The sequence below is a fragment of the Dyadobacter crusticola DSM 16708 genome (assembly GCF_000701505.1).
GTDB classification, from domain to species: domain Bacteria; phylum Bacteroidota; class Bacteroidia; order Cytophagales; family Spirosomataceae; genus Dyadobacter; species Dyadobacter crusticola.
In genome coordinates this window covers 115344-281310 of record NZ_JNJB01000011.1, presented here as the reverse complement: position 1 = coordinate 281310, position 165967 = coordinate 115344, and the positions used below count along the sequence as shown (strand labels likewise).

General features: G+C 45.7%; 156 protein-coding genes and 2 pseudogenes (1 of these 158 running past the window's edge). 94 read left to right on the top strand and 64 right to left on the bottom strand.

The features are described 5' to 3' along the window. On the bottom strand, positions 1-251 hold a 251-nt coding region (locus Q369_RS0115970), incomplete at its 3' end, for a transposase (RefSeq protein ID WP_031526922.1). 59 nt (positions 252-310) lie between these two features. Next, positions 311-664 (bottom strand): HEPN domain-containing protein, encoded by a 354-nt coding sequence (locus tag Q369_RS27770; protein WP_084165757.1) that lies wholly within the window; start codon positions 662-664, stop codon positions 311-313. A 62-nt stretch (positions 665-726) separates the two neighbouring features. On the opposite strand from Q369_RS27770, the gene Q369_RS0115960 reads away from it, so the two are divergent. The 6 genes from Q369_RS0115960 to Q369_RS0115930 all read left to right on the top strand — a co-directional run bounded on the left by Q369_RS0115960 (position 727) and on the right by Q369_RS0115930 (position 10022). Then, positions 727-4470: a hydantoinase B/oxoprolinase family protein gene (locus tag Q369_RS0115960; protein ID WP_229206857.1), complete on the top strand. Its 3744-nt coding sequence runs from the start codon at positions 727-729 to the stop codon at positions 4468-4470. A 79-nt stretch (positions 4471-4549) separates the two neighbouring features. Next, positions 4550-5704 (top strand): NRAMP family divalent metal transporter, encoded by a 1155-nt coding sequence (locus tag Q369_RS0115955; RefSeq protein WP_031528795.1) that lies wholly within the window; start codon positions 4550-4552, stop codon positions 5702-5704. A 1-nt stretch (position 5705) separates the two neighbouring features. After that, complete coding sequence (locus Q369_RS0115950; RefSeq protein ID WP_031528794.1) at positions 5706-7295, top strand: glycoside hydrolase; 1590 nt, start codon at positions 5706-5708, stop codon at positions 7293-7295. Positions 7296-7589: 294 nt separating this feature from the next. After that, positions 7590-7889, top strand: a complete 300-nt coding sequence (locus tag Q369_RS29880; protein WP_035333538.1) for a DUF6978 family protein — start codon at positions 7590-7592, stop codon at positions 7887-7889. Further along, entirely contained in the window at positions 7886-8668 is a 783-nt protein-coding gene (locus Q369_RS0115935) for a DUF1828 domain-containing protein (protein ID WP_031528792.1), read from the top strand. Before Q369_RS29880 ends, Q369_RS0115935 begins: the two co-directional genes overlap by 4 nt. A 193-nt stretch (positions 8669-8861) precedes the next feature. After that, positions 8862-10022 (top strand): ATP-binding protein, encoded by a 1161-nt coding sequence (locus tag Q369_RS0115930; protein WP_031528791.1) that lies wholly within the window; start codon positions 8862-8864, stop codon positions 10020-10022. 20 nt (positions 10023-10042) lie between these two features. Here the strand turns inward: Q369_RS0115930 and Q369_RS0115925 are convergent, their stop codons facing one another. The 4 genes from Q369_RS0115925 to Q369_RS0115910 all read right to left on the bottom strand — a co-directional run bounded on the left by Q369_RS0115925 (position 10043) and on the right by Q369_RS0115910 (position 15359). Continuing rightward, positions 10043-11221, bottom strand: a complete 1179-nt coding sequence (locus Q369_RS0115925; RefSeq protein WP_031528790.1) for a PepSY-associated TM helix domain-containing protein — start codon at positions 11219-11221, stop codon at positions 10043-10045. Between the two features lie 26 nt (positions 11222-11247). Next, positions 11248-13722: a TonB-dependent receptor gene (locus Q369_RS0115920; protein WP_031528789.1), complete on the bottom strand. Its 2475-nt coding sequence runs from the start codon at positions 13720-13722 to the stop codon at positions 11248-11250. 277 nt (positions 13723-13999) lie between these two features. Then, positions 14000-14824, bottom strand: coding sequence for a sugar phosphate isomerase/epimerase family protein (locus tag Q369_RS0115915; protein WP_031528788.1), 825 nt, complete (start codon positions 14822-14824; stop codon positions 14000-14002). A 193-nt stretch (positions 14825-15017) separates the two neighbouring features. Further along, on the bottom strand, positions 15018-15359 hold the full coding sequence (locus Q369_RS0115910; protein WP_229206856.1) for an META domain-containing protein: 342 nt from the start codon (positions 15357-15359) through the stop codon (positions 15018-15020). A gap of 347 nt (positions 15360-15706) precedes the next feature. On the opposite strand from Q369_RS0115910, the gene Q369_RS0115905 reads away from it, so the two are divergent. Beyond that, entirely contained in the window at positions 15707-16567 is an 861-nt protein-coding gene (locus Q369_RS0115905; RefSeq protein ID WP_031528786.1) for an AraC family transcriptional regulator, read from the top strand. 75 nt (positions 16568-16642) lie between these two features. Here the strand turns inward: Q369_RS0115905 and Q369_RS0115900 are convergent, their stop codons facing one another. From Q369_RS0115900 to Q369_RS0115855, 9 genes are all read right to left on the bottom strand, one after another. After that, positions 16643-18079 (bottom strand): Gfo/Idh/MocA family protein, encoded by a 1437-nt coding sequence (locus tag Q369_RS0115900; protein WP_031528785.1) that lies wholly within the window; start codon positions 18077-18079, stop codon positions 16643-16645. A gap of 34 nt (positions 18080-18113) precedes the next feature. Then, positions 18114-18947: a ThuA domain-containing protein gene (locus tag Q369_RS0115895; RefSeq protein WP_031528784.1), complete on the bottom strand. Its 834-nt coding sequence runs from the start codon at positions 18945-18947 to the stop codon at positions 18114-18116. A gap of 132 nt (positions 18948-19079) precedes the next feature. After that, the gene (locus Q369_RS0115890) at positions 19080-19868 is read right to left on the bottom strand and encodes an SDR family NAD(P)-dependent oxidoreductase (RefSeq protein WP_031528783.1); all 789 of its coding nucleotides are present in this window, start codon (positions 19866-19868) and stop codon (positions 19080-19082) included. Positions 19869-19897: 29 nt separating this feature from the next. Continuing rightward, a complete protein-coding gene (gene uxuA / locus Q369_RS0115885) occupies positions 19898-21103 on the bottom strand; it encodes a mannonate dehydratase (protein WP_031528782.1) in 1206 nt (401 codons plus the stop codon). 160 nt (positions 21104-21263) lie between these two features. Then, positions 21264-22583, bottom strand: a complete 1320-nt coding sequence (locus Q369_RS0115875) for a DUF3748 domain-containing protein (RefSeq protein WP_031528781.1) — start codon at positions 22581-22583, stop codon at positions 21264-21266. 9 nt (positions 22584-22592) lie between these two features. Continuing rightward, positions 22593-24812 carry a ligand-binding sensor domain-containing protein gene (locus Q369_RS0115870; protein ID WP_031528780.1) on the bottom strand — a complete coding sequence of 740 codons (2220 nt, stop codon included), beginning with the start codon at positions 24810-24812 and terminating at the stop codon, positions 22593-22595. A 13-nt stretch (positions 24813-24825) separates the two neighbouring features. Further along, positions 24826-26001, bottom strand: a complete 1176-nt coding sequence (locus Q369_RS0115865; protein ID WP_031528779.1) for a sialidase family protein — start codon at positions 25999-26001, stop codon at positions 24826-24828. A 4-nt stretch (positions 26002-26005) separates the two neighbouring features. After that, on the bottom strand, positions 26006-28264 hold the full coding sequence (locus tag Q369_RS0115860) for a ligand-binding sensor domain-containing protein (protein WP_031528778.1): 2259 nt from the start codon (positions 28262-28264) through the stop codon (positions 26006-26008). Further along, a complete protein-coding gene (locus Q369_RS0115855; protein ID WP_229206855.1) occupies positions 28261-30201 on the bottom strand; it encodes a PfkB family carbohydrate kinase in 1941 nt (646 codons plus the stop codon). The genes Q369_RS0115860 and Q369_RS0115855 overlap by 4 nt, the downstream gene beginning before the upstream one ends. Positions 30202-30731: 530 nt before the next feature. Here Q369_RS0115855 and Q369_RS0115845 point away from each other — a divergent pair. After that, on the top strand, positions 30732-31271 hold the full coding sequence (locus Q369_RS0115845) for an RNA polymerase sigma factor (RefSeq protein ID WP_031528776.1): 540 nt from the start codon (positions 30732-30734) through the stop codon (positions 31269-31271). A gap of 76 nt (positions 31272-31347) precedes the next feature. Here the strand turns inward: Q369_RS0115845 and Q369_RS0115840 are convergent, their stop codons facing one another. Then, positions 31348-31956, bottom strand: coding sequence for a hypothetical protein (locus Q369_RS0115840; RefSeq protein ID WP_031528775.1), 609 nt, complete (start codon positions 31954-31956; stop codon positions 31348-31350). Positions 31957-31962: 6 nt separating this feature from the next. Continuing rightward, a complete protein-coding gene (gene lgt / locus Q369_RS0115835) occupies positions 31963-32826 on the bottom strand; it encodes a prolipoprotein diacylglyceryl transferase (RefSeq protein ID WP_051664088.1) in 864 nt (287 codons plus the stop codon). 49 nt (positions 32827-32875) lie between these two features. Between lgt and yidD the strand changes: the two genes are divergently transcribed. Then, complete coding sequence (gene yidD, locus Q369_RS28775) at positions 32876-33085, top strand: membrane protein insertion efficiency factor YidD (protein ID WP_084165756.1); 210 nt, start codon at positions 32876-32878, stop codon at positions 33083-33085. On the opposite strand, the gene Q369_RS0115830 is transcribed toward yidD, so the two are convergent. Beyond that, the gene (locus Q369_RS0115830) at positions 33086-34039 is read right to left on the bottom strand and encodes an AAA family ATPase (protein WP_031528773.1); all 954 of its coding nucleotides are present in this window, start codon (positions 34037-34039) and stop codon (positions 33086-33088) included. It lies immediately after the preceding gene. Between the two features lie 24 nt (positions 34040-34063). Continuing rightward, complete coding sequence (gene prmC / locus Q369_RS0115825) at positions 34064-34924, bottom strand: peptide chain release factor N(5)-glutamine methyltransferase (RefSeq protein ID WP_031528772.1); 861 nt, start codon at positions 34922-34924, stop codon at positions 34064-34066. Positions 34925-35015: 91 nt separating this feature from the next. On the opposite strand from prmC, the gene ribD reads away from it, so the two are divergent. Beyond that, the gene (gene ribD / locus Q369_RS0115820; protein WP_031528771.1) at positions 35016-36083 is read left to right on the top strand and encodes a bifunctional diaminohydroxyphosphoribosylaminopyrimidine deaminase/5-amino-6-(5-phosphoribosylamino)uracil reductase RibD; all 1068 of its coding nucleotides are present in this window, start codon (positions 35016-35018) and stop codon (positions 36081-36083) included. On the opposite strand, the gene Q369_RS0115815 is transcribed toward ribD, so the two are convergent. Further along, positions 36080-36853 carry a shikimate dehydrogenase family protein gene (locus Q369_RS0115815; protein WP_031528770.1) on the bottom strand — a complete coding sequence of 258 codons (774 nt, stop codon included), beginning with the start codon at positions 36851-36853 and terminating at the stop codon, positions 36080-36082. The two genes, ribD and Q369_RS0115815, sit on opposite strands and share 4 nt — an antisense overlap. A gap of 229 nt (positions 36854-37082) precedes the next feature. Between Q369_RS0115815 and Q369_RS0115810 the strand changes: the two genes are divergently transcribed. After that, positions 37083-42470: a S8 family serine peptidase gene (locus Q369_RS0115810; RefSeq protein WP_031528769.1), complete on the top strand. Its 5388-nt coding sequence runs from the start codon at positions 37083-37085 to the stop codon at positions 42468-42470. Positions 42471-42584: 114 nt separating this feature from the next. Next, positions 42585-43568: a nucleoside hydrolase gene (locus Q369_RS0115805; protein WP_031528768.1), complete on the top strand. Its 984-nt coding sequence runs from the start codon at positions 42585-42587 to the stop codon at positions 43566-43568. A gap of 14 nt (positions 43569-43582) precedes the next feature. Here Q369_RS0115805 and Q369_RS0115800 read toward each other — a convergent pair whose 3' ends face one another. Further along, the gene (locus tag Q369_RS0115800; protein WP_031528767.1) at positions 43583-44689 is read right to left on the bottom strand and encodes an acyltransferase family protein; all 1107 of its coding nucleotides are present in this window, start codon (positions 44687-44689) and stop codon (positions 43583-43585) included. A 194-nt stretch (positions 44690-44883) separates the two neighbouring features. Here Q369_RS0115800 and Q369_RS0115795 point away from each other — a divergent pair, with 194 nt between their 5' ends. Genes Q369_RS0115795 through Q369_RS0115785 form a run of 3 tightly spaced genes read left to right on the top strand, consistent with a single transcriptional unit; the run spans position 44884 to position 49946 of the window. Beyond that, positions 44884-47490, top strand: coding sequence for a family 20 glycosylhydrolase (locus tag Q369_RS0115795; protein WP_031528766.1), 2607 nt, complete (start codon positions 44884-44886; stop codon positions 47488-47490). Positions 47491-47518: 28 nt separating this feature from the next. Then, a complete protein-coding gene (locus tag Q369_RS0115790; protein WP_031528765.1) occupies positions 47519-48781 on the top strand; it encodes a sugar MFS transporter in 1263 nt (420 codons plus the stop codon). 4 nt (positions 48782-48785) lie between these two features. Next, complete coding sequence (locus Q369_RS0115785) at positions 48786-49946, top strand: AraC family transcriptional regulator (RefSeq protein WP_031528764.1); 1161 nt, start codon at positions 48786-48788, stop codon at positions 49944-49946. Positions 49947-50088: 142 nt separating this feature from the next. Here the strand turns inward: Q369_RS0115785 and Q369_RS0115780 are convergent, their stop codons facing one another. The 8 genes from Q369_RS0115780 to Q369_RS0115745 form a co-directional block, all read right to left on the bottom strand. Further along, positions 50089-52131, bottom strand: a complete 2043-nt coding sequence (locus tag Q369_RS0115780) for a M13 family metallopeptidase (RefSeq protein WP_031528763.1) — start codon at positions 52129-52131, stop codon at positions 50089-50091. A gap of 42 nt (positions 52132-52173) precedes the next feature. Next, entirely contained in the window at positions 52174-53667 is a 1494-nt protein-coding gene (locus Q369_RS0115775; protein WP_031528762.1) for a peptide MFS transporter, read from the bottom strand. Positions 53668-53816: 149 nt separating this feature from the next. Next, positions 53817-54725, bottom strand: coding sequence for a DUF8428 domain-containing protein (locus Q369_RS0115770; RefSeq protein WP_031528761.1), 909 nt, complete (start codon positions 54723-54725; stop codon positions 53817-53819). A gap of 167 nt (positions 54726-54892) precedes the next feature. Continuing rightward, the gene (locus Q369_RS0115765; RefSeq protein WP_031528760.1) at positions 54893-55678 is read right to left on the bottom strand and encodes a TPM domain-containing protein; all 786 of its coding nucleotides are present in this window, start codon (positions 55676-55678) and stop codon (positions 54893-54895) included. 4 nt (positions 55679-55682) lie between these two features. Continuing rightward, complete coding sequence (locus Q369_RS0115760; RefSeq protein ID WP_031528759.1) at positions 55683-56126, bottom strand: TPM domain-containing protein; 444 nt, start codon at positions 56124-56126, stop codon at positions 55683-55685. A gap of 85 nt (positions 56127-56211) precedes the next feature. Further along, complete coding sequence (locus Q369_RS0115755) at positions 56212-56793, bottom strand: LemA family protein (RefSeq protein ID WP_031528758.1); 582 nt, start codon at positions 56791-56793, stop codon at positions 56212-56214. Between the two features lie 152 nt (positions 56794-56945). After that, complete coding sequence (locus Q369_RS0115750) at positions 56946-58127, bottom strand: deoxyribodipyrimidine photo-lyase (protein ID WP_031528757.1); 1182 nt, start codon at positions 58125-58127, stop codon at positions 56946-56948. A gap of 127 nt (positions 58128-58254) precedes the next feature. Further along, positions 58255-60267, bottom strand: a complete 2013-nt coding sequence (locus Q369_RS0115745) for a CHU_0125 family OmpA-like outer membrane integrity protein (RefSeq protein ID WP_031528756.1) — start codon at positions 60265-60267, stop codon at positions 58255-58257. A gap of 297 nt (positions 60268-60564) precedes the next feature. Between Q369_RS0115745 and rpsL the strand changes: the two genes are divergently transcribed. From rpsL to Q369_RS0115550, 39 genes are all read left to right on the top strand, one after another. Further along, entirely contained in the window at positions 60565-60978 is a 414-nt protein-coding gene (gene rpsL / locus Q369_RS0115735; protein WP_026631225.1) for a 30S ribosomal protein S12, read from the top strand. Between the two features lie 117 nt (positions 60979-61095). Next, positions 61096-61563, top strand: a complete 468-nt coding sequence (gene rpsG, locus Q369_RS0115730) for a 30S ribosomal protein S7 (protein ID WP_019941733.1) — start codon at positions 61096-61098, stop codon at positions 61561-61563. A gap of 221 nt (positions 61564-61784) precedes the next feature. Further along, positions 61785-63905 carry an elongation factor G gene (gene fusA, locus Q369_RS0115725; RefSeq protein WP_031528755.1) on the top strand — a complete coding sequence of 707 codons (2121 nt, stop codon included), beginning with the start codon at positions 61785-61787 and terminating at the stop codon, positions 63903-63905. Positions 63906-64045: 140 nt separating this feature from the next. After that, positions 64046-64351 carry a 30S ribosomal protein S10 gene (gene rpsJ / locus Q369_RS0115720; RefSeq protein WP_026631228.1) on the top strand — a complete coding sequence of 102 codons (306 nt, stop codon included), beginning with the start codon at positions 64046-64048 and terminating at the stop codon, positions 64349-64351. Positions 64352-64631: 280 nt separating this feature from the next. After that, complete coding sequence (gene rplC / locus Q369_RS0115710; RefSeq protein WP_031528753.1) at positions 64632-65252, top strand: 50S ribosomal protein L3; 621 nt, start codon at positions 64632-64634, stop codon at positions 65250-65252. Between the two features lie 5 nt (positions 65253-65257). After that, positions 65258-65887: a 50S ribosomal protein L4 gene (gene rplD, locus Q369_RS0115705; protein ID WP_031528752.1), complete on the top strand. Its 630-nt coding sequence runs from the start codon at positions 65258-65260 to the stop codon at positions 65885-65887. A 2-nt stretch (positions 65888-65889) separates the two neighbouring features. Beyond that, on the top strand, positions 65890-66177 hold the full coding sequence (gene rplW, locus Q369_RS0115700) for a 50S ribosomal protein L23 (protein ID WP_031528751.1): 288 nt from the start codon (positions 65890-65892) through the stop codon (positions 66175-66177). A gap of 39 nt (positions 66178-66216) precedes the next feature. Continuing rightward, the gene (gene rplB / locus Q369_RS0115695) at positions 66217-67041 is read left to right on the top strand and encodes a 50S ribosomal protein L2 (protein WP_031528750.1); all 825 of its coding nucleotides are present in this window, start codon (positions 66217-66219) and stop codon (positions 67039-67041) included. A 9-nt stretch (positions 67042-67050) separates the two neighbouring features. Next, positions 67051-67329 carry a 30S ribosomal protein S19 gene (rpsS, locus tag Q369_RS0115690; RefSeq protein ID WP_031528749.1) on the top strand — a complete coding sequence of 93 codons (279 nt, stop codon included), beginning with the start codon at positions 67051-67053 and terminating at the stop codon, positions 67327-67329. A gap of 49 nt (positions 67330-67378) precedes the next feature. Continuing rightward, positions 67379-67768, top strand: a complete 390-nt coding sequence (gene rplV, locus Q369_RS0115685; protein WP_031528748.1) for a 50S ribosomal protein L22 — start codon at positions 67379-67381, stop codon at positions 67766-67768. Positions 67769-67786: 18 nt separating this feature from the next. Next, complete coding sequence (gene rpsC, locus Q369_RS0115680; protein WP_031528747.1) at positions 67787-68629, top strand: 30S ribosomal protein S3; 843 nt, start codon at positions 67787-67789, stop codon at positions 68627-68629. A gap of 39 nt (positions 68630-68668) precedes the next feature. Next, complete coding sequence (gene rplP / locus Q369_RS0115675; RefSeq protein WP_031528746.1) at positions 68669-69094, top strand: 50S ribosomal protein L16; 426 nt, start codon at positions 68669-68671, stop codon at positions 69092-69094. A gap of 44 nt (positions 69095-69138) precedes the next feature. Continuing rightward, a complete protein-coding gene (rpmC, locus tag Q369_RS0115670; protein WP_031528745.1) occupies positions 69139-69333 on the top strand; it encodes a 50S ribosomal protein L29 in 195 nt (64 codons plus the stop codon). A 14-nt stretch (positions 69334-69347) separates the two neighbouring features. Next, complete coding sequence (gene rpsQ / locus Q369_RS0115665) at positions 69348-69611, top strand: 30S ribosomal protein S17 (RefSeq protein WP_031528744.1); 264 nt, start codon at positions 69348-69350, stop codon at positions 69609-69611. Between the two features lie 2 nt (positions 69612-69613). After that, on the top strand, positions 69614-69982 hold the full coding sequence (gene rplN / locus Q369_RS0115660; RefSeq protein WP_015813798.1) for a 50S ribosomal protein L14: 369 nt from the start codon (positions 69614-69616) through the stop codon (positions 69980-69982). Between the two features lie 40 nt (positions 69983-70022). Beyond that, positions 70023-70364 carry a 50S ribosomal protein L24 gene (gene rplX / locus Q369_RS0115655; RefSeq protein ID WP_031528743.1) on the top strand — a complete coding sequence of 114 codons (342 nt, stop codon included), beginning with the start codon at positions 70023-70025 and terminating at the stop codon, positions 70362-70364. A gap of 67 nt (positions 70365-70431) precedes the next feature. Continuing rightward, complete coding sequence (gene rplE / locus Q369_RS0115650; RefSeq protein ID WP_031528742.1) at positions 70432-70986, top strand: 50S ribosomal protein L5; 555 nt, start codon at positions 70432-70434, stop codon at positions 70984-70986. 33 nt (positions 70987-71019) lie between these two features. After that, positions 71020-71289, top strand: a complete 270-nt coding sequence (rpsN, locus tag Q369_RS0115645) for a 30S ribosomal protein S14 (protein ID WP_031528741.1) — start codon at positions 71020-71022, stop codon at positions 71287-71289. Between the two features lie 77 nt (positions 71290-71366). Further along, positions 71367-71765: a 30S ribosomal protein S8 gene (gene rpsH / locus Q369_RS0115640; protein ID WP_031528740.1), complete on the top strand. Its 399-nt coding sequence runs from the start codon at positions 71367-71369 to the stop codon at positions 71763-71765. A 21-nt stretch (positions 71766-71786) separates the two neighbouring features. Further along, entirely contained in the window at positions 71787-72344 is a 558-nt protein-coding gene (gene rplF, locus Q369_RS0115635; protein WP_031528739.1) for a 50S ribosomal protein L6, read from the top strand. Positions 72345-72391: 47 nt separating this feature from the next. Beyond that, positions 72392-72745, top strand: a complete 354-nt coding sequence (gene rplR / locus Q369_RS0115630) for a 50S ribosomal protein L18 (RefSeq protein ID WP_031528738.1) — start codon at positions 72392-72394, stop codon at positions 72743-72745. A gap of 14 nt (positions 72746-72759) precedes the next feature. After that, complete coding sequence (gene rpsE / locus Q369_RS0115625; RefSeq protein WP_031528737.1) at positions 72760-73275, top strand: 30S ribosomal protein S5; 516 nt, start codon at positions 72760-72762, stop codon at positions 73273-73275. Between the two features lie 30 nt (positions 73276-73305). Continuing rightward, entirely contained in the window at positions 73306-73485 is a 180-nt protein-coding gene (gene rpmD, locus Q369_RS0115620) for a 50S ribosomal protein L30 (protein ID WP_031528736.1), read from the top strand. Between the two features lie 14 nt (positions 73486-73499). After that, the gene (gene rplO, locus Q369_RS0115615; protein WP_031528735.1) at positions 73500-73946 is read left to right on the top strand and encodes a 50S ribosomal protein L15; all 447 of its coding nucleotides are present in this window, start codon (positions 73500-73502) and stop codon (positions 73944-73946) included. 55 nt (positions 73947-74001) lie between these two features. Next, positions 74002-75315 (top strand): preprotein translocase subunit SecY, encoded by a 1314-nt coding sequence (gene secY, locus Q369_RS0115610; RefSeq protein ID WP_031528734.1) that lies wholly within the window; start codon positions 74002-74004, stop codon positions 75313-75315. Positions 75316-75321: 6 nt separating this feature from the next. Further along, positions 75322-76119 carry a type I methionyl aminopeptidase gene (gene map, locus Q369_RS0115605; protein WP_031528733.1) on the top strand — a complete coding sequence of 266 codons (798 nt, stop codon included), beginning with the start codon at positions 75322-75324 and terminating at the stop codon, positions 76117-76119. Between the two features lie 12 nt (positions 76120-76131). After that, positions 76132-76350: a translation initiation factor IF-1 gene (infA, locus tag Q369_RS28770; protein ID WP_015813810.1), complete on the top strand. Its 219-nt coding sequence runs from the start codon at positions 76132-76134 to the stop codon at positions 76348-76350. 39 nt (positions 76351-76389) lie between these two features. After that, entirely contained in the window at positions 76390-76506 is a 117-nt protein-coding gene (ykgO, locus tag Q369_RS28765) for a type B 50S ribosomal protein L36 (RefSeq protein WP_015813811.1), read from the top strand. Between the two features lie 4 nt (positions 76507-76510). Further along, a complete protein-coding gene (gene rpsM / locus Q369_RS0115600; protein WP_031528732.1) occupies positions 76511-76888 on the top strand; it encodes a 30S ribosomal protein S13 in 378 nt (125 codons plus the stop codon). Positions 76889-76929: 41 nt separating this feature from the next. Further along, on the top strand, positions 76930-77325 hold the full coding sequence (rpsK, locus tag Q369_RS0115595) for a 30S ribosomal protein S11 (RefSeq protein WP_031528731.1): 396 nt from the start codon (positions 76930-76932) through the stop codon (positions 77323-77325). 76 nt (positions 77326-77401) lie between these two features. Next, positions 77402-78007 carry a 30S ribosomal protein S4 gene (rpsD, locus tag Q369_RS0115590; protein WP_031528730.1) on the top strand — a complete coding sequence of 202 codons (606 nt, stop codon included), beginning with the start codon at positions 77402-77404 and terminating at the stop codon, positions 78005-78007. A gap of 134 nt (positions 78008-78141) precedes the next feature. After that, positions 78142-79131 (top strand): DNA-directed RNA polymerase subunit alpha, encoded by a 990-nt coding sequence (locus Q369_RS0115585; protein ID WP_031528729.1) that lies wholly within the window; start codon positions 78142-78144, stop codon positions 79129-79131. Between the two features lie 72 nt (positions 79132-79203). Further along, a complete protein-coding gene (gene rplQ / locus Q369_RS0115580) occupies positions 79204-79761 on the top strand; it encodes a 50S ribosomal protein L17 (RefSeq protein WP_031528728.1) in 558 nt (185 codons plus the stop codon). A gap of 136 nt (positions 79762-79897) precedes the next feature. Continuing rightward, on the top strand, positions 79898-81001 hold the full coding sequence (gene carA, locus Q369_RS0115575; protein WP_031528727.1) for a glutamine-hydrolyzing carbamoyl-phosphate synthase small subunit: 1104 nt from the start codon (positions 79898-79900) through the stop codon (positions 80999-81001). 204 nt (positions 81002-81205) lie between these two features. Beyond that, the gene (eno, locus tag Q369_RS0115570) at positions 81206-82477 is read left to right on the top strand and encodes a phosphopyruvate hydratase (protein ID WP_031528726.1); all 1272 of its coding nucleotides are present in this window, start codon (positions 81206-81208) and stop codon (positions 82475-82477) included. Between the two features lie 49 nt (positions 82478-82526). Beyond that, positions 82527-82859 (top strand): FtsB family cell division protein, encoded by a 333-nt coding sequence (locus tag Q369_RS0115565; protein WP_031528725.1) that lies wholly within the window; start codon positions 82527-82529, stop codon positions 82857-82859. A 42-nt stretch (positions 82860-82901) separates the two neighbouring features. Continuing rightward, positions 82902-84434 carry a 2,3-bisphosphoglycerate-independent phosphoglycerate mutase gene (gpmI, locus tag Q369_RS0115560; RefSeq protein ID WP_031528724.1) on the top strand — a complete coding sequence of 511 codons (1533 nt, stop codon included), beginning with the start codon at positions 82902-82904 and terminating at the stop codon, positions 84432-84434. Between the two features lie 84 nt (positions 84435-84518). Further along, complete coding sequence (locus tag Q369_RS0115555) at positions 84519-85127, top strand: hypothetical protein (protein WP_229206854.1); 609 nt, start codon at positions 84519-84521, stop codon at positions 85125-85127. Between the two features lie 322 nt (positions 85128-85449). Continuing rightward, on the top strand, positions 85450-86400 hold the full coding sequence (locus tag Q369_RS0115550; protein ID WP_031528722.1) for a DUF8428 domain-containing protein: 951 nt from the start codon (positions 85450-85452) through the stop codon (positions 86398-86400). Between the two features lie 64 nt (positions 86401-86464). On the opposite strand, the gene Q369_RS0115545 is transcribed toward Q369_RS0115550, so the two are convergent. From Q369_RS0115545 to Q369_RS0115530, 4 genes are all read right to left on the bottom strand, one after another. Next, the gene (locus tag Q369_RS0115545; RefSeq protein ID WP_031528721.1) at positions 86465-87355 is read right to left on the bottom strand and encodes a polyphosphate kinase 2 family protein; all 891 of its coding nucleotides are present in this window, start codon (positions 87353-87355) and stop codon (positions 86465-86467) included. 23 nt (positions 87356-87378) lie between these two features. Then, positions 87379-87960, bottom strand: a complete 582-nt coding sequence (gene rdgB / locus Q369_RS0115540) for an RdgB/HAM1 family non-canonical purine NTP pyrophosphatase (RefSeq protein ID WP_031528720.1) — start codon at positions 87958-87960, stop codon at positions 87379-87381. A gap of 85 nt (positions 87961-88045) precedes the next feature. Further along, entirely contained in the window at positions 88046-88951 is a 906-nt protein-coding gene (locus Q369_RS0115535; protein ID WP_031528719.1) for an FKBP-type peptidyl-prolyl cis-trans isomerase, read from the bottom strand. A 54-nt stretch (positions 88952-89005) separates the two neighbouring features. Continuing rightward, entirely contained in the window at positions 89006-90040 is a 1035-nt protein-coding gene (locus Q369_RS0115530; protein WP_031528718.1) for a DHH family phosphoesterase, read from the bottom strand. Positions 90041-90239: 199 nt separating this feature from the next. Here Q369_RS0115530 and Q369_RS0115525 point away from each other — a divergent pair, with 199 nt between their 5' ends. Continuing rightward, on the top strand, positions 90240-90659 hold the full coding sequence (locus Q369_RS0115525; RefSeq protein WP_031528717.1) for a nucleoside-diphosphate kinase: 420 nt from the start codon (positions 90240-90242) through the stop codon (positions 90657-90659). A gap of 64 nt (positions 90660-90723) precedes the next feature. Here Q369_RS0115525 and Q369_RS0115520 read toward each other — a convergent pair whose 3' ends face one another. Further along, the gene (locus Q369_RS0115520; protein WP_031528716.1) at positions 90724-91236 is read right to left on the bottom strand and encodes a fasciclin domain-containing protein; all 513 of its coding nucleotides are present in this window, start codon (positions 91234-91236) and stop codon (positions 90724-90726) included. A gap of 95 nt (positions 91237-91331) precedes the next feature. On the opposite strand from Q369_RS0115520, the gene Q369_RS0115515 reads away from it, so the two are divergent. The 8 genes from Q369_RS0115515 to Q369_RS0115480 all read left to right on the top strand — a co-directional run bounded on the left by Q369_RS0115515 (position 91332) and on the right by Q369_RS0115480 (position 101255). Next, positions 91332-91967, top strand: a complete 636-nt coding sequence (locus tag Q369_RS0115515) for a 3-keto-disaccharide hydrolase (RefSeq protein ID WP_035333561.1) — start codon at positions 91332-91334, stop codon at positions 91965-91967. 260 nt (positions 91968-92227) lie between these two features. Further along, entirely contained in the window at positions 92228-93607 is a 1380-nt protein-coding gene (locus Q369_RS0115510; protein ID WP_229206853.1) for a sensor histidine kinase, read from the top strand. Beyond that, a complete protein-coding gene (locus Q369_RS0115505) occupies positions 93591-94367 on the top strand; it encodes a LytR/AlgR family response regulator transcription factor (RefSeq protein WP_031528713.1) in 777 nt (258 codons plus the stop codon). Before Q369_RS0115510 ends, Q369_RS0115505 begins: the two co-directional genes overlap by 17 nt. Before the next feature lie 321 nt (positions 94368-94688). Continuing rightward, on the top strand, positions 94689-95441 hold the full coding sequence (uppS, locus tag Q369_RS0115500; protein ID WP_031528712.1) for an undecaprenyl pyrophosphate synthase: 753 nt from the start codon (positions 94689-94691) through the stop codon (positions 95439-95441). Positions 95442-95447: 6 nt separating this feature from the next. Next, the gene (gene bamA, locus Q369_RS0115495; RefSeq protein ID WP_051664087.1) at positions 95448-98051 is read left to right on the top strand and encodes an outer membrane protein assembly factor BamA; all 2604 of its coding nucleotides are present in this window, start codon (positions 95448-95450) and stop codon (positions 98049-98051) included. 51 nt (positions 98052-98102) lie between these two features. Continuing rightward, positions 98103-98717, top strand: a complete 615-nt coding sequence (locus Q369_RS0115490) for an OmpH/Skp family outer membrane protein (RefSeq protein WP_031528710.1) — start codon at positions 98103-98105, stop codon at positions 98715-98717. A gap of 10 nt (positions 98718-98727) precedes the next feature. Continuing rightward, a complete protein-coding gene (locus tag Q369_RS0115485) occupies positions 98728-99372 on the top strand; it encodes an OmpH/Skp family outer membrane protein (protein ID WP_031528709.1) in 645 nt (214 codons plus the stop codon). A 284-nt stretch (positions 99373-99656) separates the two neighbouring features. Then, the gene (locus tag Q369_RS0115480) at positions 99657-101255 is read left to right on the top strand and encodes a hypothetical protein (protein ID WP_031528708.1); all 1599 of its coding nucleotides are present in this window, start codon (positions 99657-99659) and stop codon (positions 101253-101255) included. A gap of 18 nt (positions 101256-101273) precedes the next feature. Here Q369_RS0115480 and Q369_RS27755 read toward each other — a convergent pair whose 3' ends face one another. Both Q369_RS27755 and Q369_RS0115470 read right to left on the bottom strand, forming a co-directional pair. Beyond that, positions 101274-102029: a lipoprotein signal peptidase gene (locus Q369_RS27755; protein ID WP_035333518.1), complete on the bottom strand. Its 756-nt coding sequence runs from the start codon at positions 102027-102029 to the stop codon at positions 101274-101276. Positions 102030-102079: 50 nt separating this feature from the next. After that, positions 102080-103282, bottom strand: coding sequence for a proline dehydrogenase family protein (locus tag Q369_RS0115470; protein ID WP_031528706.1), 1203 nt, complete (start codon positions 103280-103282; stop codon positions 102080-102082). Positions 103283-103458: 176 nt separating this feature from the next. On the opposite strand from Q369_RS0115470, the gene Q369_RS0115465 reads away from it, so the two are divergent. After that, positions 103459-104553, top strand: a complete 1095-nt coding sequence (locus tag Q369_RS0115465) for a chorismate mutase (protein WP_031528705.1) — start codon at positions 103459-103461, stop codon at positions 104551-104553. A gap of 58 nt (positions 104554-104611) precedes the next feature. On the opposite strand, the gene Q369_RS0115460 is transcribed toward Q369_RS0115465, so the two are convergent. Next, positions 104612-105253 carry an SGNH/GDSL hydrolase family protein gene (locus tag Q369_RS0115460; protein WP_031528704.1) on the bottom strand — a complete coding sequence of 214 codons (642 nt, stop codon included), beginning with the start codon at positions 105251-105253 and terminating at the stop codon, positions 104612-104614. Between the two features lie 17 nt (positions 105254-105270). Continuing rightward, complete coding sequence (locus Q369_RS0115455) at positions 105271-105861, bottom strand: thymidine kinase (RefSeq protein ID WP_031528703.1); 591 nt, start codon at positions 105859-105861, stop codon at positions 105271-105273. A 102-nt stretch (positions 105862-105963) separates the two neighbouring features. Between Q369_RS0115455 and Q369_RS0115450 the strand changes: the two genes are divergently transcribed. Continuing rightward, positions 105964-107067, top strand: a complete 1104-nt coding sequence (locus Q369_RS0115450) for a DUF8457 domain-containing protein (RefSeq protein WP_031528702.1) — start codon at positions 105964-105966, stop codon at positions 107065-107067. A gap of 36 nt (positions 107068-107103) precedes the next feature. Here the strand turns inward: Q369_RS0115450 and Q369_RS0115445 are convergent, their stop codons facing one another. Continuing rightward, positions 107104-107970 carry a hydroxymethylglutaryl-CoA lyase gene (locus Q369_RS0115445; RefSeq protein ID WP_051664086.1) on the bottom strand — a complete coding sequence of 289 codons (867 nt, stop codon included), beginning with the start codon at positions 107968-107970 and terminating at the stop codon, positions 107104-107106. 113 nt (positions 107971-108083) lie between these two features. Further along, positions 108084-109145, bottom strand: a complete 1062-nt coding sequence (locus Q369_RS0115440) for an NAD-dependent epimerase/dehydratase family protein (protein ID WP_031528700.1) — start codon at positions 109143-109145, stop codon at positions 108084-108086. Positions 109146-109395: 250 nt separating this feature from the next. Here Q369_RS0115440 and Q369_RS0115435 point away from each other — a divergent pair, with 250 nt between their 5' ends. From Q369_RS0115435 to Q369_RS0115420, 4 genes are read left to right on the top strand one after another with little or no spacing between them, the layout of a single operon-like run. Beyond that, positions 109396-110121, top strand: a complete 726-nt coding sequence (locus tag Q369_RS0115435; protein ID WP_229206852.1) for a hypothetical protein — start codon at positions 109396-109398, stop codon at positions 110119-110121. Then, complete coding sequence (locus tag Q369_RS0115430; protein WP_031528698.1) at positions 110118-112889, top strand: TonB-dependent receptor; 2772 nt, start codon at positions 110118-110120, stop codon at positions 112887-112889. Before Q369_RS0115435 ends, Q369_RS0115430 begins: the two co-directional genes overlap by 4 nt. A gap of 10 nt (positions 112890-112899) precedes the next feature. Then, positions 112900-114024: a DUF4249 domain-containing protein gene (locus Q369_RS0115425; RefSeq protein WP_031528697.1), complete on the top strand. Its 1125-nt coding sequence runs from the start codon at positions 112900-112902 to the stop codon at positions 114022-114024. A gap of 20 nt (positions 114025-114044) precedes the next feature. Then, positions 114045-116453, top strand: coding sequence for a hypothetical protein (locus tag Q369_RS0115420; protein ID WP_031528696.1), 2409 nt, complete (start codon positions 114045-114047; stop codon positions 116451-116453). A 5-nt stretch (positions 116454-116458) separates the two neighbouring features. On the opposite strand, the gene Q369_RS0115415 is transcribed toward Q369_RS0115420, so the two are convergent. After that, a complete protein-coding gene (locus Q369_RS0115415; protein WP_031528695.1) occupies positions 116459-116920 on the bottom strand; it encodes an Lrp/AsnC family transcriptional regulator in 462 nt (153 codons plus the stop codon). 168 nt (positions 116921-117088) lie between these two features. Between Q369_RS0115415 and Q369_RS0115410 the strand changes: the two genes are divergently transcribed. After that, the gene (locus Q369_RS0115410) at positions 117089-118042 is read left to right on the top strand and encodes an NAD-dependent epimerase/dehydratase family protein (protein ID WP_031528694.1); all 954 of its coding nucleotides are present in this window, start codon (positions 117089-117091) and stop codon (positions 118040-118042) included. A 146-nt stretch (positions 118043-118188) separates the two neighbouring features. Further along, positions 118189-119376, top strand: a complete 1188-nt coding sequence (gene kbl / locus Q369_RS0115405; protein WP_031528693.1) for a glycine C-acetyltransferase — start codon at positions 118189-118191, stop codon at positions 119374-119376. A 109-nt stretch (positions 119377-119485) separates the two neighbouring features. Here the strand turns inward: kbl and Q369_RS0115400 are convergent, their stop codons facing one another. Continuing rightward, positions 119486-120295 carry a transglutaminase domain-containing protein gene (locus Q369_RS0115400; RefSeq protein ID WP_031528692.1) on the bottom strand — a complete coding sequence of 270 codons (810 nt, stop codon included), beginning with the start codon at positions 120293-120295 and terminating at the stop codon, positions 119486-119488. Between the two features lie 178 nt (positions 120296-120473). Here Q369_RS0115400 and Q369_RS0115395 point away from each other — a divergent pair, with 178 nt between their 5' ends. The 4 genes from Q369_RS0115395 (at position 120474) to Q369_RS0115380 (ending at position 124148) form a co-directional block, all read left to right on the top strand. After that, positions 120474-121007 carry a YceI family protein gene (locus tag Q369_RS0115395; RefSeq protein ID WP_031528691.1) on the top strand — a complete coding sequence of 178 codons (534 nt, stop codon included), beginning with the start codon at positions 120474-120476 and terminating at the stop codon, positions 121005-121007. 125 nt (positions 121008-121132) lie between these two features. Beyond that, positions 121133-122485, top strand: coding sequence for a neutral/alkaline non-lysosomal ceramidase N-terminal domain-containing protein (locus Q369_RS0115390; protein ID WP_031528690.1), 1353 nt, complete (start codon positions 121133-121135; stop codon positions 122483-122485). Positions 122486-122495: 10 nt separating this feature from the next. Next, a complete protein-coding gene (locus Q369_RS0115385; protein WP_031528689.1) occupies positions 122496-123578 on the top strand; it encodes a Gfo/Idh/MocA family protein in 1083 nt (360 codons plus the stop codon). A 12-nt stretch (positions 123579-123590) separates the two neighbouring features. Beyond that, positions 123591-124148: an acyl-CoA thioesterase gene (locus Q369_RS0115380; protein ID WP_031528688.1), complete on the top strand. Its 558-nt coding sequence runs from the start codon at positions 123591-123593 to the stop codon at positions 124146-124148. A gap of 3 nt (positions 124149-124151) precedes the next feature. Here the strand turns inward: Q369_RS0115380 and Q369_RS0115375 are convergent, their stop codons facing one another. Next, positions 124152-125711 (bottom strand): helicase HerA-like domain-containing protein, encoded by a 1560-nt coding sequence (locus Q369_RS0115375; protein ID WP_031528687.1) that lies wholly within the window; start codon positions 125709-125711, stop codon positions 124152-124154. Positions 125712-125929: 218 nt separating this feature from the next. On the opposite strand from Q369_RS0115375, the gene Q369_RS0115370 reads away from it, so the two are divergent. From Q369_RS0115370 to Q369_RS0115355, 4 genes and pseudogenes are all read left to right on the top strand, one after another. Beyond that, positions 125930-126958, top strand: a complete 1029-nt coding sequence (locus Q369_RS0115370) for an alpha-E domain-containing protein (RefSeq protein WP_031528686.1) — start codon at positions 125930-125932, stop codon at positions 126956-126958. Positions 126959-127013: 55 nt separating this feature from the next. Then, positions 127014-127753: pseudogene (locus Q369_RS27750) on the top strand (proteasome-type protease). Between the two features lie 134 nt (positions 127754-127887). Next, complete coding sequence (glmM, locus tag Q369_RS0115360) at positions 127888-129291, top strand: phosphoglucosamine mutase (protein ID WP_031528685.1); 1404 nt, start codon at positions 127888-127890, stop codon at positions 129289-129291. 24 nt (positions 129292-129315) lie between these two features. Continuing rightward, a complete protein-coding gene (locus tag Q369_RS0115355; RefSeq protein WP_031528684.1) occupies positions 129316-130464 on the top strand; it encodes a cysteine desulfurase family protein in 1149 nt (382 codons plus the stop codon). Here the strand turns inward: Q369_RS0115355 and hemH are convergent, their stop codons facing one another. From hemH to Q369_RS0115305, 10 genes and pseudogenes are all read right to left on the bottom strand, one after another. Beyond that, positions 130465-131538 (bottom strand): ferrochelatase, encoded by a 1074-nt coding sequence (gene hemH, locus Q369_RS0115350; protein ID WP_031528683.1) that lies wholly within the window; start codon positions 131536-131538, stop codon positions 130465-130467. A 77-nt stretch (positions 131539-131615) separates the two neighbouring features. Continuing rightward, a complete protein-coding gene (locus Q369_RS0115345; protein WP_031528682.1) occupies positions 131616-132566 on the bottom strand; it encodes an N-acetylornithine carbamoyltransferase in 951 nt (316 codons plus the stop codon). Between the two features lie 61 nt (positions 132567-132627). Further along, entirely contained in the window at positions 132628-133764 is a 1137-nt protein-coding gene (locus Q369_RS0115340; protein WP_031528681.1) for an aspartate aminotransferase family protein, read from the bottom strand. 34 nt (positions 133765-133798) lie between these two features. After that, complete coding sequence (argC, locus tag Q369_RS0115335; RefSeq protein WP_031528680.1) at positions 133799-134782, bottom strand: N-acetyl-gamma-glutamyl-phosphate reductase; 984 nt, start codon at positions 134780-134782, stop codon at positions 133799-133801. Then, a pseudogene (vapC, locus tag Q369_RS29495) lies at positions 134775-135181 on the bottom strand (type II toxin-antitoxin system tRNA(fMet)-specific endonuclease VapC). The gene argC and the pseudogene vapC overlap by 8 nt, the downstream one beginning before the upstream one ends. Next, positions 135178-135411, bottom strand: coding sequence for a hypothetical protein (locus Q369_RS0115325; protein ID WP_031528679.1), 234 nt, complete (start codon positions 135409-135411; stop codon positions 135178-135180). Before Q369_RS0115325 ends, vapC begins: the two are co-directional and overlap by 4 nt. A gap of 5 nt (positions 135412-135416) precedes the next feature. Continuing rightward, complete coding sequence (locus Q369_RS0115320; RefSeq protein WP_031528678.1) at positions 135417-136616, bottom strand: argininosuccinate synthase; 1200 nt, start codon at positions 136614-136616, stop codon at positions 135417-135419. Positions 136617-136651: 35 nt separating this feature from the next. Further along, on the bottom strand, positions 136652-137056 hold the full coding sequence (locus tag Q369_RS0115315; RefSeq protein ID WP_031528677.1) for a helix-turn-helix domain-containing protein: 405 nt from the start codon (positions 137054-137056) through the stop codon (positions 136652-136654). A gap of 11 nt (positions 137057-137067) precedes the next feature. After that, complete coding sequence (locus Q369_RS0115310; RefSeq protein ID WP_031528676.1) at positions 137068-137364, bottom strand: type II toxin-antitoxin system HigB family toxin; 297 nt, start codon at positions 137362-137364, stop codon at positions 137068-137070. Between the two features lie 174 nt (positions 137365-137538). Further along, positions 137539-138267 (bottom strand): GNAT family N-acetyltransferase, encoded by a 729-nt coding sequence (locus tag Q369_RS0115305; protein WP_031528675.1) that lies wholly within the window; start codon positions 138265-138267, stop codon positions 137539-137541. A 324-nt stretch (positions 138268-138591) separates the two neighbouring features. On the opposite strand from Q369_RS0115305, the gene aat reads away from it, so the two are divergent. From aat to Q369_RS0115280, 5 genes are all read left to right on the top strand, one after another. Next, positions 138592-139236 (top strand): leucyl/phenylalanyl-tRNA--protein transferase, encoded by a 645-nt coding sequence (gene aat / locus Q369_RS0115300; RefSeq protein ID WP_051664084.1) that lies wholly within the window; start codon positions 138592-138594, stop codon positions 139234-139236. 69 nt (positions 139237-139305) lie between these two features. Further along, a complete protein-coding gene (gene proB, locus Q369_RS0115295; RefSeq protein ID WP_031528673.1) occupies positions 139306-140337 on the top strand; it encodes a glutamate 5-kinase in 1032 nt (343 codons plus the stop codon). After that, entirely contained in the window at positions 140337-141587 is a 1251-nt protein-coding gene (locus Q369_RS0115290) for a glutamate-5-semialdehyde dehydrogenase (protein ID WP_031528672.1), read from the top strand. The genes proB and Q369_RS0115290 overlap by 1 nt, the downstream gene beginning before the upstream one ends. Further along, positions 141581-142663, top strand: a complete 1083-nt coding sequence (locus Q369_RS0115285) for a M20 family metallo-hydrolase (RefSeq protein WP_031528671.1) — start codon at positions 141581-141583, stop codon at positions 142661-142663. Before Q369_RS0115290 ends, Q369_RS0115285 begins: the two co-directional genes overlap by 7 nt. Positions 142664-142701: 38 nt before the next feature. Further along, entirely contained in the window at positions 142702-143529 is an 828-nt protein-coding gene (locus Q369_RS0115280; protein ID WP_031528670.1) for an enoyl-CoA hydratase/isomerase family protein, read from the top strand. Between the two features lie 29 nt (positions 143530-143558). Here Q369_RS0115280 and Q369_RS0115275 read toward each other — a convergent pair whose 3' ends face one another. The 3 genes from Q369_RS0115275 to Q369_RS0115265 all read right to left on the bottom strand — a co-directional run bounded on the left by Q369_RS0115275 (position 143559) and on the right by Q369_RS0115265 (position 146560). Continuing rightward, entirely contained in the window at positions 143559-145121 is a 1563-nt protein-coding gene (locus tag Q369_RS0115275) for an Rne/Rng family ribonuclease (protein WP_031528669.1), read from the bottom strand. Between the two features lie 266 nt (positions 145122-145387). Further along, a complete protein-coding gene (locus Q369_RS0115270; RefSeq protein WP_031528668.1) occupies positions 145388-146227 on the bottom strand; it encodes a tetratricopeptide repeat protein in 840 nt (279 codons plus the stop codon). A 27-nt stretch (positions 146228-146254) separates the two neighbouring features. Continuing rightward, the gene (locus Q369_RS0115265) at positions 146255-146560 is read right to left on the bottom strand and encodes an HU family DNA-binding protein (RefSeq protein WP_026631310.1); all 306 of its coding nucleotides are present in this window, start codon (positions 146558-146560) and stop codon (positions 146255-146257) included. Between the two features lie 132 nt (positions 146561-146692). Here Q369_RS0115265 and mutY point away from each other — a divergent pair, with 132 nt between their 5' ends. The 5 genes from mutY (at position 146693) to Q369_RS0115240 (ending at position 152043) form a co-directional block, all read left to right on the top strand. Further along, positions 146693-147799, top strand: coding sequence for an A/G-specific adenine glycosylase (gene mutY, locus Q369_RS0115260; protein WP_031528667.1), 1107 nt, complete (start codon positions 146693-146695; stop codon positions 147797-147799). Positions 147800-147818: 19 nt separating this feature from the next. Continuing rightward, complete coding sequence (locus Q369_RS0115255) at positions 147819-148679, top strand: phytanoyl-CoA dioxygenase family protein (RefSeq protein WP_031528666.1); 861 nt, start codon at positions 147819-147821, stop codon at positions 148677-148679. Between the two features lie 174 nt (positions 148680-148853). Continuing rightward, a complete protein-coding gene (locus Q369_RS0115250; protein ID WP_031528665.1) occupies positions 148854-150059 on the top strand; it encodes a Gfo/Idh/MocA family protein in 1206 nt (401 codons plus the stop codon). A 60-nt stretch (positions 150060-150119) separates the two neighbouring features. Further along, positions 150120-150599, top strand: a complete 480-nt coding sequence (locus Q369_RS0115245; RefSeq protein WP_031528664.1) for a single-stranded DNA-binding protein — start codon at positions 150120-150122, stop codon at positions 150597-150599. 127 nt (positions 150600-150726) lie between these two features. After that, a complete protein-coding gene (locus tag Q369_RS0115240) occupies positions 150727-152043 on the top strand; it encodes a transporter associated domain-containing protein (RefSeq protein WP_031528663.1) in 1317 nt (438 codons plus the stop codon). On the opposite strand, the gene Q369_RS28380 is transcribed toward Q369_RS0115240, so the two are convergent. The 5 genes from Q369_RS28380 to Q369_RS0115215 form a co-directional block, all read right to left on the bottom strand. After that, entirely contained in the window at positions 152044-152463 is a 420-nt protein-coding gene (locus tag Q369_RS28380) for a putative periplasmic lipoprotein (protein ID WP_051664083.1), read from the bottom strand. It lies immediately after the preceding gene. Between the two features lie 31 nt (positions 152464-152494). Continuing rightward, positions 152495-153934 (bottom strand): RagB/SusD family nutrient uptake outer membrane protein, encoded by a 1440-nt coding sequence (locus Q369_RS0115230; RefSeq protein WP_031528661.1) that lies wholly within the window; start codon positions 153932-153934, stop codon positions 152495-152497. 38 nt (positions 153935-153972) lie between these two features. Further along, positions 153973-157407, bottom strand: coding sequence for a SusC/RagA family TonB-linked outer membrane protein (locus Q369_RS0115225; RefSeq protein ID WP_031528660.1), 3435 nt, complete (start codon positions 157405-157407; stop codon positions 153973-153975). An 84-nt stretch (positions 157408-157491) separates the two neighbouring features. Continuing rightward, the gene (locus tag Q369_RS0115220; protein WP_051664082.1) at positions 157492-158493 is read right to left on the bottom strand and encodes a FecR family protein; all 1002 of its coding nucleotides are present in this window, start codon (positions 158491-158493) and stop codon (positions 157492-157494) included. Between the two features lie 16 nt (positions 158494-158509). Next, positions 158510-159064, bottom strand: a complete 555-nt coding sequence (locus Q369_RS0115215; protein WP_031528658.1) for an RNA polymerase sigma factor — start codon at positions 159062-159064, stop codon at positions 158510-158512. 169 nt (positions 159065-159233) lie between these two features. On the opposite strand from Q369_RS0115215, the gene guaB reads away from it, so the two are divergent. Further along, a complete protein-coding gene (gene guaB / locus Q369_RS0115210; protein ID WP_031528657.1) occupies positions 159234-160706 on the top strand; it encodes an IMP dehydrogenase in 1473 nt (490 codons plus the stop codon). Between the two features lie 261 nt (positions 160707-160967). On the opposite strand, the gene Q369_RS0115205 is transcribed toward guaB, so the two are convergent. Further along, on the bottom strand, positions 160968-161624 hold the full coding sequence (locus tag Q369_RS0115205; RefSeq protein WP_031528656.1) for a DedA family protein: 657 nt from the start codon (positions 161622-161624) through the stop codon (positions 160968-160970). Between the two features lie 34 nt (positions 161625-161658). After that, positions 161659-162453, bottom strand: a complete 795-nt coding sequence (locus Q369_RS0115200; RefSeq protein WP_031528655.1) for a phosphosulfolactate synthase — start codon at positions 162451-162453, stop codon at positions 161659-161661. 188 nt (positions 162454-162641) lie between these two features. Between Q369_RS0115200 and Q369_RS0115195 the strand changes: the two genes are divergently transcribed. The 4 genes from Q369_RS0115195 to Q369_RS0115180 all read left to right on the top strand — a co-directional run bounded on the left by Q369_RS0115195 (position 162642) and on the right by Q369_RS0115180 (position 165079). Further along, positions 162642-163097 (top strand): PaaI family thioesterase, encoded by a 456-nt coding sequence (locus Q369_RS0115195; RefSeq protein ID WP_310589005.1) that lies wholly within the window; start codon positions 162642-162644, stop codon positions 163095-163097. Positions 163098-163122: 25 nt separating this feature from the next. Beyond that, positions 163123-163956, top strand: coding sequence for a nucleoside triphosphate pyrophosphohydrolase (gene mazG, locus Q369_RS0115190; protein WP_031528653.1), 834 nt, complete (start codon positions 163123-163125; stop codon positions 163954-163956). Positions 163957-164055: 99 nt separating this feature from the next. After that, entirely contained in the window at positions 164056-164412 is a 357-nt protein-coding gene (locus Q369_RS28375) for a coiled-coil domain-containing protein (protein ID WP_051664081.1), read from the top strand. A gap of 1 nt (position 164413) precedes the next feature. Next, a complete protein-coding gene (locus tag Q369_RS0115180; protein ID WP_031528651.1) occupies positions 164414-165079 on the top strand; it encodes a thiamine diphosphokinase in 666 nt (221 codons plus the stop codon). On the opposite strand, the gene Q369_RS0115175 is transcribed toward Q369_RS0115180, so the two are convergent. Further along, positions 165074-165967: the 3' portion of a M1 family metallopeptidase gene (locus tag Q369_RS0115175; protein WP_229206851.1), read on the bottom strand. It continues 750 nt past the right edge of the window; the window shows 894 of its 1644 coding nt (coding positions 751-1644); its start codon lies off the right edge, out of view; it ends in the stop codon at positions 165074-165076. The genes Q369_RS0115180 and Q369_RS0115175 overlap by 6 nt on opposite strands.

The following is a 165967-nucleotide window of genomic DNA, read 5'->3' as shown; positions in this document are numbered from 1 at the left end:
ACCTGAAGTTCTCCGATCTTGGAATACAATTCTTTCTCCTTTGTATTTTCAGTGTCATTCCCAGCCGTCGGTACCTCTTTGCTGAACACGAGCTCCGCCTTTTCCAGAAACTCCCGCTTCCAGGCCGCTATCTGCGTTGGATGAATCTCATACTTGGAGGCTAGTTCCTGGACGGTCTGAACCTCTTTGATAGCTTCAATGGCCACTTTGGCTTTGAAGCTTGCGCTGAATTTTCTGCGTTCCTTTTTCATAGTCAACTACTAAAATAGAAATTTAAGTAGCTGTCCAGATTTTTGGGAGTATTATATGTCTACCCATTCATTAGCAAACTCGGCTGTACATTTTGATAGAACAGCAGCTTATAATCGTCGTACCGTGCATCTATATTAAATGTCGTAATTGTATCCATCCAATCCAACTGCTCCTTAGAAAATTCGATGTTGCTCAATTTGCACAATCTTGTCAGATCGTGGGTGAATGGCGCGTATTTGCCTGTCTCTCTTACTACGCACCCTTTCAACAATTTCTCAATTACAATATGACCAATAAACAACGCCCAATGATAGTCTCTTGTTTTAAACATGTTTTCCATCGTAACAAAATCGTCATCAGATGTTTGAAGCCAGTATGCCGACACTTTCTCATAATCAATATTTTCCCCCATACCTATAGTTTTTCTCCCAACTTAAATGCATCTTAAAACACCATCAACTTTGCTTTATCCACTTGAATACTTCAATTAGCTACTGGAAAATCTGGATCGATACCGGCGGGACTTTTACGGATTGTCTGGCGATTGATCCTGCGGGAAATAAAAGCCGGATCAAGGTTTTGAGTTCGAGTTGTTTGAGGGGAAAAATCACTGATAAGGCCGCGCCCTTTACTTTTTTGTTTGAAGCAAACTGGAAGTTTTCGGAAACGCTGCTGAATGGATATATCTTCCGGTTTTTGGGAAGTGAGATCAGTACGACAATCCTGGCAATTGACTATTCAAAAGGCATTTTAACACTGCAAGATGATCTGCCATTTGAACAAAACACCGACTTTGAAATTACGACCAACGAAGAAGCGCCGATCCTCGCTGCCAGGCTTCTGACACAAACCCCGATCGGAACGGAATTGCCGCCCATTGAAATGCGGCTCGGCACGACAAAAGGCACCAATGCATTGCTCGAAAGAAAAGGCGCTAAAACCCTGCTGCTCGTCACAAAAGGCTTTAAAGACCTGCTTTACATCGGAAATCAGCAGCGACCTTCGCTTTTCCAGCTCGATATACCAGAGCCGAAATTACTCTATTCGGAAGTGCTGGAAATAGATGAAAGAATGGATTCTGAAGGGAATATTTTACAGAAACTCGATTTAGTAAACCAGAGCCTACCTACTGATTACAAGTCAGTTGCTGTGTCTCTTCTACATTCTTACAAAAACAATACACACGAAATCGAAATTACAGACTCGCTCAGGAATTTGGGTATCAAGTACATTTCAGCTTCATCGGCGCTTTTCCCATTTTCACACTACCTCCGCCGGACGCAAACTGCGGTTGTGAATGCATATCTGGACCCGATCCTGGATCAGTACCTGTCCAATATCAAAGCCGCATTGCAGCAGGGAAACTTGAAAGTGATGACCAGCACGGGGAGCCTGGCCGAGGTAAGCGGTTTTAATGCAAAAGATAGTCTGCTGAGCGGGCCGGCAGGGGGAATGATCGCGGCTGCAAACCTGGCTCTGAAATTCGGCTATGTAAAAGCAATCACATTCGATATGGGCGGCACGAGCACGGATACCGCGCTGATCGACGGACAACCTGAGCTGAAATACATCACCGAAATCGACAAAATTGAATTCCATAATCCTACGCTGGCCATTGAAACCGTAGCCGCGGGCGGAGGCTCTGTTTGCTGGTTTGACGGATTTTCCTTACAAGTAGGACCCGAAAGTGCAGGCGCATCGCCGGGACCAGCTTGCTACGGAGCAGGCGGTCCGCTGACGATTACGGACGTAAATCTGCTGCTCGGCAAGCTGGATATCGCCAGATTTGGTATTCCGATCAATCCCGGGGCTGCGATTGTTGCATTGGAAAAACTGCAAAATTCCATTCATAAAAAAACAGGTAACAGCCTGCATTCACTTGAAATACTGACCGGACTGGAAAGCATTGCCAACGAGAAAATGGCAGATGCGATCCGCAAGATCTCGGTTGAAAAGGGGATTAGTCCGGCTGATTTTGCATTGATCACTTTTGGCGGCGCGGGTGGGTTACACAGCTGTCAATTAGCCGATTTACTGAACATCAACACAGTGGTTATACCCTACGACGCCGGACTTTTCAGTGCGGTGGGAATGGGCGAGGCGCTGGTGAGCACGATTGTACCGAGACAAATTCTGCAAGCATGGGATGAAGCCCGGCCGCACATCAGTCAGGTCCGGGAAGAGCTGCTGGTTATTGGTAAACAGATTTTGCAATTCCAGGGGATAAACGACGCTGAGGAGGCTTTTTTCAATTGTTATCTCCGGTTTTCTGGTCAGGAGAATGTAATCGAAATCCCTTACTCCGGCGACCAGACCATTCTCGACTTTGAAGCAGCTTACCGCGCGCAATTCGGTTATTATCCCGAAAATATGATCGTGGAGCTGGAAAGTGTCAAGCTCAAAATCCAGGAGGCTGCGCAGCATTTCGACCCAAAACCTGTTAGAAAAGAAGGCGAAAGAGCAGCTGCTACCAAAGAACTTATACCTTATTTCGACCCAAATAAAAGCGTTGAGATTTTTGAATGGGACTTGCTCAGTACCGGGGACGTAATTGAAGGTCCTGCCATTTTGCTCAACAACACTTCAACCTCCTACATTCCGGCTGGCTGGCAACTTGTAGTCCAGGAAAATAAGGATGCGATTATCTTCAAACAGGAGAGTCAAACCTTGAACAAAACGCAACATAACGAGGAAGTGGCGCTGCAACTTTTCACAAACCGCTTCAAGGCTATTGCAGAGGAAATGGGCGTTCAACTGCAACGGACTGCGTTTTCGGTGAATGTAAAAGAGCGGCTCGATTTTTCCTGCGCGCTGCTCGATGCCGAAGGTGAGTTGTTGGTAAATGCGCAGCATATTCCCGTGCATTTGGGCAGTATGGGCATTTGCGGCAGGCTGGTTTTAAATGCAATCAAGATTGGTCCTGGCGATGTGGTGATCACCAATCATCCGCGTTACGGCGGCTCGCATTTGCCTGATATTACATTGATTTCGGGGGTTTTTACAAATGACAATGAATGCATCGGCTACGTGATCAACCGGGCGCACCACGCGGAAGTAGGCGGAAAAACGCCGGGCTCCATGCCGCCGGACGCAACTTGTCTGGCCGAGGAAGGCGTCGTGATTTTACCACAGTACCTGGTTAAATCCGGTGATTATCAGTGGGCAGCGACCTGGAAATTATTCTGCGAGAGTCCCTATCCTACCCGCTCTTTTCTCTCCAATGAAGCCGATATCATCGCCGCACTTTCCGCACTCCGCAAAGGTAGCGAGCAGCTTTTGAACTTGGTCAACACCCACGGCTTGCCCGAAGTGAAAAAATATATGCGAATGCTCAAACAAACTGCGGCACTACAACTGCAAAATGCGATGGGGCCGCTGGTTGGTCGGGAGTTTGAAGCAACGGAATTCCTCGACGACGGGCATCAGATCCAGGTCCGCATTTCCATTCAGCCCGGCAAGCAGCTTTTTGATTTTACCGGCACATCTAATGTGCATCCGAATAACCTGAATGCGAACATTTCGATTTTGTATAGTGCGATTTTGTATGTTTTGAGATTACTGGTCGGAAAGGAAATTCCATTAAACGACGGTTTAATGCAGGAGGTGGAAATGAAGCTGCCGGATAATAGTTTTCTGCATCCGCAATTTTCAGATGATCCGTTTGCATGTCCGGCGGTGGTGGGCGGCAATACCGAGGTAAGTCAGCGACTGGTGGATACTTTGCTGAAAGCTTTTGGCTTAGCGGCGTGCAGCCAGGGTACGATGAACAACTTTCTATTTGGGAATGAAAAGTTTGGTTATTACGAAACGATCGGCGGCGGTACCGGCGCGGGAGATGGTTTTCAAGGTCGGTCGGCTGTGCACCAGCACATGACCAACACGCGCATTACCGACCCCGAGCAGCTCGAACGGAAGTATCCTGTGCGCCTGCTTGAATTCGGGATCCGGAAAGGTTCGGGGGGCAAAGGCCGGTTTGCCGGTGGCGATGGTATTATCCGCAAAATCCAGTTCCTGGAACCATTGCGGGTTACATTGCTTGGCCAGCATAGAAAGCAGGCACCTTATGGATTGAAAGGCGGCGCGGCTGGATTGTGCGGCAAGCATACCTTGATTTCTGAGAGTAAGATTACGGAATTGCCAGGTATATGCAGTTTGGAGGTTCAAGAAGAGGATATTTTGATTATTGAAACACCTGGCGGTGGGGCGTTTGGAATTTAATTAATGCCGCGAAGACACGAATGTTAACGAATGCTTTTAGTGTCCATTCGTGCCTTCGTGGCATGAAAAAAACCAAAACATGAAAAACAAAAACAAACTCCTGGGCGCTGCATTCTTAATGGCCACTTCCGCCGTTGGACCGGGCTTTCTGACGCAGACTACTGTTTTTACCCAGCAGCTCACCAGCAGTTTCGGCTTCGTAATCCTGCTTTCAGTCATCATAGATCTTTGTGTTCAATACAACATCTGGCAAATTGTCACCGTATCCGGTAAACGTGCACAGGATCTTGCCAATGAGCTTTTTCCTGGCCTGGGCTACCTGCTCGCGCTGCTGATCGTCGTCGGCGGACTGGCTTTTAACATCGGCAATGTAGCCGGCGCGGGACTCGGGATTGAAGCAATGACGGGCATTCCGGTTGAAGTGGGTACGACAGTCAGCGCGGCGATTGCGATCGGGATTTTTCTGTTCAAAGAAGCCGGAAAAGCAATGGATACCTTTGCCAAGATGCTCGGTTTTGTAATGATTTTGCTGATCATTTACGTGGCTTTTACCTCGAACCCGCCATTTGACGAAGCCGTTTCTCACACTTTTATCCCCACCCAATTCGACTCGATTTCCACGCTGACGCTCGTAGGCGGCACTGTTGGCGGCTACATTTCCTTCGCCGGCGCGCACCGGCTGCTCGACGCGGGCTTACGGGGCGAAAAAGATCTGCCGCTTGTGAACCGAAGCGCGTCCACGGGCATTCTGGTGACTGCGGTGATCCGGTACCTGCTGTTTTTGGCAACTTTGGGTATTGTCTTGTCGGGCGCGAGTATCAATCCTGACAACCCGACGGCCTCTGTTTTTGCAGCTGCGGCGGGCAGTTTCGGGAGACAATTGTTCGGGTTGATGATCTGGTGCGCGGCGATCACCTCGGTTGTAGGCGCGGCTTACACTTCGGTTTCCTTTGTGCGCTCGTTTCACCCGGCTTTTGAAAAGTACCACACGCGGCTGACGATCCTGTTTATTCTCATTTCGACAATCGTATTTCTCATCGTAGGCAGGCCAGTCAAAGTCCTGATTTTCGTAGGGACGCTGAATGGATTTGTGCTGCCGGTTGCATTGTCGATTTTGTTGGTAGCAAGTCGCAAAGCGCGGCTGGTAGGTACTTATAAGCATTCTCTTTTTCTTCAAATTGCCGGCTGGTTCGCTGTAATTGTGCTGTTGGCAATGGGTTTTAAACTTTTTTGAAATGTTCCGAAAACTAATTTTTGCTGTCTCGATTTCACTGCTCCATGCACCTGTTTTTTCACAAACTCCGAAACCACTTGTTATCAAAATTGATGCAAATAAGACGGCGCAGCGGATTGACAATTTTGGTGCTGCCGGAGCCTGGTTTTCAGAAGGTGTTGGTAAAAACTGGCCCGCAGAAAAGCGAGAGCAAATGGCTGAGTGGCTTTTTAGCAAAGAAATGGACAATAGCGGGAATCCGAAAGGGATAGGATTATCAGCCTGGCGCTTCAATATCGGTGGCGGTACCGCAGAGCAGGGCGACAGCAGCGGAATAAGCGATTTCCGTAAACGCGTAGAAAGTTTCCTGAATCCCGACGGTACCTACGACTGGACCAAGCAAGCCGGCTACTTATGGTTTACAAAAAAGGCGAAGGAATACGGTGTAGAAAACCTGATCGCATTCTCGAACACGCCGCCTGTACAATTTACCAAAAACGGCCGCGGCTATAAAACGGAAAAAGATTACGTCAATAATTTAAAATCCGACAAATACGAAGCTTACGCCACATTCCTGGCTACTGTTTTGAAGCATTTCGATGAGGAAGGTTTGCATTTCAATTACATCAGTCCGGTCAATGAGCCGCAATGGGACTGGTCGCACCCCGTCGGGTCACCTGCCAAGCAGGAAGGTACTCCCTGGACAAACGAGGATATAGCGAGAGTTACCAAAGAACTTGATAACGCGTTGACCAAAAATAACTTGGCCTCCAAAATTCTGATCACGGAAGCAGCGCAGCTGGATTTTCTTTATGGTAGAAAAGGTCACGCAACCAGGCAGATCCAGGCTTTTTTCAATCCGGCAGATCCAACGCAACTCACAGATTTAAGGCATTTACCCAAACTCATCGGCGGCCACAGCTACTTCACCGACAAAGGCGACAGTGCCCGGATTGCGATCCGGCAGCACGTAGCCGACACCACGCGCAAATACGATGTAACCTTCTGGCAAACTGAATATTCCATGCTGGCCGATGGTTATAAAGAAGGAAAGAAAGGCAAAATCCCGGCTATTGACTGTGCATTGTTCCTTTCCAAAGTGATCCACGACGATCTCGTTTACGGCAACGCCGCCGCCTGGCAGCTCTGGAACAGCTGGGAACCCGGCAGCGCCGATTTCGACACCCGCTACTACGTCATCGCATTAAACCCTGCCGACAAAGAATACACCAACGGAACAGTTGCCGCGACCAAGAACCTCTGGGCACTAGGCCATTATAGCCGCTTCGTCCGCCCAGGCATGCAGCGCCACGAAATAGCACGCAATGATAACCTCACCCCAGCCCAAATCGCGCAGGATGTAATGGTAACCGCTTATTCGAGTGAGAAGAAGGTTGTTCTGGTAGCGATCAACTATACTGAGAACGCGCGTGATTTGGAGTTGGATTTGAGTGGCTTTAAGTTGAAGAAGGGGTTTGAGAGTTACACTACTACTGGGGACACAGGGGTCAACATGAGGTTTGGAAACGGGAAGGATTGGAAGAATGGAGTGCAGCTGCCAGGGCGGGGGTTGGTGACGGTGGTTTTGGAGAAAAAACCGGTAATGAGATAATCTTGCTAAATTGCGGATGAGCGACTCGATATCGATATAAAACCAAAATCTCAACATCTAGAATAATGACTATCAATCTATCTATTGAGACTTATGTTTTCAAAGGAATTAGCAACTAAACTATTACGTCTACCCAAGAATTTGAAGGATGGAGCTGTCACTATAAACCTCCACGAGGAAAAAAGCCGTCTTATTTTAACAAATCAGGATGAACCGGAGTACGAATTCTTGTTTGACATTACATCTAACAAAAAAATATCCTTCAAAATATCTTTGCATCATTAGGAGAATAATTTGAGAGAAGGGTTACTCAGAGTAGATTATAAAGGCGGACATAAGAACCCTGAAACTCTCACAGACCTTGTTCCTGAGCATGTAAAACCGTACGTTGGATACTTTTTTCAAAATGAACCTCATATGCACATCTATGTGGAAGGATGTAAAGATCTGGCCTGGGCAATTCCGATAAACGCGGACAATTTTCCTGTTACTCAAGTAGAAAATAGTATTGATTTCGCCGCAGCCGTTTTTGCATTCGCCAGTAAGATCAATGTTGTAACTCCGATTACCATTCAAAATTCGCTATTACTATGACTCGGGCAAACACACTGATAAACGATTATTACGGCTGGCTAAAGAGTAAAACAGTAGTGATTCCAGATGAACGAACAGAATGGGTCGCAATACAAACTCCGTTCATTGGCCTTTTCAATGATACCATCGAAATGTACGCTCAGAAAGTAGGACAAAAAATATTGCTTTCGGACAATGGGGATACTTTTCAGAATCTTGAGTTGGTCGGAGCTGCTGTTAATAGAGTTGGTGAGAGAAGAAACCTTGCTGAAAGAATTTTACTTAACTATGGGATTCATTTACATAATGATGAACTGACTACCGAAACAACAGAACAAAACTTCGCGCAAAAGAAACACAACTTCCTGTCTGCAATAATGGAGTTGAATGATCTGTATATGCTTTCGAAACCAAACGTAACTTCAATTTTCAAGGAAGATGTACGAACTTTTTTGGATGCCCAAAATATCATTTACACTCCCGATTTTATCTCCAAAGGATCCACAGGATTAGAATTCATGTTCGACTTTCAAATTGCTGGAAGGGACAACGAGATTGTCATAAAGTCTTTTAATACAATTAATAAACAAACTTTAAGTAGCTTCCTTTTTAGTTGGGATGATATAAAGCCAATCAGAGAAAAAGTCAGCAAGAAAAATGTAACCGCAATCGCAGTAATTAACGACGAAGACAAACTTGTGAGAGGCGAATTCCTCGAAGCATTGAAGTCAAAGAACGCCGAAGTAATTGTTTGGAGTGAACGGCTTCAACGTGACAACCTTTTGAAGTTTGTAGCTTAATCTGGTAGATTTTGCTGCTATCAAGTAAAAGATTGTCGCCAGCTTATACTTAACGCCTGAGAGGTATCCCTCCAAATACAGTTACGGGCGGTTTATGCAGTTAGTGTTTGGTTTAAAGATCAATTAGTTAGGTCAAACTCGGAAAAATATGGAATCTGATTCCATATTTTTCCGAGTTTGACTATATTTGATTATGATAGACCGATTTGCAGCCTCGAAAATACTACAACTGGCCAGCTATTTTAGGTCAGTTGCTGTGACTGGACCCAGGCAGTCAGGGAAAACCACATTGGTCCGGAGCTTATTTCCAGGCAAAACTTATTTGTCACTGGAAAATCCTGATACGAGACGGTTTGCATTAGAAGATCCTCGTGGATTTTTAGCGAAATACGAGCGGGGAGCAATTTTTGATGAAGTTCAGCGGGTTCCAGAGCTGTTTTCTTTTTTGCAGGAAATGCTTGATGATTCACCTGAACCCGGCCGATTCATTCTGACCGGTTCAAATAATTTTCTGCTTCAACAAAACATTTCGCAAACACTTGCCGGGCGCGTTGCTACTTTAAATTTGCTTCCATTCAGTACGGAAGAAGTGTTTGGAGCACAGAAATTAGCCCCTGATGAAAATGAACTAATTGTAAAAGGATTATATCCGCCAATATACAATCCGGGCATCCCGCCACAGGATTGGTTTCCCAATTATCTGCGGACGTACATTGATCGTGATGTTCGCCAGATCAAAAATATAACTGATTTAATCGTATTTGAGCGGTTTATCCGGCTTCTTGCAGGGAGAACGGGGCAGGAATTGAATCTTACTTCGCTGGCGGTCGATACCGGTGTGGATACCAAAACGGTACAATCCTGGATTGGCATCTTGGAGAGTAGTTTTATCATTCACCTCCTTAGACCGCATTATAAAAACTTCAATAAAACCCTTATTAAGCGTCCTAAGATCTATTTCTATGACACGGGGCTGGTATGTTCACTGCTTGGGATAACTACTGCCGAGCAATTGAGCCTCCATCCGTTAAGAGGAAGTTTGTTTGAAAGTTTGGTGGTAACAGAGCTTTTGAAAAAGCGCACCAATGCAGGCAAACCGATAAACCTTTATTATTGGCGAGATAAGACTGGCAACGAGGTCGATATTGTAGTTGACAATGGGATTTCGCTGTTGCCTCTCGAAATAAAAGCCGGTAAAACGATCAATGGCGAGTTTTTTAAAAGCCTTATCTATTGGAATAAACTCAGCGGCGAACAAAAGGGATATATCGTTTACGCAGGCAATCAAGAAGAGAATCGGTCTAATGGGATAAGTGTAATAAATTGGTTTGAGATGGTCAAGAGGGATATTTGAAATAGTTAAACTACAACCCGCTACTCAACAGTAACTAGCTTCCGAATCGCTTCCACCCTCACATTTCCTCCCGCAACCTTCATCTTCCCCAACTTCTTCTTACTCTTTCTCTTCTTCCCCAGCCAGATTACTACCCCGGTGACCGGCAAGCTCGCTGCGATGAATGCGACTAGGAAGGCGACGATTTTACTGGGTAAGCCCCAGATGTTCCCGGTATGGATCGGGTATACCAGCCGGCGCACTTTCATGCCGCGGGTTTCGTTGTCGTAAAGTCTTTTGGAAATGAGGTTTCCGTTGTTTTTATCGAAATAAAGAAAGCTCACAATGTTACTGACAGCTGCGTAGTCGTCGGCTTTGGAAATGGAAATAGACAGGCTATCTGTTTTTGGCATTGTAAAAAGGATCCGGCCGGGATTGGGCAGGAGGGTATTGGTTTCCGCGAGTATCTTTTCCAGCACACCATTATCATGAATATCCGATACTGATCTGTTTACAGGAGCTTCGCGGATTACCGGGGGCTTGCCGTCGAATGTGAGGTAAATCAGGTTGTTCACCCATTTATAACTCCACACCAGCCCGGTTGCTGCAATCAGAAATACGAAAGGCAATACATAAAAGCCGAAAACGGCGTGCAGGTCCCAGTTGAGCCGTTTGAACTTAGCGTCCCATTTAACGCGGAAACGCTGCTTCTGGTTTTTGCGGTTTGGCCACCAGAGAACCAAGCCAGTGATCATAACTATCAGGAACATCACGCACGCGACTCCCGTAATCGCTTTGCCGGTTTCTTCCAGACAGAGGTACCTGTGCAGCCGCAAAACGACGCTGAAAAATGCCTCATGCTCGTCACGGACTGCTGTTATGCGACCGGTGTACGGGTCAATCGCTGCAGCTAATCCTTCTTTTTCTTTCGTCTTGAGATTGAAGATAATGGTCCGGTCAGCTTCGGGCTCAATGGTAATCCACTGGATTTTCTTCTCAGGGAATTTGTACTTAATAATGCTTTCTAAATGATCCAAAGGCAGCTTTCGCTCGCCTGTATTAGCTTCGACGACGTGAAAATCAGGATACAGAACCGGTTCAAGCTCGTCCTCAAAAACAAGAATGCAGCCTGTGAGGGCCACAACAAAAACCACAAGGCCGGAGATAATCCCCAGCCATAAATGCAGTTGTGAAGCAATTTTCTTGAAAGCTTTTTTCACAGTCAAATCAGATAAAATAGATCACATTAGAACGTGTAAGATATGGTAGCCAGGAAGTTACGCGGCGATCCCGGGAAGAGACGCAGGTAATCATAACCACCTACCCAGTATGTTTTGTTAGTCACATTGTTCAGGTTAACCTGGAATTGAAATCTGTCGATCTTGTAATAAATAGCTGCATTCAAAAGCGTGTAAGCAGGTACGGTTTGCTTATTGTTGATCGACAAATTCCGCTCGCCCACATAATTACTTCCCAGGCCGAGCCCAAGCCCATTTAAACCTGCATTGACAAACGTATACTTTGTCCAGATACTTCCCTGGTTTTTAGGTGCATTCGGTTTTTGCGAGTTCACCAGCGCCTGGTCAGCTGCGCGGGAACCTGCGTCGGTGATCTTCGCATCGTTGTAACTGTAAGCAACGATCAGATTCCAGTTTGGCTGGATATTTCCGGTGACATCAAATTCAAACCCTTTGGCTTTCTCTTCACCAATCTGTTTTTGCAGGTTCGGGTTTTCAGGTGCATTAGCCGAGTACAAGGTGTTGCTTTGTGTGATCTGATAGTAAGAAGCATTCGCCGTCACTCTTCCATCCAGCCACTCGGTTTTCAATCCGCCTTCAACCAGACTGCTGCGGATCGGATCAAACGGTCCGCCTGAAAGCGGATCGCTTTGCACTACCGCGTCCTGGGGATTGTATCCTTTTGTGTAAGTTCCATAAATATTGATGTTTTTGGTCAACGTATACACTGCTCCGATGCGTGGCAGCAGTGCATGCTGCGTTACATTCGTCTCGTCGTTTTTAGTATAGTTCTTTTTATCAATATATGTATCATAACGCAAGCCCAGCAGAATTTGCAGTCTGTTGATTTTCAGCTGTTCCTGTAAATACAAACCGTGTAACTGGTACATCACCGGCGTGGTGGCCGCGTTGGCAACCACATTGTAAGTGTACTTTGTCGGGTCTTCCAGATTGTTGTTTTGTAGCGTCAGATCATAATGCGAGATATTCGGTTTTGGAATACTCCGCGTAACGCCATTCTCGGTATAGTTATAGAATACAAATCTTTCCGGCTGCTTGGCATTGTACGCCGCTGCCCCGCCGGCTTTCAGCAAATAACCGTTTGCAGTTTGCTGTCCCGATCCTTTCGGCGTGGAAGACTGAATGTAATCATATCCAGCAACAAGCTTATGCTCAGCAATTCCCGTGTTGAAGTTATGGTTAAAAAACAGGGATACATTGTCCATAAACGATTTAGTCTTGCGGACAAAAACCTGTCTGGCTACCAGGTTTTCAATAGGAAGTCCCGCCGAGTCAATCGCATTCACATTGCTGCTGCGGTGTTCGAGCAGATCTTCGGAATAGCCGGTACGCAGGTAGGCGACGTTGAAGGATGTGTTTTGCGTAAATTGATGATTGAGTGAGGTAGTGATCAGGTATGTTTCTTCATTTAAATAATCATTCACTGCATTCAATGAAGTTTTGATCGAGCTCGAATACAAGTCGTTTCCTTTCACTGACTGCCCACGATCGAGGCGGCTGTTGGACCGGCTATAAACCATATCGAAGTTAATCCGGGTTTTGCTGGTGGGCAGGAAGGATACCGATGGAGCTACGATGATATTTTTGTCAAATTGCAGGTTCCGGAAGCTTTGTGCATTATTGTAACCTACATTCAGCCGGTATAGCAACGTTTTTTTCTCATTCATCGGGCCGGTAAAATCAGCCAGCATGCGTAAGGTATTGAAGCTGCCAGTTGTAAATGTAAGCGACTTTTGCGGCGTGTCAAGCGGCTTTTTGGTCACGCGGTTAATCGTACCGCCCGGCGAAGTATTTCCGTACAATGCAGAAGCCGCGCCTTTGATCACTTCCACTCTTTCAAGGTAATTGACCGGGGGCTGCTTCCAGAAACCAGAGAAGGTGCGCAAACCATTCACAAGCTGCGTTGTACTACCTCCATTCATGCGGAAACCCCGGATCGTCAAATCATCATAAAAAGTAAACTGATTGACACCGCTCATATTTTTCACTGCGTCGCCCATTAAAAAAGTACCCTGGTCGCGCATTACTTCTTTGGTAATGTAGCTGATCGCCTGCGGCACTTCCTTGATCGGAGTAGCCGTTTTGCTGGCAATAAAAGAGAGGTCGTTTTTGTAAGTAGTTTCTCGTCGGCCCAAAATTTCCAGCGTTTGCAACTCTTCCGCTGCTTCGAGCGCAACTAATTCCAGCTCGGCAGTTTCACCGTTTTTCAGGGCAATGTTTCGTTCAATTTTTTTAAATCCGATACCTGTGCCGATCAGCTGATAATTACCCGCTTCGAGACCGGTAAAGTCAAAGTCGCCCGAAGCGGAGGTGACTGTCCCTTTGCCCGTGCCTTTCAAAATGATGTTGACCGATTCGACAGGCTGGCCTGCCTCTGTATTTACTTTTCCTTTGATACTGCCGGTTTGCGCAAATGCTGAACAAGACGCAAGCAGCAATAGAATGAGTAGAGCGTTTTTCATTGATATGGAAGTAGAACAAGATGTCGTTAGTGACGTAAAATAACATGCTATTTAGACTAATGACAAATTGGTAGGTAAAAAAACGCAATTTTACCGAAATATCTACTCAGAACATTATTTTCTCTTTTAATAATCTAAGAAACAGTACATAAAACAGGAAAGCCCCGCGATTGCAGGGCCTTCAATTCCAATTCATGTAACTGTTCTTGCAGCTCGCAAACGAACAAAGCTGAGGATCGCGGCAATAAAGCTACCGTAGGCCTGTATCCGTATGCAACTATACGTTTGCCTTAATAAACGAAAGTCCGTCGCGCATGAGCTGCTCTTCCGAATCAAACATTTTCCGCCAGATATTTGCTACCGGCAGTTTTGGACTAAACGCTTCAATGCTCAGCCAGCCGTCGTAATTAATGTCCTTAATTGATTTAAAAATGCCTTCCCAGTCAACATTTCCCTTGCCGGGCGTAGAGCGGTCGTTTTCTGACAATTGGATAAATGATATTTTGTTGCTCGCTTTCCTGATCGTATCGCCGATATTTTTTTCCTCAATATTGGCGTGGAAAGTGTCGAACATGATTGTGCAGTTCGGGTGGTTTACTTCATTTACAAACCGCATCAATTCATCACCGCAGCTTGTCAGGTACATTTCAAAACGGTTTAAATACTCCAGACCAAGTGTAATATCCAGTGATTCAGCATAGTCGGCTACTTCCCGAATTCCCTCAATTCCCCATTGCCACTCGTCCTGCGTAGCGGGTTGTCCGGTGAAAACGCCTAATGCAGAATGGTAAGGTCCCATCAATTTTGTCGCGCCGAGTACCAGCGAGCAATCCAGTACACTTTTCAGGTGATCGATCGTGTGACGGCGCATTGCCGGGTCGGCGCTGATCAGGTTTTCCGATGGTCCGCAAATCGTATCCGTTTCGCATTCCAGCCCAAGTTCGTCGAGCTTCTTTCGAAAGCCAAACCAATGTTCGGGATTTGTATTGAAAATAGGTACTTCAACGCCATCGAATCCAATTTCTTTGATCAATTCCAGGGTAGGGAACAGGCTTTCGTCAATTTGATTCCCCCAAAGGAGAAGGTTCATGCTAAATTTCATCAAATTCCATTTTTGCGGTAATGTATACGACAATCTTACGACAAACCAGCCCCGAACGTATTCCGTCTTTTGACGAGTATTGGTCGGTTATTGATAAATCCGGTGGTAAAATAGGAATAAAGGTCAAATGTGCGCATAAAAAAGCAGCCTTAAATCAAGTCCAAGGCTGCTTTGCAAAATGTTAATAAGTATGCTATTGCGCTCTTGTGAAGATCAATGCATTGCTGTTGTCATAATAAAGGACCAGCTTGTTGGGTTTTAGATCGTACATATTCACACTTGGCAGCGCATTCACGAACAGGTTTCCCCAGGAAGTCTCAGCACGTTCTGTGCCTCCGCCGCCGAGCTGAATTGTATTTTGCTGTGCGGTTTCGTAGAAGCCGGTCAGGTAATTTGTAGATGAAGTACCTTCCAATTCGCCTTTTTCCTTGAAGTTAAGGCTTACTTCGAAGGCACCTTTTTGTAGTGGCGGCTTTCTGATGGTATCCTCTTCCTGCACAATGCTTTCGAGCTGCCACTTGCCGGTTAATTCCATATTGCTATTGATTGTGGTCGTTTTTCCACAACTGGTTAGTAAAGAGATTGACAGTACGAATACCATCAAGGGCAAGAAGTTCTTCATAGAGGTAACGATTCTTCAAAATTGTTATTAAGGGACATATTCACGGTGAAAAGAGTTGCAAGACTTTCGTTCAGGCAATCGTTTAATGTAAAAATTATGCCAGCTATTTAGCGTAAGCAGCCTAGTAATTAACGTAATAAGCAGCCTAATCGTTTACCAGTTAATAAAAGGAAGTGAATCAAGTAAAAAACAAGACTTACTGTATTTTGATATTAAATCCGCATTACTACTCATATTAATGTAAAAATTAAGGCAGCATTGTGAAGGCACCAATTCATAAAAACATCGAAAGTCAGGTTCATACGGTTACCGTGCAGGAGCTTAAAGCCCCGCATTTTGATCCAAACTGGCACTTTCATCCTCATTATCAGCTTTTCACTGTTTTGGAAGGAACGGGCAAGCGGCTGATCGGCGATTCCATTCAAACATTCGGGCCGGGCGACACGGTTTTCCTGGGTCCCGACGTACCGCATCTCTGGCGCAGCGACCCGGCCTACTTCGAAGCAGGCTCTGATTTGCTGACGCACGGTGTAGTACTATACTTTCAGGAAGATTTTCTGGGAAAGGACTTTTTGGAAAAGCCCGAAATGCTGGGGCTGCGCCAGTTGCTGATTGATTCAAAACGGGGCATTGAATACAAAGGCGCACTACGCGACCACATTCGGGAAGAGCTTTTAGCTCAAACCAGCACGGAAGGCTTCAAGAGCATTTTGAGATTGCTGACCCTGCTCGACAAGCTCGCGCACGAGCCCGGCGGCTCCCCGATTTCCAGTTACGGTTACGTCAATACTTACAAGGTTTCCGAAACAGAGCGCATGCAAAAAGTGCACGATTATGTATTGCAGCACTTTTTTCAGGAGATCAGATTGGGCGATGTGGCCTCGCTGGCCGGTATGACGGAAGCCGCATTTTGCAGGTATTTCAAAGCGAGAGCGAATAAAACTTTCATTGATTTTGTCAACGAAATACGCATTGGCCACGCTTGCAAGCTGCTTTTAGAAGACAAATGGACCATCGCCCAAATCGCCTACGACAGCGGCTTCGACTCCCTATCCAACTTCAACCGAAACTTCAAAAAATACATCGGCCACACTCCCAGAGAATACAAAGGAAATTACTGATCAAAAAAAACAGGCTTCCCAGAATGGCAAGCCTGTTTTAACTAATCCGTCCTCCCTTTCTTCCGTCCTCCCTTTCTAGCCCTTCACATAATTAGTCCCAAACGGCGCTCGCTGTGGTCTGGAAAGCAGTGCATTCGCTTCCTTATCTCCAATAAACTGCTCCTTTTTCGGATCCCATTTCAGCTTACGCTGCAACTTCATGGCAGTATGTGCAATGAGGCAGGCTGAGCAGGAACGATGCGCGATTTCGGCGTGACTGATCGTTTGTTTGCCGCTTTGAATGCTCTCGATCCAGTTCTGGTGCTGCTCCGGACTTTCGTATAAATGGATTTCATTCGCCTGGATGACTGAGCCTAATATCTTAGGATCGCTGGCGTAAAATGCCTTATTTTCTTTCGCAGTCGCTGCCGCACCCGGATCTGACGCAGTTACGCCTACATTCCCGCGTGAAACGAAGATCCAACCCTCAGTACCTTCAAATTTGACTCCGTTCGGATTCGTCCCGCCGATTTCCATTTCAACGCCATTTGCATATTTGGCATTTACCAGAAAATCACCGTGAACATCCCAAAGCCCCGATCCTTGTGCCGGGAAAGTCGCCTTTCCTTCTACCTCGACCGGTCCGGTCAGTTCGGTATCCATTCCCCAATGCGCAATATCAATGTGGTGAGAACCCCAGCCCGTGATCATACCGGCGCCAAACTGCTCCAAACGGAGCCAGCCCGGACGATCGTTGATATTGGTCTGCGAATGCACGCGGTCCAGCGTGTAAAATACTTCGGGCGTGGAGCCGAGCCACATATTATAGTTCAGATTTTCAGGTACCGGCATTTCGGAAGTACTTCCTCCCGCCGGATCGCCGGGCAAACCAACATATACCTTTTTCAGTTTTCCAATGCGACCATTCCGTACAAGCTCGCAAGTCCGCTTGAACTGCGGCCAGGGAGAAACTGACCGCTGCTGACTTCCCAGCTGAAATATCACGCCCTTTTTCTTAATCATATCTGCCATTTGCCGACCTTCCCTGATCGTAAGCGAAGTCGGTTTTTGCATGTAAATGTGCTTTCCGGCGACTGCCGCTTCCATGGCCGGCTGCGCGTGCCAGTGATCGGGCGTACTGATAATCACCGCGTCGATATCTTTTCTGGCGAGCAGCTCGTGGTAATCGTCATAAGTTTTTACTTCGAGGTAATTTTCCTTTCCAGTACGATCGGCATACTTTTTCTCAATCCACACTTTTCCTTTTGCCAGCCGGTTTTTATCCAGATCCGCAACCGCAATCACGTGCGCAGCTTCGTTTTTAATTACTTCCGGCAAATCGTGCGAAGATCCGATCCTGCCGAAACCGATTTGCCCGATGTTGATTTTATTGCTGGGCGCGTTTTTGCCGAACACACTCGAAGGAACAATGGTCGGGAACATGGATGCGGCGATAATGCCAGCAGTTCCCTTTGCAGTCGTTTTAAGGAAAGAACGCCTGTTCTGATCAATTTCTTTGTGATTGTCTTTCATTGCCTTTCAGGTTGGGATGGATTTTTTCGTTCGTTTACTTACTGCGCACTTCATCTTGCGGACTGGTAGCGTATGCTTTGCTGTAATTTCTTGCTTTTTGCGGACCAACAGCCCATTCGATCGCGCCTAAGATATGCTTCCTCAGATCTTCCTTTTCGTAGTCGGTTTTCTCGTGGCCCAGGGAAGTATAAACCGCCCGGCCGCCATCGTATTCATGCCACCAAACGGAAGGGAACACAGTGCCAAAGGTATCAAGCGCCTTTCCGGCTGGTTTTTGAATGGTAGTATGATCATTGACAGCCAGTACATGGAGGTTCACTGCCATTTCTTTGACGAAGTAGAATTCATCCTTTTCACGGTTCCATGTTGCTGGTAAATGCGCCAGCGCAGGATTTTTCGGATCCAGGATTTTTACTGAAAAGCTTTGTCCGGGCTCGTGCCAGAAGAACATTCCGCCGAGCATATTCTTAAACCAGCGCCATTTCCTTTCGGTACCCGAAGCAGAGTGAATTCCAAGAAAATTCCCGCCGGACTGAATGTAGCGCATCAAGGCAACGCGTTGTGCATCCGTATCAAAAACATCATTGTTTGTATTGGAGAAAATGAGCACGTCGTACTGTTTCAGATTATCATCAGTAAACCTGGAAGCGTCAGAAGTTGAATCCACAGCAAAACCGTTCTGCTTACCCAAAGACTGTATTGCGGCTACTGAAGCCGCGATGTTATCATGCACATAACCCTTCCCATTACGCGTGTAAACGAGGACTTTGACCTTATTCCATTTGATTTGCTGCGCAAAAGTCGGAGCCGCAAAGGATGCTAGCAGGAATATGAGAATTATTGAAAAGACTTTGGGGTATAGCTTCATCGTGAGTTAGTAATAGAGTGATAAGCAAGTTATTTTATGGTAGCATATCTTTCCTTTGTCACCCTGAGCGCAGCCGAAGGGAATCGTGCACTCCCTTCGACTGCGCTCAGGGTGACAAAAAGGTTAGCCCATTCAAAACCCAATCGAGTTCCCTCCATCCACCGGCAACGAAACACCCGTGATGAACTTCGCCGCTTCGGATGCGAGGAACACGGCTGCCCAGCCAATATCGTCGGGTTTGCCCCAAGTACCCATAGGTGTTCGGTCCATTGCTTTGTCCCGGCGCGAAGGGTCGCCATTCATCGCAGTGAGCATCATTGGCGTTTCGATGAAGCCGGGCGCAATTGCGTTTACGCGGACATTGTAAGGTGAAAATTCGGTTGTCAAAGCCTTCACCATTCCGCCGATCGCCGACTTGGAAGCAGTATAAGCCACTACCCGGTCGATCCCGTATAATGCAGCCATCGAAGTGATCATGATAATGGATCCCCTTTTTCGCTCGATCATTCTTTTACCGCATTCACGGGTCACCGAGAATACTGCGTGCAGGTTGGTTTGTATAATACGGTCAAAATCCTCATCGGTCACTTCAACCGCGTGCTTTTTCATATTAATGCCCGCGTTATTGATCAGGATATCGATTTCACCCACATTTGATTCTATGTTTTCAATCAGTGCAGGAATGGATTTCAGATCGGTAATGTCGTTTACGAAATAGGAGGCATGTTCCGCACCGAGCTTATCAACCGCTTCCTGTAAAACCGTCTCGCGGCGACCCGTCAAAATGACGCTGGCACCCGCAGCTACCATGCATTGAGCGATGTAAAACCCGATTCCGCTGCCTCCACCGGTTATAAGTGCGCGTTTTCCTTCCAGCGAGAATATCGCCTGGGCAGATTTTAATGCAAGTTCTTCTGGCATAGATGAGCGGATGTAAAAGTTGATTACTGTTAAAATTGCTGGAGCGACCTTAAAATACTCATTTCAAGTCCACGTAATTCTGCAAGTGCCTTCAACCTCCCGATTGCAGAATAGCCCGGGTAGGTTTTCTTATTCAGATCGTCCAGCATTTGAAATCCGTGGTCCGGGCGCATTGGCAGCTGATCGTCTGTATAACCATTATCTTTTCTGCGCTGCTCCTCTTTCACCAGCGCCTTCACCACCTCGTACATATCCACGTCGCCCTCTAAATGCGGTGCTTCGTGAAAATTCAATGGATTGTTGCTGTCGCGTTTGGTAGTTCTCAAATGCACAAAATGAATGCGATCGCCAAACTTTTCTACCATTTGTGGCAGGTTGTTATCAGCACGAACCCCCAGCGAACCGGTACAGAAAGTGATCCCATTTGACCGAATTTCGCAGGATTGCATCAGTTGCGCAAGATCTGCTTCGGTACTGACTACGCGTGGTAACCCAAGCAGGGATTTTGGCGGATCGTCGGGGTGAATGCAAAGGTTAATGCCGAATTCCTGAGCGAGCGGTGCGATTTGACCGACAAAATAATATAGGTTTTCACGCAGTTCTTTGTCACCGATATGCGCATAGGCATTGAGCAAACCTTGGAATTCAGTCAGCTCAAAAGCCTCTTCCGAGCCGGGCAAACCTAGTAGGACCGTATTAGTAAGTGTGCCGATCTCATCTTCGGACATTGCATTCAGCTTCGCCAGTGCAGATTGTTGAACCTGAGGCTCATAATCGTTTTCTGAACCAGGCCTTTGTAAAATATACAGGTCAAAAAGAGCGAAATCCTCCCAGACAAACCGCAGTGTTTTCTGACCTTCCGGAAGCGTATAATCGAGCTTAGTGCGCGACCAATCGAGAACCGGCATAAAGTTGTAGCAAACCGTTTTGATCCCGCAGGCTGCCAGATTTCGCAGCGATTCCTTGTAGTTACTGATGTATCTTTCACGGGAAGGCAATCCTTTTTTGATATCCTCATGAACCGGCAGGCTTTCCACAACCAGCCAGTGCAGCTTGGTGAATTGCGCATTCCCAGCCTCAATCAGGCTTTTACGTTCTTCAATCGCTTCTACTGACCATACCTCACCAACCGGTACCTGATGCAGCGCACTAATGATCCCGCTGCACCCTGCCTGTCGGATATCCATCAACGATACCGGATCATTCGGCCCAAACCAGCGCATTGTTTGAATCATAATTCAATCTTTGGGAAAATTGTGAGATGGATGTATCAAATCGCATTGTAATAGCCTGATGTTCTACCTGACGCAAAGAGTAGAACTATTCCCTTACAAAATTGAAAAAGCCGGTGAAATGTATTCAGCGGCTTTTTCAATCAGAGCTACAATAGGAGATCTAAATGATATTTCTTAGCAGGAAAATCTGCTGAGTCTTTTTACCGGTACTTAAATCTGCAACCAGCCTGTTGTAAGCCAGGACTTCCCCATCGTGTGACCAGACCAGATTAGCAGGCGCCTGTCCGGAGGGAGCTATTAGAGCTCTTATTCTTTGAGGAACAGCTGCATTGCCGATCTCACATAACATAATGCGTTCCTTCCAAACATAAGCGATATACCTGCCACCAGGATGCCAGCGCACATTTCCTGTCACGTCCGACTCATGATCAGTTACCTGTAAAGCTTCTCCGCCGAGAGGTGAAATCGTGAAAATCTGGGTGATGCCTTTTAGATCCTTCGCAAGAAACGCGAGTCTGGATCCGTCAGGCGATGATCTGACAATGCCACTGCATCCCGGAAACGTTGAATCGGAAGTAAAGGTAATCCGCCGCTCAACCGTACCTGCCGGGGGCATTGGAAAGTCAGTGGCAGTGCCTTCCAGCGGCCCCAGGCTTCCCGGTTTTGTAATATCGTCAGGTATGTCGACAACAAAAACTTCCGGTACCTCATTTCCTTTGCTGTCAATCACAGTCCCCAGAAAAGCCCTTGCGATTTGGAGGCTTCCATCCGGTTTGGCGTAACCGTTTTTGCCAACCCAGCTGTCGTTTGCTGCGTGGTTGATCTCGTCACTGCCAGGCCGCGGCTTCGGTACTACGCGCACCACAAGCACGCTAAACCATTCGCCCGTCACATTACCCGGACTATCCGGCACACGGACCGCCCCGATGTTCTTTGAAACACCGATAGTCCGCAAGTTGTGTTTGGTGCCCGAAGTATCTTCAAGGGCTTTCAGGATCGCATCATTGTAGGTAAACCCGATCCATTGACCGTCGCCGCTCCATTCGTGCCGGTGTGTTCCGCCGCGTAATGCACCAGGGGTAAAGGGATACATTGTATTGCGGGCATCCATAAATACCGGCTTTCCAGGATCAGAATCCCGCACGATCACGCCCGTGCGGCGCCACTGCTGATATGGATTGGCTTCGGAACAATTCGGTAATCCGTGGATAAATATTACTTCATTCGCAACGGGATTATAACTCACCGCACCAGCACCCGGCCCCCATTTCGCATTATCTGGTATTTCAAAAATCGTCCTGACTTCGCCGGTTTCAATGTTTACCTTTTCAATCCGGGCAGATTCTGGAATGCCGCCTTCGTCTGTCCGCGTGTCGTAAACCAGCCATTTTCCGTCTGATGAAAAATTGTCGTTGTTGTCCAGATCGTGGTGGTAGCTGAGATCGAACGTAAGCTGCTTTTCAGTTAAATAGTTGACCATTATTCAATATTACTTCTGTGGTGCACTGATCACGCCCAGGTATCTTCCGAGCCAGTAGGGCAACAGCCAAATATCACCTGCACTATGCTCAGACGCACCATTTCCATGATTTCTATCCAAAGTAAACATATTGGCATTGTGTCGCTGGATCGGGCGCTCGTCTGGCGGTAGTACTTCTTTGGTGGTTTGTCTGCGGAAATTAGGTTCTATCATCTCGATATCCTTTCGGTGGCTATTCTTGATCGCCCAATCGATCAGATCCAATGGATGTTCCTGCAAATACCATACTGCTTCGTTCAGGTCAAACTCTTTCGTGCCGGTCAATGCCGTGAAGATATTCCAGGCACCTTCTTTTTCGGGCCGTTCTGCTTCCCAGTGGTCAATGATAGATTCTTTGTATTTGGCTTTTAAGGTATCGTTGAATGCGTAGCGATACAATCCCCAATAGCCAATAAAGTACATTTCATCATCGGAGTGGTTCCATCCGTCCGACATATGTTTGGCGTGTTCGTCTGCGTCTGCCGGCGCTTTGCCAATCTCTTTCATCGTGCGCATCATGTTTTCGAGATAGCCGTGTTTGGTCATCAATTCGAATGCTTTTGCCTTATATTTTTCTTTTTTGGTAAAATGATAAGCGGTTTGCAGCATGGCGATAATGTTTGAAGAGTTCAGCTTCCGGTCACCCACATTTGTTGGAAAAGAGTTTACGTAAGCAGGATTCCATTTGCCCCACATGGTAGGTTTTCCGTCAAAATCGATGAGGTACATATCGTTTTTGACGATGTGTGACATCACAGTATCTATGAGCATAATCGCCTTACTTTTCAGTGCCGGATCGTCAACCAGCTCAGCCATCGCGCCAAATGCAAAAACGTGTCCGATTATCTCGTCGCTGCTTGTGGTTGATTTCCAATCCCATTCTTTCTCCGCCGAATGCTGCCATCTTTCAGGATCGTGCAGTTCTTTGATATGCCCGGAGCGCTCAAAAGACCGCGAGGGAAATCCTGGTACGGGATTTACGGTATACAACCTTTCCATTGCTTCCAGAGACTCACGGCAGTTTTGCAGCGCGTCGGGATCTTTCGTTACTGCGTACCTGAAAATTTCGCCGCCCAGATACATCGAAGTCCACAGACCGTCGTTGTCTGAATCTTCCATATTACCGGTCGCCAGATTCCCATGCTCCATTTTAACCAGCGTTGCATTGAAACCGTTACGGATGTGGCGTTTGCGAACTTGCTCTTCGAAAAACATCGCTTTTTCTTCCAGTGTCATGGACTTAAACTGAATGTGTCCGAGCCCCTTGGTGGTCAGGATCAAAACCGAATTTCCCGGGCCCGGCTCAATGTCCGTAACCATATTGCCGGGCAGCCAGCGTTCGCCGTAGTAATAATCGAACTTACCGTCTTCACGAAGTGCAAAAGCACCTTGATTCGATCCAAACCATAACTTTCCATTGATTTCCTTAACCGCAGTGATCCGCGTAGCAGGGAGTTTCTTTGCGACTGTCCCGGCCTGTTTACTAGTTTTTATGTCAAAAACTAGATATCCGTCCGAGGTGCCTACTACAATATTCGCGGCTTTATTGGCGAGTGCGAAACTGGTAAAGTTGGCACCGTCCATTAATTTGGAAAGCTTATTGTCCACTAGCGCGTACAAAGACTTTTTACCCAAAATCCAGAAAGTATTCTTGCCCGGCTGATTGATTAAATCCAATACTTCGTCGCCCGGCAAAGTACCTGTCCAGATTGCTTTGGAATCTTTGATCAGTTGCAATGCCTTGCCGTCGCTCACCAGGAATGTAAAATCGTTTCCCCCCGCTACTGTTTTTGCACTGGTTAATGTATGTTTTGAAAACAGAGTCCCGGCCCATGCATTGCTCATCACAACCGTATTGGTGAGATATACAAATTGGTTTTCATGCAGTAGCAAGTCCGTTACCTTTTTGTCCTTCATAAACCGGTAAGTATCGTCTGCTTTAACAGTTCCGGGATAGAGAAACTGGCCGCCGGATATGTGCTGCAAACCTTCTTTTGCCAGGATCTGAATATTTCCATTGCGGTCGGCGGCTACTTTCAGCAGCTTGGCTTTGGTCGTATCCGCGTAATATTTGATGCTGTAATCCTGCTGTAATGGTTTGTCTTTGTAAACTGGCTGCGCATTCAGTTTCGCTTTCGATGAACAAAGCGTGAGAGTCAGCAGCACTGAAAATAGATGGGATCGTTGCATTAAATAAGATAGGTTAAGGTAAGCGCGTCGGGTCAACGACAACATATTTGATAGACTTTTTGCCTTTTTCAGGATGGTGTGAGTAGGTCATGTGCACTAATCCATCGGGCGTCTGGATGAGCGAAGGGTAGGAGTACCCGCCTTTTTTGGATTCATCATTTTCAATGGAAAAGCTTTTCCAGCTCTTACCTTCGTCCGCGGAAGTTCTGAGCGTTAGTACATAGCGTCCGTGGTCAACATCATTTCCAAGAAAAGCCCAGCGGCCGTCTTTCAAGGCAATCAGCTCTACGCTGGCTGTGTTGGGAATGTCGGTTTTCCGGGTCGCTTGCCAGCTTTCACCCTGGTCGGTACTTTCGCTGACGTGAACGCGGGTAGGTTCATCACCGCTGTCGCGCATCATTGCAAACAGGTCGCCATTCTTTTTCCGGATAATAGCAGGCTGAATGGGGCCGCGGCCAACAATGGGCAAACCAGGCCGCCACGTTTCTCCATCATTATCTGAGATCGCCGTCATGGACATATTGAAACCGTCGGAATACAGCGGCAGAATGATTTTTCCATTATCGAGCAGCAGCGGTTTGATCCGCGTCATCCAGCCGATACTCCGTTTAGGCGCATCTTTGCTGGCTTCTATGATCATATCGTCGTATTTAGGCGCGTAGCCGGCCCAGCCAGCGGTGAGGTGAGACAGGCTTTTGAATTTTTTACCGACTTCTGCGGCAAAGCTTTCGCCTGGTTTCAGAAGGATGTTATCCTGCCATTCCCAAACCGGTGCGCCTGGTTTAAGGTAATTTTCCGAAGTTTTAAAACGTAAAATCGATTGTTCCCAAACGTTAGCTTGTACCGCAATCCACACGAGAAACAGTTTGCCTTTTGCATTCAGAAATAACACTGGGTTACAGTCCGGAATATCAGGCGTATCAGCAAGCAAAAACGGCTCACTCCATTTACTTTCGCCTTTTCTCAGCCGGGCGCCCATGATCTTGACATCGTCGGATGTGCGCTCTCCGCTTCCCTGAAACCACGTCACAAGAAAATCGCCATTGGGTAAGCTCGCAATACTGCTCGCGTGAACATGTTGCGATTGATGCGGAAAAATGAGCATTTGCTTCACGATGGCGCTTTCCTGCGCCAGAGTTGAAATGCAGAAGAAAAGGTTGAGGGTAAAAATCAGTAGTAGTTTTTTCATGATGCTATTTTGAAATCATTCCGAGGTACCTGCCCATCCAATAGGGAAGGAGCCAGAATACAGGTTCGCGCTCTACCTGCGGGTTTCCTCCTGCTGCTGTCCAGGGATTTTTGTCCCAGCGGACTGTCATTCTGATGCTGGGAGGCTGTAATGTGCTCACTTGCTCATCTTCAAGCACCGGGGTACGCACAATGCGGATATCTTCTCTCGTACGATGGTCGATCGGCCAGTCAATAAGGTCCAGCGGCGTGTCGACCAGGAAATCTACCGAGTTCTGCAGTTCGGCTTTTTGGTTAAGAGAATAGTTGTAAATGAAATTGATCAGCGGATTGTGGTCGCCTTTTCGTCTCGTAAACCATTCTTCCAAATGCGCTTTGTAGAATTTCAAACGCTCAGGATCGCTTTCACAGCGAATCAGGATCGGGTAGAGATATGCTTGCAGCACCACATCAAAATAGATAAACCAGGCCGGGTTTTGCTTGGTTACCTGCGCCACATTGTCCAGGTAATGTTCCTTTTCAATCAGCCGCAGGTATTCGCGCTGGTATTTCTCCTGCCCGGTCATGAAGTGGGCGAGCTTGATAAATGCGAGTACTTCCATGGAGTTCTGATTGCGGTCGGGTAGCCACTCCGGGTTCCGGTTCAGGTCGTCGGGCGACCATACCGACCAGCGTGTATGTGTCCCATCGACATCCATCAGATTCAGGTTGTGCGCCATCAGGTAATCCACCAGCTTGCCTACGTGCGCGGCAACGCGTTTCTTCTCTGTCTCGTTAGCCACGAGCGTATAATAAAAGTAGTAGCCAAACATGTGTCCGCACATTTCGTCGCTGCTGGTATCTCCTTTCCAAAGCCATTTTCCGTCCTTCGACAAATGCCAGCGGACTTCCACTGGTTTAAAGCGAGGCTCTTTCACGAGCTCATCTGCCTTTTCCCGCTCTGTAAATGTGCGGTTTTCGTCGTGCATGTGCTTCCAGTCAGCGGGGATTATTGTCCGGGCAAAAAAGCCGCTGGTGCCTGTAACTTCCTGCAGCAGGGTCAGAAAGCCGAATGCTTTTTTTGCATTGGTTTTGGCTTCGGGATCTTTCGTGGTGGCATATCTGAAACTTTCCATCGCCAGGTAGTTACCGGTGTATTCGCCGTCGTTATCATCATCTTCCGGCTCCCAGGAAGTTGTATCACCAGGTATTTTCAAATGCGCCTGTCCTGCGATCCACGGCGCGCGAATGTGTCTTTTCGCAAGTACGTCGCCAAAAAATGCGCTTTTTTGAGCAAGTGTCATTTTACTTAACATGATCGCACTTACTCCCTTAGGTGTGGCGATCCAGGCATTTCCGTGCTTGTCAAAAGCAATATCATTGACCTGATCGTCCAGCAGCCACCTTCTTGAAAAAAGCAACGATTTGCTTCCATCGGCACGAAAGCGGATTACTCCTTTTTGAGTACCCACCCACATCGAACTATCCGGAGCACGCCGCACAGTAGTTACATAGGTGGAGGGAATTCCATCTGTTACAGTCAGCTGCGCTTGCTTTTTACCCGCATTCCGAATGGTAACGCCGCCCAAGCCAGCAACCCACAGTTTTTGATCCGTATCAAATGCCAAACCTTTTGCATAGCCGCTGATCAGATCGTTAGTTTGGTAAAAGTGTTTAAGCTCTTTTTCATTCCAATGATATAAACCCACGTCCGTAGCAATCCAGAGCCCGTTTGCATTGTCTGGGATCACATCCCTGACAGATTTGGCCAGCTTACTTCTCTGACTTACGAAACCCGCGCCTTTATCAACCCAAAAACCATTTGGCCCGAGCACATACAGTCCACCTGCTGTTGAGCAGATCGCTGAAATGGGTCCTTGTAGTCCTGCAACTTTGGAAGCCGTTCCTTTTTCGTATTTGTAAAGTCCATTCCAGGTTCCAAGCCAGATATTCGACGCGGTATCTTCTGCAATTGCATAAGCCGGCCCGTCGTTTTCACCTGAAATTACTTTCGACCATTCGCGAGCTCCATTTGGTTTCAAGTAAACTCCGTCGCCGGTCGCAGCCCATATATTAGAATAACGATCTGTGAAAATGCGCCGAATTTGATTAGATAAAGGATTTGTGCCGATTACAAATGCGTCGTGGCGCTCCTGCCAGAAAGGCTTGTCTTCATAAAGCGCATTTGCCTGTACAGGCTCAGCCTGCTTTTTACACGAAAAAGCGCATTGCAAAACGAGCAACAGGAATGGAGCCAGGCAGACTTTAAAAGCACTCAGGTTCATGCCTCTGCGTAGTTGACACTTTCCTGGAACAGCAGCCCGATCAGTTTTTTGTATTGGGAGAAATCAGGTATGAGCAGTTGCGCACCTGCTTTGACCAATCTGGGTCGCTTGGCAGGATTGTGTCCGAAACGTTGTACTTCATTACTGGTAATACCCACCGCAATTCCGCCCGCCCGCCGGCCTTCCCGGATCTCGTCAGGTCCGTCGCCAAAAACGGCCAGCTCGTTGCCCCTTAATCCATTCTCCTGAATGATTTTCTCGATGATCATCTTTTTGGAAAACTTGGTATAATCCCGCAACGCGCCGTAAATACCGCCATCAAATAAATGCGCGTAGCCCAGCATCTCTGCTTCATGTTTTACGTCCTCGGCGTCTGTACCGCTGGCGAGGTACAGGGTCACGCCACGCGCTTTGAGCTCTTGCAGGAATGCGACTGCGCCTTTCATCGTGTAATCCTCGGTTGAGAGCTCACCTTTGGCGAGCTTGTCCATTCGCTTGCTCACCATTTCCATTAATCCGTCATTATAAAGCTCCTTGTACTGAAACTTATCAAGGATCTGGCTTTCCGGAACATAACCGAACTCGCGCACCAGCTTCACCAAACCTTCCATTTGGTAAATGGTTTGGATACCCGTGGTCTTGTGGATAAACTGCTTTACTTCGGCAGTTACTTTCTGATAAGTACCGGGGTCAATGGTGTCGTAGTGATCGCCGAGGATCGCTTTCAACATAACCGGCTCCATAATCTCTTCCCAACCCTGCCGCATGGAGCTGATTGTGCCGTCATGATCAAACACTGCATACCTTACCTGTCCCATTTGATCCAGCACGCCAGGTGCACACAGCTCGAAATCGGTTTCAGGCACATAAGTAGCACTGCGCTCGTTTTCTGCCAAGTCTGCATTATAAATGTAATCCGGCTCTTTGCTGATCAGCAGGATTTCTTCTGCGCTCGCGGTACCGGTTGTAAATAGCTTTTGCACGGTCACGGCAGCAGCGAAGTTACCGAAACGTGCGGCCTCAGCGGGAGCGATCCCGGCCGCGACACAAAGTGTAATCGCGCTGATCGCCGTGTCGCCTGCGCCAACAGTATCCAGCTTGTTCTTAAGTTGCAATCCGAGCACCTCGTGATATCCATATTGATCAAATGCGATAATCCCGCGCTCGCCACAGGTCACAAAAACTGGCTTATTGTTCCGTTTGAAAATCTGTTTTCCATATTTAATCACCTCACTTACCGGAATGCTTTCATCCGGTCCCCGCTGCAGACCTGCGAGTGAAGCGATTTCACGATCATTGGCTTTCAGGTAAGTATTTGAAAACCGGTCATTGAAATGCCGCGAATCGAGCATAACGATCTTGTCGTTGTACTTTGCAAAAAGCGCATTTGCGCCAGCTATAAAAGCTTCATTGTTGATACTGCCGGTCACCTGCTGGTTGAAGATCAATGCTTCGCATTCCTGCAATGCAGTTTCAAGCGCCGCCAGGATTTTCCGGTCAATCTCTGCATTTCTTTGATTAAAAACCCCGAAATCAATGCGCGGTTGTTCTTTGCCTTCCACAATGCGTTTGAGGTAGCAGTAAGTTGTGAATTGCTCTTCCTGGATAAACAGGGAGCTTGTATCTGCTTGAAGCTGCTGCAACTGGGCTGTCAGCTCTCTTCCCTGCATATCGTGCCCCACCACGCCGATTACCCTGATCTCAGCCGGGTTCAATGCCGAAAGATTGGCGACTACATTGCCTGCGCCGCCGGGTGTATAGTAATGCGTTGCAACGGCCTCGGTCCACAACCCGGTTTCAATGGAGATCTCCGAGCCGGATTTGTCCATCACCCAATAGGAATCCAGGCAGAAGTCGCCGTACACAGCGATTTTCACGCCTTTTATTTTTTTAAGAATGGTTGCAATGCGACCCTCGTTCATGTGATGTAAGCTCATGCGGTTTGAAATCGGTGTCATTTGTCTGCTATTATACTCTTCGAATGTGATCGCGGGCTATCTGGGTACGCCTCCAATTATCCCGACCTTTAAATAATTATTAACAAATCAATGTGACCTGCCTGGTGAATGTGCGTCTAAATAGTAGTAAGTATCAATCGAGAAATGGGATTTCGGGGAAAATGTGAAGCCAGTACTAAGCATTTATAATCAAACTGTTAAATAAAATCCCTTTGCGCAAAATGAAGATATTTTTACGCAGTTTGCGATTTGTATTTAGATGCAGTGATGTAGTTTTATCAAACATTTGCAGGACACCACTCAGAATAAAAGCTTACCGATCTTCCTGTCAGCAAAACATTTGACTGTACAGGGTGCAATTTGACCAACAAAACCTTACAGAACAGACTTAGTACAATTTAAAGAATAGTGTCAATAGGATGTTCTTATAGTGTTAATTATTTGAAATTTACCAAGATATAATATTTTTAAATACACCCTTTTTCTATATACAATAACCCTGAACTGCCGTGGCCTACCCTGACGAAAACACCCTCCGTAAAGTAACCGAAGGCGATGAAGCTGCATTTGCCGAGTTGTACAACCATTTCAAATCTCCCGCGCTGAGATTTACCGCCTCTTTGCTCAAAGATGAAGAAGAAGCTGAAAACATGGTTCAGGATGTATTTATCAAGATCTGGGTCAAGCGTGCGCACATCAAGCCCGATTATAACTTCAACTCCTATTTGTTTACCTGTCTGCGTAACATGGCTTTTGACCACTTCAAAAAAGTAGAAAAAAGCGAGCAGCTGCGCAGGAATTATATGGAGGCGATCAAAGCGGCAGGCGATGAAGAGAAAGAGGAAAATGAAAGAAGGCTGAACTTGGTACAGGCGGCCGTCGATTCACTTTCTGTTAAAAGAAAGCAGATCCTGAAACTGAATATTGAAGAAGGTAAATCCTATCAGGAGATTGCCGAGTTCCTGCGGATATCTAAAAATACTGTAAAAAACCAGCTCGTTAAGGCAAAACAGATCTTGCGCGACAAGGTTGATTTTGCTACAGTTTGAAAACACTGCATTCCTAAATCCAACAAAAAACCAGAAGCCTGCCGGTCTCTGGTTTTTTGTTTATACGTAAGGTCTGTTATTTCAAGTCGGCTAGTTTCGTGAGTCCGATCGACTTCAAAGCTTCTTTTAGATCGTCCATTGTTACATTCTCACCTTCAACGTTTACTACATAACGATCGGCAACAAGAATATTGATTTCGCCTGATTTGCTTTGCGTATTGTATCTTTCAAACGCTTTATAACCGTCCAGTGAGGTTGTTTTTTCATAACCATCGGCGGTTTCTTTGTCAATGTCCGCCATCGACCAGGTTGCAAGCGCCATTGTAGAAACGCCTGCGATGCCTCCGGTATCTACAATCTCCACTTCAAGACTTGAGTTGCCGCTTTCGTACCTGGCCTGGGCAGTAGATACGGTAAAGCCCATCGCGCCTGACTTTTCGCCACCGGATTCAATGCGTTTAAGCCCGATCAGTTTGCCGGGAAGTAAGTCTTTCAGCTTTCTGAAATCAACAGGATCTACAGTTTCGCCGTTTCCCATTGCCTTTGCCTTGTCGGTTATCGCCTGTAAAGTGCCCGACGTTGTGCTGGTACTATCGGTTTCTTCCGCATCGTTATCTTCCTTGCTGCAGCCACTGAAAGTCAGAGATGCAGAAAGCAGCAATGCGAAGATCTGTTGCGTTTTCATCGTGCATTAACGGTTTGGCCTCACAGGAATATGCTGATTGCCATCTGCTTGCTGAAGCGGATCTTTGCGGGACTGAACAATGAAGTAAATGCCCAGTAATACCGCCGGAATGCTCAAAATCTGGCCCATATTCAGGGCGTAATTGTTCTCGAATGCTTCCTGGTTTTCTTTCAGAAATTCATAAAAGAAACGCAGCGTAAATACCCACACCAGAAAAACACCCACCATTAAACCTCTTGGCGTAGCGGCCTTGTATTTGTTCCAGATCCAGAAAAGCACAAAAACGAGTATGAAGCAGGAAATGGATTCATATAGCTGTGCCGGGTGACGGGGTATCTGACGGAATTCGGTATTATTCAAGAAAACAAAGCCCCACGGAAGATCTGTCGGCTTGCCCACAATCTCGGAGTTCATCAGATTGCCAAAGCGGATGAATGCACCTCCCAGCGCAGCTGTGATAATAATGCGGTCGATTACGTAGAAGAAAGTTTGTCCGGTACCCCGGCGAGAACGCGCATATAGCCACAATCCGATGATCACACCAATAGCCGCACCGTGACTCGCAAGCCCGGAATAAGGAGGTATAATGACTTCCAGGGGATTTCTGAAAAGCGTTTCAGGCTCGTAAAATAAGAAGTGCCCGACCCTTGCGCCAATTACAATTGACAAAACCATGATCAGCGTCAACGAATCAATATCTTCCAGCGAGCGTCCTTCTTTTTTGAAAATGTAAATGACGATCTGCTGGCCAACCAAAAAGCCGAGGGCGAAAAGCAATCCGTACCAGCGAACAGGGAAGGGGCCAAGTCCAAAGACCTCGGGTATGGTAAATATTTCGGGACTTGCATCCCAAAGAATGTACGAAATCATGCTAAAGGGTGTTATTTTTCAAAGATACTATTTTGAGACAAGAAGATAAATGAAATTTTTACTCATAGGATTGGTCCGGATTTACCAGGGAGTACTCTCTCCGTACCTGCCCAATTCGTGCCGTTACACGCCGACCTGCTCGCAATATATGGTGGAAGCTGTGCAGAAACACGGCGCTATAAAAGGCGGCTGGCTCGGCTTAAAACGACTGTCCAGGTGCCACCCCTGGGGAGGCCACGGCCACGATCCCGTACCCTGATCAGCCGATTGCGACCTTCCTCAGAATGGAGTCGATGATGGTCATTGTCTTCACGCCGTCGGCTTCGGCCTCGTAGTTAAGCAATATCCGGTGGTTCATAATATCGGGGGCGAGCTCTTTGATATCTTCCGGCAAAACATAATCCCGGCCCTCCAGGTAAGCCAATGCTTTGGCGGCGCGGTTAAGGTAGATTGTCGCTCTTGGAGAAACACCAAACTGAATGTACCTGGCTTCATCACGCAGGCCGTAATCCAGCGGGCGGCGGGTTGCAAACACCAGCTCGATAATGTACCGCTCCAAAGTGTCCGAGATGTTCACCTTATTCACATTGTCGCGGATTGCGAAGATATCCTCTTTGTTCAGGATCGGCCTGATCTGGTAGTCATAATTGATATCCGACATCCGCCGCATTACTTCCAGTTCTTTGGCTTTATCCAGGTAATCGACATAGACTTTCATCATAAACCGGTCGATCTGGGCTTCGGGCAGGGGATAGGTACCTTCCTGTTCTACGGGGTTTTGGGTTGCAAGTACGACAAAAGGGCGGTCGAGCAGGTAAGTCTCATCTCCGATCGTTACCTGTTTCTCCTGCATTGCTTCCAGCAATGCAGACTGCACTTTGGCCGGAGAACGGTTTACCTCATCGGCGAGGATCAGGTTGGAGAAGATTGGTCCTTTTTTGACTTCGTAATCGCCAATTTTTGGTTTGTAAATCATCGTACCGATCAAATCGGCGGGAAGCAAATCCGGGGTGAACTGGATCCGCTTGAATTCAAGGTGAAGCACTTTCGCCATGACGTTGATCGTCAATGTTTTGGCAAGTCCGGGAACTCCTTCCAGCAAAATATGCCCTCCTGTGAAAAGCCCGATCAGCAGCCGGTTCAGCAGCTTATCCTGCCCCACCACTACCTTTCCCATCTCGTCCAGTACTTCCTTAATTTTTTCTATATACATCTATTGCAGTCATTTACGGCATGCTTAACCCCAGATCGCACGTACAAACCGGTCTTTTCCATTGATATCACGCAGGATCTCTACGTTCCGGTAATTTCTTTCTTCAAATACCTCTTTTGTTTCCGTACCGAAATGCTCATTGATTTCGACGTAGCATTTTCCGGCTGGTTTCAGGTAATGTGTTCCAAAATCAGCGATGGCCTTGTAAAAAAGCAAGGGATCGCTGTCTTCTACAAACAGTGCTTCGTGGGGTTCAAAGCGGAGTACATTGGGCCGCATATGCTCCTGCTCGGAGTAGGTCACATAGGGCGGGTTACTTACGATGCAGTCAAACTGGGGGATATCTCCTGACAATGGAAGTGTCATGTTCAGCATATCCTGCTTGGCAAACTTTACATCTGCGATCAGCTGTCGCGCGTTCTCTTTCGCTACTTCAAGCGCTTGGTCAGAAACATCCCATGCATGAACAGATACATGCGGCAGGAAGCGCGCGAGCACGATTGCAATACAGCCGCTGCCCGTTCCGATATCCAGGATCGAAATGTCTTTGTCCGGCTCCGCATAGTCACGGGTTACCATTCTGACAAGTTCCTCGGTTTCAGGTCGCGGGATCAGCACGGAAGATGAAACGCGGAATTCCAGTCCGCAGAACTCGGTGGACCCGATGATGTGCTGAACCGGTTCGTTGTTGTTCAGGCGGGTAATAATATCTTCCCAATCGGGTTGCGCGGCGTTTTGGGGGATCGGGCGATCCACCAGTACATCGATGTTACGAAGGCGCATATAATGCTCAAGGAGCATGAATGTGATTGCCTGGGCTTCTTTTTCGGGATATACTGTGATCTTTTTTACAATATATAAATATAGCTGGCGTGCCGAAGTCATTTCAAATGGTTTTTAATGCAATGTCGGAAAGTTAACAAATAATAGGAACTCGCGAAAACTGTGTTTACACTCACCTTTGTATTTTTGCCGGATGGATACGGATAGCAAATGGATGCAGCGCGCATTGCAGCTCGCAGAATACGGGCGGGGAACTGTTAGTCCCAACCCGATGGTAGGCTGTGTGATTGTACATAATAATCTGATCATCGGTGAAGGCTGGCACCGGCAATACGGCGGCCCGCACGCCGAAGTACGCGCCATTGAAGATGCAGATAGCAAGGGAAACGGGCATTTACTGCCAGAATCTACTGCTTACGTTACCCTGGAACCCTGCTCCCACGTTGGCAAGACGCCGCCCTGTGCCGATCTCCTGATCGCCAGGAAGCTCAGAAAAGTAGTGGTTTGTAACCTCGATCCTAATCCGCTGGTTTCCGGCAGGGGTATAGCGAAGCTGACTGCGGCAGGCATTGAGGTCGAAACAGGCATTCTTGAAAAAGAAGGATTACAGCTGAATGCGCGATTTTTCACTGCTATGAAGCAGCGGCGACCTTATGTGATCCTCAAATGGGCAGAGACTACTGATGGTTTTATTGGTAAAAAAGGCGGACATCCTGTTCCGATCAGCGGGGCACTCTCCAATATGCGTGTTCACAAATGGCGGGCGGAAGAAGACGCAATCCTGGTCGGTTTTAAAACAGCATTGGCGGACAATCCGAAGCTGAATGTGAGGCACTGGACGGGCAGAGATCCTGTCAGGATTGTGCTGGACCGTTATTTACAGCTGCCGGACACACTCCATTTGTTTGACAAAACTCAGTCTACCATAGTAGTCAATTATCTGGAAGAAACGGTTGTGCCCACCGATCCGGAGCGATATTCAGACATTCACCAGGTTGCTTACCTCAAAGTTGACGCCGAGCAGGAGCAAATCAGCCAGCTGCTTGAAGCGTTATTTAGAAGAAAAATCCATTCTGTATTTGTAGAAGGCGGGACGACGGTGATCAATGCATTTCTGCAATCCGGCTTGTGGGACGAAATAAGAAGATGCCAGGGCGCGATAGAAATCGGCGAGGGAGTTGCTGCTCCCGTGCCCCGGGGCATTTTAACCAAAACTGAAAGAGTGGAATCGGATCTGTGGACTTTTTACGTGAACCGCTAAACGCTCCACAGGTTTTCCTCGGTAGTCCAGATTTCCCACGATTTTTCAGCTTGCAATTGCAGCATTTTCAATCCATTCTGGGTGACGGCGCCTTTTTCCATTCCTTTTTTCAGGAACAATGTTTCGGCCGGGTTGTATACAAGGTCGTACATAAAATGCTTTTTCGTGATCCATTCGTAAGGCAAGTCAGGGCATTCTTCTGTATTTGGGAAAGTGCCCAGCGGAGTAGTATTAATGATCAGCAAATGCGTGCTCAGGATATCTTCTGTTAATTCCTGGTAAAGAATGGAATCATTGTCTTTCTGTCTCGAAACAAGCTGAAATTCCACGTGCAGATCCTGTAAAGCCACCATAACCGCCTTGGCCGCGCCGCCATTTCCCAGCACCAGCGCCTTAAAATTACTGCACGACTCCCCGCGCCGGTCAAGCCACTCTACAAGTGACTGGCGGAAGCCATAATAATCTGTGTTAAAGCCTTTTGTGCTCCCGTCAGCATAAATCTTAATTGTATTCACAGCGCCTATGCGCGCCGCCGATGTATCATCGAGATCATCGACATAAGCGATCACGTCCTTTTTGTGAGGAATGGTTACGTTAAGTCCCCGCAAGTCCGTTTTCTTCCTCAAAAGAGCAGGCAATCCTTCAAGTGACTGCATTTCAAAAAGCTCGTAACTGCTCTCCTTTATATTCTCCCTGATGAATTTGTCCGTAAAGTAACGTTTCGAGAAGGAGTGGGTAAGGGGGTAACCGATAAGTCCGTATAAATCCATAGGTACTGCCAAAGGTCAGCTGTGAAATCGCGAAGTTAAACCAGTACCCAGCTATTTGCAAAATATCTTGTTACCTCCGCGACCTTCCGACGTCTAAAGAAAAGGTTGAGACCGACGGTGTGTTACAGTCAGCAATGTTCTACTCAACTAGTGCAAATGTGCGGCAGAATTAATTTGTATAATGCTATTAAATGAGTAGAATTACCTAATCTTATTAGTATCTAAATGTATGAAATGGCGTAAGCTCTACCTCCAGATTTTTTTAATCAGTTTTATTTCAATCCCGGTTTTTTCTCAGCAAAAACGGGATTATACCATTCAGCTCAGAAGTGGCTCATTTACACCAGAAAAGAATGTAAGTGAAAGGGGAGCTGCACTTCGCTTGTCGCAGGATGGTACGCAAAAATCTTTCGTTATTATCCAGTTTGAAGATATTCCGACTGCACAGGAACGTAATCAGCTGAGGGCAGAAGGGATCGAGCTGCTGGAATACATTCCGAATTATGCGTATACGGCGACAGTAACCGGGAGCAACAGCCAGCGTGCATTGGCACGGACAAAAGGCAGGGCGGTTATCGAGCTTTTGCCCGAACAAAAAATGCAGGCTTCGCTGGCAAATGGAAGATTTCCTGCTCACGCAGTAAAAGAGCCCGGAACTGTCGATGTTTGGATCAACTATCCCCGTACCTTTTCTGCCGAGGAGGTAAAAGCAGGCCTGAAAGCGCTTGGCGCATCGGTTGTTTCGGAGCAGTTTACGTCTTATCAGGTCCTCGAACTGCGTGTGCCTGCCGGTAAGCTGAAAGAACTCGCCGCGCTTCCGTTTGTGCAGTACGTACAGGCGCTGCCGCAGCCCGACAAGTCTTTCAATGATAAATCGACTGCAAATTCCCGCGCAAATATTCTGCGATCCACGCTGCCGATCGGTCGTAATCTGAGCGGGAAAGGCGTTGTAGTGGGTGTTGGCGACGATGCAAATCCATCGCAGCACCTGGATTTCAACAGCAGGCTCATCAGTCGCAATCCAGCCGAGGCCGGGGTTCACGGTGTGCACATTATGGGTATTCTCGGCGGTGCGGGTATTGTTAATGAAAGGTATGCAGGGTACGCACCCAAGTCAACGATGGTCGTACAATATCTGTCCAACATTCTCGCCTATTCTCCCCAGTATGTAAAGGATTATGGGATGGTTGTAACGAACAACTCGTACGGCGGAGACATCAATAATTGTGAAACATTCGGGATTTACGATCTCTATTCATATATCCTCGACCGGCAGGCATTTCAAATGCCGTATCTGCAACACGTATTTGCCGCCGGGAACAGCGGTGCCAGTAATTGCAGCCCTTATCCTGCAGGTTTTGCAAACGTGTTAGGCGGCTATCAGACTGCCAAGAATGTAATCAGTGTAGGCAGTACTTCCGAAACCAGTGTTATCTCCAATGGTTCAAGCCGCGGGCCTGTGCGGGATGGCCGGATCAAACCCGAAATTATGGCGCAGGGTGTGTCAGTAATGTCCACAATCCCGGTGAACTTATACGGCAATGGAAGCGGCACCAGTATGTCGTCGCCGGCTGTTGCGGGCGGTTTAGTACTCCTGACCGAACGTTACCGCCAGCTGCACGGCGACCAGAACCCGAAGAATGCGCTTTTGAAAGCGTTGGTGTGCAATGGAGCTGTAGATAAAGGGAATGAAGGTCCGGATTACCGATATGGATTTGGCTGGCTGAACCTGTTCCGGTCATTAAAAATGCTTGAATCTGAGAGTTACCGTAACGATTCCCTGGAACACAATGCGGTAAAGGATTTCAACATAACTGTGCCGGCCAATACTGCCCAGCTGAAAGTGATGCTGTACTGGAATGATCCGGCAGCCAATATACTTTCTTCTCAAAACCTGATTAATGATCTTGATTTAAAAGTGATAAAAGAAGGTAACGTGACCTTGCCGAGGCTTCTCGATCCAACACCCGCCAAGGTGAACAGCATTGCAGTGACCGGGGCTGACCATACCAACAATATGGAGCAGGTTACCATCAACAATCCCACCGAAGGCAACTATACTATTTCCGTGAATGGAACATCCATCGCGCAAAATCCTTTGCAAGAGTATGTTGTGGTTTATGACATTATACCTAATTCGATTACGCTGACAAACCCTGTTGGGGGTGAGCGGCTGAAAGACGGGGATGCATTTTACATTCACTGGGATGCATTTGGGAACAATGCGAGCACTTTTACGGTGAGTTACAGTTTGAACGACGGATCATCCTGGACACCGATAGGCAACAACCTTGCGGCCTCCGTCAGGCAGTTTTCCTGGACTATTCCGGCAGGAGTGAAGAGCGATAAAGCCAGGATCAGGGTGGTTCAGAACAGTACAGGCGCCGAAAGTATCAGTGAACCATTTACCATTCTCGGAGTACCAACACTGACGCTGTCAAGTCTGCAATGTGAAGGATATATTTCGCTGGAATGGACGGCGATAACGGGTGCGACTGACTACGAGGTGATGATCCTGAAAGGCGCCGAAATAGTTTCAGCGGGAGTAACCAACTCAAACAAGTTTGTGCTCTCGGGACTTTCTAAGGATTCAACCCACGTACTTACTGTGCGGGCGCGGCTGAATGGTCAACCCGGACGGGCTGCGGTGGCAATCAGCCGCCGACCTGACTCTGGTACCTGTGCAGGTACTATTTCCGACAAAGACCTGAAAATTGAATCTATCCTGACGCCGGCAAGCTCAGGCAGAAAGAATACCTCTTCGGAGCTAAGCAGCTCAGTGTTTGTTAAAATAAGGATCAAAAACCTGGATGATACGGACTCGAATGTGCCTTTTGAAGTCGGCTATACGCTCAATGGCGTAGCTGTTCCCCTTGAAACGATCACGCCGTTTATCGAGAAGGGAAAAACGTATGATCACACGTTTTCAGCAGGTGCCAACCTGGCTAGCCTAGGCGACTATACACTTAAAGTTTACATTCACGCCGCTACCGATCCGGTCACCGCAAACGATACCCTGACCAAAACTTTCAGGCAGCTGCAAAACTATCCGCTTAGCCTGCCTTTTGTGGATGATATGGAAAGTCTGCCTGCTCAAACCGTTGTAGCAAATCAGATCGGCTTGAAAGGTGACGGCCGCTATGATTTCTCATATACTTCTGCGGACGCGGGCAGGGTCAGGACTTTTGTTAATTCAGGTTTTGCCAAATCGGGCCAGCGGGCTTTGACTCTGGATGCAAACCGGTATTTCTCAGGCGGGAATACCAACTATCTGGAAGGTACATTCAATTTGTCCGATTATAATGTGGAAAGTGCCGACGTGAGGCTGACTTTCAGCTACAAAAATCACGGACAAAAGACGCACGCGAATAACAAAGTCTGGATAAGAGGAAAAGATACCGATCCCTGGATTGAAGCTTACGATTTGTACGCCAATCAAAACCTGGCTCAGGACGGATACAAGACCTCCGATGGGATAGAAGTTAGTAAGTTGCTCGCTGCCAATGGAAAAAACCTTTCATCCAGCTTCCAGGTAAGATGGGGCCAGTGGGGGCGGAACATTACAGCAGACGAAGTGAGCGGCGCAGGATATTCCATTGATGATATCGAACTATATACTGTGTCGGACGATATTCAGATACTTGGCCTGGCGAGTCCTGCTGCCGAAAGCTGCGGATTAGGTGATAATGAGTCCATTACTGTCAAAATCCGGAACAGCTCAGCCCAGACGCTGACTGACATACCAGTTTCGTTTCAGCTAAGCAATGGTACCATTGTTTCAGAAACGATCCCTTCCATGGAAAAGAGAACAACCCTGGATTATACTTTTTCGGCAAAAGCCAATTTATCGGCACTGGGTGCACAAACGGTGAAAGTCTGGTCAGCGCTGGCGACAGATACTTTCAGAGATAATGACACGCTGCTTCTGTCTTTCTTCAATGCACCTGTTATCACGGCATTTCCATATCTGGAAAAGTTTGAAAACAATGATGGCTACTGGAATGCAAAGGGAATAAATAGCTCCTGGCAGCACGGGACACCCGTTTCTGCCGCAGTTAATACTGCGGCAAGCGGCACCAGAATCTGGAAAACCAACTTGTCAGGCAGTCACAATGACAAAGAAGAATCTTATCTCTATTCACCCTGCTTCAAGGTAGAGGGAATGGCGGTGCCTACACTGAGTTTCAGCGTTGCGCTGGATCTGGAATATTGTGACCCAACCCCTTGCGACATTGTTTATCTTGAATACTCAGGAAATGGTGGTGCGTGGACGAGGCTGGGAGCTTCCGGGCAGGGTACCAACTGGTATGACCGGACCTACTCAGGAAAAGGTGCGTGGAGTAAAGAAAGCGACCTGCGCTGGCGCGTCGCCAGTATTGCATTGCCCACCGGCTTCACAGACCTGAAAATCCGCTTTGTGATGATATCAGATGGATTCACAGCGCGCGAAGGGATCGCTCTGGATGACATTCACATTTACGACAAGCCAAATGGGATCTATGATGAGGGTACAATGGCTTCTGCCACAGCGCAGAATGTGGCCGGCGGCGATTCGTGGGTGCATTTTACGCAAAACGGTAAGCTGGTAGCCTCTATTTACCCCAATGGACAGAACCTGGGAGAAACGCAGGTGCAAAGCTATTTGAGCTCAGGAACCGTGCGGAATGCAAACTTACATTACTATCTCGATCGCAATTTCAGCATTAAACCAACCAATGCGACGCCGCAGGATTCAGTTGGAGTGAGGATGTATTTTCTGGATAATGAGATCAAATCCCTGATCAATGCTACCGGATGTGAGTCCTGTGACAAGCCTGAGAATGCTTACCAGCTTGCGATCTCTAAATACCGGAATGCTGACACGTCCAAAGAGGACGGTACCCTGGCCAATAATTCAGATGGCGGCTGGTCGTTTCATGACGGTACGGAAGTCAGGATTGTGCCTTTTGACAAGGGTTATTATGCAGAATTCAAGGTGAAGAACTTTTCGGAATTCTGGCTTGCAAAGGGCTTCGTTGGGAATTCGGCTTCATTGCCCGTCGATCTGATCAGTTTTAATGCGAGAAAAAAAGGCGGTATCGAGCAAAGTAAAGATGTAATTGTCGACTGGGAAACCGTGTCCGAAGTGGATTTTGACCGCTTTGAAATTGAAGTTGCATCAGGCAATGAAGCTTACAGAAAGGGACTTTTTGTTAAGATCGGCGAAATGCGCGGACGCGGCGGTGTCGCTGGCGGGAATAAGTACTCTTTTGTCGATAAGGAATATGTGAAGACTGGCGTACGATATTACCGTTTGAAAATGGTTGATACCGACAGCTCTTTTCAATACTCTCGTGTGCGGCCGGTTGTATTTGACGAAAAAATCGAATGGAGCATCTATCCTAATCCCTCGTCGGGGATATTTCAGGTAATGTACCAGGCAGATCCTGGCAAGGCAGTTACATTCAATTTGTATGATTTGTCCGGGCGGCTGTTCAGGCAGGATCATGCCGAGGCGAGCGGTTTTACTCAAAAGCAAACCATCGATTTGTCAACTACTGCATTTCCGCAGGGAATTTACCTGCTTGAAGTAGCTAGTGGAAAAGATAAGCAGGTGTTTAAGCTTTTGAAAGAGTGAATTTGGCTTATTAACATTAAGAAATAATGTAATTATCGTGTAAATGCAGCAAAGCTCCGGGATCAAACGAATGTTGATTTGGTGTTACAACTGAAAGTTATTTCCTCGAGTACTATGAACAAGTTTTTATCTATTATCCTATTTTTCCTCGCAGTGTCCAATCTTGAAGCGCAAAACAGAGGCGCATCCGGAAGGGCTGTTATTCTTGATACTGACATTGGTCCGGACTATGACGATGTGGGCGCAATGGCAGTTTTCCATGCGCTTGCAGATAAGGGGGAGATAAGGCCGCTGGCGGTGATTTCTTCTAACAAAAATGAGCTGGTAGTGCCGGTAATTGAAATTTTGAATACCTACTTCGGCCGACCGGAACTACCTGGTGGTGCACCGAAAGGTCGGGGTGTAAGTTTTGGCGCTTCGCAAAAATGGCCTGAGATGCTGGTCAGCAAATATCCACCACGAACTGCAAAAACCTCAGATGCTCCGGATGCAGTACAAACCTATCGCCAGATTCTGGCCAAAGAGCCGGATGGAAGTGTCACGATCGTTACCATTGGATTTTTAACAAACCTTGCAGACCTGTTGAAATCGCAGCCAGACAAAATCTCTCCATTGGCCGGGCCTGCATTGATCAGAAAGAAAGTGAAACAACTCGTATCAATGGCCGGCGCATTCCCGGAAGGACGCGAGTACAACGTTTATGCAGACTCGGTTGCCGCAGCAGAAGTTTTTGCCGAATGGCCTACGGAAATATTGTTCAGCGGATTTGAGATCGGTAACGAGATCAAAACTGGCTTGAAGCTGGTGACGAATGAAGGATTAAACAGTCCGGTCAAAGAAGTATTTGCGATGGCAATGCCGCAAAGTAAGGAGGATGCGGGTGGCCGGATGAGCTGGGACCAAACTGCCGTGCTCGTCGCCGCGCGGGGAGTGCAGCCATATTTTGGTTTGAAGCGTGGCAAGATCATTGTAGAAGGCGGCAACAACAAATGGAGCGATGATCCAATGGGGCCGCATGCCTATCTGACTCCCAATATGCCGGCGGAGCAGCTGGTTGCGGTAATTGAAGGATTGATGATGTGGCAAGGCAAGAAGTAGGCGCTTCGCATTTTTTAAAGCTTGATAAAAATCCTCTTTTTGTACAAAAAATATAGCGGGATAAAGTTGATACATACGAAGAGCAGCGCGTAAACCATGCTGGCAAATTCCTTGCTTACTTCCAGTGAGTTAAATGCATTGACGCCGATCTCATTCAGCGTTCTACCTGAAATGTCCCATTGATAAAAGATCAGGGACAGTATGTCAGCCAGCACATAGGCGGTAATTGCATTGGCCCCGAATATTACGCCAGGCGTAATTGCGGCTTTGTTGTTTTTGATATCAATCACAAAGTAAAGAGCACCAAGGAGCATGGAGGCAAATCCGGAGGTTACCAGTACGAAGGAGCTTGTCCACAGGTTTTCATTTACAGGAAAAACAAGTCCCCAGCAGTATCCCGCACACGCGGAGATTAAGCCGCCCAGCATGAGGTAGTTGCTCTTTTCGTTAGCTGACATTGGAAGCAGGAGTACTCTTCCTGCGAGCATTCCCGTAATCCCGGTTGCGACCGCCGGAAAGGTGCTCAGTATCCCCTCTGGATCCCAGTTACCCTGCCACATTTTACCGGGCAGATACTGTTGGTCGACCCACGCGGCGAGGTTCAGGCCGGGTTCAAGTACCACAATCCCAACTGTCGGAGTTGGGATCAATGTCATTGCCAGCCAGTAGCCTACCAGTATCAAAGCCGCAACAGCGGCTTGCTGTTTCCAGCTCGTATTCAGGAAGAGCAGCGCACATACCAGGAACACGATTGCAATACGATGCAGCGTGCCTGTGTACCTGAGATCCGAGAAGTTGAAATGAGGCAGCATATTCAGGAACATTCCGACCGCGAAGATTTTGGCGGAACGTATCAGTATCTTTTGGTAAAGCGCAGGTCTGGCGGCTTTTTCAGTTCGGCTATTTGAATAGGCGAGGGCAATGGAAACACCTACGATGAATAGGAAAACGGGTGCGATAAGATCTGTAAATGTCAAGCCGTTCCATTTCGAATGGCGGAGTGTGGGAAAAACATGGTGATCATCTCCGGGAAAGTTGACCATAATCATAGCTGCGATCGTGAACCCGCGCATTGCATCGAGCGACAAAAGCCTGGAAGTTGTACCCGTTAGTTTTTGCATTAATCCACCATTTTTAAGCTGTATTACCGGTGAATGTTTTGGAAAGACTATCAGGCAGATAATTAAATGAATATTACTGCTGGTAAATCACCTGCGCTAGTATATTTTGCCAACTTTTCAGTATTACAAACGTCAAATACTTACTCTTTCTACCCGTAAAAGTCACTGGCACCGGCAAATCCGAATATAACCTTATGAAAAAACTATTTAACTATCAGTTTCTCATTGTTGCGATCTTCTTCCTTTCAGCTTGTGGCAAATCGGGCCAGATCAGCAAGGAGCAAGCCGAGAAGATCCGTGTTTCCTGGAAGCTGGTGAACAATTTCGGCGAGCCCAATGGTAGCTTCGAAGCCAGGTTCGTAATCAAAAATGGGAGCGATATTACTTTGGATGCTACCAACTGGAAGCTGTTTTTCAACATGTCGCCCCGGCCGATCCAGACCAACAAAACGCCTCAGGCGGCTACCGTCGAGCACATCAATGGCGACTGGTACAGGATGGTGGCTGCAAAGGATTTTAAACTGGCTCCGGGGGATTCAGTGATCGTTAATTATACAGGTACTGAGGCGATTATCAAGGAAACCGATGCGCCGATGGGCTTGTATTTTGTTTTTTATGATAATGAGGGCAAAGAAAAGGAGATCGTGCAGGTGACGGAGTATACCGTCGAGCCTTTTGTTGCCAAAGAGCAAATCTTGCGTGGAAAGAGAGATCTCATGCCAATTCCTACGGCGGAAACAAGATATAATCACAATTTGCAATTCACCAAAGTTGCCGCAGACCAGCTCCTGAAGATAATCCCAAGTCCTGTAAAGCTCACTGCCGGACAGGGAACGTTTACCCTCACCAGCCAGACGCAGGTATTTTATCAAGAAGGTCTGGAAAATGAGGCTAAGTTTTTGATCCAGAAACTCCGTGAAATGATCGCCACGGATCTGCCTATACGCGCAGGCGTGCCCACAGGTGATTCCGCAGAAGCGCCGGCCATTGTTTTGAAAACGGGTGCGGTTAACGTGAATGGAATTTCAAAAGAGGCTTACAAACTCGGAATAGGAGAGACGGGGATTTCCATTACAGGGAGTGATGCAGCCGGCGTTTTTTATGCAGTGCAAAGCCTGGTGCAGCTCGCGCCTGTGGAAGTTTACCAAAAGCAGGGTACGCCGGTTGTTTTTAACTATGTGCAGGTAGAAGATGCGCCGCGTTTTCAGTTCAGGAGCATGCATTTGGATGTTGGACGTAATTTCCAAACCAAGGAATCCATCAAGCGGGTACTGGACCTGCTGGCTGCTTATAAGATCAATCATTTTTTGTTCTATATCACGGAAGACGAGGGCTGGCGGCTGGAAATAGATGGTTTACCAGAGCTGACGGAAGTTGGCGGACAGCGGCAACATACCTCGGGAATGGAGGCATCTGCATTGCATCCTTCTTACGGTTCAGGACCAAAAGCTTATGATAAGGACAAATATGGAAGCGGATACTACAAGAAAGAGGATTTCGTGGAGATACTTAAATATGCAGCCGAGCGCCACATCAAAGTTATTCCGGAAGTCAATTTTCCTGGTCACGCACTGGCTGCGATCAAATCCATGGAGGCGCGGTATGAGCGTTTGATGAAAGAGGGCAAGGAAAAGGAAGCGAATGAGTACAGGCTGATTGATCCCGCGGATAAATCGGTTTATTTGTCGGCGCAGGCTTATAAGAATAACGTGGTTGATATTTCACGCGAGTCGACCTACCATTTCTATGAGAAAGTAGTAGATGAAATTGCGAAACTGTACAAGCAGGCGGGATTGACGCTCGATACATTCCACACAGGAGGAGACGAAGTGGCAGAAGGTGTGTGGACCAAATCACCAAATATCGCCAAGCTCATGCAAGAGCATCCGGAAATCAAAGAGTACCGCAATTTGCAGACATACTTCCTGAGAAACCTGCTGCCGAGGCTCGAAAAGCGTAATCTGAAAGTACATGGTTGGGAAGAAGTTGCATTGAATAAAACTGCTACCGGCGCTTACCTGGCTAATCCGGAGTTTGTCAATCGTCCGCTGGTGCCGTATATCTGGAATAATGTGTTTGATGTTGATCTGGGTTATAGAATGGCGAATGCGGGTTATCAGGTGGTACTTTGCAATGTGACCAATTTCTATTTCGATATGTCTTACAATAACGATCCCAAAGAGCCAGGTCTCTACTGGGGTGGGTTTGTTGATACCTGGGATAACTGGGCTTTTGCGCCCTTCAATATGTTTAAAACGACAGAGGAGACGGCAATGGGCAAGCCTATGAAAGAGGAATTTGTTGGTAAAGAACAACTGAAACCTGCCGCGAGAAAGAATATCCTGGGTATAGAAGCGCAGCTTTGGTGCGAAACCATCAAAGGCCGGGATATGATGGAGTATATGATCCTTCCCAAGCTGCTGGGTTTTTCAGAAAGTGCCTGGGCTGCCGAAAGGAAGTGGGAGTTTGTGGCTGACGATGCCGCCAGAAAGAAAATGATGAAAGAAGGCTGGAATATTTTTGCCAATACCATGGCGCAGAAAGCACTTCCGAAATGGGCGTATATTAATGGAGGGTACAATTACAGAATGCCAATGCCCGGCGCTATCATTGAGAATGGAATGCTGAAAGCCAATTCAGAGCTGCCGGGATTGATGATCAGGTATACTACTGACGGTTCGGAGCCGACAGCCAAGTCTGACTTGTATGAAGCGCCAGTGAAAGTTACCGGCACTGTGAAGCTGAAATGCTTTGATATTGCAGGCAGATCCGGCTGCACGAGCGTTGTGAGCGTACCTTAATCAGGAGCTTAAATCCATATAAACCCTCATGCAAAGAAACAGCTTCATTGTCGTACTGATCCTGCTGATATTTTTCGTCATTTCCTTTCTTACGAACATCCTGGGACCGATTATCCCGGATATCGTAAGAGATTTCAGCCTGAGCCTGGGCTTGGCAGGTTTTCTGCCCTTTGCTTTTTTTGTGGCTTATGGGGTAATGTCCATTCCTGCCGGGTTAATGGTTGAAAAGTACGGTGAGAAACGCATTCTTATAGCTGCTTTTCTTCTTGCATTTGTAGGGGCATTGCTGTTCGCTATTTTGCCTGGTTTTGCGATTGCATTAACTTCATTGTTCCTGATCGGCATTGGAATGGCTATGCTGCAGGTAGTGATCAACCCGCTTTTGCGTGTGGCGGGCGGTGAAGAGCGGTTTGCATTCTTTTCTGTATTGGCGCAGCTGTTTTTCGGTGCTGCTTCTTTCCTTAGTCCGTTGTTATACACCTACCTGGTGTTCCATGTGCATTCAGGGCAATCGGGCTTCATGATCGATATTTTGAATGATCTTGTTCCTGAAAACCTGAAATGGGTTTCACTTTACTGGGTATTCTCGATGATCGCTCTGGTCATGGTTTTACTTATTGCGTTTGTTAAATTTCCCAAGGTGGAGTTACTGGAAGAGGAGCGGATTGATGTGGGAAATGCATTCAAAGAGCTTGCGGCCACGCGGAAAGTTTGGCTGTTCTTTCTGGGTATATTTGCCTATGTGGGTACGGAACAGGGGATTGCCAACTGGATTTCACAATTTCTGCAGACTTACCACGATGTTGACCCTGCTACAACCGGGGCATCTGTGATCTCATATTTCTGGGGCTTGCTCACGGTCGGTTGCTTTCTGGGCTTGATCCTGCTGAAACTGATAGACAGCAGGAAAGTGCTTGTTTTCTTTACCTCAGGTGCAGTAATCGCATTACTGGCTGCGCTGTTTGGTTCAAAGCAAATGGCATTGTACGGTTTTCCGCTTACGGGCTTTTTCGCTTCTGTGATGTATTCGGTGATCTTCTCGCTCGCATTGAATTCCGTCCCGCGGCATCACGGTACTTTCTCCGGGATATTGTGTGCCGGCATTGCAGGCGGCGCAGTTGTTCCGCTGATTGTCGGCGGCTTGGGTCAACTCTTCGGCTTGCAGTCAGCAATGCTGTTTCTCCTGATCCCGCTGGGATATATACTTAGTATCGGAATATGGGCTAAGCCTCTGGTCAATAATGCAACGGTCACCAGCGTGAAAGAGCTTTTCAAGGTTTCGGGAAACTAAGATCATGTACAAAGTTATTCTCCTTCTTGACTTCGCGGAGGAATACAGCAAGAGCCTGATGAAGGGTATCAACGCGTATTCAAAGGAGTTTGGCCCGTGGATTTTTTGCCGGATGCCGCTTTTTCATCGAGAAACGATCGGGATTGATGGTATCCTGCAATGGGCGCTCGACTGGGGTGCAGATGGAATTGTCGGTCAGCTTTATAATAAGGAGATCGACAAGATAGTCAAGGCGGGCATTCCTGTTATCGCGCAGGATTTCAAGGAACGTTTTACCGAGATACCTAACATCACCGGCGCCTACCACGAAGCAGGCCAGCTGGGTGCAGACTACTTTCTGAAAAAAGGCTTTACCAATTTCGCGTTTTACGGTTTTAATGACATCGTCTGGTCTCGGGAGCGGGCAGAAGGTTTCGAGGAAAGACTTAAATCAAAAGGACATCAGGTCCATTATTTTGAGCACAAAAAGGCCAGATCTACGGAGCTTTGGTACTACAAGCCCAGTTCGCTGAGCCGCTGGCTGAAATCGCTGCCAAAGCCGATCGGTTTGATGACCTGCGATGATAACCAGGGGCAGCACATTACCGAAGCCTGCCGGCACGTGGGTATCCGCATTCCGGAAGAGGTCGCAGTTCTTGGCGTCGATAATGATGAAATGATCTGCGATTTGTCCGATCCTCCGCTTTCAAGTATCGCATTGGACGTGGAAAAAGGCGGCTACGATGCAGCAAAGTTGCTCGACCACATGATCCAGCATGGTACCGGCGAGTATTATGATATTATTGTGAAGCCCATGCAGGTGATCACGAGGCATTCGACTGACATATACGCTACAAACGACGATCACATCGCTTCTTCATTAAAGTACATTCATCAGAATATCGAGAAAAACCTTCATGTTGATGAGGTAGTAAAGCAAGTACCATTGTCGCGTCGTGCATTGGAAAAAAGGTTTCTTGAAATCACCGGGTACCCTATTTACAAGTACATTTTCAACCTTCGGATCGAGAAGTTTACCCAGAAACTGCTGGATACAGATATGTCGGTATTTGAAATTGCACTGGATATGGGTTTGACAGATAGCAAAAATATAGCCCGCCAATTCAGGCAGGCTAAGGGATGTAGTCCAAGTGCTTATCGGAACAAGTATTTGGCTGGGAAGTAGAATTCTGAGTCTGAAGTTTATGAGTTCATGAGTTTAAAAGTTTATGAGTTTAAAGTTAATAGGTATTCGCATTGGTACTTTCAACTCCTAAACTCTGAACTCATGAACTCTAAACTCCTAAACTCTAAACTCAAAGACGCCATTACCAGATCACAATTCTCGCCGAATCCGGAAGTGTCATTTTGCTGCCTGGTGCGCAGCCGAATGCAGCCTCAAACTCTTTCAAATGTGGAAGTGGCCCATTGATTCTGTCTTTAGCAGGTGCGTGCGGGTCTGTTTGAACCTGATTTCTTAATGCTTCGTCGGTCGTGTTCATGTGCCAGACTTGCGCCCAGCCGAGGAAAAACCGCTGCTTCCAGTTGAATCCGTCGATCGGTTCTGGCTCTTTTTTGCCTTCAAATGATTTTTGCAATGCATAATAGGCGAGTGTCAGACCTCCGAGGTCAGCTACATTTTCTCCGATCGTCAATGCACCATTGATGTTAAAGCCCGGCAGAGCTTCAATGCCGCTGAAATAGTCGATGTACCTTTTGGTGAGTTTATCAAAATTGGCGCGGTCGGCAGCAGTCCACCAGTTTTTCAAGTTTCCTTCATCATCAAACTGCGAACCCTGATCGTCAAATCCGTGTGTAAATTCATGCCCGATCACAGCGATGATTCCGCCGTAATTGATAGCATCATCGGCGTCGCGGTTATAGAATGGCGGCTGCAAAATGCCGGCTGGGAATACCACTTCATTGTTCAAAGGATTGTAGTAAGCATTCACTGTCTGCGGCGTCATTCCCCATTCTTTCTTATCCACCTCTTTACCGATCTTTTCAACCGATTCCTTATGCCCGAAGAGCGCTGCGGATACTACGTTTTCGAATAATTTATCAGGTGCGATCTCAATGCTTGAGTAATCCTTCCATTTGTCCGGATACCCGATTTTATAGGTAAATGCTTTGAGCTTTTTATGCGCTTTTGCCTTTGTCGAGTCACTCATCCAGGTCAGCTTATCAATGCGCTCACCATATACAGTGCGTACATTCTCGATCATTTCAGCTACTTTCTTCTTGTCTTCTTCGGGGAAGTATTTTTTTGAGAACAGCTTACCAAGCGGCATGCCAAGCAGCCCGTCTGTGGACCTTATGGCTCTTTCCTGCCGAACCCGCTGCTGTTTTGTACCGCGCATAACCGTGCTGAAAAAGCGGAAATCTTCCTGGTCAAAGCTTTTGGGAAGGTATCCGGCGAATCGTGAAAGCAGTTGCCATTTGGTGTACATTTTCAAAGTACTTATCGGTGTTGCTTTCAGCAATGTGTTAAGGTTTTGCAGATATGCTTTGTTCTGGACAATGATGGTGTCAGTTTTGATATCCTGTTTATCCGCGAAAGTTCTCATTTCAAATGCAGGCAATAACTTTTCCAGATCGGAAAAGGCCATTTTATTGTAGGTCTTCACAGGGTCACGCAATTCTACATTACTGAGTTGCAGTTTGGCCAGCTTTGTTTCGAAGTCCAGCAAGGTTTGCCCGGGTTTCTGATCTGTAAAGCCAGCCAGCGAGAACATTTTATCCACATGCCCGACAAACTCCTTTCTTACTTTGACAGTGCTGGAATCGGTCCGTTCGTAGTAGCTTTTTTCACCTAAACTCAAACCTCCCTGGCCTTGATACAGGATATTGATTTTGCTGTTCCGTAAATCTGCATCTACCCCAAAGCCCACTACGCTGGGCACTCCTAGTTTTTGCAATTCACCTGATACCGGCACAAGATCCTTTAAGGAAGTAACTGCATTGATCTTATCCAGATACGGTTTCAATGGAGAGAGACCGCGCTTTTCAATGGTAGCTGTGTCCAAAAACGATTGATAATAGTCGGCGATTTGCTGCTCCTCACTTCCCTTTTTACGGTCTTTATTGCTCGCAATTTCATCGATAATGCTTTTCAGCCTTACTTCCTTATTTTCTTTGTCCAAAATCCCGAATGCACCCCAGCGGCTCTCCGTACCAGGGATAGGATTTTTCTTCTTCCAGCCGCCATTCGCATAGCTATCAAAATCATCACAGGCTTTGGCTGTGGAATCAAGTGAGCTGATATCGAAGCCAGGTACTTTTGCTGTATCCGACTGTTCGTTTTCCTTTTTGCAACCCGCTAGCAGCAGCGACAAAGCGAGTGCGTGATAACCGAAACTGGCTAATTTCATCTTTTGTGAAATGAATGTTGAAGTATTTGTTAAGACCTTAAATCAATGTATACCGCCCATCCAGCCTTTGATCGGCTTCCAGAAAACGAGCAGCAATAATCCGAAGATTGTTGTAATAATGGCTACCTGGTTAAACAATGCAGGCATTTGAAGGATGTTACTTTCGTCAAAACCGCCGGCAAAAATTCCTGCAATAAGGTTACCCAATGAGGCGCCGACAAACCAGATTCCCATTAACTGACTGACGTAACGTTTCGGAGCGAGTTTGGTGTAAGAGCTCAGTCCTACCGGGCTCACACAAAGTTCACCGATCGTGTGAAGAAGGTAAGTAAATGTGAGGAAAAACGGCGAGGCCAGGTCTCCTGCGACAGCGATCTTGGACGCTGCTACCATGACGAAAAAGCTAAGACCCAAGAGAATCAAACCCATTGCAAATTTGACCGGAATGGAAGGGTTACGGTTTTTCGCTGAAAGCGAGATCCACAAACTAGCCAAAATGGGGGCAAAGATCAGGACAAATGTAGGCTGGAAGTTCTGAAACCAGCTCGATGGCACTTCCCAGCTGCCGATCATGCGTTGCGTGTGGCGTTCTGCAAAGATTTGCAACGATGTACCTGCCTGCTCATAGCCGGCCCAGAACAATGCAATGGCCAGGAAAAGGATGATCAATACACCAACGCGGTATTTTTCGACGCGTGTAAGTCCGCCTGCAACCAGGATGAAAAGGAAATAGGCGGCAGAAATGGAGACGATAATAACTCCTGCTCCCTGCGCAAGTCCCTGCGCGGTGGTCATGTCAATGGTACCTGAGGATTGCAGCACGATCAGGAACACAATCAGTAATGCAATTAGCCCGTAACCTAGTAATTTGTTGTTGCCCGATTGCGACGCGGTATTTAGCTGACCCTCCTCCTTTGCAGTCGGCACGTCACCGAGTCCTTTCAGGTAAGTGGCGCTGCCGAAACGAAAGACTACCAGGCCAAGTAACATTCCGATCGCAGCTGCACCGAAACCCATGTGCCAGTTTACTTTCTCACCAAGGTAGCCTACGATAGCGATTCCGAGGAACGAACCGAGGTTGATGCCCATATAGAAGATGGAAAATGCCGCATCACGGCGGGCACCACCTTCCGGGTAAAGCTCTCCAACAATGGAGCTGATATTGGGCTTCAGAAGCCCGGTACCGATCGCAACGGTGCTCAGCCCGATAAAGAAAAGGGCCGATCCGCCGGGTACTGCCAGGATAATGTGCCCCAGCATAATCACAATCCCTCCATACCAGATCGCCTTTTTCTGACCGAGGATATTGTCTGCCAGCCAGCCGCCGGGCAATGTAAGCAGGTATACCGAAGCAGTATAAAGGCCGTAAATAGCAGTTGCTTCTGGCGCACTCATTCCCATTCCGCCCCTGACATTATCTAGCAGAAAGAGTAACAGGATAGCGCGCATGCCATAGTAACTAAAACGCTCCCACATCTCTGCAAAAAACAGAACGTACAGACCTCTTGGGTGTTTTTGGGAAATTTGTGATGACATATAACGGAGGTGATTTCTTTGGTTTTCGGGGTTATTCTCAATTGATTTTATCGTGCAAGATAGGAATTATGGGTAAATATCGAAATGCATAAAAAAGCGGCGGTGGTGCTTTACACCATCGCCGCGAACAAACACTGCGGTTTACCTGATTACTTTACTGAGAATGAACCTTCTCCGACAGAAAACCCTTCGGAATATAACTCTATGGTGTATTTACCCGAAGGGAATGCAGCGTCCCGGTCGTATAGAATGCTCACGTCCTGGTTGCTGTTGGTATAAGCGATATCCTTGCTGATGGTGAAAGCCTGCTCCTGGCCATTGTAGTCGAATACGCCGGAGCCGGTTTTTGTATCCGAGATCGTCGCGCCGCTTGGATCGATGATACGGAGATAAATGGTTTTATTATCGTTTTGGGTCAGCGGATTTTTTTCCAGCATAAAGTCGACGCGTACCTTATCGATCCTTTTAGCTTTCACATTCTCACCTTCTCTTACCTTGCCTTTTGATGAAATGGCATAAACTTTTACATTCCTGGCGCGCAATGCGGCTGCCATTGTCACCTTGGATTCCAGCTCAGAATTCTTGGCCGCGACTGTCGAAAGTGAATCTGCTACGGCTTGCTTGCTGGTTTGAAGTTCCGTTTTCTCCTGGACCAATGTTTCGTTTTGGCTGATCAGCTGCTGGTTTTCCTCGCGAAGCTGGGCGATTTCTTCATCTTTTTTGGTTAAGAAGCTTTCATAGTCTTTAATCTTCCTACTCATATTTGCATTGCCTTTCCGGAGTGCTATCCGATCATTTTCCAATGCAGCTTTTACTTTTTGAAGCTCTTCAACGTCGCCCCCGAGTCCCTGCACTTCCTGTATCCTTGCGTCAAGTTGTTTGGATATTGAATCGAGTTTGATCTCAGAAGCCGCCAGCTCGCTGACACGTGTTTCCAGATCGCCGGATTGTTTGGTTGTAAGTGTTCTTTCATTATAATAGAGGTATCCAAAAACCGCGGCTATGATCGTCATTAATATTAATCCGACCAAAAGACCGGTGTTGCTCTTCCTTTCCATAAAGTGTTGTTTAGGTTAAAAGTGATATCTTTTATGGAGTTTGTTCAAATATCATGCCATTCCTACATGCAAAGACTATGCATCCTTTTACCTCAAACTAAATGAAAAAGCCCGAAAATGTACACTTTCGAGCCTTTTAAGTATTCTTATTACGTAATAGCATTCATCTAATAGTCGCCGCCAGCGCCGCCCCCACCGAAGCTACCTCCGCCAAATCCGCCGAACCCTCCGCTTCCTCCTCCAAATCCGCCGCCGCCCCAATTGCCCGAAAAGCTGCCGCCACCCGAGTGTGTGGTATAAGGCCAGAATATCGGTCCGCCAAAGCCGCCGATTCCTCCACCTCCACGGCCGCCACGATTGTTCCGGTTCCGCATGATAATGAATGCGATAATCATAATAAAAGCAACGATAAAAAGTATCGGCGGAGAGCCGCCATTGTCACCGTTATTATCCTGCTTTTCAGCTTTGTATTCACCAGTTGCATATTTGAAGATCATGTCCACGCCTTCGTCCAAACCCTGGTAAAACTGATTTTGTTTGAAGCGCGGGGTAATCACCTGCGAAATAATCCGTTTGGCAATTGCATCCGGAATTGCGCCTTCCATTCCGTAGCCGGTGCTTATAAAAACCTTCCGGTCAGTAGGTGCCCATAGCAGCACGATTCCATTGTCTTTATCCTTTTGGCCTATACCCCATTCTCTACCAATTTTGAAAGCGTAGTCTGCGATAGGATAGTCACCTGTTGTCGGAACAATTACGACAACGATCTGCGAAGAGGTAGAATCGTTGTACGCAACAAGCTTTCGTTCAAGACTGGCTTTTTCATCAACGCTGAGCTGATTTGCAAAGTCATTTACCAGTCTTGGCGGATTTGGTTTGGCAGGGATATCCTGTGCCCAACTGCTACAAAGAGAGATGATCAGCAGAATGGGTATTAAGAGTATTTTATTCATGAGTTCAGTGTCCGAACGAAATATCGTCTGGAAGTTCGTTGATGTCGTCGGATTTGTATGGGAAATGCGATTTCAACTGAAATCCAGCCTCCGCGATACCTTTACAAAGTCCTTCCAGGAACAAGCCTTGTGCAAAATGGCTTCGCAGCAGGCTCTTCGTTGTTTCCCAAAAATCGTCAGGTACCTTTTCGTTGATACCTTTGTCGCCAAGTACCGCAAACTTCCTGTCTTCATAAGCGAGATAAAACAGAACTCCGTTTCGCTGGGCAGTCTGGTGTAGGTTCAGTGCGAAGAAAACTTCTTTCGCTCTTTCCATTACATCCGGGTTAGGGCATTTTTTCTCAATATGTACCTTCACTTCGCCCGAAGTCTGTTTTTCAGCTGCCTTTATCGCACTAATGATAAGTTGCTGCTGCTCTTCTGTAAAAAAAAGGGGTTGCGCTTCCATGGAAAATGGGTGTAGGTATCTGTGAAGTGCTGCTAAGAAAAGTAAATGGTTTCCGGTACTATTCCCGGAAACCATTCATGTCGGTCTAGAACTGTACCGAAGGTGCTTTTTCGGAGCCGGCTGTTGCTGTAAAGTAGCCTTTTTGCGAGAAGCCGAAAACGCCCGCAAACAAGTTGGTTGGGAATGTTCTTACTTCCTGATTGTAGTCTTTTACAACCGTGTTAAAGTCATTTCTTGCTACGCCAATCCGGTTCTCTGTGCCTTCAAGCTGTGCCTGTAATTCCAGAAAGTTCTGGTTTGCTTTGAGCTGCGGATATTGTTCAACCGAAACAAGTAACCTGGAAAGTGAGCCGCTTAACTGATCCTGTGCAGCCTGAAACTTGGAAATGTTCTCCGGAGTAAGCTCATCAGCCTGGATCGTTGTCTGGGTTGCTTTGCTACGTGCTTCAATGACGGCAGTTAATGTACCTTTCTCGAACTCAGCAGCTCCTTTTACGGTGCTTACCAGATTTGGTATCAAGTCGGCGCGACGTTGGTACTGGCTTTCTACCTTAGCCCAGGATTCTTTCACTACTTCATCTTTTCCAACAAGCCCGTTATATTTTCCACAGCCGACGAATCCGAGAATTAGAACCACGACTATTACTGCGATTAATCCTTTTGACATTTTAGTATTCGGTTAATAGTTAATGAATAATCAAAGTTGTTCAAAGCTAACAAAATCCGCACCAAAAACTACACAACCGGCTTTTGGGTCAATTTTGACGGATTTTGAGCTTGATAGTGGGTTTTCGTTTCATTGAAATTGTCCCTGGCTTCTCAGTCCTGACCAACTCCTGCCACTTTATTCCATTTACCCCAGGTAACAGAAGGCTCGTAGTCTTTGAGGTTGCTTTCAAAATACATTGCTCCCCAGGTCCAATTGATGTCGAGTGTATTGGCAAGGTATTCGGCACTTGCCTGACGTTCGGATGCGGGCAGGTCGCCTTCTATCTTCAACCTTTTCATAATTGCATTTACAGCGGGATCTTCTGTTTCTCCGTTAATCCATTTCTCAAACACTGTATTCTCATTTGACCAGCGCTTTGCGAACAGGTGCTTTACACCACTTGGCTTGAAAATCCGCGGCCCAAAGCGAAGTAATGTCCAATGAAAGTAGTCCCTTTCCAGCAGATCGCGAAGCAGGTTCTGCTGCTTTTCTGACTCCGGCAATAACCGGATAGTCTGATAAACGTAGCGGGGAGAAAGATTGCCCAGTGCGAGCAACTGAGAAATACCGGAGTCGATCAGGGTGTGAAAACCCGCAGGGTCGCTCAGTGTCTTGAGATATCTGGCAAGTGCTTCAACTGCATTGGCTTGGCTAACCTGCGAAGCTGATCCGGCCTCAGTTTCAAGACTTATTTCTTCGGGACCAATTTGTAAGTCGCTGAGGGCAGGTAACTGACCGGCCTCATATTGGCCAGGCAATTTGACCTTGTCCGGCTCAGGCAATGCATCTTTGACAGACAAGTTGCCTTGCATTTTCTCGGCAAATTCAGCAAAAGAGGACGGGAGCTTTGAAATTGGGAAAGGCAGCTCGGCAGCGTGCACCAAAGTATCGGTCCAGAATAGCTTGATGTCGATATTGAGCAGTTTAAGGTTTTTACTTAAAGAAGACTCAATCCGTGTTTCTTCAGGGCCAATTTCCTTTGTGGTATAAACATAATTTGCTTCAAAACTTTCGGCTATCTCTGCAATGATCTTTTCGGGCTCACCAATCCTAATTAGTAGGTCTCCGCCTTTGGCTCGGATCTTTTTTTGTAAATCAGCTACGCATTCAATCAGCTGCTGCGCTCTTAAAGCACTTGTCCGGCGAAAACCGAGCCGGGTTTTCTCATATTGTCTTGGGTCAAAAACAAAGACGGGGATTATTTCTTCTGAGGAGTTGCAGGCTGTAAATAACGCTTCATTATCCAATAATCGAAGGTCATTTCTAAACCAGTAAACAATGCGCTGCGCCATTTACCTAAACTTAATTGATATGATAAAAATGTGATTGGAAATAATCGGCAAAGATAGGGAGGGTTAAAACAAAATCCCGCTCAGGAACAAGCATGTCCGGAGCGGGATTTATATTGTTTTAATCTGGTTAGTAGCTCAGAATAGTGAATTCGGTCCGCCGGTTTCGCTGGTGTTCTTCTTCTGTTTTTGCATTTGGAACAATCAACTCGCGCTCGCCGTACCCTTTTGCTACCATTCTGTCGGCATCAATTCCCTTCGAATTCAGGTACGCCACTGCTGACTCAGCCCTGTTCTGGGATAATGTCATATTGTAGGCATCCGTAGCACGGGCGTCCGTGTGCGAGCTCAGCTCAATGTTCATACTCGGGTTATCTTTCAAAATCTGAACCAGCTTGTCGAGCTCAATCGCAGCGTCAGGGCGAATATTGTATTTGTTCAAATCGTAATAGATGTTTTCCAAAACGAATGTTTTGTTCAATTCCAGCTTGTCCAGCTTGATGGTCACATTGAAAGTGGTATCTGTCAGTTCTTTCGTCAGGAAAATCGGGGGAATGGAGCGGCCGGTCATTGAAAACGGTTCACGTCTGCTGATATAACCTTTGCGTTCGGCCAGTAATACGTAAGACCTGCCTTCTTCAACAGACTGTTTCCCGAACTTACCATCGCTGCCAGTCGGCAGCTGAGCAATTTGTACATCAGAGGTATCAGGATAAATGTGCACGATTGCAGAGTCCAGTGGGATTGATTCCTGTCCAGCAGTAACTACATTACCGCCAAGGAAATATCTGACCACTTTCGGTTTTCCATTGATATAGTTTGGATTGTTCGGATTCAGCGGATCGTTAGGATCATTGTTTCTGGCAATGGTTGTACTGTCAGGATCTTCGGGTGCAGAGAAATAGTAAATGTCGTCATCACCTTTTCCTCCGTCTCGATTTGAAGAAAAGAAACCTCTGTTCAAACCTTCATAAAACACCAATCCGAAATCGTCCTGCGGACTATTGAATGGAAGCCCCATATTCTCTATTGTTATCACCCCTTGACTACGGGTCGCAGAGAACAAGTCCAATTTACCAAGACCAGGGTGTCCGTCAGACGCAAAGTACAGCTTGCCCCCCTCTGCTACATACGGGAACATATCGTCACCGGCAGTATTAATGTCCCTGCCCATATTTACGGGCTTGCTGAACCGGCCTGATGCGTCCATATTGGTACGGTAAATATCAATGCCGCCTGCGCCGCCAGCTCTGTTCGAAGCGAAGTAAAGTGTTTTCCCGTCGCGCGAGAATGCAGGCGAACCGTCCCAGGCCAGCGAATCATTAATCGGGAGAGGAGCCGGGACAGTCCATTTTCCTTCAACATTGCGACTCATATAAAGGTCCACATCTTTGCTGCTGTTCTTTTTGCCAGTATTACCCCGGGCAAAAACCAACGTTTTTCCATCAGGCGAGAAAGCAGGGGAGGCCTCATTCGCGTCTTCAGCAAGGATTTCCGGACTTAGCAAAACAGGGTTGCCTTGAATCGCCCCGGGATCTTCGGTAATTGATACCTTATATAACCCCAGCATGGGCTGTCCGTTGTTTTTATATATTTTCTCTTTTTTAGATGAAGAAAAAACAAGCTCTCTTCCAAGAACCGTCGGTGAGAATTCAGAACCGGCTGTGTTGAGAGGTATATTCTTTACCTCTACTTCCATTTTCTCAGTTTTGAGCCTGTCGGCAATCCGCAAAATTTCGACTTCCCGCAGTGCTCTATCCTTCAACGCCTGCGAGCCAACAGTGTCTTTGGCGAACGAGGCAAACTGCGCAGACGCTTCACTATACTGACCAGCAGTTTTCAATGCGTATGCATATTGAAACCGGGCATCATTACTTGCCAGACCAGCATCCAGGGCTTGTTTATAAAAAGGGATAGCTTCTTTAAAGCGGTTTGAAAGTCGGTAGGATTCGGCGATATAGTAGCTGGTTTGAACAGGCTCATAATTTTCTTGAGCAGCTTTTTGGAAACCTTTTATCGCTAATTCATATTCTCCGTTGGCGAATTTCTTCTGACCGTCCTTGTAGGCCTGCATCGCCGAATTGCAGCCTGATAAAAGAGCACTAAGTATTACGAGGGTAAAGACACTCCGCAAAAGTTTCATAATGTAAAGTATAAAATCAAACGATTCGACGCGCACACTGGGTTTTTGAAAAACAATACTAATAAAGAACGTTTGGAAATAAAATTCTGGATACAAGTGGAAAAGATTTTTATCTGGATCATATTGAAGTGCTTTGTTGATCAGCAAATGGCTGGACTGAAACGCAATTTTCGAAAAAAGGTAAGTAACGCTTTGCTAATCAGCTATGAAATATTACTTTTGCAGTCCGATTTTTCGGGAAAACTGTTTACATAACAATAGGTCGGATTGCTAATCTGATCAAAATCAATTTGTTAAATGCCAACTATTTCACAATTAGTCCGTAAAGGTAGAGAGACCATTACATGGAAATCAAAGTCGCCGGCTTTGGATTCATGCCCTCAGCGTAGGGGTGTGTGCACCAGGGTGTACACTACAACGCCAAAGAAGCCGAACTCCGCACTTCGTAAGGTAGCTCGTGTTCGTCTTTCCAACAACAAAGAGGTGAATGCCTACATCCCGGGTGAAGGCCACAACCTGCAAGAGCACTCGATCGTATTGATCCGCGGTGGTCGTGTAAAGGACTTGCCAGGTGTTCGTTACCACATTATCCGTGGTGCGTTGGATACTGCTGGTGTAAATGGACGTAAACAACGTCGTTCTAAGTACGGTGCTAAGCGTCCGAAACCAGGACAGGTTGCAGCAGCGCCAACAAAAGGTAAGAAAAAATAAAAAGTAACTCTCTCTGCTTTTATTAAATAATTAAGTTGATAAAAGGGAAGTAATCTGCGCCTTGCGTGGGTGAATAAGTTGCAAAACGAAACCTCGTGTAAAAAACATTAAGACAAAATGAGAAAGTCGAAACCAAAGAAAAGATATATCCTTCCTGATCCTAAGTTCAGGGATGTTCAGGTAACTAAGTTTGTGAACAACCTGATGTACGAAGGAAAGAAGAGCATTGCATTTACCATTTTCTACGACGCATTGGAGTTGGTTGAGAAAAAGACCAGCGAAAATGGCCTTGAGACTTGGAAGAAGGCATTGAATAATGTTACGCCTTCAGTTGAGGTAAAAAGCCGCCGCGTTGGTGGAGCAACGTTCCAGGTTCCAACGGAAGTTCGTCCTGAGCGTAAGCAGTCTCTTGGTATGAAATGGTTGATCAACTACTCCCGCAAGCGTGGAGAAAAAACAATGGTTGACCGTTTGGCGGGAGAAATCATTGCTGCTGCAAAAGGTGAAGGTGCTGCTGTGAAGAAGAAAGACGACACGCACCGTATGGCGGATGCGAACAAGGCGTTCTCACACTTCCGTTTCTAAGGAAACAAAATATAATGCAATCGGGAGCCCGGCTAATCCAGGCTCCCGATTTTTTGTATAAATTTTTGAAAAATAACTTTCCCTCAATTGGATTTATAATCAACAATTTATACTTTTGCGCTCTGAATTTTAGGAAGCAACGAGTTTCTCTTTCTCTAAAAAGTTCAAGTTCTTCGAATTGAGTTGCACATCGAATAAAATATAACACATCACCATCTGTCATGGCACGTGATCTAAGATTAACAAGAAACATTGGTATTGCTGCGCACATTGATGCCGGTAAGACAACAACAACTGAGCGTATCCTGTACTATGCAGGGGTAAGCCACAAAATTGGAGAAGTACACGATGGTGCTGCTACAATGGACTGGATGGAGCAGGAGCAGGAGCGTGGTATCACCATTACTTCGGCCGCTACAACAGTTAACTGGAACTATCGTAATGAAAAATATCATATCAACATCATCGATACGCCGGGACACGTTGACTTTACCGTTGAGGTAAACCGTTCTTTGCGTGTATTAGATGGTTTGGTTTTCCTTTTCAGTGCAGTTGATGGTGTTGAGCCTCAATCTGAAACTAACTGGCGTCTTGCCAACAACTATAATGTAGCACGTATCGGTTTCGTAAATAAAATGGACCGTTCAGGCGCAGACTTCTTGAAGGTTTGTACGCAGGTAAAAGAAATGTTGGGCAGCTACGCTGTACCTCTTCAATTGCCGATTGGTGCAGAAGATTCATTCAAAGGTGTAGTTGACCTGGTTAACTTCCGCGGTATCGAATGGAACGAAGCTGATAAAGGAATGACCTTTACCGAGGTACCTATTCCTGACGATATGCTGGAAGAAGCGACTGAGTGGAGAGAGAAATTGCTTGAAGCAGTTGCTGAGTTCGATGAGACTTTGATGGAAAAATACTTCGAAGATCCTAACTCCATTACAGAAGACGAGATTCTTGCAGCTCTTCGCGCAGCGACGATCAGCATGAAGATTGTTCCTATGGTTTGTGGTTCTTCTTTCAAAAACAAAGGTGTTCAAACGATGCTTGATTATGTGATGGCTATTTTGCCCTCACCTCTTGATCGCGAGAGCATTGTCGGTACAGATCCGCGTACCGGAGATGAAATTAGCCGTCAGCCATCTGAAAAAGATCCTTTCTGTGCACTTGCATTTAAAATTGCTACTGACCCTTACGTAGGTCGTCTTTGCTTTATTAGATCTTACTCTGGTATCCTTGATTCAGGTTCGTATATATTGAACAACCGTTCAGGAAATAAGGAGCGTATCTCGCGTATCTTCCAAATGCACGCTAACAAGCAAAATCAGATTGATAGACTTGAAGCGGGGGATATCGGTGCTGTTGTAGGCTTTAAGGATATCAAAACGGGAGATACATTGTCTGATGAAAAGAACCCAATCGTTCTTGAATCAATGGTATTCCCTGAGCCTGTAATTGGTTATGCAATCGAGCCCAAGAAAGCTGCTGATAGTGATAACTTCTCTAAGGCTATTACTAAGTTGATCGAAGAAGATCCTACGTTGCAAGTTGAGAGTAACGAAGAGACTGGTCAGACGATCATCAAAGGAATGGGTGAGCTTCACCTTGAAATCATCATCGACCGTATGCGTCGTGAGTTCAAAGTAGAAGTAAATCAAGGTGCACCTCAGGTTGCTTACAAGGAGATTCTTACCAAGAAATTCGAGCACCGCGAAGTTTACAAGAAACAAACAGGTGGTCGTGGTAAATTTGCCGATATCGTATTTGAAATCGGACCACGTGATGATAATGAGGAAGGAAAAGAGCCGAAAGTGGGTCTTCAATTTGTAAATGAAGTTGTGGGTGGAGCTATCCCTCGTGAATTCATTGCTCCGGTTCAAAAAGGATTTGAAGCAGCAATGGTTAACGGAGCTTTGGCTGGTTACCCATTGGATTCGATGAAAGTGCGTTTGTTCCACGGATCATTCCACGATGTCGATTCAGATGCGCTGTCTTTTGAATTAGCTGCTAAGATCGGCTTCAAAGAAGCTGCGCGTCATGCAGGTTCAAAATTGATGGAGCCTATCATGCATGTGGAAGTACTTACACCTGACGAGTACACAGGACCGATCACTGGTGATCTTAACCGTCGCCGTGGTATCATGAGAGGAATGGATTCACGTAATGGAGCACAAGTTATCAAAGCTGATGTGCCTCTTTCTGAATTGTTCGGTTATGTTACTGATCTTCGTACAATGTCATCTGGCCGTGCCACTGCATCATTGACATTCGCTTACTATGAGATTGTTCCTAACAACATTGCAGAGGCTGTCATTGAAAAGGCAAAAGGTTTAGTTAAAGCATAAATAAAATGATCCGTTATCTGCTGATGTAGATAACGGATCATTTTTATATAGAAGCTTGCGAAGTAAATGGTTCTTTCGCTTGTGGATTGTCGGAACTTGTTCCGTTCAAATATTCTCAGAACCGGAAATAATAAAATACAATGAATCAAAAAATCCGTATTAAACTTCGCTCATTCGACCATAATCTGGTTGATAAGTCAGCTGAGAAAATTGTCAAAGCTGTAAAAGCAACTGGCGCTATCGTTAGCGGACCAATTCCTTTGCCAACGAAAACTGAGAAATTCACAGTTCTCCGGTCTCCACACGTTAACAAGAAGTCACGTGAACAATTCCAGCTTTGTACTTACAAGCGTTTGGTGGACATTTTCTCTACAAGTGCAAAAACAGTTGACGCGTTAATGAAGCTTGAATTGCCAAGTGGTGTTGACGTAGAGATTAAAGTATAGTAAAGGGGCTTATTTAGTTAAGCCAAGACATAAATTGGGTGAAGGTCCGTTTCCGGAAACCACATCTGAGCTCACGAAAGCAGTCGAATGCTGTTGCGGTTTTGCACAATTCGGCGGTGATCAAAATTCGAGGTCAGATGGTTCAAATCATCTGACCTTTTTTGCTGATTATCAGCGAGAAATATTTTTTAACTGCATTGGATACTACGAATTGATTTCCTACCTTTGCAGTCCGTTTTAAAGAATAAGGGGTATTACCTGCTAAATTTAAATTTCAAACATGTCTGGTTTAATTGGTAAGAAAATCGGGATGACCAGTTTGTACAATGCTGACGGGCAGGCTCTGGCATGTACTGTGATCCAAGCTGGTCCTTGTGTTGTTACACAAGTTAGGTCCGAGGAAAAGGATGGTTATAGAGCCATTCAATTAGGTTTTGGTGAGAAGAAAGAAAAGAATTCTTCCAGGCCTTTGATTGGCCATTTCAAAAAAGCCAATACAACTCCCAAGCAAAAATTGGTTGAGTTTAAGGAATTTGAAGTGGAGCATGAATTAGGAACTTCATTGTCCGTTCAGGATATTTTTGAAGAAGGTGAGTTCGTTGACGTTGTTGGCTCTGCCAAGGGACGCGGCTTTCAGGGTGTTGTAAAACGTCACGGTTTTGGTGGTGTGGGTGGTCAAACTCACGGTCAGCATAACAGAGCGCGTCACCCAGGTTCGATTGGTGCCTGTTCTTTTCCGTCGCGTGTATTTAAAGGTATTCGCATGGGTGGACGTATGGGTAACAATCGTGTAAAGATTCAGAATTTAAGAATTCTGAAAGTGATACCTGAGCAAAACATTTTAGTTGTTAGTGGCTCAGTACCGGGTTCAAAGAATTCATTTCTAATCATTGAGAAATAGTACCAATGGAACTGTCCGTATTAAATATAAAAGGAGAAGATACCGGCAAGAAGGTAAGTGTGTCAGAAGATATTTTCGGCATCGAACCTAACACGCACGCGATCTATCTCGACGTAAAGCTTTACCTGGCAAATCAGCGTCAGGGAACGCACAAATCAAAAGAACGTGCAGAAGTAAATCATTCTACACGTAAGATCAAACGTCAAAAGGGTACAGGTGGTGCACGTGCTGGTAGCATTAAGTCTCCTGTATTTGTAGGCGGTGGACGTATTTTCGGTCCTCGTCCTCGTGACTATGGTTTTAAATTGAATAAGAAAGTCAAAGTACTAGCTCGCAAGTCGGCGTTTTCTGCCAAAGCTCAGTCTGATGCGATATCTGTTCTGGAAGCATTTACATTTGATGCGCCAAAAACAAAATCTTATCTGAATGTTTTGACCTCACTTTCCTTAGTGAACACGAAAACTTTGTTGATTCTGCCATCAATTGACAGCAATGTTTATCTGTCAAGCCGTAACATTCCAAAAGCGAAAGTTACAACTGTGGACGCAGTCAATACTTATGACCTGATGTATGCAGACCGACTTTTAATAAGTGAATCTGCTTTGTCTATTTTGGAAACCCAATTGAACAAATAACAATGAGTGTACTGAAACGTCCGATTATAACCGAAAAGGTAACGGCTCAGGGTGGTCAAGGAAAATATGCTTTTGAAGTATCTCTTTCTTCTAACAAAGTTGAGATTAAGAAAGCTATTGAGAAGCTGTTCGGGGTTACCGTAGAAAGCGTTCACACCATGCGTAGCATTGGTAAAAGTAAGTCCCGCACATCGGGAGGGAAATTTGTTAGTGGAAAAACGTCGACTATCAAGAAGGCTATCATTACGGTGGCTGAAGGAGAGATCATCGATATATACGGTGAGGCATAAGCCTGGTTGAACGACTTAAATCTTGACGAGTAATAGCAAATGGCAGTTAAAAAATTAAAACCGACAAGTGCTGGTCAGCGTTTTCGCTCAGCTCCTACTTTCGAGGAGATAACAACAGCGAAACCTGAAAAGAGTCTTCTGGAAACGATCAAAAGAACAGGTGGTCGTAATAGTCAGGGACACATGACCATGCGATATATAGGTGGTGGTCACAAAAGAAAGTATCGTGTAATCGATTTCAAAAGAAATAGATTCGATGCGCCGGCTACCGTACTTACAATTGAATACGATCCAAACCGTTCGGCGCGTATTGCCTTGATCCAGTTTGAAGATCAGGAGAAAAGATACATTATCGCTCCTAATGGATTGAAAGTAGGGCAAGTTCTTGTTTCTGGTAGTTCAGTTGCTCCAGAGGTTGGAAATGCACTTCCTCTAAGTGCAATGCCGATTGGTACGATTGTTCACAATATAGAGCTTACTCCAGGTAAGGGTGGACAATTTGCAAGAAGTGCTGGTGCTTATGCACAGTTGGTTGCAAGAGAGGGCAAGTATGCCGTTCTCAAAATGCCTTCTGGTGAGATGAGAATGATCCTGTCCACTTGTATAGCTACGGTTGGAACAGTTTCTAATGCAAGTCACATGAATGTGGCACTTGGGAAAGCTGGTCGCCGCAGATGGTTAGGTCGCCGTCCACGTGTTAGAGGGGTTGCAATGAACCCAGTTGATCACCCAATGGGTGGTGGTGAAGGCCGTTCTTCTGGAGGTCAGCCTCGGTCTAGAAATGGTCAGTTTGCGAAAGGTCTTAAGACTCGTGATCGCAACAAGCACTCTGAGAAATTGATTATCAGCCGTCGTAAAAAATAATAGAATAACATGGCACGCTCATTAAAAAAAGGACCATATATCGACTTCCGTCTGGAGAATAAAGTTCAGGTTATGAACAATTCTTCGCGTAAGTCAGTAATTAAAACCTGGTCACGACGCTCAATGATATCGCCCGATTTTATCGGACATACATTTGCAGTACATAACGGAAATAAGTTTATCCCTGTTTATGTTACTGAAAACATGGTAGGTCACAAGCTGGGAGAGTTTTCTCCGACGCGTAATTTCCGTGGTCACACTGCAAAAAAAGATAAAGGAAGAAAATAAATAGTCGACGATAGCTAGTCCCAAATGGACGAGCCTATATCTAAAGAACATGGAAGCAAGAGCTATATTAAGAGACGTGCCTACTTCTCCTCGCAAGATGAGACTAGTGGCCGACATGATTCGCGGACAAAAGGTCAGCAAAGCGTTGGCGTTATTAAAGTTTCAACCGAGAGCGTCTTCTCCTGTTTTGCATAAAGTTTTGTTATCAGCTGTTGCTAACTGGCAGCAATTGAACGAAGATGCTAAACTTGAGGATTCAGATCTGATTGTTAAAACCGTATTTATCGACGGCGGACGTATGTTGAAGCGTTTACGCCCTGCTCCGCAAGGTAGAGCGCACAGAATTCGTAAGCGTTCAAACCATATTACCATCGTGATTGACGACGCTTCGGTTTCGGCATCAGGTGCAGATAAAGAAGAAGTAATCACCGAATCATAAGTAAACGATCTATATCGAATGGGACAAAAGGTTAATCCTATAGGTCTGAGACTAGGAATTGTTAGAGGATGGGAGTCAAGCTGGTATGGAGGAAAAGACTTCTCTGACAAATTAGTTGAGGATGAGAAAATCCGTAACTACATCAAGGCACGTATCCCAAAAGGGTCGATATCGAAAGTAGTTATTGAGCGTACATTGAAACGTATCACGCTTACTATTCATACTGCCCGTCCGGGTATTGTTATTGGTAAAGGTGGTAGCGAAGTTGATAAAATTAAAGAAGAGCTTAAGAAGATTACAGGGAAAGATGTCCAAATCAACATCTATGAAATCAAACGTCCTGAAATCGATGCGAAGTTGGTTGGTGAAGCCATCGCGCAACAATTGCAGGCTCGTATTTCTTACCGCCGTGCAATGAAGCAGTCAATAGCTTCGGCAATGCGGGTAGGAACACAAGGAATTAAGATTCGCCTTGCTGGTCGTCTGGGTGGTGCCGAAATGGCACGTACAGAGGAATACAAAGAGGGTAGAATTCCGCTGCATACTTTAAGAGCTGATATAGATTACGCTATTTCAGAAGCACAAACCATTTATGGAAAGATCGGAATTAAAGTCTGGATCTTTAAGGGTGAGTTATACGGGAAGCGTGACTTAACTCCAAGTGCTGCAACAGCAGCTTCTGACAGAGCTGACCGCAGTGCGTCTGGCGGCAATGATCGTGGCGGGAACGACCGTGGCGGACGTGGTGACAGAAGGGGCGGCAGAGGAAATGACGGGGCTCCTCGTGGCGAAGGTAGTGGCGGTAGTGATGCTGATCGTCGTAAGAGAAGCAATAATAACAACAAGAACAAGAAGAAGTAATCAGGCATTTCCGGTTAAGCCGGTTCAAATAGATTAATCATGTTACAGCCGAAAAGGACAAAATTTCGCAAGCAACAGAAAGGAAAGGGTTCATACAACGGTTTAGCGACACGTGGACATGAAATCGCTTTTGGTTCGTTTGCTATTAAGGCTCTTGAACCAGGTTGGTTGACTGCACGTCAGATAGAAGCTGCTCGTATCTCAGTTACACGTGCAATGAAACGTGAAGGCCAGGTTTGGATCCGTATTTTCCCTGATAAACCTATTACAAAGAAGCCTGCTGAGGTTCGTATGGGTAAGGGTAAAGGTGCTCCGGAGTATTGGGTAGCTCCTGTTAAGCCAGGAACAATCATATTCGAGGCGACTGGCGTTGCGCTGGATACTGCCAACGAAGCATTGCGTTTGGCTGCACAAAAGTTGCCAATCAAAACCAAGTTCGTGGTACGTCGGGATTACCAAGAATAGGAAAAGGGTCCCGAACGGAATCAGAACGTTAATCATTTAAAGCAATGACTAGTAAAGAAATAAAGGATCTGTCGCAAGATCAGCTTAAAGAGCAGATCGCCCAAGAGAGAGAGCGCTTACTTCGATTGAAATTTGCTCATGCAATTTCACCTATCGAAAACCCTTTGCGTATTCGCGCCTCACGTAAGGAAATTGCAAGACTCTTGACAGAGCTGTCGGCTAAATCTAACCAGCAGTAAATCAGATTGAAATTATGGAGGCAACAGAAAGAAATTTACGTAAAGAAAGAATAGGTAAAGTGGTGAGTAACAAAATGGAGAAATCCTGCGTGATCACTGTTGAACGTAAGGTTAAGCACGCCAAGTATGGTAAGTTCATGACCAAAACGACTAAGTTGATGGTTCATGATGAGACAAACGAGGTTGGAATAGGCGACACGATTCGGGTAATGGAAACTCGTCCGCTGAGCAAGAACAAGCGTTGGAGATTAGTAGAAATCCTTGAAAAAGCTAAGTAATAATGGTACAGCAAGAATCAAGACTGTCAGTAGCAGATAACAGTGGAGCTAAGGAAGTACTCGTAATTCGTGTACTTGGAGGAACTGGAAAGCGCTATGCTTCGGTAGGGGATAAGATCGTAGTTACGGTTAAGTCGGCTCTATCTTCAAGCAACATGAAAAAAGGAACGGTTTCAAAAGCCGTAGTTGTTCGTACCAAGAAGGAGGTACGTCGCAAGGATGGAACTTATATCCGCTTTGAGGATAACGCAGCAGTTTTATTGAACAACAATGACGAGCCTCGCGGTAGCCGCATATTTGGTCCAGTTGCACGTGAGTTGCGTGAGAAGCAGTTCATGAAAATTGTGTCACTTGCACCAGAAGTGCTATAAGAAATAAGGTATTTCTTTAAACTATTAAGAGAATACGTCAATGGAAATTAAAGATAAAAAGGCACCAGCAAAATTGCATATCCGTAAAGGCGATACCGTGAAAGTAATTTCAGGTAATGCTAAGGGAGAAACAGGTGTGATCAAGAAAGTACTGGTTGAAAAGCAAAGAGCTACAGTGGAGGGCGTTAACATGATTACAAAGCATGTTAAACCTAATGCTCAGAATCCACAAGGTAGTATCGAAAAGAAAGAAGGTGCTATTCACATCAGTAACCTCATGGTTGTGGATCCAAAGACAGGAGAAGCAACTAGGACAGGCCGTAAGGTTAATGAGGGAGGTAAATTACAGCGCTTTTCAAAAAAGACCGGTAATTTGTTGTAACCGGCATTAGCGTTTCTAGTTTAGTAGCAAAGCAAGTGGGTCGGTAATCCACGTAACTAATTTGAAAATGGCACAGCCAAGATTGAAAGAGAAGTACACAAGCGAAGTCGTTTCGCAGTTGAAAGAGAAGTTCCAATATAAGTCGAGTATGCAAGTACCTCGCTTGACAAAGATCGTGATCAACAAAGGTATCGGAGCTGCTGTGGCAGACAAAAAACTAGTTGATACAGGAGTTGAGGAACTAAGCCTGATAACAGGACAGAGAGCAGTAGCAACAATTTCTAAAAAGGCGGTTTCAAATTTCAAACTGAGAGAGAACATGCCAATTGGTGCAAAGGTCACTCTTCGTGGAGATCGTATGTACGAGTTTTTAGACCGGTTGACTACAATTGCAATGCCCAGGGTTCGCGATTTCAAAGGGATCAGCGATAAGGGTTTTGACGGAAGAGGAAATTACACGTTTGGTGTTAAGGAGCAGATTATCTTCCCTGAGATCAGCATCGAAAAGGTGAACAAGATCACTGGTATGGATATAACGTTTGTTACTTCCACCAACTCTGATGAAGAGAGTTATGAATTGTTGAAAGCGTTAGGAATGCCTTTTACTAACGCCAGCAAATAATATAATATTTAATACAAGATTTATTTACCGACAATGGCAAAAGAATCAGTAAAAGCGAGAGAAAGAAAAAGACAGGCGCTGGTAGAAAGATATGCTGAGAAGCGTACAAAGCTGAAGGCCGCTGGCGATTGGGTTGGTTTGGATAAGCTGCCGCGTAACTCTTCTCCGGTTCGTCTACACAACCGATGCAAAATCACAGGGAGACCGAGAGGATATATGCGTAAATTCGGGATTTCAAGAGTTCTATTCCGGGATATGGCTTCTGATGGAAAAATTCCGGGAGTTACTAAATCAAGTTGGTAAGAATACTTTCAATTCTGATTTCAATTACTTAACTTTGCACTCCCGTTTAAAAAGGGGTGTTTAAACTTGGCATAAAAATGTTAACGGATCCCATAGCAGACTATCTGACGAGACTCAGAAACGCTATCAAAGCGAAGCACCGGGTTGTTGAGATACCTGCATCCAACATAAAAAAAGAGATTACAAAAGTACTTTTTGATAAAGGGTACATCCAAAGCTATAAGTTTGACGAGGTTGGACCTCAGGGAACGATTAAAATCGCTTTGAAGTATAATCCTGTCACAAAGCAATCTGCAATTGTTAAATTGGAGAGGGTAAGTAAGCCTGGTTTGAGGAAATACTCAGGTTCATCAACATTGCCGCGCGTTTTGGGTGGATTAGGAACTGTAATAATTTCAACATCTAAGGGTGTAATGACCGATAAGGAAGCGAAGACCCTTAATGTAGGTGGCGAAGTATTGTGTTTCGTGTATTAATATTTTAAAGATATTCAGGAAATGTCACGGATAGGAAATAAAGTTATCGTTTTGCCAGCTGGAATTTCAGTTGCGGTTGGTGAGGATAATGTCGTGTCGGTTAAAGGCCCCAAAGGGACACTTTCTCAGACTGTAGATAGCGATATTACTGTTGCTGTTGAAGGTGATGAGTTAACTGTAAAGCGCCCGACTGAGCAAAAACGTCACAAAGCATTGCATGGTTTGTATCGTTCATTGATTAACAACATGGTAATCGGCGTTGGTGAGGGGTATAAAAAGGAATTGGAGATTATCGGAGTTGGTTATAAAGCTAGTTCAGCTAACAATGTTTTGGAGTTGCAGTTAGGATATTCCCACAACATTTTTATGGCTATCCCTACCGAGATTAAGCTCACTACAACGTCGGAGAAAGGACAGAATCCTAAGGTGATTTTAGAAGGTATCGATAAGGAGTTGATCGGTTCGGTAGCTGCTAAGATCAAATCGCTTAGGAAAGTTGAGCCTTACAAAGGTAAGGGTATTCGTTTTGTTGGTGAGATTGTACGTCGTAAGGCTGGTAAGTCTGCTTCTAAGAAGTAATTCGTTGCCACAGAATAATGTTATAAACAAAGTTAGATAAGATTACAATGGCTAACGCAAAAACAGATAGAAGACAACGCCTCAAGCTCCATATTCGTAAGAGAGTCAAAGGTAGTACGGAACGTCCGAGGTTGTCGGTTTTCCGTTCAAATACGAGTATTTATGCACAGATTATTGACGATATTAATGGAGTTACGTTGGCTAGCGCGTCGTCAGTAGATTTGGGTGGAAGAAAGGAGAACTCTAATGTGGAGATAGCTCTTCAAGTTGGAAAGAAGATAGCCGAGAAGGCTCAGGAAGCAGGTATTCAGGCGGTAGTTTTTGATCGTAACGGATATTTGTACCATGGAAAAGTAAAAGCATTGGCCGAAGGAGCCCGTGAGGGTGGCCTGAAATTCTAAGTATAACAAAGACTATGTCTATAAATACAAGACCTTCGAAGGTTAATGAGTCCGATTTGAAAGAGCGCGTTGTTGCCATCAATCGGGTAGCAAAAGTAGTAAAGGGCGGTCGTCGCTTCAGTTTTTCAGCCATTGTTGTAGTTGGAGATGGTAATGGTGTTGTTGGTTATGGATTAGGGAAAGCCAATGAAGTGACCGACGCAATTGCTAAGGGAATTGATGATGCAAAAAAGAACCTGATTCAAGTTCCAATGCTGAAACATACTGTACCTCACGAAATGGAGGGTAAGTTTAGTGGCGGTTTCGTTTTGATTAAGCCAGCTGCGCCAGGTACTGGTGTACTAGCAGGCGGCCCAATGAGAGCTGTTCTTGAGAGTGCAGGAATTAAAGATGTACTTGCTAAGTCCAAGGGCTCATCAAATCCTCACAATGTAATTAAGGCGACAATTGATGCTCTTTTGAAAATGAGAGCTCCTCATCAGGTTGCTTTTCAACGTAGTGTGAAGCTGGAAAAAGTATTTAACGGATAATCTTAGGATTTCCTATATCTGAGAGTAATCATGTCAAAAGTACGTATTACACAAGTAAAAAGCACAATTGATCGTCCGGAGCGTCAGAAGCTTACCATCAAGGCTCTTGGTCTAGGTAAATTGAACAGGTCGGTTGAGAAGGAGAATAGCGATGCTATTGCGGGGATGATTCGCAAAGTAAGCCATTTGGTTAAAGTTGAGGAAATTTAATATATACGAATTGTATGAATCTTAGTTCGTTAAAACCAGCTGCGGGATCTGTTAAAGTTGGAAAGCGGGTTGGGCGTGGTCAGGGATCCGGCAAAGGCGGAACCTCTGCACGTGGACATAAAGGGGCACAATCCAGATCAGGATACAGCCGTAAGTTAGGCTTTGAAGGTGGACAAATGCCGCTTCAAAGACGTTTGCCTAAATTTGGCTTTCATAATATTAATAGGACCGAATACAAAGCTCTTAATTTGGATGCGATCCAGGCATTAGCGGAGAGAATCGGTGTTAGCGTTATAACTCCCGAGGTAATTATCGAAAATGGTTTGTGTGCGAAAAAGGATCTCGTTAAGATTCTTAGTAGAGGAGAGTTGTCAGCTGCTGTTGAGATTCATGCTCATGGGTTCTCCGCGACTGCGCTTGAAGCGATTGAGAAAGCAGGCGGTAAGGCGATCAAGTTGTAATTACGCTGTTCGGTGATTTGACAGTTGCTCAGGATAGCTAATGTAGACCCACAAAATGAAACGATTTTTAGAGACTATTAAGCATATATTTGCAATTGAGGAGTTGAGAACACGTATTCTCAACACTCTTTTGTTTATAACAATTTTCCGTCTGGGGTCCTACGTCGCATTGCCAGGTGTTGAACCTGATCAGATGAATGTATCCTCGCAAGGATTGTTGGGCCTTTTAGATACTTTTTTAGGTGGGGCTTTTAGCAAGGCTTCCATTTTTGCATTAGGTATCATGCCTTACATTTCTGCTTCCATCGCCATTCAGCTTTTGACAATGGCTTTGCCTTATTTTCAGAAGATGCAGAAAGAAGGTGAGTCAGGGAGGAAGAAGCTAAACCAAATCACCCGGGTTTTAACGATCGTTGTTACCCTTGTTCAAGGAACCGCATATCTTAACACAACGGTGCCTGATGAGGCGCTGTTAGTGAGTCGCAGCTTATTTTCAATCTCTTCTGTTTTTGTACTAACTGCCGGTACCATGTTTTGTATGTGGTTGGGCGAGAGAATCACTGATAAGGGCATTGGGAATGGGATCTCGATGCTAATTATGATTGGTATTGTTTCGAGGTTCCCTGGTGCAATTTATAAAGAGTTTGTTTCTAGGGGAAGTGGCCAGATTTTGCTTTTCGTACTTGAAATAGTTGCATTGTATTTTGTGATTATGGGTGCGGTTATGTTAACACAGGCTGTTCGAAGAATACCTATTCAATATGCCAAGCAGGTTGTGGGTAATAGGGTAATGGGCGGCCAGCGTCAATATCTTCCTTTGAAACTCAACGCTGCTGGAGTTATGCCGATCATTTTTGCTCAGGCGTTGATGTTTATCCCATCTTTAGGTGCTTCCTATTTTGCTGAGAAAAGCGACTTTGCCAGTAACATCGCTACTATTTTTGCAAATTATACCACGTGGCAGTATAACTTGTTGTTCGCATTTTTGATCATAGTATTTACTTTTTTCTATACGGCCATTTCTGTCAATCCACAACAGATTGCAGACGATATGAAAAGAGGTGGCGGTTTCATTCCCGGTGTTAAGCCTGGTCAGCAAACGTCAGAATATATTAGCTCGATTTTAGATAGGATTACTTTCCCTGGTTCAATCATGTTAGCAATTGTCGCAACATTGCCGGCATTTGCGAGTTTGCTGGGTGTGTCTACGGATTTTGCGCACTTCTTTGGCGGGACCTCGCTTCTCATTATGGTTGGAGTCGTTCTCGATACACTACAGCAAGTGGAGAGTTATTTGTTGATGCGCCGTTATGAGGGTTTGATGAAGTCCGGAAGAGTAAAAGGTAGAACGGAGAGCGTTGCTATCTAGAAGAGAATGATTTATTTGAAGACAGAGGAAGAAATTGACCTTATCAAAGAGAGTGCCCAAGTTCTGGGAAAAGCTCATGCAGAAGTAGCGGCCTGGGTTAAACCGGGAGTTGCAACTAAAAAGCTTGACGCGATTGCAGAGGAGTATATTAGATCGTATGGAGGAATACCTTCTTTTAAGGGATTCAATAATTTCCCTGCCTCACTTTGTATTTCTGTGAATGAGGTTGTAGTCCACGGATTTCCTAGTGGATATGTGTTGAAGGATGGGGATATCATCTCTGTGGACTGTGGAGTTAAGTTGAGAGGATACCATAGTGATAGTGCATACACATACCCGGTTGGAGAAGTATCTAAAGAAATAATGGATCTCTTAACAGCTACAAAAAAGTCTCTTTACAGAGGGATAGAGCAGGCTGTTGATGGACTAAGAATGGGCGACATTGGTTACGCAATCCAATCTTACGTTGAAGATAGAGGGTACTCAGTGGTGCGTGAATTAGTTGGCCACGGGGTGGGTAGAGAGCTTCATGAGAGTCCGGAGGTACCAAACTACGGTAAAAGAGGCAAAGGTGTGAAATTGCGAGAGGGAATGGTGCTGGCAATTGAACCTATGATAAATCTTGGTACAAAATCAGTGTTGCAAGAACGGGATGGCTGGACTATCCGAACAACGGATCGCAAATATTCGGCGCATTTTGAACATACGGTAGTGGTAAGGAAGGGTAAAGCAGAGATTCTAACGACATTCGATTACATAGAGAAAGTGACGGCCAACACCAGCCTAATGGTAGAAGTAAAGTAATAAACGCTACGAATGGCAAAACAAGCATCAATCGAACAAGACGGAGTTATTCTCGAAGCATTGTCAAACGCAATGTTTCGTGTTGTATTAGAAAACAAGCATGAAGTGATTGCTCATATTTCAGGAAAAATGAGAATGCACTATATCAAGATATTACCGGGAGACCGTGTAAAATTAGAAATGTCTCCTTATGACCTCTCGAAGGCGAGAATCACCTATCGGTACAAGTAAGGAGTCGATCACCTCAAATTAACACTTAAGTATACTCAGATGAAAGTCAAAGCATCAGTTAAGAAGCGCAGCGAGGACTGCAAGGTTATACGCCGGAAGGGTAAGGTATATGTAATTAATAAGAAGAACCCACGGTATAAACAAAGACAAGGTTAATCATATGGCACGTATTTCAGGAGTTGATATTCCCGACCGTAAAAGAGGCGAAATCTCGTTAACGTACATTTTTGGAATTGGTCGCAGTTCTGCGAAGAAAATTCTAGATAAGGCGGGAGTGGATTTGAATAAGAAAGTTATAGACTGGACAGACGACGAGTCTGGTGCGATTCGTGCGGTTATAGCCGGAGAATATAAAGTAGAGGGTGCACTTAAGTCTGAGGTTCAACTGAGCATCAAACGCTTGATGGACATTGCTTGTTACAGAGGACTTCGTCATCGTAAGGGATTGCCACTTCGCGGACAAAGAACGAAGAACAATTCTCGTACTCGTAAGGGTAAGCGTAAGACAATCGCTAACAAGAAAAAGGCTACTAAATAAACAATGAGCGGTGGCGCAGCCACACTTATTTCCCTTGAGCAATGGCACAAAATAAAAGAAAAGATAAAGCAAAAAAGAGAGTTGTTGTTGTTGAGTCTGTTGGTCAGGTTCACATCAAAGCCTCCTTCAATAATATAATTATCTCCATTACCAATAGTAATGGTCAGGTTATATCCTGGGGTTCCGCAGGTAAAATGGGATTCCGTGGATCAAAAAAGAACACTCCTTATGCTGCACAAACAGCAGCTCAGAGCGCAGCGCAAGTTGCGTTTGATTTAGGAATGCGCAAGGCAGAGGTTTTTGTCAAAGGACCTGGATCAGGACGTGAATCAGCGATCCGTACTATCCAGAATGCCGGAATCGAGGTAACAACAATCCGCGATATCACTCCGCTGCCTCACAACGGCTGCCGCCCTCCAAAACGTCGTAGAGTCTAGTCAAATATCCATTCGTAATTTGGACACTGGGGTTACAGAATGGTTTTAATTTAATAGTTAAACAAATAAGTTTTTAATGGCACGTTATACAGGTCCCAAATCGAAGATTGCGAGACGTTACGGAGAACCAATTTTAGGTCCAAGTAAGGCACTTGCTAAGAAAAATTACCCTCCTGGAATTCATGGTAAGGGTCGCCGCTCCAAGAAGTCGGAGTATGCTTTGCAATTAATGGAAAAGCAAAAGGTAAAATTCATCTACGGTATTCTTGAAAGACAATTCCGTAATTTGTTCGAGAAGGCTTCCGTAAAAGAAGGTATTACTGGTGAAAACCTATTGAAATACTGCGAAGCACGTCTTGATAACACAGTTTACCGCCTCGGAATAGCTCCAACTAGAAGAGCTGCCAGACAATTGGTATCTCACAAACATATTCTGGTTGATGGTGAGATCGTAAATATTCCTTCATATTCTCTTCGTCCAGGACAAGTAGTTACTGTTCGTGAAAAGTCCAAATCACTTGAAGCAGTGACTGACAGCCTTGCTGGTCATAGCTCACGTGGATTCAACTGGCTTGAATGGGATGGACAACAACTTTCGGGTAAGTTTGTAACCTTCCCTGAGCGTGAACAAATTCCTGAAAACATCAATGAGCAGCTCATAGTCGAGTTGTACTCTAAGTAATAATCTTCATAAATTCAGTACTTTCTCCGTTGCGCGGGGGAAGTACTTTTTAGCCGTTAACGGCAATTTTGCGATCGCAAAGGTAACGGTAGCGTGATCAACTATCATTTACTACTATAAAAGGAGCAAAGACTATGTCAATATTAGCTTTCCAAATGCCTGATAAGGTCGTCATGGAAAAAGCAGACGACTTTCACGGGTTGTTTGAGTTTAAGCCTTTAGAGAAAGGATACGGCGTGACCATCGGTAATGCGTTGCGTAGAATACTTCTTTCATCTTTGGAAGGTTACGCCATCACGAGTGTGAAGTTCCCTGGCGTGCTTCACGAATTCTCTTCCATCGAAGGTATTGTTGAGGATGTTACAGAAATCATCCTGAACCTGAAAATGGTTCGCTTTAAAAAAGTTTCTGACTTGAATGAGAGTAGGATAGTAGTAAATCTAAAGAATGTATCTGCCATTACAGCAGGGGACATTGGCAAATTTACAAACGCATTTGAAGTTCTGAATCCAGACCAGGTGATTTGTCACATTGACGATCAGAAAGAGTTTGAGATGGAGCTTTTACTAGATAAAGGCAGAGGATATGTTCCAGCAGATGAGCCACGCGCGAATGAATTGCCATTTGGCTATATCGCTGTGGACTCTATTTACACACCGATAAAGAATGTAAAATACAGTGTTGAAAATACACGTGTTGAGCAGCGAACGGACTATGAGCGTCTTCTAATAGATATTCAAACTGATGGTTCAATTCACCCGGAGGATGCTCTGAAAGGTGCAGCGAACATTCTTATTCAGCATTTCATGCTGTTCTCAGATCAAACAATGACGTTTGAGAAGCAGAAAGCGGAAGAAGATAATCAGGTTGATGAGGAAATGTTGCGCATGAGAAAGCTTTTGAAAACTTCCCTATCCGAGCTGGATCTTTCTGTTCGTGCATATAACTGTTTGAAATCTGCCGATGTTAAATCATTGGGCGATTTAGTAAGGCTTGAAATTTCTGATATGATGAAGTTTCGTAATTTTGGAAAGAAATCCCTGACGGAGTTGGAGCAGCTTGTTGCTGACAAACAACTGACTTTCGGAATGGACGTTGCCAAATATCGCCTGGAAGAGGATTGATAATTATTCCATTCATAAGTATGTATTCTGTAGCGCGCTAGTCGCAGCTCGAAGCAACTAAACAACAAAACAATGAGACACGGTAAAAAGGACAATCACTTAGGAAGAACAGCATCTCACCGCAAGGCGATGTTGTCGAACATGGCTTCCTCTTTGATTCTCCACAAAAGAATTGAGACCACATTGGCGAAAGCGAAAGAACTGCGTAAGTATGTAGAGCCTTTGCTGACCCGTGCAAAAGAAGATTCAACTCACAACAGGAGGATTGTATTTTCTTATTTGAACGACAAAGCTTCTACAAAAGAGCTTTTCGGTGCTGTATCTGACAAGATTGCATCTCGTCCAGGTGGTTATACCCGTATTATTAAATTAGGAAACAGACTTGGTGATGCTGCCGAGACAGCTCTGATCGAGCTGGTTGATTTCAACGATGCATTGTTGCTTGCAAATGCTGATAAACCAGCTAAAACTCGTCGTAGCAGAAGAGGCGGTGGTAAGAAAGAAGTTGTTGCTGAAGCAAGTGCTGCCCCTATCAAGAAAGAGGATCATCCAGTGGTAGAAGAGTCGGCACCAGCTGCTGATGAAACTCCGAAGAATGTAGAAACATCCGAAGGTGCTGATAAAGAGTAGATTTGGAATGTAATTGAAATATTGAAAGGGTTAAACGTTTAAGTTTAACCCTTTTTTATGCACAAAAAGCTGTATTTTTGCAGCGATTTTGAGAATAAAAGTTTGGTAGTCAGAAGAAAATCGATAAAAACCATATATGAATCAAAAACAGGAAGCTCTGTTGTTGCTTGAAGACGGAACAGCATACAAAGGTCTAGCTTTGGGAATACGTGGAACTACAGGTGGAGAAATCTGCTTTAATACCGGCATGACTGGTTATCAGGAAATCTATACGGACCCCTCGTATTATGGACAGATCATCGTCAACACCAACTCGCATATAGGTAATTATGGTGTGCAGTTGAATGATGAAGAAGAATCGGGCTCAGTTAAAATCCGTGGGATGGTTTGTAATACTTTCTCCGCAATTTATTCCAGAGATACTGCCGACTTCTCGCTTCAGGAATATTTTGAGCGGTCTAAGATTGTAGGGATCAGCAATGTAGATACAAGGCACCTGGTGAGGCACGTACGTGAAAAGGGTGTAATGAATGCAATTATTTCTTCTGAAATCCTCGATGAAGCCCTGCTCATGGAGGAACTAGGGAAAATTCCTTCCATGAATGGACTAGAACTGTCGTCAGAAGTTACTACTACCCAGCCATACTTTGTTGGCGAGGAGACCGGCAGCAAGTGGCGGATAGCAGTCATTGATTACGGCATTAAGAAGAGTATTCTGTCAAATCTTACTTCAAGAGGTTGCTACTGTAAAGTATTTCCTGCAAAAACACCGTTTGAAGAGGTAATGGAGTGGAATCCAGATGGATTTTTCATCTCAAACGGACCTGGTGACCCGGCTGCAATGTTATACGCCGTAGAGAGTGTGAACCAGATGATTAAAACAGCTAAGCCACTTTTTGGTATCTGCCTGGGGCATCAATTGCTGGCGCTTTCAAGTGGAATCACCACATATAAAATGCACCACGGGCATAGGGGCTTAAATCATCCGGTGAAGAATTTGATTACCGGTCTATGCGAAATAACTTCTCAAAATCACGGATTCGCCGTGAACCCTGATGAAATCCAGAGCCACCCTGATATCGAGATCACGCACATCAACCTGAATGATAACACCATTGAAGGGATTAGAAGAAAGGACTATCCGGCGTTTTCGGTACAGTATCACCCAGAAGCTTCACCTGGTCCACACGATTCGAGATACCTGTTTGACGAGTTTGTTAAACTGTTAAGCGCAAGTTGATCAAAAAACCTCCGTAATGGAGGTTTTTTCTTTTAAGAGCAGGCGGCCGGCATAAAAACAGGTTCACAGATTCACCTGAAATCGGTGGTGTTACTGAATTGTAAATTTACCTTAAAGTGATTTCCCGTTTATGGATGACGATTTTTTTTGTGTTATTTTGTAAGCGTTAAATATTCAAATTTCTAATTAAAACATAAGCTGCAAATGAGTACGATTCAATCAGTACATGCAAGACAAATTCTGGATTCAAGAGGAAACCCGACAATTGAAGTAGATATTCGTACCGAAAATGGTTATCTGGGACGTGCTGCTGTTCCATCTGGTGCTTCTACCGGAAAGCATGAGGCCGTTGAACTTCGTGACAACGATAAGAGCGTTTATGTTGGAAAGGGTGTTTTGCAAGCAGTCGAAAATGTCAACGATATAATTTTTCCTGAGCTGATCGGATGTTCAGTATTCGAACAAAATCTGATTGATAAGATTATGCTTGAACTTGACGGAACTCCTAACAAAGGGAAGTTGGGTGCTAATGCAATCCTTGGAGTTTCACTGGCGGCGGCGAAAGCGGCAGCGCAGGAAGCAAACCTTCCATTGTATCGCTATGTAGGCGGCACAAACGCAAATACGCTACCTGTTCCAATGATGAATATCCTGAATGGAGGAAGCCATGCAGACAATTCAATTGACTTCCAGGAGTTCATGATTATGCCGGCAAAAGCAGATACATTCTCCCAGTCTCTCCGGATGGGGGTTGAAGTTTTCCATACCCTGAAAACTGTTTTGAAAAGCAAAGGATATTCCACAAACGTAGGTGACGAAGGTGGTTTTGCTCCAAATATTAAATCAAATGAGGAAGCAATTGAAATAGTGATCCAGGCTATCGAGAAAGCAGGTTATAAGCCGGGCGAAGATATCTTCATTGCAATGGACGCAGCTGTTTCTGAATTCTACGAAGATGGATTGTACCACTTTAAGAAATCAGACGGACGCAAGTTGAGCTCTGATGAAATGGCTGACTACTGGACGCAGTGGGTTGCTAAATACCCGATCATTTCAATCGAAGACGGAATGGATGAAGACGACTGGGCTGGCTGGGCAACACTTACCCAATCTGTTGGTAAGAAGATTCAGCTGGTTGGTGACGATTTGTTCGTAACGAATGTAACACGTCTGCAACAAGGAATTGAGTCGCAGATTGCGAATGCTGTACTTGTGAAAGTTAACCAGATTGGTTCATTAACTGAAACGATTGACACGGTTAACCTTGCAAAACGCAATAGCTATAAGAGCATTATGTCGCACCGTTCTGGTGAAACAGAAGACTCTACAATCGCCGATCTGGCAGTAGCATTGAATACAGGACAGATCAAAACCGGTTCTGCATCTCGTTCAGACCGTATGGCGAAATACAATCAGCTACTTCGCATTGAAGAAGAGCTGGGTGAAAGCGCATACTTCCCGGGATTGAAATTTTAATAACAAAAACCGGAGCCAAGTGCTCCGGTTTTCATTTTCGGGCGCTGCTATGAAAAGCAATTCATTCCGGTCATTTAAAACATTGAAAAACTTCTATGTCGCCACATTGGTTGCATGGTTGTTCTGGATCTTGTTTTTGGACAACAATAACATTCGGGTAGTGTTTTCACACCGGATGAAGATGAAGGAACTTGAAGTAGAAAAGTCCAAGCTACTTGAGAAAATTTCGCAGGTAAAGAAAGAGCGGAACGAGGTCTTTGGAAATCCGCAAATGGTTGAGAAATGGGCCAGGGAAAAGTTTCTAATGAGGAAACCAGGCGAAGAGGTTTACGTAATCGTCGACGAGAATAATCAACCCATTGAAAGTAAAAGCGAAGAGTAACCCGCCAGGTTCGCTGAAAAACAATTTTAACAATCCACCACATTGAGCAGAAAAGTCATTCTTATCATTATGGACGGTTGGGGAGTCGCCAAAATGGGCGAGGAAAACCGTTCAGCTGTTATAGCTGCCAACACTCCTTTTTACGACAGTATCCTGCAGAACTATCCAAATAGCAGGCTTGAAGCAAGCGGTCTGGCTGTCGGACTGCCTGATGGTCAAATGGGTAACTCTGAGGTTGGGCATACCAATTTGGGAGCCGGCCGGGTTGTTTACCAGGATTTGGTAAAGATCAATCTCGCAGTATCAGAAGGTACACTAGCTCATGAAAAAGCGCTGGTAGAGGCATTTGATTACGCAAAGTTTAACAATAAGAAAGTACACTTTATTGGTTTAGTATCAGACGGGGGCGTTCATTCGCACATTGACCATTTAAAAGGACTTTGCAAAATCGCCGCAGACAGAGAACTTCAAAACGTATTCGTTCATGCTTTTACAGACGGTCGCGACTGTGATCCTAAAAGTGGATTAGGGTTTCTGACGGAGCTTAAAGATGCTATGAACAAGACTACCGGTCGCCTTGCAAGCATTACCGGTCGCTACTATGCAATGGATCGCGACAAACGATGGGAACGCGTGAAGCTTGCCTACGACGCTATGGTCCATGGTGAAGGAAAACACGTTCCGGAAATGGAGGTTTTGCAGGCAGTCCAAGCTTCTTACGAAGAAGGTGTTACTGACGAATTTATCGCGCCTATCATCGCGACAGACGCGGCAGGTATACCGATTTCGGTAATCAGCGACGGCGATGTGGTTTTATGTTTCAACTTCCGCACAGATCGTGGACGTGAGATCACCGAGGTGCTTACGCAGCAGGACTTCCACGAGCAGAACATGCACAAGCTGAACCTGAAATATATTACAATGACGAATTATGACGATACTTACAAGGGAGTTGATGTCATTTTCGATAAAGATAATCTCAACAACACATTAGGCGAGGTTCTTGAAGCTGCGGGTAAAAAGCAGATCAGGATTGCAGAGACTGAAAAATATCCGCACGTCACATTCTTCTTTTCTGGCGGAAGAGAGAAGCCTTTCGAGGGCGAGAGCCGCTTGCTTTGTGCATCTCCGAAGGTAGCTACTTATGACTTGCAACCTGAAATGTCTGCATTCGGTATCAGAGATTCTATTGTCACGGAATTGGAAAAAGAAGAAGTGGACTTTGTTTGTCTCAATTTCGCTAACCCTGATATGGTGGGTCATACCGGCGTGTTTGAGGCAGCAGTGAAAGCTTGTGAAACGGTTGATCAATGCGTGCAGGCAGTTGTTACAACAGGTTTGCAGCACGGTTATTCTTCTATTATCATTGCCGATCACGGGAATTCTGATTATATGATGAACGACGACGGATCTCCAAACACCGCGCATTCATTGAACCTGGTACCCTGCATTCTGGTTGACAACGATTATAAGGCGCCTATCAAGAATGGAAAGTTGGCAGATATCGCCCCGACTATTCTGGATTTAATGGGACTTGCCAAGCCGGAGGAAATGACGGGAACCAGTTTGCTCTAAAACTTAACTGTTGCAAAAGATGTTGTTCGCAGAGAGCCCGAAAGGCTCTCTGTTCTTTTAAAGTTCCATTCTGATTTTTTACAAATGCCTCAGCAGATCAACCACGAGAAATCCTTTGTTCACGCCACTGCTCTATACTTTTTTATATTGCTTTTTACCACAATCATGACTTCGTGTGATCAGCAGCGTGCAGATGAAAATGCTATAAAAAGGTACTTTGATCTAAAAGGATTTGTAGAAAATCAGATCGTTTACCTAAACGAGAAAAAACCTGAGGCAATGAAGTCAGCAAAGCTTGATGGCGAGCTTCAAACTGTCAAATCAAGAGATATTGACTGGAAAAAAGAACTTGAATTGTTCATTCAGGCTGATATAAACAAGCCTTCTTACGCGCAAAGTTACAATGTGGTAAGGAAAGATTCGTCCACCTACGAGTACAGGCTTAGAGAAAACGCCGATCTGCCGGTACGGTATCTAAAAATTGTTACGGATAGTACGATCCAGTCTCCGGTCAAAGTACTGGCAGTATTACAGTCGCACAATCGGATTTACGAATCTGAGAAGCAAATAGAACTGACTTGCATTGAAAAAGACAATCTTTGGCAGGTTTCTGCATACTCCGTAAAGGGGTACCAAAAACTGATCTTTATGGAGCCAAAGCATTTTGAAATATCGTCAAGAATAGGATTATAGCGGGTTTTTTAGATTGCGTTTCCTGTACGCTTACACCATAAAATGGGTAAAGATTACCCATTTTCCTCCAAGCAAATGCGCCTGAAAGGCTATTTGCCAAATATTTCCTTCCGAAATTTTAGCTGTTGATAATAGGCCTCAGATGTGGAATTTAGGCCTTTTGACTGGTATTATTCATAGAAATTGGTTCCACTTATACATTCCGCTGAACACAGCTTACCCGAGCAGGGCACAAAATTGGTTGCTTAATAAGCGAAACCATGTAGACCCGGACTAACCTGTCAACATGTAAACTAAATCATAAAGTAAAACTTAAAACTCAATGCAACAAGAACAGAAAAATAAGCAAAGCATAGCTTGGGCAATGGTAGTTGTCCTTGGGCTAGCCACAGCCATGTTTGGCTACTTGTTCACAACTCAGAAACAAGAGTTGACTCAACAAGAATCAATGGTAGTTGAGAAAGCAAGAGAACTGGCTGTTACTAAAACTAAACTGGATTCCATTTCCACCGTTCTGGATGCGAAAATTGCTGAGATTGAAAGATTGGGTGGGGATATTACAGAACTTACCAAAATGAAGGAGAAGTTGGAAGCTGATAAACTGGCTTTCAGCAAAAGCAGAAGAGTTGAGACAAACAAGTATCTTGGAAAGATCAAGGAATATGAGAAGTTCCTGACTGAGAAAGACGAGATGATCGCGCAATTGAAAGCTGAAAACGAGCATCTGGTAGCTTCCAATGATTCTCTTAGCACTCACGTTGGTACTTTGACAAGCGAAAGAGAAAGACTGGTTCAACGCCAAACTGAGCTGACTGACTCTGTAACCACTTTCACAGCTGCTAATAAAGAGCTGAGCGAAAAAGTAAGTAAAGCAGCTGCTTTGAAAGCCCAAAATCTTAGAATCCTGACCGTTAATTCAAGAGGTAAGGTAAAAGACAAAGACGAGTACAAAGCGAAGAGAGTTGACAAACTGAAACTGGTTTTCAACCTGCCTGAAAACGAGCTTACTGCTCAGGAGCCAAAAGACATTTATGTAAGGGTTCTTGATCCAGAAGGTGCAGTGATCGCAGACGATGCTACTGGATCAGGCGAATTTGAAGTGAATGGCGCGCCATCAAAATTCACAGCACGTGAATCCGTAGCATTCCAGAACAACAACCAGAAAGTTGAACTGCTTTACGACAACACATCTCAGTTCCGTCCTGGTAAATACAATGTGGAACTGTATGCCGAAGGCTACAAAATTGGTGGCGGAGACTTCACCATCAAGTAAGACATAACTTCACACCATGCATAGCTATGAAAGGCGGCCGATTTACATCGGCTGCCTTTTTTTGTCATTCATGATTTTGGGCCTTGATCACATCGATATACTGCCTCAGTATTTCAGTTTGTGCAGGATCGGATTCGGGGTAGGACATATCCATTCTTTTTAACTCCTCTACAATGATCCGGGCTACTGCAAGGCGCATATTACGCTTGTCATCGGCGGGAATGATGTACCAGGGAGCTTTCTTTGACGCAGTTGCATTGATACATTCTTCGTAAGCCTTCATGTATTCATCCCATTGCGCCCGAACTTTAATATCCTGTTCGTCAAACTTCCAGTTCTTTGCAGGATCTTCAATGCGTTCGATCAGCCGCTCGGCCTGCTCCTCTTTAGATACATTCAGGAAAATCTTGACTACCCGGATTCCATTTCTGTATAGATACTTTTCAAGATTGGTAATATCTGAATAACGTTGTTTCCAGAGTTTGTCAAGATCTTCTGTCAGCTCTTTTGGCAGCCTTTGTGATTTGGTCAGGATTTCGGGTTCTACCTTCACAACAAGCACTTCCTCATAGTAGCTCCTGTTAAAGATCGTGATCGTGCCCCGTTGAGGCAAGACTTGGTTGGTTCGCCACAAAAAGTCGTGACTTAGCTCTGTTTCTGTCGGCCTCTTAAAAGAATGTATTTTGATGCCTACGGGGTTCACGCCTGAAATAACGTGCTTGATCGTCCCATCTTTTCCTGCCGCGTCCATAGCCTGAAAGATCACAAGCAACCCGTAGCGATTATGGGCGTACATCATGCTTTGCAGGTCATCCAGTTCTTTGGCCGCCTCAGCCTGCATGATTTCGTAATGCTCCTTATCGTCGTAGAAATCCTTAACCTTCGTTTTTGCCTTTCCAATATCAAATTTCTTGGAGCCGTCTACACGGTAGTCTGCGGGATCAAAATCTTGCATAAAACAGGTTTTTACAGTTGATACTATCTTTTATTGGATTGAAGAAAATCGACCAGCTTCTTGAATGCACGTGCACGGTGGCTCAGTTTCGACTTTTCCGACAATGTCATTTCAGCAAAAGTTTGCTGATAGCCATTTGGAACAAAGATCGGATCATACCCAAATCCATTGCTTCCTCTCTTATCCCGGATAATCGTGCCTTCCACCGTACCCTCAAACTGCTGGTAAACGCCGTCGATCACTAATGTAATGATAGTTAAAAACCGGGCCTGCTTATTTTCAAATGGGGCAAGGTTCCGAAGTAATAGCTCAATGTTATCTGCGGGCTCCCGTTGCGGTCCGGCATAACGAGCGGATCTTACCCCCGGTTCTCCATTCAACGCAGCTACTTCCAGTCCGGTATCATCAGCAAAACAGTTTACATTGAAGTTCTGATAAACATATTCAGCTTTGCCCCTGGAATTCTCGGCAATGGTTTCATAAGGCTCAGGAATATCAGTTTCACAGCCTATGTCGGCCAATGTCACCAGTTCAAACTGATCGCCCAGTAACGCCTGTACTTCGATAAGCTTATTGATGTTGTTGGTTGCAAAGCAGAGTTTCATAGCATTGATGTTTAATATGAGCTGTGTATTTTACACAAAAAAACGGCCACTCTTGTGAAGCGGCCGTTTGATTTTGATATTCTTATTAACGTGCTGGTGGCGTAACCGGCGGAGCAGCTGGTGCCCCGGTGCCTTTGGAGAAATCGATCAGTTCCATTTCAAATTGAAGAACCGAGTTGCCTGGGATCGGTCCATAAGCTTCGGGTCCGTAAGCTAAGCCTGATGGAATGATCAGCAATCCTTTTTCGCCTTTCTTCATAAGCATAATTCCTTCTTCCCAACCTGGGATCACCATTCCTTGTCCAACTTGCAGATCCAATGGTTTGCCCTGGTTTTTAGAACTGTCAAACTCCTTGCCATCGAGGAACTTGCCTGTATAATGCACTTTCACATTATCACCTGCTGCCGGACTTGCGCCTGAGCCTTCAACCTGCGGAACATACACTAGTCCAGAAGCTGTTTTGCGTGCTTTTCCCTGCAGGTTATTTTTTGCAAGGAAAGCATCGATCACTTTTGCGTCTACTGCTTTTTGTTTAACACCTGCTTCTGATTGCTGCTTCTGGAATTCTTCTGATGTTAAAACACTCAAAACTTTCACAGTAAAGCTGATCTCAGAACCTTTTTTGATCATCGGCGGCATTGGCTGCATCATCTTTGCAAACAGCGTGTCTGCATTGATCATGAATTTTGCACTGTCGCCAGTGGCAAGCATCGCAAGACCTTCTTCAAAACTTCCTTTAAAAGGAGGAGCCTGCAAAACCATCTTAACAGGGTTTCCTTCTTTGTAGGTATCGCGAAGTGTGGAATCACTACCGTTTTTTAAAACCAGATGGAAAGACATAATATCTCCAAGCTTTGCTTTTCTGGCATCATCTTCGTGCTCGAAGATCTGATATTTAAGCCCGTTCTCCGTAACCTGCGTCTTATACTGATTACAAGAGCCCGCAAGGATCGTTATGCCCATCGCATAACTGATTGTTTTAAGATTCATTTGATTGTTTTAATTTGGAATATTTGGGTGAATTTTGATAGGTCAATTTAAAGCTTAGTCAACGCTCAAAAGCGCTTGTTCGTATGTTGGAAGGATACTTAAAAAATAGTCAACGGTTTCATTCACTGATTGTTCCGACCTTCCTCCGCTCGCATTTTTGTGTCCGCCGCCATTGAAATGCGCACTCGCAAGATCTCTTACCGAAAATGTTCCGACTGATCTGAAAGAAATTTTGATCTCTCCTTTGCGCTCAATGAACATTGCCGACATCACGACATTCTCGACCTGCAAACCATAATTAACGATGCCCTCAGTCTCGCCTGTACTTGAATTAAACTTTTGAAGCTCAGCCTCGGTGAGTACCATGTAAGCAGTTCTGTATTTGGGCAGTACCACCAGCTTCTGCGAAAGCACATATCCAAGAAACTGCAGGCGGGTAAGTGGAGCATTATCATAGATAAGCCGGTGAACGCGGCTGGAATCAAATCCTGTCCGCATTAGATCGGCAACGGCAAGATGCACTTCTGCGGTTACGTTGGCGTGCCGGAAAGAGCCCGTGTCGGTCATGATACCGGCATACAGGTACTCCGCCATTGGAATGTCAAAAATCTCGGTTGCAGGAGCGTCGTGTTCGAGTTCTTTTACCAATTGATAAACAAGCTGAGCTGTCGCAGCTGCATTGGTATCCCAAATCATCCATTTCGCGAAGTATTCCGGTTCAAGATGGTGGTCTATCATCATCTTTGGAGCAGGTGCTTCCTGAACTATCTTGCCCAGGTCTTTTAAGCGGGATAATACAGAAAAATCAAGGCAGCATATCAATGTAGCTTCCTGGATTTTTTTCTTGCATTTAGCTTGCTCAGTGGCTTTTTCGTAAACGAGCACCAGATCCGGGTTAATCATCCACCGCAGATTTGCAGCGTATTCAGTAGGGCTGATAACAGTTACTTCGTGTCCTTTTTTGGATAAATAACTAGCCCACCCGAGCGAAGATCCCAGCGCGTCAGCGTCGGGGTCGCGGTGCATCGTAATGATGATTTTTTGGGGAAGGGATAAAAAAGAGCTTAACTCCTTAACGATTTGATTCACAGTTATTTATTTCAAAAAGGAAGTTTTGAGAGCGTAATAAGCCCACAAAATTAACAAAACTGTTGGGATTTGCTCAATCTTGCTCCCGAAAGGCTAAGTATCAGCACACTCTTGCGCCTTTAAATGCATACTTCCCGAACTATCAGGGATATACAATGAAAAATAGTAGTTTTGCACAAAATCAATTAAGCTTTTGAGTATGCCAACAAACAGGACTTTCACAATGATCAAGCCGGATGCCGTACAGGACGGTCACTCGGGATCAATTATCAAAATGATTGAGGAGGCGGGATTTCGTATTGTAGCCTTGAAAAAAACAAAACTTACCGCAGAGCGTGCAGGCGAGTTCTACTCTGTTCATAAGGAGCGACCGTTTTATAATGATCTTTGCAAGTACATGTCTTCTGGAGCAATCGTCCCGATGATCCTTGAAAAGGAAAATGCAGTAGCTGATTTCCGCACACTGATCGGAGCAACCAATCCGGCAAATGCAGAGGAAGGCACTATCCGGAAATTGTATGCAAAATCAATGGAAGCCAATGCGATCCACGGGTCGGATTCTGATGAAAACGCGCAGATTGAAGGCAACTTCTTTTTCGCTTATACAGAACAGTTCTGATACCCGATATCCCATAAAAAAGCCCGGCAAAAAACTAATTTGCCGGGCTTTTTTATGGGATAGTTCACAAATACCTCCTAACGAGAACGCTGTCAATCACATGGATCACACCATTATCTGCGTTTACATTCGGGATTACGATGTCCGACTTGTTGATTGAAACAATGCTATCGACTTTCGTGATATTGACCTTTACCCTGTTCAAAGTAGGCTGCTCACCCGCTTTCAGGTCGGATAAGTTAGTCTTTTTTTGAAGGATATGATTTTTAAGGAAAAGCATAGCAGAATCCTTCGGCATGTTAGTGATTGTAGTTGCACTGATATTGGCCCTGCTGAATGCATTGTTGTCAGGCGCAAAAACGGTCAGGTTTTCCGTTCTGAGCGCGTCGCTCATTTGTGCTTGGATCATAATGTCCCTCAGTAAACTGAACTGGTCGTTTTCCAGGATCACATCGGTGACGGTCTTTGGTTTTACCAGATCTTTGCTATCTTCTTTACACGAGAGAACAGTTGCTGAGATCGCTGCTGCAATCAAAAAAAATGACGCACAACGCCCTATAAAACGGTTTTTTTTCATAGCTTTCCAAAGAGTTATTTTCCGTAAAACTAATGGAAAATGTAGTTTCAGCGTATTTCACCCACAATTTTTTTAATCCTAACCCCCAAACCAATATGTTAAAAACAAGACAATTACTTCTTATTTGCTGCGCCATTTTGTTTGTTAACTCAGCTTTCCTGGTGTCTACCGATTCAACTGTGAAGCCAGCCAAAAAGCCAGTGAAGCTTTTCAATGGAAAGGATTTAAAAGGCTGGAAAATAAATGGGACCGAGAAGTGGTACGTTGAAAACGGCGAGCTTGTCTGCGAAAGCGGACCGGACAAGCAATATGGTTACCTGACTACCGACAAGTTTTACAAGAATTTCGACCTGTCGCTGCAATTCAAGCAGGAGGCTAACGGAAACAGCGGCGTGTTCTTTCGCTCAACGGTTACCGGCACGAAGGTATCGGGCTGGCAGGTAGAAGTTGCTCCACCAAATCACGATACAGGTGGTATCTACGAATCGTACGGCCGCAACTGGCTGGTAAAGATTCCAGATGAGAAAGAAGGATTTTTGAAAATGGGTGATTGGAACACATTGCGCATCCGAGCGAATGGAGATAAAGTGCAAACCTGGTTGAATGGCAACGAAATGGTGGATTTCGAGGACGCCAAAATCGGCGCAGGAAATGGATCGATTGCATTGCAGATCCACGACGGCGGCGGTATCAAGGTACGCTGGAAAAACATCATGCTGGAAGAACTATAGTTTTCATTCCTGTGACCACGGGATTCATACTGCTCAGGCGGTAGTTCGTCGGAAACATTTAGACAGGAAGCTTCATGGTAAATAGATTTGTGTCAACAAACGCAATCTGTTAGCCATGAAGCTTTTTTTATATCAATTAGCGTCCAGGAAGTTGCAAGTTTCCCTTGCCGACATTCACGTTTAGTTTTGTTATGAACGAAAAAAGAACAAAACCGCTGCGCATGACAGCCTCATCATTAGATGGGAGGGATTTTAGTAACATGGATCTCGAGAATGCTGATTTTAGCTTTTCAAGCTTAAAGGATATCAATTTTGATGGAGCTAATCTGCGTAATGCCAGGCTCCGCTTTTCAGCTCTCGACCGGACGACATTCAGGAACGCGGATTTGAGCAATGCAGATCTAAGTTTCAGCAGTCTTACCGATGTAGATTTGAGCGGAGCAAAGGTGGAGGGCGCAAATTTCAGTTTTACATCACAGGAGAAATCTTTCAATTGGCAAGATTTAAGCTTGGTGGCTGTTGTTCAAAATCAGGGCTGGGTCGGGACGCTTGTGGCCGCAGTGTTGGGGGCAGTAGTTCTCTATGGAATCAATGCAATCGCCTACTTTACGGCCGAGCTGTCCTTTACTGAGGAGCCTGTGCGGCTGGCATTTTACAAATACCTCGTGCTACTGAATATTGCCACCGGCGTATTTACAATATTGATAACACAAGCGCTCACAACTTGGCTGGATGTAATAATCAGGAGTCTTTTCACGAAGCATTTGATCCTGTCTGTCGTCGTTTTTCTTTGTGACAGTGCATTGGCATTGAGCATGCACCAGTTATTTGCAACTAATATTGTAAGTAATTACATCGCGCAATACCCGGATGAACCATCGAGGCATGTACCCTGGTACTGGTATGCATGGGTACCAGTGGCGATCGCAAATGTTTTTTACTTTTTAAGTAGAGAAGGCAGGCAGATTTCGCGTAAGATATCTGATCAGGAATACCAGCTGTTGAATCTTGAAAAACTGAAAACGCGCGCCGAGCTGGATGCATTGCAGGCGCGCATCAATCCTCACTTTCTATATAATTCATTAAACAGCATCGCCAGCCTGGTGCATGAAAATCCCGACAAAGCCGAAGAAATGACGTTGCTCCTGTCAAAGCTCTTCCGGTACACCACGGGTAGGAAGACGACTGATTACTTCGACACCATTGAAAATGAGTTGGAGATGGTGGAAACTTATCTGCAGGTAGAAAAGGTCCGGTTTGGGAGCAGGTTGCAGTTTAGTGTGGAAGTAAAGGAACCAGGATTAAGCCAGCTGCTCATTCCAAAGTTTATCTTACAGCCAATTGTCGAGAATGCGATCAAGCACGGTGTATCTAAGATGGCCGAAGCGGGGAATATCGTGGTCAGGATCTATGAAGAAGAGCAATGGCTTCACCTTTGTGTGCATGACAATGGTCCAGCATTTCCGGAGACAATGGGCGCCGGCTACGGGATTAAGAGCATTCAGGATAAATTGAAATTACTCTACGGAGAACTCGCGCGGATAGAACTTCATAATGAACCCGCAAAAACTGTGAATATCGGCATTCAAAGGTCAGCAATCGGACAACATCAAAACGAGAACCATGCATTTCCCTCTTAAAACCATTTTAATAGACGATGAACCGCTCGCCTTGGGTCGGCTGAAAAGATTGCTGGAAAAGCATCAGGACAATTTCCAGATTGTAGCAGAAGCCAAAAACGGCGCAGAAGGTTTGATCGAAATCAATAAGCACGATCCTGACGTTATCTTTCTGGATATCGAAATGCCGCTTTTGAATGGATTTGAGATGCTCGCGAAACTCTCAAAAATGCCGCTTGTGGTTTTCTCAACAGCTTACGATCAGTACGCGATCCGCGCATTTGAAGAAAACTCGGTTGATTATCTGTTGAAGCCAGTTGAAAATGACCGTTTACTTAAAACTATTGATAAGATCCGTAACATTACCAAAGCCGGCGATGCACGAGTAGCAAATCCCTATTCTGAAAACCTGCTGCGCTTACTTGAAGAAATGAAGCCCAAAAAGGAAATCTTTTCTTTGTCGGTCAAATCAGGCGACCGGATCTTGCTGGTACCGCTTACAGATATCACCCATTTTGAGGCCGAGGAGAAATATGTTTTCCTGAATACCCTCGACGGACAGAAGTACCTTCTGAATTACACGCTTACTTCACTTGAAGAAAAACTACCTAAGCATTACCTGCGCGTCAGCCGCGCCGCGATTGTTAATACCCACCACATCAAGGAAATCCAGAAGCATTTCAATGGGAAGTATATGATGAACATGCGCGATCGCAAATCCTCCCAGGTTACAAGCGGCAGTACTTACAACGACGCTATACGTCATCTCCTTGATAATTAACCAGCTCAGTTAGCTTAACTCCTTGTGAACGATTGATTTTGAAGAGGGCATACTTATTCCTAAATTGCGCCCCTGTTTACAATCCCATTAGAATTTTAGGAAGATAGTCTCCTGTTCATCAGTAGGTTTGTTGTATTTCGTGCAATTTGAAATACATATTTTTTTCTGAATTTCGGCACATAATTAACTTGCTCAGCGTACAGGTCGGTATATAAGTGATTCCCGAACAGCCGAGGAGATTAGATTTTGTCCGGAATTGATAAGATCCTTTTAGTATTGTTCAATTGTTTTGTTAAAAAAGGTTAAAGGGAGTCAGGAGTAATGAAGGAGCTCATTGATGCGGGCAATCTGCCAAAGCACATCGCCGTTATCATGGACGGTAACGGAAGGTGGGCTCAGAACCAGGGCGCAGCCCGGGTTTTTGGCCACCGCAATGCGATAAAGGCGGTAAGAGAGGTGACAGAAGGTTGTGCGGAATTGGGTGTTTCATACCTCACGCTCTATGCATTTTCTACTGAAAACTGGGCTCGTCCCGAGTTTGAGGTCAGAGCATTAATGGAGCTGCTCGTACAGTCAATCAGGAACGAGCTGCCTACGATGCTCAAAAACAATGTTCGGCTGGACACGATCGGAGATACAAAAAGTCTGCCAGGAAGCTGCCAGCGCCAGCTCACAGAGGCGATTGAAGCTACACAGGCAAATACCGGATTGAATCTCATTCTTGCATTGGGTTACAGTGGCAAATGGGACATTACCCAGGCTGCAAAGAAACTGGCCGAAGACGTTAAAAGTGGTATTCTGACACCTAGTGAGATCAATGAAGAAATGCTTTCCAGCAGGCTTGCTACAGGAGCCCGCCCGGAAGTTGACCTGATGTTGCGGACCGGCGGCGACCACCGGATCAGTAACTTCCTGCTATGGCAGCTCGCGTATTCCGAATTGTATTTTTATGAAGATCTTTTTTGGCCTGATTTCCGTCGGGAGCATTTATATGAGGCGATCCTTTCCTTTCAGAACAGGGAAAGGCGGTTCGGAAAAACAGGTGAACAAATTAAAGCGAATAGTGCTAAGTAGAACAATATGAACTTCCCTACCAATTTGAATAAATCACTAGCACATCTGAAAGGTCTTACAGCATTACTGTTGATCTGCTCCTGCGTGTCGGTAAATGCACAGCGCGTAGGCATCGGCGCAACCAACCGCCCGGCAGCGCCCGCAGCAAACAGTGTAATGGACCCGGCTAATCCCAAAGAATATACCATTGCCGAGGTGACCGTATCCGGCACCCAGTTCCTGGATCCCAATTCCATGGTATCTATTTCGGGTTTAAAGCCAGGCGACAAAATCAGGCTTCCCGGACCGGCTATCCCTTCTTCTATTAAAAAAATGATGGATTTCGGTACGCTGGACGATGTAGAAATCCTTTATACCAAAATTCAGGATGACAAGGTTTGGCTGAATATCCATATAAAAGAACGTCCAAGACTCTACAAAGTATCTTTTTCGGGTATTCGCAAGGGAGAAAAAGAGACATTGAATGACAAGGTGAAGCTGATAAAAGGTCGCGTTATTACGCCTACTGTTATCAAGAACACGCAGCTTGTTATCAAGAAATACTATATGGACAAAGGATTTTACTACACCAAAGTAAAGGTGTTGCAAATCCCCGACTCCACACGCGGCCAGGCGACACTGAATTTCACCATTACGAAGGGTAAAAAGGTGAAAATTGAGAAAATCGACATTCAGGGAAATACTGCTGTAAGTGATAAGATCCTGAAAAGGAAAATGAAAGGCACTAAGCAAAAGCGGATCGGAAGGCTTTTCAATCCATCTAAATACATTCCGAAAAAATACGAAGAAGATAAGGAAAAACTGATCGCGTACTATCGCAAGAACGGTTTCCGCGATGCTACGATTGAATTTGATACCATTAGAAACGGCGAAGAAACGATCAGTATCGACCTGAAAATCGACGAGGGGACCAAGTATTACTATCGTGATATTACCTGGTCAGGCAACTATTTATATACATCAAAATACCTGAGTGAGCGTTTAGGTGTGAAGAAAGGCGATGTCTATAATCCTGAGGAACTGGATAAAAAAATCAATGGTATTCCTGGTGGCGATGTAAGCTCCATTTACATGGATGACGGTTACCTGTACTTCCGTATTGAACCGACAGAAAAGGCAGTAGAAGGTGATTCAATCGACGTTGAATTGCGGATGTTTGAAGGTAAGCAGGCTACTATCAACAGAATCCTGCTGAATGGTAACACAAAAACAAGTGACCGCGTGGTTTTGCGTGAGCTATTTACTTTGCCAGGACAGAAATTCAGCAAAACGGAAATCATCAACACGCAGCGTCAGCTTTCGCAGATGGGATATTTCGATCCTGAAAAAATTCAGATCAATCCTATTCCGAATCAGGCAGATGGTACTGTTGATATCGAGTATACTGTTGAAGAAAAACCTTCTGACCAGATTGAGCTTTCTGGTGGTTGGGGAGGATACATTGGTTTTGTAGGTACACTTGGTTTGGTGTTCAATAACTTTTCTATCAAAAATATCCCGAACCGTGAAACCTGGCGGCCGCTTCCTTCCGGTGACGGACAGAAACTTTCACTTCGCTTTCAGGCAAACGGACGCCAGTACCAGACTTACTCGATGTCATTCAGCGAGCCTTGGCTTGGAGGTAAAAAGCCGATCAACTTCGGTGTATCGTTCCAGCGTACTGTTTATCGTTTAACAGACCTTAGTTCTATTTATGGAAACAGAGGTTTGAGTGGCGGAAACAGGACGATAGATTACCGGGGCGGGTACTTCAACAACGGTGTAACTGTATCACTGGGACGTCGCTTGAAAGAGCCGGATCGCAATCTTGTGATGACGCACTCGCTATCCTACCAGCGATACCGCCTGGATAGTCTGGATATTTTCGGGGTAGGTTATAGTACCGGTAACTCCAACAATATTTCATTTAACACTACGATTTCAAGAAATACGCTCAGCGACTTCCAATTTCCGAGAAGCGGTAGTAACATTTCTTTGAGTGGGACTTTCACACCACCTTACTCAGCTTTCCGGAAAAGAGAATTCACCGACAAGACAGATTCTTACCGCTGGGTTGAATACCACAAATGGATGTTTGATGCGAGCTATTACGCTACCATCGTAGGCAAGCTGGTATTAAGTACCCGCGCACACATGGGTTTCCTGGGTAACTACGACGGATCCAATGTGTATAGCCCGTTTGGTCGCTTTATAGTTGGTGGGTCCGGTTTAGCTGGTCAGGGTACATTCTCATTAGCGGATCAGGATATCATCGGTCTCCGGGGTTACCAGGATCAGAAAGTTGGGCCTATTTCGGAATCCGGTCGTCCGGCTTCTGGTGGCGGGGTGGTCTACAACAAATACGTAATGGAGCTTCGTTATCCGGTCTCACTTAATCCGCAGGCAACTATTTTTATCCTTGGTTTTGCGGAAGGCGGTAACAACTGGGGCACTTATAAAGAGTTTAACCCATTTGACCTGAAACGTTCGGCTGGTGTCGGTGCAAGGATCTTCATGCCGGCATTCGGATTGCTGGGTATTGACTGGGGTTACGGGTTTGACAGGATACAAGGTAGGTCAAAACCTAGCGGGGCTCAGTTCCATTTTACAATCGGGCAGCAAATCAGATAATATTCCCGCGGGAGTTTCGTTAAGAAGTTTGCAAATTATTAGCAGCTTGGCATGAAGAAGTTTTTTATTTTACTAGTTTTGTCCATTCTATACACGTCAGTGGCTAATGCTCAAAAGATTGGGTACACGGACATGGAGTTCATTACAAGTAAGATGCCCGAGTATCAGGCTGCACAAGCGGAGATGAAAAAGTTCTCCGAGAAATGGGCAAAGGAAATTCAGGACAAATTTGGCGAGATTGACCGGATGCAGCGCGCTTATATGGCCGAAGAGATTTTGTTAACCGAGGAGCTAAAAAGAAAGCGGCTAAGCGAAATCAAGGAGAAAGAATTAGAAGCGGGCGAGTACAACAGCAAGATCTTCGGAATGGACGGAATGATGTTCCAGAAGAAGAAAGAACTCATGAAGCCGGTACTTGAAAAAGTGCAGCGGGCCGTAACCAAAGTTTGCAGCCAACGCCGTCTTGACTTTATGTTTGACAAATCCAGCGACGTCGGAATGCTTTATACCAATCCTAAGCACGACTATTCCGATTACGTAATGGAAGAATTGGGAATTGATCCAAAAGCTAATAAAGCAGCAATCGCCGACAAACCCGGGCAACCAGCCAATCAGCCTACAAATAGCTCACCAAAACAAAAGAGTACAACCAGTAAACTTAAATAAGTAACAAGCAATGAAACAAAAATTGATGGCTTTTCTGGTCGTAATGACCTTAATCACCACCCCTCTGTTAGCTCAAACAACCCCTGCAAGCGGACTTTCTAAAATAGGCTATACCAATGTTGATTATATTCTTGGTAAACTGCCCGAAAGTAAGGTAATGCAAAATCAACTTGAAGTAACCAAAGCGCAACTTGACAAAGCGCTGGGAGAAACATATAAAGAGGCGCAGGACAAGTATGAGGCTTATCAGAAAAACGGGGCCAATATGACTGACGTGATTCGTGCAGATAAAGAAAAAGAATTGCAGAACCTGCAAACACGTATTCAGGAAATGCAGAACAATGCACAGACTTCGCTGCAAACAAAGCAACAACAATTGCTGGAACCAATCCTGACCAAAATCAACAATGCGATCCAGGAAGTAGGTAAGGAAAATGGGTTTCTCTACATCCTGAATATGGATGCAGGTCCAGGCTCAACTCCTATCATATTGTTCACCGCTACTGAGGAGAACAATGCGACTCCTTTGATCCTGAAAAAACTGGGTGTTGATCCTGACAAGGCCGAAGCTGCACCTGCTGCTGCTACACCGGCTGCAACTACGCCAGCGAAGCCAGCTACAACCGCACCGGCAGCGACTCCTAAGAAAAAATAAGGAAGCGTTATTGAACTTAAAAAACCGGAGAGCAGTCTTTCAGAAGATTGCTCTCCGGTTTTTTAGTGCCCTACAATCAGGAGTTTCGGGGAGTGCGCTTGCTTTTTTTATAATGCAACATTCGAGTTAATATTTAAAAAGTGCAAACTAGATTTAATTCCACGATTCTAAATCGAAGCATTTCATTTTTGTAAGCTTTCACAGGGCTTTCTATACGGGATTTGCTAGTTTTGCGTTTAGTCTCATGTTCTTCCAGGCAAAGAATAAATTATATTTTTGAAGTTATGCTCATAAAAGATATTCATAAAATACTGATACTTCTGACAGCTATTTTACTGTTTTCAAAGGTGCAGGGGCAGGATAATATGAAGAGTACTTCAGGCAGTCCGCTCCAGATTGTATTCCCTGTGGAATCGGAATGGAATGTTCTTTATGAAGGCAAAGAGATCAATTTTCATTTACAGACAAAAGGTGGCAAGAGTGACTCGGTGAGATACACGATCACCAGTGGCCTGGCAAAAGAAATGAAGTTCGACTCGCTCGGGCATTTCGTCTGGACTCCCAGCTACGATATCGCTGACCGGATCAATACCACCAAATCTTTTCCAGTAGTGTTTGAAGCGCAGAGTACAGCGGGAGAGAGCGTTTCCAGGGAAGTAGTGTTCAAAGTCAATCACGTTAACCGCCCGCCGCAGATTGATGAGCTACAACCGTTTTATGTGCAGTACAAGACGCAGAACGTTTACAAAATAGATATGGGTTCTGTGCGCGACCCCGATGGGGATCCGATTGTCTTTGTACCCGTTTTGGAACAAATGCCCGAAGGGATGAAGCTCACCGCAGCAGGTGAGATAACCTGGGAGCCTTCGACCGCACAGTTTAATATACTGAAAAAAGGACCGAGGTACATTGATTTCTATGTGGAGGATCAGCCTTCAAAAGCAAGAACGAAGGGACGCCTTAAGCTGGATGTCACCCAAATGGACCTCGCCCCCGATTTTACGATCATACCTCAGAATTCAGTAATCAGAAGTGCAGAGAATAACCGGATCAACCTTAGGTTTACATTATCTGATCCGAACGGTGAAGAAGACATTACTGCATTCAATTTTGTGTCAGAGAACAAGAAAGTACCGGCAGAAGCTCTGGTCAAAAATACTCCTACGAGCTACGAGTTTATCTGGGAGCCTGGTTATGATTTCGTGAAGGATCCACTGGATACAATCGCTTTTAATATCACATTTTACGTGCTGGATAAAGCGCAGAACAAAAAGGAAAGGAGTGTCAGATTTGTGATTAAGAATACGGTTGATGAGAGTCTTCGTGACAATTACGTATATAATCTCTACCGCGGCGCACTTGTGAATGCGTGGGGCTTGCTGGAACAAATGACGGAGAAAGAAGGAGAGCTGAAAAAAGCTTATTCGAGAGCTAAGAAAGGTAAGAGAAGTCGCTCATTACTAAATGCGTCACTGGGCGCGACGACGGGCTTGGCGCCGGTCATTGCGAAAGATAAACCCGAGACGAGGGGATATATAACAACGATAGGCGGCACCACTGTCGCCACTGTGGGTACATTGGAAGCGACAGAAGTAATTGGTAAGTCCGTAAACGGGTTACTTGATCGCTTTAACTATGTTATGCAGAAGAAGAATGAGCTCCAAAACAAGGGGGACGTTTTTGCCCGTGAGTATGGACAAAAGTCAGCCCGGCGCCATCCTGATTTTATTCGCAGGTTAGACGAATTTAAATCATTAATGAACCTAAGCGGGTTGGTAGCCTTAGAGCTTGATGCCAGATGGGAAAATAAGAAAGAGGCGACGGACAATGCTTTGAAAAAAACATTTAAAGATTTCGTGCCTTTGACTAAGGACGAAAATTAATAACAAAAAAGAGAGAATTTAGCTCTCTTTTTTGTTGTTATCGTCTTCATCCAGCCCGCGATTTTCGGTGGGAATCTCGGGAATGTATTCCTGTGCGGGTGTTGTAGTTACTGCCTGAGATAGCTCAGCGTCGTTGTTTCCGGAGATTGTATCGCTTTCGAGCTTCTCGTCCTTTTCATCTTCCGACGTTGTTGAAGCTTGAAAACTTCCCTGGAATATCAGTATGCTGCAAACGCCAATGAAAATACAGGAATCTGCAATATTGAAAATAGGAGTCGAGTAATACTGCCCGCCCCAGACCGGCACCCAGTCAGGAATAAATCCTTCCCAGAAATCGACGAAGATCATATCAATTACTTGCCCGTGGAACCAGGGAGTTGGAGATCCGTAAGGTGCATTTTCGAGAAATACGCCGTAGAAAGTACTGTCGATCACGTTGCCAACTGCACCTGCCAGGATCATAGCCAGTGCCCATAACAAACCCTTCGAAGCTCCTGCACGCGCCAGGTGTATCATATAGCCACCTATTGCAACCATCGCCACCAGACGGAAAAGTGTCAGGAACAATTTTCCGTATTCGTGTCCGAGCTGCATCCCGAATGCCATTCCGGGATTCAGTACATAATGCAATTTCAGCCAGTTTCCGACCAGTGCAATCTGACCTGAGAAGCCGGGATCCATATATTTGTGTACCAGCAGTTTGGAAGCCTGGTCAATAATGATAAGCAGCAAACTGAACAGCAAATAGGGTACCGGATTTCTAGATCGATTCATTCTTTTGGAAAACAAATGGGAATTTCAGGAATGCGAAAGTAATAAGTTACTTATAAAGAACTGATTCCTCTTCTTTTCAATTCACTTTTCACTAACAAAAACTCCCTGCTGCTCTGGCCTGCAATGGAGGTGTTTTCTTCCGCGCGTCGGATCAAATAGGGCAGAACAGCGTCGATAGGCCCGTAGGGAACATACTTCGCAACGTTATAACCAGCTTTTGCCAGATTGTACGATATATTGTCGCTCATCCCGAGCAATTGTGCAAACCAGATCCTATTATCGCTTTTCTCGATGCCAAGCTTGTTCATTTTTGCAGCGCAGTACTGAGAGCTGTATTCATTATGAGTACCCAGGCAAATGGAAATGTGCTCCACGTGTTCCAGGCAGAAGTCGATAGCCAGATTGTAATCTGTGTCTGTGGCTTGTTTGGAAACGTGGATCGGATTAAAATACTCATTTTCCCTTGCACGTAACCGCTCTTTTTCCATATATGCGCCGCGCACAAGCTTCCCGCCGAGCAGATAGCCTTTTTGCCGGGCGGTGAGGTAAGCAGTTTTAAGTTGGTCCAGCGTTTCATGACGATAGAGCTGGTAAGTATTATAAACGATCGTACGCTCGCGGTTGAACTTCTGCATCATCTGATACGTCAGGTCGTCGATCACGCCCTGGATCCAGCTTTCTTCCGCATCGACGAATATCCTTACATTCTTCTCGTGCGCACGGGCACAAAGGCTTTCTACGCGGCCGCGAACCCGCTCGTAAGCAGCTTCCTCCGCCTCGGTCAACTGATCATTCCGCTGGATCTTTTCAAGAAGCTCTGCTGAGGCAACTCCGGTGACTTTGAAAACAGAGAATGGGATAGTTTGAGAGGTTGCTGCCCTGTCAATAGTACGCAGGATTTCGGCTGCAGTTGCATCGAAGCTCGACTCCTTATCTTCGCCCTCAACCGAATAGTCGAGAATGGTACCGATCCCTGATTTTCCGAGCATTGCTATGGTGCGATCACAATCGTTAATTGTCTCGCCTCCACAGAATTGTTCAAAAATGGTAGCCCGGATGAGATTTTTTATAGGTAAGTTTAGTTTTAGTGCAAGCTTTATAAAAAAAGTGCCTAAATTTACCACTCGAGCCTGATTCATGAGGCTGAATAGCCAGTATGTTTTCCGCAGTTCAGCGTCAGATTTAGAGGCAAAAGCGACGGAAGTATCTTCAAAAAATACAGGTATTTGGTTTATCGGTGAAGAATCTGCCATTTTAAGTACACGTTTTCTCTACTGAATGCATAAGTAAAACACAGTAAGAAAGTTGTGTTCATTAAGAAGTTATTTGACTTTTATGGCATCAAATGTACGTCAATCCCGGAAATACGCATGAACTACCGGGTCAAAATATTGCAATTATCTATTTTACTAAGGACAAGTTTTTGAATATGAATGCTTCTTTAGACATCCTTCCGCTGAGCAGTTGGATCAATACCGAGGGAAAACCTTTGGTAATCGCAGGGCCTTGCAGTGCAGAAACGGAGGACCAAATGTTAGAAACCGCAAGCCAGATTAAAGAGGAAGGCTTTGCGCATGTGATCCGTGCGGGGATCTGGAAACCAAGAACCCGCCCTGGCAGCTTTGAAGGGATGGGAGAGGCAGCACTGCCCTGGTTGCAGGCGGTAAAAAAAGAAACAGGAATGCCTGTTGCAGTGGAGGTCGCTACTCCGCAGCATATCGAACTGGCATTGAAATATGGCGTTGATATTCTTTGGGTAGGCGCTCGTACTACGGTAAACCCGTTTAACGTTCAGGAACTCGCTGACGCATTGAAAGGTATCGATGTACCTGTACTCGTAAAAAACCCCGTTAACCCTGACTTACAGCTTTGGATAGGCGCTCTCGAGCGTTTGAACCAGGCAGGTGTAAAGAAATTGGGTGCGATCCACAGAGGTTTCTCGAATGCACAAGAGACTAAGTTCCGGAATTCACCAATGTGGAATATCGCGATCGAGCTGAAAACACTTTTCCCTGAGTTGCCCGTAATCGGTGACCCTAGCCACATGGCAGGTAAACGTGCTTACCTGTATGAATTGGCACAGCGCGCGCTTGACTTGCATTACGATGGTCTGATCATCGAATCACACCGTGACCCGGACAAAGCCTGGTCCGACGCTTCTCAGCAGTTAACTCCTGCAGCTTTGGGCCAGATGCTGCACGATCTGCATGTTCGTAAAGAATCTTACGGCAGCGATTATGCATCACAATTAGAAATTATCCGCGGCAAAATCGATCATTTGGATCGTGAAATGCTGGAAACTCTGGCGCAGAGAATGGCATTAGTTGAAAAGCTGGCTGAATACAAACGTGATAACAACGTAGCTGCTTACCAGGTTGACCGTTTCCGTGAAGTATTGGAAACACGTGCTGGCTGGGGCAAGAGCATGAACCTGTATCCTAATCTGGTAGACGAATTGTTTAAACTGGTACACATGGAATCTATCCGGAAGCAAACGGAAGTGATGAACCAGGTGAGCGCCTAGGCATTAATAATATTTCAAATGAAGGCTGTTCGGTAATCGGGCAGCCTTTTTTGTTGCATCAAAGCTTACTTTCCTGTAAAACCCGCTTGATTTCTGCTGCCCAAAGCCGATAAGCCTGCGCGTTTAAATGCGTTTTGTCGACAGCAAACGCTGGTTTCAACCCTGTTGTATCCGAGATTTTTGCATTAAGATCGATGTAGGTAATGCTATGTTTCTGACAGTAATCAACCAGGAACCTGTTTAATGCAATCACTTCTGCCTTACTGATCGGATCGTTCTGTTCGAAAGGCGTGAGGGTAACAACAGGTTTGATGTTGTTTTTAACCAAGATATCAAGCAGGCTTTTGAAGTTCGCCTGGATCTTTTCCTGTGAAACCCCGACCGTGATATCATTGATCCCACCTTCCAGAAAGCAGATCTCAGGCTTTAAATCTACAACGTGTGTTTGTATTAATTGAAGGAAATGGTAAGTACAAAGGCCGGGAAGTCCATTGTTCATCACGTCGGTCCGGCCGAGCAGCTCTACCCATTTTCCCTGTGCAGTAAGGGAGTTGCCATACATCACGATCGTCGGATTGCCTTTGATGCTTACAAACCTTTGAAGGATCTTATCCCTGTAAATAATCGCAAAAGCCAGTATCAATGCGATCAGGACGAAATTGAGCAGGAGCGAGGCAACAAGGAGCTTTCTAGTTTTCATACGCCAGTCCGGAAATGCTAGTAGGCGTGCTCACCGAGATTGAAACACCTTCTGCAACGTGCTTCGTAATGGTCTGTTTCACCCAGCAATACCCGTGCATCTGAGGCAGTAAGTCGGTAAGAATGCGAGGCAACTTCGCCGCAGACCATGCATATCGCGTGCACTTTGGTGACATATTCCGCAGTCGCCATCAATTGCGGCATACAACCAAATGGTTTTCCCATGTAATCCATATCGAGTCCGGCAATAATTACCCGTTTCCCGGAATCAGCCAGATCGTTGCAAACCTGCACGATTGCTTCGTCAAAAAATTGAGCCTCATCAAGGCCCACTACCTCGCAATTCTGCGCCAAACCCATTATTTCAAGTGAAGATTTGACCGGGGTAGAACGGATCGAATTATCATTATGAGAAACAATGTTCTCTTCGTGGTAGCGTTTATCCAGTGCCGGTTTGAAAATCTGTATTCTCTGGCGCGCTATTTTTGCTCTGTTCAGTCTCCGGATTAACTCTTCCGTTTTCCCGGAGAACATCGAGCCGCAGATCACCTCGATCCAACCGGTTTTTGGGTCTTGATCTTCTCTTTTATGGGATGGTTCTACAAACATCTTTGGTGTCGGATTGACCTTCTTAAGAGTCAATTTTAATTATATTTACAAAGCAAACATATTTTTGTTAAACACGACCGTTATCAAAAGCTCATATTCGTTATGCCGGATAATTTGAATTCAAACGCACTCAACCAATACGCCACCCGGTTTACTACAACTGTTCTGAATGATGTTTACAGAGCTCAGGATGTGATAAATGGCGCAGGTTTATTGAAGCTCACTCCGGTACGTCAAGTCAATCTGGGAATACTTAACCGGTTGTTCGAAGCATGGAAAAGCAATGCAGAATCATTTCGCAGTCCGTATTTCGATTTTTCCCATGAAGATGTGAAAAGGGCATTGGAAGATTTCATGAATACCGCTTCCCAGCATATTGCGGTAAAGCGTGCAAACCTTGAACCGTTGCTCTCGGAATCTGTGAAGGATTCTATCCGGCTGCTGCTTGCACCTGCTGATTATTTTGAAGGTAAGATCCGCTCAACACCCGACGCGGAATTTACACACGAAAAAGCCGAACAGCTGCTCAAATACACACACATTCACCGTGGTATTGCAGAAGCAATGCTGGACAGGCTTAAAGACAGCGGCTCCGAGTCGGTATACCAGACGCAGGCAGTAAGTTGGCTGTATGAATTAAAGGATAATGCAGATCTTCTGGACGATACGGACGAGCATTTACAGCTGTTTTCCGATGTATTTCCAGTTAACATCAATGAAATACGCATTCAGGAGGTCAGCAAACCTGTAAGTACCAAACAGGAGCCAAAATCCTTCTTTGACTCTGCATTCAGCGAGCTGGAACCAACCGGTGTAAAACCTGGCCCGGCTCGCGCTGAGCCCGTTTCCGTTGTTTTGGGAGATATTGTTGCAAAATCCCAAACTGTCGAAAAGGATTCATTAAACAACCGTTTCAAGGTGGATATTCCACAGCCGACGGAGGATAAATCCTACGGGAGCGTTCCTTTTCGTGTCGAAAGCATTGCCAGTGCGATTCCGTTAGGTCAGCGGTTCATGTTTGTAAATCAGCTTTTTAACAAAAACAGCGAGCATTTCGACAAAGCTATTTATGAGCTCGATGCAGTTAAAAGTTTTGAGGAGGCAGAGAACTTGATCTGGCACAGGTATGCTTCCAAATATGCCTGGGATGTAAATGGGGAAGCAGTAACTGCATTGCTGGCAATCGTAAAAAGAAAATTCGCCTGATAATTCAGTATTTGAAATATCGAAAGCTTCCGAAGTTCAACTTCGGGAGCTTTCCTGTTTATTTACCAATTGTAAAAACAGGCGCCTGGCCTCCTGTAGTGCAGCAAGGTCCAGGTTAATGGATTGCTGTTTTTCAATGGCGAAATCAACGAGCTTTTCTGTAGGCATATTGCCCACCAGCTCGTCCTGTGCCATCGGGCAGCCGCCATATCCTAGCAGCGCGCCGTCAAACCGGGTGCACCCGGCGGCGTAGGCAGCTTCCACTTTCTGGCGCCATTCCGCAGGTTTGGTATGAAAATGAGCGCCAAATTCCAGGGAAGGATAGCGCGGGATCAGTTCCGAGAAAAGCGAGGTAATTGCGTCTGTACCGGCAACCCCCACCGTATCGGATAATGAAAAAGTTTTCACCCCCAGCTCTGCCAATTTACTAACCCATTCGGTCACAATGCCTGGCTCCCAGGGATCTCCGTACGGATTTCCGAAGCCCATTGAAATATATATCACCACTTCCTTCTCACTTCTGAATGCAAGCTCACAGATAGTACGTACTCTTTCGAGGGAATCGGCGATTGTCGCATTGGTGTTGCGGCGCTGGAAAGTTTCAGAAATGGAGAATGGAAACCCGAGATAACTGATTTGTGTAAAACCGCAGGCTTCTTCCGCGCCTCTTTCATTCGCCACAATTGCCAGCAACTTCGATTTCGAAGAGGAGATATCAAGCTGGTCCAGCAGAAGTGCCGTATCACTTACCTGCGGCATTGCTTTCGCAGAAACAAAACTCCCAAAATCAATCGTATCAAATCCAACTTTCAACAATTGATTGAGGTACTCAACCTTTCGCTGCGTCGGAATGAATGGACGATAACCTTGCCAGGCATCGCGGGGACATTCGATTAGTTTCAATAGTTCAATGAGTGAATGATTGAATGAGTGAATGATTGAATAAGGGAAGAAGGGGAAGAAAGGGAGGAAGGGGGCTGTTCGATATTTCTCCCTTTACTCCATTCTCCCTTTCTTTACATCAAAATCGGAGCGAGATCGGCTTCGTTTTCTTTTAGCCAGGCGGCGATTTCCTCTACTATCTGGCGGATACCGATTTCGGGTTTCCAGCCGGTTAATGCGGTAACTTTGGTATTGTCGGTGACGTACAAACGAATATCAGCAGTGCGGTTTTCTGGTACTACTTTGATGGGGATCGTTTTGCCTGTGACTTCCTGACAAACTTTCGTCAGTTCCTGCAACGAGGCGCTGCTTTCCAGGCCACCGCCTGCATTCAGGATCTCTCCATTAACCTTGTCGAGATTGTGCAGTTGCCAGTCGATCAGCCTATAAAGGTCAGCCACGTGCAGCATATCGCGGATCTGCTTGCCGGTACCGCCATAACCAAAATAGCCCAGCTGCTGCTCAAAGTAGTGTTTTGCAATCCACAACACCATTACGCCCTGATCAACCTTGCCCATTTGCCACGGACCGGTGATAACCCCGCAGCGATTGATCACTGTTTTGAGGTTGTAAAATTCATTGTATTCCTGAATAATCAGCTCGGAAGCCAGCTTTGTAGTTCCATACAAAGAGCGTGCGCCATTCAATGGAAAATCCTCGGCAATACCCTTTGACGATACTCCAGGAACAGGCTGCTCATCAGACAATGCAAACCTCGTTTCTTCCTCCACAAAATTCAGCGTCTCGATGGTTTTGATCGGATATACCCGGCTGGTCGAAAGGAAAATAAAGCCCGCTTTGTGCTTCAATGCATAATTGAGGCAATTAACAGTACCAACCAGATTGGTGTTGATGAGGTAATCAGGCGTTCCGTCCAGTCCAGCGAGTACCGAAGGTTCGGCTGAGGCTTCTATCACGGTGTCCACTGCGGGAATGGTGTCGAAGTCCTCCTTGTTGCGTATATCGCCATGGACGAATTCAACTCCGTGCTTTTTCAAGCGGCTGATATTCAGTTCTGATCCCCGGCGTTTCAGGTTATCGAGCGCAAATACTTCGTAATGCGGATAATTCATTTTCAAAGAAATGGCCAGCGACGATCCGACAAAGCCTGCTCCTCCGGTAATTAAGATTTTCATAAAGTGTTTTTAAATTGGGAAGAATGTGTGGATTCAGATAAGACCAAAGTTAGGACATTCCAGAAAAACGGTCAGCAAGCTGACTTAGATTTCTATGGAAATAGGCATGCTGCGCAGCTAAATGCCGGATAATAAATAAATTCCGGTTCAATGAAGTATGTAACTTCTGACAACTTCTTTGGAGTACATACCATTCGAAGCGCAGCAATTACACAACTTTTTATAGTATTATTATAAAAAAATTTCGTGCATGTCGAACTTTTCCTCTCTCTGTTTCCTCTTTCTGTGCATTGCCGGTACTTCCTTTGGCCAGATAGCCCAGGTAAATACTACAGCAGATCCGGCTGCCTACCCGATATCAGTTTACAAAGAAGCCACTGCATTCTCTCAAAATCTCTATAACGGCCGCCTGTATTACCTCTATGATTCGAGGAATGATGAACATCAGTTTTTTGATACAAGAAAATGGATAAAAGGTGTTGTGCACTATGATAACCAGCAATTTGACAGCATTCCAATGCTGTATGATATCTTCAAAGATGAACTGGTGATCAAGCATTTTAATGGAGATCACCTGTTGCTGCAATCCGAAAAGGTCGACTTCTTTTTATTAAATCATCACAATTTCGTGCGCCTCGAAGCGGGGAAGGATATTGAACCGCAAATGCGTACCGGTTTTTACGACGTGATTTACAATGGTAAATCCCGCACGATCGCGCGAAGAGCGAAGCAGAGGCAGGAAAAAATCGTGGACAAAAAAGTAATATCCCTGTACCCGCAGAAGAATTTCTTTTATGTTCTCAAAGATGGAAAATACCATAGTGCGCAGACCAAGAAGGCGGTACTAAACCTTTTTCCTGAGCACAAGAAAGAACTGCGTAAAGTGTTGAGGGACGGACGTATCAGTTTCCGGAAGCAAAAAGATCTGGCCATTGCCAAAATGGTCGCCGTACACGATGAATTAGCCAAGCCATGAAGAGACTTTTACCACTCATTTTCCTGATCAGTTTTTCGTTCTTACCAAATATTAGCCAAGCACAAAATGTAGCCGAGAAGAAGATCACCGTCAAGCTGGATTCTGCCCGGTTTGGTGCATTTGTGCAGCTTGTGGAAGCGCAGACAGGCTACTATTTCTATTACGATGCCAGCAAGTTCGACAGTCTGACCCTCGACCTGAATGTGAATAATCTCACCATCCGCGAAGTACTTGATCAGGTTTTTCGTGGATCTGAATTTGAATATGCCATTGATGCGCAGAAGCGGATATACATCACCCAGGGACAGCGGATCATCACGCAGCTCACACCCGGACTTTTTGAGCCCGACAGAGGCAGTGATAATGACTCCATCGCGTATGCCGGTCCTGGTGATGATGCCAAGGAAAAGCTGCTTTCTACCGCAGAAAGCAAGCTACACGAAATCGGAATACGAAAGCATCGCATTACACCGGGTAATTCCACCATCACAGGATATGTAAGGAATGCATTAACCGGCGAACCTGTAATCGGAGCGGCGGTATTTATCGCTTCACCTTCCATTGGCGTCACAACCGACGCCCTCGGCTTTTATGCATTGACGATCCCGCGCGGCAGGCAGGTTGTCAGGATCAGGAGCACCGGAATGCGCGAAACGCAGCGGCAAGTCATGCTTTATTCAGACGGTAAGCTGGATGTTGAAATGCGTGAAAGTGTTGTAGCCCTGAAAGAAGTTTCGGTAAAAGCAGGAATGGACAGGAACGTGGTAGGTACGCAAATGGGAACCGTGAAGCTCACCATTAAAAACCTGAAACAGGTACCCACCGTTTTTGGGGAAACAGATTTACTCCGTACAATTCTGACATTACCCGGCATTAAATCGGTAGGGGAAAACAGTACCGGGTTGAATGTGCGCGGCGGCTCCACAGACCAGAACCTGATCCAGTATAACGATGCGGTTATCTATAATCCTTCCCACCTTTTCGGCTTTTTCTCTGCATTCAATCCTGATGTACTGAAAGATGTGGAGCTGTATAAAAGTACCATTCCGGCCAGGTTCGGGGGACGGTTGTCGTCTGTTTTGGATATCAATAGTCGCGATGGTAACAAAAAGAAGTTTGTAGCCTCGGGCGGAATTGGTCTGGTAACCGGCCGGCTTACATTGGAAGGGCCGATTGTTAAGGACAAAACATCGTTTTTGCTAGGCGGTCGCTCCACTTATTCCAATTGGGTGATCAAGGCTTTAGACAATGAAAACTATAATAAAAGCTCGGCTTCATTTTACGATATCAACCTGCACATCAGTCACGAGATCAATGAGAAAAACAGCTTGTTCCTGACCGGCTACACCAGCGACGACCGGTTCAGGTTGTTCGGGGATACCCTATATACTTACCAAAACCAGCTTGCTTCTTTGAAATGGAAGCACACATTTAATTCAAAGCTATACAGCGTATTCACAGCTTCGCACAGCAAGTACCAGTACGCAATGAATGCAAAAGGGTTGCCGCTGAATGCATTTGACCTGAAATTCGATATTAACCAATCTAATTTCAAGGCAGATTTTAGCTATAACCTCAATCCGAGGCATACCCTGGAATTCGGGCTCAGCAGCATTTACTATAAGCTGCGCCCCGGCTCCTTCAAGCCAGCTACTGCCGAGTCACTGATCGTGCCCGATGAGCTGGAACCGGAGCAGGCTGTCGAAAGTGCATTGTATATTGAAGACAAATTTGAAGTTAGTCCGCGCCTTTCCATCTCGGCAGGTATCCGGTATTCCCTTTTCAAATATCTGGGGCCAAGAAATGTGAATACCTATGTACCCGGCCTGCCTATTGAATACATTTATCAGAATGGTGTAAGACAGTATAAGTCGGGAGAAAACATCGAAACTTATGGCGGACCTGAATACCGTGCTTCCGTGCGGTACAGCGTCTTTGATAACCTGTCTCTAAAAGTAAGCTACAACACGCTGCGGCAGTACATTCACCTGCTTACCAACACCATGACTGTTTCGCCGACGGACATCTGGAAATTGAGCGATCCATACATCAAACCGCAGATCGGCGACCAGATCTCAGTCGGACTTTACCGCAATTTCCGGGGGAACAAAATAGAGGTATCTCTCGAAGGTTATTACAAAAACATCCAGAATTTCCTGGATTACAAAGGCGGCGATTCGCTGATTATGAACCACAATATCGAAGCCGCCGTGCTTAATACGAAAGCAAAAGCTTACGGAGTTGAGTTTATGATCAAAAAAATGACAGGTAAGCTGAATGGCTGGCTGGGCTATACTTATGCAAGAACATTGTTGCGTGCCATTGACCGCGAGTCGCCGGATGCGCCGAATGACGGTAACTTCTATCCGAGCAATTACGACAAGCCGCACGATTTTACGCTGATCTCCAACTACCGTTTCTCTCACCGGTTCAGTCTTTCATTCAATTTCACTTACAGCACCGGCCGGCCTTATACCCCGCCAATCGGCAAGTACCTGATCGATGGTGCACAGCGGGTTTACTATGCTGATCGTAACCAGTTCCGCATTCCGGATTACTACCGGACTGATCTGGCGATGAATATCGAAGGAAATCACAGGATTAAAAAGCTCGCACACAGTTCCTGGACATTCGCTGTTTACAACGTCCTCGGGAGGAAAAACCCGACTTCCGTGTACTTCCAGACCGTCGGCGGCAGGGTAAATGGTTACCAGCTTTCCATTTTCGGCCAGCCAATTCCTACCATTACTTACAATTTCAGATTTTAAGAAAAAGAATATGAGATACTGGTTATTCAAACTTGGCTTCTTTGCATTACTGCTTATTCTGGACAGTTGCGTCGAGCCTTTTTCCCCGCCCGAAGTAAACTCTGTTGAAAATTACCTGGTGGTAGACGGTTTTTTGAATGTAGGGCAGGACACAAGCAGGATCGAGCTGCGCCAGACCCAGAATGTAAATGAACCGACAATGAATCTCAATGTCGAAGGCGCCGTTCTCAAAGCGGAGTCTGAAACCGGCGAGAGCTTCACATTTACAGAAGCAGGCAGGGGATTGTACCTCCTTCCGCCTCAGCAATACAATGAAAATGCGAAATACCGGCTGAGGATCAACTTATTTGGGAAAGAATACTTATCGGATTACGTGGAAGTTACCAAAACCCCGCCGATTGATAGCGTGACGAGTCGGTATGATGCGGGGCAGGATGCCATGATTTTTTACGTAAATACCCACGATCCCAAGAACAACACGCATTTCTACAGATGGAAATTTGAAGAAACCTGGGAGTATCGGGCTGCTTACTACTCTTATATCGAGGTTGTTGACAAAAAGATCGTGACCCGCAGTAAGGATATTAATCAATGCTGGGGCACTATGCGCTCGGGAAGTATCCTGCTAGGCTCAACGATCAAGCTGAGCAGTGATGTGATTAAAGATCTGCCGTTGTTTAAAGTGCCTGTTTCGACCAATAAGCTTTATCTCAAATACAGTGTGCTTGTGCGGCAATATGGCCTTTCCCGCGAAGCTTTTGAATACTGGACAAGTCTCTCAAAAACGACCCAGGGAACAGGAAGTTTATTTGATCCCCAACCATCTCAGGTTACCGGGAATATCCATAATGTAAATGATTCCAAAGACCTAGTATTCGGCTATTTCAGCGCGGCTACGGAACAAACGAAGCGGCTGACCATAGCGCCGCGTTTGGGGAATTTCCCGCGCTGTATGCCGCCCGATACGTTTGATATTGTCTGCAGGCCGATGAGCGATAGGCAATGTGCACTGGAAACAGCCGCATTGTTAATGTCTTTCGGAGGAGAACGGGCAGAGTACATTCTGGGTGCGCCGGCCAGTTGCATTGATTGCAGGACACAAGGCGGAACAACTGAAAAACCAACCTTTTGGTAGCTAACAATACTGCGAAACTCATGTGTAAACTCGCGAAGTTCTTTATTCACATTCTTTTGCTGATCGCATTCCCGCTCGCTGCTAGTGCGCAGGAAGATCCGATGGTCACTTCCATGAAGCAGCGTTTCGACCTATATACCGGGCGCGCAGTGCAGGAGAAGCTTTACGTGCATTTGGACAGGCCGTTTTATCTTGTCGGCGAGACTGTTTGGTTCAAAGCGTACCTGCTCAATGCCGCTACGCACCGGTTCCTTGATCTGAGTAAAGTAGGTTATTTGGAAATACTGGATCTGGAAAATAACCCGGTCGTGCAAACCAAGTTTTCAATGCGCGAAGGAAAGGGTAATGGATCTGTGATAATACCTGCCACGATCATAAGCGGGAATTACAAAGTGCGCTGCTATACCAACTGGATGAAGAATTTTGGTGTGGAACAGTTTTTCGAGAGTGTGGTTTCCATTGTCAATCCATTCATCAGGTTCGAGCCGGACCGTACTGTAAAAGATCAAGGCACGTACGACGTACAATTTTTCCCGGAAGGCGGGCGCCTGGTGCAAGGTTTGGAAAGTAAAATCGCATTTCGCGGAATTGCCGCCGACGGGAAAGGAATCCGGTTCAATGGAGCTGTTGTAAATGCACAAAATGATACCATTCAAAAGTTTGCTCCGACCGTCAATGGAATAGGCAGCTTTACATTCATACCCCAGGAAGGCGAAACTTACAAAGCGTACATCACCGATTCGAAAGGTACCCGCACGGAATACGAACTTCCCGCCGTTGAGAAACAAGGCTTTGTAATGCAGGTCAAGGATTCTACGGATCAATGGGTTAAAGTATCGGTAACCGGGAAGCTAAACACCGATGAACCTGTGTACGTTTATATGCTCGCCCACACGCGCCAGTTGAATCCAACGATCGAGAAAAAGCCGCTGATAAGAAACAAAACTTATTTCCTGATCGATAAAAGCAAGCTGGGAGATGGAATTTCGCACATTACGATCTTCAATGAAAAGGTAAAGCCGGTTTGTGAAAGGCTGTATTTCAAGCGGCCTCAAAGTAAGCTCGACCTGGAAGCAAATCTGGCCAAAACATTCATTACCCGTGAGAAAGTCTTGCTGAACCTCACTGCCAATGTAGCTGCCGCAGCTGATCAGATGACGAACTTGTCTGTCGCCATTTACCTCGAAGATTCCATTCAGGCCGATCCGCAGCAGGATATCGCTAGCTACCTCTGGCTCACTTCCGATTTGAAAGGAACTATCGAATCGCCTGCTTCTTATTTCAGCAATGTGAACAAAGAAACCGATCAGCAGCTTGATAATCTAATGCTCACGCACGGCTGGCGGAGGTTAACGTGGGAGAATGTATTCGGTAGTCAGCCGCCGAAATATGAGAATTTGCCTGAGTACGACGGTCACTTCATTACGGGCAAAGTCGTGAGCAGGGAAGACGGAAGTCCAGGCAAAGGGAAAGATGTATTTCTGGCAGCTCTTGATGTTCCGGCGAGGTTGTACGTGGCGCAAAGTGACCAGAATGGAAAGGTAACATTTGAGGTTCGCCGCTTTGAAGGTCCGAAAGAGATTACCGTACAAACCAACCTGGCGACTGACTCGACGTACAAATTTGAGATAGCCAATCCGTTTTCAAAGCAATTTTCCGAAAAGGCGCTACCCGCATTCTTTTTTGATAAAACCCTGGAAAACCAGCTGCTTACGCGCACGATTAATATGCAAACCGGCAACGCTTACCTGCCGAGGGTTTACACGCAAAAGAAGGTTACATTAACCGACTCCGTCGCATTTTTCGGAGTACCAGATGAGAAGTACTTTCTCGATGATTATACCCGTTTTCCAACAATGGAAGAGGTTTTGCGGGAATATGTAAAAGGAGTTTTGGTAAGAAGAAGGCAGAAAGAATATCATTTCAGGATGATAGACAAGCTGTTGCCAAACACTTACTATAACAGCGATCCGCTGATCCTGGTCGACGGAATACCCGTTTTTAGTGCGGATAAGATCATTGAATTTGACCCATTGAAAGTCAAAAAGATAGAAGTACTTAATTCACGGTACTTCCTGGGGCCGGTGACATTTACCGGAATTGTAACCTTTACAACTTACGGAAATGACCTGGGCGGCTTCGAGCTGGATCCGAAGGTGCTCGTTTTGCCTTACGAAGGCGTACAGGCACAGCGCGAATTTTACGCGCCGAAATACGACGCAGCCAATGCGAACAGCCGCATACCTGATTTTCGCAACCTGCTGCACTGGGCGCCTAATGTAGTTACCGACAAAACCGGCAAAGCTGCACTTGAATTCTACACCTCAGACCAAACAGGTAAGTACCAGGTGGTTATCCAGGGAATTACTCCCAATGGTGTGGCCGGCAGCAAGCGGTTCTCTTTTGAGGTTAACCGGAGAAACTTCTGATCAGATCAGATATAGAATTCCGAAGTATGCTTGATTTCTTTCAGCACGAAAGTGCTGTTTAGCACCCCGATGTTATCGATTTTGGATAGTTTGTATTTGACGAAATCGTGGTATTCATCGAGACTGGATACATTGATCTTAAGCAAAAAATCCACTTGCCCCGCCATGTGGTAACATTCCTGAACTTCATCCAGGTTCTGGATTTCCTGTTCAAACTTCTCGATAAAAGCTTCATTGTGGTACCGCATTGACACCTGACAAATGGTGGTAACCTGCCGGTTGATTAGCTTTTTGTCAAGAATGGCGACATAGTGTTTGATGTATCCTAAACTTTCCAGCCGCCTGATCCGCTCGTAAACCGGCGAGATCGTCAGGTTGAGCATTGTAGCGATTTCCTTCGTGGTCTTTTTTGCATCTTTTTGAAGAATGCGGAGGATTTTGGTATCAATTTTGTCCAACTGTTCCATGGTGCAATAATATTTGCTGCGGCGAAGTAAAGTTTGATTGTCAAGAAGTGATTTTTAGCAAAAAATAGCCATTGTGTAGCAAAGTTTCCTGCATAACGGCGCTAATGTTGAAAATAAATTTCTTAAACGGGAAATTGCAAGTGATTTATGCTTTAAACAAAAATCCCTATGAAGTCAGAAAATGTTTTGGTAATCGGGGCAAATGGCCAGATCGGTTCTGTTTTGGTGGAGTACCTGTGTGAGATTTACGGGATTGATCACGTAGTTGCTTCCGACCTTCGGAAACCGGAATTGGAAAAAGGCATTTTTGAACTGCTCGACGCGACTGACGCCAATGCGCTCGTGGCGATTGTGAAAAAACATAAGGTTACCCAGATTTATCATTTGGCCGCAATCCTGTCTGCAAGAGGCGAGCAGGAACCTTTGAAAACCTGGCACATCAATATGCAGACTTACTTCAATGTGCTGGAAGTAGCGAGAGAAAATAATATTGAAAAAATATTTTATCCCAGCTCGATTGCAGTTTTCGGCGAGCAGGTAGATGTGCGCGCGAAACAATGGTCTTACCTGGATCCCGGAACGGTTTACGGGATCAGCAAGGCTGCCGGCGAGAACTGGTCGAATTACTATTTCCGGAGATACGGGCTGGATATCCGCTCACTTCGCTACCCGGGCATTATCGGTTATCAATCCATGCCTGGCGGAGGTACTACCGACTATGCGGTTGATATTTACCACAAAGCGGTGCAAGGAGAATTGTTTGAATGCTTTTTGGAGGAAGATACGACGCTCCCGATGATCTATATCACTGACGCAATGGACGCAACGGTTCGTTTAATGGAAGCGCCGGCTGAGAAAATCACGGTCAGAACAGGATATAACCTGGCAGGAACCAGCTTTTCTCCAAAAGAAATCGCAGCCAGTATCAGCAAATATATTCCCGAATTCAGGATTACATACAAGCCCGACTTCCGCCAGCAAATTGCAGAATCGTGGCCACAGGAAATCGACGATACCCAAGCCAGAAAAGACTGGGGCTGGCGCCCATCATACAATCTCGACAAAATGACAGAGGAAATGATCCGGGAGCTTACAAGGAAATACAAGCCAGTGAAGCAATAGTTGGCAGAAGTAAGTTGGTCATTGGGTCAATAGAACATCGAGTCATTAGGGCATTCACTAATTCACTCATTCACTAATTCAGTCATTCACCGTTCCACAGCGGCCCATTCAATCATTCAGTCATTCACTCATTCAAAACTTGAACCATGTACGGAACAATTCAGGCAGAACTCGAAAAGGAACTGGACGCGATTAAGGCGGCGGGTTTATATAAAAAGGAAAGGATTATTACTACGCCACAGGCAGCGAGCATTGCGACTACCGACGGGAAAGATGTGCTCAATTTTTGTGCAAACAATTACCTGGGCTTATCATCGCATCCCGAGGTAATCCAGGCAGGTATTGAGGCGATTAATACGCACGGATTTGGAATGTCGTCGGTACGCTTTATCTGCGGGACCCAGGACATCCACAAAGAACTCGAAAGGAAAACGGCTGAATTCCTGGGAATGGAAGATTGTATCCTGTACGCCGCTGCATTTGATGCAAATGGCGGCTTGTTCGAGCCTTTGTTAAATGAGCAGGATGCCATTATTTCTGACGAACTAAATCACGCTTCACTAATCGACGGAATCCGCTTGTGCAAAGCGAAACGTTTCCGCTACAAGCACAACGATATAGCTGATCTTGAAACGCAGTTAAAGGATGCGGCAGGAAGCAGAAGGATACTGATTGTGACTGACGGAGTCTTCTCAATGGACGGTACCATCGCGCAGCTTGACAAGATCTGTGATCTCGCAGAACAATACGGCGCAATGGTGATGATAGATGAATGTCACGCAACGGGCTTCATGGGAAAAACCGGCCGCGGCTCGCACGAATTCAGAAATGTAATGGGGCGCATTGACATTATTACCGGCACTTACGGAAAAGCGCTGGGCGGCGCCTCCGGTGGGTTTACAGCTGCGAAAAAGGAAATCGTTGAGATCCTGCGCCAGCGTTCAAGACCGTATCTATTTTCAAATACACTGGCACCTTCCATTGTAGGCGCATCCATTAAGGTACTTGACTTGCTCTCGTCTTCCACTGCGCTTCGGGATAAGCTGGAAAAAAACACCGCGTACTTTCGCAAGGCAATGACCGAGGCAGGTTTTGATATTCTCCCTGGCGAGCACCCGATCGTCCCTATCATGCTTTACGACGCCAAACTTGCACAGGAATTCGCTGCCAGGTTACTGGAAGAAGGCATTTACGTAATCGGGTTTTTCTACCCGGTTGTTCCGCAAGGCAAAGCCAGAATTCGCGTACAAATCTCCGCTGGCCACGAGCAGGAGCACCTGGAAAAAGCAGTAACAGCTTTCACGAAGGTAGGGGTCGACTTGGGAGTGATATAAAGAGGAGGAAAGGGAGGATGGAGGAAGGGGACGAAAGGGATTAAAAGCTTTTTCCTTCCTCCCTTTATTCCCCTTCCTCCCTTTATTTCCTCTATTCCCCTTCCTCCCTTTATTCCTTTTCCTCCCTTTCCTCCACCAAATTCGCTTCTACATGCAGTGATTGCAATGTGGCGTTTCCGTATTGAGTTACCATCGCTACATCGGCGGCGTCGCGGCCGTGGGCGATTTCAATGCGATAGCCTTCGGTTTTCTCCTGGACTGCGTCGAAAGTATACCAGTCTCCACCGATAAATACCTCAAACCAAGCATGCAGGTCCATTACTTTGAGCTTGTCGAGGTAACCCACCGTCATGCGCGCGGGAATGCACAGGTTTCTGCAAAGTGCGATAGCCAGGTGTGTAAAGTCACGGCATACCCCTATACGATTGCGGGCCAGGTCCAGCGCTGTTGTGCTGGCATCTGTTACACCGTACTGGTAAGTAATATTGTTATGAATCCACGTCCGGATCGCCTCTACCTGTTCATAACCCGGCGCCCGGCTGCCGGTGATTTCCATAGCCAGCATATTGATTTCATATAAGTCCGACTGGCAGTACCGGCTTGGCAGGATGTAATGCATTACCTCGTCCGGCAAGTCGCCTACAAGCACGTAGCCGGGAGGCGGACTGGGGATCGGCTTGGTGGCATTTACCTGCGCCTGTACTTCCGTAGTGATCACCACGCGGCCTACTGGCAGAATAGTCCTTTGACAAGGATTTCCGTAAATATCAATGTATTCTGAAAAAGGTACCGCTGGTTCGATTTTGAAGCCTTCCTGGATAATAGATTGACCTTCCTGACGACGAGGACGCAGCATCGTGGTCACGGTAGTGGGAGCGTATACATCGTACGTGAATACGCTTCTTCCCTGCATTTTCATGTGGAGCCGATTTATGTTTAGTAAATATAACGAAAGGTGTGAGGTATAAATCGCGTGCCGTTTATCTTCTTGTAAACTCTATACGCGTTCTGAATTAAAACATGTTAATACACGTTTCTAAGCTGGAATGCTAGTTTTGGCGTTCGTCGAAGTATGTAGTATTTAAATTTCATTACCCATGGCAGTTACAAAATGGATCGTAGACCCCGCACATTCAGAGGTACAGTTTAAAATCAAACACCTCGTTATCTCAACAATTACAGGCTCATTCAATAATTTTGAAGGTGGAGCCACTTCTGACCTCAGTAATTTTGAAGACGCGGAAATTCACTTCTCTCTCGATGTGAACAGTATTGATACCAATATTGAAGCCCGTGACAAGCATTTGAGGTCAGCAGACTTCTTTGACGCAGAGCAATACCCGCACATTACTTTTCAATCCAACTATTTTCATAAGGTCAAAGGCGATAATTACAAGCTGTCCGGTTTGCTTACCTTGAAGGGTATCACCAAACCCATTGAGCTTGATGCAGAATACGGCGGTTCAGAAAGAGACGCAGAAGGAAACATCAGAGTAGGGTTTGAAGTGGAAGGCAGGTTGAGCAGACAGGAATTTGGCTTGAACTACATGCAACTGACCGATTCCGGCGGGCTTGTGATTGGTGAAGACGTAAAACTCATCGCGAACATTCAGCTGGTCAAGCAAGCCTGATTGGTTTTTGTAATTGATAGCATATATCCCGCCGGCTCTGCTGACGGGTTTTTTGTTGTATGAGGATATTAAGGGGGCGTTTTCCTTTTATATTTGGTCGGTTTAAATCTTCAAAATGCCCTTCCATGAGATTTCTTAGGATTTTGCTGCGGATCATCGGTTCAATCGTTTTGATATTAGTGTTGATCCTGGCGGTGCTTGTCACGACGATGGATAAGACACCCTACAAGGAAATGCCTTATTACAATCAATGGAAGCAGATTATAGCGAAAGTCGAACCGATTAAACCAGATTCTTCGGGCCAGCTGAAAGCAGGTTGGGCGAAGGTCAACATTACGCCCGATTCACCTACACCAACGGCAGGTTACGGCAACAGAAAAGGGCGCCCGTACACGGCGGTACACGATTCAGTTTATGTACGCGCCATTGTGATAGATAATGGAAAGAGCAAAGCAGCGATCGTTTCCGCCGATCTGCTTATTATCCCGCCTACTGTCATCAAGATCCTGCAAACAAGGCTGACAGACAAAGAGATTCCATTCGATCAGGTGTATTTCGGAGCTACGCATACACATAACAGTGTAGGTGGCTGGGGTACTGGTGTTTCTTCGCTGTTTTTCTCCGGAAAATACGATCCTGCTATTGTCGACCGGCTTGCAGATGCATTCTATACAGCTATTACAAATGCAAAAGCCAATATTGAACCAGTTGAGCTGACGTATCTCGAATCCGTAGACACACTGGATATCAGAAACCGGCTGGTAGGGGACGAAGGAGGGGTCGACCCTGAAATACGCTCTGTAGCGTTTGTGACCAAAACAGGTAAAAAAGCTATACTGAGCTCATTTGGCGCACATTCCACGGTTTTGGGCTCACGTAACATCGTGCTCTCGCGTGATTATCCCGGTGCATTGGTTGATTCACTTGAAAACGGAAGATACAATTTTGCAATGTACATGGCGGGCGCGGTAGGGAGTATGGGCCCGATCGAAAAAGGCAGCGACGATTTTGATGAAATAAAAAACCAGGCATTTGGCGTACAGAATGCATTATTGTCACCTGCAACTGTAAAGGAGCCCAACAAAGACAATGTGATTCGTTCTTTAACCCTCCCTTTGCCCCTCCGCGACCCTAGTCCGCGGCTAACAATGGGACTGGTTTTAAGATCCTGGGCTTTCAAAAAAGCATTCGGAGACTATCCGGTTTATGTAAAAGCATTGCGCGTTGGTAATATGCTGATGGTAGGAATGCCCTGCGATTTCTCTGGCGAGCTCGTTGCAGAACTGGATGCTTATGCAAAATCAAAGAGGCTGAATTTGCTCGTTACCAGCTTTAATGGCGGCTATATTGGTTACATTACCCACGATAAGTACTTCGACAGGGATTTGTATGAAACCAAAACAATGAACTGGTACGGTCCGTACAATGGAGCCTATTTGCAGGAAGTGATTAAAGATATCATTGATAAAATGTCCTAAAACCTGAACTATGAAAGCAATTCTCTTACTCATTTTTGGTATGATAAGTATTGGCAGCATTGCGCAGGCGCCTGTAAAAGTTGCAGTGGCAGGCTTGACGCACGGACATGTGGGCTGGATTTTCAACAGACCCGATAAACACGATATTGAGTTGGTCGGGATTTATGAACCAAATCCAGAGCTGGTGAAGGAGTTTTCTGAGCGATATAAACTCGATAAGAAGCTCTTCTACTCCAACCTCAACAAAATGCTGGATGAAACAAAGCCGCAGGCAGTATCTGCATTTGGTGCGATAAGTGAACACATTATGGTTGTAAAAGCCTGTGCGCCGAGGAAAATTCATGTAATGGTTGAAAAACCACTGGCAACAACCTTCGCGGACGCAAAAGAGATTCAGCAGCTGGCTAAAAAGAACAACATACAGGTGCTTACAAATTTTGAAACTTCCTGGTATGCGAGCAATCAGTACGTGAAAGACCTTGTCGAGCAAGGAAAGCTTGGCGAGATCCGGAAAGTAATGGTTAATGACGGTCACCAGGGGCCGAAGGAGATCGGGGTTAGTAAAGAATTTTTGGAGATACTTACTGATCCCGCCAAAAATGGCGCAGGCGCATTGGTGGACTTCGGCTGCTACGGCGCCAACCTGATGACGTGGCTGCTCAAAGGGCAGCGCCCGCTTTCGGTAACAGCCGTAACGCACCAGAACAAGCCGGAGATTTACAAGAATGTCGACGACGAGGCTTCCATTATCCTGCAATACCCCAAGGCGCAATGCATTATCCAAGGTTCATGGAACTGGTCGTTTGCTCGCAAAGACATGGAAGTTTTTGGGAATAAAGGTTACGCAGTCGCTGTAAATCCAACCGTTGTGCGGCAGCGTTTGCAGGAAAAAACACCCGAACAAACCATCAAGCTCGATCCGCGCCCCGCGCCATTTACGGATCCATTCTCCGTACTGGCGGATGTAGTAACCGGTAAACTGACCTTGGAACAAAACGATATGTACGGATTGCCGGTCAATGTAACCGTAGTTGAGATTCTGGAAACAGCCAAAGAATCGGCCAGGATAGGAAAAACGATATTTTTGAAATAATAAAAACAAAGTATGGAGCCGCGTTCGGTAAAATATTCGCAGACGGTCCTCACAGAATTGATGATCCCGTCTTATGCCAACTTCGGCGGTAAGATCCACGGTGGAATTCTCTTGTCCCTCATTGATAAAGTCGCCTATGCATGCGCATCCCGGCACGCGGGTACTTATTGCGTGACCGTATCTGTTGACGGCGTGGATTTTCTGCAGCCCGTAGAAGTCGGTGATCTTGTTTCGCTGCATGCATCGGTCAACTACGTCGGCAGGACTTCGCTGGTCATAGGTATTCGCGTGATCGCGGAGAATGTGCGGAATCGTACAGTCCGGCATACAAATACCTCCTACGTAACCATGGTTGCAAAGGGTGAGGACGATAAGCCCACTCCAGTACCTGAGCTATTATTAGAAAATGAAGAAGACGCACGCCGCTTTCTGGAAGCGATCAAACGCAAGGAGCTCCGCGAAATTTATCGGGACGCGCTGGACAATGCAAAAACCCGGCTCGATGTCCAGAATAATATGGATCAGCTAGCCGGGCACCGTTGCGTTGTGGGATGGAAAGTGAAAAAGTAGGTTTTAAAAACCGAAAAGTCCGCCACCCTTTTTCGTAGAGCGTGAACGCGTTGTTTTACCAAATAGCATTCCAAAAACACCCCTGACCACCTCCCGGCCGATTTGCTTGGCCAAAGGAGAATTTAGAGCTTCAGAAAGCATTCCTTTTTCTTCTTTCTGTTTCCTGACCTCGGTTGTTTCCTGGCGGGTTGGTTCGTCTGCTTTTGCGTGTGCCTCCATTCGTTTAGTCAGCATCTCGTAAGCACTTTCCGGGTCTACGGGATCTTTGTATTTTTGGTAAAGACTGGATTGCTGTACGTGCTGGTCATAATCTGCCTGGACCATTGGCCCCATAATGGAAGTGGGCGGAAGCAGGTGCGTGGCTGCTACTTCGGTCGGGATACCTTTTTCATTCAAAACCGTGATCAATGCCTGTCCGATCCCAAGCGTCGTGAGTACCTGGTCAATTTCATAAAAGCTTGACTTGGGATATGTTTTCACCGTTTGTTTCAATGCATCTGCATCCTGAGGCGTGAATGCGCGCAAAACGTGCTGTACGCGGTTGCCAAGCTGAGACAATACCGAAACCGGAACATCCTGCGCCATTTGGGTACAGAAAAACACGCCCACACCTTTGGAGCGTATCAGTCGGATTACCTGCTCAATCTGGTCGAGAAATGCCTTTGGCGCATCTTTGAACAGTAAATGCGCTTCATCGAGAAAAAACACGAGCTTAGGCTTGTCGAGATCTCCCGCCTCCGGTAGCTTTTGGTATAATTCAGCCAAAAGGCTCAGCATGAATGTGGAAAACAGTGCTGGCTTATCCTGCACATCTGAGATATTGAGCAAACTGATTATTCCCTGACCGTCTACGCGATCGATCAGGTCGTTGATATCAAATGATCTTTCACCAAAAATGCTTCCTACGCCCTGCTGCTCCAATGCAACGATCTTACGGAGGATAGTACCGGCAGTTGAGCTGGAAATGCTGCCATAATCACCTTTGATCTCCGCCGCGCCCGGCCCTTCCGATAGATAATTGAGGACTTTCTTCAAATCATTCAGATCGACCATTGGAAGATCCTGATCATCGGCGTATTTGAAGAGGATCGCGAGCACACCAGCCTGCGTATCATTTAAACCGAAGATCTTAGACAGGAGAATAGGGCCAAATTCGAGGATAGTAGCCCGCATTTGCGAGCCTTTCTTTCCGCTCAGGGAATATAGTTCAACAGGGTAGCCTTTGGGTGTAAACACATTGCCCAGGATCTGCGAACGTTCTTCCAGTGCTGCATTTGATTTTCCCGGCTGGGCTATCCCCGACAGATCACCTTTGATATCGGACATGAAAACAGGTACGCCGGCCGCGGAAAGCTGTTCAGCAAATACCTGCAACGTACGCGTTTTACCGGAACCGGTAGCGCCTGCAACCAGCCCGTGGCGGTTCATCATCCGGAGCGGGAGACTTACCCGGGCCTCACTGATGATCTCGCCATCCAGAATGGCAGAGCCTAAATGGATAACAGGTTTGTCAGTCTGGTATGATTTCTGGATTGCAGCGGTGAACTGTTCTTTTTTCGACACGTTTACTCCCGTTTTAGGTTATGAGTTGATATTTTACAAAATTTAACTGTTTCGGGAATAATCCAAATCAGCGCCTGTAATTTTCCGGAATGAGAATCTTTGGGGATAGTTTATTACTTTTCGCATACTCTTGTATTTGCAAAATTTTATTAGGTATTTTGGTGGAACTGCTTAATGAATATTCTGATTATCAATTTTAGAGACAATACTTACCGTTTATGCTAAGCCGAGTAGCGAATTCAATTTACTGGATGAACCGTTATATGGAGCGGGTTGAAAATTATGCACGCTTTGTAGGAGTTAACTTCAATCTTGCCCTGGATTTGCCGCCTGATGTAGATGAACAATGGGAGCCCCTCCTGATTGCAACTGCCGATCATTACCTTTTTTATAAATACTACGATAAGCCGACGAAAGAAGATGTAATCCATTTCATGACTTTCGATAAGCGCAATCCCAACTCCATTATCAGCTGCCTGTACGAGGCCCGCGAGAATGCACGTACGATCCGCGAAACGATATCGAAGGAAATGTGGGAGAGTATCAATACTTTCTATTTGTCTATCCGTGAAACATCCCCTGATCATTTCCGGAATATGGACCATATGCAATCCTACTTCACAGATATCCGCAAAAGCTGCCAGCTGTTCCACGGGGTTGTAGATACTTCCATTACCAGGAATGAAGCCTGGCATTTTGGCCGGCTGGGTCGGCACATTGAGCGGGGCGATAAGTGTTCGCGGTTTCTGGATGTGAAGTACTTTACCTTGCAGCAAGATTCCGGCACCTCCGGTTCGACGCTCGATCTGATGCTCTGGACTGCGGTACTGAAATCGGTAAGTGCCTATAATATGTACCGTCAGACGCACCGGGCGCTCACTTCCATGAACATCGTGGCTTTTCTGATCCTTGATAAATTATTCCCCCGGTCCATTGCTTACTGCGTGCGCCAGGCGGAGCTTTCGCTGTATGCCATTGCCGGCTCCATTCCTGAAAGAGGCCACACTAATCCAGCTGAACGTGCATTGAGCAAGGTACGCGCGGAGCTGGAATTCACAGACGTCGAAGAGATTTTCAAAACCGGCCTGCACGAGTACCTGGACACATTTCAGACCAAAAACAACGAGATAGACAGCGCTATTTTTGATATGTATTTCGGACTGGATAAGGGCCAGTCGCAAAGTCAGTCACAAGGCCAGTCGATGGGCCAGAGCTTCGGCCAATTTAAAACCCAGTGGATGAACTGAGTGCAAAACTTTCATAACTTAGCGACCCACTTTTATCAGAGAGAGCCGCAAAGACATGACATATTGCCTTGGTATCAAAGTAGCATCCGGCCTGGTCGCCATTGCTGATACGCGCCTTACATCCGGAACTGAGGTTTCTACCAACAAGAAAGTTTCGGTTTATCAATCCAGCAAGCATTCGATTTTCGTGATGACGTCGGGCCTTAGGTCTGTCCGTGACAAAGCGATCACTTATTTCAAGGAAGTGCTGGAAGAGCGGGATTCTTCTTTCAATAAGCTCTACAAGGCGGTGAATGCATTGGCGAGCAGGTCAGGCGAGTCGCGGATGAGGACAGATCTGCACTTCATGCGGCCGGTTTATCTTTCAATCTTTTCGCGATTGTCGGCGGTCAGCTTGAAAATGACTCCGAGCACAAGCTCTTTCTCCTCTATCCCGAGGGCAATTGGGTGGAAGTTGGGGACGGTTCTCCTTTTATTATCATCGGAAATTCGGGCTATGGAAAGCCGCTGTTATATCGTAGCCTGAAATTCGATTCGAGCATGCACGATGCATTAAAAATCGGGTTTTTATCGTTCGATTCCACGCGCGTCAGCTCCAACGACGTGGACTATCCGATCGACGTGGTTATGTACACAAAAGACTCGTTTGAGATTGTTGAGCATCGTTTTGAGAAAGACGATCTTGATTATGTAGGTAAACAATGGAGTGCATTGCTGAGCAATTCGGTACAAAAATTACCGCTTCAATGGATGGATCCGGTATTTACTAAAATGCAGGAAGTTGCAAGAACCTGACCCAGAATTTGAGCTCCATTTGAGGGTATACGTCTCCGCCCGGAAACTCAGACACGGTATTAGTTGTAGAAAAATCTGACTGCTGAGAGGGAAATTTCGTATTTTTACAGCAAACAAAAGACATACACCAGAACGTGACGTTAATTAAATCTATCTCCGGAATCAGAGGTATTGTGGGTGGAAAATCCGGGGAGGCACTGACTCCGATTGATGTAGTAAAATTTGCAGCTGCATACGGAACATGGCTGAGGCGCTCGAATCCACAAAATTCAAAAGTTATTATTGGCAGAGATGCGCGACTTTCCGGTGAAATGGTAAGCCGCCTCGTTGCAGGTACATTGCAGGGAGTAGGTCTTCATGTTCTGGACCTGGGCCTTTCTACCACGCCGACTGTTGAGATCGCTGTGACCCATGAAAATGCAGCGGGAGGGATCATTTTGACAGCCAGCCATAATCCAATTCAATGGAATGCATTGAAGCTTCTGAACCACAACGGAGAGTTTATTTCCGAGGCTGATGGTGCCGAGGTTTTGCGCATTGCCGAACAGGAAGATTTTGCATTTGTGGATGTAAAGAAATTGGGCAGCTACGAGTCAGACGATACTTATCTGCAAAAGCATATTGATCAGGTACTTGCATTGTCATTGGTAGACGTGGAAGCGATCAAAAATGCCAATTTCAAGATCGTAGTTGACGCAGTTAACTCTACCGGCGGAATTGTTGTTCCGATGCTCTTGGAAGCACTGGGAGTTGATCCGAAGAATATTAAACAACTCAACTGCGAGCCGACAGGCAACTTTGCGCATAACCCGGAGCCGCTGCCGGAACATTTGCGTGAGATCAGCAAAGAACTGAATAACGGTTCATTCAATCTCGGAATAGTTGTTGATCCGGATGTAGACAGGCTGGCGCTGATGTGTGAAGACGGAACACCGTTTGGTGAAGAATATACCCTGGTAGCTGTTGCCGATTATGTCCTGAAAAATACACCCGGTAATACCGTTTCCAATTTGTCGTCCACAGCTGCATTGCGCGACGTTACAGTCAAAGCAGGAGGCGAATACTTTGCTTCGGCGGTAGGAGAAGTGAATGTGGTTAATATGATGAAAGCAAATAACGCGATTATCGGAGGCGAAGGGAATGGAGGAGTAATTTACCCTGAAAGCCACTACGGCCGTGACGCGCTGGTGGGGATCGCATTGTTCCTGACGCATTTGGCCAAGTTCGGCAAAACTGCATCGGTTCTGCGCAGGTCTTATCCGAATTATTATATTTCAAAAAATAAAATCGAACTGACCGCGGACATTGATGTTGACAACATTTTGAGCCGCATTCAGAACCGGTATTCCAAGCAGCCGCTGAATACAATTGACGGCGTGAGGATCGAGTTTAACAAAGAATGGGTTCATTTAAGGAAGTCAAACACCGAACCTATTATCAGGATCTACTCCGAGTCGGAAACGCAGACTACGGCGATCAACCTGGCAAACAAAATCATTTCGGACATCAAGGAAATCATTTCCGAGCCGAAACAATGAGTCAGAAGAAATAACAAGAGTAATATGAAAGCTTATCTGGATAACGCAGCTACTACCCAGCTCGACCCGGAAGTATTGGAGGTAATGCTTCCATTGATGACCGAGCAGTTTGGTAATCCATCTTCCATTCATTCATACGGAAGAGCCGTTCGCTCATCAATAGAGCGCGCACGGAAAAGCATAGCGGGTATCCTGAATGCGGCTCCTGCCGAGATATTCTTCACTTCGGGAGGCACCGAAGCTGACAATACTGCGATCCGCGGCAGCATAGAAACTTTGGGGCTAAAACACGCGATTACTTCCCGGATCGAGCACCACGCTGTTTTACATACCCTCGAACACCTGAGCAAAGCCGGCATGATCAAGCTGAGCTATGTTAACCTGAATGAAAAAGGGGAAGTGGACCTGGAACACCTGGAAACACTGCTCGCTACCAACAGCCGTTCGCTGGTTTCACTCATGCACGGGAATAATGAGATTGGGAACCTGCTCGATCTTGAAACTGTCGGAGATATTTGTGAAAAGTACAATGCAGTTTTTCATAGTGATACCGTACAAACAATGGGTCACTTCCGCCACGATCTGCAAAAATTAAAGACGAATTTCATTGTCGGTGCGGCGCATAAATTCAATGGCCCGAAAGGAGTAGGGTTTTTGTATGTACGGCCAGGAATTAAAATTGCACCTTTTGTACACGGCGGCGCACAGGAACGTAATATGCGCGGAGGTACCGAGAATATTTACGGTATTGTAGGGTTGGCGAAGGCCCTGGAAATTGCATACCGCGATATGGACGCACACCGGACGCATATCGAAGGTTTGAAGTCGAGAATGATCGAGAACCTGAAAAGTAAAATTGAGGGTGTATCTTTCAATGGAAACTCTGCGGAGCTTGGCAACAGCTTATACACAGTGCTGAGCGTAAGCCTGCCGCCTTCTGATATCAGCGATATGCTGCTGTTTAACCTGGATATTGCGGGAATCGCAGTGTCGGGAGGAAGTGCATGTTCAAGCGGGACCGACATTGGTTCACACGTATTGAATGAACTTCAAATCGATCCCGATCGCGCCAACGTTCGTTTTTCGTTTGGTAAATACAATACCGAGGCTGAAATTGATTACGCCGTCAATACACTGGCTGATCTGTACAAAAAAGAGGCTGTAAGCCTCTGATTAACTTCTTTTATTTTTAATAAGATCTTCGAGGGTCTCAATCCAGGTGTCGCTGTCGTTGAGACTTTCGACCAATTGCCAGTGCTGTCCACCTTCTTTCTCGAATAATTCTTTGTACTCTTCACCTACTTCGATGGTTGTTTCCAAACAATCTGCAACGAACGAAGGAGAGAATGCGAGTACGCTTTTGACCCCTTTCTTGGTTAGTTCAGGGATAATTTCATCCGTATAAGGCTTGATCCAGGGCGTTTTTCCAAGACGTGACTGGAAGCATGTGGTATATTTACCTTCCGGTATTCCCATTGCTTTTACAAGCAGCCTGGTTGTCTCAAAGCTTTGCGCGCGGTAACAATGCTGATTGCGGTGGTCGAGCTTGTCGCAGCAGCTACCAAACTGGCAGAAGCTGTTGGTCACATCTCCTTTGGTAATCTGACGCTCAGGTAGTCCGTGGTAGCTGAATACAATATGATCGTAGTTGTGCTCGGACATGTATTTTTTACCGAGATCGGCAAATGCCTGAATGAACTTCGGGTGATCCAGAAAACGGTTTACAAATCGAATTTCAGGCAATACTTCCCAATCCTGCACCACGCGCATCACCTCCTTGTATACCGATCCCGTTGAAGCGGAAGCGTATTGCGGAAAGAAAGGCACCACGATGATCTCTGAAAGGCATTCTTCACGCAATTTCTTCAATGCACTTGCAATGCTCGGGCTTTGATAACGCATTGCCAGTTCCACCACGTAATCGTTCCCCAGTGCTTTTTGCAGTTTATCCTTTACTGAATAACCATAGATTTTCAGCGGTGATCCGTCAGGTCGCCAAAGCTGCTTGTAGACTTTGGCAGATTTGGGAGCACGGAAAGGCGCAATGATTAGGTTGATCAAAAACCACCTGTTTAGATAAGGAATGTCAATCACGCGCTCGTCCATCAGGAATTCGCGAAGGTACTTGCGTACATCCGGCACCGAGGGACTATCCGGCGTGCCGAGATTTACAATCAAAACACCTGTTTTCCCAACGGTTGATTTGTTATTAGAAGAAACTGGTTGAGCTAAAGTGTCCGTATGCATTATTGTGTTTTATCAAAGTCCGGTTTACCTGAATAAAATGGATCCGGGGTTTTAAAAGTTCGCGTTTTCTGTTTTATTCACTTCATTCCAAGCAAAATCTCCCGCAGCACAGCCTGCGCCGACCATTCGCGGTTTGCAGCTTCTTCAATTACGAGAGATCTTGGTCCGTCCAGTACTTCGTCGGCCACCTTCATATTCCGGCGTAATGGGAGACAATGCATGAATTTTCCATTGTCGGTCAATGCCATTTTTGCTTCGGTAATCATCCATGAAGGATCATCGGTGAGTACTTGCCCGTAATGCTCGTACGATGACCAGTTTTTTCCATAAACAAAATCAGCGCCTTCCAATGCTTTATTCTGATCGTAAATCACCTGGCCTTTTCCAACAAACTCCGGCGCAAGATCATAACCTTCCGGGTGCGTGATCACCAATTCCACATCCATCGGGTTCATCCATTCACAAAACGAATTAGCTACCGCCTGCGGCAATGCTTTGAAATGCGGCAACCAGGTCAATACTACTTTCGGGCGCTGTTTAACTTTAAATTCCTCGATCGTAATGCAATCTGCGAGTGATTGCAGAGGGTGGCGTGTAGCCGATTCCAGGTTTACGATTGGTACTTCCGCGTATTTCTTGAACTGCTGAAACACTTGCTCCGAGTAATCTTTGTCGCGGTCCTGCAATGCCGCAAACGAGCGAATGCCGATGATATCGCAGTAGCTGCCGATTACAGCAGCTGCTTCTTTCACGTGCTCGGCTTTATCTCCATTCATGATCACACCCTCCTCCATTTCGAGGCCCCAGCCATCTTGGCCCACATTCATGGTAATGACGTTGAGTCCGAGATTTTGTGCGGCTTTCTGGGTACTTATCCTTGTCCTGAGACTGGAATTGAAGAATAACAATCCGATGGTTTTGTTTTTTCCCAATTCAATATCCCCGAATGGATTCCGCTTCGCGGAAATGCCGCTGCTAATCAGCTGACTGAGATCTGTGACGTCGTTAATGGAAAGGAAGTGGTTCATTCAGTTTAGTATTCTGACAGTAGTTAAGTTCTGCGGCAAAGCCGGTTTCTAGTAAATTATATTAAATGCTTGTTACAGCGATTTCTTTCTTTAAAGCTTCGAGGAAAAGATCGGCTTCTTCTTTGCCCAGGGCAAGAGAAGGTAAAAGGCGGATCGTATTTGCCCCGGCAACTCCCGTAAACATTTTGTGTTCAAAAAGCAGCCTGTTACGCAGGTCTTTTACAGGGAAGTCATATTCTATCCCAATCATTAATCCACGTCCCCGCAACTCTTTATATCCGCCGATCTCCTTAATTCCTTCAAACAAATATTCACCGATCTCGGCTGCATTTGCAATCAGGTTTTCCTTTTTCATAATATCCAGCACTGCAACACCTGCTGCGCAAGCCAAATGGTTGCCGCCAAATGTGGTACCCAGCAATCCGTAGCTTGCCTTGAATTTTGGTGAAATCAGAATACCTCCGATTGGAAATCCATTACCCATTCCCTTGGCCATTGACATAATATCGGGATCAATGCCGCTGAACTGGTGGGAAAAGAACTTGCCGGTTCTTCCGTATCCGCATTGCACGCTGTCGAGTATCAATACTGCGCCGGTTTCGTCGCATTTGCGTCTGAGTGTTTGCAGGAATTCGTCAGTACAAACATTGATTCCGCCTACACCCTGGATTCCTTCGACAATTACTGCGCAAACCTCCTCTGTGATTCCCTCGCTCGCAGCCTGCACATCGTTAAACGGCAGAAAAGTTACGTGCTCCTTGTAATTGACGGGCGCTACAATCGATGGATTGTCGGTAGCAGCTACCGCGCCGGCTGTGCGGCCGTGGAATGATTTGGTAAAGGAGATAACTTTCGTTCTTCCATTGTGAAAAGAAGCCAGCTTTAATGCATTCTCATTGGCCTCAGCGCCTGAGTTGCAAAGAAAGAGTTTATAATCAGGGTAGCCGGACAATTCACCCAGCTTCTCTGCCAGCTCTTCCTGCAAAGAGATCTTTACAGAATTGGAGTAAAAGCTGATCGCACCAAGTTGCCTTGTAAGTTTTTCAACATATTCAGGGTGGCAATGACCGACTGAAATCACCGCGTGTCCGCCGTAGAGATCAAGGTATTTTGTACCATTTGAATCCCATAAATAACTTCCCTCCGCCTTTACAGGCTCTATATCGTAGATCGGGTAAACATCAAATAAATGTGACATTGTGCTGTCTCTAAATGTGATTTTGAAAATTCTATCAGAACGCCGGTGCTTTCAACTTCAATCCCGCGTTTTCAGGTAATCCGAATGCAATATTCATATTCTGAACAGCTTGTCCGGAGGCGCCTTTGGTAAGGTTATCAATGATGCTCGAAATCAACAGCTGACCATCGTGTACTTCCAGGTGTACAAAGCACTTATTCGTATTAACAACCTGTTTCAGATCAATAGGAACGTCGCTTACGTGCGTAAATGGGTGTGACTCGTAATAGCTTTTGTAAATAGCATTTGCTTCTTCCAAAGTACCATCGAATGCCGTATAAACATTTGCCATGATACCTCTTGTAAAGTCACCCCGGTAAGGCACGAAGTTGACAGCTTCCGCAAACCCTGCCTGCAACTTGCCGAAGCTCATTTTTATCTCGGTCAAATGCTGGTGCGTAAATGCTTTGTAGATCGACATATTGTTGTTTCTCCACGTAAAGTGCGTGGTCGCACTCAGCGCCTGACCAGCTCCGGTACTACCCGTAACTGCGCTCACGTGAATTGCATCCTTGATCAATCCTGCATTTGCCAGAGGCAGAACAGCAAGTTCAATGCTAGTCGCAAAACAGCCTGGGTTGGCAATCCTGTTTGCTCCAATTATTGCTCCTCTTTGAAGTTCCGGCAGACCATATACAAACCCTCCGGTTTCATCCCGAAAGTCTGTACTCAGATCGATGACTTTGAGTGTTTCTGGCAGAGCATGTGCTTCCAGAAACTTCTTCGATTCACCGTGACCCGAGCACAGGAAAATCGCATTCAAATCTGGTTGATTCAGCAATTCCTGCGTATCGTCACCTGAAAAAAACAGCTCTGTATCTCCAAGTAAGTCGGTATGCGTAGCATAAACCGGCTTGCCTGCCTGACTTTTGCTGTGTGCAAAGGCGATATTTACATTTGGGTGATTGATTAAAATTCTAATCAACTCCCCGCCCGTGTAGCCGGCCGCACCTATAATTCCTATATTGATATCACTCATTTGTAATCCAGTTTTCAATCTGAAGTCCGCCAACTCTTTCAAATTCCCTGACATTGTTGGTGACCAAAATCAGTCCATGACTTAGTGCGTGCGCTGAGATCAGCAGGTCATTTGCTCCAATTACCTTTCCGGTACTCTCCAAGTCAGCCCTTATTGAAGCATAAGCTTCTGCTGCTGGTGTATCAAATCGAGAATGGTAAATGGTCTCAGAAAAGCTTCCAATGCTGCCTTATTCTTTTCTTTCAATTGACTTTTCTCAACACCATACCAAAGTTCAGCAACAACAATGGACGAAATTGCTATCTCCTTCCAATCCAAAGTCTGCAACTTATGTAGTACTTCAATCGGCCGTTTTTTGATAATGTAGGCCACTATATTGGTATCCAACAAATATTTCATTCGAATAAATTTTCAGATTTATCGAGAGGAGGCTGGATACGTTGAGTCAAATAATCGTCAGAAAAATCGGCAATGCTGCTCCACCAATTTTGCAACCCGTTTTCAATTTCCGCTTGCTGTTTTCTTTTCTCCAAAATAGATTCCATATACTCATAAAGCTCCTGAAGAACGTCAGCAGGCAGTTCCTGGACCTTCCTTTGGATCTTGCTTTGGAGTTCTATTTTAGTCATATCGGCTATTGATTTGCTTCCGTCACTTTCTGATAAATCATTACCTGATTCGACGCTACTTTAGAGAAGCCGCGTACGTCGTCTCCGGTCCAGGCGTTGTTCATTTCACCGTAGCTTCCGAATTTGGAAGACATCAGGTCGAATGGAGATTCAATTCCTTCTACATGGAAACGGTAAGGCGCAAGGTAAACATGCACTTTGCCAGTTACGTGCGACTGCGTATCAGTCAGGAAAGTTTCGATATTCCGCATTACCGGCTCGACAAACTGCCCTTTGTGCAACAAGCTGCCATACCAATTGGAAAGTTGTTCTTTCCAGTAAAGCTGCTGCTCGCTCAGCACGTGTTTCTCCAAAGTATGGTGCGCTTTGATAATAATCAATGGCGCAGCGGCTTCGAAACCGACGCGGCCTTTAATGCCGATAATAGTATCGCCCACGTGAATATCGCGGCCAATTCCAAAAGGCTGCGCAATAGCCGCAAGCTTTTGAATTGCTGCTACCGGATTTTCAAAACTTTCACCTGCGACCCCTTTTAGTTCCCCTTTGACAAATTCAAGAGTAATGCTTTCAGGTTCTGTTTTTGAAATCTGTGTCGGCCAGGCTGATTCAGGAAGGTATTTTTCAGAAGTAAGTGTTTCTTTTCCACCTACCGAAGTACCCCAGAGTCCTTTGTTAATGCTGTAAGCAGCTTTTGCCCACTCGCGGCCAACTCCTTTTTTAGTCAAATATTCAATTTCTGCTTCACGCGATAATTTCAAATCACGAATTGGCGTAATGATTTCTGCTTCGGGAATAATGATCCTGAAAGCCATATCAAAACGAACCTGGTCATTTCCGGCACCTGTACTTCCGTGCGCAATTGCGCTGGCGCGGATTTCCTTGGCATATTCAGCCACCGCGACCGCCTGAAACACACGCTCGGCACTTACTGAAAGTGGGTAAGTATTGTTTTTAAGGATATTACCGTAAATAAGGTATTTGATGCAATCATTATAGTATTCACTAGTCTTCGAAATGGTCGCGTGCTTTTTCACACCCAGCGAATAGGCATTTGCCTCAATGGTCTTGAGTTCTTCATCCGAAAAACCACCGGTATCCACCAATACTGAATGGACCTCGTAGCCTTTGTCTTCGGCTAAATACTTTACACAAAAGGAGGTATCTAATCCCCCGCTGAATGCTAATACTACTTTCGGTTGTGACATTATTTATTGGTATGGATACAGGTAAAAGACTCTAGTCAGTGAATTGCTAGCAATGTATCGGCTGGTATTCCCAGATTCCTGCTCAGCTCTCTGATCATTTTAATGGTTAAATTTCTTTTCTTACTTAACACTTCTGAAACTCGGTTTTCTCCTCCGAAATAAGGCGCCACATCTCTCCTTGTAAGATGAAGTTGCTCCATTCTTTCCTTGATCGCTTCAATGGGATCGGGCTTTGGAATGGGGAAATGCCTTTTCTCATAATCAATAGCGAGAATCGTAATAGCTTCCAGAATATCGAGTGCCCGTTTTCTTTCCTCAGGATCTTCCAAAAGGTCAGCATCGATTAAGCTATCGATCACTTTGCTTGCCTCTTTAAATTCCGCAGCGTTAGTAATCGGCAATATCTTAATATCGTCAAGAGCAATTGCTAGCTTTTCCATAAATCCCTATGTTATATCTCTTTAATATTCTCAATCCTGTCGTAATCGGCGTGAGTTCCCAGGAAGCGTACAAACACGAGTTGTTTTTCATACTCAAACTTTGCTATTAGCCGATACTTATTGTGCGCTATATTAAATACAATGCGACCGTTCCCCACTGTGTCTGCATTTTTAAAGAACTTGATCACTTCAACCGGACTCTTAAATTGGTTTTTTTCAATGGAGTCGTACCAGAATTCCAGTGCTGCCCTTGCATCAGATTGTTTATCCCAAAATGCTTTAAGTGTGCCCCTGGTAAAGATTCTCATGGTATAGGCAAAAGTACACAAGTTTTAGACAACGATATTCCCATTCTGGGAAAAGCTTGCGAGGTCGACAGAGTTTTATATTGTTAAACAAAAAAATACCTCGCATCGGGCTTGTTAAGGCTGCCGGGCGAGGTATTCAAAAGATATATAAAATCTGTAAATGAATGTGCTACTCTAATGTACGAGCACAGCCCCGGCGTTTTTCTTTTTAGCACGTTCTTCCCTTCGCAGCAAAATGCGTTGCTTAATGCGCATCCAGCGTTCGTAAAGGCCCGACTCTTTCAGAAAATCCCAGGAATGCTTTTCTTCAACTGTTACGCCGCTGTTAGCAGGAACAGCAGGTTCTTTCTCCGTTGGATCGTACATCATTCCCGTGCAAAGACAATGTTTTCTGCCGGTACGTGTAAGCACATCATAATTGACACAGCTTGCGCAGCCTTTCCAGAACGCGTCGTCAGCAGGAAGCTCACTGAATGTGACCGGCTCGTAACCCAGGTCGGAGTTGATTTTCATAACTGGCAAACTCGTCGTTATACCAATGATTTTCGCGTCCGGATACTTTTTACGGGATAGCTCAAAAGCCTTCATTTTGATCGCTTTCGCCATTCCGCTGTTACGGAAGTCCGGGTGAACGATCAATCCTGAGTTAGCCACAAACTTGCCGTGTTCCCAGGTCTCTATATAACAAAATCCAACCCATTCACCTGTATCGGTAGTGGCGATGATCGCTTTACCTTCCACCATCTTTTCCATGATGTACACCGGAGAACGTTTGGCTATACCGGTACCACGCTTTTTAGCGCTTTCCTCCATTTCAGCACAAATTATTTCGGCGAAACTGAGGTGATTTTCATTGGCAGTCTGAACGATGAACTTACTGCCCACTACTTCGGTATTTTTCATTGATGGCGATTCTGACAAAAATTCGAAAACAATAATTACTACACCCAGATAAAAACGATGGGACGTTTAGATTTTTAAGAAAAATTGGGGGTAAAAGATTTTACCACGTAGGTAAAAGATAATTATGCGGTCCGGGGGGACCTGAATCGGAAAGGCGTAGTATGAAGGACAGTATATGTGCCGTTGTTATTCATTGACTTTCAAGCGAGTCTAAGAAGGTGCAAATTTTGAAAAAAAAATTATCACACCAAAGAAACAGAAGATATATTTTTATGGTTCGGTTTCAATGAAAGTTTTCAATTACAGCAGCCAAAGTACCTTTTCATGTCAGCTTTAAATCCGGACGATATTCTAAACGGTTACATCAACGGAATATTTCCCATGGCCGAAGCTGATGGAACAATTTACTGGTATTCGCCCAATCCCCGGGCAATTATCCCGATCGATTCTTATAAGCCCGCGCGGTCTCTCCGGCCCATATTGAACAAGAATTATTTCGAGATTCGCGTAAATGCCGACTTCGAAGGCGTCATGCGCGGCTGCTCAGCGCCGAGGTCCAAGGAGCCCGGTACTTGGATTTCCGAGGATATTATCGCCAGTTACACTGAACTGCACCGCTTTGGCTATGCGCACAGTGTGGAAGCCTACCGCGAAAACAGGCTCGTTGGCGGGCTTTATGGAGTTTCAATCAATGGTGTATTTTTTGGCGAATCGATGTTCACCATCGAAAGCAATGCATCTAAGGTCGCATTCCATTATCTTATTCAGCTTTTAAAAGTGAATGGATTTGTGTTGCTCGACACGCAGTTCATCAACGATAATGTGCTTCGCTACGGAGCAATTGAAATCCCGCGTGAACAGTATCTGGAGAAGCTCAGAAACGCATTGAAAGTAAAAGTCAGATTTAACGGAACACCGCTGAGGCAAATCGTAGCGGGAAACTTAAATGCGCCTTTTCCTCAGAAATGATTTAATTTTGGTCAAAATCCACTACCTGGCACCATCCTCCTTAGGTAATGCCGCATTTTTGTACCAGAAGTGTCGAAACCCATTCTTGTCATCAAATTTGGAACTGCGTCGATCACGCTTGCGTCCGGGGAGCCGGATACAGGAAAAATCGCTGAAATAGCACGGCAGGTTTCCGAGATTCATTCAGAGTACCGCATTATCATTGTTTCTTCGGGAGCAGTTGGGGCGGGGAAAGCCTATATTCAAAACTATAAAGGCACGATGACGCAGCGAAAAGCGGCGGCCTCAGTAGGTAATCCGTTGCTTGTCGGGCTGTATGCAAGCTTTTTTGCCCCCAATCATATTTTTATAGCCCAGAGCTTGTGCGAACGTCAGCATTTTGCCAACCGCGACAAGTTTTTACAGCTGAAAGAAACGTTTGAAGAGCTTTGGGAAAATAACATCATTCCCATTGTCAATGAAAATGACGTGGTAAGTGACCGTGAGCTGAAATTTTCTGATAATGACGAGCTGGCCACTTTGCTGGCTGTCGGTTTCGGCGCAGAGTCGCTTATGTTTTGCACGTCAGTCGGCGGGTTGCTCGACGAGGACGGCAGGATCATTCGCAGCGTGACCAATGTTAATGAGGTTTTTAAGTTTGTAAAAACAGATAAATCATTCCTCGGCCTAGGCGGAATGGCCTCCAAACTTACCTTTGCAAAGCTGGCAGCTCGTATGGCGATCAGGGTTGTTATTTTTGGAATGAACAAAAAAGACGAGCTGCTCGAAGCGTTACAGGGAAATGCAGGTACGTTGATCACGCCGGGCAAAAGTACATTGTCGGCCAGAAACCGGTGGCTTGGCAGCGGCGGACTCGTTTCGGGAAGGTTGCAAATAGATGAAGGCGCTTCCAAGGCACTTTTGAAGAGGAAAAGCCTGCTTGCAGTAGGCGTTGTGGAAGTCAGTGGAGATTTTGAATCTGGCGAGATCATTGAGATTTACTCACCCGCCGGAGAAATGATCGCGGTGGCGCGTGCGAGGGTGACTTCGGTTGCTATTCGCGAGAATTTAAAGACATTGAATTTTGAAGTGGCTCACGCCAACGATATCGTACTGCTTTAATGGAATCGATCTTACCCCTTTTACAGGAAACACAAAAAGCATCGGCACAGGTGCGTAACCTGGATGGTACGCACAAGTCAGAAATGCTGCTTGATCTTGCGGCGAGAGTTCTGGAAAGTTCAGCGGCAATTATGGCCGAAAACCAGAAAGATCTTGCGGTAATGGACGATGCTGACCCCAAAAAAGACAGATTGCTCCTGACGGAAAAGCGCATTCAGGATCTCGCACAAAGTATGCGTGACGTCGCAGCATTGCCGGATCCTGCCGGGGCTGTTTTGCTGGAACGCACCATAGAGCAAGGTTTATCTTTACAGAAAATTGCAGTACCGCTGGGGGTCGTGGGGGTAATCTACGAGTCACGCCCTAATGTAACCCTGGACGTGGCGGCACTTTGCCTCCGCTCCGGAAATGCGTGCGTTTTGAAAGGCGGGAAGGAGGCGCATTATTCAAATCTTTGCTTGGTCGGATTGATACACGAAAGTCTGGCTAAATTCGGTATTGACCCTGCGGCAGTGATGCTCTTGCCTACTGACCGTAAGTTTGTCAGCGAGCTGCTTACCGCCACACGTTTTGTTGATATTATCATTCCCCGCGGCTCCGAAAGTCTGATTAAGTTCGTGAGAGAAAATTCTTTGGTACCTACCATTGAAACCGGTGCAGGTGTTTGTCATACATATGTCGAAAAAACCAGCGACCTGGACAAAGCTGCTGCGATTGTTATAAATGCAAAAGTTTCACGCCCGTCGGTTTGTAACTCACTGGACACGATCTTAGTAGATCAGCAAGTAGCGGACGCTTTTCTGCCCAAACTCAAAGAAGAGTTTGTCAAATGGAATGTTGAGGTTTTTGCGGATGAAATTTCCTTTCCCGTGTTCGAAGAAGCAGGTTATCCTTTCTTGCAAAAAGCGCAGGCGGAGGATTTTGGACGCGAGTTTCTGGATTATAAGTGCTCCGTAAAGGTGGTGGATGGACTTGATTCGGCCTTGGAACACATCCGAACATTTTCTTCCCGGCATTCAGAAGCAATTATCTCGAAAGATGAAAATGCGATTGACCGGTTTTTAAAAGAAGTAGACGCGGCAGCTGTTTATGCGAATGCCTCGACGCGTTTCACGGACGGTGCTGTATTTGCATTAGGCGCCGAAATAGGAATTTCAACTCAAAAATTACATGCCCGCGGCCCATTTGCATTGGAGAAACTAGTGACTGAGAAATGGATTGTCAAAGGGGATGGACAGGTAAGATGGTAAAAACTGCGGAACAAATACAAATATTGACAGATGAGGCGATCTCACTTTTGAAGAGCCTGATCGAAACACCTTCGTTTAGCAAAGAGGAAGCCGGAACTGCGCTTTTGCTGGAAGAATTTTTTGAAAAAAAAGGAATTCCCTTTGAAAGATTAAAGAACAATATCTGGGCAAAAAACCTTCATTTCGACGAAAGCAAGCCTACTATTCTCCTAAACTCACATCACGATACAGTTAAGCCAAACAAATCCTGGACACTTGATCCTTTTCAGGCGATTGAGGAAGATGGAAAGCTGTTTGGACTGGGCAGTAATGATGCAGGCGGTTGCTTGGTAGCGCTAATTGCCACTTTTTGCTATTTCTATGATCGTGAGAATTTAGCTTACAACATAATCATTGCGACTACGGCCGAGGAGGAGATATCCGGTAAAGAAGGTCTTGAACTTGTTGCACCGTTGCTGCCGGAAATTTCATTTGCGATCGTTGGCGAACCTACTGAAATGCATTTGGCTGTTGCAGAAAAAGGGCTGCTTGTACTTGATTGTACCGCCAAAGGTAAGTCGGGCCACGCGGCGCGAGAGGAGGGTGAAAATGCAATCTACAAAGCATTGAAAGATATCGAATGGATCACTAAATACCAGTTCCCAAAAGTTTCGCCTACGCTGGGGCCGATCAAAATGTCGGTAACCATTATCAATGCAGGTACGCAGCACAATGTGGTGCCCGATACCTGCGTGTTTACGGTTGATGTGCGGGTGACAGACCAATACACTTTAGAGGAGGTGATTAGCGAAATTCAGGAAAATATCCAGTCTGAAGTAGTGCCACGTTCTATCCGCTTGCGGCCTTCAAGTATTCCCATTGAGCACCCGATTGTGTTTGAAGGATTGAAGCTGGGACGTGAAACTTACGGATCGCCCACTACTTCGGATCAGGCGCTCCTGGACTGCCCTTCGCTCAAAATGGGCCCCGGCCATTCTGCCAGATCACACAGTGCCGACGAGTTCATTTACGTTCATGAAATCGGAGAGGGGATCATACAGTATATAAAAATGATTGAAGGAGTTGTAATCCAATAATTTGCTATAATTGCCGAGGTTAACCTAATTGTTTGGCAATGGAATTCTACTCCGAAGAAGATATCAAGTCTTTCCATCATGTCCGGTTTATGTACATCACAGCTACATTGACCGGACATATTTTTACTATTACATTAAACCGGCCCGAGAAGAGAAATGCATTCACGCCAACAATGGCGGAGGAGATTATCTATGCGTTGGCTTATGCGCATTACGAGCGGGAAGTGAGATGCGTGGTTGTGCAGGCAGCAGGAAAGGTTTTTTGCGCCGGCGCAGACTTGAATGCATTTCACGACGCCACTGTGAATCAACAGAATCCTACTTTACCTAAAATACGCGAGGATGCTCGCCTGGGTGATGCATTTGACGCATTGCTAAAACCAGCTATCGCGAAAGTGGAAGGTGCTGTCTTGGCCGGCGGTTTCCTGATTATATGCGGCTGTACTTTTGTGGTGAGTACCCCTGGTGCGATTTTCAGTCTGCCAGAAGTAAAACGGGGTATCTGGCCAATGCAGGTTATGGCGTCTTTGGCGAAGATTGTTCCTGAGCGAAAAGCGCTTGAACTGGCGATAACAGGGCGGGGCTACACTGCAGGTGAGGCGCTTGACTTTGGTTTGATAACTGCAATTGAGGCAGAGGAAGAGATTGACTTTGAAGTGGATGCACTCGCCGATTTGATTTGTGCAAATGCGCCTCTGGCGATTAAAGCTGGTATTTCAGCATTTCAGCAAATGAAACATGTACCCGAAAGCGATCGGCACACATTCCTGAAAGGACAATTGGAAGCTTTGCTACAAAGCGAAGATGCAAAAGAAGGTGTACTAGCTTTCAAAGAAAAAAGAGAACCAAGCTGGAAAGGAAAATAGTTGACCGCCGAAAGCCGAAAGCCGAAAGCCTAGTTCACCGGCACAATCTCAATTTCTTCCCCATACCGGTTGTGAAACTTGAAATCCACTACTCCCAAAGAGCTATCCTTGGTCAATTTAACCCAGGTTTTGTAATGGAAAAACCATTTCATCTGCTCTGACATCAACCCTTTTGTAAAGTAGGAATGCAGGAACGGGTGAAGCGAAATTGTTATGCCCCGCTCATTCTGTTTGGTAAGAATGTAATCCAGATTATTTGCGATCACATCAGAAACAAGGATACTTGCCTGAATCGTGCCCGTTCCGCCGCAGGTAGGGCAGGTTTCGCGGGTAACGATGTTCATTTCCGGCCTCACACGCTGACGTGTAATTTGGAGCAGACCGAATTTTGAAAGTGGAAGAACCGTGTATTTTGAGCGGTCGCCTTTCATCTCGTCGCGCATCGTATCAAAAAGAACGCGTTTGTTTTCCGCTTTCTTCATGTCAATGAAATCGACTACGATAATTCCGCCCATATCGCGTAAACGAAGCTGGCGGGCAATTTCTTTGGCAGCTTCCAGGTTTACACTTAATGCAGTAGCTTCCTGATCTTCCTCGGAGTTGGACTTATTACCGCTGTTTACATCAATAACGTGCAAAGCCTCGGTATGTTCGATAATCAGGTAACCGCCATTTGGCAAGCTTACTGACCTTCCAAAAAGCGACTTGATCTGCTTTTCAAGCCCAAACTGTTCAAACAGCTTATTTTTTCCATTATGCAGCCTCAGGATGTTCTCCTTGTCAGGCGCGATATTGTGGATATAGGCTTTGATATCTTCGTAAACATCCTTCGAATCAACTGTAATGCTGTCGAATGATTCATTGAGCATATCCCGGATAATGGAAGATGCGCGGTTCATTTCACCTATAATGCGGTCACGAGGCTTCGCGTCGCGCAGGTTTTTGATACCGTTTTCCCACTTATCAAGACAGTCCTGCAAGTCCCTGTTGAGCTCGTCCACGTCTTTTCCGGTAGCCACAGTCCGGATAATAACACCGAAGTTCTGAGGTTTAATGGAAGACATCAGCCTTTGCAAACGGTTCCTTTCCTGTTTGTCGGTAATCTTCTTAGATAGGTTAACCGAGTTGGAGAAAGGCACCAGTACAATGTAGCGGCCTGCAATGGAGATATCGCAAGAAAGTCGCGGACCTTTTGTAGAAATAGGCTCTTTGACAATCTGAACGAGAATGGGCTGGTTTTTGGAAAGTACCTTATCAATTTTACCAAGCTTCTCAATTTCCGGCTCCATCTTGAAATTATTGAGCTTGCCGGAATTGGCCTTCTTGGATATAACGTCTTTGGTGAGTTTGTTAAGGGAGTTGATATTGGGACCCAGATCAAGGTAATGCAGAAATGCATCTTTTTCAAAGCCCACATCAACAAAAGCGGCATTGAGCCCTGCAACCAGCTTTCTGACAGTACCAAGGTAGATATCTCCTACGGTAAAGCTTTGATCCGGCGTTTCGACGTGATATTCTAAAAGACGTTTATCCTGCAAAAGGGCTATACGTTCTCCCTTTTGAGTAGAATTGATTAGTAATTCGTTACTCAATGTTCAACCAACTGAATGGCTATATAATGTTGATACTTAACCGCCCGCTTTCCAGGAAATGAAAAGGGGTATTGCAAATGTAGTGAAGAAGGATGACCGGATCTTTATGAAAAATCCGGTCATATTAATTATTTCTTCTTATGTCTGTTCTTTCTAAGTCTCTTCTTTCTCTTGTGAGTTGAAATCTTATGTCTTTTTCTTTTCTTTCCGCAAGGCATAATTTATGTCGTTTATAATAAAAAATTAATTCTCTTATTCGTTGTGGATCAATTGTTCAGGCGACCTTCCAGCTCACCGACGGCTTGCTGAATGACCGGATCTTTTTCTTCTTTCTTAACCTCTGCAAGTACTTTACGCGCCTGCTCCTTGTCGCCAAGCTCAACCAGCGTCAGACCAAGATAAAACTTAGCCTTGGTATTCGCCGGATTGTTCGTCAAAATCTGTCTGAACCTGTCAGCAGCTTTCGAGTACTGGTTCGACCTCAGGGATAGTATACCCAGATTGAAGAGCGCCAGTTCATTGGTTGGATCTGTATCCAGCACTTCACGCAGCATCAAAATACCCTGCATCGGATTTTCTGTGTTCACGTAAGTCATGGCCATGTTCGACTTTGCAGCAAGCAGGCCAGGATTTTGATCCAATGCTTTTTGATAAAATTCCCTCGTTTTAGCACCCAAATTTTTCGCCTTCTGATCATCTACTGCAAAGCCGTAAGCTTCATAGTAGCGATCGCCGGTGCGAAGGAAATTTTCGGCAGTAGGAGCTAAAACAGCTACTTGTTCCGCATAAAATGCAGCACTGTCAAATTTCTGGAATTCAGCAAACTTATCAGACAATTGCAGCCCAGAGGAGATCTTTTCTTTTGCATTTGCCTGATTGAAGCCGCTTCGGAGCCGATCAACCGTTTTTTGCTGATCGGGAGTCAAAGCGGCTCCATCATGCTTTGGAGATGTTTCAGACGCACTTCCGGTTGAAGCCGAAGCAGTCTGGGTTTTCTCCTGGTCCACTTCTTTGCTTTTTGTATTCACAACACTTTTGGGAAGACTGAAAAGCGTTCCGACAAGAGCAACTGCAAGTACACAAGAAAGGAAAATGGATTTTTTCATAACATTATAACCTGGGGGGCAGGTAAATTACTTTTCAGCGACTGCTTTTAGTTTGTCACTTTCCTTAACCTGTTCAACGAAGACCTTGGCAGGTTTGAAGCTAGGTACGAAATGCTCGTCAATAATCATTGAAGTTCCCTTCGAAATATTACGGGCAACCTTACGCGCACGTTTTTTATTAATAAAACTACCAAACCCTCTAACATAAAGGTTTTCGCCCTCAGAAAGGGAATCCTTTACCACGGTGAAGAACGATTCCAGCGTTTGCTGAACGTCGCCTTTGTCAACACCTGTTTTTTCAGAAATCTGTGCGATTACGTCTGCCTTAGTCACTTTGATTGTTTACTTTAAGTGGATATTATTTCATTTATTTACTTACTCCTCTGAATTTTGGGAACACAAAGGTACGGTAATTTTACCAGAATTTAAAAGAACGACAATTTCATTTTTTTTCTAATTGATTAAATGACAGTCTCTAATGACGAAAATATATTGAACCCTGATCCTGACCTGATAACGAGTTTTAACAAAAAATTAAAATCATGGTATATAAAAAATCATAGACAGCTGCCCTGGCGGGAAACCAAAGACCCATATAAAATTTGGTTGTCAGAAATCATCCTGCAACAGACCCGGGTAGCTCAGGGAATGCCTTATTACGAGAAATTCCTCCTTTATTTTCCAACGGTTTTCGACCTGGCCAATGCCGACGAACGTGATGTGCTGCGTTTGTGGCAGGGGTTAGGGTACTACTCCCGCGCCAGGAATATGCATTTCACCGCCAGGCAGGTTGTAGCGGAATATGGCGGCGCTTTTCCCGCAACTGCTGCGAAACTTTTAAAGCTCAAAGGACTGGGCGCTTATACAGCAGCTGCAATTGCCTCTTTTTCATTCGACGAGCGGGTGGCCGCGATCGACGGGAATGTGTACCGCGTTATGTCCCGGATTTTCGGGATCCAATCTGATATGCTGGGCAATGAGGGCAAGAAGGAGTTTGCATTGCTTGCTGGTAAGCTGGTACCTGCCGATGATCCTGCTACTTACAACCAGGCGATGATCGAGTTTGGTGCATTGCAATGTGTTCCGGTTTCACCGGCCTGCCACATCTGTCCATTTACGGATATATGCTTTGCATTTGCGCACAACATGCAAAACCAGCTTCCGGTTAAAGTCAAAAAGTTGAAGGTAAAGCATAGATACCTAAACTATCTAGTGATCCAATCGGGCGAAAAGCTGGCGATGAAGGAGCGGGGAAGTAAGGATATCTGGCAAGGTTTGTACGATTTCCATCTTGCCGAAACCAAAGATCCGGTAACTGATCCGGAAGAGTTGTTGGGTGGCGTTTTTCCATTTAGTTTACTTCAAAGCGGACAGCTCAAACTCTTCACAAAAGTATACACGCACATTCTCACGCACCAGCGGCTGCGGGTACGCTTCTGGTGGCTGGAAATTTCCGCAGACAATACAATAGAATTGCCGACAGGCTTGACTTTTTACACAAAGGATCAGATAGAAACGCTTCCGAAACCGATTCTCATTGATACTTTCTTAAAAGAGGAAAATTACCTGTAAATGCTTAAAACTGATAGCTATGGCAAGTTTTAGTTTGAATTCCAGTCAGGTTGAAGAATATAATCGTGACGGTTATATCGTAGTGAAAGGTCTTTTTGCGAAAGAAGAGGTCGATAAGCTGTACCGAACTGCGCTCGAAAACTCGGTAATGCAGAAGAATGCAATGGACTTGAATGACCAGTCAGGCAAAAAAACGAAGTTGTCGCTATGGTTTACCCCGGGTGACGATGTGTTCGGGTACCTGATCCGAAGCGAAAGAATGGTCTACTCTGTTTGGCAGCTGCTTGGGCAGGAAAGTCAGGTTTGTCATTTTCATACCAAACTGATGCAAAAAGAGCCGAAAGTCGGAGGCGCCTGGGAGTGGCATCAGGATTATGGTTATTGGTACAAAAATCAATTTATTTTTCCCGATCAGTTAATGAGCGTAATGGTGGCGCTCACGCCTGCCAACAAGGAAAATGGATGTTTGCAGGTAATCAAAGGCTCGCACAAAATGGGTCGCGTCAATCATGGATTTGCCGGCGAGCAGGTAGGTGCCGATATGGAAATGGTCAACCACGCGCTCAAAACAATGGACCTTATTTACTGCGAGCTGGAACCCGGCGACGCGCTGTTTTTCCATAGCAACCTGATGCACCCTTCTGAGGCGAACCTGTCAGACCAGCCGCGATGGTCTTTGATCTCCTGTTACAACTCACAATCGAATCTGGCTTACGCAGAAATGTCTAACTCCTGGAAAGTACCAGTTTCCACAGTACCCGACCACGAATTGCTTGAATGGGAAGCGAAATCGTTTGGAGATGCTGATTTCTTGAAAAAAGAAAACGATCCTGCATTGAAGACGACGGGGTGGGAGGCGGAGGTGAAGACGGTGGGGTAAGGGACAATTGTGGTCATTTATTGTCACTGGGTCATTAATGGTCATTTCAGTCATCCCTGACTTTATTTAAAACTACAAATCACCAGAAATGACAACTAATAACAATAAATGTCCATCAATGACAATTGATGACCAAAAATGACCAACAATAACTATTTCTAAACAAAAATCCGTATGCAAAAAATAGCAATGCTCGGCTCCGGCTTTATCGGGCGGTTTTATGCTGAATCTATCCACGGACAGCGCGGCCGCGACAGGGTAGTGGCTATTTATGCACGACGGGATGAAAGTGCAAAGAAGTTTGCAACTGATTATGGCTGCGATTTCTGGTCGTCCGATATGGAAGAAGTAATTGCCCACCCCGATGTGAACATGGTTTGCATTGCTTTGCCCAATAACATTCACGAAGAGGCGGTAATGCTGTGCGCCAAGCATAAGAAGGCAGTTGTATCCACAAAACCTTTGGGGCGAAATGGGGAGGAAGCATTGCGGATGATGAAAGCGGTGGAAGAAGCCGGGATTTTCGCTGGCTACCTGGAAGACCTTTGTTATACCCCGAAGTTTCTCAAATCACTGGAAAGTATTAAAAATGGTTCGTTGGGCCGCATTATCTGGGCTAAGTCAAGAGAGGCGCACCCGGGACCACATAGTGAATGGTTCTGGGATATCGAACAGGCCGGCGGCGGCTGCATTCTCGATCTGGGCTGCCATTGCATTGAAATATCACGGAATTTCATCGGGAAAGATATAAGGCCGGTGGAAGTAATGTGCTGGGCAGATACGCAGGTTAAGCCCATTGATGCCGAAGATCACGCAATTGCATTGGTAAAATATGAAAACGGGGCGATCGGACAGTTTGAGGTAAGCTGGACTTTCCGCGGCGGAATGGACCTGCGCGACGAGGTAATGGGAACAGAAGGTACAATCTGGATCAATAATTTCCTGCGTACAGGTTTTGAAATGTTCACCACCGGCCAAAATCCTGACGGTAAGGGAGAGGATTACGTAGCCGAAAAAGCTGAAAGCAATACCGGCTGGCTGTTCCCGGTCGGCGACGAAGTGAATGATCTGGGATATAACCACATGTTTACAGATATGTTCAATTCAGCTGAAAAAGGTACGGAGCCTGCTGAAACTTTTTACGACGGCTACATTGTCAATTCAGTAATCGATGCGGCTTATAAATCGGCGAAGACCAAGCTTTGGGAGAAAGTTGAATTGCCTGTGTGGCGCGGCAGAGAGGGAGTAACCAAGCCTTCCAACTACGTTTCCTACAATGACGAATATTACCTGATCAAGCAGGAAGTAACCCACGACGGAAGGAACAAGCTTATTTTGAAAGATAAAATCAGCGGCAAAATAACCGAGCAGGACATTTAGCCGCTCATTTATTGAATATCTCATATCTTTAAATTTTTAATTCAATCCACATCTGAGATCATGGCAGGAAGTGTTAATAAAGTGATTTTAATAGGTAACCTCGGCAGCGACCCTGAGGTAAGATACCTGGAAAGCGGCTCCGCAGTAGCGAAATTCAACATCGCTACAACTGAAAGTTATACCAACAAAAACGGCGAAAGGATAGACAATACCGAGTGGCACCGCATTGAATTGTGGGAAGGCCTCGCGAAAGTAGCTGAGAAGTACCTTAAAAAAGGTAATCAGGTTTACATTGAAGGCCGCATCAGAACAGACAGCTGGACTGATAAGGAAGGTCAGCAGCGTACCGGCGTGACGATCCGCGCGAGTAGTATGACATTGCTTGGCGGACCGTCGGGATCAGGCGGCGGTGCAGAGAACGGAGGCGGATATCAGCAGCAATCTTCGCAGCCCAGAAGCAACCAGGCACCCCGGTCATCCGACCCGATACCTCCATCGCTGGCAGCCGGTAGCAACGACGACGACGATCTGCCATTTTAATCTTGCGAGGATTGAATCGGGGGTATTGGGGGGCTGAATGTAATTATTAAAAGGGAAGTACCTTTTTAAATGCATATTAGCTACATTTATCTTATTGAACATTTACATCCACCTATTCTGATATTTCGTGAAAGAAGCCGAAGATAGTGACGACCCGCTTGCCCGAACGCGTACGGGGATTTCCATTCCCCAACCATGTACGCGATCCATTCTGGCAGGGGCGATTATACCCGTTGATTTCTTAGCTCCCTACGATTTAATCCTCGTAATATTTCTCTTCCTCTTTTCACTTTCCCTTTCAGGAATACGGGCTGCTTACGCGGCAGCTGGTGCCATGGAGAACCCGTGGGACCGCAAGCCTGATGAGGAAAACCATTTGCCTACCCGCATTCAGCAGCTTGCCCTGTCGCTCGTTCAACGCGCATTGACATTATTTGCATTGATACTGGCCGTAAGATTGGTATGGATCTGGCTCGAACAGTCGCAAAATGAAAATGTGCGCTGGATTGCATTAGGCATGCTCGCATTCTGGATCTGGCTTGATGCTATTGTCCGCTTTAATGCAGCAAGGCGCGCCAATGAACTGATTCCCCGTCTTGCGGGTCTTACAAGGGTTTTGATCAAAATCGCGAAGCCGCTTACCCAGCCTGTACTTAAACTAGGCTACTTCTTCGGGATATTCACGCCCGAGGGTGCGGAGATCACCACAGAAATGCTGGAAGCCAAAGCCGAAAGTGAGGAAGAAACTGACCTGCTGCGCGGTCTCGCCAACTTCCGGCAGACTAACGCGAAAAAAGCAATGCAGGCGCGCCTGCACATCACCGCTTTTGATATTGAACTGAACTTTCACGAGTTAATGGACAAGATCAACAAGTCGGGCTACTCGCGGGTACCTATTTTTCGCGACGATCTTGATCATGTCGAGGGAATTCTGAATGTAAAAGACCTGCTCCCGCATATACATCTCGACGAGCATTATAACTGGCAAAAGCTGATCCGTCCTGTGTATTTCATCCCTGAAAGCAAGCGGCTTGACGATCTGATGAAGGATTTTCAGAACAAGCGCGTGCACATGGCGATTGTGGTTGACGAGTATGGCGGAACAAGCGGACTCATCACGCTGGAAGATATCATTGAAGAAATATTCGGGGATATCAATGATGAGTATGATGAAGACGAAGAAGTGAACTATACTCAGGTCGATGAGAATACCTATGTTTTCGAAGCCAAGGTGTTGATCAACGATCTTTGTCGCCTGCTGCACTTGGAAACAGATTACTTCGATGAGGTAAGAGGGAACAGCGAGTCGCTTGCCGGACTGTTACTTGAATTATTCTCGCAGCTTCCGAGAACCGGCGAGGTAGTGACGCATCGCAAAGTGACCTTCAAGGTGCAGTCAGCGGATAAGAAGCGGATCAAAAAAGTAAGGGTACTGGTAGGTTAGCTAATCCCGCTTGTTGTCAGGAGCTGCTTTTGAGAAGTACCTGATCTCGTATAATTCCTGATTTTTACCTGAAAGATATGGAGCCTGGGCTTTTTTCAGCACCAGGCTCTTTTTGTCTAAATGCAGGATTTGGTAACCATTCATCACCTTTCCAGTCGAATCAAGATAGACCAATGAATCGGAGGAAATGAGCTTGTAAGCAGATTTGCGGTATTCTCCTTTGCGCCGCTCAAAGAGCGACCCATCCTTTCTGTACTCGAAATAAGACCAGTGCGCGTCTTTGGTATTATTGGTAAAACTGAATCCATTTACATAGTTCGAAATGGAATCAGTTCTCCACAAGCCCACTATATCTTCTTCATGGGACGCGCAGCCGGTCAGCATAAACGGGAAAGCAAGTATGATCAGCAGCTTTTTCAATGTTCGACTTGCCTTATTTAATTTCTGAAAACTAGTAGTTGCTGTTCTGGATCAAAGTGCCATTACTCAAATCCACCTCACGCTGCGGGAGCGGGAAGTAGTAGTGTTTTGGTTTTACAAAATTGCGGCTCAGCTTGTGCGGTCCGCGGTCGATTTTGTAATGCGCCACGATATCGATCAGTCCGGCTTTGTCCCAACGCATTAAATCCTGATGCCTCTCGTTCTCTCCGGCTAACTCCACCCGCCTTTCGTGCATGATATTCTTCATCGTTGCATTCGTTACCGGCAACAGACCTGCGCGCTTTCTAACCGCATTCAACTCCGCATCTCCATTTGCTCCTGACCGGATCTTCGCTTCGGCAGCTAACAAATACACGTCGGCAGTTCTTAGAAAAGGTGCATTCAGGCTCTGGCTCATATCACCGTTTGCAGCAAACTGTGTGTATTTTTTGAAAGCATAGCCTGTTACCCGCGTCATATCTGCGGTAAAAGTTTCGTCACCCATTGCATTGCGGTCAACCTTGTCACCAGGACTGAAAATTGACGAACTTTTTCGGGTATCCCCTTTTTCAAACTCTTTCACCAGATCCTCGATCGGCTCATGAAAGCCCCAGCCACCAAATGCCTGCGGGGTGTGGTAAAAGGTAGGGGAGTTGTCGGTTGTCCAACCTGTTTCGTATTGCAATGAAAACAGGATCTCGGGATTGTTCTCGGTAGCAAGCTCAAAGTTTTGGTTAAATCCTGCCGCGAGCTTGTAAGCAGGATTTGAAATTACCTTTGCACTCGCCTCAATTGCTTTTGCCCATTGTTCCTGATATACATACAACTTGGTCAGAAAACCGTATGCAGAACCCTGTGTCACCCGTCCCGCCTCCGCGTCGCTGTGCGAAACGGGAAGCAGTGCAGCCGCTTTGAGGAAGTCGGATTCGGCTTGTGCGCGCACTTCGGCGAGTGTGGATTTAGGTTTATTGAAATTCAGGTTCAATGCATCATCTTCCAGCAAAATAGGTACCTCACCATAAATGAGTGAAAGCCGCCAGTAAACAAATCCTCTCAGGAAATAAGCCTCACCCAAACTTCTGTTTTTCAAACTTTCATCCATTGTGACTTTCGGCGCATTGATCAGCACTGCATTGGCTCTTGAAATCACCTCGTATTTCGTTTTCCAGGTAGCCAGGATGTGCGAGTTTGACGCATCGAAGGTGAACATTTCAAGCGATGTTTCATCTGAATGGTCACCTGCGCGGTTCATATCGTCCGAGCAGTTATCGAAAGTATACTCGGTATGTGCAAAGCCGTCTTCATCAAGCAGCGGCGCGTAAACTGCATTCACTGCGGCCACCACATCGTCGCCATTCCGCCAGTATTGCTGAGAAGTAACCTGTCCGTAGGGTGTTGTCTGGAGCAGATCATCACAGCCCGTGAGCAGGGCGAGGAGAATATATCCGGATAGTATTGTGATCTTTTTCATAGGTTCTTGATTTCTTCGGTATAAAACTGAACGGGGGTTTAGAAGGAAACAGTTGCTCCGATTGTCCAGGTGCGTGCCAATGGATATTGTGCGTAATCTACGTTCAGCTGATTATATGAATTGGCGCCCCCTACATATCCCAGCTCCGGGTTCAGGCCCGAGTATTTGGTAAATGTCAGAATGTTTTGTCCCGTTACATATATCCTTGCTTGCGTCATTTTCAGCTTGCTGATCGCATTCTTTGGAATGGAGTAACCAAGTGTCATATTTTTCAAACGCAGGTAATCGCCTTTCTCAACAAACAGGTCCGATGGACGGAAGTTGCGGTTTGCATTGTCGATACTCACCCGGGGGACTGTGTTGCTTGTCCCTGGTCCGCGCCACCGATCGCTTTGTTCCGCATACAAATTGAAGGAGTAGCTTGCGTCAAGACCCTGCATTCTGTCCGCGTTATAAATTTTGGAGCCGCCTACTCCTACAAAAAACAGGTTAAGGTCAAAACCTTTCCAGTTTGCGCCTGCAGAGAAACCGTAGTTGATCTTAGGCTGCGGACTACCGATAATCGTTCGGTCCTGATCGTTTACAACACCATCGCCATTGAGGTCGAGAAAACGGACATCGCCGGGCTTGATCAGACCGTCATTCCGGCGGGAATCGTTTGCTATGTTGTTATCAGCGTCAATTTCGCCTTGTGTTTGATAGATACCATCGGTTTTGTAGCCGTAAAAAGTTCCGTAAGGCTGACCTTCGTAAGTACGGACAATCTCTTGCTGGCCGCGACCGTACAGCTGTGTGGCAAGAAAGCCGCCCGGTGTTGCCAGCCGGGTGATTTTGTTTTGGATGAACGTTGCATTGCCGCTTACATTGAAAGTCACGCTGCCGACTGTGTGGCGGTAAGAAGCTTCCAGTTCCAGCCCTTTATTACGAAGTTCTCCGATGTTCTGATCAGGGATAGTAGCGGTACCGATTGTCCCGATCGAAGGCGGGGCGAGGAGCATATCCCTTGTGTTTTTGACAAAATAATTAGCCGAGAAAAAGAGGCTGTTCTTGAAAAGCTCTGTTTCCAAACCAAAATTTGCCATTTCGGCCGTTTCCCAACCGATGTTCAGGTTAGCAAGCCTGCTTTGTGCTGCACCTGAAACCTGGCTCTGAACACCGCCATTCCCAAATGCATACCGGTAAGTAGAGTTGATCAATGCAAGGTATTGCAGTGAAGCTACATTCTGGTTGCCCAGCCTTCCCCAGCCCCCTGTCAGCTTGAAGTTACCGAACATTGGCAATGCACTCTTAAAGAAATCTTCCTCTGAAATCCGCCAGCCGGCTGAAAAAGCAGGAAAGTACCCCCATTGATTTCCGGGAGTGAATTTAGAAGAACCATCGCTTCTGAGCGTTGCAGTTAACAGGTAGCGGTCTTTGAATGAATAATTTACGCGCCCGAAAAAGGAAGCCAGTGCATCGTAGCTACGTCCGCCATTTCCGCCATTGTTCAATGGTACCGACACGATTGTTCCCGCGTATTGCATGTAACGCAGCGAAGGATCTTCGCTCGCAAAGTCGCGTCCCCACTGATTAGAGTAAACACTATTGAAAGTCTGAGAAGTAAAACCGCCTGTCAGGTTCAAAGAATGCGCGCCGAATTTCTTGTCGTAAGCCAGGAAATACTCCTGCAGAAACGACCAGCTTTTTTCGTGGCCTAAAGTCAGCTGGTTATAAGAGTTGGTACGGAACTGATCGTTGATCTTAATGTCAAAATTGCGGCTCTCGCCGAAGGTAGCATCAACAGCCACATTTGCCCGTAGCGTCAGGCCGGACAGGATTTCAAGCTCACCGGTAACATTGCCGAGAAAACGGTTACGTGCATTATCCCTATCCTGCGTGTCGACCGTAAAGATCGGGTTGTTAATATCGCCAAATGCGCCGATCCCCTGGGTTGAACCATAAGAACCATCTTCATTCCTGACAGGCAAACCCGGGTGAAAACGGATCGCGCTCCAGAGCAAACCTGTTTGTGAGGATTGCGTATCGGGCCCAACATTGTGCGTGTTGCTGAACTGGAAATTCTGACCGATCTTAATACGGTTGCCGACTTTATGATCGGAGTTAATGCGGAAGTTCAAACGCTCATACTTCGACTTTTCAATAATCCCGGTTTCCTTATAATAGCCGCCTGAGATTGCAAAAGATGAAAATTTGCCGCCACCGCGGAGAGATATGTCATAGTTCTGGGTGGTTCCCTGCGTCAGCAGTTCATCCTGCCAGTTAGTCAGCTGTGTCTGGTATTGTTGATCATTCCAGATAGCCGGGACCGGAAGATTATCATTTCTGTACGCTTCACGTTTAATGGACGCCAGTGAATCTGCGGTAAGTACATCCAGCGTTTTAATGCGGTTGGTTACACCCGCATAGCTGTTTAAAGTAACACTGATCGGCTTGTCAAACTGTCCTCTTTTGGTTGTTACAATAATTACCCCGTTTGCCGCCCGCGTTCCGTAAATAGCGGAAGCCGAAGCATCTTTCAGGATTTCGATCGATTCAATATCATTTGGGTTGACGTCATTCATTGTTCCCGAAGGCACACCGTCGATCACTACCAATGGAGACGAGTTATTAACAGTACCAAAGCCGCGGATCTGAATCGAACCTGCATCGCCCGGCGCACCGCCGTTTCGCACGATATTCACTCCCGCCGCACGACCTTGCAGGGCCTGCTGCGCGCCACCGGAAGGAAGATTTTGAAAGTCAGCACCTTTAACAGAAGATACCGCGCCGGTAATGTCCTTTTTTTCCTGGGTACCATAACCCACAACAACAACTTCACGCAATGCACTTACATCAGGCGCCAAAGCAATGTTGAGCAGTTCTTTATCCACCGCAACTTCCTGACTCACGTAACCAATGAATGAGAACTTCAATGTCGCATTCTGATCCGGGACGGTAATTCGGTATTCGCCGTTTTCGTTGGTGGAAGTTCCCACCTGGGTTCCTACCAGCAGGATATTTACACCTGGCAGTCCATCCCCTTTTTCGTCTACCACTTTACCGGAAATAGTCCGGTCGATTTCCGATAACTGCGAGGTGGCTGCGTTGGTACTGCCAGTCTGTGCAGGTGTTTTCTTTCTCAGCAGGATCCGCGAGCCGCCTACTACCTCGTAAGAAACGTTCAATGGGGTGAGCAGCTGATCGAGTACGCGGCTCAATGGTCCTCTCAGTTCTTTAACAGTCACATTCTGAACCCGCTGAATACTCGATGTACTATATACGAATTTCACATTGGCCTGTTTCTCGATCTGCTGCAAAACCTTTTTGATCTCCTGGGATTCAAGCTTCAATGCGACTTCCTTGTTGAGCAGTTCCTGTGCGCGGGTTGAGTGCGCAAACGAAATGCCGCAGCATATAATCGCAATAAGCAGTTGTTTAACTGTAGTACTCATGACTTTGTAAACAACCCGTTTGGTGGGTATTTTTTTATGCATAGTTTTAAAGGTTTTTGTTTTAAGAGGCAAAGACAACTGTTTATCAGGGCGGTGATGTTCGAGCATCACCGCCATTTTTATTTACTAGTCAATACAACCTGCACCCTGCACAAACAAAGCGGTTCCGCGTCTCTCGTACGAGATGTTGACCGACCTGCAGATCAGATCAAGCTGCTGGAACAAGGTTAATCCATTCAAATCACCGGTGAAAAGGCAGGAATCGGCTGTATCGTTTTCGAGCACGATATCGATTCCGTATGATTTTTCAAGGGCTGAGAAAACGTTTTTGACCGGGATTTCCGCAAAGGAAAAGCCGTGTTCAGTCTCAGCGGCGGGGATTACCAATAATGGGTTTTCAACAATGGACAACTCCATTTTTCTTGATTTTTTATCAAAAACAATGCGCTGGTTTGGTGTCAGTATTACCCCATTCTTGTTGATGGTATTGTTGTCAGATCCTTCATACACGGACACTCTTCCTGTTTTTACCTGCACCTCGACCGAGCCCGATTTGTCATAGGATTTTACATTAAAACTGGTTCCTAAAACTTTGGTTACCAGGTTTCCCGTGGATACGATAAAAGGTTTGGCTGCATTCCTTTTAATCTGAAAAAAAGCTTCGCCGTGGAGGTAAACTGTGCGGTTCTTTTTACCAAAATGCGACGGGTAGCTCAGACTGCTATTCTTCTTCAATGTAACCACGCTGCCATCTTCCAATGTAAATGGATGTGACTTACCAGAGGTATTCCTGATTTCTATCAACTCGCTCCGGTGGTCGGTCTCCGCCGCAGCAAATGTTTCAACCTCATTTTCTTTGAACACAAAAAGCCAGGTACCGGCGATCAGAATAACCGAAGCTGCCGCGGCAAGCCAGGGCAGTGATCTTTGAAGAAGCGTTTTCCCAAATGCGGACCTGAGCACCCGGCTCTTTATTTTTTTACCAATAACTTCTTTCTCATTTTCGAAAACCGGTGTTTCATCCAAAGGATTTGATTTCAGGTACTCCATAATGAAATCCTCTTCCTCAGGAGAATGCCGCCCGGATAGATACTTGTCCAAAGTTTTCTGAAAATCGTATTGGTTCATTAGTTGTTGAGAATGCTCAATTATCGGTTTGGTATATCCACAGATCGTCCTTTAATATCTTCAATGACCTGGTTATGTGGTATTCCACGGCCTTCTCTGAAATGTGGAGCTCCTTTGCAATGCTTTTTACGGATTGGTTTTCAAGCCTGCTAAGCTGAAAAACGCGGCTGGTTTTGGCAGGCAGTTTCTTCATAGCGCGATCAATTGCGGCTGAGAGGTCGTTAAACTGTACATTCTCCTCGGTGGAGGAGATCTCCTGCATTTTGTTAAGCAGCACATACTCCTGGTATTTCCGCCAGGTAATCCGGGATTTAACAAGATTTGTGATCAGGTATTTGAGTGAGATCACGAGGTAGGAGCTCAAATGCTTGATGTTGCTTTCCAATCTTCTGTTCCAAAGACTTTCAAACAGATCGTGCACGAGTTCCTCTGCTTCTTCTTTGGAGCCTGTCTGATGATAGGAAATGCAGAACAGCTTGTACCAATACCGGTTATAAATCTCCTCAAAAGCACGTTTGTTGCTTTGGGAGAGCTGAGTCACCAGTTGTTCGTCAGTAAATATTGGCTTCATCAAGTGCCGCGGAAGTGGGATACAAAGGTATAGTCAAACAACAGCGGAATATCCCTAAACCGTTTTATGATATTTTTAATAATTTAAAATCGACCTGTTTTCATCTTTTTTTGGTCAACTTAAAACTTATAGCTAATTTTGCCCGGCAAATAACAATCGTTTATTTGCTATGAGCACAGACCCATCCAAAGTCCTCTTCGAGGCCCTCACTTACGACGACGTTCTTCTAATACCTGGTTATTCAGAAATTCTTCCTCGCAATACAACAACTAAAACCAAGCTTACACGTAACATCGAGCTGAACATTCCATTGGTTTCAGCAGCGATGGACACTGTAACAGAATTTGACCTGGCTATTGCAATGGCCCAGGAAGGCGGTATTGGAATAATCCATAAAAACATGAGCCTGGAAGCACAGGCCGAGCAGGTTAGAAAGGTGAAAAGATCTGAAAGCGGAATGATCCTCGATCCGATCACGCTTTCTGACACAGCTACGCTGGGAGACGCACACCAGATTATGCGTGAGTTCAAAATCGGCGGTATTCCTGTCATTGATAAGGATCACAAGCTGGTAGGAATCCTCACTAACCGCGACTTGCGTTTCCAAAAGGAAATGGCCAAGCCGGTTACGGAGATCATGACGAAGGAAAACCTGATCACGGCTTCCGACGGTTTATCGCTCGACGACGCAGAGAAGGTCCTGCAAGAGTACAAAATTGAAAAACTACCTATCGTTGATTCGGAATATCGTTTGACAGGTTTGATTACCTATAAAGATATCCTGAAACGCAAATCCCACCCCAATGCATGTAAAGACGAATACGGCCGCCTTCGTGTAGGAGCAGCAGTAGGTGTCACTGCCGATCTTCTGAAAAGGGTTGAAGCATTGGTTAAAGCTGGTGTGGACGTAATCAGTCTTGATACCGCACACGGACACTCGGCAGGTGTGATATCGGCTTTGAAGTCTGTAAAAGCCCAATTCCCGAAACTCGATGTAATTGCTGGCAACGTGGCCACTGGCGAAGGCGCCAAAGCACTAGCAGACGCAGGCGCTGATGCTGTGAAGGTAGGAGTGGGACCAGGAAGTATTTGTACTACACGTATTATCGCAGGTATCGGAGTGCCGCAGCTTACCGCAGTAATGTGGGCGGCCGAAGCATTGAAAGGAACCGATGTGCCTGTAATTGCTGACGGAGGTATTCGTTTCTCAGGAGATATGACGAAAGCACTGGCTGGCGGAGCAAGCACAATCATGATCGGTTCAATGCTGGCTGGAAGCGATGAAGCGCCGGGTGAAATTGTAATTTACGAAGGCAGGAAGTTTAAGGCATACCGCGGAATGGGCTCGGTGGAAGCAATGGAAGATGGTTCAAAAGACCGGTATTTTCAGGATGCGGAAGACGATGTGAAAAAGCTTGTACCGGAAGGAATTGTCGGTCGCGTTCCATTCAAAGGAAAAGTGTCTGAGATTGTATATCAAATGGTAGGCGGCTTGAAGGCAGGAATGGGCTATTGCGGAGCGGGAGACATTGCAACTTTGCAAAAAGCCCAGTTCGTAAAAATTACCTCAGCCGGCGTAAAAGAAAGTCACCCGCACGATATCATGATTCAGAAGGAAGCGCCGAATTATTCGAGAAGTTGAGAGGGAAACGTCGGCTGTCGGCTGTCAGACTTCGGCTTGTTAGCTTTTAGCTTTTAGCTTTTAGCTTTTAGCTTTTAGCTTTTAGCTTTTAGCTTTTAGCTTTTAGCCCAAAATAGAGATCAAAGTACAACAAAAATGCCTGGTTGAAAAGCCAGGCATTTTTATTAAATTTTTAAAAGAGCTAATGGCTAACAGCTAATAGCCAACGGCTCAGAGCGGAACACTTATAGCCGACTGTCGATAGCCGACAGCCGAAGTCTACTAAGCCACCTTCGGCTTTGCGAATTTGCTTTTGAAGTAGCCGAAAATCATTGGCAGTAACGAGAACCCGATGATTCCGAAGATAACCAGTTCGAAGTTCTTCTTAACGATTTCCATGTTTCCGAAAAAGAAGCCAAGGAGCGTTAATGAGGGTACCCACAATATAGCACCAAGGATACAGTAGATGATGTATTTGGAGTAGTTCATACTTCCCGCACCTGCCACGAATGGTGCTACTGTGCGCACGATTGGAATGAACCGCGCCATGATCACGGTGCTTCCGCCATGCTTTTCATAAAATGCCTCGGTTTTTTCCAGGTATTCCCTTTTCAGGAAAAGAATGCGTTCTCGCTTCTTGATTTCCCCGCCTAGTTTTTTACCCACAAAATAGTTAAGGTTATCCCCCAGCAATGCGGCTATAATCAGTAAGATAATGATCAGCCATACATTCAGTCCAGTGGTTTCATTGGCAGCAATGGCGCCGGCAGCAAATAACAGCGAGTCCCCAGGTAAAAGCGGCATGATTACCAGGCCGGTTTCCGTAAATACGATCAGAAAAAGGATCAGATAAGTAAGTGTTCCGTATTCCTGGACAATGTCAAAAAGGTGCTTGTCAAGATGGAGGAAAATGTCAATAAACTGCCTCAGAAATTCCATAGCTAAAATTAGGTGAGTGAAAAATGCGTCTTAATTATTTGGAATCAATTTTCCATTTTTGTTTGGTCTTCGCATTCAGGAAGTGGTTGAAAGTGTCCCCGCGCAATCCCAGGCGGATTGTTTCGAGCGGGATCAGCTCACTTGGCGCGATATTGCCGAGATTTACGTTGGCACCCAGCAGTTTTACAAACCAAACTTGCTGCGATTTCTGCGGCGCCTCCCAAAGCATATCTTCAAACGGGATTTCAGTCAGGATCTCTTCCACCAGGCCCTGGCGCACTTCACCGCTTGCCCGGAACAAGCCGACATTACCAGACTCGCGGGCTTCACCGATTACTTTCCACGCGCCGGCCTGCAATTCGGATTTGATAAGCTGAATCCATTTATAAGGAGGGATAATCTTGTTTTCGTCCTTCGAGCCTACTTCTGAGAGCACAGTCACCTGCTTGGACAGCTTGTTGATGTATTCGCATTTAACATCCTGAGGCATTTCAATCGAACCGTCAGATACTTCTGCGTACTTAAGATCATATTTGTCAAGCAGCTTCCGGTAATCGTCAAATTGGTTTCTTACAACAAAGGCTTCGAATAAAGTGCCGCCGAAATAAACCGGAATGTTGGCGCTTTTGTAGACTGCCAGCTTTTCATTGAGATTAGGGCTGACATAAGAAGTTGCCCAGCCCAGCTTTACGATATCAATGTAAGGAGATGAAGTTGATAACATATCCTCTGTTTCCCTGATACTGAGCCCTTTATCCATTACCATTGTCAATCCCTTTTCACGGGGTTTTTGGGTACGGTCAGGAACCTGCGATAACGTAAAATTCATATATGGGTATGCTTTTATCTCTGGCAAAAACTCCGGTAAAGGTAGCAATAACCTTCAAAACATAGCAATTAAATCCACAATATTGACTCTGAATCATAGATGTTTCTACGATAATTACTATTTTTAAAATCTAACTTTTCCGGGTTGGGTAATATAGCTTTTTGCATTCAGGAACCCGGATCTTCATCATGATGGAAAACGAACGTATCAGTTTTTTGCGCCAGTATATCGGCAAGAATATGCAGCAGAATTTCTCTCCCGTCGCGCAGTGGCTGAATGGGAAGCTGCTGAGTATCGAAGAGGGAATGATGCAGATCGAGTATCTCGTGAGGCCGGATATGTGTAATCCGATGGGTACGTTGCACGGTGGAATGGCGGCTACCATCCTGGACGAAATTGTGGGCACGATGGTGTTCGCGCTCGGAAGGGAGTATGCATTTACTTCTGTCAACCTCAACTGCGACTTTCTGAATCCGGCATTTCCGGGCGATGTGCTCATCGCACATTCCAATGTCGTACGGGTTGGCAAAAACATTATTCATGTAGAAGGCAGGCTCACTACTCCCGAAGGCAAGATTATTGCCAAATGCGCGAGTAACCTCATTCAAACGAGCTTTCAAATTCCTTCCCTGGTCGGAAACTGACCTGGTTCAGCTTTATATTTGTTGTATGGAAAAACAATTCAGTGAGCTGACAGAAGCGCGCCAGCAACAGCTTATGGCATTTGACCGGCTGTTAACAATTATGGACGAGCTTCGGGAGCAATGTCCCTGGGACCGGAAGCAAACCCTGGAGAGTTTGCGGCACCTGACGATCGAGGAGACTTATGAGCTCTCAGATGCAATCCTTGAAAACGATTTGCCGGAAATCAAGAAAGAGCTTGGCGATGTGATGCTGCATTTGATTTTTTACGCCAAAATAGCCTCCGAGAATAGTCCTGAAAAAGTCTATACTTTTGACATAAAGGATGTGTTGAATGGAATTTGTGACAAGCTGATCTCCCGGCACCCGCATATTTACGGAGACACCGTAGCGGATTCGGAAGAAGCAGTGAAGCAAAATTGGGAAAAATTAAAGTTAAAGGAAGGTAATAAGTCCGTTCTTTCTGGCGTACCTGCCTCTTTGCCCGCGTTGGTAAAAGCAATGCGCATTCAGGAAAAAGCAAGAGGGGCAGGGTTTGACTGGGATGAGAAGCAGCAGGTTTGGGAAAAAGTGGAGGAGGAATTGCAAGAATTTAAAGCCAATTTTGACATTGCATCCGGCGAAGCGATTAACCAGAAAGAAGCGGAAGGAGAATTCGGCGACCTGCTTTTCTCACTTGTCAACTATTCCCGTTTTGTGGATATCAATCCGGAAACAGCGTTGGAAAGAACTAATAAAAAGTTTATCCGGCGCTTCCAATACCTGGAAGAAGCCTCCAAAGCGGACGGGAAATCGCTTTCAGATATGACGCTTGAAGAAATGGACGCATATTGGAATAAGGCGAAGGAATTGGGGGTTTGAACCGTTAGAAAATTGCTTCATTAATAGATTGTTCGTTGTCGTTTTTGTAAGGATATTGCTGGCATCTTATCAGCACTACACTTACTAACGCACACGAATATGTTTATAGAGGAACGGATTGATCTGGCGGAAATCAGCCTTGTTGAACACGGAAAACAGATTGAAATGATAGCAACTGGCCTGGCGACGCTAACAACGCTGGTATACACCGGCTTTGCCGAAATGAGGGAAAACTTCATCCGGGTGGAAAACAGGATTGCTAATATGGAAATTCGGCTTGACAAGCTGGAAGACAAAGTCGATCGTCTGGAAATCCGCATTGACAGGTTGGAAGTGCGGATGGATAAGTTGGAAGCGCGGCTTGATAAAGTTGAAGGCAGGCTTGATCAACTTGAAATTAAAATGGATCAGCGCTTTGATGAATTAACTATGCTGATCAGAAGTTTGAAAAATTGAAATGTCCTCGCACCATATAGTAAAAGAAAAACAGGAGCCGGCGTTGATTATCGCCAACGGAGAAGCTTGCAGCGAAGAACTGCTCGGACAGCTGCTTGAATGGAGCCCGTTTATCGTTGTGCTGGATAATGCGATTTATCGCGTATTGGAGCTCGGGATCAAGATTGATGTCTGGCTTGGTGACTTCGATGATCCGCATGATTTCGAAGCCATCCGCGAGCGTCAACATCCACTTGAAATTGTCAATACGCCGGATACGGAGAAGACTGATCTTGAAAAAGGCATTGATTTTCTGATCGAACGGGGTTTTCCAGCGGCTAATATCGTGTGGGCAACCGGGCGCCGGGCCGATCACGCAATCACAAACATAACCAATCTGGTTCGGTATAAAGAAAAGATCAGGCTGGTGATGTTCGACGATTACTCCAAGATATTTCCACTTACAGGTACTTTCGAAAAATGGTATGTGGCAGGTACGCCCATTTCATTGATACCTGTTGGAGTTGTGGAAGGCATTGAAACTGTTGGTTTAAAATACAACCTGAAAAACGAAACACTTACCCTTGGCCACCGGGCCGGCAACAGTAACGAAGCCGAGTCCGATGGTTTGGTCAAAATCTCTGCTCAAAAAGGTGATATGCTGATCATGGAGTGTTGGGATTTATAAAGAAGCTTTTACTTCTTTTGCTTCCACGTAAAAGTTCTGGTCAACTGTAAGCGTCTTTTCTGACTTTGTTTTAAGCGTCTTCCATTCAGTAGTCGGGTAGATGAAATCTTCTTTTCCAGTGCCTATCTGAACTTTCACGGGCATATCAAAGCCGTCAACCACATTGCTCCACCGGTACTGCAACCCTTTTGATCCGAATGCATATTCCAATGTAGGAATGCGAGTATCGCGCAGGTACTGGTCGAATACCTTACTTAGCTTTTTGCCTGATTTTTCACTTACATAAGCCTCGATCTGAGCACCGTCAACGGTTTGGTGGTAGAAAGTTTTATTCAGCCCGCGCAAAACCTGTCTCCACTTTTCGTCGTCATTGACAACCTGCCTGATCGTGTGCAGCATGTTACCGCCTTTATAGTACATATCCTTCGATCCTTCCTGATTGACGCCATAGATCCCCACGATCGGTGTATCATTGGCAATTAGCTTCCGCGTACCAATAACGTATTCGGAACCCGCCTTTTTACCAAAATAGTATTCAGTATAGAGGTTTTCCGAGTAGTTGGTAAAGCTTTCATGGACCCACATATCGGCGACATCCTTGTAAGTAATGTTGTTGGCAAACCATTCATGCCCGCTTTCGTGAATGACAATAAAGTCCCATTTCAACCCCCAGCCGGTACCTGAAAGATCTTTCCCGCGGTAACCCATTTGATAACCATTTCCATAAGTTACAGAACTCTGGTGCTCCATTCCCAGATAAGGTACTTCCACCAGCTTGTAGCCGTCTTCGTAAAAAGGGTAAGGTCCGAACCAGTGCTCGAAGGCTTTCAGCATCATGGGCGCTTGCTTAAATTGCTCTTTCGCTTTTTCCAGATTCTTAGGAAGAAC

What these genes read in the sequence shown, in the direction of transcription:
- Q369_RS0115870 (WP_031528780.1), bottom strand. Translation starts at nt 24,812, where the DNA reads ATGCAACGATCCCATCTATTTTCAGTGCTGCTGACTCTCACGCTTTGT.
- Q369_RS0115255 (WP_031528666.1), top strand. Translation starts at nt 147,819, where the DNA reads ATGGCAAGTTTTAGTTTGAATTCCAGTCAGGTTGAAGAATATAATCGT.
- Q369_RS0115815 (WP_031528770.1), bottom strand. Translation starts at nt 36,853, where the DNA reads ATGGATTTATACGGACTTATCGGTTACCCCCTTACCCACTCCTTCTCG.
- Q369_RS0115470 (WP_031528706.1), bottom strand. Translation starts at nt 103,282, where the DNA reads ATGGCAGATTCTTCACCGATAAACCAAATACCTGTATTTTTTGAAGAT.
- Q369_RS0115915 (WP_031528788.1), bottom strand. Translation starts at nt 14,824, where the DNA reads ATGAAATTTAGCATGAACCTTCTCCTTTGGGGGAATCAAATTGACGAA.
- Q369_RS0115370 (WP_031528686.1), top strand. Translation starts at nt 125,930, where the DNA reads ATGCTAAGCCGAGTAGCGAATTCAATTTACTGGATGAACCGTTATATG.
- argC (WP_031528680.1), bottom strand. Translation starts at nt 134,782, where the DNA reads ATGAGTGATATCAATATAGGAATTATAGGTGCGGCCGGCTACACGGGC.
- Q369_RS27770 (WP_084165757.1), bottom strand. Translation starts at nt 664, where the DNA reads ATGGGGGAAAATATTGATTATGAGAAAGTGTCGGCATACTGGCTTCAA.
- Q369_RS0115415 (WP_031528695.1), bottom strand. Translation starts at nt 116,920, where the DNA reads ATGGAACAGTTGGACAAAATTGATACCAAAATCCTCCGCATTCTTCAA.
- Q369_RS0115230 (WP_031528661.1), bottom strand. Translation starts at nt 153,934, where the DNA reads ATGAAAAAGATCACAATACTATCCGGATATATTCTCCTCGCCCTGCTC.
- Q369_RS28375 (WP_051664081.1), top strand. Translation starts at nt 164,056, where the DNA reads ATGTTTATAGAGGAACGGATTGATCTGGCGGAAATCAGCCTTGTTGAA.
- Q369_RS0115195 (WP_310589005.1), top strand. Translation starts at nt 162,642, where the DNA reads ATGATGGAAAACGAACGTATCAGTTTTTTGCGCCAGTATATCGGCAAG.
- Q369_RS0115830 (WP_031528773.1), bottom strand. Translation starts at nt 34,039, where the DNA reads ATGTATATAGAAAAAATTAAGGAAGTACTGGACGAGATGGGAAAGGTA.
- uxuA (WP_031528782.1), bottom strand. Translation starts at nt 21,103, where the DNA reads ATGATTCAAACAATGCGCTGGTTTGGGCCGAATGATCCGGTATCGTTG.
- Q369_RS0115875 (WP_031528781.1), bottom strand. Translation starts at nt 22,583, where the DNA reads ATGGTCAACTATTTAACTGAAAAGCAGCTTACGTTCGATCTCAGCTAC.
- Q369_RS0115340 (WP_031528681.1), bottom strand. Translation starts at nt 133,764, where the DNA reads ATGTCACATTTATTTGATGTTTACCCGATCTACGATATAGAGCCTGTA.
- rdgB (WP_031528720.1), bottom strand. Translation starts at nt 87,960, where the DNA reads ATGAAACTCTGCTTTGCAACCAACAACATCAATAAGCTTATCGAAGTA.
- carA (WP_031528727.1), top strand. Translation starts at nt 79,898, where the DNA reads ATGAATCAAAAACAGGAAGCTCTGTTGTTGCTTGAAGACGGAACAGCA.
- Q369_RS0115480 (WP_031528708.1), top strand. Translation starts at nt 99,657, where the DNA reads ATGCTCATAAAAGATATTCATAAAATACTGATACTTCTGACAGCTATT.
- rplO (WP_031528735.1), top strand. Translation starts at nt 73,500, where the DNA reads ATGAATCTTAGTTCGTTAAAACCAGCTGCGGGATCTGTTAAAGTTGGA.
- Q369_RS0115490 (WP_031528710.1), top strand. Translation starts at nt 98,103, where the DNA reads ATGAAGAAGTTTTTTATTTTACTAGTTTTGTCCATTCTATACACGTCA.
- Q369_RS0115385 (WP_031528689.1), top strand. Translation starts at nt 122,496, where the DNA reads ATGAAAGCAATTCTCTTACTCATTTTTGGTATGATAAGTATTGGCAGC.
- Q369_RS0115860 (WP_031528778.1), bottom strand. Translation starts at nt 28,264, where the DNA reads ATGAACCTGAGTGCTTTTAAAGTCTGCCTGGCTCCATTCCTGTTGCTC.
- lgt (WP_051664088.1), bottom strand. Translation starts at nt 32,826, where the DNA reads ATGATTTCGTACATTCTTTGGGATGCAAGTCCCGAAATATTTACCATA.
- mutY (WP_031528667.1), top strand. Translation starts at nt 146,693, where the DNA reads ATGACAGTCTCTAATGACGAAAATATATTGAACCCTGATCCTGACCTG.
- Q369_RS0115390 (WP_031528690.1), top strand. Translation starts at nt 121,133, where the DNA reads ATGAGATTTCTTAGGATTTTGCTGCGGATCATCGGTTCAATCGTTTTG.
- Q369_RS0115225 (WP_031528660.1), bottom strand. Translation starts at nt 157,407, where the DNA reads ATGCATAAAAAAATACCCACCAAACGGGTTGTTTACAAAGTCATGAGT.
- rpsS (WP_031528749.1), top strand. Translation starts at nt 67,051, where the DNA reads ATGGCACGCTCATTAAAAAAAGGACCATATATCGACTTCCGTCTGGAG.
- Q369_RS0115900 (WP_031528785.1), bottom strand. Translation starts at nt 18,079, where the DNA reads ATGAAAGACAATCACAAAGAAATTGATCAGAACAGGCGTTCTTTCCTT.
- Q369_RS0115930 (WP_031528791.1), top strand. Translation starts at nt 8,862, where the DNA reads ATGATAGACCGATTTGCAGCCTCGAAAATACTACAACTGGCCAGCTAT.
- Q369_RS0115795 (WP_031528766.1), top strand. Translation starts at nt 44,884, where the DNA reads ATGAAAAAACTATTTAACTATCAGTTTCTCATTGTTGCGATCTTCTTC.
- Q369_RS0115245 (WP_031528664.1), top strand. Translation starts at nt 150,120, where the DNA reads ATGGCAGGAAGTGTTAATAAAGTGATTTTAATAGGTAACCTCGGCAGC.
- Q369_RS0115935 (WP_031528792.1), top strand. Translation starts at nt 7,886, where the DNA reads ATGACTCGGGCAAACACACTGATAAACGATTATTACGGCTGGCTAAAG.
- Q369_RS0115455 (WP_031528703.1), bottom strand. Translation starts at nt 105,861, where the DNA reads ATGTTTGTAGAACCATCCCATAAAAGAGAAGATCAAGACCCAAAAACC.
- hemH (WP_031528683.1), bottom strand. Translation starts at nt 131,538, where the DNA reads ATGCATACGGACACTTTAGCTCAACCAGTTTCTTCTAATAACAAATCA.
- yidD (WP_084165756.1), top strand. Translation starts at nt 32,876, where the DNA reads ATGAAATTTTTACTCATAGGATTGGTCCGGATTTACCAGGGAGTACTC.
- Q369_RS0115750 (WP_031528757.1), bottom strand. Translation starts at nt 58,127, where the DNA reads ATGGCGCAGCGCATTGTTTACTGGTTTAGAAATGACCTTCGATTATTG.
- rplF (WP_031528739.1), top strand. Translation starts at nt 71,787, where the DNA reads ATGTCACGGATAGGAAATAAAGTTATCGTTTTGCCAGCTGGAATTTCA.
- Q369_RS0115785 (WP_031528764.1), top strand. Translation starts at nt 48,786, where the DNA reads ATGTACAAAGTTATTCTCCTTCTTGACTTCGCGGAGGAATACAGCAAG.
- eno (WP_031528726.1), top strand. Translation starts at nt 81,206, where the DNA reads ATGAGTACGATTCAATCAGTACATGCAAGACAAATTCTGGATTCAAGA.
- ykgO (WP_015813811.1), top strand. Translation starts at nt 76,390, where the DNA reads ATGAAAGTCAAAGCATCAGTTAAGAAGCGCAGCGAGGACTGCAAGGTT.
- Q369_RS0115515 (WP_035333561.1), top strand. Translation starts at nt 91,332, where the DNA reads ATGTTAAAAACAAGACAATTACTTCTTATTTGCTGCGCCATTTTGTTT.
- rplD (WP_031528752.1), top strand. Translation starts at nt 65,258, where the DNA reads ATGGAACTGTCCGTATTAAATATAAAAGGAGAAGATACCGGCAAGAAG.
- Q369_RS0115310 (WP_031528676.1), bottom strand. Translation starts at nt 137,364, where the DNA reads ATGAGAATCTTTACCAGGGGCACACTTAAAGCATTTTGGGATAAACAA.
- rpmD (WP_031528736.1), top strand. Translation starts at nt 73,306, where the DNA reads ATGTCAAAAGTACGTATTACACAAGTAAAAAGCACAATTGATCGTCCG.
- Q369_RS0115425 (WP_031528697.1), top strand. Translation starts at nt 112,900, where the DNA reads ATGAGATACTGGTTATTCAAACTTGGCTTCTTTGCATTACTGCTTATT.
- rpsE (WP_031528737.1), top strand. Translation starts at nt 72,760, where the DNA reads ATGTCTATAAATACAAGACCTTCGAAGGTTAATGAGTCCGATTTGAAA.
- rplX (WP_031528743.1), top strand. Translation starts at nt 70,023, where the DNA reads ATGGAAATTAAAGATAAAAAGGCACCAGCAAAATTGCATATCCGTAAA.
- rplR (WP_031528738.1), top strand. Translation starts at nt 72,392, where the DNA reads ATGGCTAACGCAAAAACAGATAGAAGACAACGCCTCAAGCTCCATATT.
- rpsN (WP_031528741.1), top strand. Translation starts at nt 71,020, where the DNA reads ATGGCAAAAGAATCAGTAAAAGCGAGAGAAAGAAAAAGACAGGCGCTG.
- rplC (WP_031528753.1), top strand. Translation starts at nt 64,632, where the DNA reads ATGTCTGGTTTAATTGGTAAGAAAATCGGGATGACCAGTTTGTACAAT.
- Q369_RS0115760 (WP_031528759.1), bottom strand. Translation starts at nt 56,126, where the DNA reads ATGGAAGCGCAACCCCTTTTTTTTACAGAAGAGCAGCAGCAACTTATC.
- Q369_RS0115805 (WP_031528768.1), top strand. Translation starts at nt 42,585, where the DNA reads ATGAACAAGTTTTTATCTATTATCCTATTTTTCCTCGCAGTGTCCAAT.
- Q369_RS0115345 (WP_031528682.1), bottom strand. Translation starts at nt 132,566, where the DNA reads ATGAACCACTTCCTTTCCATTAACGACGTCACAGATCTCAGTCAGCTG.
- guaB (WP_031528657.1), top strand. Translation starts at nt 159,234, where the DNA reads ATGAGCACAGACCCATCCAAAGTCCTCTTCGAGGCCCTCACTTACGAC.
- Q369_RS0115435 (WP_229206852.1), top strand. Translation starts at nt 109,396, where the DNA reads ATGTCGAACTTTTCCTCTCTCTGTTTCCTCTTTCTGTGCATTGCCGGT.
- Q369_RS0115205 (WP_031528656.1), bottom strand. Translation starts at nt 161,624, where the DNA reads ATGGAATTTCTGAGGCAGTTTATTGACATTTTCCTCCATCTTGACAAG.
- Q369_RS0115780 (WP_031528763.1), bottom strand. Translation starts at nt 52,131, where the DNA reads ATGAAATTAGCCAGTTTCGGTTATCACGCACTCGCTTTGTCGCTGCTG.
- Q369_RS0115395 (WP_031528691.1), top strand. Translation starts at nt 120,474, where the DNA reads ATGGCAGTTACAAAATGGATCGTAGACCCCGCACATTCAGAGGTACAG.
- Q369_RS0115955 (WP_031528795.1), top strand. Translation starts at nt 4,550, where the DNA reads ATGAAAAACAAAAACAAACTCCTGGGCGCTGCATTCTTAATGGCCACT.
- Q369_RS0115250 (WP_031528665.1), top strand. Translation starts at nt 148,854, where the DNA reads ATGCAAAAAATAGCAATGCTCGGCTCCGGCTTTATCGGGCGGTTTTAT.
- Q369_RS0115380 (WP_031528688.1), top strand. Translation starts at nt 123,591, where the DNA reads ATGGAGCCGCGTTCGGTAAAATATTCGCAGACGGTCCTCACAGAATTG.
- mazG (WP_031528653.1), top strand. Translation starts at nt 163,123, where the DNA reads ATGGAAAAACAATTCAGTGAGCTGACAGAAGCGCGCCAGCAACAGCTT.
- kbl (WP_031528693.1), top strand. Translation starts at nt 118,189, where the DNA reads ATGTACGGAACAATTCAGGCAGAACTCGAAAAGGAACTGGACGCGATT.
- Q369_RS0115280 (WP_031528670.1), top strand. Translation starts at nt 142,702, where the DNA reads ATGGAATTCTACTCCGAAGAAGATATCAAGTCTTTCCATCATGTCCGG.
- Q369_RS0115510 (WP_229206853.1), top strand. Translation starts at nt 92,228, where the DNA reads ATGGATCTCGAGAATGCTGATTTTAGCTTTTCAAGCTTAAAGGATATC.
- Q369_RS0115765 (WP_031528760.1), bottom strand. Translation starts at nt 55,678, where the DNA reads ATGAATAAAATACTCTTAATACCCATTCTGCTGATCATCTCTCTTTGT.
- prmC (WP_031528772.1), bottom strand. Translation starts at nt 34,924, where the DNA reads ATGACTTCGGCACGCCAGCTATATTTATATATTGTAAAAAAGATCACA.
- Q369_RS0115290 (WP_031528672.1), top strand. Translation starts at nt 140,337, where the DNA reads ATGGAATCGATCTTACCCCTTTTACAGGAAACACAAAAAGCATCGGCA.
- Q369_RS0115585 (WP_031528729.1), top strand. Translation starts at nt 78,142, where the DNA reads ATGTCAATATTAGCTTTCCAAATGCCTGATAAGGTCGTCATGGAAAAA.
- Q369_RS0115550 (WP_031528722.1), top strand. Translation starts at nt 85,450, where the DNA reads ATGCAACAAGAACAGAAAAATAAGCAAAGCATAGCTTGGGCAATGGTA.
- Q369_RS0115460 (WP_031528704.1), bottom strand. Translation starts at nt 105,253, where the DNA reads ATGAAAACTAGAAAGCTCCTTGTTGCCTCGCTCCTGCTCAATTTCGTC.
- Q369_RS0115890 (WP_031528783.1), bottom strand. Translation starts at nt 19,868, where the DNA reads ATGCCAGAAGAACTTGCATTAAAATCTGCCCAGGCGATATTCTCGCTG.
- Q369_RS0115450 (WP_031528702.1), top strand. Translation starts at nt 105,964, where the DNA reads ATGCCGGATAATTTGAATTCAAACGCACTCAACCAATACGCCACCCGG.
- rplW (WP_031528751.1), top strand. Translation starts at nt 65,890, where the DNA reads ATGAGTGTACTGAAACGTCCGATTATAACCGAAAAGGTAACGGCTCAG.
- Q369_RS0115420 (WP_031528696.1), top strand. Translation starts at nt 114,045, where the DNA reads ATGTGTAAACTCGCGAAGTTCTTTATTCACATTCTTTTGCTGATCGCA.
- Q369_RS0115525 (WP_031528717.1), top strand. Translation starts at nt 90,240, where the DNA reads ATGCCAACAAACAGGACTTTCACAATGATCAAGCCGGATGCCGTACAG.
- Q369_RS0115400 (WP_031528692.1), bottom strand. Translation starts at nt 120,295, where the DNA reads ATGAAAATGCAGGGAAGAAGCGTATTCACGTACGATGTATACGCTCCC.
- rpsC (WP_031528747.1), top strand. Translation starts at nt 67,787, where the DNA reads ATGGGACAAAAGGTTAATCCTATAGGTCTGAGACTAGGAATTGTTAGA.
- rpsQ (WP_031528744.1), top strand. Translation starts at nt 69,348, where the DNA reads ATGGAGGCAACAGAAAGAAATTTACGTAAAGAAAGAATAGGTAAAGTG.
- secY (WP_031528734.1), top strand. Translation starts at nt 74,002, where the DNA reads ATGAAACGATTTTTAGAGACTATTAAGCATATATTTGCAATTGAGGAG.
- Q369_RS0115355 (WP_031528684.1), top strand. Translation starts at nt 129,316, where the DNA reads ATGAAAGCTTATCTGGATAACGCAGCTACTACCCAGCTCGACCCGGAA.
- Q369_RS0115505 (WP_031528713.1), top strand. Translation starts at nt 93,591, where the DNA reads ATGCATTTCCCTCTTAAAACCATTTTAATAGACGATGAACCGCTCGCC.
- Q369_RS0115220 (WP_051664082.1), bottom strand. Translation starts at nt 158,493, where the DNA reads ATGAACCAATACGATTTTCAGAAAACTTTGGACAAGTATCTATCCGGG.
- aat (WP_051664084.1), top strand. Translation starts at nt 138,592, where the DNA reads ATGTCAGCTTTAAATCCGGACGATATTCTAAACGGTTACATCAACGGA.
- Q369_RS0115285 (WP_031528671.1), top strand. Translation starts at nt 141,581, where the DNA reads ATGGTAAAAACTGCGGAACAAATACAAATATTGACAGATGAGGCGATC.
- rpsM (WP_031528732.1), top strand. Translation starts at nt 76,511, where the DNA reads ATGGCACGTATTTCAGGAGTTGATATTCCCGACCGTAAAAGAGGCGAA.
- Q369_RS0115745 (WP_031528756.1), bottom strand. Translation starts at nt 60,267, where the DNA reads ATGAAACTTTTGCGGAGTGTCTTTACCCTCGTAATACTTAGTGCTCTT.
- rpsL (WP_026631225.1), top strand. Translation starts at nt 60,565, where the DNA reads ATGCCAACTATTTCACAATTAGTCCGTAAAGGTAGAGAGACCATTACA.
- Q369_RS0115180 (WP_031528651.1), top strand. Translation starts at nt 164,414, where the DNA reads ATGTCCTCGCACCATATAGTAAAAGAAAAACAGGAGCCGGCGTTGATT.
- rplV (WP_031528748.1), top strand. Translation starts at nt 67,379, where the DNA reads ATGGAAGCAAGAGCTATATTAAGAGACGTGCCTACTTCTCCTCGCAAG.
- Q369_RS0115305 (WP_031528675.1), bottom strand. Translation starts at nt 138,267, where the DNA reads ATGAAAAATACCGAAGTAGTGGGCAGTAAGTTCATCGTTCAGACTGCC.
- rplB (WP_031528750.1), top strand. Translation starts at nt 66,217, where the DNA reads ATGGCAGTTAAAAAATTAAAACCGACAAGTGCTGGTCAGCGTTTTCGC.
- Q369_RS0115440 (WP_031528700.1), bottom strand. Translation starts at nt 109,145, where the DNA reads ATGAAAATCTTAATTACCGGAGGAGCAGGCTTTGTCGGATCGTCGCTG.
- Q369_RS0115535 (WP_031528719.1), bottom strand. Translation starts at nt 88,951, where the DNA reads ATGAATCTTAAAACAATCAGTTATGCGATGGGCATAACGATCCTTGCG.
- rpsK (WP_031528731.1), top strand. Translation starts at nt 76,930, where the DNA reads ATGGCACAAAATAAAAGAAAAGATAAAGCAAAAAAGAGAGTTGTTGTT.
- Q369_RS0115465 (WP_031528705.1), top strand. Translation starts at nt 103,459, where the DNA reads ATGAATGCTTCTTTAGACATCCTTCCGCTGAGCAGTTGGATCAATACC.
- ribD (WP_031528771.1), top strand. Translation starts at nt 35,016, where the DNA reads ATGGATACGGATAGCAAATGGATGCAGCGCGCATTGCAGCTCGCAGAA.
- Q369_RS0115950 (WP_031528794.1), top strand. Translation starts at nt 5,706, where the DNA reads ATGTTCCGAAAACTAATTTTTGCTGTCTCGATTTCACTGCTCCATGCA.
- Q369_RS0115485 (WP_031528709.1), top strand. Translation starts at nt 98,728, where the DNA reads ATGAAACAAAAATTGATGGCTTTTCTGGTCGTAATGACCTTAATCACC.
- Q369_RS0115565 (WP_031528725.1), top strand. Translation starts at nt 82,527, where the DNA reads ATGAAAAGCAATTCATTCCGGTCATTTAAAACATTGAAAAACTTCTAT.
- uppS (WP_031528712.1), top strand. Translation starts at nt 94,689, where the DNA reads ATGAAGGAGCTCATTGATGCGGGCAATCTGCCAAAGCACATCGCCGTT.
- Q369_RS0115855 (WP_229206855.1), bottom strand. Translation starts at nt 30,201, where the DNA reads ATGAGCTTACATCACATGAACGAGGGTCGCATTGCAACCATTCTTAAA.
- Q369_RS0115545 (WP_031528721.1), bottom strand. Translation starts at nt 87,355, where the DNA reads ATGCAAGATTTTGATCCCGCAGACTACCGTGTAGACGGCTCCAAGAAA.
- Q369_RS0115325 (WP_031528679.1), bottom strand. Translation starts at nt 135,411, where the DNA reads ATGACTAAAATAGAACTCCAAAGCAAGATCCAAAGGAAGGTCCAGGAA.
- Q369_RS0115895 (WP_031528784.1), bottom strand. Translation starts at nt 18,947, where the DNA reads ATGAAGCTATACCCCAAAGTCTTTTCAATAATTCTCATATTCCTGCTA.
- Q369_RS0115775 (WP_031528762.1), bottom strand. Translation starts at nt 53,667, where the DNA reads ATGTCATCACAAATTTCCCAAAAACACCCAAGAGGTCTGTACGTTCTG.
- Q369_RS0115320 (WP_031528678.1), bottom strand. Translation starts at nt 136,616, where the DNA reads ATGTCACAACCGAAAGTAGTATTAGCATTCAGCGGGGGATTAGATACC.
- Q369_RS0115840 (WP_031528775.1), bottom strand. Translation starts at nt 31,956, where the DNA reads ATGAAAACGCAACAGATCTTCGCATTGCTGCTTTCTGCATCTCTGACT.
- Q369_RS0115810 (WP_031528769.1), top strand. Translation starts at nt 37,083, where the DNA reads ATGAAATGGCGTAAGCTCTACCTCCAGATTTTTTTAATCAGTTTTATT.
- Q369_RS0115770 (WP_031528761.1), bottom strand. Translation starts at nt 54,725, where the DNA reads ATGGAAAGGAAGAGCAACACCGGTCTTTTGGTCGGATTAATATTAATG.
- rplN (WP_015813798.1), top strand. Translation starts at nt 69,614, where the DNA reads ATGGTACAGCAAGAATCAAGACTGTCAGTAGCAGATAACAGTGGAGCT.
- rpsH (WP_031528740.1), top strand. Translation starts at nt 71,367, where the DNA reads ATGTTAACGGATCCCATAGCAGACTATCTGACGAGACTCAGAAACGCT.
- Q369_RS0115215 (WP_031528658.1), bottom strand. Translation starts at nt 159,064, where the DNA reads ATGAAGCCAATATTTACTGACGAACAACTGGTGACTCAGCTCTCCCAA.
- rplE (WP_031528742.1), top strand. Translation starts at nt 70,432, where the DNA reads ATGGCACAGCCAAGATTGAAAGAGAAGTACACAAGCGAAGTCGTTTCG.
- Q369_RS0115270 (WP_031528668.1), bottom strand. Translation starts at nt 146,227, where the DNA reads ATGAAAAAATCCATTTTCCTTTCTTGTGTACTTGCAGTTGCTCTTGTC.
- rpsJ (WP_026631228.1), top strand. Translation starts at nt 64,046, where the DNA reads ATGAATCAAAAAATCCGTATTAAACTTCGCTCATTCGACCATAATCTG.
- map (WP_031528733.1), top strand. Translation starts at nt 75,322, where the DNA reads ATGATTTATTTGAAGACAGAGGAAGAAATTGACCTTATCAAAGAGAGT.
- Q369_RS0115800 (WP_031528767.1), bottom strand. Translation starts at nt 44,689, where the DNA reads ATGCAAAAACTAACGGGTACAACTTCCAGGCTTTTGTCGCTCGATGCA.
- Q369_RS0115200 (WP_031528655.1), bottom strand. Translation starts at nt 162,453, where the DNA reads ATGAATTTTACGTTATCGCAGGTTCCTGACCGTACCCAAAAACCCCGT.
- Q369_RS0115410 (WP_031528694.1), top strand. Translation starts at nt 117,089, where the DNA reads ATGAAGTCAGAAAATGTTTTGGTAATCGGGGCAAATGGCCAGATCGGT.
- Q369_RS0115520 (WP_031528716.1), bottom strand. Translation starts at nt 91,236, where the DNA reads ATGAAAAAAAACCGTTTTATAGGGCGTTGTGCGTCATTTTTTTTGATT.
- bamA (WP_051664087.1), top strand. Translation starts at nt 95,448, where the DNA reads ATGAACTTCCCTACCAATTTGAATAAATCACTAGCACATCTGAAAGGT.
- rplQ (WP_031528728.1), top strand. Translation starts at nt 79,204, where the DNA reads ATGAGACACGGTAAAAAGGACAATCACTTAGGAAGAACAGCATCTCAC.
- rpsD (WP_031528730.1), top strand. Translation starts at nt 77,402, where the DNA reads ATGGCACGTTATACAGGTCCCAAATCGAAGATTGCGAGACGTTACGGA.
- Q369_RS0115755 (WP_031528758.1), bottom strand. Translation starts at nt 56,793, where the DNA reads ATGTCAAAAGGATTAATCGCAGTAATAGTCGTGGTTCTAATTCTCGGA.
- rplP (WP_031528746.1), top strand. Translation starts at nt 68,669, where the DNA reads ATGTTACAGCCGAAAAGGACAAAATTTCGCAAGCAACAGAAAGGAAAG.
- Q369_RS0115910 (WP_229206856.1), bottom strand. Translation starts at nt 15,359, where the DNA reads ATGGAATTAACCGGCAAGTGGCAGCTCGAAAGCATTGTGCAGGAAGAG.
- Q369_RS27755 (WP_035333518.1), bottom strand. Translation starts at nt 102,029, where the DNA reads ATGAATCGATCTAGAAATCCGGTACCCTATTTGCTGTTCAGTTTGCTG.
- Q369_RS0115315 (WP_031528677.1), bottom strand. Translation starts at nt 137,056, where the DNA reads ATGGAAAAGCTAGCAATTGCTCTTGACGATATTAAGATATTGCCGATT.
- Q369_RS0115865 (WP_031528779.1), bottom strand. Translation starts at nt 26,001, where the DNA reads ATGAAAAAACTACTACTGATTTTTACCCTCAACCTTTTCTTCTGCATT.
- rpmC (WP_031528745.1), top strand. Translation starts at nt 69,139, where the DNA reads ATGACTAGTAAAGAAATAAAGGATCTGTCGCAAGATCAGCTTAAAGAG.
- infA (WP_015813810.1), top strand. Translation starts at nt 76,132, where the DNA reads ATGGCAAAACAAGCATCAATCGAACAAGACGGAGTTATTCTCGAAGCA.
- Q369_RS0115790 (WP_031528765.1), top strand. Translation starts at nt 47,519, where the DNA reads ATGCAAAGAAACAGCTTCATTGTCGTACTGATCCTGCTGATATTTTTC.
- Q369_RS0115555 (WP_229206854.1), top strand. Translation starts at nt 84,519, where the DNA reads ATGCCTCAGCAGATCAACCACGAGAAATCCTTTGTTCACGCCACTGCT.
- fusA (WP_031528755.1), top strand. Translation starts at nt 61,785, where the DNA reads ATGGCACGTGATCTAAGATTAACAAGAAACATTGGTATTGCTGCGCAC.
- Q369_RS0115430 (WP_031528698.1), top strand. Translation starts at nt 110,118, where the DNA reads ATGAAGAGACTTTTACCACTCATTTTCCTGATCAGTTTTTCGTTCTTA.
- rpsG (WP_019941733.1), top strand. Translation starts at nt 61,096, where the DNA reads ATGAGAAAGTCGAAACCAAAGAAAAGATATATCCTTCCTGATCCTAAG.
- Q369_RS0115920 (WP_031528789.1), bottom strand. Translation starts at nt 13,722, where the DNA reads ATGAAAAACGCTCTACTCATTCTATTGCTGCTTGCGTCTTGTTCAGCA.